Source organism: Halosolutus sp. DAT137, assembly GCF_059736405.1.
In genome coordinates, this window is record NZ_JCAQID010000003.1 from 1 (window position 1) to 225508 (window position 225508).

General features: G+C 63.5%; 216 protein-coding genes, 2 tRNA genes and 1 pseudogene (1 of these 219 cut by a window edge). 121 read left to right on the top strand and 98 right to left on the bottom strand.

What is annotated here, in order from left to right:
• Positions 1–193: 193 nt before the first annotated feature.
• Complete coding sequence (locus AC6I6L_RS07410) at positions 194–1240, bottom strand: S24/S26 family peptidase (protein ID WP_497917106.1); 1047 nt, start codon at positions 1238–1240, stop codon at positions 194–196.
• Positions 1241–1371: 131 nt separating this feature from the next.
• Between AC6I6L_RS07410 and AC6I6L_RS07415 the strand changes: the two genes are divergently transcribed.
• A complete protein-coding gene (locus AC6I6L_RS07415) occupies positions 1372–3147 on the top strand; it encodes a DNA-directed DNA polymerase II small subunit (protein WP_497917107.1) in 1776 nt (591 codons plus the stop codon).
• A gap of 45 nt (positions 3148–3192) precedes the next feature.
• Here the strand turns inward: AC6I6L_RS07415 and AC6I6L_RS07420 are convergent, their stop codons facing one another.
• Together AC6I6L_RS07420 and AC6I6L_RS07425 are read right to left on the bottom strand one after the other, a co-directional pair.
• Positions 3193–3471 carry an ArsR/SmtB family transcription factor gene (locus tag AC6I6L_RS07420; RefSeq protein WP_497917108.1) on the bottom strand — a complete coding sequence of 93 codons (279 nt, stop codon included), beginning with the start codon at positions 3469–3471 and terminating at the stop codon, positions 3193–3195.
• A 57-nt stretch (positions 3472–3528) separates the two neighbouring features.
• On the bottom strand, positions 3529–3972 hold the full coding sequence (locus AC6I6L_RS07425; RefSeq protein ID WP_497917109.1) for a hypothetical protein: 444 nt from the start codon (positions 3970–3972) through the stop codon (positions 3529–3531).
• 230 nt (positions 3973–4202) lie between these two features.
• On the opposite strand from AC6I6L_RS07425, the gene AC6I6L_RS07430 reads away from it, so the two are divergent.
• A complete protein-coding gene (locus tag AC6I6L_RS07430; RefSeq protein ID WP_497917110.1) occupies positions 4203–5381 on the top strand; it encodes an aspartate kinase in 1179 nt (392 codons plus the stop codon).
• An 87-nt stretch (positions 5382–5468) separates the two neighbouring features.
• Here AC6I6L_RS07430 and AC6I6L_RS07435 read toward each other — a convergent pair whose 3' ends face one another.
• Together AC6I6L_RS07435 and AC6I6L_RS07440 are read right to left on the bottom strand one after the other, a co-directional pair.
• Positions 5469–5831, bottom strand: coding sequence for a hypothetical protein (locus AC6I6L_RS07435; protein ID WP_497917111.1), 363 nt, complete (start codon positions 5829–5831; stop codon positions 5469–5471).
• Positions 5832–5895: 64 nt separating this feature from the next.
• Positions 5896–6327 (bottom strand): GNAT family N-acetyltransferase, encoded by a 432-nt coding sequence (locus tag AC6I6L_RS07440; RefSeq protein WP_497917112.1) that lies wholly within the window; start codon positions 6325–6327, stop codon positions 5896–5898.
• A 101-nt stretch (positions 6328–6428) separates the two neighbouring features.
• Here AC6I6L_RS07440 and AC6I6L_RS07445 point away from each other — a divergent pair, with 101 nt between their 5' ends.
• Entirely contained in the window at positions 6429–6932 is a 504-nt protein-coding gene (locus AC6I6L_RS07445; protein WP_497917113.1) for a DUF2062 domain-containing protein, read from the top strand.
• 20 nt (positions 6933–6952) lie between these two features.
• Here the strand turns inward: AC6I6L_RS07445 and AC6I6L_RS07450 are convergent, their stop codons facing one another.
• The 3 genes from AC6I6L_RS07450 to AC6I6L_RS07460 all read right to left on the bottom strand — a co-directional run bounded on the left by AC6I6L_RS07450 (position 6953) and on the right by AC6I6L_RS07460 (position 9143).
• Entirely contained in the window at positions 6953–7303 is a 351-nt protein-coding gene (locus tag AC6I6L_RS07450; protein ID WP_497917114.1) for a nuclear transport factor 2 family protein, read from the bottom strand.
• Between the two features lie 131 nt (positions 7304–7434).
• On the bottom strand, positions 7435–7674 hold the full coding sequence (gene samp2 / locus AC6I6L_RS07455) for a ubiquitin-like small modifier protein SAMP2 (protein WP_497917115.1): 240 nt from the start codon (positions 7672–7674) through the stop codon (positions 7435–7437).
• 386 nt (positions 7675–8060) lie between these two features.
• Entirely contained in the window at positions 8061–9143 is a 1083-nt protein-coding gene (locus tag AC6I6L_RS07460) for a bactofilin family protein (RefSeq protein WP_497917116.1), read from the bottom strand.
• Positions 9144–9301: 158 nt separating this feature from the next.
• Between AC6I6L_RS07460 and AC6I6L_RS07465 the strand changes: the two genes are divergently transcribed.
• On the top strand, positions 9302–10288 hold the full coding sequence (locus AC6I6L_RS07465) for a replication factor C small subunit (protein ID WP_497917117.1): 987 nt from the start codon (positions 9302–9304) through the stop codon (positions 10286–10288).
• Here AC6I6L_RS07465 and AC6I6L_RS07470 read toward each other — a convergent pair.
• On the bottom strand, positions 10285–11949 hold the full coding sequence (locus AC6I6L_RS07470) for a sensor histidine kinase (RefSeq protein ID WP_497917118.1): 1665 nt from the start codon (positions 11947–11949) through the stop codon (positions 10285–10287). The genes AC6I6L_RS07465 and AC6I6L_RS07470 overlap by 4 nt on opposite strands.
• A 277-nt stretch (positions 11950–12226) precedes the next feature.
• Here AC6I6L_RS07470 and alaS point away from each other — a divergent pair, with 277 nt between their 5' ends.
• From alaS to AC6I6L_RS07500, 6 genes are all read left to right on the top strand, one after another.
• Positions 12227–15001, top strand: a complete 2775-nt coding sequence (alaS, locus tag AC6I6L_RS07475; protein WP_497917119.1) for an alanine--tRNA ligase — start codon at positions 12227–12229, stop codon at positions 14999–15001.
• A gap of 127 nt (positions 15002–15128) precedes the next feature.
• The gene (locus AC6I6L_RS07480) at positions 15129–15911 is read left to right on the top strand and encodes an alpha/beta fold hydrolase (protein ID WP_497917120.1); all 783 of its coding nucleotides are present in this window, start codon (positions 15129–15131) and stop codon (positions 15909–15911) included.
• A 110-nt stretch (positions 15912–16021) separates the two neighbouring features.
• Positions 16022–17338 carry an AMP-binding protein gene (locus tag AC6I6L_RS07485; protein WP_497917121.1) on the top strand — a complete coding sequence of 439 codons (1317 nt, stop codon included), beginning with the start codon at positions 16022–16024 and terminating at the stop codon, positions 17336–17338.
• A gap of 211 nt (positions 17339–17549) precedes the next feature.
• Positions 17550–18296 carry a type 1 glutamine amidotransferase gene (locus AC6I6L_RS07490; protein WP_497917122.1) on the top strand — a complete coding sequence of 249 codons (747 nt, stop codon included), beginning with the start codon at positions 17550–17552 and terminating at the stop codon, positions 18294–18296.
• 192 nt (positions 18297–18488) lie between these two features.
• A complete protein-coding gene (locus tag AC6I6L_RS07495; RefSeq protein WP_497917123.1) occupies positions 18489–18776 on the top strand; it encodes a hypothetical protein in 288 nt (95 codons plus the stop codon).
• Positions 18773–19210, top strand: a complete 438-nt coding sequence (locus tag AC6I6L_RS07500; RefSeq protein ID WP_497917124.1) for a type II toxin-antitoxin system VapC family toxin — start codon at positions 18773–18775, stop codon at positions 19208–19210. The genes AC6I6L_RS07495 and AC6I6L_RS07500 overlap by 4 nt, the downstream gene beginning before the upstream one ends.
• Positions 19211–19313: 103 nt before the next feature.
• Here AC6I6L_RS07500 and AC6I6L_RS07505 read toward each other — a convergent pair whose 3' ends face one another.
• Positions 19314–21515 (bottom strand): heterodisulfide reductase-related iron-sulfur binding cluster, encoded by a 2202-nt coding sequence (locus AC6I6L_RS07505; RefSeq protein ID WP_497917125.1) that lies wholly within the window; start codon positions 21513–21515, stop codon positions 19314–19316.
• Between the two features lie 179 nt (positions 21516–21694).
• On the opposite strand from AC6I6L_RS07505, the gene AC6I6L_RS07510 reads away from it, so the two are divergent.
• Together AC6I6L_RS07510 and AC6I6L_RS07515 are read left to right on the top strand one after the other, a co-directional pair.
• Positions 21695–22285, top strand: a complete 591-nt coding sequence (locus AC6I6L_RS07510) for a conditioned medium-induced protein 4 (protein WP_497917126.1) — start codon at positions 21695–21697, stop codon at positions 22283–22285.
• Between the two features lie 41 nt (positions 22286–22326).
• On the top strand, positions 22327–23049 hold the full coding sequence (locus tag AC6I6L_RS07515; protein ID WP_497917127.1) for a CRISPR-associated protein Cas4: 723 nt from the start codon (positions 22327–22329) through the stop codon (positions 23047–23049).
• Between the two features lie 155 nt (positions 23050–23204).
• Here AC6I6L_RS07515 and AC6I6L_RS07520 read toward each other — a convergent pair whose 3' ends face one another.
• From AC6I6L_RS07520 to AC6I6L_RS07530, 3 genes are all read right to left on the bottom strand, one after another.
• Positions 23205–23789, bottom strand: a complete 585-nt coding sequence (locus AC6I6L_RS07520; protein WP_497917128.1) for an L-threonylcarbamoyladenylate synthase — start codon at positions 23787–23789, stop codon at positions 23205–23207.
• A 104-nt stretch (positions 23790–23893) separates the two neighbouring features.
• On the bottom strand, positions 23894–24403 hold the full coding sequence (locus tag AC6I6L_RS07525) for a redoxin domain-containing protein (protein WP_497917129.1): 510 nt from the start codon (positions 24401–24403) through the stop codon (positions 23894–23896).
• Positions 24403–24732, bottom strand: a complete 330-nt coding sequence (locus AC6I6L_RS07530) for a glutathione S-transferase N-terminal domain-containing protein (protein WP_497917130.1) — start codon at positions 24730–24732, stop codon at positions 24403–24405. The genes AC6I6L_RS07525 and AC6I6L_RS07530 overlap by 1 nt, the downstream gene beginning before the upstream one ends.
• A 102-nt stretch (positions 24733–24834) precedes the next feature.
• Between AC6I6L_RS07530 and AC6I6L_RS07535 the strand changes: the two genes are divergently transcribed.
• Positions 24835–26214, top strand: a complete 1380-nt coding sequence (locus AC6I6L_RS07535) for a hemolysin family protein (RefSeq protein WP_497917131.1) — start codon at positions 24835–24837, stop codon at positions 26212–26214.
• Positions 26215–26331: 117 nt separating this feature from the next.
• Here the strand turns inward: AC6I6L_RS07535 and AC6I6L_RS07540 are convergent, their stop codons facing one another.
• Positions 26332–27048 carry a hypothetical protein gene (locus tag AC6I6L_RS07540; protein ID WP_497917132.1) on the bottom strand — a complete coding sequence of 239 codons (717 nt, stop codon included), beginning with the start codon at positions 27046–27048 and terminating at the stop codon, positions 26332–26334.
• Between the two features lie 205 nt (positions 27049–27253).
• Complete coding sequence (locus AC6I6L_RS07545) at positions 27254–28447, bottom strand: inorganic phosphate transporter (RefSeq protein WP_497917133.1); 1194 nt, start codon at positions 28445–28447, stop codon at positions 27254–27256.
• A 141-nt stretch (positions 28448–28588) separates the two neighbouring features.
• On the opposite strand from AC6I6L_RS07545, the gene AC6I6L_RS07550 reads away from it, so the two are divergent.
• The 4 genes from AC6I6L_RS07550 (at position 28589) to AC6I6L_RS07565 (ending at position 32172) form a co-directional block, all read left to right on the top strand.
• Positions 28589–29440 carry a basic amino acid ABC transporter substrate-binding protein gene (locus AC6I6L_RS07550; RefSeq protein WP_497917134.1) on the top strand — a complete coding sequence of 284 codons (852 nt, stop codon included), beginning with the start codon at positions 28589–28591 and terminating at the stop codon, positions 29438–29440.
• An 11-nt stretch (positions 29441–29451) separates the two neighbouring features.
• The gene (locus AC6I6L_RS07555; protein ID WP_497917135.1) at positions 29452–30285 is read left to right on the top strand and encodes an amino acid ABC transporter permease; all 834 of its coding nucleotides are present in this window, start codon (positions 29452–29454) and stop codon (positions 30283–30285) included.
• 80 nt (positions 30286–30365) lie between these two features.
• Complete coding sequence (locus AC6I6L_RS07560; protein WP_497917326.1) at positions 30366–31094, top strand: amino acid ABC transporter ATP-binding protein; 729 nt, start codon at positions 30366–30368, stop codon at positions 31092–31094.
• Positions 31095–31167: 73 nt separating this feature from the next.
• The gene (locus tag AC6I6L_RS07565; protein ID WP_497917136.1) at positions 31168–32172 is read left to right on the top strand and encodes an amino acid ABC transporter permease; all 1005 of its coding nucleotides are present in this window, start codon (positions 31168–31170) and stop codon (positions 32170–32172) included.
• A gap of 64 nt (positions 32173–32236) precedes the next feature.
• Here the strand turns inward: AC6I6L_RS07565 and AC6I6L_RS07570 are convergent, their stop codons facing one another.
• Positions 32237–32959 (bottom strand): DUF5828 family protein, encoded by a 723-nt coding sequence (locus tag AC6I6L_RS07570; protein WP_497917137.1) that lies wholly within the window; start codon positions 32957–32959, stop codon positions 32237–32239.
• 310 nt (positions 32960–33269) lie between these two features.
• Here AC6I6L_RS07570 and upp point away from each other — a divergent pair, with 310 nt between their 5' ends.
• From upp to AC6I6L_RS07595, 5 genes are all read left to right on the top strand, one after another.
• Complete coding sequence (gene upp, locus AC6I6L_RS07575; RefSeq protein WP_497917138.1) at positions 33270–33950, top strand: uracil phosphoribosyltransferase; 681 nt, start codon at positions 33270–33272, stop codon at positions 33948–33950.
• Positions 33951–34386: 436 nt separating this feature from the next.
• Positions 34387–35442, top strand: a complete 1056-nt coding sequence (locus tag AC6I6L_RS07580) for a TAXI family TRAP transporter solute-binding subunit (RefSeq protein WP_497917139.1) — start codon at positions 34387–34389, stop codon at positions 35440–35442.
• 28 nt (positions 35443–35470) lie between these two features.
• A complete protein-coding gene (locus AC6I6L_RS07585) occupies positions 35471–36058 on the top strand; it encodes a DUF1850 domain-containing protein (RefSeq protein WP_497917140.1) in 588 nt (195 codons plus the stop codon).
• Entirely contained in the window at positions 36055–38784 is a 2730-nt protein-coding gene (locus AC6I6L_RS07590; protein ID WP_497917141.1) for a TRAP transporter permease, read from the top strand. Before AC6I6L_RS07585 ends, AC6I6L_RS07590 begins: the two co-directional genes overlap by 4 nt.
• A 73-nt stretch (positions 38785–38857) precedes the next feature.
• Positions 38858–39718 (top strand): hypothetical protein, encoded by an 861-nt coding sequence (locus AC6I6L_RS07595; protein ID WP_497917142.1) that lies wholly within the window; start codon positions 38858–38860, stop codon positions 39716–39718.
• 3 nt (positions 39719–39721) lie between these two features.
• Here the strand turns inward: AC6I6L_RS07595 and AC6I6L_RS07600 are convergent, their stop codons facing one another.
• Positions 39722–40330, bottom strand: a complete 609-nt coding sequence (locus AC6I6L_RS07600) for an IMPACT family protein (RefSeq protein WP_497917143.1) — start codon at positions 40328–40330, stop codon at positions 39722–39724.
• A 140-nt stretch (positions 40331–40470) separates the two neighbouring features.
• On the opposite strand from AC6I6L_RS07600, the gene AC6I6L_RS07605 reads away from it, so the two are divergent.
• Complete coding sequence (locus AC6I6L_RS07605) at positions 40471–40866, top strand: DUF7522 family protein (RefSeq protein ID WP_497917144.1); 396 nt, start codon at positions 40471–40473, stop codon at positions 40864–40866.
• A gap of 87 nt (positions 40867–40953) precedes the next feature.
• Here AC6I6L_RS07605 and trpY read toward each other — a convergent pair whose 3' ends face one another.
• Positions 40954–41457, bottom strand: a complete 504-nt coding sequence (gene trpY, locus AC6I6L_RS07610) for a TrpY family transcription regulator (protein ID WP_497917145.1) — start codon at positions 41455–41457, stop codon at positions 40954–40956.
• Between the two features lie 168 nt (positions 41458–41625).
• Between trpY and AC6I6L_RS07615 the strand changes: the two genes are divergently transcribed.
• Positions 41626–42255: a DUF8528 domain-containing protein gene (locus tag AC6I6L_RS07615; protein ID WP_497917146.1), complete on the top strand. Its 630-nt coding sequence runs from the start codon at positions 41626–41628 to the stop codon at positions 42253–42255.
• On the opposite strand, the gene hisB is transcribed toward AC6I6L_RS07615, so the two are convergent.
• On the bottom strand, positions 42252–42839 hold the full coding sequence (gene hisB / locus AC6I6L_RS07620; protein ID WP_497917147.1) for an imidazoleglycerol-phosphate dehydratase HisB: 588 nt from the start codon (positions 42837–42839) through the stop codon (positions 42252–42254). The genes AC6I6L_RS07615 and hisB overlap by 4 nt on opposite strands.
• A 329-nt stretch (positions 42840–43168) precedes the next feature.
• On the opposite strand from hisB, the gene AC6I6L_RS07625 reads away from it, so the two are divergent.
• Positions 43169–43444 (top strand): DUF8028 family protein, encoded by a 276-nt coding sequence (locus AC6I6L_RS07625; RefSeq protein ID WP_497917148.1) that lies wholly within the window; start codon positions 43169–43171, stop codon positions 43442–43444.
• 209 nt (positions 43445–43653) lie between these two features.
• Here AC6I6L_RS07625 and AC6I6L_RS07630 read toward each other — a convergent pair whose 3' ends face one another.
• Together AC6I6L_RS07630 and hisA are read right to left on the bottom strand one after the other, a co-directional pair.
• Complete coding sequence (locus AC6I6L_RS07630; protein ID WP_497917149.1) at positions 43654–43866, bottom strand: hypothetical protein; 213 nt, start codon at positions 43864–43866, stop codon at positions 43654–43656.
• A 242-nt stretch (positions 43867–44108) separates the two neighbouring features.
• A complete protein-coding gene (hisA, locus tag AC6I6L_RS07635; protein WP_497917150.1) occupies positions 44109–44876 on the bottom strand; it encodes a 1-(5-phosphoribosyl)-5-[(5-phosphoribosylamino)methylideneamino]imidazole-4-carboxamide isomerase in 768 nt (255 codons plus the stop codon).
• A 224-nt stretch (positions 44877–45100) separates the two neighbouring features.
• On the opposite strand from hisA, the gene AC6I6L_RS07640 reads away from it, so the two are divergent.
• The 3 genes from AC6I6L_RS07640 (at position 45101) to AC6I6L_RS07650 (ending at position 48788) form a co-directional block, all read left to right on the top strand.
• Positions 45101–46963 (top strand): SLC13 family permease, encoded by a 1863-nt coding sequence (locus AC6I6L_RS07640; protein WP_497917151.1) that lies wholly within the window; start codon positions 45101–45103, stop codon positions 46961–46963.
• Positions 46964–47144: 181 nt separating this feature from the next.
• Entirely contained in the window at positions 47145–48323 is a 1179-nt protein-coding gene (locus tag AC6I6L_RS07645; protein ID WP_497917152.1) for an inorganic phosphate transporter, read from the top strand.
• Between the two features lie 36 nt (positions 48324–48359).
• Positions 48360–48788, top strand: coding sequence for a universal stress protein (locus AC6I6L_RS07650; protein WP_497917153.1), 429 nt, complete (start codon positions 48360–48362; stop codon positions 48786–48788).
• 18 nt (positions 48789–48806) lie between these two features.
• Here AC6I6L_RS07650 and AC6I6L_RS07655 read toward each other — a convergent pair whose 3' ends face one another.
• Positions 48807–49403: a hypothetical protein gene (locus tag AC6I6L_RS07655; protein WP_497917154.1), complete on the bottom strand. Its 597-nt coding sequence runs from the start codon at positions 49401–49403 to the stop codon at positions 48807–48809.
• Between the two features lie 239 nt (positions 49404–49642).
• Between AC6I6L_RS07655 and AC6I6L_RS07660 the strand changes: the two genes are divergently transcribed.
• Together AC6I6L_RS07660 and fer are read left to right on the top strand one after the other, a co-directional pair.
• Positions 49643–50824, top strand: coding sequence for an inorganic phosphate transporter (locus AC6I6L_RS07660; RefSeq protein ID WP_497917155.1), 1182 nt, complete (start codon positions 49643–49645; stop codon positions 50822–50824).
• 269 nt (positions 50825–51093) lie between these two features.
• Entirely contained in the window at positions 51094–51483 is a 390-nt protein-coding gene (fer, locus tag AC6I6L_RS07665; protein WP_497917156.1) for a ferredoxin Fer, read from the top strand.
• A gap of 127 nt (positions 51484–51610) precedes the next feature.
• On the opposite strand, the gene AC6I6L_RS07670 is transcribed toward fer, so the two are convergent.
• A complete protein-coding gene (locus tag AC6I6L_RS07670; RefSeq protein WP_497917157.1) occupies positions 51611–52381 on the bottom strand; it encodes a carbon-nitrogen hydrolase family protein in 771 nt (256 codons plus the stop codon).
• A 229-nt stretch (positions 52382–52610) separates the two neighbouring features.
• Between AC6I6L_RS07670 and AC6I6L_RS07675 the strand changes: the two genes are divergently transcribed.
• The 3 genes from AC6I6L_RS07675 to AC6I6L_RS07685 all read left to right on the top strand — a co-directional run bounded on the left by AC6I6L_RS07675 (position 52611) and on the right by AC6I6L_RS07685 (position 56054).
• Positions 52611–54266, top strand: a complete 1656-nt coding sequence (locus tag AC6I6L_RS07675) for an FAD-binding protein (RefSeq protein WP_497917158.1) — start codon at positions 52611–52613, stop codon at positions 54264–54266.
• Positions 54263–54952, top strand: coding sequence for an ABC transporter permease (locus AC6I6L_RS07680; protein ID WP_497917159.1), 690 nt, complete (start codon positions 54263–54265; stop codon positions 54950–54952). The genes AC6I6L_RS07675 and AC6I6L_RS07680 overlap by 4 nt, the downstream gene beginning before the upstream one ends.
• Positions 54953–55034: 82 nt before the next feature.
• Positions 55035–56054, top strand: coding sequence for a prepilin peptidase (locus AC6I6L_RS07685; RefSeq protein ID WP_497917160.1), 1020 nt, complete (start codon positions 55035–55037; stop codon positions 56052–56054).
• Between the two features lie 20 nt (positions 56055–56074).
• Here AC6I6L_RS07685 and AC6I6L_RS07690 read toward each other — a convergent pair whose 3' ends face one another.
• Both AC6I6L_RS07690 and AC6I6L_RS07695 read right to left on the bottom strand, forming a co-directional pair.
• The gene (locus AC6I6L_RS07690; protein ID WP_497917161.1) at positions 56075–56302 is read right to left on the bottom strand and encodes a hypothetical protein; all 228 of its coding nucleotides are present in this window, start codon (positions 56300–56302) and stop codon (positions 56075–56077) included.
• A gap of 80 nt (positions 56303–56382) precedes the next feature.
• Positions 56383–56802 carry an HIT family protein gene (locus tag AC6I6L_RS07695; protein ID WP_497917162.1) on the bottom strand — a complete coding sequence of 140 codons (420 nt, stop codon included), beginning with the start codon at positions 56800–56802 and terminating at the stop codon, positions 56383–56385.
• 271 nt (positions 56803–57073) lie between these two features.
• Here AC6I6L_RS07695 and AC6I6L_RS07700 point away from each other — a divergent pair, with 271 nt between their 5' ends.
• The 3 genes from AC6I6L_RS07700 (at position 57074) to AC6I6L_RS07710 (ending at position 59706) form a co-directional block, all read left to right on the top strand.
• Positions 57074–58060 carry a CDP-glycerol glycerophosphotransferase family protein gene (locus AC6I6L_RS07700; protein ID WP_497917163.1) on the top strand — a complete coding sequence of 329 codons (987 nt, stop codon included), beginning with the start codon at positions 57074–57076 and terminating at the stop codon, positions 58058–58060.
• A 101-nt stretch (positions 58061–58161) separates the two neighbouring features.
• On the top strand, positions 58162–58842 hold the full coding sequence (locus AC6I6L_RS07705; protein ID WP_497917164.1) for an NTP transferase domain-containing protein: 681 nt from the start codon (positions 58162–58164) through the stop codon (positions 58840–58842).
• 171 nt (positions 58843–59013) lie between these two features.
• A complete protein-coding gene (locus tag AC6I6L_RS07710; protein ID WP_497917165.1) occupies positions 59014–59706 on the top strand; it encodes a glycerophosphodiester phosphodiesterase in 693 nt (230 codons plus the stop codon).
• Positions 59707–59733: 27 nt separating this feature from the next.
• Here the strand turns inward: AC6I6L_RS07710 and AC6I6L_RS07715 are convergent, their stop codons facing one another.
• Positions 59734–60411 carry a uracil-DNA glycosylase gene (locus AC6I6L_RS07715; protein WP_497917166.1) on the bottom strand — a complete coding sequence of 226 codons (678 nt, stop codon included), beginning with the start codon at positions 60409–60411 and terminating at the stop codon, positions 59734–59736.
• A gap of 141 nt (positions 60412–60552) precedes the next feature.
• Between AC6I6L_RS07715 and AC6I6L_RS07720 the strand changes: the two genes are divergently transcribed.
• Complete coding sequence (locus AC6I6L_RS07720; protein ID WP_497917167.1) at positions 60553–60774, top strand: DUF8151 family protein; 222 nt, start codon at positions 60553–60555, stop codon at positions 60772–60774.
• Positions 60775–60880: 106 nt separating this feature from the next.
• Entirely contained in the window at positions 60881–64132 is a 3252-nt protein-coding gene (gene ileS / locus AC6I6L_RS07725) for an isoleucine--tRNA ligase (protein WP_497917168.1), read from the top strand.
• Positions 64133–64419: 287 nt separating this feature from the next.
• Here the strand turns inward: ileS and AC6I6L_RS07730 are convergent, their stop codons facing one another.
• Positions 64420–65523 (bottom strand): DUF4382 domain-containing protein, encoded by a 1104-nt coding sequence (locus AC6I6L_RS07730; protein ID WP_497917169.1) that lies wholly within the window; start codon positions 65521–65523, stop codon positions 64420–64422.
• A gap of 283 nt (positions 65524–65806) precedes the next feature.
• On the opposite strand from AC6I6L_RS07730, the gene AC6I6L_RS07735 reads away from it, so the two are divergent.
• A complete protein-coding gene (locus AC6I6L_RS07735) occupies positions 65807–67930 on the top strand; it encodes a CARDB domain-containing protein (RefSeq protein ID WP_497917170.1) in 2124 nt (707 codons plus the stop codon).
• A gap of 118 nt (positions 67931–68048) precedes the next feature.
• On the opposite strand, the gene AC6I6L_RS07740 is transcribed toward AC6I6L_RS07735, so the two are convergent.
• From AC6I6L_RS07740 to AC6I6L_RS07755, 4 genes are all read right to left on the bottom strand, one after another.
• The gene (locus AC6I6L_RS07740) at positions 68049–68597 is read right to left on the bottom strand and encodes a heme NO-binding domain-containing protein (protein WP_497917171.1); all 549 of its coding nucleotides are present in this window, start codon (positions 68595–68597) and stop codon (positions 68049–68051) included.
• 175 nt (positions 68598–68772) lie between these two features.
• Positions 68773–69627 (bottom strand): ribose-phosphate diphosphokinase, encoded by an 855-nt coding sequence (locus tag AC6I6L_RS07745; RefSeq protein WP_497917172.1) that lies wholly within the window; start codon positions 69625–69627, stop codon positions 68773–68775.
• Between the two features lie 125 nt (positions 69628–69752).
• Positions 69753–70277, bottom strand: a complete 525-nt coding sequence (locus AC6I6L_RS07750) for a hypothetical protein (RefSeq protein WP_497917173.1) — start codon at positions 70275–70277, stop codon at positions 69753–69755.
• Positions 70278–70327: 50 nt separating this feature from the next.
• Positions 70328–71203 (bottom strand): HVO_0234 family beta-propeller protein, encoded by an 876-nt coding sequence (locus AC6I6L_RS07755; protein WP_497917174.1) that lies wholly within the window; start codon positions 71201–71203, stop codon positions 70328–70330.
• A 135-nt stretch (positions 71204–71338) separates the two neighbouring features.
• Here AC6I6L_RS07755 and glmM point away from each other — a divergent pair, with 135 nt between their 5' ends.
• The gene (gene glmM, locus AC6I6L_RS07760; protein ID WP_497917175.1) at positions 71339–72703 is read left to right on the top strand and encodes a phosphoglucosamine mutase; all 1365 of its coding nucleotides are present in this window, start codon (positions 71339–71341) and stop codon (positions 72701–72703) included.
• Between the two features lie 108 nt (positions 72704–72811).
• Positions 72812–73591: an SDR family NAD(P)-dependent oxidoreductase gene (locus tag AC6I6L_RS07765; RefSeq protein ID WP_497917176.1), complete on the top strand. Its 780-nt coding sequence runs from the start codon at positions 72812–72814 to the stop codon at positions 73589–73591.
• A gap of 71 nt (positions 73592–73662) precedes the next feature.
• On the opposite strand, the gene AC6I6L_RS07770 is transcribed toward AC6I6L_RS07765, so the two are convergent.
• Both AC6I6L_RS07770 and AC6I6L_RS07775 read right to left on the bottom strand, forming a co-directional pair.
• Complete coding sequence (locus tag AC6I6L_RS07770; protein WP_497917177.1) at positions 73663–74172, bottom strand: HPP family protein; 510 nt, start codon at positions 74170–74172, stop codon at positions 73663–73665.
• 84 nt (positions 74173–74256) lie between these two features.
• A complete protein-coding gene (locus AC6I6L_RS07775) occupies positions 74257–74667 on the bottom strand; it encodes a universal stress protein (RefSeq protein WP_497917178.1) in 411 nt (136 codons plus the stop codon).
• Between the two features lie 293 nt (positions 74668–74960).
• Between AC6I6L_RS07775 and AC6I6L_RS07780 the strand changes: the two are divergent.
• Positions 74961–75532, top strand: a pseudogene (locus tag AC6I6L_RS07780) (cbb3-type cytochrome c oxidase subunit I); the annotation flags it as partial.
• A gap of 33 nt (positions 75533–75565) precedes the next feature.
• Here AC6I6L_RS07780 and AC6I6L_RS07785 read toward each other — a convergent pair.
• From AC6I6L_RS07785 to AC6I6L_RS07810, 6 genes are all read right to left on the bottom strand, one after another.
• Positions 75566–76249: a hypothetical protein gene (locus AC6I6L_RS07785; protein WP_497917179.1), complete on the bottom strand. Its 684-nt coding sequence runs from the start codon at positions 76247–76249 to the stop codon at positions 75566–75568.
• A gap of 152 nt (positions 76250–76401) precedes the next feature.
• Entirely contained in the window at positions 76402–77748 is a 1347-nt protein-coding gene (gene hemL / locus AC6I6L_RS07790) for a glutamate-1-semialdehyde 2,1-aminomutase (protein WP_497917180.1), read from the bottom strand.
• Positions 77749–78030: 282 nt separating this feature from the next.
• On the bottom strand, positions 78031–79683 hold the full coding sequence (locus AC6I6L_RS07795; protein WP_497917181.1) for an ammonium transporter: 1653 nt from the start codon (positions 79681–79683) through the stop codon (positions 78031–78033).
• Between the two features lie 530 nt (positions 79684–80213).
• Positions 80214–81233 carry a porphobilinogen synthase gene (gene hemB, locus AC6I6L_RS07800; RefSeq protein ID WP_497917182.1) on the bottom strand — a complete coding sequence of 340 codons (1020 nt, stop codon included), beginning with the start codon at positions 81231–81233 and terminating at the stop codon, positions 80214–80216.
• 42 nt (positions 81234–81275) lie between these two features.
• Positions 81276–82145: a hypothetical protein gene (locus AC6I6L_RS07805; protein ID WP_497917183.1), complete on the bottom strand. Its 870-nt coding sequence runs from the start codon at positions 82143–82145 to the stop codon at positions 81276–81278.
• Positions 82146–82210: 65 nt separating this feature from the next.
• Complete coding sequence (locus tag AC6I6L_RS07810) at positions 82211–83230, bottom strand: asparaginase (protein WP_497917184.1); 1020 nt, start codon at positions 83228–83230, stop codon at positions 82211–82213.
• Between the two features lie 219 nt (positions 83231–83449).
• On the opposite strand from AC6I6L_RS07810, the gene AC6I6L_RS07815 reads away from it, so the two are divergent.
• Both AC6I6L_RS07815 and AC6I6L_RS07820 read left to right on the top strand, forming a co-directional pair.
• Positions 83450–84622, top strand: coding sequence for an MFS transporter (locus AC6I6L_RS07815; protein ID WP_497917185.1), 1173 nt, complete (start codon positions 83450–83452; stop codon positions 84620–84622).
• 239 nt (positions 84623–84861) lie between these two features.
• Positions 84862–85185, top strand: a complete 324-nt coding sequence (locus tag AC6I6L_RS07820) for a 4Fe-4S dicluster domain-containing protein (RefSeq protein ID WP_497917186.1) — start codon at positions 84862–84864, stop codon at positions 85183–85185.
• Positions 85186–85258: 73 nt separating this feature from the next.
• On the opposite strand, the gene AC6I6L_RS07825 is transcribed toward AC6I6L_RS07820, so the two are convergent.
• On the bottom strand, positions 85259–85423 hold the full coding sequence (locus AC6I6L_RS07825; protein WP_007141157.1) for a DUF6757 family protein: 165 nt from the start codon (positions 85421–85423) through the stop codon (positions 85259–85261).
• A gap of 56 nt (positions 85424–85479) precedes the next feature.
• A complete protein-coding gene (locus tag AC6I6L_RS07830) occupies positions 85480–86289 on the bottom strand; it encodes a PHP domain-containing protein (protein WP_497917187.1) in 810 nt (269 codons plus the stop codon).
• A gap of 181 nt (positions 86290–86470) precedes the next feature.
• Between AC6I6L_RS07830 and AC6I6L_RS07835 the strand changes: the two genes are divergently transcribed.
• Positions 86471–86758 (top strand): DUF5789 family protein, encoded by a 288-nt coding sequence (locus AC6I6L_RS07835; RefSeq protein WP_497917188.1) that lies wholly within the window; start codon positions 86471–86473, stop codon positions 86756–86758.
• Between the two features lie 152 nt (positions 86759–86910).
• On the opposite strand, the gene AC6I6L_RS07840 is transcribed toward AC6I6L_RS07835, so the two are convergent.
• A complete protein-coding gene (locus AC6I6L_RS07840) occupies positions 86911–87921 on the bottom strand; it encodes a DUF5784 family protein (protein WP_497917189.1) in 1011 nt (336 codons plus the stop codon).
• 111 nt (positions 87922–88032) lie between these two features.
• On the opposite strand from AC6I6L_RS07840, the gene AC6I6L_RS07845 reads away from it, so the two are divergent.
• A complete protein-coding gene (locus AC6I6L_RS07845) occupies positions 88033–88206 on the top strand; it encodes a DUF5786 family protein (RefSeq protein WP_497917190.1) in 174 nt (57 codons plus the stop codon).
• A 126-nt stretch (positions 88207–88332) separates the two neighbouring features.
• Here the strand turns inward: AC6I6L_RS07845 and AC6I6L_RS07850 are convergent, their stop codons facing one another.
• Positions 88333–89322: a YkgJ family cysteine cluster protein gene (locus AC6I6L_RS07850; RefSeq protein ID WP_497917191.1), complete on the bottom strand. Its 990-nt coding sequence runs from the start codon at positions 89320–89322 to the stop codon at positions 88333–88335.
• A 105-nt stretch (positions 89323–89427) separates the two neighbouring features.
• Here AC6I6L_RS07850 and AC6I6L_RS07855 point away from each other — a divergent pair, with 105 nt between their 5' ends.
• Positions 89428–89667, top strand: coding sequence for a DUF7561 family protein (locus AC6I6L_RS07855; RefSeq protein ID WP_497917192.1), 240 nt, complete (start codon positions 89428–89430; stop codon positions 89665–89667).
• Between the two features lie 172 nt (positions 89668–89839).
• Here AC6I6L_RS07855 and AC6I6L_RS07860 read toward each other — a convergent pair.
• Positions 89840–89928, bottom strand: a tRNA-Gly gene (locus tag AC6I6L_RS07860).
• Positions 89929–90100: 172 nt separating this feature from the next.
• Here AC6I6L_RS07860 and AC6I6L_RS07865 point away from each other — a divergent pair.
• Entirely contained in the window at positions 90101–91933 is a 1833-nt protein-coding gene (locus AC6I6L_RS07865) for a helicase C-terminal domain-containing protein (protein WP_497917327.1), read from the top strand.
• A 251-nt stretch (positions 91934–92184) separates the two neighbouring features.
• On the opposite strand, the gene AC6I6L_RS07870 is transcribed toward AC6I6L_RS07865, so the two are convergent.
• The gene (locus AC6I6L_RS07870) at positions 92185–93435 is read right to left on the bottom strand and encodes a class I SAM-dependent methyltransferase (protein WP_497917193.1); all 1251 of its coding nucleotides are present in this window, start codon (positions 93433–93435) and stop codon (positions 92185–92187) included.
• Entirely contained in the window at positions 93428–94660 is a 1233-nt protein-coding gene (locus AC6I6L_RS07875) for a 60S ribosomal export protein NMD3 (protein ID WP_497917194.1), read from the bottom strand. The genes AC6I6L_RS07870 and AC6I6L_RS07875 overlap by 8 nt, the downstream gene beginning before the upstream one ends.
• A gap of 341 nt (positions 94661–95001) precedes the next feature.
• Here AC6I6L_RS07875 and htpX point away from each other — a divergent pair, with 341 nt between their 5' ends.
• A complete protein-coding gene (gene htpX / locus AC6I6L_RS07880) occupies positions 95002–95886 on the top strand; it encodes a zinc metalloprotease HtpX (protein ID WP_497917195.1) in 885 nt (294 codons plus the stop codon).
• A gap of 157 nt (positions 95887–96043) precedes the next feature.
• Positions 96044–96649 (top strand): PspA-associated protein PspAB, encoded by a 606-nt coding sequence (pspAB, locus tag AC6I6L_RS07885; RefSeq protein WP_497917196.1) that lies wholly within the window; start codon positions 96044–96046, stop codon positions 96647–96649.
• A gap of 25 nt (positions 96650–96674) precedes the next feature.
• On the opposite strand, the gene AC6I6L_RS07890 is transcribed toward pspAB, so the two are convergent.
• Positions 96675–97439, bottom strand: coding sequence for a helix-turn-helix transcriptional regulator (locus AC6I6L_RS07890; protein WP_497917197.1), 765 nt, complete (start codon positions 97437–97439; stop codon positions 96675–96677).
• Between the two features lie 271 nt (positions 97440–97710).
• On the opposite strand from AC6I6L_RS07890, the gene AC6I6L_RS07895 reads away from it, so the two are divergent.
• The 3 genes from AC6I6L_RS07895 (at position 97711) to radA (ending at position 109944) form a co-directional block, all read left to right on the top strand.
• Positions 97711–107553, top strand: coding sequence for an outer membrane protein assembly factor BamB family protein (locus AC6I6L_RS07895; protein WP_497917198.1), 9843 nt, complete (start codon positions 97711–97713; stop codon positions 107551–107553).
• A 102-nt stretch (positions 107554–107655) separates the two neighbouring features.
• Positions 107656–108753, top strand: a complete 1098-nt coding sequence (locus AC6I6L_RS07900) for an outer membrane protein assembly factor BamB family protein (protein WP_497917199.1) — start codon at positions 107656–107658, stop codon at positions 108751–108753.
• A 159-nt stretch (positions 108754–108912) separates the two neighbouring features.
• Positions 108913–109944 carry a DNA repair and recombination protein RadA gene (gene radA / locus AC6I6L_RS07905; protein ID WP_497917200.1) on the top strand — a complete coding sequence of 344 codons (1032 nt, stop codon included), beginning with the start codon at positions 108913–108915 and terminating at the stop codon, positions 109942–109944.
• A 50-nt stretch (positions 109945–109994) separates the two neighbouring features.
• Here radA and ddfA (AC6I6L_RS07910) read toward each other — a convergent pair whose 3' ends face one another.
• The 12 genes from ddfA (AC6I6L_RS07910) to AC6I6L_RS07965 form a co-directional block, all read right to left on the bottom strand.
• Complete coding sequence (gene ddfA / locus AC6I6L_RS07910; RefSeq protein WP_497917201.1) at positions 109995–110279, bottom strand: DdfA family disk-determining factor; 285 nt, start codon at positions 110277–110279, stop codon at positions 109995–109997.
• Between the two features lie 98 nt (positions 110280–110377).
• Positions 110378–110797, bottom strand: coding sequence for a Fe-S cluster assembly sulfur transfer protein SufU (gene sufU / locus AC6I6L_RS07915; RefSeq protein ID WP_497917202.1), 420 nt, complete (start codon positions 110795–110797; stop codon positions 110378–110380).
• 777 nt (positions 110798–111574) lie between these two features.
• Positions 111575–112819, bottom strand: a complete 1245-nt coding sequence (locus AC6I6L_RS07920; RefSeq protein WP_497917203.1) for an aminotransferase class V-fold PLP-dependent enzyme — start codon at positions 112817–112819, stop codon at positions 111575–111577.
• Between the two features lie 71 nt (positions 112820–112890).
• Positions 112891–113049 (bottom strand): hypothetical protein, encoded by a 159-nt coding sequence (locus tag AC6I6L_RS07925; RefSeq protein ID WP_497917204.1) that lies wholly within the window; start codon positions 113047–113049, stop codon positions 112891–112893.
• Positions 113050–113155: 106 nt separating this feature from the next.
• Positions 113156–114019 (bottom strand): DUF8054 domain-containing protein, encoded by an 864-nt coding sequence (locus AC6I6L_RS07930; RefSeq protein ID WP_497917205.1) that lies wholly within the window; start codon positions 114017–114019, stop codon positions 113156–113158.
• An 84-nt stretch (positions 114020–114103) separates the two neighbouring features.
• Entirely contained in the window at positions 114104–114397 is a 294-nt protein-coding gene (locus AC6I6L_RS07935; protein ID WP_497917328.1) for a DUF424 domain-containing protein, read from the bottom strand.
• 13 nt (positions 114398–114410) lie between these two features.
• Positions 114411–115310: a tetratricopeptide repeat protein gene (locus AC6I6L_RS07940; RefSeq protein ID WP_497917206.1), complete on the bottom strand. Its 900-nt coding sequence runs from the start codon at positions 115308–115310 to the stop codon at positions 114411–114413.
• Positions 115311–115424: 114 nt separating this feature from the next.
• Positions 115425–116072: an HVO_2922 family protein gene (locus AC6I6L_RS07945; protein WP_497917207.1), complete on the bottom strand. Its 648-nt coding sequence runs from the start codon at positions 116070–116072 to the stop codon at positions 115425–115427.
• Between the two features lie 62 nt (positions 116073–116134).
• On the bottom strand, positions 116135–117574 hold the full coding sequence (locus AC6I6L_RS07950) for an FAD-dependent oxidoreductase (RefSeq protein WP_497917208.1): 1440 nt from the start codon (positions 117572–117574) through the stop codon (positions 116135–116137).
• A gap of 107 nt (positions 117575–117681) precedes the next feature.
• The gene (locus AC6I6L_RS07955) at positions 117682–118323 is read right to left on the bottom strand and encodes an isochorismatase family protein (protein ID WP_497917209.1); all 642 of its coding nucleotides are present in this window, start codon (positions 118321–118323) and stop codon (positions 117682–117684) included.
• A gap of 14 nt (positions 118324–118337) precedes the next feature.
• The gene (locus AC6I6L_RS07960; protein WP_497917210.1) at positions 118338–120200 is read right to left on the bottom strand and encodes a hydantoinase B/oxoprolinase family protein; all 1863 of its coding nucleotides are present in this window, start codon (positions 120198–120200) and stop codon (positions 118338–118340) included.
• Positions 120197–122260, bottom strand: a complete 2064-nt coding sequence (locus AC6I6L_RS07965; RefSeq protein ID WP_497917211.1) for a hydantoinase/oxoprolinase family protein — start codon at positions 122258–122260, stop codon at positions 120197–120199. Before AC6I6L_RS07965 ends, AC6I6L_RS07960 begins: the two co-directional genes overlap by 4 nt.
• Before the next feature lie 296 nt (positions 122261–122556).
• Between AC6I6L_RS07965 and AC6I6L_RS07970 the strand changes: the two genes are divergently transcribed.
• The 8 genes from AC6I6L_RS07970 (at position 122557) to AC6I6L_RS08005 (ending at position 128822) form a co-directional block, all read left to right on the top strand.
• The gene (locus AC6I6L_RS07970) at positions 122557–123774 is read left to right on the top strand and encodes a CaiB/BaiF CoA transferase family protein (RefSeq protein WP_497917212.1); all 1218 of its coding nucleotides are present in this window, start codon (positions 122557–122559) and stop codon (positions 123772–123774) included.
• Positions 123775–124866: a LeuA family protein gene (locus AC6I6L_RS07975; RefSeq protein ID WP_497917213.1), complete on the top strand. Its 1092-nt coding sequence runs from the start codon at positions 123775–123777 to the stop codon at positions 124864–124866.
• Between the two features lie 122 nt (positions 124867–124988).
• Positions 124989–125669: a helix-turn-helix domain-containing protein gene (locus tag AC6I6L_RS07980; protein ID WP_497917214.1), complete on the top strand. Its 681-nt coding sequence runs from the start codon at positions 124989–124991 to the stop codon at positions 125667–125669.
• Between the two features lie 100 nt (positions 125670–125769).
• On the top strand, positions 125770–126375 hold the full coding sequence (gene thpR, locus AC6I6L_RS07985) for an RNA 2',3'-cyclic phosphodiesterase (protein ID WP_497917215.1): 606 nt from the start codon (positions 125770–125772) through the stop codon (positions 126373–126375).
• A 356-nt stretch (positions 126376–126731) separates the two neighbouring features.
• Positions 126732–127622, top strand: coding sequence for a hypothetical protein (locus tag AC6I6L_RS07990; RefSeq protein ID WP_497917329.1), 891 nt, complete (start codon positions 126732–126734; stop codon positions 127620–127622).
• Between the two features lie 98 nt (positions 127623–127720).
• Positions 127721–127873, top strand: coding sequence for a 50S ribosomal protein L39e (locus AC6I6L_RS07995; RefSeq protein WP_497917216.1), 153 nt, complete (start codon positions 127721–127723; stop codon positions 127871–127873).
• 2 nt (positions 127874–127875) lie between these two features.
• Positions 127876–128154, top strand: a complete 279-nt coding sequence (locus AC6I6L_RS08000) for a 50S ribosomal protein L31e (RefSeq protein WP_497917217.1) — start codon at positions 127876–127878, stop codon at positions 128152–128154.
• A 2-nt stretch (positions 128155–128156) separates the two neighbouring features.
• Positions 128157–128822: a translation initiation factor IF-6 gene (locus AC6I6L_RS08005; protein ID WP_497917218.1), complete on the top strand. Its 666-nt coding sequence runs from the start codon at positions 128157–128159 to the stop codon at positions 128820–128822.
• A gap of 54 nt (positions 128823–128876) precedes the next feature.
• Here the strand turns inward: AC6I6L_RS08005 and AC6I6L_RS08010 are convergent, their stop codons facing one another.
• Positions 128877–129212 (bottom strand): ASCH domain-containing protein, encoded by a 336-nt coding sequence (locus AC6I6L_RS08010; RefSeq protein WP_497917219.1) that lies wholly within the window; start codon positions 129210–129212, stop codon positions 128877–128879.
• Positions 129213–129376: 164 nt separating this feature from the next.
• On the opposite strand from AC6I6L_RS08010, the gene rpl18a reads away from it, so the two are divergent.
• From rpl18a to ftsY, 3 genes are read left to right on the top strand one after another with little or no spacing between them, the layout of a single operon-like run.
• The gene (gene rpl18a / locus AC6I6L_RS08015) at positions 129377–129553 is read left to right on the top strand and encodes a 50S ribosomal protein L18Ae (protein ID WP_497917220.1); all 177 of its coding nucleotides are present in this window, start codon (positions 129377–129379) and stop codon (positions 129551–129553) included.
• Entirely contained in the window at positions 129550–130008 is a 459-nt protein-coding gene (gene pfdA / locus AC6I6L_RS08020; protein WP_497917221.1) for a prefoldin subunit alpha, read from the top strand. The genes rpl18a and pfdA overlap by 4 nt, the downstream gene beginning before the upstream one ends.
• Positions 130009–130034: 26 nt before the next feature.
• Complete coding sequence (gene ftsY / locus AC6I6L_RS08025) at positions 130035–131363, top strand: signal recognition particle-docking protein FtsY (protein ID WP_497917222.1); 1329 nt, start codon at positions 130035–130037, stop codon at positions 131361–131363.
• 103 nt (positions 131364–131466) lie between these two features.
• Here the strand turns inward: ftsY and AC6I6L_RS08030 are convergent, their stop codons facing one another.
• Positions 131467–133656, bottom strand: coding sequence for a sensor histidine kinase (locus tag AC6I6L_RS08030; protein WP_497917223.1), 2190 nt, complete (start codon positions 133654–133656; stop codon positions 131467–131469).
• A gap of 436 nt (positions 133657–134092) precedes the next feature.
• Between AC6I6L_RS08030 and AC6I6L_RS08035 the strand changes: the two genes are divergently transcribed.
• The 4 genes from AC6I6L_RS08035 (at position 134093) to AC6I6L_RS08050 (ending at position 141689) form a co-directional block, all read left to right on the top strand.
• A complete protein-coding gene (locus tag AC6I6L_RS08035; RefSeq protein ID WP_497917224.1) occupies positions 134093–135778 on the top strand; it encodes a nitrite/sulfite reductase in 1686 nt (561 codons plus the stop codon).
• Positions 135768–137576: a Coenzyme F420 hydrogenase/dehydrogenase, beta subunit C-terminal domain gene (locus AC6I6L_RS08040; protein WP_497917225.1), complete on the top strand. Its 1809-nt coding sequence runs from the start codon at positions 135768–135770 to the stop codon at positions 137574–137576. The genes AC6I6L_RS08035 and AC6I6L_RS08040 overlap by 11 nt, the downstream gene beginning before the upstream one ends.
• A 220-nt stretch (positions 137577–137796) precedes the next feature.
• Entirely contained in the window at positions 137797–141012 is a 3216-nt protein-coding gene (locus tag AC6I6L_RS08045) for a G8 domain-containing protein (RefSeq protein WP_497917226.1), read from the top strand.
• Between the two features lie 74 nt (positions 141013–141086).
• A complete protein-coding gene (locus tag AC6I6L_RS08050; RefSeq protein ID WP_497917227.1) occupies positions 141087–141689 on the top strand; it encodes a GNAT family N-acetyltransferase in 603 nt (200 codons plus the stop codon).
• A 36-nt stretch (positions 141690–141725) separates the two neighbouring features.
• Here AC6I6L_RS08050 and AC6I6L_RS08055 read toward each other — a convergent pair whose 3' ends face one another.
• Positions 141726–142415, bottom strand: coding sequence for a haloacid dehalogenase type II (locus AC6I6L_RS08055; protein ID WP_497917228.1), 690 nt, complete (start codon positions 142413–142415; stop codon positions 141726–141728).
• Positions 142416–142562: 147 nt separating this feature from the next.
• Between AC6I6L_RS08055 and AC6I6L_RS08060 the strand changes: the two genes are divergently transcribed.
• The 4 genes from AC6I6L_RS08060 (at position 142563) to AC6I6L_RS08075 (ending at position 145051) form a co-directional block, all read left to right on the top strand.
• Positions 142563–142937 carry a hypothetical protein gene (locus tag AC6I6L_RS08060; RefSeq protein ID WP_497917229.1) on the top strand — a complete coding sequence of 125 codons (375 nt, stop codon included), beginning with the start codon at positions 142563–142565 and terminating at the stop codon, positions 142935–142937.
• A gap of 220 nt (positions 142938–143157) precedes the next feature.
• The gene (gene thiE, locus AC6I6L_RS08065; RefSeq protein WP_497917230.1) at positions 143158–143823 is read left to right on the top strand and encodes a thiamine phosphate synthase; all 666 of its coding nucleotides are present in this window, start codon (positions 143158–143160) and stop codon (positions 143821–143823) included.
• Entirely contained in the window at positions 143820–144659 is an 840-nt protein-coding gene (gene thiM / locus AC6I6L_RS08070) for a hydroxyethylthiazole kinase (protein ID WP_497917231.1), read from the top strand. The genes thiE and thiM overlap by 4 nt, the downstream gene beginning before the upstream one ends.
• A gap of 122 nt (positions 144660–144781) precedes the next feature.
• Entirely contained in the window at positions 144782–145051 is a 270-nt protein-coding gene (locus tag AC6I6L_RS08075; RefSeq protein ID WP_497917232.1) for a DUF7553 family protein, read from the top strand.
• Between the two features lie 68 nt (positions 145052–145119).
• Here the strand turns inward: AC6I6L_RS08075 and AC6I6L_RS08080 are convergent, their stop codons facing one another.
• Positions 145120–145680 carry a hypothetical protein gene (locus tag AC6I6L_RS08080; protein ID WP_497917233.1) on the bottom strand — a complete coding sequence of 187 codons (561 nt, stop codon included), beginning with the start codon at positions 145678–145680 and terminating at the stop codon, positions 145120–145122.
• A 144-nt stretch (positions 145681–145824) separates the two neighbouring features.
• Positions 145825–146460: a rubrerythrin family protein gene (locus tag AC6I6L_RS08085; RefSeq protein WP_497917234.1), complete on the bottom strand. Its 636-nt coding sequence runs from the start codon at positions 146458–146460 to the stop codon at positions 145825–145827.
• A 127-nt stretch (positions 146461–146587) separates the two neighbouring features.
• Here AC6I6L_RS08085 and AC6I6L_RS08090 point away from each other — a divergent pair, with 127 nt between their 5' ends.
• Positions 146588–146761 (top strand): hypothetical protein, encoded by a 174-nt coding sequence (locus AC6I6L_RS08090; RefSeq protein ID WP_497917235.1) that lies wholly within the window; start codon positions 146588–146590, stop codon positions 146759–146761.
• Between the two features lie 592 nt (positions 146762–147353).
• Here the strand turns inward: AC6I6L_RS08090 and AC6I6L_RS08095 are convergent.
• On the bottom strand, positions 147354–148217 hold the full coding sequence (locus AC6I6L_RS08095) for a sulfurtransferase (RefSeq protein ID WP_497917236.1): 864 nt from the start codon (positions 148215–148217) through the stop codon (positions 147354–147356).
• 283 nt (positions 148218–148500) lie between these two features.
• On the opposite strand from AC6I6L_RS08095, the gene AC6I6L_RS08100 reads away from it, so the two are divergent.
• Entirely contained in the window at positions 148501–149301 is an 801-nt protein-coding gene (locus AC6I6L_RS08100) for a sulfurtransferase (RefSeq protein ID WP_497917237.1), read from the top strand.
• A gap of 217 nt (positions 149302–149518) precedes the next feature.
• Positions 149519–149704: a hypothetical protein gene (locus AC6I6L_RS08105; RefSeq protein WP_497917238.1), complete on the top strand. Its 186-nt coding sequence runs from the start codon at positions 149519–149521 to the stop codon at positions 149702–149704.
• A gap of 79 nt (positions 149705–149783) precedes the next feature.
• On the opposite strand, the gene AC6I6L_RS08110 is transcribed toward AC6I6L_RS08105, so the two are convergent.
• The 3 genes from AC6I6L_RS08110 to AC6I6L_RS08120 form a co-directional block, all read right to left on the bottom strand.
• The gene (locus tag AC6I6L_RS08110) at positions 149784–151214 is read right to left on the bottom strand and encodes a dihydrolipoyl dehydrogenase (protein ID WP_497917239.1); all 1431 of its coding nucleotides are present in this window, start codon (positions 151212–151214) and stop codon (positions 149784–149786) included.
• Positions 151215–151301: 87 nt separating this feature from the next.
• Complete coding sequence (locus AC6I6L_RS08115) at positions 151302–151883, bottom strand: DoxX family protein (protein ID WP_497917240.1); 582 nt, start codon at positions 151881–151883, stop codon at positions 151302–151304.
• Positions 151884–151975: 92 nt separating this feature from the next.
• On the bottom strand, positions 151976–152194 hold the full coding sequence (locus AC6I6L_RS08120; RefSeq protein WP_497917241.1) for a type II toxin-antitoxin system HicB family antitoxin: 219 nt from the start codon (positions 152192–152194) through the stop codon (positions 151976–151978).
• Positions 152195–152387: 193 nt separating this feature from the next.
• Here AC6I6L_RS08120 and AC6I6L_RS08125 point away from each other — a divergent pair, with 193 nt between their 5' ends.
• Positions 152388–153773: a signal recognition particle protein Srp54 gene (locus AC6I6L_RS08125; protein ID WP_497917242.1), complete on the top strand. Its 1386-nt coding sequence runs from the start codon at positions 152388–152390 to the stop codon at positions 153771–153773.
• A gap of 148 nt (positions 153774–153921) precedes the next feature.
• Here the strand turns inward: AC6I6L_RS08125 and AC6I6L_RS08130 are convergent, their stop codons facing one another.
• Positions 153922–154695 carry a hypothetical protein gene (locus AC6I6L_RS08130; RefSeq protein ID WP_497917243.1) on the bottom strand — a complete coding sequence of 258 codons (774 nt, stop codon included), beginning with the start codon at positions 154693–154695 and terminating at the stop codon, positions 153922–153924.
• Positions 154696–154792: 97 nt separating this feature from the next.
• Here AC6I6L_RS08130 and AC6I6L_RS08135 point away from each other — a divergent pair, with 97 nt between their 5' ends.
• A complete protein-coding gene (locus AC6I6L_RS08135) occupies positions 154793–154963 on the top strand; it encodes a DUF1059 domain-containing protein (protein WP_497917244.1) in 171 nt (56 codons plus the stop codon).
• Between the two features lie 78 nt (positions 154964–155041).
• Positions 155042–156001, top strand: a complete 960-nt coding sequence (locus AC6I6L_RS08140; protein WP_497917245.1) for a hypothetical protein — start codon at positions 155042–155044, stop codon at positions 155999–156001.
• A gap of 5 nt (positions 156002–156006) precedes the next feature.
• On the opposite strand, the gene AC6I6L_RS08145 is transcribed toward AC6I6L_RS08140, so the two are convergent.
• The 3 genes from AC6I6L_RS08145 to AC6I6L_RS08155 form a co-directional block, all read right to left on the bottom strand.
• Complete coding sequence (locus tag AC6I6L_RS08145; protein WP_497917246.1) at positions 156007–156993, bottom strand: CBS domain-containing protein; 987 nt, start codon at positions 156991–156993, stop codon at positions 156007–156009.
• A 93-nt stretch (positions 156994–157086) separates the two neighbouring features.
• Positions 157087–157500, bottom strand: a complete 414-nt coding sequence (locus AC6I6L_RS08150; protein WP_497917247.1) for an RNA-binding domain-containing protein — start codon at positions 157498–157500, stop codon at positions 157087–157089.
• On the bottom strand, positions 157497–158066 hold the full coding sequence (locus AC6I6L_RS08155) for an AAA family ATPase (RefSeq protein ID WP_497917248.1): 570 nt from the start codon (positions 158064–158066) through the stop codon (positions 157497–157499). Before AC6I6L_RS08155 ends, AC6I6L_RS08150 begins: the two co-directional genes overlap by 4 nt.
• Positions 158067–158261: 195 nt before the next feature.
• Here AC6I6L_RS08155 and AC6I6L_RS08160 point away from each other — a divergent pair, with 195 nt between their 5' ends.
• From AC6I6L_RS08160 to AC6I6L_RS08200, 9 genes are all read left to right on the top strand, one after another.
• On the top strand, positions 158262–158987 hold the full coding sequence (locus AC6I6L_RS08160; protein WP_497917249.1) for a helix-turn-helix domain-containing protein: 726 nt from the start codon (positions 158262–158264) through the stop codon (positions 158985–158987).
• Between the two features lie 133 nt (positions 158988–159120).
• The gene (locus AC6I6L_RS08165; protein ID WP_497917250.1) at positions 159121–160548 is read left to right on the top strand and encodes an APC family permease; all 1428 of its coding nucleotides are present in this window, start codon (positions 159121–159123) and stop codon (positions 160546–160548) included.
• A 24-nt stretch (positions 160549–160572) separates the two neighbouring features.
• A complete protein-coding gene (locus tag AC6I6L_RS08170) occupies positions 160573–161787 on the top strand; it encodes a M20 family metallopeptidase (protein ID WP_497917251.1) in 1215 nt (404 codons plus the stop codon).
• Between the two features lie 113 nt (positions 161788–161900).
• Positions 161901–162278 carry a YccF domain-containing protein gene (locus AC6I6L_RS08175; protein WP_497917252.1) on the top strand — a complete coding sequence of 126 codons (378 nt, stop codon included), beginning with the start codon at positions 161901–161903 and terminating at the stop codon, positions 162276–162278.
• A gap of 52 nt (positions 162279–162330) precedes the next feature.
• A tRNA-Arg gene (locus AC6I6L_RS08180) sits at positions 162331–162405 on the top strand.
• A gap of 949 nt (positions 162406–163354) precedes the next feature.
• Positions 163355–163783, top strand: coding sequence for a type IV pilin domain-containing protein (locus AC6I6L_RS08185; RefSeq protein ID WP_497917253.1), 429 nt, complete (start codon positions 163355–163357; stop codon positions 163781–163783).
• 13 nt (positions 163784–163796) lie between these two features.
• Complete coding sequence (locus tag AC6I6L_RS08190) at positions 163797–164255, top strand: type IV pilin domain-containing protein (RefSeq protein ID WP_497917254.1); 459 nt, start codon at positions 163797–163799, stop codon at positions 164253–164255.
• 18 nt (positions 164256–164273) lie between these two features.
• The gene (locus AC6I6L_RS08195; RefSeq protein ID WP_497917255.1) at positions 164274–164720 is read left to right on the top strand and encodes a type IV pilin domain-containing protein; all 447 of its coding nucleotides are present in this window, start codon (positions 164274–164276) and stop codon (positions 164718–164720) included.
• Positions 164717–164977 carry a hypothetical protein gene (locus AC6I6L_RS08200; protein ID WP_497917256.1) on the top strand — a complete coding sequence of 87 codons (261 nt, stop codon included), beginning with the start codon at positions 164717–164719 and terminating at the stop codon, positions 164975–164977. Before AC6I6L_RS08195 ends, AC6I6L_RS08200 begins: the two co-directional genes overlap by 4 nt.
• Before the next feature lie 155 nt (positions 164978–165132).
• Here the strand turns inward: AC6I6L_RS08200 and AC6I6L_RS08205 are convergent, their stop codons facing one another.
• Positions 165133–165300 carry a hypothetical protein gene (locus AC6I6L_RS08205; RefSeq protein WP_497917257.1) on the bottom strand — a complete coding sequence of 56 codons (168 nt, stop codon included), beginning with the start codon at positions 165298–165300 and terminating at the stop codon, positions 165133–165135.
• A 151-nt stretch (positions 165301–165451) separates the two neighbouring features.
• Between AC6I6L_RS08205 and AC6I6L_RS08210 the strand changes: the two genes are divergently transcribed.
• The 4 genes from AC6I6L_RS08210 to AC6I6L_RS08225 all read left to right on the top strand — a co-directional run bounded on the left by AC6I6L_RS08210 (position 165452) and on the right by AC6I6L_RS08225 (position 167100).
• A complete protein-coding gene (locus AC6I6L_RS08210; RefSeq protein WP_497917258.1) occupies positions 165452–165706 on the top strand; it encodes a hypothetical protein in 255 nt (84 codons plus the stop codon).
• Positions 165699–166004: a hypothetical protein gene (locus AC6I6L_RS08215; protein ID WP_497917259.1), complete on the top strand. Its 306-nt coding sequence runs from the start codon at positions 165699–165701 to the stop codon at positions 166002–166004. The genes AC6I6L_RS08210 and AC6I6L_RS08215 overlap by 8 nt, the downstream gene beginning before the upstream one ends.
• Positions 165997–166245 carry a hypothetical protein gene (locus tag AC6I6L_RS08220; protein ID WP_497917260.1) on the top strand — a complete coding sequence of 83 codons (249 nt, stop codon included), beginning with the start codon at positions 165997–165999 and terminating at the stop codon, positions 166243–166245. Before AC6I6L_RS08215 ends, AC6I6L_RS08220 begins: the two co-directional genes overlap by 8 nt.
• A gap of 348 nt (positions 166246–166593) precedes the next feature.
• A complete protein-coding gene (locus AC6I6L_RS08225) occupies positions 166594–167100 on the top strand; it encodes a hypothetical protein (RefSeq protein ID WP_497917261.1) in 507 nt (168 codons plus the stop codon).
• 64 nt (positions 167101–167164) lie between these two features.
• Here the strand turns inward: AC6I6L_RS08225 and AC6I6L_RS08230 are convergent, their stop codons facing one another.
• The 3 genes from AC6I6L_RS08230 to AC6I6L_RS08240 form a co-directional block, all read right to left on the bottom strand.
• Positions 167165–167581 (bottom strand): universal stress protein, encoded by a 417-nt coding sequence (locus tag AC6I6L_RS08230; protein WP_497917262.1) that lies wholly within the window; start codon positions 167579–167581, stop codon positions 167165–167167.
• A 179-nt stretch (positions 167582–167760) separates the two neighbouring features.
• Positions 167761–168849, bottom strand: coding sequence for an aminopeptidase (locus AC6I6L_RS08235; RefSeq protein ID WP_497917263.1), 1089 nt, complete (start codon positions 168847–168849; stop codon positions 167761–167763).
• Positions 168850–168930: 81 nt separating this feature from the next.
• Positions 168931–169161: a hypothetical protein gene (locus AC6I6L_RS08240; RefSeq protein ID WP_497917264.1), complete on the bottom strand. Its 231-nt coding sequence runs from the start codon at positions 169159–169161 to the stop codon at positions 168931–168933.
• Between the two features lie 83 nt (positions 169162–169244).
• On the opposite strand from AC6I6L_RS08240, the gene AC6I6L_RS08245 reads away from it, so the two are divergent.
• Positions 169245–170261: a threonine aldolase family protein gene (locus AC6I6L_RS08245; protein WP_497917265.1), complete on the top strand. Its 1017-nt coding sequence runs from the start codon at positions 169245–169247 to the stop codon at positions 170259–170261.
• Positions 170262–170364: 103 nt separating this feature from the next.
• On the opposite strand, the gene AC6I6L_RS08250 is transcribed toward AC6I6L_RS08245, so the two are convergent.
• Positions 170365–170496 carry a DUF7859 family protein gene (locus tag AC6I6L_RS08250; protein WP_497917266.1) on the bottom strand — a complete coding sequence of 44 codons (132 nt, stop codon included), beginning with the start codon at positions 170494–170496 and terminating at the stop codon, positions 170365–170367.
• A 234-nt stretch (positions 170497–170730) separates the two neighbouring features.
• Here AC6I6L_RS08250 and AC6I6L_RS08255 point away from each other — a divergent pair, with 234 nt between their 5' ends.
• Both AC6I6L_RS08255 and AC6I6L_RS08260 read left to right on the top strand, forming a co-directional pair.
• On the top strand, positions 170731–171744 hold the full coding sequence (locus AC6I6L_RS08255) for an ABC transporter ATP-binding protein (protein ID WP_497917267.1): 1014 nt from the start codon (positions 170731–170733) through the stop codon (positions 171742–171744).
• Positions 171741–172586 (top strand): ABC transporter permease, encoded by an 846-nt coding sequence (locus tag AC6I6L_RS08260; RefSeq protein WP_497917269.1) that lies wholly within the window; start codon positions 171741–171743, stop codon positions 172584–172586. The genes AC6I6L_RS08255 and AC6I6L_RS08260 overlap by 4 nt, the downstream gene beginning before the upstream one ends.
• A 366-nt stretch (positions 172587–172952) precedes the next feature.
• Here the strand turns inward: AC6I6L_RS08260 and AC6I6L_RS08265 are convergent, their stop codons facing one another.
• From AC6I6L_RS08265 to AC6I6L_RS08280, 4 genes are read right to left on the bottom strand one after another with little or no spacing between them, the layout of a single operon-like run.
• The gene (locus AC6I6L_RS08265) at positions 172953–174092 is read right to left on the bottom strand and encodes an ABC transporter permease (RefSeq protein WP_497917270.1); all 1140 of its coding nucleotides are present in this window, start codon (positions 174090–174092) and stop codon (positions 172953–172955) included.
• The gene (locus AC6I6L_RS08270; protein ID WP_497917271.1) at positions 174089–174751 is read right to left on the bottom strand and encodes an ABC transporter ATP-binding protein; all 663 of its coding nucleotides are present in this window, start codon (positions 174749–174751) and stop codon (positions 174089–174091) included. Before AC6I6L_RS08270 ends, AC6I6L_RS08265 begins: the two co-directional genes overlap by 4 nt.
• Positions 174738–176210, bottom strand: coding sequence for a COG1361 family protein (locus AC6I6L_RS08275; protein WP_497917273.1), 1473 nt, complete (start codon positions 176208–176210; stop codon positions 174738–174740). The genes AC6I6L_RS08270 and AC6I6L_RS08275 overlap by 14 nt, the downstream gene beginning before the upstream one ends.
• Positions 176207–176824: a YIP1 family protein gene (locus AC6I6L_RS08280; protein WP_497917274.1), complete on the bottom strand. Its 618-nt coding sequence runs from the start codon at positions 176822–176824 to the stop codon at positions 176207–176209. Before AC6I6L_RS08280 ends, AC6I6L_RS08275 begins: the two co-directional genes overlap by 4 nt.
• 283 nt (positions 176825–177107) lie before the next feature.
• On the opposite strand from AC6I6L_RS08280, the gene AC6I6L_RS08285 reads away from it, so the two are divergent.
• The 3 genes from AC6I6L_RS08285 to AC6I6L_RS08295 all read left to right on the top strand — a co-directional run bounded on the left by AC6I6L_RS08285 (position 177108) and on the right by AC6I6L_RS08295 (position 181164).
• Positions 177108–177887, top strand: a complete 780-nt coding sequence (locus tag AC6I6L_RS08285) for an ABC transporter ATP-binding protein (protein WP_497917275.1) — start codon at positions 177108–177110, stop codon at positions 177885–177887.
• Complete coding sequence (locus AC6I6L_RS08290; RefSeq protein WP_497917276.1) at positions 177884–180334, top strand: CPBP family glutamic-type intramembrane protease; 2451 nt, start codon at positions 177884–177886, stop codon at positions 180332–180334. Before AC6I6L_RS08285 ends, AC6I6L_RS08290 begins: the two co-directional genes overlap by 4 nt.
• A gap of 119 nt (positions 180335–180453) precedes the next feature.
• Positions 180454–181164: a CPBP family intramembrane glutamic endopeptidase gene (locus AC6I6L_RS08295; RefSeq protein ID WP_497917277.1), complete on the top strand. Its 711-nt coding sequence runs from the start codon at positions 180454–180456 to the stop codon at positions 181162–181164.
• 130 nt (positions 181165–181294) lie between these two features.
• Here the strand turns inward: AC6I6L_RS08295 and AC6I6L_RS08300 are convergent, their stop codons facing one another.
• From AC6I6L_RS08300 to AC6I6L_RS08310, 3 genes are all read right to left on the bottom strand, one after another.
• Complete coding sequence (locus tag AC6I6L_RS08300; protein WP_497917278.1) at positions 181295–181456, bottom strand: hypothetical protein; 162 nt, start codon at positions 181454–181456, stop codon at positions 181295–181297.
• 2066 nt (positions 181457–183522) lie between these two features.
• Positions 183523–184065 (bottom strand): metallophosphoesterase, encoded by a 543-nt coding sequence (locus tag AC6I6L_RS08305; protein ID WP_497917279.1) that lies wholly within the window; start codon positions 184063–184065, stop codon positions 183523–183525.
• Between the two features lie 78 nt (positions 184066–184143).
• Entirely contained in the window at positions 184144–184581 is a 438-nt protein-coding gene (locus AC6I6L_RS08310) for a hypothetical protein (protein ID WP_497917280.1), read from the bottom strand.
• Between the two features lie 330 nt (positions 184582–184911).
• On the opposite strand from AC6I6L_RS08310, the gene AC6I6L_RS08315 reads away from it, so the two are divergent.
• Positions 184912–187083: an ATP-dependent DNA helicase gene (locus AC6I6L_RS08315; RefSeq protein ID WP_497917281.1), complete on the top strand. Its 2172-nt coding sequence runs from the start codon at positions 184912–184914 to the stop codon at positions 187081–187083.
• A 64-nt stretch (positions 187084–187147) separates the two neighbouring features.
• On the opposite strand, the gene AC6I6L_RS08320 is transcribed toward AC6I6L_RS08315, so the two are convergent.
• The 3 genes from AC6I6L_RS08320 to AC6I6L_RS08330 all read right to left on the bottom strand — a co-directional run bounded on the left by AC6I6L_RS08320 (position 187148) and on the right by AC6I6L_RS08330 (position 188491).
• A complete protein-coding gene (locus tag AC6I6L_RS08320; RefSeq protein WP_497917282.1) occupies positions 187148–187492 on the bottom strand; it encodes a hypothetical protein in 345 nt (114 codons plus the stop codon).
• Between the two features lie 153 nt (positions 187493–187645).
• Positions 187646–188146: a 2'-5' RNA ligase family protein gene (locus AC6I6L_RS08325; protein WP_497917283.1), complete on the bottom strand. Its 501-nt coding sequence runs from the start codon at positions 188144–188146 to the stop codon at positions 187646–187648.
• 150 nt (positions 188147–188296) lie between these two features.
• Positions 188297–188491 carry a DUF7554 family protein gene (locus AC6I6L_RS08330; protein ID WP_497917284.1) on the bottom strand — a complete coding sequence of 65 codons (195 nt, stop codon included), beginning with the start codon at positions 188489–188491 and terminating at the stop codon, positions 188297–188299.
• 85 nt (positions 188492–188576) lie between these two features.
• Here AC6I6L_RS08330 and AC6I6L_RS08335 point away from each other — a divergent pair, with 85 nt between their 5' ends.
• The 14 genes from AC6I6L_RS08335 to AC6I6L_RS08400 all read left to right on the top strand — a co-directional run bounded on the left by AC6I6L_RS08335 (position 188577) and on the right by AC6I6L_RS08400 (position 202547).
• Entirely contained in the window at positions 188577–189689 is a 1113-nt protein-coding gene (locus AC6I6L_RS08335; protein WP_497917285.1) for a helix-turn-helix transcriptional regulator, read from the top strand.
• Positions 189690–190082: 393 nt separating this feature from the next.
• Positions 190083–191324 carry an argininosuccinate synthase gene (locus AC6I6L_RS08340; RefSeq protein WP_497917286.1) on the top strand — a complete coding sequence of 414 codons (1242 nt, stop codon included), beginning with the start codon at positions 190083–190085 and terminating at the stop codon, positions 191322–191324.
• Positions 191325–191326: 2 nt separating this feature from the next.
• Entirely contained in the window at positions 191327–192838 is a 1512-nt protein-coding gene (gene argH, locus AC6I6L_RS08345) for an argininosuccinate lyase (protein ID WP_497917287.1), read from the top strand.
• A 198-nt stretch (positions 192839–193036) separates the two neighbouring features.
• Complete coding sequence (gene lysW, locus AC6I6L_RS08350; protein WP_005554620.1) at positions 193037–193201, top strand: lysine biosynthesis protein LysW; 165 nt, start codon at positions 193037–193039, stop codon at positions 193199–193201.
• Positions 193198–194124, top strand: a complete 927-nt coding sequence (lysX, locus tag AC6I6L_RS08355) for a lysine biosynthesis protein LysX (protein ID WP_497917288.1) — start codon at positions 193198–193200, stop codon at positions 194122–194124. Before lysW ends, lysX begins: the two co-directional genes overlap by 4 nt.
• On the top strand, positions 194124–195200 hold the full coding sequence (argC, locus tag AC6I6L_RS08360) for an N-acetyl-gamma-glutamyl-phosphate reductase (RefSeq protein WP_497917289.1): 1077 nt from the start codon (positions 194124–194126) through the stop codon (positions 195198–195200). Before lysX ends, argC begins: the two co-directional genes overlap by 1 nt.
• Position 195201: 1 nt before the next feature.
• Positions 195202–196065: an acetylglutamate/acetylaminoadipate kinase gene (locus AC6I6L_RS08365; protein WP_497917290.1), complete on the top strand. Its 864-nt coding sequence runs from the start codon at positions 195202–195204 to the stop codon at positions 196063–196065.
• Positions 196062–197213: an aspartate aminotransferase family protein gene (locus AC6I6L_RS08370; protein WP_497917291.1), complete on the top strand. Its 1152-nt coding sequence runs from the start codon at positions 196062–196064 to the stop codon at positions 197211–197213. The genes AC6I6L_RS08365 and AC6I6L_RS08370 overlap by 4 nt, the downstream gene beginning before the upstream one ends.
• Positions 197210–198280: a [LysW]-lysine hydrolase gene (locus AC6I6L_RS08375; RefSeq protein WP_497917292.1), complete on the top strand. Its 1071-nt coding sequence runs from the start codon at positions 197210–197212 to the stop codon at positions 198278–198280. Before AC6I6L_RS08370 ends, AC6I6L_RS08375 begins: the two co-directional genes overlap by 4 nt.
• 29 nt (positions 198281–198309) lie before the next feature.
• On the top strand, positions 198310–199239 hold the full coding sequence (gene argF / locus AC6I6L_RS08380) for an ornithine carbamoyltransferase (RefSeq protein ID WP_497917293.1): 930 nt from the start codon (positions 198310–198312) through the stop codon (positions 199237–199239).
• A 106-nt stretch (positions 199240–199345) separates the two neighbouring features.
• A complete protein-coding gene (locus tag AC6I6L_RS08385) occupies positions 199346–199744 on the top strand; it encodes a helix-turn-helix domain-containing protein (RefSeq protein WP_497917294.1) in 399 nt (132 codons plus the stop codon).
• 52 nt (positions 199745–199796) lie between these two features.
• A complete protein-coding gene (gene thrC / locus AC6I6L_RS08390; RefSeq protein WP_497917295.1) occupies positions 199797–201056 on the top strand; it encodes a threonine synthase in 1260 nt (419 codons plus the stop codon).
• 122 nt (positions 201057–201178) lie between these two features.
• Complete coding sequence (locus AC6I6L_RS08395; protein ID WP_497917296.1) at positions 201179–201514, top strand: hypothetical protein; 336 nt, start codon at positions 201179–201181, stop codon at positions 201512–201514.
• Between the two features lie 133 nt (positions 201515–201647).
• Positions 201648–202547, top strand: coding sequence for a transcription initiation factor IIB (locus AC6I6L_RS08400; protein ID WP_497917297.1), 900 nt, complete (start codon positions 201648–201650; stop codon positions 202545–202547).
• A 117-nt stretch (positions 202548–202664) separates the two neighbouring features.
• Here the strand turns inward: AC6I6L_RS08400 and AC6I6L_RS08405 are convergent, their stop codons facing one another.
• Positions 202665–205307 (bottom strand): ATP-binding protein, encoded by a 2643-nt coding sequence (locus AC6I6L_RS08405; protein ID WP_497917298.1) that lies wholly within the window; start codon positions 205305–205307, stop codon positions 202665–202667.
• A 361-nt stretch (positions 205308–205668) separates the two neighbouring features.
• Here AC6I6L_RS08405 and AC6I6L_RS08410 point away from each other — a divergent pair, with 361 nt between their 5' ends.
• Genes AC6I6L_RS08410 through AC6I6L_RS08420 form a run of 3 tightly spaced genes read left to right on the top strand, consistent with a single transcriptional unit; the run spans position 205669 to position 209089 of the window.
• Positions 205669–206571: a DUF4129 domain-containing protein gene (locus AC6I6L_RS08410; protein ID WP_497917299.1), complete on the top strand. Its 903-nt coding sequence runs from the start codon at positions 205669–205671 to the stop codon at positions 206569–206571.
• On the top strand, positions 206568–208586 hold the full coding sequence (locus tag AC6I6L_RS08415; protein ID WP_497917300.1) for a DUF58 domain-containing protein: 2019 nt from the start codon (positions 206568–206570) through the stop codon (positions 208584–208586). The genes AC6I6L_RS08410 and AC6I6L_RS08415 overlap by 4 nt, the downstream gene beginning before the upstream one ends.
• Complete coding sequence (locus tag AC6I6L_RS08420) at positions 208583–209089, top strand: DUF7519 family protein (RefSeq protein WP_497917301.1); 507 nt, start codon at positions 208583–208585, stop codon at positions 209087–209089. The genes AC6I6L_RS08415 and AC6I6L_RS08420 overlap by 4 nt, the downstream gene beginning before the upstream one ends.
• A gap of 13 nt (positions 209090–209102) precedes the next feature.
• Here the strand turns inward: AC6I6L_RS08420 and AC6I6L_RS08425 are convergent, their stop codons facing one another.
• Positions 209103–210053 (bottom strand): AAA family ATPase, encoded by a 951-nt coding sequence (locus AC6I6L_RS08425; protein WP_497917302.1) that lies wholly within the window; start codon positions 210051–210053, stop codon positions 209103–209105.
• Between the two features lie 219 nt (positions 210054–210272).
• Here AC6I6L_RS08425 and ddfA (AC6I6L_RS08430) point away from each other — a divergent pair, with 219 nt between their 5' ends.
• From ddfA (AC6I6L_RS08430) to AC6I6L_RS08440, 3 genes are all read left to right on the top strand, one after another.
• The gene (gene ddfA, locus AC6I6L_RS08430) at positions 210273–210539 is read left to right on the top strand and encodes a DdfA family disk-determining factor (protein WP_497917303.1); all 267 of its coding nucleotides are present in this window, start codon (positions 210273–210275) and stop codon (positions 210537–210539) included.
• Positions 210540–210572: 33 nt separating this feature from the next.
• Complete coding sequence (locus AC6I6L_RS08435) at positions 210573–210815, top strand: PD-(D/E)XK family putative nuclease (RefSeq protein ID WP_497917304.1); 243 nt, start codon at positions 210573–210575, stop codon at positions 210813–210815.
• A 490-nt stretch (positions 210816–211305) separates the two neighbouring features.
• Positions 211306–211896 carry a DUF7978 family protein gene (locus tag AC6I6L_RS08440; protein WP_497917305.1) on the top strand — a complete coding sequence of 197 codons (591 nt, stop codon included), beginning with the start codon at positions 211306–211308 and terminating at the stop codon, positions 211894–211896.
• Between the two features lie 82 nt (positions 211897–211978).
• On the opposite strand, the gene AC6I6L_RS08445 is transcribed toward AC6I6L_RS08440, so the two are convergent.
• Positions 211979–212482 (bottom strand): AN1-type zinc finger domain-containing protein, encoded by a 504-nt coding sequence (locus AC6I6L_RS08445; protein ID WP_497917306.1) that lies wholly within the window; start codon positions 212480–212482, stop codon positions 211979–211981.
• A gap of 417 nt (positions 212483–212899) precedes the next feature.
• A complete protein-coding gene (locus AC6I6L_RS08450) occupies positions 212900–213778 on the bottom strand; it encodes a hypothetical protein (protein WP_497917307.1) in 879 nt (292 codons plus the stop codon).
• Between the two features lie 490 nt (positions 213779–214268).
• Here AC6I6L_RS08450 and AC6I6L_RS08455 point away from each other — a divergent pair, with 490 nt between their 5' ends.
• Entirely contained in the window at positions 214269–214775 is a 507-nt protein-coding gene (locus AC6I6L_RS08455) for a hypothetical protein (RefSeq protein ID WP_497917308.1), read from the top strand.
• Here the strand turns inward: AC6I6L_RS08455 and AC6I6L_RS08460 are convergent.
• The gene (locus AC6I6L_RS08460; RefSeq protein ID WP_497917309.1) at positions 214755–215846 is read right to left on the bottom strand and encodes a glycosyltransferase; all 1092 of its coding nucleotides are present in this window, start codon (positions 215844–215846) and stop codon (positions 214755–214757) included. The genes AC6I6L_RS08455 and AC6I6L_RS08460 overlap by 21 nt on opposite strands.
• Positions 215847–215957: 111 nt before the next feature.
• On the opposite strand from AC6I6L_RS08460, the gene AC6I6L_RS08465 reads away from it, so the two are divergent.
• The gene (locus tag AC6I6L_RS08465) at positions 215958–216752 is read left to right on the top strand and encodes an AAC(3) family N-acetyltransferase (protein ID WP_497917310.1); all 795 of its coding nucleotides are present in this window, start codon (positions 215958–215960) and stop codon (positions 216750–216752) included.
• Between the two features lie 159 nt (positions 216753–216911).
• Here AC6I6L_RS08465 and AC6I6L_RS08470 read toward each other — a convergent pair whose 3' ends face one another.
• The gene (locus AC6I6L_RS08470) at positions 216912–218273 is read right to left on the bottom strand and encodes a prenyltransferase/squalene oxidase repeat-containing protein (RefSeq protein ID WP_497917311.1); all 1362 of its coding nucleotides are present in this window, start codon (positions 218271–218273) and stop codon (positions 216912–216914) included.
• Between the two features lie 190 nt (positions 218274–218463).
• On the opposite strand from AC6I6L_RS08470, the gene AC6I6L_RS08475 reads away from it, so the two are divergent.
• On the top strand, positions 218464–219582 hold the full coding sequence (locus AC6I6L_RS08475; RefSeq protein ID WP_497917312.1) for a DUF354 domain-containing protein: 1119 nt from the start codon (positions 218464–218466) through the stop codon (positions 219580–219582).
• A 407-nt stretch (positions 219583–219989) separates the two neighbouring features.
• On the opposite strand, the gene AC6I6L_RS08480 is transcribed toward AC6I6L_RS08475, so the two are convergent.
• The 5 genes from AC6I6L_RS08480 to AC6I6L_RS08500 all read right to left on the bottom strand — a co-directional run.
• Positions 219990–221327, bottom strand: coding sequence for an MFS transporter (locus AC6I6L_RS08480; protein ID WP_497917313.1), 1338 nt, complete (start codon positions 221325–221327; stop codon positions 219990–219992).
• Between the two features lie 236 nt (positions 221328–221563).
• Positions 221564–222904 (bottom strand): PGF-pre-PGF domain-containing protein, encoded by a 1341-nt coding sequence (locus AC6I6L_RS08485; RefSeq protein ID WP_497917314.1) that lies wholly within the window; start codon positions 222902–222904, stop codon positions 221564–221566.
• Positions 222901–223914 carry a polysaccharide deacetylase family protein gene (locus tag AC6I6L_RS08490; protein WP_497917315.1) on the bottom strand — a complete coding sequence of 338 codons (1014 nt, stop codon included), beginning with the start codon at positions 223912–223914 and terminating at the stop codon, positions 222901–222903. Before AC6I6L_RS08490 ends, AC6I6L_RS08485 begins: the two co-directional genes overlap by 4 nt.
• Before the next feature lie 294 nt (positions 223915–224208).
• Complete coding sequence (locus tag AC6I6L_RS08495; RefSeq protein ID WP_497917316.1) at positions 224209–225285, bottom strand: glycosyltransferase family 2 protein; 1077 nt, start codon at positions 225283–225285, stop codon at positions 224209–224211.
• A protein-coding gene (locus AC6I6L_RS08500; RefSeq protein WP_497917330.1) for a nucleotide sugar dehydrogenase crosses the window boundary here: on the bottom strand, positions 225278–225508 show its end. It continues 1266 nt past the right edge of the window; 231 of the gene's 1497 nt are visible here — the last part of the coding sequence; the start codon falls outside the window, past its right edge; it ends in the stop codon at positions 225278–225280. The genes AC6I6L_RS08495 and AC6I6L_RS08500 overlap by 8 nt, the downstream gene beginning before the upstream one ends.

A 225508-nucleotide genomic window follows, 5' to 3' on the forward strand; every position in this document is an offset into this window, starting at 1 on the left:
TCGACCGGTTTTCGATTCGAGAACTGAGGGGTTCGACCGGTTTTCGATTCGAGAACTGAGGGGTTCGACCGGTTTTCGATTCGAGAACTGAGGGGTTCGACCGGTTTTCGATTCGAGAACTGAGGGGTTCGACCGGTTTTCGATTCGAGAACTAACAGATTCGACTGATTCGAGAACTAACGGAATCGATCGATCATAACTGTCGCCGTGTGACGAAAACGGCCGCGGTGAGTCCAGTCGTCGTGGCACCCACAACACCGACGGCTCCGATCGCTGCCGATCCCGATCCGCCCGGCCCGGCGCTTGCGATCGAGGGTGATGGCGTGACGATTCCGCCGAGAATCGAATCGAAGGTCAGGCGGACATGGCCGAGATACGGAACGCGGAACATCGCTTTCCCGGTGACCCAGTCGGGTTTGACGATGTCGGTTCTGGCACCGCCCCGGTGTTGGTCGTACCCTCTGTTGGCGTCACCTTTCGTCACGAAGCCGTCGTGGTCGGCCGGGCAGGTTCGGACCTCCGCACAACTCGCACCGCCGAGGTACTCGTCGTCGGCCGTGTCGACCCAGTTTTCGCCCTCTTCGACCCAGAAATGTGCCCGGTGGATGACCGGCGTTCGCTGCTCGCTCCCGTCGGGTCTGAAGACGATCACGTCTCCGGCGTTGCCGAACTTCTCGTGGCCGTTCGTCTCGCCGTTCTCGAGGGGGACGACGCCCGTTCCGTCGGCGGGATCGTCACCGACGAATCGACCGTCGTCGACGACGAAAATAAGATCACCGCGTTCCATGTTCGGCTCCATGCTCCCGCTTTCGACGGCGACCAGCGGCGGCCAGATTCCACTCAGACCGAACAACAGGAGGCCGATAAGCGCGACGACGGCGACGCTGCTCAGAACGTCGCGAGCGACGACGACGGTTCCGTCGTCGGTTTTCAACAACCAGCGAACGATCCCGTCGTCTTCGATCGTCACAGCGGGGTCATCCGACGCGCCGCGATCGGAGGACTTGCCGTCCGAATGGGATCGCATCGCGCGATCGTCAGTCACACTCCCGGCATCACGATGGGTTCGGTTCCGAGGGTCGTCGTCTCCTATGTTCGGGCCGTCGGTCGGGCGTACCGAGATCTCGTCTCCATCCGTCTCGTCCGGAGTATCGGCCTCCCCTGACGGCGAGGTGTCGCGATGACCTGCGTCGTCACCGGATCGATCGTCGACGGAATCTCCGGAGTCGGGACCGCTCATCGTCCGGTGTTTTGCTACGGCCAGCAATCAACCTTCTGCTCGAATCAGTTCTGACCGCTGCGTTCTGTCCGGATCGGTCTCTTGGTTGGGGATCCGCTATACTTTTTATCGCAGTCCCGAATGCAGTGTCTGTGCCACTCGAGGGTCCCGCTCGGATTGTTGGCGAACTCACCAGCCGCGGATACAACGCCGAACGCGAGGCCGTGACGCGTATCGCTTCCGCGGAGGATCCTCACGCAGTCCTCGGGCGGATTCTCGAGACGCTGTCGGAGGATGCTCTCGTCGTGACGACCGACCACGTTGACACCGCACTCGACGCGAGTCAACAGCCTGAATCGTCGTTGACACCCGAACCGAAGGCGATCGCAGACGAAGCGGAAAACGAGGCTGCAAACGATCTCGCGGAGGGGGGTGCAAACGATCTCGCGGAGGGGACAGCAGCCTCCGGATCCTCGTCGGCGGAGGCGACACTGACGCCGTCGGACCCCGACCCTACTACTCGAGGCGGTGGTGAAGGCGGCGAAGCCCACTCTGGCGACGCTTCTGACTCGATCGAGACGGGTCGGTCTGCTACTGTCCCCTCTGGGCAAGACCCCTCTATTTCAACTGGAAACACCCCTCCATCGTCGGGCGAACTTGGGAATCGATCTCCAGGTGAAACGAAGGGGTACTCGGCGGCCGATCGATCGGTCGATCCAGCGTTGCGCTCACTCGAGATCAGCAACGACATGACCGGCCAGAGTACGGGAACCGGCGAGTACACAGACTTCGTGTCGGTATTTCGGGACCGACTCGATCGGCTGGGATCCAGTCTCAGGGGGCGAGTAAACCACCGGCCGGCGACGGCGATCCAGTCGATGCCCGGCGGCAGCGAGGCCGCGATGGTCGGACTGGTTAACGACGTTCGTTCGACGGCGAGCGGTCACTGGCTGATCGAACTCGAGGATGCGACCGGGACGTTTCCGTGGCTCGTAATGAAAGATCGGGAGTACGCCGACCTCGTCGAAGAACTGCTCTGTGATGAGGTGCTAGCGATGGAGGGGACGCTGGCAGATGACTCCGGAATCGCCTTCGTCGATTCGATGTACTTCCCGGACGTTCCCCGGACGCACGAGCCGTCGACGGCGGATCGCCACGTTCAGGCGGCGCTCATCAGCGATGTTCACGTCGGAAGTCAGGAGTTTATGCACGACGCCTGGAATCGATTTGCCGACTGGCTCCACAGCGAGGCGGGCGAACGCGTCGAATACCTGCTGCTCGCGGGCGACATGGTCGAGGGTGTCGGCGTCTATCCGGACCAGGACGAGGAACTCGATATCGTCGACATCTACGACCAATATGAGGCGTTCAACGAGCACCTGAAACAGATTCCCGGCGACATCGAGGTCGTCATGATCCCCGGCAATCACGACGCGGTGCGACTCGCCGAACCCCAGCCCGGCTTCGATGAGAACCTTCGGGAGATCATGTCAGCCCACGATCCACAGATCGTGAGTAACCCGTCGACGGTGACGATCGAGGGCGTTTCGGTGCTGATGTACCACGGCGTCAGCCTCGACGAAGTGATCGCGGAACTCCCCGAGGAGAAAGCGAGCTACGACGAACCCCACAAAGCGATGTACCAGCTGCTGAAGAAACGCCATGTCGCGCCCCAGTTCGGGGGCCACACCCGACTCGCGCCTGAAGAAAAGGATTACCTCGTCATTGACAAGGTACCCGACATTTTTCACACCGGCCACGTCCACAAACTCGGGTTCGGAAAATACCACAACGTCCTCGCGATCAACTCGGGCTGCTGGCAGTCACAGACCGACTTTCAGAAGAGCGTCAATATCGACCCCGACGCCGGGTTCGCCCCGATCGTCGATCTCGACACGCTCGACGTGACGGTCCAGAAGTTCAGTTGATAGTCGTATCTTCTGTTCGATCCACCGCGCAGACGTCCGACCTCGCTACGGATCGATCGTCACGTCGAACCCGTCGTCGGTGAGCGAAATCGTCACGTCGCGGATCGCGGGCCGGTAGACCTTGCAGTGGTTGCCGTCTCGACGGACCCGTGTTTTCGACACGATCAGCGAGGCGTCCTCGAGTCGGTTCAGCCGACGGTAAATCGTCACTTTCGAGCTACGACATCGCTCGGTGAGTTCGGCTGCCGTCGCGTGACCGTCGCTGAGCGCAGTGAGAATCTCTCGTGTGTAGTCGGTGAGAACGCGCTCCGATCGTTTCGACACAAGCTGTGACGCTGCGAATTGCTCTCCGGCCTCTCTGGACGCGAGTTGTGAGCGGACCTACGGTTCCAGTCGAAACCGAACGGTCTGTGCGCCGTTGAATCGGGGGCCGCGACCCTGTTTCTCGAAGCCGAGGTCCTCGGCGGCCCGTTCGACCCGGTCTGTATCCGGGGTCGCCAGTATCTCGACGGCCATCGACTCCCGTTCGGCGAACCGGACCGGCTCGGCGAGCAACCGCTTGCAGGCCTCGGCCGTCCCGTCTAGCTGGGTGACGTGGACCGTATCCTCTCGCGCGTCGAAGCTGATGAATCCGAGAAGGTCTTCCGGATCGGACCCGTCATACTGGGACTGGGACGTGCCGACGTCTTCGTTCGGGTCGCGTGGCCCGTCTTCAGCGACGCGCACCGTCCGATCGTGGACGAGATTCCGCATCACGTCCGTCGGGGAGTTCGCGATCGACGCGAGGGCGTCGGCGTCGGCTTCGAGTGCATCCCGTACGTTCATTTGCGTGTGGTAATGCTACCCACGATTATAAATCCCGCCCGCAGTTCCCGCCTGACGGGCGATCACGATTCGGTGTCAGTTCGTTCGCTCGGCTGTGACAGTTGGTTGCAGTTCGGTTCGATTCCCTCGCGGACGATGGGACACAGTTATTTGCTCGCTCTGGTAACGAACTGGCATATGAGCCACGCCACAGGTACGCGACCGAACGCTATCTATTCCGAGGTGCGACGATGCGCGTTGTAGCCAAGTTCGGCGGCACGAGTCTCGGCAGCGGCGATCGAATCAACCGGGCGGCCGACTCGATCGCCGCGGCCGTCGAGGACGGCCACGAGATTGCCGTCGTCGCGAGCGCGATGGGATCGACCACCGACGAACTGCTCGACGAGATCACCTTCGAGACGGACGACGCCGATCGGGCACAGATCGTCAGCATGGGCGAGCGGACCTCCGTCCGGATGCTCAAAGCGGCGCTTTCAGCCCGGGGTATCGACGCGACGTTCCTCGAACCTGGAAGCGAGGACTGGCCGGTCGTCACTGACGAGTACGGCGAGGTCAACGTCGAGGAGACCCAGCGACGCGCCGGGGAAGTCGCTGCAGAACTCGACGAAACGGTGCCAGTTATCACCGGATTCCTCGCGGAAGGTCCGGATGGCTCGATCACCACCCTTGGCCGCGGCGGCAGCGACACCACCGCGGTGATGATGGGCAAGTACATGGACGCCGACGAGGTCGTCATCGTGACCGACGTCGAGGGCGTCATGACCGGCGATCCCAACGTTGTCGAAGGGGCGCGAAACGTCGGTGAGATTTCGGTCGACGAACTGCGGAACCTCTCGTTTCGCGGGGCCGAGGTCGTCGCTCCCTCCGCATTGTCGTACAAGGACGGTAAACTCGACGTTCGCGTCGTCCACTACCAGCACGGAGACTTGCTGTCGGGCGGGACCAGCATCGAAGGCGAGTTCCAGAATCTCGTCGACCTCCGCGAGCGTCCGCTGGCCTGTCTCACCGTCGCCGGCCGGGCGATCCGCAACCAGCCCGGCGTCTTCCACCACCTCTCGAAGTCGCTCAGCGAGAGCGACGTCAACATCGACGCCGTCGCGAGCGGTCTCGACACCGTGACGTTCTACATCGACGAGGAGGAAGCCGAACGCGCAGAGAACATCCTTCATCGCGAAGTTATCGCACGAGACGAACTCTCGAGCGTCACCGTCGACGAACCGATGGCCGTCGTCCGCGTGACGGGCGGCGAACTCCCGAACCAGCCGGGCGTCGTCAGCGACATCGTCAACCCGCTTGCCGACGCGCGCATCAACGTTCAGGACATCATCACGAGCGCGACCAGCGTCGCCATCTTCGTCGACTGGGACGATCGAGAGGAGACGCTCGAACTGACCCAGCACCTGTTCTAACGGCGATCTGACGGCTCCTCGATCGACCGCTCGAGGGCCGGAGACGCCGATCGACCGTCGACATACGCCTTCGAACTCGGAGGTGTGCTACCGACCGACGATGACACGTCGAGCGCGATCGGTGACCGACGGTTCCGGGGCCGGTTCGGCGGAGCCGCCGAGACGTTCTTTCGCGAGCGATCGCAAGAACGAAGGGTGGTCGGCGGAGCCACCCGTCAGCCAGTTCGGAAGCTGTGATTCTAGTTCGGCCTGTTTTTGGGCTTTAATCCGACCGTACTGTCGCAAGAGGAGTCCGATTCCCAGATAGAGACCGGCGTCGAACAGTTCCCGTCGGAACCGCTCTCTGTCGTTGCGTACCGCGATCGCTTTGACGAGCGAGAGACCGCCGATCGCGAGGTAGAGTTTCGAACTCCGCGAGGGATCGCCGCGTAGCATCCGTTGTAGCGCCATGCGCACCGACGTACCACGTTGCCGGTGATAAAGGTCGCAGGCGGATTCAGATCGTAAACGGACCTTACGCTGGGTGGTCGGTCGTCTCGAGGATTCCGCGGTGGCGCTCGTCGTCGATCGGTTCGATCGTAAACCCGAGGGATTCGTAAAACGGTTTGACTCCGTCGTCGAACCGTGCCGTGAGTCGACCGTCGCGTTCGAGAGCCCGCTCGATCAGCGCGCGGCCGAGTCCGCGCGCCCGGTGGCGACGCCGGACGCCGATCGCGGCGACGTGGCCCCCCCGATCGCGGGGCGCGAGGACGAGCGTACCGAGTATTCGCTCGGAGCCGTCTCGTTCGCTGGCCGCCGCTCTGTCCGTCCCGCCGCGTCGATCGCCGGCGACGAAGACGTCACCGGTTGCGATCCGTTCCTCGACGTCGCCCGGTTCGAGCATCGCCGCGTCGAGGACGCGCCGAACGTCGAGAACGTCGTTGGGGGTCGCGAGACGGACGTACATCAGACTCAGTACGAGCGTCGGTTCGCGCGGACAAACAACGCATCGATTTCGCCCGGCGCGTCGATGTTTTCATGGGGTCTGCTTGCAAATACCTGGATCGTATGAGACGCGCCGCCGTCGGTCGGCACGCAGCGAAGATTCGGTCGGAACTACAGCGTGCGTTCGCGGAGGATCACACGCCAGAGGAGACGGCACGGAGCTTCGCAGTGGGTGCGTTCATCACCATGTTACCGACGCTGGGATTCGGCGTCCTCGTGTTTCTGGTGATCGCGTACCTCTTCGAGTCGGTTAGCAAGATCGCGCTGTTCGCCTCGGTCGTCGTCTTCAATCCGCTCGTGAAGTGGGGCGTCTACGCCTCGAGTTTCACGCTCGGGATGGTTCTCCTCGGCCCGATCGAGGGAATTACGATGGCCGACGTGTCGATGCGCGCGGGCTCGGAGATCGTCGTCCGACTCCTCGTCGGAAACCTGATCCTGGCAGTGATCGCGACCGTCGTCAGCTACGTGGTCGTCTACCGACTCGCCGCCCGGTACGCCGCGACTGAACTCGCCGCGACGATCGACGACGCCGTCGAGGACATCGTCGACGAGGCGCTCGAGCCGTAGTCGGATCGATCGGCCGGCCGTTACTCTCTGGGTGTGAGCTTCCCCGCGAACGTCTGAAAGACGATCACGTCGTCGGGAATGTGGAACGTATCGGTCGCGAACTCGTAGACGTTCTCCGGCGTTTCGGCGTGCCAGATGATGTAGGCGAACTCGCCTTCGACGATCGTTTCCTCCATCGTGATCGAGGCGTCGGGATCGTCGAACTCCTCGAACAGTCCCGTAAACAGCTCTTCGATCTCGTCGAGGCCGCGAAACGTCCCCATGTTGGTGACAACGGTCGATTCGTCGGTGTAGTCGGCCATGACTGCCTCGAGATCCTGAGTCCCGAAGGCGTCGAGGTGGTGGTCCAGAACGGATTCTGTCGAACTCATTGTAATCTCCGCTCGCTCGTCTCCGTCGCCGGCGAGCGTGTTACTCGTTCCACAAGACGGACTATAACGGTTCTGCCGGGGCAGATGGGTTCGACGCGATCGTCGGTGGGGCTGCGATCGGTGATAACCTGCTACGGATCGATTCCCGACGATCCGCCTTTGATCAGTCTCAACACCGTCACGCGCTCGGCTGTCACCGGTTGATCCTCGGGGACGGGACGACCCTCGACGAGGACGCTCACCTCGTGAGGGCTGAGGTCGACCGCTCGAAGCAGATCGGCGTACGTCGGCTCCCGATCGCCTTTCGTCGCCACCGCGTCGAGATCGAACTCGTGGGTATCCTCGCCCTTGATGTCGACGGTGACGTGCATGGTCGTGGTTACGAGCGGGCGTTCTTGAGCGCGTCGGTCGCGCGGTTCGGAGCGAGCGCGGTTCGGAGCGAACGGAGTGAGCGAGAACCGCGGGATGCGAACGGGGAACGAATGTGACCCGTGAGCGAACGGAATGAGCGAGAACCGCGGGATGCGAACGGGGAACGAATGTGACCCGTGAGCGAACGGAGTGAGCGAGAACCGCGGGATGCGAACGGGGAACGAATGTGACCCGTGAGCGAACGGAGTGAGCGAGAACCGCGGGATGCGAACGGGGAACGCAGTGACCCGTGAGCAGAGTGACCGAGAACCGCTGGTAGCGGATCGGACGCCGTCGGGAGCCGCGAGCAGCGACGACTCTCGATCCCGATCGTATACGCAACCGCTTACTCAGCAGCCGGACCGGTAGTGCGAGCCGAGGTGGGAGACTCACCCTGTCGGCGGCGACTGGTGTACAGCCCGATCGAGAGCGCGCCCAGTCCCAGCAGGAAGATCACGAGGTTGAGCAGGCCGCCGACCCAGGGGATCTGGCCGAGGATCGCGCCACCGAGCAGGCCGACGACGAGCGCGAGCCAGCGGTTGTCGAGACCGGCGAACGAGAGCAGCCACGCGGCGACGGCGAACCGGCCGTAGACGACGCCAACCCATACCAGGAGTCCGAACAGGAAGCCGCCGAAGATGCTCACGGGGATGCCGACGATCGTAATCGCGATCGCGATCAGCAGGATGGGGATGCCGACGAGGACGCCCAGGCCCGCAAGCCCGCTTTTGACCGGGTCGCTCGCGACGCGATGGGCGACGCGATCGGAGAAGCGGGGGAACAAGGCGAGCAGGATCGCGCCGAGCAGGAGGTTTACGAGGAAAGCGTAGGCGGCGAAGAGCCACGCCGCGAACGGCTGGACCGTCGGCTCGGTCGCGACACCGAACTGGGATTCCTCGGTGACCTCGCCCGCGACCGCGTCGGTGTTCCCCTCGAGCGTCCCGCCGTAGCGAAGGTCGCCCTCGATCGCCGCGTTCTCTCCCAGCCGGATCGTCTCGGCACCGATCGCGGCGTCTCCCTCGATCGTGCCGTCGATCTCGACGGTGCCAGCGCCCGCCTCGAGCGAACCGCCGATCGTCGCCCCCTCCGCGAGGACGATGTTGCCGCCCGCACCGCTCACGTCGCCGTCGACGGTGCCGGTAATTTCGACGTTACCGGCGACCGCTTCGACGTCGCCACCGACGTCGCCGTCGATGTGGACGTTCCCCGCGAAGGCGCTCACGTCGCCGGTGACGGTGCCGCGGACGATCACGTTCCCGGCGAACGCCTCGACCTCGTCGACCGTCTCGCCCTCCTCGACGACGATCGTGCCACTGACTCCTGACTCCTGTGCCGCGGCGACCGGTACGGCGGTGGCGATCGTTCCGGCGACGATCCCGAGGACGATCGCGATCGTCAGGATCGCCCGGAGCCGTCTCGAGCGTGTCATACCGTTGACTACACGCCCGATCGGCAAAAACGGCTACCGCTCCGATCAGACGCCGTGAGTGTTCGCCAGCGCTGATACTGATGACAACCGAGTCGGGCTACCGATCGCTCAGCCGTACCTTCGGGCGATTTATCTGCCGGCCGCCCCTTGCGGGCGATATGAGCGAGGCCGACGCCGAGGCGGCGGAGCCGACACCCGGCAAGACCGAGGTCTGGATCGAGAAGTACCGGCCGGAACGGCTCGACGAGATCAAGGGCCACGAGAACATCGTCCCGCGACTCAAGCGCTACGTCGAGCAGGACGACCTCCCCCACCTCATGTTTGGGGGGCCGGCCGGTACGGGAAAGACGACCGCTGCTCAGGCGATCGCTCGCGAGGTCTACGGCGACGACTGGCGCGAGAACTTCCTCGAACTCAACGCCTCCGACCAGCGCGGGATCGACGTCGTCCGCGATCGAATCAAGGACTTCGCACGATCGTCCTTCGGCGGCTACGACCACCGCATTATTTTCCTCGACGAGGCAGACGCCCTCACGAGCGACGCGCAGTCAGCACTGCGCCGGACGATGGAGCAGTTCTCGAACAATACTCGATTCATTCTCTCGTGTAACTACTCGAGCCAGATCATCGACCCCATCCAGTCTCGCTGTGCCGTCTTCCGGTTTACCGAACTCTCCGAGGACGCGATCGAGGCCCAGGTGCGCGAAATCGCAGAAACAGAGGGAATCGGCCTGACCGACGACGGCGTCGACGCGCTCGTCTACGCGGCCGACGGCGACATGCGCAAGGCGATCAACGCCCTGCAGGCGGCGGCCGTGATGGGCGAGACGGTCGACGAGGAGACCGTCTTCGCGCTCACCTCGACCGCCCGGCCCGAAGAGGTCGAGGCGATGGTCGAGTACGCGATCGACGGCGACTTCACGGCCGCACGGGCGGCGCTCGAAGATCTGTTGACCGATCGCGGCCTCGCTGGCGGCGACGTGATCGATCAGCTCCACCGATCGGCCTGGCAGTTCGACATCCCCGAACAGGCGACGGTTCAGTTGCTCGAACGGCTGGGCGAAGCCGACTATCGGATCACCGAAGGAGCAAACGAACGCCTCCAGCTCGAGGCGTTGCTGGCCTCGCTGGCGATCGACGATTAGTCGACTTCGCCGTTCGCTTCGCTCCAGTTCGGGTCGAACGCCTCGCATTCGAGTTCGGACTCGGAGTGTTCTGGACCAGATGGCGGACACTCGAGGTCAGACATGACGCGTTCGAGATCGGACAGCGAGCGCTCGAGACCGGGTGCCGGGTCAGAAAACACGTCCTTTTCGTCGACTGCGGCACCGGTGAACTCGATGCGAGTTCCGCCGCCGTCGCGAGCGGCGATCGACACCGACCAGCCGTGTGCCTCGGCGATTCGCCGGACGATCTCGAAGCCGTAGCCGCGCCGGTCGGCGGACTCGGTTCCCGACTCGAGGAGGGCAGCCCGCTCGTCGGCCGGAATGGTGGGACCGTCGTCTGCGACGACGAACCCGTCCGGACAGGTGTCGACGCGGATCGTTGCGGGCTCGGAATCAGTCCCCGCCCTGGAATCGTCGACGCCGGGACCGGCGCTCCGAAACAGGTGCTCGAACACGTCCGTCACCCGTTCTTTGTCCGCCTCGAGCAGTCGATCGTCCTCGACGCGGAGCGTGCGGTCGTCCGGGTCGTTTAGTCGCGCCCAGGCGCGGCGGGCGACGTCCTGCAGAGCGACCGGTTCGACGGTCGCGATCACCTCCCGTCGCCGCGAGAGCTCCGAGAGGGTGTCGATCGTCTCCGCGAGCCGATCGTGGGCGGCTTCGACCTCTACAACGTGGTCGAGATCGTTCGTCTCGCGTGCGACCTCGAGGTAGCCCTGGGCGAGGTTGAGCTGATTGCGAAGCTCGCGATCGACGATTTCCTCGAACGCCGCGAGTTGCTCCTGTCCTGCGTCGAGCACCCGGTCCCGTCGCTTCCGGTCGGTGACGTCTCTGACCGTCGCGAATCCGGTGTTCCGCTCCCGGTCGAGCACGGCGGTCACGAGAATCGTCCGCCGGCCGTCGTCCGTTCGGCAGTGGTCGACGATGTGAAGGGGAGCACCTCCAGCATCTCGATCGTCGGGGACCGTGACTACTTCGGCGATCGCTTCGAGGGCGGGGTGGGTTGTGAGTCGTGTTCCGCGAAGGGAGTCGGGATCGTCACCGAAGACGCGCTCGAAAGCCGTATTGGCGTCTCGGACGAGGAGGTCCTCCGCGTTGTCGATTGCGAACCGGATTGCGGGGTCGGGGACGGCCTCGAGCAACGTCGAGAGCCGATCCCGGTCGGGCCCAGCGCGTGTGTTCGAATCCGCATTTGCGCCGTTTGCACCCGCGTTCTCCGCTCGCGTGACCGGTCCGATCGGGATCGGGTCGGACTCGGTTCCGTCGGCTCTCGCGTCCGGCGGGTCGTGGCACACCCATCGAATTTCGTCTGCGAGGTGTGGCGTGGCTCGATCGCCGTCTCGGCGGACGTAGCCGTCGATACCGTCGGTTCCGCGAGCGGTCGTCGGGCCGTACGCCGCTTCAGTGTAGAGCACCAGCGGGGTGGTCTCGCAGGCGTCGATCACGTCGAGCAGGTGTGCACCCGCCGTGGTCGTGGGCGTCCCGGAGAACACAACGCAGTCGGCCGCCGGCGCGCGCTCGCGGACCGTTTCGATCGCGGTTGCCGGCACGGCGACGAGCGCCGCCGTCGTTCGTTCTAGTGCCGCTGCTCCCGAGGCGGCCTCGGATTCGGTTGCCGCGACGTAGAGAACGATATCGGTCATTCGAGACGGGGGGCAGCGGGTTTTCGTCCAAACAGCCAGCAAACAGGGTTAAGTAGGTACCGGTGAACTCAGACCCTGAGTCGCAACTGTCGCTTAGATTCTGAGCCGCAACCGCGGAGACGATCGCAACGTGCGTGTATTCTGAAGAAAGTCAGGTGGGCGGAACTGTCGGAGATACCGCCGCGGTTCGGCCGCTGTTGGTCGAAAATGCGACTGTCGATCGGCCGAAATAGGCGTTGCGGAACTGTTTTACCCGCTGGCTGGCCAAACAGGTACAATGAGTGAACTGGCGGAGGAATACCGCCTCGAGTACTTCGAGGTGGAAGGATTCGAGCGAAAGGAGTGTCCCGACTGCGGGTCGCACTTCTGGACGCGCGATCACGATCGAGAAACCTGTGGGGAGCCGCCGTGTGCGGAGTACGATTTCATCGACGACCCCGGGTTTGCCGAGGAGTACAGTCTGGCGGAGATGCGCGAGGCGTTCCTCTCGTTTTTCGAAGACCACGGCCACGAGCGGATCGACCCCTACCCCGTCGCGGCGAACCGCTGGCGCGACGACGTTCTGCTGACGCAGGCGTCGATCTACGACTTCCAGCCGCTCGTGACGAGCGGCGAGACGCCGCCGCCGGCGAACCCGCTGACCATTTCCCAGCCGTGCATCCGAATGCAGGACATCGACAACGTCGGGAAGACGGGTCGACACACGATGGCCTTCGAGATGATGGCCCACCACGCGTTCAACGTGCGCGAGGACGCCGACGACGAGTACGCCTACGAGGGCGAGGTGTACTGGAAAGACCGAACCGTCGAACTCTGCGACGACCTGCTCGACTCCCTGGGCGCGGACATCACCGAGGTCACCTACATCGAAGACCCGTGGGTCGGCGGCGGCAACGCCGGGCCGGCGATCGAGGTCATCTACAAGGGCCTCGAACTCGCCACCCTCGTCTTCATGTGCATGGAGCAAGACCCCGACGGCGAGTACGAACTCAAAGACGGGAACCGCTACTCCTACATGGACACCTACGTCGTCGACACGGGCTACGGCTTAGAACGGTGGACCTGGATGAGCCAGGGAACGGCGACGGTCTACGAGGCGATCTACCCCGAGATGATCTCGTTCCTGAAAGACAACGCCGGGATCGAGTACACCGACGAGGAGACCGAACTCGTCAGCCGCGCCGCCCGACTGTCGGGCCAACTCGACATCGACGACGTCGACGACGTCGAAGCCGCCCGCGACGATCTCGCCGCCCAACTCGGCGTCTCGACCGACGAACTCCGAACGCTGGTCGAACCGTTGGAGGATATTTACGCGATCGCAGACCACTGCCGCACACTCGCCTACATGCTCGGTGATGGCATCGTCCCCTCGAACGTCGGCACGGGCTATCTCGCCCGAATGGTGCTCCGGCGCACGAAGCGCCTCTGTGACAACGTCGGCGTCGACGCGCCGCTCGACGAACTCGTCGATATGCAGGCCGAGCGCCTGGCGTACGAGAACCGCGATACCATTCGCGACATCGTCCGGACCGAGGTCGAAAAGTACCGCGAAACGCTCGAACGAGGCGGCCGCCGAGTCGAGAGCCTCGCGGAGGAGTACGCCGAGAAGGACGAGCCGATTCCGACCGAGGAGCTGATCGAACTCTACGACTCCCACGGCATTCAGCCGGATATGGTCGCGGAAATCGCCGCGGAAGTCGGTGCCGAGGTCGACGTTCCGGACGATTTCTACAGCCTCGTCGCGGAACGCCAGGAGACACCCGAGGCCGCCGAGACGGCGAATCAGGAGGAAGACGAACGTTTCGGTGACCTCCCGGAAACGGAGAAACTCTACTACGACGACCAACAGCGAACCCAGTTCGAGGCCGTGGTGCTCGACGTGTTCGAGCGCGAGGACGGCTACGACGTCGTCCTCGATCAGACGATGTTCTACCCCGAAGGCGGAGGACAGCCCGCCGACACGGGGACGCTCTCGACCGACGACACCACCGTCGGGGTCACGGACGTTCAGATCGAAGGCGGCGTCGTCCGCCACCGAACGGACGAGAACCCCGGCAAGGGTGAGTTCGTCAACGGACAGGTCGACGCTACCCGCCGCCGCCAGCTTATGCGCCACCACACGGCGACCCACATCGTCGTCCACGCCGCTCGACAGGTCCTCGGCGACCACATCCGCCAGGCCGGTGCCCAGAAGGGCGTCGACTCTTCCCGGATCGATGTGCGCCACTACCAGCGGATCGATCGCGAGGATGTCAAACGGATCGAGCACCTCGCCAACGAAATCGTCATGGAGAACACGACGGTCACCCAGGAATGGCCCGACCGCCACGACGCCGAGGCCGAACACGGCTTCGATCTCTACCAGGGCGGCATTCCGCCGGGCGAGCAGATCCGGCTGATCTACGTCGACGACGACGTTCAGGCCTGTGGCGGCACGCACGTGGCCCGGACGGGCGACGTGGGCGCGATCAAGGTGCTCAACGCCGAGCGCATCCAGGACGGCGTCGAACGCCTCACCTTCGCGGCCGGCGAGGCCGCGATCGAGGCGACTCAGCGCACCGAAGACGCCCTCTACGAGACGGCCGAGGTTCTCGACGTCGCCCCCGAGGAAGTGCCCGAGACCGCCGAACGGTTCTTCGAGGAGTGGAAAGGCCGGGGCAAGCAGATCGACGACCTGAAAGAACAGCTCGCGGCCGCCCGCGCCGGCGGCGGTGGCGGCGGCGAGGAGGTCGAGGTCGGGGAGACGACGGCGATCGTCGACCGGATCGACGCCGATATGGACGAACTCCGCGCGACGGCGAACGCGCTCGTCGAAGAGGGAACGATCGCCGTCCTCGGCAGCGGCGAGAGCGGTGCGCAGTTCGTGGTCGCCGTCCCCGACGGTGTCGGGGTCAACGCCGGCGAGGTCGTCGGTGAACTCGCCGCGAAAGTCGGCGGCGGCGGTGGCGGCCCGCCGGACTTCGCCCAGGGCGGCGGTCCCAACGTCGACGATCTGGACGACGCGCTCGAGGACGCCCCCGACGTGTTGCGACAGGTTCTGGACGCCTGATCATGTGACAGATTTTGGACGCCTGATCGTGCTGTAGGTCGCCCTTCGACTCACCGACTCCACCCTTGCGTACCGAATTCGATCGAGACCGTCGCGTTCTTTTCCCAGCCCCTGCGTCTGTACCAGTATGCCCACCGCAACGAACGGCTCCGTTTTGCTGTACTACGATCGCGACGGGAGCGGTGACCCCGTCGTGTTCGTCCCCGAGGCCGGCCTCGGCGGCTGGTCCTGGGGATGGCAACACGCGGCCGTCGCCGGTCCCTACGAGGCGATCGCCTGGGACCTCCGGGGAACGGGACGATCGGACGCGCCGCCGGGACCCTACACAATGGACACGCTCGTCGACGATCTGGAGGCGGTACTCTCGGACTGCGAGATTCGGCGTGCCCACCTCGTCGCCTGCGGGCTCGGCGGTGCTGTCGCGCTCGTGGCGGCCCGAACCACGAACCGGGTCGAGACGCTCACGCTGTTTGGAACCACTGCCCGCGGCGAGGCGTTCGATCTCGAACCCCTGTTTGCCCCGCCGGACGATCGCGAGGCGCTTCGCGACTCGCTTTCGGCGGCGTTCTCCTCCGCGTTCCGCGACGCTCAGCCGGAGGTCTGTGACGGCATCGTCGACTGGCGGGCGGACGGCGACGCCGCCCGCGAGGGTTGGGACGCACAGGTCGCCGCACTCGACGGATTCGACGCGACCGACTGGCTCGTCGAGGTGACCCAGCCGGCGCGGGTCTTCCACGGGACAGACGACGAACTCGTTCCACCGGCTGCCGGTCGTGACCTCGCACGGGGACTTCCACGAGGCGAATTCGTCGAACTCGACGACGCGGGTCACCTGGCGTCTATCGAGCACTCGCGGACGGTCAACGATCGACTCCTCGGGTTTCTCGACGCTCATACCGACGAGGACTGAGCGGGGCGAACCGAGCCCTCGTACACTGTGGTCGACTCCTTTCGAGGATCGATCGCCGAGTTCTACCCTATGTGCGTGCCAGCCTGTGCCCGGGTATAACGTCTCTGCGAGTGGAAGTCACACTCGTGACGCTCTCGATCGCTCGCCGGGCCGATCGCTTTCCCGACCGAACTGCGATCATCGATATTTCCGAAGAACGGCGTTACGCACCTGCCAAAACCGTCCACGAGGATCGCGTCTCGTATCGGGAGCTCGACGCGTTCGTCACCCACTTCGCGACCCGACTCGCGGCGATCGGTATTGAGGCCGGCGACACCCTCTGTTTCGTCTCGAGAAATCGCGTCGCCTCGCTCGCGCTCCTCTTTGCGTGCCGTCGACTGGGGGCGACGTTCGCCCCGATCTCACACCGGCTGACGCCCGCGACGGTCGAACGGCCCTTCGCCGCTCTCGACCCCGATCTGGTGGTTTTCGAGGCCGCCCAGCGCGATCTGGTTCGATCGATTCCGTACGATCGATCGGTGGCGCTCGCGGAACTGCTCGAGGACACAGCCGAACCTGGCGACCGTCCTGCGGACGCCTCCGGAGACGAGAACCTGAAAGCGTCCGTCCCGCTGCTTGCGCTCCACGGCGAGTCCGGGCGTCCGGTGGCCGGGTTCTCGGCCCAGGCAGTCGAGTGGAACTGCATCACGGCCGCCGTGACGTGGGGACTCTCCGACGACGACACGGCGATCGTCTGTTCCCCGCTCTCGACGCCCGACGGGTTGTTCCGGGTCGCGCTGCCGGTTCTCTATGTCGGCGGCACCCCCGTGCTCGATCGCGCCTTCGATCCGGGCGACGCGCTGGCTGCGATCGACGCGTACGCGATAACGACGCTCGCCTGCAGAACGGCGGCGATTCGGGCGCTCGCGGCCGAGGACGGCTTCGCCGCGATCGCCGGCCTGAGGCGGGTGATCTGTGACGAGTCCACGCCGGGGGGCCTCCTGGAGGCCTACGTGGACCGCGGCGTTCCGGCCGGTCGCGCTTACGGCCGCCTCGAGTGTCCGATCGCGCTGGCCCACTCGATCGCCACGCAGCGGTCGGTCGAGACGGACCCTGTGGGGGCGTCTTCCGTCCCGGACGCGGGTGTCGGCCGTCCCGTTCCGGACTGTCGCGCTCGCCTCGTCGACGACGGAGGGACGGTTCTCGAGGGGCCGGCCGAGGGTCGTCTCCAACTGGCCGGGCCGGTGCTCGCGGCCGGCTACGTTGACGCCAGCGATCCCTCCGGAGGCGATCGATCCGACTCCCGTACCGGAGATCGGGAGGGAGACCCCTCGTCGGCGGAACGCGCAACACTCGCCGGTATCGATCGCAGCCGATTCGCCGGAGGCTGGTTCGACACGAACGAGACGTTTCGTCGAACCGAGGACGGAACCTTCGTTCCGCGATGACCGCACTGGCGTGGAGATCGTTTCTGCCGCGGTCGTGTCCGGCTCGTTCGCCCGCTAGTTCTGATGATCGCGATCAACTCGACTCGTCCGCCGCCCCATCGACAACTGTGTTCACAACGGCGGTCTCCTCGCCCCGTAGGGGCGTCCACGGTTGCGGCAACGACCGATCGCGACGGAAGGTCTATTTATATCGAGCGGGGAGTAGCACAGGATGAGTCAGCTTCGGATCGCCGTCCTCAACGCGGCCCAGGAGGACGCGAACACGACACGAAACTTCCGGCGCGAACTCGACGCCTCGCTGGCCGAGTTCGACGTCACTGACGGGACCGTTCCCGACGGCTTCGAGTTCGACGGCGCCGTCGTCACGGGATCGCGAACGTCGATCTACTGGAACGAGGAGTGGATGCAACGCACCAAGACGTGGGTGCGCGAGGCGATCGATCGCGGAATTCCGTTCCTCGGCGTCTGTTGGGGCCACCAGTTGCTTGCGGACGTTCTCGGCGGCACCGTCGCAGATATGGGTGTCTACGAGGTCGGTTACAGTTCGATCGAGCAGGTCTCGGAGACGCGACTGTTCGCGGGGATCGATCGGGAGTTTACGGCCTTTACGAGCCACTCCGACGAGGTGGCAACGCTGCCGCCGGGCGCGGAACCCCTCGCGGAAAACGAGTACTCGAATCACGGCTTTCGCAAGGACCGTGTCTTCGGTGTCCAGTTTCACCCCGAGTACGATACGAAAACCGCCCGCGAGCTCGTCCACCGAAAGGACCTCTCCGACGATCGACGCCGATCGGTCCTCGACGAGATTACCGACGAAAACTATCAGCGGGCCTCCGAGGCGAAACAGGTCTTCGAGAATTTCGTCGAATTCGTCCGCGAGGTGACGGCGGTGGACGACGGTGTCGCGATCGGTGCGGATACCGTTGATTCTTCGACGGGCGTCGGTTGTTCTGACTAACGTCATCTTTTGAGCGGCCGATTTCGGCTGATGAGAGCGATTTTCGCCGATCGCGCCGAATCGGTGCTATAGTAACGACTGAAACGATTCACACCCGATCGCAAGAGGGCTCTGTGATCGGGTGTGCATTGATTTTCAGCGGCTAGTATACCTGGTAGAAACGTTTACTGTTCTACTGGCCGTAGAACGCGCATGGCGACCTCCGTAAAGATGGACGAACATACGAAGGACCGTCTCGAGCGCTTACAGGCGGAAATAAAACTCGAGACAGGCCGAAAGGTGACCCAACAGGAATTGCTCGAACGGCTAGTCGATACTGCCTACGAGTCACGAGCCGAGTTTATCGATTCGTTCCGTGACGAATGGAATGGACTGTCTGAAAACGAGATCGATCGGCTGCTCTCAGGGACCGTTTCATCCGGGAATCCGATCGACGAAGACGAGATTGACGACGCACTGTACGGTGACGACGTCGAATGAGTCTGTTCATCGATACTGGGGTCTTCTATGCGCTCCACGATCGCGATGCGCCACGCCACAGTGTCGCCCGCCGAGCGGTCCATCGAGTCAGCGCCGGTGAATACGGCCGTCTCTTTACGAGCGAATACGTCTACGACGAAACCGTGACGCTGGTTCGCCAGCGTACCGGTCGATTCAGTGCATCGAAACAAGCCGGCGATCGAATACGGGGCTGTGATCCATTTCCGAACGCGTTCGAGTTGCTCTACGTCACCGAATCGCTCTTCAATCGAACGCTCGAAACGTTCGAACGGTACGAGAACCATTCACTCAGTTTCACCGATGCAAATTCGATAGCGCTCGTGGATGCGTACGATATCGGTGCTGTACTCAGCTTCGATGATGATTTCGATGGGATCGTCGATCGGGTCGATCCCGAACACGTTTCGGCGTGAACCGGTCGTCAAGATGAGACTCTCCCGTTGGATCACGACGTTGCAGCACCCGGAAAACCCGGCATTGAATTGCGATCTGATTAGCGATCGATCGCGGTCGTCGTCACTCCGCCGTGGCCGTCTCCGTCGTCTCCTCGACACCGATCGCTTCGACGATCAACTCTGCAACGTCGACGACTTCGATCTCGTCCTCGTAGCCGCCGGTTTTGCGGCCGTCCTCGTACATCGTCATGCACATCGGGCAGGCGACGACGAACTTTTCGACGCCGGAGGCGGCGTCGGTGTCTTCGAGGGCTTCCCGGATGCGCTCCTCGCTCGGCTTCGGCTCCTCGTCGAAGTCCATCCAGAGGCCGCCGCCGCCGCCGCCACAACAGAAGGAGTTGTCGCGGTTGCGAGGCATCTCGTCGAGGGTACAGCCCGTCGCACGGATGAGGTCTCGCGGGGCCTCGTACTCGTCGTTGTACCGGCCCAGGTGACACGGATCGTGGTAGGTGACGGTGTAGTCGAGTTCCGTCCCGTCGAGGGCGAGCGCGCCGGTTTCGACGAGTTCTTCGACGGCCTGGGTCCAGTGGAGCACGTCGATCTCGCCGTCTGCGTTCCACTGCTCCTCGTAGTCGAAGGGCATCATCGGGTCGTCGGCGAACTCCGCGAAGTCGACCTCGGGGTACTCGTTTTTGAACGTGTTGTAGGAGTGTGGGTCCGTACAGACGATTTTGTCGAACTCGCAGTCTTCGAAGGTCTCGACGTGGTGGCCGGCGAGTTCGACGTAGAGGAACTCCTCGCCGACGCGGCGGATGTCGTTGCCGTCGTACTTCTCGTCGTCGAAGAGGATGCCGAAGCTGACGTCGGCCTCCTTGAGGATTGTCGCGAGCGATCGAGCCACCTGCTTGTTGCGATCGTCGTAACTCGGGTAGTCGCCGACGTACCAGAGGTAGTCGACGTCCTCCTTGCGGGCGTCGGTGAGGTCGAACGCGAGGTCGTCGGCCCAGTCGGCGCGCGATCGCTGGGGATCACCGAACGTGTTGCCGTTTTGCATGACGTTCTGGAAGACGTCCTGCATGGTCGAGGCGACATCGCCCTGGTCGGTGAGCTGGCGGTTGAGTCGGGTGAACGACTGGAGGTGTTCGATCTCGACCGGGCAGGCGTCCATGCAGGCCATGCAGGCCATACAGGACTCCATCGTCTCGGCATTGATGACGCTCGTACCGCCGTCGGCGATGATCGGTTTGTCCTCGCTGCCGGCGTCGAGTTCTTCGCGGTACTGTTTCAGGTCGAGGATGACGTTTCGCGGATCGAGGGGTCGATCGGACGCTTTCGCGGGACAGACCGCAGAACAGCGACCGCACTTGGTGCAGGCGTCCTGGTCGAGGATTTCTTTCCAGGTGAAGTCGTCGATCGATTCGGCGTTAGTTGCGTCGAGGTCCGCGGGGACGTTGGGCAGGCGCTTGCCCGCCTTCTCGTCGCGGACGACGACGTTCGCGAAGGAGGAAATCATGTGGAACGGCTTGGCGTAGGGGATCCACGCGATGAAAAAGAACGCGAGCAGCGAGTGTGACCACCAGGTTAGCCAGTGGAAGGTCTCGGCGTTAACTCCGAGGTAGTTCGCCGTGGCGTACCCCTGCGCGCCCGTCACCGAGGCTTCGAGCGTCGGGAAATCGATCGCCTGGAACACCATCGCGATTCCGTAGCCGACGAAGCTGACGACTTCGTGTTCGGGCATGCCCGTCGCGTAGATGCGCAGGCCTTCGAGCAGGAAGCCGCCGACGCCGAGACCGAACAGCGTCCAGATGAAGATGTCGTCCTCGTTCGAGGTGTGGCGATCCCAGAGGCGCTCGTTGCGAACCCAGTAGCGGCGGTACATCGCCATCCCGATGCCGACGACGAAGAGGAGTCCCATCGCGTCGACCATGAACTGGTAGCCGAGATAGAAGTCACCCTGCCAGAACTGGAGGCCGAGCAAGAGGCTGGTACCGTACTCCTCGAACGCGAGGATCGACGTCGCGATAAGGAGCGTCAAAAATCCCCAGAGAATAAACGAGTGCATTAGCCCGCCGTAGAGATCTCGGTTGAAGTTTTTCTCGTTCGAGAGCACGGTTTTGGCCGCGCTGACGATTCGGCCCGGCAGGTCGTCGAGTCGACCGAACGGATCGTCCTCACCCGCCGCATAGCGCGCAAAGCGCTGGTACACCCCGTAGAGGAAGACGAGGATCGCGATCGCCGCCAGGAGATAAAACAGCGCGTAGCCGGTGTCGCTGATCCCCCAGTAGGTTTCCCTCGTCACCTCCGTCTGGGCTATAACGTTCATGTTCTATCACGCGGAGGGACGCACCTTAATTCTTGTCACGCGTACGAACTTCCCACCCCGGCGGCGTCAGGCGAAAATAATAAACGGTGGACGTATTTATCAGCGTCTCCGGCCGGTCGTTCGCGACCGACGCTATCTGGCAACAGGCTTAAATAGCCGCCCATCGGGAGTGTCCACTCATGAACGAAAAAACCGAGGAACTCCGTGATATCTTCACCGACGTTACCGACGGCGAGGCGACCGTCACCGAATCCCAGGAGGATACCCGCGGTTCGCTCGAACAGGACGAACAGTCCGTCGAGGAGCGACTCGAGAACGTCATCGCGCAGATGCGCGAACGCTACGAGTTCGAAACGCCGCTGTCGGACGAGCAACTGATCGACCTCGCCACGGCGTTCTACGACGGAAAAAGCGACGAGACGATCGCCGAGGACCTCGGCGTCGCGGAAGACGACGTCTTCGAGGCCCGTCTCTCCTTGCACCTCGTCGACGAGGGTGACGCCGCCGAGGTCGATCTCGTCGCGATCCGCAATCGCGAGGAGGACGATGCGACGCTGGCCGAGGAGTACGGCGTCAGCGAGGAGCGGATCCATCGCTACCGGCGTGTCGCCGCAGCCAAAGACGAGTCGCGGGCGGCCAACGATCGCTACCGCGACGAGTTCGACAGCATTCTTGCCGACGCCGACCTGACCGATCGAATGGCGACGGATATCCGGGAGGACGGTCTCGACGACGCCACCGAGGGAATGGAAACGAACGTCGATCTCTAGACGGCAGGGACTTTATATATCAGCGGGCGGCCAGACACCCCGTGACTCGACGCGTCGCGTTCAGCGATCTCCGGACGGCAGCCTACTGCCCGCGCAAGTGCTACTACCGACAGACGAGAGACGATGTCGACCGCGAGCCACCGCCCGAGATCGAAGAGCGCCGATCGCTCGCGTTCCGGTACGATCACCTCCTCGCTGCGTCCCGGGACGATCTCGCGACCGAACCGATCGAACTCGCGCCCGCTGCGTATCTCGATCGATTGCGGCGGACGCGCGATCGACTGGGGACTGCCGGCGACGAAAACGACCGCAGCGATGACGCCTGCGGGAGAACTCACTGGCAGCGACTCCGAAATCCGACCGATCGCGATCGCCTCGTCACGGGACGAGATTGCCGCGGCGTCGTCCACAAGGTGCTCTCGGAGCCGATCGAACCGGCGATCGTTTCGGCCGGAAAACCGCCTGAGCAGGGAGTCTGGGAGCCCCAGTCCGTCCACGCCGTTGCAGCGGCCAAGGCCCTTGCCTGGGAACACGAGACGCCGATCGATCGCGCGTGGCTCGAGTACCCCGCCTACGGCGTGATCCGGCGGATCGATCTCACGACGCGTCGCAAGGCGCGATACCGACGGACGTTACGGACGGTTCGGGAACTCGACGGCCCGCCGCCCCGCCTCGACGATCGGTCGAAGTGTTCGGCCTGCGAGTTCGCCGAGACCTGTGGGGTTCGGACGCGATCGTTGCGATCGCTGCTGGGGTTCGGGTAACATCGTCGTGTCACGGGTCGGGTATCGGTCACTGTGCCGTGGCTCGTGTCATCAGTCAGGTATCGGTCACTGTGCCGTGGCTTGTCTCATTAGTCAGGTATCGGCTACTGCCTATGGGTCTGACGTCGGTTGATTCGTCCCGAACCCGGCGTCGATCACCGTGTTTCGAGCCAGGCCTCGATCTCGTCGGCCTGTGCGCCGCGGCGGTGGATCGTGTCGTTCGACACGTCGACGACTGTACTTTCGGTCCCCGCGGTCTCGCCGCCGTCGATCGTCGCCGCCGCGGTCTCGCGAATCGCCGGATCGAGTTCGTCGAGTCGACGGACGCTGCCCCGGCCGCTGACGTTCGCGCTCGTGGCGGTGATCGGGGTCTCGGCTCGCTCACACAGGGCGAGTGCGATATCGTGGTCCGGAACCCGGACCCCGACCCGCTCAGCTCCGGCGGTCAACTCGTCGGGAACGATCTCGCGGCGTCGACAGAGAACCGTCACCGGACCGGGCAGAAACCGGGCCATGAACTGTCGCTCGCGATCGGTCGCCCGAACGTATTCCAGGGCGGCCGGCACCGAGGGGACCGCGAGGGAGATGGGCTTCGATCGATCCCGGCCCTTCGCCTCGAAGACGCGATCGACGGCTTTCGGATCGAGTGCGTCCGCACCAAGCCCGTAGACCGTTTCGGTCGGGTAAACGACGAGTTGCCCGTTCGCGATCGCGGTTGCCGCGCGCTCGAGGTCGGTCATTCGGGTGTGAATCGGCCCGTCGTCGTCAAAAGCGTATCGCGATCGGATGGTGGATCCGCGGTCAGAGCGGGTCGTTACGGGTCCGTCAACCGGCTCTCGCGTCGTTATGCGAGGTCGAGTCGGTCCTCGAGTTCGTCGTAGTCGGGGAACTCGGGCCACTCGGTCGCGACCCAGGTGGCGTCGACAGATCCGTCCTCCTCGATCGCGACGAACGCGGGACGGGGTTCGTTGATCCCGCTCATGCCGTCGAGGTCGTGGGCGATGCCGTAGGAGTCAGCGACGCCGTTGCCGGGGTCGGCAAACAGCGCGAAGGGGTACTCGTTGTCGACGAGGAACCGCGAGATGCCGTAGGGGGTCGAGGCGCTGACACCGACGATCTGCTCGTCGAATTCGTCCCAGCCGCGATCGTCGAGTTCGTCCCAGATGTACTTCGCGAGAAACGAGCCGACCATCGGCGTGAACACGAGGATCGTCCGCCCCTCGTCCGCGAGTTCCGAGAGGGTTCGGTCCTGCCAGAACTCGTCGGTGACCAGCGGGCGGGTGAAGTCGGGGGCGTCCGACCCTGGTTCGGGCGGGTCTGCGGGGCCGAGATCGACGACTTCGAAATCGGGCATCACTCCTCACCTCCCGCACCCACGGCGGCGGTTCCCGCATCGGCATCCGACCCGGTTCGATCGCCGTAGGTCGATTCCAGATAGTCGACGATGTTCGCGCTTTCGGCCATCGTGACGCCGGTGGTTTCGTCGACGATGACGGGGACGGTTCGGACGCCGGCGACGCGCTTGACGACGTCTCGTCGGGAGTGCATCGGTTCGACGAATCGAGAGGTGTACGCGAGATCGTACTCGGCGAGGAGTCGCGCGACGCGCTCGCAGAAGGGACATCCCTGCAAGCGATAGAACGTGATCGGTGCGCCGGTCGCCACGCCGGTTGAATCACTCATACCCATCGGTTGGAGAAAGCGGCGGGTAAACGTGTCGCCGCCGGACGTTCCGACCGGAAAACAGTAAATGGTTAACCGATCGGGTGACAAGACCCCACATCAATGGCGTTATCTCCGCTGTTCGAGATCATACTTGCCGCCTACGAGGTCCCAGTGGTGGGTCTCGAGTTCGACCGATCGACGGTGACGATCCTCGGTGTGCTGGCAGTCGTGATCCTCATCGGTCTCTCTGCGTTCTTTTCCTCGTCCGAGATCGCGATGTTCAATCTCCCCAAACACCGTCTCGAGGGGATGGTCGAGGAGGGAATCGATGGGGCGACGATGGTGAAGACGCTCAAGGACGATCCACACCGGTTGCTCGTGACGATCCTCGTCGGCAACAACATCGTCAACATCGCCATGTCCTCGATCGCGACGGCGATCCTGTCGCTGTATTTCGGCGGCCTGGTCGGCGTGTTGCTGGCCACGTTCGGAATCACCGCCCTCGTCCTCCTGTTCGGTGAGAGCGTCCCCAAGTCCTACGCGGTCGAGAACACCGAGTCGTGGGCGGTTCGCATCTCGAAGCCGCTCAAGGCGACCGAGTATCTACTATTCCCGCTGATCGTTCTCTTCGATTACCTCACCCGACAGGTCAACAGGCTCACGGGGTCGACCGGTGCGATCGAGTCGCCCTACGTCACCCGTGACGAAATCCAGGAGATGATCGAGTCCGGCGAGCGCGAGGGGGTTCTCGAGGAAGAAGAACACGAGATGCTCACCCGCATCTTCCGGTTTAACAACACGATCGTCAAGGAGGTGATGACTCCCCGGCTGGACATGACAGCGGTGCCGAAAGACGCCGAGATCGACGAGGCGATCGAGACCTGTATCCAGAGCGGCCACGCTCGCATTCCAGTTTACGAGGGGAGCCTCGACAACGTCCAGGGCGTCGTTCACATCCGTGATCTCGTGCGCGATCTGAACTACGGCGAGACCGAGGCCGACGACCTCGAACTCGCGGACCTCATCCAGCCGACGCTGCACGTTCCAGAGTCGAAAAACGTCGACGAACTGCTGACCGAGATGCGCGAAAACCGAATGCACATGGCGATCGTCATCGACGAGTTCGGGACGACCGAGGGGCTGGTGACGATGGAGGACATGGTCGAGGAAATCATCGGGGAGATCCTCGAAGGCGGCGAGGAGTTGCCGATCGAGGACATCGACGACGACACCGTCCTCGTCCGCGGCGAGGTCAACATCGAGGACGTCAACGAAGCTCTCGAGATCGACCTCCCCGAGGGCGAGGAGTTCGAGACGATCGCAGGCTTCATTTTCAATCGCGCGGGGCGACTCGTCGAGGAGGGCGAAGAAATCGAGTTCGACGGCGTCCGGATCACCGTCGAGACCGTCGAGAACACGCGAATCATGAAAGCTCGCCTCCAAAAGCTCGAACGGGAACCCGAGGAGCCGGCCGACCTCGAGGCGGAAGGCGAGAGTTGAGTTGCTGTCGGTTCCAACTGCCGCGGTCGAGAGTAAGCGCCACCCACTACGTTCGAGAGTAAGCGTCACCCATTTCGATCGCCGTCGTTCTCACTCTGTCGTCGACTACCGGTATCGTCACTCTGCCGTCGCCGGTTTCGATCGTACCTGTCCCTGTACCGCGCGGGCGACTGCGGGCGGCATCGTCAGGCGTCGCGGTCCCTGGACGTACTGGCCGCCGGGCTGGGCGTAGTCGAGTTTCACGATCGCGGTGTCGCCGACCTGCCGGATCGAGGCGTCCCGGATCACGGCGAGATCGATCGCCTGGTCGGGATCGTAGAGGTAGATCGTCCCGTCCTCTGGATCGAACGTGCCGATCGATTTGAAAAAGACCGAGAGGGCGATCGCGACGAGGGCGAGCGGGATCGTCAGCGCGGCAAGGAGCGTAAACGGGCCGGCACCGACGGCGAGGAGTTCGCGCTGGGAGACGACTCTGCCGGCGAGCATCAGCGACCCGATGATCGCGATCATGACGATCGCGCCGACGGCGGCGTCCATCGCCCGATCGAGGCTCTCGCCGGTAGGAGTCGCGATCGGCAGTCGTCGCCCGAGGCGCTCGACGTGGTGTTCGGTGCGATCGGTGACGGCGAACGCGAGGATTGTCACGGCGAGTGCGGCGGCTGCGGCGACGACGACCGACTGGCCGCCGATCTCGCCGGTCAGGTCGAAAAATCGCCAGAAGACGATGATGGCGGCGGCGGCGAGAAAGGTGCCGACACCGAGGGACCACAGGAGCCGGACCGTCCGGGAGGTTGTCGCGTCCCGTCGCCAGCTAATCGGTTCGGAGTCGTCCATACCTGACTCTGGGTCTCGTTCGTGTAAATGCGGTTCGATACGCAGTGCATCACCGGTGGGAGATCAGATGCAGAGCGGGTAATCGCCGGCGGTACCACCACGAAAGCCCCTGACGCCATCCAGTCGAGGTTCTCGCTTCCGGGCAGGGGCGTTCGTAGGAGTCTCTGTTCCGACTCTGAGGAGGACGGAATCCACCGAAATGGTGCTAGCCGATCACCGAGAAGATGACGACGAAGCCGACGTAGGCGATGACGATCGAGCCGGCCAGCGACCCGATCCAGGCCAGCACCGTATAGCCCATCTTGCGGCCGCTGACGCCGCCGCCCGCCCCTGCGGCAGCGTAGCCGCTGCCGATGATCGCGCTGACGATAATCTCGTTGAAGGAGACGGGAATCCCGTAGAGGACGGCGGCCTGGGCGATGATGAACGACGGAATGAGCGCGGCGATCGAGCGTCGCGGACCCAGCGAGGAGTAGTCCTGTGAGATCGCCTTGATCATCCGGGGCGCGCCGGTCCAGGAGCCGGCCAGGAGACCGACTCCGCCGCCGAGCAGGAGGGCGATCAGCGGCAGGCCCACGTCGCCCGACAGGGGAATAAGCGGGCCGATCGCTAGCCCCACCTGGCTGCCACCGGCGGAGAACGCGACCAGACCGCCGAGGACGAGCAAGAAGTGTCGCTCGCCCCGTTCGGTTCCTTGCTTGAGATCGAATCCGATCGCGAGCGCCCAGGCGACCGCCATCACGGCCGTTGCGGCGGCGACGCCGACGGTCGTCGGAACGTCAAACCAGCCACCCGCGACCTGTGCGAGCGACGCGCCGCCCGACTCGGCCGACCCCAGAAGTGCGAACTCGATATTGGCGATGATAGCGCCGACGAACGCCGCGAGCGAGACGATGAGGTACTCCTCGGGAATCGGCTCGGCGCGAAGTACGCGAGCGATCGCGTAGGCCAGTCCGCCGCCGACGAACGGGGTCAAGATCCAGAGTGTGGCGATTTCGATGTACTTCGGCCACGTGGGATCGCCGCCCATCGCCAGGCCGACCCCGACGACCGCCCCGGTGACGGTAAACGCCGTCGCTATCGGATACCCTTTGAAGACGCCGATCGCGACCAGCCCGGCCGCAATGATGAGTGCGATCGTTGCGGCCAGCGGGGAGAGCGTTACGCCGCCGATGAGTTCGGTGCCGACCGCCTCCGAGACGTTCGCGCCCTGAAGCACCGCACCGGTGAATCCGAGGAGCCCCACGAGGAAGCCGGCTCGCATGACGGAAATCGCATTCGCCCCGACGGCGGGCGCGAACGGGGTCGAGCCGCTCGATCCGGCTCCGATCGCCCAGGCCATAAAGAGGCTGGCGATCGCGGCGACCAGGAACGTCGCTAGAGTCGCGATCTCGACCATCTACCGGTGTCTTACCGAGGCGGGTACAAGTGTGTGCCGACCTGCAGTAGCGAGCGCCCTGCGATCGACGGCGAGCCGGGTCCCCGTGGCCGACGGAGCACGTATCTTAAATACTAAGGTTCCCCTGAGCAAGACGTAACCATGCGTGAGCAACGTCAGACGTTCGACAGGCGGAGTTACCTGAAACAGGCCGGTGTAGCCAGCATTGCCACGATCGGGCTTGCGGGCTGCCTCGAGGACGCCGGCGACGGCGGGGACGACGGGAACGGAGACGGCAACGGCGACGACGGCGGATCCGGAAACGGGGACGGCAACGGCGACGAGGTTCAACAGATCGTTCCAGGGACGGCCCCCGGCTTCGAGCCGTTCGAAATGAACGTAGACGGCGAACTGGAGGGCTTCGACATCGACCTGCTCGAGGCCGTCGTCGACGAGGCGGGGTACGAACTCGCGGACTGGCAGGAACTCGAATTCGACTCGCTCATTCCCGCCCTCGACAACGGGAACATCGACGTTATCGCGGCCGCGATGACGATCAACGACGAGCGTCGGGAGACGATCGCCTTCACCGATCCGTACTACAGTTCCGACCAGTCGGTGCTCGTCCAGACGGGCGGGGACGTCCAGCCCGAGAGCCTCGACGACCTCTCAGGAATGGACGTCGGTGCGCAGTCGGGGACGACCGGTGAGGGAATCATCGAGGACGAACTGGGCGACGACGTCAACTACACGTCGTACGAAAATTACGTCTTCGCGGTTCAGGAACTGGAGCGGGGAACGCTCGACGCGATCGTCATCGACGAACCGGTCGGCAACTCGTTTGCGGGCGATCGCGACGTCGAGGTCGCGTTCGTCTTCGAGACCGACGAGGAGTACGGCTTCGGCATTCGCCAGGACGCGGGCGATCTGCAGTCCGCGCTCAACGACGGGCTCGCGGCAGTCCAGGAGTCCGGCGAGTACGACGAGATCACCCGCGAGTGGTTCGGGGAGTAGTCTGATCCGCCATGGAGTTCGTCGTCCCGGCGACTGCGCTATCGACTGCGTTCCCAGCCGAGCATCTGCTGTTGATCGGTGAGGAGACGATCGGTCGACAGCTGGGTGAGGACTGGGCGTTCATTTACCGGAACCGGGAGTACCTGCTGTGGGGGCTGGTCGTGACGATCGTGTTGACGCTGACGAGCATCGTCCTCGGCTTCCTCGCAGGCTTTCCCGCGGGCGCGATCGAAGCCTACGGGAGCGGCTACTCGCAGGCGTTCGTCCGCAAGGCCGGCGTCCTCTTGCGCGGGACGCCGATCCTCGTCATCATGATCTTCACGTACTTCGTGTTGCCGATCGATATCGTGATCGGGGCGGTTGCGGCCGTCCTTGCTGCGATCGAGTTCGTTCTCGGGCCGACGCCGTTTACAGTCCCGACGGACGTCCCGGAGGCCTTTATTGCGGCGACGCTCGCACTCGGCTTTCGGAGCGCCGCCTACCAGTCACAGATCTTCCGCGGCGCGCTCGGAAGCATCGACGACGGGCAGATGGAAGCCGCGCGTTCGATCGGCATGAGCCGGCTCGAGGCGATCCGACACGTGATCGTCCCCCAGGCGCTGCGCCGGAGCGTGCCGGGCTTTCAAAACGAGTTCACGATCGTCTTGAAAGACACCTCGATCGCCTTCGCGATCGGACTCGGCGAACTCTTAAAACGCAGTTATGACCTGTTTATTCAGGAAACGACGGCGGTCCTCGAAGTGATCCTCTTCGTCAGCCTGCTGTATTTCGTGTTGACCTTCAGTACCAATCGCACGCTCGATTACGTGAGCAACTACTTCGCAATTCCAGGTGAATCGTCGTGAGCGACTCCCGACCGACCGAGACGACCGACAGTACAGCCCGACAGTCGACCGCCACGGACGCCGCGACCGGCACCGAGCCGCTGTTGCGGATCGAAGACGTCTGGAAGTCCTACGGTGATGAGGAGGTGCTCCGGGGAATCGATCTTGAGGTCGATCGCGGCGACGTCGAAGTGCTGGTCGGCCCCAGCGGGAGCGGCAAGTCGACGATGCTGCGGTGTATCAACCGGCTGACTGAGATCGACAGCGGGCACATTTACCTCGACGACCTGGAAGTGACGGGCGCGGAGACGGACCCGAACACTGTCCGCCAGCAGATCGGGATGGTGTTCCAGGATATCAACCTGTTCGCTCATCTCACCGCGCGCAAGAACGTCACGCTCGGTCTCCGGAAGGTCAAGGGGCTGAGTAAGTCCGAGGCGCGCGATCGGGCCGACGCCGAACTCGAGCGCGTGGGACTTGCCGACCAGGTCGACTCCTATCCGGCACAGCTGTCGGGCGGGCAGAAACAGCGCGTCGGCATCGCCCGCGCGCTCGCGATGGATCCCGAGGTCATGCTATTCGACGAGCCGACCAGCGCCCTCGACCCCGAACTCAGCAACGAGGTGCTCGAGGTGATGCAACAGCTCGTGGCCGACGGGATGACGATGGTCGTCGTCACCCACGAGATGCGCTTCGCTCGCGGCGGCGCGAGCCGCATCTCGTTTCTCGACGAAGGGGAACTCGTCGAGCGCGGCCCGCCCGAGGAACTGTTCGAGAACCCGAGCCACGAGCGCACGAAACGGTTCTTCGAGAGCATTCGCCATGACTGAGGGAACCGACCGAAACGTCGAGGGAGGCGATGACTAACGACGCCGACTCGGTCGCGGGGGGCGACGATCGAGCATGAGCGTCTCCGACTCCCTGGGTCTCGACGCCGAGTGGCTCCGCGAGTCCACCGACAGCCTCGGACGGGGGCTCACGGTGCTCGCCGGCGTCGTCTTCTGGGGCTGGCTTCTCACGCGCTGGTTCTACGACTGGACGCTCGGGCGCTGGGGCATCGGCCCTGGCGCGGGCGAGAACTTTCTCTCCCCGGCACCGTTCGAACGGGTCGCCGACGCGCTCTCTGGCTCCGTCGCAACGCTGGGTCCGGTCAGAATACCAGTCGACTGGCTCGCATCTCTCGTCGACGGGATCGCCCTCGCGATCGACATCGCGCCGGCCATGGCGACCGGTGCCTGGTACACGATCGTGTTGACCTCGGTGAGCATCGCCCTCGGCTTCGCGATCGCCGTTCCGACGGCCGTGCTCCGGGTGTACGGCGGCCCGTTCCGATGGATCGCGCTCGCCTACACCGAGTTGATTCGGGGAACGCCGCTTCTGGCCCAGCTGTTCGTCCTCTACTACACGCCGTACCTGGCGGTTCCGCTCAGCGACGTGGACGTGATCGGGCAGGGGTTCGTCCCCGAGTACGCGTTCTGGATCGCCATCATCGGCTTCACGATCAACGGCTCGGCCTACCAAGCCGAGTACATCCGGGGCGCACTGGAAAGCGTCGACGAGGGCCAGCTGACCGCCGCGCGAGCGATCGGACTCTCGAAGCTCGAGGGGATTCGCCACGTCGTCCTTCCACAGACGCTCCGGTATGCGATTCCCGCGTGGACGAACGAACTCGTCTACCTCATAAAATACTCCTCGCTGGCCGGCTTCATCACTGTCCCCGAACTGTACTACCGGGCGAGCCGGATTGCGTCGTCGACGTTCGAGTACACGCCCATCTTCACCCTGCTCGGGCTCGTCTACCTCGGACTGGTCCTTTCGGCGACGAACGTGATGACTCGCGTCGAACGCCGCGTCGCGATCCCCGGCATCGGACAGGTCGAGGGTCGCCAGCAAGGCGGGAACGACTGACTCTTCGCCACGGCTCGGCTCGCGGATTCTCTTTCGGTTCGACTCGAGTGACCAACCGCTCGCTTCAGTTCGTCGTCGACTTCGAGTTGTCCTCCGGTTCCGGTGGTGGTTCCGCGCCTTCGATCGCCTCGGCCGCTTCGGTGTCCTTCTCGACTTCGACGTGCCAGCGATCGACCTCCTCGTCGAGTTCCGCGAGTCGATCGGAGACGTCGTCTTTCAGCACATCGTCGTTGACGTTGACCTCGAAGACGAACTGCTCGCCGTTGTCGCCGTTGCGGGTCGACTGCTGGACGTTGGCGCTGATCAGTTCGTTGTCGAAGTAGTACGGCGCGAGCTGGGTCATCACGTTCTGGTAGACCGTGTCCTCGACCCGGCGCAACGCCTTGCGGCTGGCGGAGTCGGCCGCCCGCGCAACGTAGTTGACCGACTCCTTCCAGGTGCCGACCGCGCCCTCCGCGTCGTCTTCCTCGAGGCGTTCGTACGACTCCGAGAGCTTCTCGCCGGCGGTCTTGATGTCTTCGTCGGGGTCTTTCCCGGCTTTTTCGCCCTTTCCCTCTTCGACGCTGGCCTGGTCTGCAGTTTTTTCGCTTACGTCCGCGTCGAGCGTCTCGTGGGCGCGCGGACGCCACTGTTCCCATTCCTCGAACGCCTGGGTGAACTGCTCGCCGTTCGCTCCGTCCGGGTCGTGAACGTCGGCGTCGCGAAGCGCGCGAGTGATCCGTTCGCCGTGTTCGACGACGTCGCCCCAGTCACCACGGATTTTGAATCCCGAGATGCTCTCTTCCATTCGGTTGGACAGGTGGTAAGCGGTGGATCGGTATAAAGTTCGTTGCTGCGAGTTCGGGTTGAGAGTGGAGCGGTGACCAGTCGGTTCCCAAGAGCGGGCCGATTTCGGCGGCCGTGGGCCAATTTTGCGCGCGATTCGCGGCCGAACGGCCCGAAACGTGGGACTCGATTCCAATCGCGACGGGGTGATCGAACGACGTTCCACGACCGTCAATGCGGACGGTACGGGCCGCTTACGGGTCACTACGGACCGCTGAGGGGGTTCGAGGCGGATCGGTAGCATGAACTATCCGGCGAGCGCTTAGTCGCGTATGACGATCGAAGATCGAGACAACGCCTATCTCGTCACGCACGCACTGGCGAAAGACACGCTCTCGCGGCTTCGGGATGTCGAGACCGAGCAGGTCAGCTTCCGAAAGGGACTGGTCAAACTCGGCCGAGTCTGTGGCTACGAGATCATCGACGGGCGGATGGAGACCGAGTACGTCGAAATCGAGACGCCCCTGGAGACGACCATGGGTGAACGCGTTCGCGGACTCGACGACGTGGTCATTATCAACGTGTTGCGGGCGGCGACGCCGTTCGTCGAGGGACTACTCAAGGCGTTTCCCCGCGCCAGGCAGGGTGTCATCAGCGCGAGTCGAGACGAGGAAGCGGGCCGCGACGAGGACGGCTCGTTCCCGATCACCGTCGACTACGTGAAACTCCCCGAGATCACCGCGGAGGATACGGTGATCGTCGCAGACCCGATGCTCGCGACCGGGAGCACGATGTGTACCGTCCTCGACCACGTCGTCGAGAACGCCGAGGCCACGCCCGAGAACCTCATCGTTCTCTCTGCCGTCTCGGCCCCCGAAGGACTGCTCCGGGTCAGCGAGGCCGTCCCCCAGGCTGATTTGCTCACGGTCTCGATCGACGATCGCCTCGACGAAGAGGGCTTTATCGTCCCCGGACTGGGTGACGCCGGCGATCGGGCGTTCCGGACAACCTGATACGAGCGACTGTAGACCGTTACGACGAACCGTCTGAACCACGGTGTCGGATCGTTTTCGGCACCACGCGGCGGGGGTCGATGCCGATTACCGATCTGTAAGGGTTTCTGCGAACAACTACCGCCGATCGACCGTACCGTGTCAGCGATCGTGTCCACTCGAACGCGGCCGTTTCCCGACGCAAACAGCGGTCCGAAAAAGACATAGTATTGTCACTATTGGTCCCTTTTCGACTCGATCTCAGGTCGGCCCGCGGGTTTCCGGCGAGAATCTCCCCTTTCGCCGGCATGTAGTCCAGTGGTTGTCCGACCGCAATCTGTTCAACTACCAGTCATATTGGCCGCGTGTGGGTTGTGATCTTCACTCAAACTGCACAAAATAGTTAACAATCCTATATCGAAGAAGCTATTACTACTAGAACCATTATAATGCAGGTATGGCACGAAAGATAAACAGACGGGAATTCGTGGCTGTCAGTGGTATTGCTGGAATTACGGGTCTTGCCGGTTGTATCGGGGAAGATGCCGTTGAGGATGAAAACGGCAACGGCAACGGAAACGGCAACGGCGACGAGAACGGCGACGAGAACGGCGACGAACTCTCCGAAGACGAGTTCGAGGACGCCCAGCCCGACGAAGACGGCGAAGTGATCGTCTGGCACGCAGGCGGCACCGGCGGGACGTACTTCCCGCTGTCGGGTGAGTTCAAGTCGATCGTCGAGGCGAACTCGCCCCACGGGCTTCAGGTGCAGTCGACGGGTGCGAGCGTTGCGAACGTCGGTTCCCTCGAGCGCGAGGAAGCCGACTTCGCGCTGATTCAAAACGACATCGCCTACTTCGCGTACAACGGGACAGGTCTCGATGAGTTCGAAGATGCGGCGGTCGAGAACCTCCGCGGCGTCGCGACGCTGTACCCGGAGACGATCCACGTGATCACCCAGGCCGACTCGGGCATCGAGACGATCGACGACCTCGGTGGGGCGACGATCAACACCGGCGACCTGGGGAGTGGGACGCAGGTCAACGCGCTCCAGATTCTCGAGTCGGCGGGGATCGACGACTTCGACGAAGAGAACACCGACTTCTCGACGGCTACCGACCAGATTCGCGACGGCGACATCGACGCCGCCTTCGTCGTCGGCGGTGCACCTGTCGGCGCGGTCGAGGAACTCGCGACGACAGAGGACATCGCGCTGGTCGAAGTCTCCGGCGACCTCCGCGAGTCGATGAAGGAAGACGCCCAGTGGCTGGCCGACGACACCGTCGCCGGGGGCACCTACGACGGAATCGACGAGGACGTCGAGACCGTCTCCGTCCAGGCGATGATCGCGACTCACGAGGGCGTCGACGAGGGTATCGTCGAGGACATTACGACGGCGATCTTCGACAACACCGACGACCTCACGATCGAGGCCGACAACATCTCGGCCGACTCCGCTCAGGACGGAATGCCGATCGACCTGCATCCGGGTGCCGCGGCGTACTTCAACTAAGCCGAGGTCCCCCTCTCAGATCAGTATCGTGACTACCAATTACGACACGTCGTCGGGCCGTTCACGACTCCGGCGACGAGCCGTTCTCGGTGCGCTCGCTGCGATCCCCATCGGTGCGGCTGGGGCGGTGTTTGCTCGGTCGCCCGATCGGCTCCTCGTCGTCGACGACGCGGTGTCCGGTGAACGACTTCTCGAGCGCCCGATCGACGACGGCGAGACTGTCGTGCTTTCCTATACGCACAGCGTAGAGAAGACGCCGGTCCGCGACGTGTACGAAGTCGACGACGACGCACTCAGAATGATTCGCACGGAATTTTACTCGTTCGGCGCGGGCCTCCCGACAGACAACGTCACGACCACGGACGACGGCTACGTCGTCCATCTCGACGATCGCTACGAGGAGCTGCCGGTCGCTCCCAGGGAGATCCCCGGTCACGAACTGATCGTAGGCGACGATCGGTACGATCTGGTCGCACTGGCTGACGATCGCGTGCTAATTCGAATCGCTTTCGATCGCTTCTTTATGCCGGCGCATAGCAGAACTGGTATGCACGTTCTCGGTACGACGAACCACGACGAGGTCGGCGTCGATAACGAGGTGAGTCGGCGGCCGTGAGCGACGATCGCGAACGGAAGGGAGACATTACCGATCAAAGTGAACTGTCGGACGAAGAACGCGAGGAAATCCTCTCGGAAGTAACCCGTCGACGGACGCTCCGTGGCCTGTCGCTGGTCGTGGTGGCGATCGTTGGGATCACGTTTTCTGCGTTCCAGATGTGGATCGCGGCGCGGGGGACGACCTTCGAGGCGACCCTCCCGCTGTACGGCGAGTTCCGCCTCGTCCAACTGCAACAGCTCCAGGTCAACACGATTCACGTCACGTTCGCGCTGGTGCTCGCGTTCCTGTTGTTCCCGGCGAGCCGCGGCGACGGCTTCCTCGCCCGTCGGCTCGGCCGGATCGAACCCGCGGTCCGCGAGCGGTTTGGCGATCAGCATCCGCTGACGCGCGGCGTCTCTCGGCTGGCGGCAGGCGTCCGGTGGGCGATCCTCGACCCGGAGATGAAGCGGGTCACGCCCGCGGACGTGGTGCTCATCGGGGTCGCACTGTTACCGGCCCACTACACGGCGACCCAGTTCGAGGAGATTCGATACATCGCGTTCCGTCGATTCGAGGATACGCAGGGCGTTCACGAGATGTACTCGATCCTTACGCCGGTCGTTTCGGCGTTCGAGACCGTTGGCGTCCCACTTGGCGACGTCTCGTGGGCGTTCGTCCTCGGCGTCCTCGGTATCCTGCTCGTGCTCGAGGCGACCCGGCGTACCCTCGGCCCGCTACTGATGGGGCTGGTCGCCTCGTTCATCGTCTACGCGCGCTGGGGCCACCTCATTCCGCGGGACTCCGCGATCGGCACGTTGACGATCACCCCGGACACCTGGGCGAACATCGTTTTCAACCTGTGGTACAACGTCGAAGCCGGCGTCTTCTCGACCCCGGTGAGCGTCAGCGTCCGCTTCATTTACATCTTTATCCTCTTCGGCGCGTTCCTCGAGATGAGCGGCGCGGGCAAGTGGTTCATCGATCTCGCGTACTCCGCAACCGGCACCCGGAAAGGCGGGCCGGCGAAAGCGAGCGTCGTCTCGAGTGGCTTCATGGGAATGCTCTCGGGATCGTCGATCGCCAACACCGTCACGACGGGTGCGTTTACGATCCCGCTAATGAAACGATCGGGGTACTCCCCCGAGTTCTCCGGCGCGGTCGAATCGTCCTCCTCGTCGGGTGGACAGATGCTTCCGCCGGTGATGGGGGCTGCGGCGTTTCTGATCGTCGAGTTTACCGGCTGGCCCTACGCGGACGTGATCATCGCGGCGGCGTTGCCCGCGATCGCCTTTTTCTTCGGCATGTGGGTGATGGTCCACTTCGAGGCCGTTCGCGGCGGTATCGGCGGCCTTCCACGTTCGGAGCTGCCGGACGTTCGATCGAAACTGCGTACGGGCTGGTTCTACACCGTCCCCCTCATCCTGTTGATCTACTTCCTGGTCATCGCACGCTTTTCGATCAACCGCGCCGGCTGGTTTACGATCGTCTCGATCATCGCCCTGGTCGCGGTCGTCGCGGCCTACGCCGACCGGACGCGAGTTCCATTGCTGGGTTCGATCGCGGCGATCTACCTCGCCCACGTCGCCGCGTTCGCGACGATGGGCGTCGGCCTGATCGACGGCTTCGGGGTCCTCCTCGGCACGGAGACGGCCGCCGCGGGACTCGCTGTCGGTGAGGCCGCGAGGGTCGCCGCCGCGGATCTCGGGACGATCGCCATCCTCGTCAGCGTCGTCGTCCTGCTCGTCCGCTCCGGCGGGGAGGCACCGTTTCTCGAACTGGACGACGAAATCGAGGATGCCGCGGAAAGAAGCGCACGGGCGATCGGTCGCCCGACGCTGGCCGACAACGTCGCCTACCGGTTCGGGACGTTCGTCCTGAAGTCGATGGAGTCGGGAGCGCGAACCGCGACGACCGTCGTGATCGCCGTCGCGGCGGCCGGGGTGGTTCCGGGCGTCATCAGCGTCACCGGACTCGGGCCGAACCTCGCGTCGCTGATCAACACGGTCAGCGGGGGTTCGATGTTACTATTGCTCGTGTTGACCGGCGTCGCGTCGATTATCTTCGGAATGGGGATGCCGACGACCGCGATGTACATCATCCTGGTCGCGATGCTCAGCGCGCCCATCGAGCAGACCGGCATCGCGATCCTCGCCGCCCACCTGTTCATCCTCTACTTCGGACTGATGGCGGACGTGACGCCGCCGGTGGCCGTCGCCGCGTTCGCCGGTGCCGGCGTCGCGAAAGCCGAGGAGATGAAGACGGCGGTGATCGCCTTTACGCTCTCGTTGAACAAGGTCCTCGTCCCGTTCGCGTTCGTCTTCTCGCCCGGAATCATGTTCTTGCGCCGGGTCGACGGCGAGTGGGGAATTATGGGGTGGTCGGACTTCGCGGATATCGGGTTCGTCACCACCGAGGTTGCAATCCCGATCGTCGGGATGTTCCTCGGTATCTACGCGCTGGGCGTGACGATCATCGGCTACCAGTACGCGAGCGTCGATCGAGGGCGGCGAGTGCTGTACTCGATCGCCTCGATCCTGCTCATGGTCCCCGAGATTCCCCTGCTCATCGTCGAAGGACTGCTCGCGATCGCAGGCATCCCCTCGGCGCTGACGATCTTCTCGATCACCGCCTCGCTCCGTCTCGTCGGGCTGGTGTTGCTCGTCGTCCTCTCACGTCACAACAGGTCCCGCGGGATCGACGACCAGGTCGCAGACTACTCCCAGCCAACGGTAGGCGACGCCTGACCGGGTCGATCGTCGTCCCGATTGACTCCATTCGTCGGTGGACTTTTGCGTTCTCTTACTGTATCGACAGGACGTGGGAACACAGATTTCGGCCGACGGCTCTCCGCCGTTTACGATCGAGCGCCTCGCCGCGGGGAGCTACGTCGGCGTCCTGCTCGCCGGAGTCGCGGCGATCGCCGCGTCGCTGACCGACCCTTCGACGGCGGTCCTTGCAGGCTCTGCGGGAATCGCGTTCCTGATCGGACTCGTTTTCGGCGCGACGATCGCGGCTCGCACTCGGGGACCGTCGACTCGCGTCGGCGGGACCGTTCGGCGGCGACTTTCGCTTTTCGTCCCGGCAGTTCCGTTCGCTGTGCTGTTCGTCGCCGCGTGGGTCGTCCCGATCGCGGAATCGATCGCAACCGCCGCGCTCTGGACGACGATCGCCGTTCTCGTCGCGGGGCACGTCCTCGCACGGGTGGCACAGAGCCGGTACGCCGACGCCGTCGCCGGCGAGCAACCGGCGGCGACGTGGCGCTGGACGCCGCCGTCGTCGCCCCGAGCGGAGGCGCTGTTGCTCGTGCTCTGGGTCGGTCTGGGGACGGCAAACGCGATCGCCGGCGACCTGACGGCCGCCGCCGTCTGGACGATCCTTGGAGTCCTCTGGGCGAGCAGCCGTCTCGCCGGCGGGCACTGGCGGCTCGGAACGATCGGCGCGGACTCCGAAATTCGAATCCACGACGCCGGCCTCGTCAAACGGCGTCCGTTCACCCGCGCGCTCGTTCCCTGGGAGACGATCGATCGGGTTCGCCTGCGCGAGGGCGAACTCGTCCTCGATCGTGGGCTGTTCGACGTGCGATTCGATAACGACGAACTCGAGGATCCGGAGGCGATGCTCGCGGCGATCGAGCGCCGCATCGGAAACGCAGATTCTCGGCCACCGGTTGCCGAGTGAGACTCAGTCGAGGTCGACTCGTCCGCTGGTCGCGCTCCGGAGTCGATCGCGAAAATCGCCCGCAGTCGCGACGGGAACGCGAACGTCGAACGAGACGTCTGCCGCGTAGTCGGCTTCGAACTCGTAGCCCTCGCTTTCGATGATTCCCCGAACGGTGCCGGAGTCGTCGTAGTCGACGACGATCGAGACGCGCTCGTGTGGCCGTTCCTCGACGATGCCGGCGTCCTCGACGGCGTCTTTTACGGCCTGTGAGTAGGCCCGAACGAGGCCGCCGACGCCGAGGTTCGTCCCCCCGTAGTAGCGCGTGACGACGACCGCGCAGTTCTCGATCTCTTGCTGGGCGAGGACGTTCAGTGCGGGTTTGCCCGCCGACCCGGAGGGCTCGCCGTCGTCGTTCGAATACTCTCTGAGCATGTCGCTGTCGGCGTCGACCCGGACCCGATAGGCCGGAACGTTGTGCGTCGCGTCGTCGTACTCGGCTTCGATCGCGTCGACGAACGACTCGGCCGCGTCGACGGATTCGACGGGTCGGGCGTGGCCGATGAACTCGGAGCCCCGGACGACGAACTCGGCGCGAGCGGGAGCGGCGATCGTTCTGTAGGTCTCGCTCACGATCGACCACTCCGCACATCCCGCAGGGGTACCATGCCGGCGCTACTCGTGGCGGCAAAAAGAGCTATTCGGTCCCGCGATCGAGTCGCTACCGCACATTCGCCGTGACGCTCATAGTCCCGGGGGTGGTCCGGTTCGGTATGGGTGAAATCGAGATCAACTCGACGTTCGCGGACGAACTCACCAGCGTCTGCCGGACGACCGTCGGCGACGAACTCCGGAGCATCACGTACTTTACCGAAGACGAAATCGCACAGCTGTATCTCCGATCGGATCTGGAGCAGACCGCCGACCTCGTCGGCTTCGCCGACCACGAACGCCTCGGGTTTCGTTCTCAATCGGCCTACCGAAACACGCAACTGGGCGACTACCGGTCGACGATTCGGCTGTTCGAGAACGGCTATCTGACGCGCGTCATCCGCGGCGACCACGGCGTCTGGGTGACGACCGACGCGATGTCGATCGAGCGGTTCGAGGAACTCACGAGCGCGCTCGCAACCGTCCTCGAGGACCACGACGTGGCGATCGACTCCTGACGGCGAGGCGAGCAGCGAAGCTGAGTCGTCCGAGACGAGTTCGCGGAGCCGAGTTGTCCGAGACGCGGCGGTTCGGTGCTCGAGTCCTCACTGCAGTTCGATCTTTCTGACGAACGGGAGGTCCCGAATTTCGGTGATGACGTCGCCGGGCATGGTCTCGTCGGTTACGAGGTAGAGTCGGGGTTCGTCGGTGAACTCCGGATCCTCGCTGATCGTCTGGCGGATCGAAATGCCGTGTTCCGCGAGGGTTCCGGTCACGCCGGCGACGATGCCTTCCCGTTCGGCGTCGTCGACGGCGACCGACAGCACGGTCAAGTCGAGCACCGGCGCGAGATCCATCAGGCTCGGCACCTGCGAGATATTTTGGAAAATTCGCCGCAGCTCGGGATCGTCGAGGATCACGTCCGTCGTCGAGTCGACGACGCGCCGATCGACACCGATTTCGCGAGCGATTCCCGTGTTCGGTATCTCGATCCCGCCGGAGACGACGCGTCCGTCGTCGTTGACGGAAAAGCCCCGCTCGAGCAACAGACGGATGACCGCCTGCTGGCTTGGCGATCCCTCGAACTTTTCCATGATTTCGTCGAACATTCGTTGGTACGTGTACGCGGGCCGCGAGTTAAGCGTCGGTGGTCGGTCGCCGGGGCAGGACCGCGCAACGACCGCCCAGCAGCGACCGATCGCTGGTCTTGCTTCCCGCCCGTCGATCGGCCTGCCGTCTGACGGACCTTTTTGTCGTCGCCAGCGAGACCACCACGCATGCGTGCACTCCGGCGCTGTGATTTCTGTTCCGCGGACGCAACCGGGACGTTCGAGATCCTTCCCCCCGAACTCGAGCCGACCGACGACGAGCAACAGCGCGTCGTCCTCTGTGCGGACTGTTCGAATCGCCTCGAGACGTTGGTCGAACCGCTGCTCGATCGTCTCGGCGCTGGCGACCCCGTCGCGTCCGACGATCGACCGATCGGTGGCGTCACCGTCGAAACTGACCGCCACGCCGACGCGGCGGCTGTCGACCGCGACTCGCCGCTCCACGAGCGGGACGGGAGCGATAGCAGGGCGACTACTGAGGACGGCGGCGAGGCGGCGACGACCACTGGCGGGACGCCGGACGACGACGACGGCGGCAACCCGGTCGCCGATACCGGAGATGAGCCGGTCGTCGATCGCGACGACGAACCCGACGCCGGAGCTACGGGTGCCCCAGCAGCGTACGCCAAGGTCGTTCGCCTCCTGCGGAACCGCGAGTTCCCAATGGAACGGGACGCGGTCGAGTCGCTCGCCGCTGGAGCCTACGACCTCGAGAGCTACGAGACCGAGGCGATCGTCGATCGCGCGATCGAGAACGGTGAGTTCGTCGAGGACGGCGGGAAACTCCGGCGTTCCTAAAGCGTCCCTTTCGTACTCGGCGTCCCTTCCCGCCGCTCGTCGACTCGCGTCGCGTCGTCGAGCGATCGCGTCAGCGCTTTGAATAGCGCCTCGACCTCGTGGTGGGCGTTTTCCCCCTCGACGCCGAGGTGCAGCGTCAGCCCGGCGTTCATCGCGAACGACTCGCCGAAGTGGCGCGCCATGTCGCTCGTGAACCCGCCGATCGCCTCCTGTGAGAACTCGCCGTCGAAGTAAAAGCGCGGTCGGCCGCTTACGTCGACGACCGCGCTCGCGACGGCTTCGTCGAGGGGCACCCGTCGGTCGGCGTAGCGGACGATTCCCGACCGATCGCCGAGCGCCTCGTCGAACGCCTCACCGAGGACGATCGCACAGTCCTCGACGGTGTGATGGTCGTCGATTTCGAGGTCGCCGTCGCAGTCGAGTGCGAGATCGAACAGCCCGTGTTTGGCGAACGACGTCAGCATGTGATCGAAGAAGCCGATTCCCGTCTCGATCGCAGCGTCACCGTTCCCGTCGATCGTCACGGTACACTCGATCGACGTTTCGCTGGTCTCGCGCGTTACAGTCGCCGTTCGATCGCTCATGCTGGAACGATACTCCCGGCGGTACAAGGAGATTCCGTTCGCCACTCCCGGCGGTACAAAGAGATTCCGTTCGTCGAAGGCCGCCCGACGCTCGAAGCGCGATGCAGTCGATTGCCCGTGAGTTCACGTATTCTGACCTCGTTCCGTCGACACTCCCAGATACGTCGTTAGAACTCGATGTAAAACGTCTAAACGTTTTTGAGGGAGTTACAAAACGTCGGTTCGGTTCGACTACCGGGGTGAAACGAGTCGAAACGGAACCAATGTTCGGCCCATTATATGATACCTGCAGTGAATGTCAGTAGTAAGACGAGGTGAAACGTCGACCAATGTCCAACCATTCCCCGCTCTCGAACGAATCGATCGCTCCGTCGTCCCCTGAGACGGAGCACCAGCCCGACGGACAGCGCAGCCGCGTCGCCCGATCGGTCAAAGGTCCAGCCCAGTTCCTCTCGTTTTGGATCGCGATCGCTCTCCCCTTCGTGCATCTGCCGTTGCTCGCACAGGGACTGGGCGATCCCACCGCCACGCTGACGTTCTTCATCCTCCTCGCGGTAAACGTGATGGCACTCTATCTGGGCCACGGGTACAATCAGGACACCTGATACGGATTAGTGTCATCAATTACCGCCGAACGGCGAACCGTCTTGGCCGTTCGGCGGTGACTACGGACACTCATCCGTATGAGTCGTTTCGACGTCCTGCAGGTCGACGCCGACTGCCCTCCCACCCCTCCCGGCGTCCCACCTGCGCCACGATCGAGACGTCGTCGAAATCTACGCGTCGAAAGCGTCGTTCGAAGTACGGCTGTCAGTCACCCGTCAGTCGTCTGGTGTACCCCGAAGGTGTACTCCAGGCCGAACATGACGAATGTCATTGTCAGCGCCTGTACGAGGAGGAGTTCCCCACTCACCAGTAGCCCGGCTACGAGAACGCCGACACCACCCACCATCCCGAAAAAGATCGCGTACCGCCCTCGAGAGAGATCCTTCAGCCGCTGATCGAGGCGGCTGTAGAGACGTTTCATACTAGTTGTATTCTGGATGATGGGGCCACCTGACAAATCTGTTCTGGGCGCGTCCGGACGTATCGAATCGACCGATTCGGTTCCAGATCGTCTTCTGAATCCCGGTATTGCCTTCCCGACCACCGATTCCAGTCTTTCTGTGATGTGCCTCCAACTCTGTCGCCAGTGTGTCCCATAGCGGCTTCTGAACGTGCCGTCCAGCCGTCTTTCGACAGCGTTTCGATCGCTCGAGTACACGTCCGTCAGTCGTGCTCGATCGCCGCCTGCGCCTCCGCGAGGGTGAACTTGCCCTCGTAGAGTGCGCTGCCGACGACCACCGCGGCCGCGCCGGCGTCGGAAAGCGCCCGCACGTCGTCGATCGTCGCCACGCCGCCGCTGGCGATCACCGGAATCTCGGTCGCCGCGACCAGTTCCCGAACGGGGTCGGTCGCGACGCCTTCTAATTGCCCCTCGACGTCGACGTTCGTAAAGAGAATCGCGGCGGCACCCAGGTCTTCGTACCGCTCGGCGGCCTCGACGGGCGAGATGCCCGCCCCCTCGGTCCACCCCTCCACGACGACTTCGCCGTCTTTGGCGTCGAGACTGACGACGACGCTGTCGGGGTGGGTCTCGCTGATCTCGGCCACGATTTCGGGATTCTCGACCGCCGCGGTCCCGAGGATGACCCGATCGACGCCCCGGTCGATCAGATCGATCGCGCCCGCTGCGGTCCGGATTCCGCCGCCGAGCTGGGTCGGCACGTCGACGGCGTCGATCACGGCGTCGATCGCGGCGGCGTTTTTGCGCTCGCCCTCGAACGCGCCGTCCAGATCGACGAGGTGTAGCGTCTCGGCCCCGGCATCGATCCACCGCCGTGCGGCCTCGACGGGATCGCCGTAGGTCTTCTCCGTGCCGCGTTCGCCCTGTACGAGTTGAACGACCTCGCCGTCCTGAATGTCGACCGCCGGAATCACCTCGAAGGCGTTCCTGCCGTCGGTGGCGGCGTCGCCCTCCGCGTCGTCGCTGTTCATATACGACTGCGCGGGCCGGATCCGAGTAAAGGCGACGGTTTTCCGGCCCGGGACGCCACGTCGTCACGGACCTACGAACCACCCTCACTCGACGTTCGCGTTCGCTGACCGACGAACCACCGTCACTCAGCGCTCGCCTTCGCTGACCGACGAACCGCCATCGGTTCGTCACAGTCCGCATTCCGTGCAGAATAGTTACACGTTCGGTCGGTGTGGCCCGTAACATGTCGATCGCGGGCGCGACAGCCCTCGCTCAAGAGCCTGCGACACAGCCCGCGCTGACGATGGATATCCTCGTCGTGCTGGGCGTCGTCGCGATCGCGCTCGTGCTTTTCGTCACCGAGCGGTTGCCGATCGACGTGACCGCAATTCTGCTGATCGTGATTCTCGTGGTGCTAGAGCCCTGGACGGGAATCGACCCGAGCACCGGTATCTCCGGCTTCGCGAACGACGCGACGATTACGGTGCTCGCGATGCTCATTTTGAGCGGTGGGATCAGCCGGACGGGGCTGGTTCAGGAACTCGGCCGACGGATGGCCGCGTTCGCCGGTGACAGCCTCCGAAAACAGCTGCTCGCGACCGTCCTCGCGACCAGCCCCGTCTCCGGCTTTCTGAACAACACGCCCGTCGTCGCGTTGCTCGTTCCGGTCGTCACCGACGTCGCGAACCGGGGAAACACCTCGCCGTCGAAGCTGCTTATTCCGCTGTCCTACGCCTCGCAGGTCGGCGGGATGCTTACGCTCATCGGCACATCGACGAACATCCTCGCGAGCGACATCAGCGCTCGGCTCGGGGCCGACTACCCCGAACTTCACCGCTTCTCGATGTTCGAGTTCACGCACCTCGGCGCGATCGTCGTCCTCACCGGCGGGCTCTATCTGATTTTCGTCGGCCACTATCTGCTCCCCGAACGGGTCCCGGCCCGGGCGGACTACGTCGAGACCTACGACGTCGGTGACTACATCGCGGACGTCGAGATCGTCCCCGACTCTCGGCTCGCCGCCGGAACGGTCGGCGACGCGACCGAACTGCTCGGTCCCGCAGTCGACGTCGTACAGGTCGTTCGCGACGGGGGCCGATCGATTGCGCCACGCCAGGAGACGCGCCTCGCGGAGGGTGACGTGCTCGTCGTCCGGACCGACCGGGATGCGTTCGCCACGCTCGACAACGTCGACGGGATCGACCTCGTCGGAGATCCGCAGTCGGCCGCGGAGATCTCGGGGAGCGACTCGGAGGGCGTGCTCACGGAACTGGTCGTCTCACTCGACTCGCGGCTCGTCGGCGAGCGACTCGACCCCGAACGGTTTCGCGAGGAGTTCAGCGCCGCGGTGCTCGGCCTCCGCCACCGCGGGACGCTCGTCGGTGACCGCCTCGTCGGCCGTCGACTCAACGTCGGCGACACCCTGCTCGTCCAGGCTCCGCCCGAAACGCTCGATCGACTCTCGCGACGCGATGACGTCATCGTCGCGCGGGAACCACCCCGACCGGAGTACCGGGCGGACAAGGCCCCGATAGCCGTCGCGATCATGGTCGGGGTCGTGGCGATCGCAGCGCTCGAACTCTATCCGATTTTGCTCTCCGCGCTCGCGGGCGTCGTGGCGATGGTCGTCACCGGCGTGCTCGAACCAAACGAACTCTACGACGCCGTGGAGTGGGATATCATCTTCCTGCTCGCGGGCGTGATCCCGCTGGGGATCGCCCTCGAACAGACGGGTGCAGCAGCCTATCTCGCGTTTCTGGTCGTCTCGACGGCCGGGACGTTGCCGACGCTCGCCGTACTGTGGCTGTTTTACATCGTGACGGGCCTGATTACCGAGGTCATCAGCAACAACGCCAGCGTGGTCCTCCTGATCCCGGTCGCGGCGGCCGCGGCGGCCGGAATCGGCGCGAACCCGTTCGCGTTCGTCATGGCGGTCACGTTCGCCGCGAGCACCGCGTTTCTGGGTCCGATCGGCTACCAGACCAACCTCTTCGTCTACGGTCCTGGTGGCTACCACTTTAGCGATTACTTTCGCATCGGTGCACCATTGCAACTGCTCCTCTCTGTCGTGACCGTGCTCGGGATTGCGTTCTTCTGGGGTGTTTGAGACCGTCCGCAACTGTCGTCTCTGGCACCTCTCGCAACTGGGTGTCTGACACCAGTGCGTGACCGACCGCACAGCCTATCCGTCAACGGACCGGTCGGTTTCGAATCGTCGTCGTATTATTTGTAAACGGTACTCCTACATTCCAGTACTTCTTTGAGGAGAAGCCCTGTACTACCGATCGATGGTCGAAACCGTGCTGTTGGTCGGGATCGTTGCCTCGATTTTCGTTGGCTTCAATATCGGCGGTTCGTCGACGGGGATCACGTGGGGTCCATCGGTCGGTGCCGGAATCGTAACGAAGACCACGGCGGCGGCGGTCATGACGTTCTTCGTCTTCTTCGGTGGGTGGACGGTCGGCCGAAACGTGATGGATACGCTCAGCGAGGGGATCATCACGATGGAACTCACGCTGACGGCGGGCGTCGCCGTCCTCTTTTTCATCGGACTGGGGATTCTCGTCGCCAACATCTTCGGCGTCCCCGTTCCGACGTCCATGACGACAGTCGGCGCAATTGCCGGACTGGGGTTAGCGACCGACACGCTAAACTACGAGACGATCGCGGAGATCATCTCGTGGTGGATCGTGACGCCGATTATCGGGTTCTGGATCGGCGGCATTATCGGTCGATACGTCTATCCGGCAGTCAACCGGCGGGTGACGATCGAAAAGTCCGACGGACCGCTCCTGACGTTCGACCGGGGACACACGCTTCCGAAGCCGGCACTCGGTCCGAACACGACCGGACGGGAACTCGTCACGACGATTGTCGTTCTCATTATCGGCTGTTACATGGCCTTCAGCGCCGGTGCGAGTAACGTTCCGAACGCGGCCGCGCCGCTCGTCGGCGGCGTCGGTGGGCTAGACCGAGATCTCGCGATCGTCATCGCCACGCTCGCGATCGGTCTCGGCGGCTTCACGATCGCCCGTCGAACGATGGACTCCGTCGGCGGCGAACTGAGCGATATCCCGCTGCTCGCGGCGCTGTTCGTCATGGTGACGGCGTCGACGATCACGACCATCCTCTCGTATATTGGGATCCCGATCAGCCTCGTGATGGCGACGGTGATGACGATCGTCGGGATCGGGTGGGGGCGGGCAACGCGTCCGATCACGTTCCGCGAGGCGGTCACCCGCGACACCGATCGGGCGGAGATCGCGACGGGTGCGATCGTCGCCGAAGAGGAAGAAGGGCAACCGGCGCCGCCGATCGGGGAACAGGAATCCGAAGAAGTCCTTCACGGGAGCGATCTATTCAATCCTCGAGCGGTGATCAAGTACATCTCGATGTGGATCATCGGCCCGTCGATGTCGACGATTCTGGCGTACGGCTTCTTTACGATTCTCCCAGGGGTCGCCTGATAGGTACTTACGGTTCTGGACCCCGTAGCTGGGCGTATGCTCTCACAGATTCTCGTCCCGATGGACGACTCCGAACACGCCGTACGTGCTCTCGAGTACGCACTCGACAACCACCCGGATGCCGAGGTCACCGTCTTGCACGTCGTCGGCGTCCCGTCGATGATGATGGGCGACGCGGTGGGACTCACGCTCGAAGACGACGTTAGCAACGCGGCCGCCGAACGCGCGGAACCGGTCTTCGACCGCGCTCACGCGGTCGCTGACGATCGCGGCCGAGATATCGATACCATCGTCAGTATCGGGCATCCGACCCGAAACATCGTCGAACGAGCGGACGACTACGACGCGATCATCGTCGGCAGTCACGGTGCAGACTGGAACCGCGCGACCCACCGGTTTCTCGTCGGAAACGTCGCGGAAACGGTTGCAAAACGAGCACCGGTGCCGGTGACGATCGTCCGCTAATTCGGACTGTCGAAGCCGCTACGATTCCGACTTTTCGTCGACCGATTCCTCGACGATCTCCTCGACCTCGTCCTCGCGAGTGCGGCGATCGACTCGCTGTTCGACGGCGTCGACCTGTGCCTGCATCTCCTCGATGCGCTCCTCGATCGTTTTCTCGACCGTCTCGCCGACAGTCTTTTCGACCGTCTCCTCGACGGCCTCTTCGACGGTTTCGCCAACCGTCTCTTCGACGGTTTCCCCGACTGTCTCCTCGACGGTTTCGCCAACCGTCTCTTCGACGGTTTCCCCGACTGTCTCCTCGACGCTTTCACCGACCGTTTTCTCGACCTGTTTTTCGACGCTTTTACCGACCGTTTTCTCGACCGATTCTTCGACCTGCCTTTCGACGTTCTCGCCGACCGTTTTCTCGACTGACTCCTCGACGGCACGGGTCATCCAGTCGGGATCGAACCGGGCCATCTTCCAGACGACGTGGACGACGTAGGAGGCGAACACGCCGATCCCGAACGCGAGCCCGACGCTCGTATCCATGAGCATGATCAGCCCGATCGACACTGCGATCAGTGCGCCGTAGGTCAGATCGACGATTGCGTCGACGTGAACCGGGTTCAGCATGCTCGGTCACCACCCGTCTGGCGACGCCGACCGCGTTCTCGCTGTCTCGCTTTCCGCCCACCATCCACGATAGCGTTCATACTCGTATGGTGTGTCCGCTCAGTTGAAACCCTTTGGCAAGACGAGTGGTGCGGTGGAGTGACGTATCCAACCTCGTAGCAGTCAGTGGGTCTTCGATCGGCGTCTCCGGACACCGACAAATAAGCGCGCTTTTCAGGGCGGGTCGAGTATAGACTCCTGTGACAGAAGTACTGCTTATCGTGGGACTCATCGTTGCAGCCTTCGTCGGCTACAACATCGGCGGTGCGACGACGGGACCTGCATTCGGGCCCGCCGTCGGTGCCAACGTCATTACCAAGCTCATGGCGGCCGGATTGATGTCGATCTTCTTCTTCATCGGTGCGATCACGATCGGGCCACAGGTCGTCGACACGCTCGGGACGGAACTCGTCGACGATACCGCGATCTTCACCATGCGATCGAACGTCGCCGTTCTCTTTTTCATCGGCGGCGCGCTGTTCGTCGGCAACTACTTCGGTGTGCCCGCCTCCACGTCAATGACCGCCGTCGGCGCGATCGCCGCTCTCGGGCTTGCAACCGGCGAACTCGATCTCGCCGTACTCGGTGAGATCGTCATCTGGTGGATCGTCGCCCCGATTATCGGTTTCTGGGTTGCCGGCGTCGTCGGCCGGTACTTCTACCCGCGAATCAACGCCTGGATCGCCATCGAAGGGAACCGGGAGGGTCGGGAGATGATCACCATCGATCGATCCGGAGCGATCCCCCGACTCCGGTTCGGAGACGGTGCCGATCGCCGGGAGATCACGGGTGCGTTCGTCGTCGTCGCGATCGGCTGTCTGATGGGCTTTTCCTCGGGGACGAGCAATATCGCGAACGCAATCGCACCGATCTACGGCACCGGCGACGTCGACATGATCCCGCTGATCCTGATCGGGTCGGCTGCCGTGGCGGTCGGTTGTTTCACGATCGCCCGGCGCACCCTCGATACGCTCGGCAACGACATCACGAACCTCCCGCTGACGGCGGCGATCGTCGTCGCCGTCATCAGTTCGACGATCGTCATCGGTCTCTCGTGGATCGGCATCCCCGCGAGTTTCGTCGTCATCGCGACGATGAGCATCATCGGTCTCGGCTGGGGTCGCGCGACGCGGACAACGACGCTTTCGGACGCTCGCAAAGGGGAGGAAACCCGCGTTTCCGTCGGCGCGTTGACTGCCGAAGAAGAGGGCGAAACGCCGCCCAAGATCGGCGAGGAAGAACCGGCGGACATTCCCAAGGCGTCGGACCTGTTCGATCCGTCGACGACGGCCCGCGTCATCATCATGCAAAACGTCGTCCCGATCATCTCGACCGTCGGCGCGTTTCTGACGTTTCGGTTCGTGCCGATCTTCGGGTTCTGATCGATCGGAACCGATGGTCGTCCCCGCGTCGGTGGTCGAAACCGTCTGTGCGGTGACGGCGACCACCCTCTGTGACGCGATCGCACACTCTGGCAAATATTGCTGTTCGCTCGGACATATGTTTGACAATTTTCTTATTTATGACTGGTTGTTTGATATTCGTCCAGAAATGACGACGTTCTGTGATCCTCCGGTGGTCAATTCCGTATCGACGGCGATTGCGGACTGAACAGCAAGCTATACCAGTGCGGGAGTCGAATTGGCGAGTGATGCCCACGGTAGAATACCTCAACTACGAAGTACTGGACGACCACGGCTGGGAGATGGACGACGACGACCTCTTCGGTGAGGCGGCAGACGCCGGTCTCGACGACGAGGATTACGGGACCCTCGACGTCGCCGAGGGCGAGTACATCCTCGAAGCTGCCGAGGCACAGGGCTACGACTGGCCCTTCTCGTGCCGTGCAGGTGCCTGTGCGAACTGCGCAGCGATCGTCTACGAGGGCGAAATCGAGATGGATATGCAGCAGATTCTCTCGGACGAAGAAGTCGAGGAGAAGAACGTTCGACTGACCTGCATCGGATCTGCGGAGACCGACGAGGTCCAGATCGTCTACAACGCAAAACACCTCGATTACCTCCAGAACCGCGTCATCTAACCGGCCAGCCATCCGGCTGAAATCGGTTTTTCGTCGATCGACACTTCCAGCGGTCGCTCCGTCGTGTGATCTCTGTCGATGATGACAATTCGATCGCCAGACGAGACGATTCCGACATCTCCCCCGCCTACCACTCGCCGCGAGTTCGGCGCGTTTTTCGGACGGGATTGTCGGATCGGGCGCGATCGATCGCTTCCGCCTCGACGGGCACACTGACAACGCCTGTCGTCGCATCCATTTCCGTGCGAATGTGACCGTCAGGCCCCGCGATGAGGCTATGGCCAGCGTGTTCGCGTCCAGCCTGCTCGCCGGTGTGATTCGCCGCGACGACGTAACACGGACCGTCCCGAGCGCGGGCACGGGAGAGCAGCCGCCAGTCATCCAGAAACGACGTTCGCCACGCGGCGTTGACGGCGAGTACGTCACAGTCGCGTCGGGCGTACTCGAGGCCGACTTCGGGAAAGTTGAGATCGTAACAGCAACAGAGTCCGACGCGTCCGACCGCCGTGTCGACCGTCGTTACCGTCTCGCCGGCGGCGAACGTTCCTTCCTCGGCCCCCCAGGCGTACCGTTTCCGGGAGGTCGCCTCGACGCCGTCGGCCGAGACGACGACCGTCGTGTTGTAGCAGCGATCGCCGGCCCGTTCGGGAAGCCCGGCAGCGACCAGACAGTCGAGATCGGCCGCGAGATCGACCAACAAATCGGTTTGTGGGCCGGGAACCGGCGTCGCGAGTTCGATCGCCGTCGGGAGATCGTAGCCCGTGACACAGAGTTCGGGAAAGATCGCGAATGCGGTTTCCTCGGGCAACCGCTCACCGAGCGATCGCATGGTTGCGAGGTTCGCCGACACGTCGCCGATCGTCGGCTCGAACTGGCAGGCTGCGATACGGCCGCTCACGGGCAGCCACCCCGCGGTGACGTACCATCCCGTGTCGGAACTGCCGAGTTCTGTCGCGCCAGCGCGGCGATCGCTCGGCGGACGGCGCGGTTCGTCATATCATCACGTGCGTTTTTCTCGGGAAAGAGCGTTCGGTCCAACAGGTCTCGACATTCAAACCGGGGACGGGAAAAAGGGTGTCGTCTGTACGAGTCGAGGGTTAACTACACGCTGGCCCAAGCGGAGGCCAATGGGAGTACAACCGAGTCAGCGTCAGGTCGCGGACGGGGACGGGGAGAGGCTCGCGGCCGCCTTCGACGGCGAAATCGATTTTGGCGAGCCGACGCGGACGCTGTACGCGACGGACGCCAGCATTTATCAGGTGACACCCGCGGGCGTCGCGTTCCCGGCCAGTAAAGCCGACGTTTGCCGGGTCGTCGAGTACGCCCGCGATCGCGGCGTCAGCATCACGCCGCGGGGCGCGGGCAGTAGCCTCACCGGGAACGCCGTCGGCGAGGGAGTCGTCCTCGACTGCGAACGCCACATGGACGAGGTCGTCGAGATCGATCCCGAAACAGCAACTGCGACGGTCGAACCCGGCGTCGTTCTCGATCGATTGAACGATCGCCTCGCTGAATACGGACTGTACTTCCCGCCGGACCCGAGCACGTCGAGTACCTGCACGATCGGCGGCATGGTCGCGAACGACGCGGCGGGTGCCCACTCCGTGCGCCACGGAACGACCCGGGACAACGTTCGCGGAATCGAGTGCGTCCTCGCAGACGGCTCCGTCGCGACGTTCGATCGCGCCGCGGGCGATCGACTCGAGACGGTGTGCTCGCGCGACGATCGCGCCGGGGAGCTCGCTCGAACCGCCCGCTCTATCGGGACCGAGTACGCCGCCGAGATCGAGAAACGGTATCCGGACGTCGAACGCAACTCGAGCGGTTACGACCTCACCGAGAGCGTCGCCCCGGACGGCTCCTGGCTCGATCTCTCGAAGCTGATCGTTGGAAGCGAGGGCACGCTCGGGGTCATCACCGAGGTCACCCTCGAACTAACCGCGTTGCCGGAGACGCGGGCCGGCACGCTCGTCTTCTACGAGGACGTGATCGCGGCGGCGGCCGCCGTCGAGTCGACGCTTGCGGCGGATCCCAGCGCGGTCGAACTCGTCGATTCGGACGTGTTGAGCTACGCTCGCGACGCTTGGGGGTTCGACCTCGTCCCCGACGACGCGGGTGCGGCGCTGCTCGTGGAAGTCGAGGGTAATGCGGCGGGGATCGACGATCGACTCGACGCGGCGATCGAAGCGACCGAGACGGCGGCGACGATCGGCGTCGCCCGCGCGCTCGCCTCGGATCCCGACGTATTGTTGATGGACGAGCCCTTCGGCGCGCTCGACCCGATCACGCGGGACAATTTGCAAGACGAGTTCCTCTCGATCCAGTCGGAACTGGATACGACGATCCTCTTCGTCACGCACAGCATCGACGAGGCGCTGAAGATGGGCGATCGAATCGCCATCTTCGACGTGGGCGAAATCGTCCAGTACGACACGCCGCAGGCGATTCTCGAGAACCCCAAGACCGAGTTCGTCGAGGACTTTATCGGCTCCGATCGGCCGCTGAAGAAACTCCAGGTGACGCCCGTTGTGGACGTGATGGACGTGACGACCGAGGGCTTTGCGACCGTCGGTGGGGGTGGTGGGAGCGGGGCCACCGCGAGCGTTCAAAGCGACGGCGGTCAGTCGGTGACGCCGCTGTCGCCAACGGATACCGCGCTCTCGGCGCTGTCGCGACTCGTCGAAAGCGACCAGAGTCGGCTGCCGGTCGTCGAGGACGGGACAGTGGTCGGAACCGTTTCGGATGCGGACATTAGCCACAGCAACGACGGTGACCGATCGTGAGCGAAATCGTCGCTGGATTCGAGTACCTCGTCGAGAACTTCGACGAGTTTCTCACACTGCTCCAGCAACACGTCGCGCTCGTGCTCGTCTCGGAACTGGCGGCGATCGCGGTCGCCATTCCAGCCTCGATCCTCGCGGTCCGGAACGCACGCGCTCGACGGGTCGTCCTCGGGATCGGCAACGTCGCCCAGACGATTCCGACGCTCGCGATCATCGCGCTGGTCTTTCCGCTCGTTGGGATCGGTTTCTGGCCCTCGGTGATCGGCCTCTGGGCGTACGCAATCTTGCCGATCATCACGAACACCATCAGCGGTATCGACAACGTGGAGGAGGACACGGTCGAAGCCGCACGCGGGATGGGAATGACCGACTGGGAAATCCTCCGGAAGATCCAGATTCCGCTGGCACTGCCCGTCATCTTCGCCGGCATCCGGACCAGTATCGTGCTCAACGTCGGGACCGCCTACCTCGCCTTCTTCATCGGCGGCGGCGGCCTCGGTCTCTGGGTCGTCAGCGGCATCCAACTGTACAACATGCCCCAGGTGCTCGCCGGCGCGATCCCGGGGGCCTTGCTCGCGATCCCGGGGGCCTTGCTCGCGATCGGGGCCGATCTCGCGCTCGCACAGATCGAGCGCCGCCTCGGCGGCCAGGGACACGTCGGCGCGCCGGCGGCCGGTACGTCCTGATCCGTTCCGGATTCGGTTGTCGAGGTCAGTTTCGACCGTCCGAGCCGAAACGATAACAGTACAGCGCTTCGCAGGGAGTGGTGTGACGCTCGCTTCCACGGTTGCGACGGGTCCGGACATCCTTCGGCTCGTCGCCGTTCCGGTCTTCGCGTGGGCCGCCGTTCGCGATATCAAGACCAGACGGGTCTCGAGTTCCCTCTGGGTTCCGCTCGCAGTGATCGGGGCCGTCGCACTCGTCTGGGACGGCTGGACCGCCTGGAACGCTGGTGGCCCGATCTGGACCCACGAGTTTCTCGTCCCGGCGACGATCAGCCTGGGCGTCGTCGTTCCGATCGCGTACCTGTTCTGGTGGATCGGCGGCTTCGGCGGGGCGGATGCGAAGGCCCTGCTCGTCCTCGCGCTCCTGTTTCCAACCTTCCCGCAGTACGCTCTCGGCCCGTGGACGCTGCCCCTGACGACGACGCCGATCGGGACGTTCTCGCTTTCGATCCTGACCAACGCCGTTCTCGTCGGGCTCGCGATCCCGATCGCCCTCGCCGTGCGAAATGCCGCGGCGGGCCGCATCGCGCCGGTCATGGTCATCGGCTGGCCCGTCTCCTGGGAGGTAATTGCAGAAACCCACGGCACCCTGCTCTCGACGCCGACGGGCGTCTCCCGCAGTGGTCTCGACCTCGACGCCCTCCGGATGTACCTTCGCTGGCGAGGATTGTCGCTCGTCGATCTTCGCGACGATCCCGATCGGTATCGGGATCCGGCGACGCTCCCCGAGAATCCGAATCCGCCGACGGACGGCGCGATCGGGGCCGGGCCGGACGTGCGAAGCGACGGCGGGAGGGGTGCCGTCGAACCGGCGGACTCGGAACTCGCGGTGAGCGAGGCCGCCGACTCGATCGACGACCTGTGGGGTGCCGACGCCTTCCTCGCGGATATCGAGGGGACGGCCTACGGAACCACAGCCGAGGAGCTTCGGACCGGACTCGACGTACTCGCTGAGCAGGAGACGGTCTGGATCTCGCCGGGTGCGCCCTTCCTCGTCCCGGTGTTCGCCGGGCTCGTGATCGCACTGTTGTACGGCGATCTGCTCGTCGGCGCGTTTCTGTAGGTTTAGGCTCGCTTCCGTCCCTACAACGTCCGTTCGTACAGCGGGACGATCGCCGTCCAGAACACCACGAACGCCCCGCCGGTGGCGACGATCGCCAGCCACGGCGTCGCGGACTGGGATGGCGGGACGCTCGCGAGGACCACGAAGGTGCCGACGAACAACAGCAGACAGACCAGCACGCTCCCGAGTTCGAGTGTCGTGGCGACCGGGTGAGCACGAAACTGGGTGACGAGACTGGTGAGGGGCATACCTGACGCTCGCAGGCGAAGGGCAAAACTGTCACGGCACGACGGCGGTGATCGGTCGACGAGAACGACTTGTGATCGACTCAGGCGTTCGACCCGATCGCCTCGGCAATCTCATCGAGTTCGTCGTCGTCCAGTTCGGGTGGGGCACCGGCGACGGCGTGGATGGGGCCGCCGCCGTCGCCCTCGAATCGGGGAACGATGTGGCAGTGGACGTGTGGGACCTCCTGTCCGGCGGCCTCGCCGTTGTTGAACGCGACGGTCGTCGCGTCGGCGTCGACGCTCTCCTCGACGGCGGGGACCATTCGGTGAACGGTGGCGTAGAGGTCCTCCGCGAGGTCATCGGGAACGTCGTTCAGCCGCTCGTACTCGTCTTTGGGGATGACCAGCGTGTGGCCGGGCGCGAGCGGGTTCGCGTCCAGGAAGGCGACGGTCGTCTCGTCTTCGTACACGATGCGCGCTGGAATCTCTCCCTCGACGATCTGGCTGAATATCGTGCTCATGACCGCGTGGTCGACGGTGTTGGCAAAGAAACTTTCCCGATCGGTTTGGCGCGCTCTAATCGTTTTATCGTCGCTGTTTTATCGATACTAATTATACGCTCGTTTAACTGTGACTCTAATTCTACTGCAATCGTTATTACGTTGGGTCACATAGTTCTCCGTATCGTTTCGTCCGATCAGTGGCGATAGAACCACACGACTGCGTTTCGAGTGTGATAGTTCACTGACCGGACCGAGAGCCTCCGTCGAGGCGCGTGGAGGTGTTCACCCTATGGTCGAGGTACTGTACGCGATCGAGCGACCGTTCATGCGAAAGACGTTCGAGGCGATCGATAGACACGTCGACGCTGAGTCCGCATTCGTCCCAGTTCGGGCGGACGCACGCGGCTGTAGCGATCGCATCGCCGAAATCGACGTAGACGACCCTGGTGCGGTCGACGAAAACGTGCGTGCGATCGACCCCGCCGTCGTCGTCTACAACCACCGGTTCGGGATCGAGCGGTTTTCCTTCTACGAAGAGTACCCGCTGGTTCACCTGCGCCACGGTGCGTCGATCGGTCGCGGTGAGATCGAGGTGACAACGTCGACCGTTCTCGAACACGTCGCCGCCGCGCTCGCGCCCGGCGAACGGTGGGCGAGGGCCTACCGAGCGGTGGCACCGCCCGGCGTGACCGTCGCAGCCGTCGGCATTCCGGAAGCCGACGTGCTGGTCGACGCACCGCCGCCTCGCGAACGTCGAGTGCTGTACGCGCCGACGAATTACAAGGTTGGTCGAGGTGCGTACGCGAACACCGCCCGCGCCGTCGTCGAGCGTTTCGCACACACGGCATACGAACTGCTCTTTCGGCCCCACCCAACTGACAGACGTGAGGGGCCGGGACTTCCCGTTACCCGCGACTGTCGGGAACTGATCGCCGAGATTCCGAACGTCGTCTTCGATACGGCTACGACGCCCATCGAGAGCATGCGTCGATCGGATATCCTCATTTCGGACTACTCCGGATCGATCGCCGAGTGGCTCCACACCGGCCGGCCGCTCGTACAGCTCACAGCTATCGACGCGCCGGACCGCGAAGTACCTCCGATCGGCGTCACGAGGGACGCGATCGACCTCGCGCTGATCGACGACCTCTACCACAACGGCGAACCGGACGCCACAACGCGGCGACGGGCGTCGTGGCTCGAACGGCTTGGAATCCCAATGGACGGGAAGGCGGGTGAACGGGCTGCACGGGAGGTGTTGCGGTGCAGGTCGTGATCACGGCCGTGACGGAGGTGTGGCGATGCAGGCCGTACTCGTAACCGTGAGTGGGGTGTATCGATGCGTGATGTGATCCCGGTTGGAAAGGGGGTGTGCCGATGCACGCCGTGATTCTCGCTGCGGGCGAGGGCCGACGGATGGGCCACTACACCGAAACCGTCCCGAAAGCCTTCCTCGAGTTCGACGATCGGACGCTGTACGATCGCCAGTGCGAACTGCTCTCCCCATACGTCGACAGAACGACCGTCGTCCTCGGCTACCGTGCTGAGACCGTCCTCGATCGGTACAACCCGGAAGACCCGATCGTTCTCGAGGAGTGGGACCAGTACGAAAACGCCGCGTCGTTGCTCCTCGCGCTCAGGCGGATCGACGACGATCTGCTGGTGCTAAACGGCGACGTGCTGGTCGACGCACGCGAGGTCGAACGGTTGACGACGCAGTTCGACGTGCTCGGTGGGCGGCTGAACACGGTCGGCTGCATTCCCGGGCTCCAGGACTCAGAGACGGCAATCCGGTGGAACGAATCGGGGCGCGTAACCGCCTACGGCCTCATCGAGGGCCACCAGCACGCCGGAATCGGAATTCTGAGCCGCAATCACCGTACGGCGGCGATTCGGGTACTGCAAGAACGGCTCGACGACTGGTATCCCTGCGTGTACCCTCGGACGCCGACCCAACCGCTGTTGATCCCGGCCGACCGACACGTCGAGATCAACCGGCCGGCGGACCTCGATCGAGTTCGTTCGTGGCTCGCATCCGAACAAATTCGGTGTGCCTGAGCACCGATCGTGAACACAGAACTGACAGCCGGCCGCCGAGCCTGAACACGTGCGGTTTTCAATAGTTGTCTATCGGAGTGATAGTAATACCCGAGAGAAATTACACAAATATTCTATGTTGGCCGATAAAACCACAATATTGATTATCTTCGGCTGTTGGGACTCCGGTAGATGGAAATTATCGGCCATCGTGGCTGTGCGGCTCAGTGTCCGGAAAACACCCTTCTCGCGATGCGCGAGGCCGCACACCGTCTGCCCGCGATCGAGGTCGACGTTCGACGATGCGGGTCGGATGAACTGGTTGCATTTCACGACGAGACGCTCGATCGCGTCACCGACGCGAGCGGACGAGTTTCGGAGACGCCGTGGTCCGAGCTTCGTGAGCTGACCGTCCTCGAGTCGAACGAATCGATTCCGCGTCTCGAAACGATCTTGCAGGCCGTGCCGAGCGATGTCACTGTTCAACTAGAGCTGAAAGAGCAGGGTATCGCCTCGGATACGCTGCAGTTGGCCATGGCTGCCGGGACTGACGTTCGCGTGTCGTCGTTTCTCCCCGAAGCGCTGGCGGAGATCGAAGCGGGCTACGTGGACGTTCCCAACGGGCTGCTCTTCGGCGACGATCCCGCCGTGAACCTCTCGCTGGCGGTCGATCTCGGCTGTACGCACGTGTTTCCCCATTACGACCTCTGCTTCGAGACCGATGTCGTATCCGCCGCCCGCAAACACGGGTTCGGCGTCATCGCCTGGAAAGCGGCACGGACGGTCGAGCACGTTCGGGCCCTCTCCGAGGCTGGCGTCGACGGTGTCACCGCCGATCGCTGGGACGTTGTGCCGTCGTCACTGTTCCCGTCCAGCGAGTCGTAGCGATGATACCGATTACGATCTTGATCGCTACTCGTCGATCGGATTCGCACGGAGGTCGTCGATCGTCTCTTCGATCGCCGCGAGGTAGTCGTCGGACTCGTAGCCGAGTCGCCCGATCCAGACGTCTTGGTAGGAGGGATGCAAGATCGGCAGGAGCCAGACGCCGAGCTCCGTACACTCAATCGGTTCGAGTACGCTGTCGAGAAACCCGTCGAGTTCGCGACCGTCCGCGGCGAGCACGGTTTTCGTCGCGTGTTTCCCGGTCGCGAGGACGACCGCCGGATCGACGAGGTCGAGTTCGGTCAGGAGGTGGTCGCGGCAGTTCGATCGCTCCTCGGCGGTGGGTTCGCGGTTGCTCATCGGTTGGTCGGGATCTTGAGGAAAGCACTTCACCGCGTTCGTGTAGTACGCGTCGTCGCCGTACCCGATTCGATCGAGCATACGCCGAATCCGTCGCCCGGAGTGCCGGGAGGTGTAGGCCCTGCCTGTCCAGTTGCCGCCCCGCCAGCGATCGGCGTCAGGATCGCCGTAGCCCGGCGCTTCGCCCACGACGAGGACGCTCGCATCCCGATCGCCGGTGCCCCAGGAGATGCATTCGCGAGAGTCGACCAGCGACGGACAGCGCCGGCAGTCGGCCTCGAGGACGGTCCGTGACTCGGGAACGGAGAGTGCGTCCGCCTCGGGTGTGGAGTCGGTGGGTGCCACGGTCGACGTACTCGGGCGACGGAGTTAGCGCGTTGGATTTCGATTTCCAACAGCCGATCGATCGGTGGGCGCTGGGTCGCCCACGGTCGCGTTCCGAGCGGAGGGACAGATTTACGGTCTCCGAGCGGTTCTGGATGGGTAATGCCACCAGAACTCCTCGTCGAATCGCTTTCGCTGCTGGTCTATACCGTCATCGCAGGGGCACTCACGGCTGGCGGACTCCTCGCAGAGTACGCGAGCGTCCAGCACCTCGGTTCGGGCGAAGCGATGGTCGCCCTCTGGCTCGCGGCGATCGGCTGTGTCATGCTCTACGCCGGAGCCTACGGCATCGGGTACAAGAAAGTACTCTCACAACTCGTCTGAGCCGGCACGAGTCGGCCGCCGTCTCAGGAGCCGTTCGGTCCGCCGATCGACTCGCCGGACCCGCAATATCGATTCCTCTTTACTGTCCCAGCCAGTTACGTCCCGTATGAGCAGATTCGGCGAGGTCGACGACCAGTACGACCCCCACGAACTCGAACGACGGGTGTTCGACTACTGGGACGAGGTCGACGCCTACGAGCAGACGGTCGAGCATCGATCGGACGGCGACTCGTTTTTCTTCGTCGACGGGCCGCCGTACACTTCCGGCTCGGCGCACATGGGGACCACCTGGAACAAGTCCCTGAAAGACGTCTACATCCGCTATCTCCGCATGCAGGGCTACGACGTGACGGATCGGCCGGGCTACGACATGCACGGCCTGCCGATCGAGACCCGCGTCGAGGAGCGACTCGGCTTCGAGAACAAACAGGACATCGAGGCCTACGGCGAGGAGAACTTCATCCAGGAGTGCAAGGATTACGCCAACGAACAACTCGAGGGTCTCCAGTCGGACTTCCAGGATTTCGGCGTCTGGATGGACTGGGACGACCCCTACCGGACGCTCAGCCCCGAGTACATGGAAGCCGCCTGGTGGGGTTTCTCGAAGGCCGCCGGCCGCGGCCTCGTCGAGAAAGGCCACCGATCGATCTCGCAGTGTCCGCGGTGTGAGACCGCGATCGCGAACAACGAAGTCGAGTACGACGACGTCGAGGACCCTTCGATCTACGTGAAGTTCGACCTGGAGGGTCGTGAGGGATCGGTCGTCATCTGGACGACTACGCCGTGGACGATTCCCGCGAACACGTTCGTCGCGGTCGACGAGGAGGGCGACTACGTCGGCGTGCGGGCGGAGAAAGACGGCGAAGAAGAACTGTTGTACGTCGCCGGGGCGAAGCACGAAGAGGTTCTGCGGGAGGGGCGGTACGACGATTACGAAGTCGTCGAAGAGCTTACCGGCGCGGACATGCTCGGCTGGTCCTACGAACACCCGCTCGCCGAGGAGGTTCCCGACCACGTCGACGGGGAGGGCGTCTTCGAGGTGTACGCCGCCGAGTACGTCGATACGGACGGCGATGGCACCGGTCTCGTCCACTCCGCGCCCGGCCACGGTGAGGTCGACTTCGAGCGCGGCCGCGAACTCGGGTTTCCCATCTTCTGTCCCGTCGGCGGCGACGGCGTCTACACCGAGGAAGCGGGCAAGTACGAGGGTCAGTTCGTCAAAGACGCCGATTCGGAGATCACGGCCGACCTCGAGGACAACGGCGCGTTGCTCGCCTCGGGTCACGTCCAACACAGCTACGGCCACTGCTGGCGCTGTGATACGGGTATCCTCCAGATCGTCACCGACCAGTGGTTCATCACGGTGACGGACGTCAAGGACGAACTGCTCGACAACATCGAGGACAGCGAATGGCATCCCAACTGGGCACGGGACAACCGCTTCCGGGACTTCGTCGAGGACGCCCCCGACTGGAACGTCTCCCGCCAGCGATACTGGGGCATTCCGCTTCCCGTCTGGACGCCCGAGGATCGCGACGACGATCAAGATCGGATCGTTATCGGCGATCGCGAGGAACTGGCCGAGTGCGTCGACCAGGAGATCGATCCCGAAACCGTGGACCTCCACAAGGACACGGTCGACGACCTGACGATCACCGAGGGCGACACCACGTACACGCGCGTGCCCGACGTGTTCGACGTCTGGCTCGACTCCTCGGTCGCCTCCTGGGGCACCCTCGACTTCCCGTCGGACGACAGCCGGTTCGACGAACTCTGGCCCGCCGACCTCATCCTCGAGGCCCACGACCAGACGCGGGGCTGGTTCTGGTCGCAACTCGGCATGGGAACCGCCGCACTCGGTGAGATTCCCTACGAGGAAGTCCTGATGCACGGTCACGCGCTCATGCCCGACGGCCGCGCGATGAGCAAGTCCAAGGACATTCTGGTCGATCCACACGAGGCGATCGATCGTCACGGTCGAGACACTATGCGGCTGTTCTTGCTGTCGAACAACCCACAGGGCGACGACATGCGCTTCTCGTGGGACGGCATGCAGACGATGGAGAATCACTTACGGACGCTGTGGAACGTCTTCCGGTTCCCGCTGCCGTACATGCGACTGGACGGCTTCGATCCGCAGGAAACGACGCTCGAGGATGTAGACGATGACCTCGAACTGATCGACGAGTGGATCCTCGCCCGCCTGCAGTCGACCAAGGCGGAGATGACCACACACTTCGAGGACTACCGTCAGGATCGTGCGGTCGACGCCCTGATCGAGTTCGTCGTCGAGGATGTCTCCCGATTCTACGTGCAGGCGGTTCGGGAACGCATGTGGGAGGAAGACGACAGCGCCTCCAAGGAGGCCGCCTACGCGACGATCTACCACGTCCTCCGCGAGAGCGTCACCCTGCTCGCACCCTTCGCGCCCTTTATCAGCGAGGAAATCTACGGCACGCTCACCGCCGAGGACGGCCACCCGACGGTCCACATGGAAGACTGGCCCGCGGTCGAGGAATACTGGGAGGACGAGCAACTCGAAGACGACGTCGCCATTCTCCGCGCGATCGAGGAAGCCGGCGGGAACGCCCGCCAGCAAGCAGGCCGCAAGCTTCGCTGGCCCGTCCCGCGCGTCGTCGTCGCGGTTTCCGGGCGAAGCCCGGAAGCCAGTCAGACGTCGTCTGACGCTGCCGACGATCAGCGCGTCGTCGACGCCGTCTCCCGACACACGCCGCTGCTCGAGGATCGCCTCAACGTCCGCGAGATCGAACTCATCTCGCCCGACGATCGCTGGGGCGAACTAAATTACAGCGCCGAGGCCGACATGAGCGAACTCGGCCCGGCCTTCGGCGATCGCGCCGGACAGGTCATGAACGCGCTCAACGAAGCCCGCATCGAGGAGCCGTCGCTCGAGGCGCTCGAAGCCGCCCTTGGAGACGTGCTTGAAGACGGCGAGCAACTCGAAGAGTCGATGGTTTCCTTCGTCACGGAGACGCCCGAGGGCATCGCCGGCACCGCGTTCGGCCTGAACGGCGACGATCGCGGCGTCGTCTACGTCGACGCCTCGCTGACCGACGACATCGAAAGCGAGGGCTACGCTCGCGAGGTCATCCGCCGCGTCCAGGAGATGCGCAAGGATCTCGATCTGGACGTCGAGGAACGAATCGCGCTAGATCTCGCGATCGACGACGATCGCGTCGCCGCCCTCGTCGACGAACGAACGGCCCTGATCCGCGAGGAAGTCCGTGCCGACGAAATCGGCACCGTCGAGGACGGCCACCGCAAGGAGTGGGAAGTCGAAGGCGTGTCGATGGAGATCGCGATCGCGCCGGTGGCGACTGCTGAGGCGTCGGAGTAGGGATAGTAATTTTCAGACCGAGAGGCGGAGCCGATCGGTCTGTTTTTTTGGCCCAGATTTTTGCGCGAGTGGTGAGGGAGCCTTGCGACCGAACCCGACGCGGAAAAAGGTGGATGCGAGATCGCGATCGCGCCGGTGGCGGCTGCTGAGGCGTCGGAGTAGTCGAAACATCGCGAAACCGTCGAACCACCACGAGAACATCTCGGATCGAGACGCCGCCGATCGGTTCGGGCGTTGTTTCAGATCGGCGGCGGGCCGGTGGGAGCGGAACGGTTCACCAAACGGCCTTACTGATCCTCTCCACCGACGGTACCGTTCTCGCCAGTTTCGTCTTCCTCGTTCGGTTCGTTGTCCCCACCGTCGTCCGGACCTTCGTGGCCGTCTCCGTCGTCCGGGCTTTCTTCCCCATCTCCGTCGTCGTCTTTGGACTCTCCCGTCTCGTCTCCCGACTCGTCGCTTTCGTCCTCGTCCTCGCCCAGCGCTTTCACGTCGACGTCCTTGCCGTTGATACCACTCTTCGAGATCACGGGCTTCAGGTTGTAGCCGTTGTTCGGGCCGCGTTTGACGACGTTGATGTCGAACACGAACTCGACGGGTTCGTCGCCGGTGATCTCGAACGATTTGGTGAGCTGGAGCTTTTCGCTCGGGACCTTCACCTCTACGGCCTCGCCCTTGACGATCCCCTCGGCATTCGAGACGTGAAGTTCGATCTTTTCGTAGGTGCCCTCCGACAGGGCACCCTCGAAAACGTTCATCGCTTTGTCACCGACGACCTGCGTCAGGTCCACCGTCGCGTCGTCGAGATCGAGAATGTAGAACCCGCGTTTTCGCTGGACGTTGTCGGCTTTCTCGTCCTCTTCGTCTTCTTCGTTTTCGCTGTCATCTCCGTTTTCGCCGTCTTCCTCATCTTCGCCCTCGTCCTCGTCTCCCTCCCTGGATTGTTCATCTTCGTCCTCCGCCTCGTCGTCTGCGTCGTCCGGATCGTCGACGCTGTCCCCGTCGTCCGCCCGTTCTTCCTCGGCTCCGTTTTCGTCGTCGGCTTCGTTGTCGTCCGCTTCGGCTTCGTCGTCCGATTCCTCGCTCCCGCCGTCGAAGATACGGGCCTCGTCGAAGGAGACGTCCAGACTGTCGAAATCCCCGATGTCGGCCGGCATGTCACTGACGAGTAGCCGGAAGTTCTCACTACCAGTGCCCGAGTCGTCAGTGGACTCTTCGGCGTCTTCGTCCTCCGGCGATCCGCTCTCCCCGTCCGCCGAGGACTCCGACGTACACCCGGCGAGCAGCGTCGCACTGACACCGCCACCGGCGGCGATAAACGTCCGCCGGTCCACGGTGGATTCGGACTGATCGTCGTTTCGGCTCCGATCGCGACTCGGCTGATTTTCTGCCATAATTGCCCCGTCAAACGGTACCGGCTTAAGAGACGCCGGCCGTTCGTTCGGTTAGAATCGTTTACAATCGTTTTTACCGAACGTTCAATCATAAGTGACCGTTCGATCAGACGGTTTTTTCTCCACGGAGGGGCGGGTTCGCGATCGTTGCCACCTCGGCTACAGTATCGGTGGATTTTGAACTCTCGTCTCAGCTCCCTATCTAATCGAAATTCGCAGACTGAGCCGTTGCGTCAGTTAAACTACCGCAAAAGTCTTGACTGTCAGTTTCCAGTGTCTCTCTGTGAACTCCCGGGTCAGTCTCGTCGTTGTCGTCTGTTTACTCGTTACAACAGTTCCGGCGAGCGTCGGCGCAGTTGATGCAACCGGGGCGCACGGATCGACGGCGGGATCCGACGCCACCCCACACTTCGAACTGACCGATGCTACCGCGGCGAGCGGGACCACTGAATCGGCGGGCACGGCTTCCGGGACCGACGACGTCCTCCACCGGAGCACCGTCATCCGCCAGCTCTCCGATCGGCCGGGCGAGTTCGAAGCCGAAATGACCTTCTCGATCCCGGAGCCGGTGACTGAACTCGAGATCGAACTCGAACCCGCCGCGTCCGTCGAGTTGACGGATGGCTTCGAGCGAACCGGAGACGGGACCTACCAGTGGACCGAGACGACCGACCAGCCCGCGGTTCGATTTACGATGCCGGCCAATCGGACGGGGTACGACGGTCACGCCGATCGCGCGAGCGGACGGGACGCAATTCAGTCGGGCGACGGAGACGGCTACACGTTCGTCGACACCGGCGACTGGGCCGTCGTGCAGGTTCCGGGCGTCGGATTCTCGCTTCGCCAGACCGAACCCGTCGGGATCGAGGAGGAGGTTCGCGTCGACGGTCCCGGTGCGACCGGTGGCGACATCGCCTACCTCGGGCCGGTGACGGAGTACGAGCGAACCGGCGACACCGAACGGATCAGGCTCGCGGTGGCCGACGACGCCGATCTCGTCGAATCACCAGACGACATTCTCGAGGCGCTCGTCGCCGCGAGCGATCGGCTCGACGTCGGGTCGAGTCACGACGAGGTGTTCCTCGTCGCGGTGCCGACCGACGGCGTCGACTGGGCGGCACGCGGGATCCAGTACAGCGAATCCGACGCGTGGGTGGTCGCCGACGCACCGCTCGAGGAGGCGACGAACGTCTGGCTCCACGAATACGTCCACGCGCGACAGGCGTTTGCCAACTCCGAGGTCGGCACGGCGACCGAAACGGAGTGGCTCGTCGAAGCGCAGGCAGAGTACTACGCCGCGTTGCTTGCACTCGAACAGGGGCTGGTCGACTTCGATGCGTTCAGCAGCGCACTCGAAGCGGGCGAACGAAGTCCGTACGCGGACGCCACTCTCTCCGACCTGGGGACCTGGGCGGACGATCGAACCGACTACGTGAAAGGAGCGCTCGTCTACGGCGACCTCGATCGGCAGTTGCGCCTTGCCACGGAGGGCGATCGAACGCTCGAAGACGTGTTCCGGTCGCTCAACGGGATGGACGGTCCCGTGACCGAGACGGATTTCCTCGAGGCAGTCGAGTCGGAAGGCGGCGCGGACGTCAGGAACGCCGCCGAGCAGTACACCCAGACGGACCAGACGCCCGAGATGTGGTCTCGCGTGACTCACGAGGATGCCTTCGATCAGCCTGTAGCGCAGTTCGAGTACGGATTCGACGCCGCTGCGATCGAGGTCGACGGCGAGCCGTGGCCTCCTGGCGGTCCCGTCGATAGTGACTCGATCGCGGAGGTCGCGATTCCGGAAGGTACGACCGTCACGGTACCCGTTTCCGCGGCGAACGTCGGCGAGCGCGACGGCACTGCCGACGTGACGCTTTCCGTCGACGGTACCGTCGTCGACCACCGTCGAGTCTCGATATCGACAGGCGACCGAACGACCGACTCGCTGACGTGGATACCCGCTGAACCGGGCGTTTACGACGTTCGTGTCGGCTCCGATCGGTTCACCGCGTACGTTAGATCGCCGTCGAGCGTCACTGTGACCGACCTGCGTATCGATCCCGTGGATGCTGGCCCAGGTGAGAAATTGACGGTCACGGCGACAGTCGAGGCCGCCGACGATCGACCCGGTGTGACCGTGCTCGCGTTTCGGACGCCAGAAGGGGTCGCCGCGGAGGTACCCGTCGTCGTCGCCCCGGGCGAACAGGGAACGGTGAGCGAGACGCTGTCGTTCGACGACCCGGGGCAGTACGAAATCGCGGTCGGGGATCGATCGACGACCGTCTCGATCGCCACGAGTCCGGTCGACGCGGTCGAGGAGATGCCCGGATTTGCCACGCCAGCAGTACTGATTGCGATCGCCCTCTCGCTGCTGGGGATGTGGACGCGCCGGCAACGGTCACGATCGCGCTGACGGGCGATCGATTCTCGTTTGGTGGCGCTGAAACGAACTCTTCGTTCGAGGACGTGGAATCCGTCGCGGAAAATGGGTCACGTTTTTTCGGAACCGCGACGACGCGTACCGTCACGACTCAGGCCAGGTCGATACGGTACTGACACACGTCGCTGTCGGTATCGTTTGCACAGGCCGTCTTCGTCACGCTCGCCTCGTCGTCGAACGATCTGACGATCCCTTCCAAAATTCCCTGTGCGAGTCCGCAGTAGTGGTGCTCGCGGTCGGTCCGGTAGCTGATGACGACGGCGTTCGCATCCGGCTTCGGCGTCGACGTCACCTCGGGTAGCGACATTTCGTCGGCGCTTCGCTCGAGGTTCTCGACGATCGTCTCGACCGATCTGAGCACGGTCTCGAGATCCCAGTCGGCGTTGATGTGGGCGTTGAACGTCTGCAGGAGTTCCGGGGCGAGCGTCTGTCCGAAGTCGCGTTCGATCGCCCGGCGGTTCTGGACCGCCATTCCGGAGAGCGTCGCGAGGATCGCGTCGATCTCCTCGTCGTCGTAGTACGAAATCGGGAGATACAGCGTCGGCTCTATGTCGGCACGATCGACGATCGTCGCCCAGGTTTCGTCGTCGGTCCGCGTAACGACGTACTCCTTGAGCGTTTTGTGGACGATTCCGTGCATCGAGATGGTGGGGAGGTGTTACAGCGGGTTGGGCAGTCATCGACCGCGTCGACTACAGCTCGAATCGCGAACACCTAGACGACAGAGAGGGGAGTCACTTAACAGTTGAGATAACTGTCATTTGTGAGTAAGTACAGCGAACCGATATAAACGGTCGTCGGCGTCGGCGCACGCGTTACAGGTGGGCTGCAATCGAGGGGGCGACGGAGACGACGCTCGTCTCGCGTTCGATCGTGTCGGTGCCGTAGATCGCTTCGACGCCCGCGCGGGAGAGTTTCGTCACGGCGTTGCTGGCCAGCAGCGGGTGGACGCAGGTGACGAAGACGCGTCCGACGCCCCGGTCCCGGAGCACGCTGACGGCCTCGCTCATGGTCGACCCCGTCGCGATAATGTCGTCGGTGACGACGACGTCCCGGCCCGTGACGTCGACGTCGCTCGGCGTCACCTCGACGTCGGTGCCCGAGTGACGTATTTTCTCGAAGTAATCCGTCTCGCCCGCGCCGTAGGCGTCCCGGACCGTTTCAGCGAGCTCGATCGCGCCCGCGTCCGGCGAGAGGAACACGGGGTCGATGAGGTCGTCCGGGAGCGGTTCGGCCAGTCTCCCGGACGCGTCGACAGCCGTCGCCGTCGGCTCGAAGAACTGGCAGACGGCCTCCTCGTGGGGAGTGACGGTAAGCACGCGATCCGCACCGGTCGAAATCGCTCGCGCCATCGCTCGCGCGGAGACGGGGTGGCCCGCGTCGAAGGCCTTGTCCTGGCGAGCGTAGCCCATGTACGGCAGGACCGTGACGATCTCGTCGACGCCGCTCTCGCGGACGGCGTCCTGCAGTTGCAAGAGTTCGACGTGCGCGTCGCTCGAGACCGTCGACGCGACGATCACGGCCCGATCGGTCCCGGCGTCGATTTCGGGGACGGCCGCGAGCAGTTCGCCGTCGGGAAAGCGATCGTACTCGACGGCGGCGAGCGGTTCCTCGAGTTCGGCTGCGAGCGCCGCGGCGAGAGCCTGCGACGCGGATCCGCTAACGATCATACTCGTTCCCACAGCGTGGGGGGTAAACCAGCTTTCGTTCTCTCGATCGAGCGGTAGCGGGAGGGTACCCACTTCGCCATCTCCCGTCGCTGCCGATGTATCCCGTTGCCGTCCCCTCTGCCGGTTCAGTCTGTGCCAGTGCCGATCGCGTCGCAGCCGTCGGTACGACCCGAGATGGAGAGGCCACTCTCCCGGATCAGCATATCGAGGTTGAGACAGTCGGGATCGTTCCACTTCGCGGGCGTCACCTCCGTCGGTTCGCCGCCGTCGAGCCGTGCGATGATCCGGAACGAGCCCGGATCGGACGGCCAATTGCGATCGAGCGTGGTACCGCTTCGCCCCTCGAGTTCGGTCGTCGTCCAGTCTTCGAACTCCCCGTCGAACTCGACGATCACGTCGATCGTGTGGGCTGCCTCGGTGAGATTCTCGATGGAAATCTCACCGAGCACCGTCTCGGGTTCGATCTCGCTGCGTTCCTCGCTCGCGGCCGGTTCTTCCTCGTCGCCGTTTTCGTCGACGCCGTTCCCACCGTCGCCGTTCTCGTCGCTACTTTCCTCTGATTCGCCGTCGTCGCTCGAACAGCCGGCGATCGCCGCGGTCGTTGCGGTACCGGCGAGTGCGAGGAGCCGTCGTCGCGGAAGGTCGCTCATGTGACCGACCCATGCATTCAGGATAAATAATAGCTCCTGTGTGCTGACCGTCACCGGGGCGGTGTCGACGCCACGGCGACGCCCGTCACGCCGCGGACGCCGATCGGCTGAGAGCGCCAGGTTCCGGGGCCGTTTCCGTCAGTCGCCACTCGGAAGTCCCCGCGCTCGGTGACGGCGTAGACCGACTCACCGTAGGCGATCGCGGCCACATCGTCGGGTGCTTCCTCGAGTGCCCGCCACTCGCCGTCGCTCCGGTCGTGGGCGTAGACGGTTTCGCCGGCGACCGCGTGGGCGCGATCGAGTCGTCCGCGATCGGTCTGTGGGTCGGCCGTGACGAGGTCGAAGCTGCCCTCGCGAACCTCCATCCAGCCGTTGCCGAGTTTGTAGAGGCCGTCGGCGGTTGCGGCCAGCGGAACGCCGGCCGCGGAGACGTCTCGTACGTCCGTGAGGCCGGCGTGATCCAGTCGGCCTTCGTGGACGCGATAGACGCCCGTTTCGGTGCCGACGAGGCTCCCGTCGATCGCCGTCACCGTCCCGATCCCGTCGCACTCGAGTGACTCCCAGCCCTCGTCCGTCCGACGCGCTACGTGTCCGTCGGGGCCGGCCGCAAGGAGCGCCTCGTCACCGCCGCCGACGGCGATTGCCGGACCGAAGCCGGTGTCGACGAACGCCTCGTTCGCCTCCGATCCCTCGGTCGCGTCTCCGTGGGCCGTGTCGAGTACGCGAACGTCTTCGGGGGTGGCGATCGCGACGCCCCCCTCCGACGTCGCCGCGATATCGCGCGCGTCGCTGCGATCGCAGAGGCCGAACTCGCCGACGGTGTCGCCGGCGATCCGGACCCGAACGACGCCGATCGAACTCGCCACGTAGGTCTCGATCGCGCCCGCGCGGTCGCCGTAGACGCGTTTCTCTTCGATAGAGTCCATATCTATATGTCGAGACCCCAGTCCGAAAGCGTTCTGTCTCCGACGGCATCGAGTGGTTGCCGCCGATCGAGCGGACACTGGAGCCGAGTCTCCGTGTCGGAATCCATTTGAGGTGTCCGGTCCAACGACTGCCCAATGCAAGTCTTCGGATCGAGCGGGGCGCGGGGCGTCGCAAACGAGGAACTGACGCCCGGCTTCGTCCTGCGAGTCGCGAAAGCGGCGGGGACGGCCTGGGGGCGCGATCGCGTCGCGGTCGCGCGCGACACCCGCTATACGGGGCGGATGCTGGCCGACGCGGCTGCAAGTGGGTTGGCGAGCACCGGCGCGGCCGTCGATCGTCTCGGCATCGTCCCCACGCCGGGGGCACAGGCCTACGCCGAGTGGAACGAGGTTCCGGTCATGGTCATCACGGCGTCGCACAATCCGCCGCAGTACAACGGGGTCAAACTGGTCGGCAGCGACGGGATCGAACTCGCAGTTTCCGATCTCGAATCGATCGAGGAGACGCTGCTCGCGGAAACGTTCGCCGTCGCCCCGTGGGACGAGACGGGCCAGGTTCGGGAAGTCGACGGTGTGACCGACGCGTACGTCGACGACCTGCTCGCGGCCGTCGACCGACAGTCGATCGCCGACGCGGAGTTGACGGTCGCGCTCGATCCCGGACACGGCTCCGGATCGCTCACCAGCCCGCAGTTTTTCCGTGAACTCGGCTGTCGCGTCGTCACCGTCAACGGCCAGCCAGACGGCCACTTTCCCGGCCGAAACCCCGAACCGGTCCCCGACAACCTCACGGATCTCGGGCGACTCGTCCGGGCGACCGACGCCGACGTCGGTATCGCCCACGACGGCGACGCCGATCGGGCCATCTTCTTCGACGAAAACGGCGAGTACGTCGAGGGCGACGCCACCCTCGCGGCGCTCGCAGCCGCCGAACTCGAGGCCGGCGACACCACCGTCTCCGCGGTAAACGTTTCCCAGCGCCTCGTCGACGTCGTTGGCGAGGTCGGTGCCGCCCTCGAACTCACCCCGATCGGCTCGACGAACATCATCACCCGCATCAGGGAACTCGAAGCGAACGGCGAGCGGGTGCCGATCGCGGGCGAGGGCAACGGCGGCGTCTTCTTCCCCGGCTACCGCCTCGCCCGCGACGGCGCGTTCACGGCGGCCCGGTTCCTCCAGTTGGTTGCCGAGCGCCCGGCCAGCGAGATCGTCGCACCTTATGACGGCTACGCGAACGTCCGGCGCAACGTCGGCTACGAGTCGACGGCCGAACGCGACGCGATGGTCGACGCGGCGGCCAACCACGCTCAGGCTTCCGACGCCGAACTCAACACGCGCGACGGCTACCGACTCGACCACGGCGACGCGTGGGTGCTGGCCCGCCCCTCGGGGACCGAGCCGCTCGTTCGGATCTACGCCGAAGCCCGCGACGAACGCCGCGCGAGGGAACTCCTCGAAGATATGCACGCGACGCTGGTCGAGGCGAAAGCCGACGCCTAACGCTACTGGTACGATCGTCGTACCGTGTTCTGCGTCGTTCACGGTAACTCCTGCTCGTGATACCGCTGGGAGCGAAGGTTTTTGTCGGTCTCGTTCGCCGGTACTACCGTGACAGTGCTCGATGCGTTTTCGCTCGACGGACGGACGGCGATCGTAACCGGCGGGAACCGCGGTATCGGCCGCGCGATCGCGACGGCACTCGCGGAGGCGGGGGCGAACGTCGTCGTCGCAAACCGCGACGGGGCCGCAGGAGAAGCGGCGGCGGCGGCGATCGCGGACGAGACCGGAGCCGAGACGCTCGCGGTGGAGTGTGACGTTTCCGACGAGGCCGCCGTGGAAGCGACGGTCGAGGCGACCGTCGATCGATTCGACGGGCTGGACGTGCTCGTGAACAACGCCGGAATCGTCATTCACGAAGCGATCGAAACGATGTCGCTCGAGGAGTGGTCCGCGGTCCTCGAGACGAATCTCACGGGGGCGTTCCTCTGCTCGCGGGCGGCCGGCCGCGAGATGATCGAGAACGGCGGTGGCGTTATCCTGAACGTCTCCTCGATGTCCGCGTTCATCGCGAACTATCCCCAGCGTCAGGTGGCCTACAACGCCTCGAAGGCCGGACTGGAGGGATTCAAGAACCAACTCGCCTCCGAGTGGGCCGAGTTCGACGTGCGCGTAAACAACCTCGCGCCGGGATACGTCGCCACCGATAACGCAGACCAGGGCGCGGAAGTCGCCGCGGACGCCGTCGAGACGTGGGAGGGCGAAATGCTGGCCGACGAGATGGCGACCCCAGAGATGCTCGGTCCGACGGCGGTCTACCTCGCGAGCGACGCCTCCGCGTACATGACCGGGGAGACGATCGTTCTCGACGGCGGATACACCGTTCGCTAGCCGGCGTGGCGCTTCCACGAACCGACGACACCGCGCGCTGACGAGACTGCGGGCCGAAACGCGGCCGTCGGTCACGACCGCAGCGACTCGCCGCACGCCGCCCCGAGACGCTCCGTTGCGAGCAGAAGTCGGTGTGCGAGTACGAGCACGACGACCGCGAAGACGATGAGGGCGGCCTCGAACAGGGTCGGGAGCAACCCGAGCGAGACGATCAGGGTCGTCGCACAGGCCGGCGGGTGGCGCGTGTCGGTCGCGAGCATTCCGGCGGCGGTGAGCGTCGTCGCGAGCACGCCGCTGGCTGCGAGTCGAAGCCCTGCGATCGATCCCGGTTCGATCGCGGCCGTCATCACGATTCCGCTCGCGAGCAGGTGATACGCCAGCAGGCCGGCGGCGACGCCGATCGCGTGGCCGCCGATTACCCGCCGTGGCGCGGTCGCCTCACTGTCCTGAAACAGCGCGAGGACGAACGCGGAGGGACCGAGACTCGGAAACAACACCGGTAACCCCGACAGCCACGCCAGCGCGGCCGTCGTCGAAATGAGGACGCCGGTGTGTAGCGTCGTCCCCGTGCGATCGTCCATGCCGTCCGTTCGTCGCGTCGCGGTGAAAATACCCGTGATACGGATTCGATCGGTGTTCGGGACTCGGGACTCGGCGCGCGGTATTCACGGAACGATCGTTACCGGCACGTCCGCCTGACGCGTGACCTGCTCGGCGACGCTTCCGAGCAGTATCCGCGATACGCCCGATCGCCCCTGGCTCCCCATCACGACGCCGTCTACCCCTTCGTCGTCGACGTACGCGAGGATCGCCTCGGCGGCCTGCCCCTCGATTACCTCGGTCTCCACGTCCCTGTCGTACTCAGCCGCGAGTCGATCGACGTCCGCGAAAAAGTCGGGATCCGTCTCCGTGCCGTCCCCGCCGACTGCGGGCGGCCGCCCGCCGTAGCCCGCCTCCAGGTCGTCGATCGCGTGGACGACCGTGATCTCGTCGTCGGGGAACCGATCGAGGGCGTACTCGAGAGCCGTGCGGGCGGGTTCGGAGTCGTCCATCGGAACGAGTAGGTGACTCGTCATGCGGGCTGTAGAACGGGTGGCTCCTTCATACGATCTGTTGGGATCCGGTTTCGGAGACCGCCCGAACGGGGTGGCGATCACCGGGAACACGGTACGACGATCGTCCCAGTCGTTGGCTCGACTGCTTCTGACGGGATTGGTTCGTCTTACGGCCGGTACCGTGTCAGGCTGAGTACGTACGACCGGATGCCCAGGACACTCTACGAGCGACTCGGTGGTGAAGATGCGATCGCGGCGGTCGTCGATCGATTCTACAGATTGCAAGGCAGAGTGCCTCGGGGTCAAGCCCCGAGGCAATTCACTTCATCGTCGCTTCGTCGGTCTGAAACTTCTTCGGGGCCGGCATCATCGGCTTCTTCATAAACCTGCCGGTGATCAGCTACTTCCAGAGCGGCACCTACCTCACCGTCGCCCACGCCCACGATGCGATGTTCGGTGCCTTCGGCTTCCTCGCGATGGGGATGGCCGTCTACATCCTGCGCGTGACGACCCGACCCGAGCGGTGGTCTGAGCGGCGACTGCGCTGGTCGTTCTGGCTGTGCAACGTCGGCCTCGCGCTCGTGCTGTTTCTCTCCTTGCTCCCGGTCGGCTCCTCCAGCTCGAGGTCGCGTTTACGGAGGGGTACGCCGCCTCGCAGCGTCTCGCCTTTTACAGCAGCGGAACGATCCAGACGCTGTTTTGGCCCCGAATGCCCGGCGACACGCTGTTGATCGCCGGCGCGATCGTCTTCGCGTGGGACGTCGACGCGAAACTGCTCTTCCAGCGCAAGGCGACCGTCAGCGAGGACTCGACGATCCGCGAGCACGTGATCGCAGATCGCATCGCGCCGGATCGACGCGAGGGCGTCGTCAGCGACGACGACTGACTCCGCCGTCGCTCGGTTTTCGAGCGTCGCTTCTCAAGGCGTTCCGATCGCCGTGTGCCGCTTCGCGAGGTAGTAGCCCGCGACGAGTGGCTGCAACGGGGGAACGAACAGACCCAGGAAGGCCACCCCGAGGTAGAGTCCTGGATTCGGCCGCCACCCCTTGGTGCGGGTACAGACGTACGCGGCGTCCTGATGGATCGCGATCGGAAAGGCGCCGAATGCGATCGCCCCGGACGTCGCGATCGCGGTCGTCACCACGCCCGGAAGCGAGAGGACGAACGCGATAGCCGCGATCGCGGCCCCGAGTAGCGTCGCGCCGAGTGAGAGCGCGACGACGAGCCACCAGCCGGACCATCCCGGTCGCGATCCGAACCGCTCGTGTCGTCGATACAGATAGAACACGCCCGCAACGGGTGCCCACAGTAGTGCGAACGCGGCGTTGAGCCACGGGTTCGGTTTCCAGTGGCTGCTGACGCCGCCTCGTCGTCGAACCCGGCGTGCGTCGAGAACGAGGGCGATCACGAGTCCGATCGTCAGGAGCGTGTAGCCGAAGGTACTGACCAGTACCAGCCCCCGTTCGAGAAGGGGGACGCCGGGATCGGCCTCCCGGACGACGCCGATCAGGCCGACCCCGATCACCGGCGGGAACAGAAAGCAGAGCCGCTCGATGATCCGACCCCAGTCGATCGGGTCGGTATCCGTCCGGATTCGACTCATCAACCGACGTGACGTTTCGACCGGGGGCGGTTACGTCTGTTGTTCCGCGCGGTTCGATTTTCGTTCCGTCCGTCTCAATCGTCGGTCGGCCGGATTCGATCGCGGTTCAGTCGAGTTCGATCGCCGTTCGGGACCGCCATCCGTCCGATCGATCACAGCGCTTCTTTGTACGCTTCGAGCGTCCGTTCGACGTCCTCGTCGGTGTGGCCGTAGCTGACGAACTGGCACTCGAACTGGTTTTGTGAGAGGTAGATACCCTGCTCTCGCATCTGGCCCCAGAAGACGCGTCGCCAGCGTTCGGTCTCGGCGTTTTTCACGTCGGCTGCGTTTTTCGGACAGTAGTCGTAGCGCGGGCAGGTCGGTTCCTGTCGACAGCCCGCTTCGCACTGCTCTTCGAGCGAACCGGCTCCCGGACCCTTGCGGGTGAAAATGACCTTGAACATGCTCGCTGCGCCCGTAACCGTGTAGCTCGGTGCCTGGTCGGCCACGATATCGGACAGCCCGCTACGTAGCTCCGCACCCAGTCCGTCGACGTGGTCGTAAACGTCGTTTTCGGCGGCGAAGCGCAGCGTTTCGAGACCGGCGGCCATCGTCACCGGATGGCCGGAGAACGTCCCTGCCTGGAAGACGTCACCCGAGGGCGTGAACCGCTCGACGATCTCGGCGCGGCCACCGATCGCGCCGACCGGAAAGCCGCCGCCGATGATCTTCCCGAAGGTCGTCAGGTCGGGTGTGACGCCGAACTCGCTCTGGGCGCAGCCGAGACCGCCGACGCGGAAGCCGGTGATCACTTCGTCGAAGATCAGCAACGAATCGTGCTGGTCGGTGAGCTCGCGCAGGAACTCGTGGTAGCCCTCTTCGGGGTAGACGATGCCGTAGTTGCCGAGAATGGGCTCGGTGAGGACGGCCGCGATGTCGTCGCCGTGAGATTCGAACACCTCCCGCATGGCTTCCTCGTCGTTGAACGGCACGGGGATGGTGTGTTCGGCAAAGGACTGGGGGATCCCGGCGGAAGAGGGTGCGGGGTTCTCCGCGCTCCCCTCGACGAGCGTCGACTCCTGTGCACCGTGGTAGCCGCCTTGCATAACGACGATCTTGTTCCGACCGGTGTACCCCCGCGCCAGCCGAACGGCCGAGACGGTCGCTTCGGTCCCCGAGTTGACGAACCGAATCTTCTCGACGCTCGGGACGTGTCGAACGACGAACTCCGCGAGGTCGACTTCGATCTCGGTCGGGGTGCCGTACATCGGTCCCTCGCTCGCTTTCTGTTGAACGCCGGCCTGGACGCGCTCGGGCAGGTCGTGGCCCAAGAGCAGCGGACCCAGTCCCATCACCCAGTCGACGTACCGGTTTCCGTCGGCATCGATGACGTGGCCGCCGTCGCCTTTCTGGACGAAGAACGGATAGGGTTCGATCGCCGCACGAACCGCCGAGTTGACGCCGCCGGGCATCACCGAAAGCGCCCGATCGTACAGATCGCGTGACTGCTCGTCGTTCATACCGGAGCCTTTGCGATCGGACGGCAAAGTAGTACCGAGGTTCGATCGCCTGTTGGGACCGCGCGACAATTGCGACCTGCTGATAGTCGGTGTTATACTCGCTGTCCGTCGTGGTCACTCTCTGTCGCGGTCGCTGTCTGTCGTGGTCACTCTCTGTCGCGGTGTCACTATGCACATGACGAGGGTGGCGCAGAAAAAGCGCACCACTGCGAATGGACGACGACTGATGTGTCGCCGCGTCGATCGTGTCGATACCGCTATCGAACGCGTCCTCGCGTCCGTTCAGACCGCGTCCGTTCCGGTCTTACCGGTTCGGATCTGGTAGGCGCTCTCGACGGGGGTGACGAAGATCTTCCCGTCACCCGGCTCGCCCGTGTTCGCACCCGCCTGAATCGCGTCGACGACTTCTTCGGCGGGAATGTCGGCGACGACGCACTCGATTTTGACCTTCTGGTGGAGATCGACGGTGTACTCCTCGCCGCGCCACTGGCCCTTCTTTGCGGGCTGGGAGCCGCGGCCGGAGACGTTCGTGACGGTCAGCGACGGAGCACCGGCTTCCGCCAGCGACTGCTTGACCGCACCGAGACGGTCGGGGCGGACGATCGCGGTGACCATCTTGATCTGCCCGTCGTTCGGCTCGCCGCCGTCTGCGCGGATGACCTCGTCGGAGCTACTGCGGCCACCGTCGGTGGCGAGTTCCGGTTTGCCGAACTCGGGGTAGGTGTCGACGCCGTGTTCGGAGACGTCGAGTCCGTCGCGTTCGTGTTCCGGCGTGACACGGGCCTGTCCGGCTGCTTTGAAAGCGAACCAGACGGCTGCGGTCGCGCCGACCGTCCAGACGGTGATGATAAGGACACCGGCAGCCTGGGCGATGAAGGCGTTCGCGATGTTATCGACGACACCCGGCGCGGCGACGAACGGGAACAGCAAGGTTCCGAGAATCCCGGCCGAGCCGTGGACGGGGAACACTGCACAGACATCGTCGATCTTCAGTTTCTGCTCGACGAACTCGAAGACGATCGGGAGCTGGGCACCGGCGAGGCCGCCGACGACGAACGCGCCCCACCACGCGACGGTGTCGGGGATCGCGGTGATGCCGACCAGGCCAGCTAGCAGCCCGTTCGCGACGTACAGGGTGTCGACTTTGCCGGTCTTGAGCCAGGCGACGAACCCGGCACCCATCGCACCGCAGGCCATCGCGATCGTCGTGGCCATGGCGACGCGGCCGAGCTGGTCGCCGAGGAACGCGCCGTCACCGATGATGGCCGAGGTACCGACGTTGAAGCCGTACCAGCCGAAGGCCAGCAGGAGCGTTCCGAGAACGGCGAACGTCAGCGAGTGACCGGGAATGACGTTTACACTGCCGTCTTCGTTGTACCGGTCCATACGCGGTCCGAGTGCCCACGCGGCGGTGAGTCCGGCAATCCCGCCCATCCCGTGGACGATCATCCCGCCCGCGAAGTCAGCGAACACCGCGTCGCCAAACTGGATGTACTCGCCGGCCCACGTGAGCCCGGTGACGACGGGGTAGATGACCGCGGCCAGCAGGAACGTGTAGCCGACGTACGCACGGAGCTTCGCGCGACCGGCGACAGCTCCGGAGACGATCGTCGCCGCCGTCATCGCGAAGACGGCACCGTACAGCCAGCCGATCCAGCTACTTGGGTCGCCAACGAACGCGGGCTCGAATCCGCCGCCGGCGACGAGACTTTCGATTCCAACGCCGATGAGGAAGAACACCGTCACGCCGACGCTCCAGGTCAGCAGATTCTTCGTCAGCTGGTTCGCGACGTTCTTCGAGCGCACCTGTCCCGCCTCGAGCATCGCGAAGCCGGCGTGCATGAAGAAGATCATGAACGTCACGACCAGAATCCACGTGTTGTTGAGCGCTTCGGCCAGCATCTCCGGGCTGACCTGCAATACCGTCGGTTCCATCAGTTGTACACCTCCGATACTGCCGTCCCGCTACCGATCGTTTGTAGACGCACGTCCACGTCTGGACAACTCGTCTGCATGGATGTCTTCTGAATCACGTTTGATGTCGATGAACTAGCTAAGTATAAGGGTTAGCGTTTACAATTGGGTAATAATCTCGAGATAATAGGGTCATCCGACCAAATCTAGAGGTGATATACTGTGTATAAGGGCATTGAATATTGCGTATTTTTCGATCCGTGGTTACATATTACGTCTTTGTAAACCATAGTTCGAAGAACGTTCTCACAAAACGTGCTCGATCGAGCGGTATTGGCCGTTATCCGGATGGCGCGCGGCAGATGTTGCCGCCCGCTACCCGCCGACGACCGGCTGCTGGACGTTTGTCCGAACTCGCGACCGACCGCCATCTGCATATCGACTGAAAACGGACGATCGTCCACCGAAACGAGTTCGGCGGCGTCTTCGATCGGATGGTCTCCAAAAGCGGCGGTAACATCGCCGAAACTGGCGACCGCCGGCCCATCCCGTCAGGACAGTCGTTCGGCCACGTCCTCGGCGAAGTAGGTCAGAATCAGGTCCGCACCGGCGCGTTTGATCGAGAGCAGCGATTCGTGGGCGACCGCCTCTAAGTCGAGCCACCCTTTCTCGGCGGCGGCGTGGAGCATGGCGTACTCGCCGGAGACGTTGTACGCGGCCACGGGGTGGTCGAACTCGCGGCGGATGTTTCGGACGATGTCGAGGTACGGCAGGGCGGGCTTGACCATCAGCACGTCCGCGCCTTGCTCGGCATCGAGTCGCACTTCACGACGTGCCTCGCGTGCGTTCGCGGGATCCATCTGATAGTGACGGCGGTTGCCGAATGCGGGTGCGCCGTCCGCCGCGTCCCGGAAGGGACCGTAGAAGGCGCTCTCGTACTTGGCCGCGTAGCTCATGATCGGAACGTGCTCGTATCCCGCTTCGTCGAGTGCACTTCTGATCGCGGCGACCATGCCGTCCATCATGCCGCTTGGCGCGATCATCTCCGCCCCAGCCTCGGCCTGGGAGACGGCGATCTTCTCGAGCGATTCCAGCGTCGCGTCGTTGTCGACGGTCAGTGTCTGTTCATGTTCGTGCGCGTAGTCGTGGACTCCTTCGTCGTCACCGCGAAGGTCCGCCTCGAGCGGGCCGCAGTGACCGTGATCGGTGTACTCACAGAGGCAGGCGTCCGCGATGACGTAGGCGTCCGTCTCGGCGGTGATCCGCCGCGTCGCCTCCTGCACGACGCCGTCTTCCGCCCACGCCCGCGTCCCCTCGGCATCTTTTGATTCCGGAATTCCGAAGAGCATCACCGCCTCGACGCCGGTTTCGAGCACTTCCTCGACGCGATCGACGCTCTCGGGGATCGGCACCCGCTCGTGGCCCGGCATCGACTCGATCGGCAGGCGTTCGTCGATCGTCGCGTCGACGAACACCGGTGCGATGAAATCCGACGGCTCGAGGCTCGTCTCGCTGACGAGGCCGCGAACCCGGTCCTGTCGAAGTCGCCGGGGGCGGTGAGTGAGATCCATACGCGTCCTTTCGTCGGTGGCCGCAAAAACGCCTCGCTCGCGCTATCGATCGGCTCCGACCCGAAGGTCCCGCAGGTCGGGATGATCGAGCACGCGTCGTGCCCGTTCGCTCAGGTCGTCGTCCGTCCTCGCCTCACGGAATTCGTCTCGGATCGCCTGCCAACCGGCGTGTCGGGTTCGGACGAGAACCGGAATCGCTTCGAGGTCGAGCACTCGCGCGATGGTCAGTCGGTGATTCGCCCGTCCTCGGTGAAACAGCCGACCGTTACGACCGATCGTCACGGTAATTTCGTCGAGCCGGGGATCGATCGTCCGTCCCCATTTGTAAAACAGCTCCCGTTGACCGTCGGGGTCGTTCGTCCAGAGGTCTCGTTGCGACCGGTACCCCTCGGTTCGGATTCGATCGTAGATCTCGTCGACGCGCTCGAGCCGGCGGCGGAGATCCGCGCGGGTCTCACAGCCTTTCGGCGTCTCGCCACGCTCGAGGCGTCGGACGTAACGCTCCCACTTCGCCGTTTCCTCCCAGGGTACGCCGTCGACGAAGTGCGCCCGGATGCCGCGGAACTCGGTCGTCTCCTCGACTCGAGCCGTCGTCTGGTCCCAGTCACCGCCGCGGACACGACCCCACTTTCGCGGCGTCTGCTCTTCTCTGTACCGTACGTCGCCCGGATCGACGAGACGTACCGCGAAGGGATCGGCGTCGGTCACTCGATTCGGATGCGTGAGTCGCCGCATTCGGAGGTACGCTCGTGCCGCCGAAAGCCCGTCGAACCGACTCAACGCTCTGACCGCGAGCGCGTCACGGCGCTCGCGAAAAAACCGAATGGACGTGCGGGCCAGCCGTCGAGGCCCCTCTTCGCGGAAGATCTCACGCGCCGATTTCCCGAGACGCAGGGCACCGGTCGTCGCCATACTCGAAAACGGCGTGCCAGATTCGTATCAATTGCGGCGAACGACAGCTTTCGAGAAAACGCAACTCAGTCGATCGCGTCACTCTCCTCGAACGACCCTCGGACCCGATCGATCGCCTCTTCCGAGGGGTTTTCGCTCGTCGAGACTGCGAGTGCGGCCCTGAGTCGGGCCTTCCACGGCGGGAGGTCGCCGCCCGCGATCGCGCCAGCCTCGAGCAGCGTCTTCGCACCGCCGGGACCGCCGTACAGCCCGGCCGTCGCTCCGGCGTAACACCGCGAGGTGAGTACGACCGGGACACCCGACTCGATCGCGTCTTCGAGGGTCGAGGCGAGTTCGCCGGTCGTGTTCCCAAGCCCGGTCCCCGCGACGACGATCGCGTCGACGCCGTCGTCGAGCGCGCGCTCGACCTGTCGCCCGTCGACGCCCATCGCGTTCGTGACGATGTCGACTCCTACGTCCGGATCGATCCGCGCGCCGGAGATCCGGTCGCGGTCGACGCGATCCCCCGGCTGGCGAAGGAACCGAAACCCGTCTGGTGTGAGGTGGGCAACCGGTCCCGCGTCCGGCGATCGGAACGTTTCGAGTTTGCTCGTGTGCGATTTCACGACCCGGCGGGCGGCGTGGACGGCGTCGTTGAACGCGAGATAGCTGCCGCCGGCGTCGCGGAAGCGATCGTGTCCCGCGGCGCGAACGGCGGTCACCAGATTCGCCGGGCCGTCGGTGCTCAGCTGGTCGAACGGCCGCTGTGCCCCCGTAAAGACCGCGGGAACCGCTGTGTCGCATACGAGATCGGCGTAGTAGGCCGATTCCGCCATGGTGTCGGTCCCGTGTGTGACGACGACGCCGTCGACACCGTCGTCCCCGGCGCGATCGGTCGCGTCGACGAGTCGGTTCGCGCGCTCGACGTTCATCTGGAACCCCGAGCACTTGCAGACGTCCTCGACCTCGATCGTGGCGTGGTCGGCCAGTTCGGGGACGGCCTCGACGATGTCGTCGCCGGACTCCGAGGGCGTTTTCCCGGATTCGGTTCCGCTGGAGGTGCTCGCGATCGTTCCGCCGGTGCTAAGAATGCGAACGAGTGGCATACTAGAGGGTTGGGGTCGGCGTCCAAGAGTCTGTCCGAACGATACGAACCGGCGAGGTGACGCCAGCGACGCCGTCATTCGGTTCGTGCGAACGCCGGCGATCGTGTCACCGGTTCGTGTGGGCGATGGGGACAGTGCGTACCGGAATCAGCACGCTCATAGGGCGAGGTCGGTGATAGAACAGTAGTCGCACCGATCGACAGGTGACGAGTTCGAACGATGCGCTGGCGATACCGAGAGACCGTCCTGACGCTGTGTACGCTCGCCTTTTTCGCGACGATGGCGGGTCGGCTGGCGATCAGCCCCGTCGTCCCGTTCATTACTGACGAGTTTGCCGTCTCGAACTCGGTGATTGGGATCGCGTTGACCGGCATGTGGATGGCCTATTTCGCCGCCCAGTTCCCGAGCGGCGTCCTCGCGGACCGATTCGGAGAGCGGCCGGTGATCCTCGTCGCCGTCGCCGGCACCGCGATCGCGAGCCTCTTTCTGGCGCTCGCACCGTTGTTTACGCTGTTCGTGCTGGGAACGGTCGTCCTCGGCGGCGTCGCGGGGCTGCACTACAGCGTCGCGACGACGCTCCTTACGCGCACGTACGACGAGATCGGCACCGCGATCGGCGTCCACAATAGCGGCGGTCCCGCGGCCGGCTTGATCGCCCCGCCGATCGCGGCCTGGATCGGCGTCCGGTACGGCTGGCGGCCGGCGGTCGCGATCGGGGCCGCGATCGCCGTCCCGGCAGCTCTCCTGTTTGCCTGGCGAATTCGCCCGACGGAGCCGCGACGGCCGGACCAGCCGATGAGCGAGCGGTTCGAACTCGGGCCCGTCGTCGCGTTGCTCTCGCGCCCGCAGATCGCGTTCCCGGTCGCCCTGGCGATTCTCGGCGCGTTCGTCTGGCAGGCGACGGCCTCGTTTCTGCCGACGTTTCTGGTCGCCCACCGCGACCAGTCTACCGAGTTCGCCGGCATCGTCTTCGCCGGCTACTTCGTCGTTCAGGCGACCACGCAGGTCGGCGTCGGGATGGTCTCCGACCGCTACGGCCGCGATTTCGCGACGGCCGGCTGTATGGTACTCGCTGCGGCCGGCTTCGTCCTGCTGATCGGCGTCCCCGGAACGATCGCGCTTGCCGTCGCCGTCTTTCTCGTCGGGACGGGACTGGGCTGGGGTGCGGCCCTTTTGCCCCGATTCATGGACGTGCTTTCCGACGCCGAACGCGGAGCCGGATTCGGCCTGGTCAGGAGCGTCTACGGATTCATCGGCGCGCTAGGCTCTGTCGTGACCGGGCTGGTGGCCGACGTCTTCGGCTGGGGCGTCGCCTTCGGCGTTCTGGCGGCGCTGCTCGCGATCGTCTTCTGTGCGCTCGTCGCCAACTGGGGGCTGTCGCTTGGGTACTGACGCTTCGGACACCACTCGTCGGCCATTGGCCGCATCGTCGCCGTCCGGTCGGTCGCTCCAGTCGTTCGACGGTTAGTTTATAAACCCGCGATCCTTTCGGCTGACCGACGTGACGCTGAATCAGTTCTTCCCCGATCGCTCGTTGCGGTTTTAGGCCGTCCTAACTCCGTTCGTGCTGGCCACCGAGGGAATTCAGCACATACTTTTAAGTGTCCGTCTCCCGTTTGGACCTGTTAGCAATGACCATAGACCCGCAGTTCCACGAGAACCGAGAGAAAGTCGACGAGAAAAACGGCGTCGCCGTCTGGGGACCGGTCAACGAACCCGAGGAACTCGGCATTCGTGGCACGCACGTCGCGGTCGACTTCGATCTCTGCATCGCTGACGGAGCCTGTCTCGAGGACTGCCCCGTCGACGTCTTCGAATGGGTCGACACGCCGGGCCACCCCGAGAGCGAACGGAAAGCCGAACCGACCCACGAGGCCCAGTGCATCGACTGCATGCTCTGTGTCGACGTCTGTCCGGTCGACGCGATCGACGTTGACGCGGGACGGACGGCCTGAGGGCTACGGGCGATCGACGCAGTACGAAATGAGCTGCATATTCAGCGTAGTAGTGGAATCGAATACGTCCCAGTTATTCGGCCCGATCGACGTCGACTTGCTCTTTGAGCGTCTCGAGTCCGTCGGCCTCGGCGAGTTCCTGCAACCGCTCCCGGAAGTGTTCCTCACAGAGCCCGACCTTGAGCCCGTCGGACTCGGCGGCGAAGGCGGCTTCGCGGTCGCAGTAGTGGCAGTTCATAGGTGACAGTTTGTCCCACGACGCATTGAACCCTCCGCTAGCGGCCGATAGTTCTGTCAAGCGAGAGAAATACCGAGCCGTCGGAACTGCTCGCGCGTGAGTCCGGCGACTCCGAGCCGATCGTCGTGGGCATCGCTTCCGCCAGTTGCGCACAGTCCCTCGCGATCGATCGCTCGCTCGACCGGTCCCGGATCGACCTCGTGCCCGTAGGGGTAGTACAACTCGACGGCGTCCAGTTCGCCCGCACGCTCGAGTGCCCGCTTCGGGTCGGAATAGCGCAACGGGTGAGCTAACGAAACGACTGTACAGGCGTCGGCCAGCACCCGTCGACCCCGGTCGAACGACGGAATCTCCCGCGGGACGTAGCAGGGATCGCCGTTGCCGATGAGGCCGTCGAAGGCATCCCGGTAGTCGATGTCAACGTCGGGATGGGCGTCGATCGCCCGCGCGATGTGTGGTCGCCCGAGTCCCTCCTCGATCGTCACGTCGAGATCCACGCCGAGACGGTCCTCGAGACAGTCGACGATCGTCCGGCCGCGTTCTTGCCGGTTCGTCTGGATCTCCTCGACGAGCGCCTCGAGTTCGGGCGTCGACTCGACGCCGTACCCGAGCAGATCGACGCGATGTGCGCCGCGCTCGTCTCGCTCGCCACCACCGGTCGCTGGAATCTCGACCCGGAGTTCGATCCCGTGGATGACTGTCACGCCGTCGCGTTCGACGACCGGCTCGTCGAACGGCTGTACCCGATCGTGGTCGGTGAGGGCGACTACGCTAACACCGCCTCGACGGGCCGCTGCCGGAACGTCGTCGAGTTCGAGTTGCCCGTCAGAACGCGTCGTGTGAACGTGCAGATCGGCGTACGGCATACCGTCCTCGACTCACCCCGTCCGGAAAGGCGTTTCTCGGTTCGGCGGCTCCGCGTCACCCTCTCTCGTCGACTTGCCACCCTGTCCCTAGATGTCCCTCTAGGAATTGAATGGCTCCAATGGCGCTAGAGATTGTATATGGACAATGTTTATAATTATCGTTCACACAGGATAGGGTGTAATGTTGCTCAACGGCACCGGCGAGGTCATCGACGACTACGAGTACCCTGCGACCACCGAACAACTGATCGCGGATCACGGCACCCGAACCCTCGAACTCCCGAACGGAACCGAGACGGTTGCCGAAGTACTCGCCCGACTCGACTCGGAGACGTTCGAGAATCCCGAAGAGGCCCGTTTCGCCGTCTACTCCGCAGTGAGCGACAAGGCGGTCGGCCGCGTCGGCTACAGCGATCGCGACCCGACGCCGATCGGCAGCCCGTACGCACCGGACGCGGTTTCGTTCTGACGAACGAACTTTTTTAATGCGGTCCTCCTTCGCTCCGCTCAGTCGAACCGCGCCAAAAAACTTCGGTGAAAAAATGCCGAGCGCTCACTCCGTTCGCGCTCGGGGAAACCGCGGAGCGATCGGTATGCGTGTCTGTCCGCCCTACGGAACGCTCAGTCGAGAAACTCGATCGCGCCGTCCAGATCTAGCGGCACCGATCCCTTCCGATAGCCTTCGACGTGGCCGTTCGGGCGGGCGCGGTAGACGACTGCAGGGCGGTGGCGCACGTCGGGCTGTTCGCCGCGGACGGCGTTCCAGGCGTCGTCCCGGAAGGACGAACAGTCGACGAACAGCGTTGCACCGCCGCCGTGTTCTGCGAGCTGGCCGTTGGTCTTCGTCTCGGCGGTGTCGCGGACGGCGGCGACGGGGCCGGCCGCGACGCGGTTTTTCGGGGGTTGGGGTCGCGTGACCTCGACGAGGACGTTCGTCCGCTCGTCTTTCGCCCGGTAATCCAGCGAGTGGCCCGTCGTCACCTCGATTTCGGGAACCACCTCGTAGCCGGCGTCGACGAGGACCTTCGCGGCGATGAACTCGCCCAGCGCGGCGCTCATTCGGACTCGATCGACGTGATCGCTGGTGCCGAGTTTCCCCGACATGACGTGGCGATACTCGTCGAGTGCACCGGTCGCGAGGATCTCCTCGAAAAACGGGGTCGTTTCACGACGTCCGGCGTCGGGAAAGCCGCCGGCGTGTTCTCGAAAGAACGCTCGCGTCGAGTCGCGGCCGTCTTTGGACATGAACACGGGAAGGAAAAACCACGAGAGGTGAGGATAGTCCGCGAGCCACGGATCTTCCTCGTGAAGCGTTGTGAGCAGTTCTCGTTGCGACCACCGGGCAACGTGATAGGGAACGTCACGCCAGCCGAACTTGTCGGTCCGCCACAGCGAGGATGGGGTCTCCGTGTTCCCCATCCAGTAGGCACCGTCTTCGTCGTTTCGCGCGAAGAGTGCGACGTCGCCGTTTTGCATCTCGAACCGGTGAGTGGTCCAGTTTGCGCCGATTTCGTGTCGCGGCTGGACCGCTCTGGCTCCGATATTCGATCGAAGCGGCTGGAGAATCTCGTGTCGAACGCGCTGCTCGCTCCACGTCTGGGGCGAGTATCGAAAGCGAAGAGGCCGTGCCACGGGCGTCCGTAGGAGTCCAGCGTGCATACGTGTTACGTGCTCGGAGCCACTCGGGGATCGATATGACCGTTACATTGATGTGCGTTACCGACTAACATAGGTACATCTACCATGTCAATGGGTGCCTATGACGAAGACGAGCACGAGCGCCGCGAACAGCAAGCGTCCAGAGTCGACGCGGATTTCGACGACGAGCGGACCATCTACCACGGCAAAGTCGAATACGATTCCGGGGAGTCCGCCGAAGAACTGCTCGATAAGTTCGAGGAGATGAAATCCGATTAGTGGTCGTCAGGCTCGTCTCCGCTTTTTGATCCCGTCTCGAGGGCGATAGCGACAGCGACGCCGAATCCGACTATTTGTCCGACAGAGTAGCGAGCGACGTCGAGCGGGCTATCCGTCCCGCTCTCTCTATTCGTCGTCCCAGCCCGGCGTCGGCGGTGCGCCGCGTGCGTCTTCGACGCTTGCCGCGACGGTCGCGGGCGGCACCGAGTCGTCGGCCGACTCGTAGCGGCGTGTCCACTCGGCAATCGCCGGACCGACCCAATCGCCGTCGGGGCGCTCTGTACGTTCTCGATCGCTATCGCTCCCCCCGTCCGCGCCGTCCGAGGCGGAATCCATATCTCGGAGTCGCTCCAGCGCTTCCTCGTAGTGGTGCTCCGAGATCGCGATCGTGCCGGGGCTCGACGCCGCGGCGACGGCGATGGCCTCCGCGCGATCGGTCGCGGTGAGATGCTCGCTTGCGGCCCTGTCGACGACGCCCGAAAGCCGCTCCGGGACCGGGTGACAGAACAGCTTCGTGCCGATCGCCTGCGGGCCGAGCAGGAGTCCGTCGAGGTCGCCGTGACTGTCGTCGACGAGCCGATCGCCGCCGAAGGTAGCTTCGACGCGCTCGCACTCGGTTTCCTGACCCAGCGCGAGGGTGTATTCGGGGTAGGCCCCGCACTCGTCGGGAAAGAGCGCCTCGTCGTCGTGGATGCGACACTGGAGCGTCTCGGGGTCGAGGAAGGCACACGCCGGCAGCCACGTCTCCTCGTCGCGGCCGAACGGGGCGACGGGCTTCGGCGGTTTTCGCAGCCCCACGAAGAAGACCGGTCGACCCGCAACCGCGGCGACCGTGATCCCGTCGATGTCGACGCCCTCGCCGTCGTCCGCAGCGCGCCAGAACCGCGGCGTCAGGGCGGCGGCCAGCCCTCGATCGAGGAACGATCGCACCTCGTCGCGGGTCAGGGGCACGAAGTTCGTATCGCCGTCGAGTGGCTCCCGTCGACTCCCGTCGCCCGTCGGATCGCGGGGGCCGCGACGGTCACCTCGGTGCTCGCGCCCCCGGCTGTCGGCCTCCTCGAAGTGCGATCGCCAGTCCAGACAACAGCCGGCACAGCCGGCACAGTCCACCTCCATGCCCGGTGATACCACGGCAATTCGGATAACGCTGTGGCCGGGACTGGCGAACTCGGATCGGGAGCGAGGGGAACGACTTTCATCGTCCGGGCTCGATTCGATCGCATGGGACGGGACACCTGTGACGGCTGTGGACGACGGGTGACGATCGCCGGCGGGGTCGCTAATCTCTGGACGTTCGGGGAGCGCGACGGCAGCGACGGCACGGCGATGCGTCTCGACCTCGAGGACGGCTCGACCCACCTGCTCTGTTATCCCTGTCTGGAGGCGTTGCCCGACCAGCCGACAGCGGGCGACGTCGATCGATTGACGCAGGTCGATGCCGAGACGTCACGGCTGGAGTGATCGAAACGGCTGTTTCCCGTGTGGATGGTCGTAGCCGGCTGAACAGGACGAGAGGGGCGCGGTCGCCGTCGCTGTGGATTGTGAGCACCAAAAAACGGGGCTGCGTGTGAGCGTGAGCAACTCTCGACGGTCTGTGACCTGACCCGCGATCGCACTGCAACCGCACCGCAAGCGGAAGGGGTGGGATTCGAACGCCACGAGGCTGTGATGCCGCCGCGGGCCGGATGGCACCGCGGTGCTCTTCCGCTGAGCGACCCTTCCTCACTCCCAGTCGATGGCCGAGTTCGTATTTGTAATCTGTCGGCTACCCGCGGGTAACAGCCGCCTACCGCTCGCGATCCCCGTTCGGTATCCCAGCTGCCGACCCGGATTGGGCTGCACCGATCGCAACGGTTCGTAGCCTTTAGGACGCGCCCGCGCGGTGACTCGAACGGTGAACCCCGATCGGATCTTCGAGGCGTTTCCCGCACCGAGCTACCGCGGTGCCCAGGAACAGGCCCTCCGCGACATCCGGGACGCTTTCGCGGCGGGCAACGACGTCGTCCTCGTCCGCGCGCCGACGGGCAGCGGCAAGTCCCTGCTCGCCCGCGCGATCGCGGGCTGTGCACAGACGGTCGCGGAGGCCGACCCGAGCGAGCCCTCCGGCGCGTACTACACGACCCCGCAGGTGTCCCAGCTCGACGACGTCGCGAGCGACGACCTGCTCGCGGACCTGAACGTCATCCGCGGGAAGTCCAACTACACCTGCATCCTTCCCGACGAGCGGAATACGCCGGTCAACCAGGCCCCCTGCGTCCGCGAGCGCGGCTACGATTGCTCGGTCAAACACCGCTGTCCGTACTTTTCCGACCGCGCGATCGCGTCGAACCGGGAGATCGCGGCGATGACGCTCGCGTATTTCATGCAAACCGCGGGCAGCGAGGTCTTTCGGACGCGCGACGTGGTCGTGATCGACGAGGCCCACGGTCTCGCGGAGTGGGCCGAGATGTACGCGACCATCCAGCTCGGCCCGCGAACGGTGCCGTTCTGGGACGAGCTACGCGTTCCCGAGGTCGACGGACTCGATCGAGCCGTCCGGTACGCCGAGGCGCTCTCCCAGCAGTGCGAGCGCCGAAAAGACGACCTGCTCGCACAGGAGTCGCTTTCGCCCGGCGAGGTGCGCGAGCGCGATCGGCTCCAGGAACTGATCGGCGAACTCGACTGGTTCGTCTCGGATTACCGTGATCCACAGAGTGCAACGACGTGGCTGGTCGATCAATCCGAGCCGCAGTCCTCGAACTCCGGGACGGGAGACGGGGACAGCGGAGGCGACGACAACGGCAACGAGGGCGGCCCGCTGACGATCAAACCGATGGATCCCGAACGCTACCTCAGGCACACCGTCTGGGACCGTGGGAACAAATTCGCGCTGCTGTCGGCGACGATTTTGAACAAAGAGGCCTTCTGTCGCCAGGTCGGACTCGACCCCGCGAACGTCGCTCTCGTCGACGTTCCTCACACGTTCCCCGTCGAGAACCGACCACTGTACGACGTCACGCAGGGGAAGATGACGTTCGAGCACCGTGACGACACCATCCCGAAGATCGCCCGGACGATCGTCCGGATCATGCAACGCCACCCCGACGAGAAGGGGTTGATTCACGCCCACTCCTACCAGATTCAGGAGCGTCTGGCGGATCTCCTCGCGGATTTCGGCGTCGGAGATCGGATTCGGACCCACAGCCGCGACGATCGCGACGCCGATCTCGAGGACTGGAAAGCGACCGACGAACCCGACGTCTTCCTCTCGGTCAAGATGGAGGAAGCACTGGACCTCAAGGGCGATCTCTGTCGGTGGCAGGTGCTGTGTAAAGCGCCGTTTCTCAACACGAGCGACTCGCGAGTCGCCCACCGCCTCGAAGACGGCCAGTGGGCGTGGTACTTCCGAACTGCGCTCCGGACCGTGATCCAGGGCTGTGGCCGGGTCGTGCGCGCCCCCGACGATCACGGCGCGACGTATCTCGCGGATTCGAGCCTGCTCGATGTCTTCGAGCGCGCCCGATCGGACATGCCCGACTGGTTCGCCGAACAGGTCGATCGCATGACCGAGCCAGACCTGCCGGCGTTCGAGCCGCGGGCCGCACTGGGCGAATCGTCGACGCAGACCGGCACAACTGGCGGAAAAAGCGGCGGAGGATTCGATCGTGAGGGGGTGCGCTCCCGACGGCGATCGGGGCGCTCCTCACGATCGAGTCCGCTCGCGGACGTCTGGGATACGGACGGCTGACGGAGAATTGACGGACGGCAGGCGAGTACCCTCCCGAGAGATGAGACGCGTCTTCGATCGATTCGAACGGTTCGGATTCGATCAGAGCGCGGTAACGCCCCAGGCGATCATCGAGGTCGCCATGAGGCCCGCAAAGAGCAGCGCGATGATCTGATTCTTGTCCATATCGGTACCGATTCGCTCCGATGGCATGAACTTGACGACCAGCCACGGACGCAGCCGACGGTCGAACGGGAGCGATTCGACGACTCCTACTCGAACCGTGCGTCGACGACGACGTGTTCGACCCCGGCGCTGTGACTCTTGACCCGCCGTCGATCGAGCACCTCGAGTTCTCGATCGGCTGTTGCCGCTGCTCGTTCGAGCCGAGCGATCGGTCGGTCCCAGAGCCGGGGCTCCGGCGTCGCCTCGTGGTAGTGGACGACGCCGTCCGGAACGAGGGCTGTGAGGGCGTCATCGAGGAACGTGTGGGCCTCGTCGTCGCGAGGACTGGCGTCGGCTCCCGCGTCTGCGCCGGGTTTCTCGGCTCCGGTCTCGCCACCGCGTCCGTAGTACCCCATCACGACGCGGTCGGCCTCGACCTTGCCCGCGAGCTCCCGGCAGTCGGTCATGTAGGCGTCGACGCGATCGCCGACGTCGTTGAGCATCGCGTTCTCGACGAGGTAGCGAAACGCCGTCGGGTTCAGTTCGGTCGCCGTCACCCGTGCTCCGGCGCGGGCCATCGGGAGCGTGAAGTAGCCGATGCCGGCGAACATGTCGAAGACGCGTTCGCCCGCTGTGACAAGATCGGCCATCCGCGCCCGTTCAGCCTGGTTTCCCGGCGAGAACATTACTTTCGCGGGGTCGATCCCGTACCGGGTCCCGTGCTCGGTGTGGATCGTCTCGGTGTCGCGATCGCCCGCGATGAGTCGCGTTCTGGGCTCGCGGTAGGTGCCGGCCGCGCCGTCGTTCGCGATCCCCTCGTCGGCCAGCACGCTGTCGGCCTCGCCGTGGAGTTCGAGCAGGGCCTCACCGAGTTCCCCCTCGTCGTAACAGTCCTCGGGAACCGTCACGAGCACCACCGAGCCGACGACGGCCCACGATCCGGGGGCCGTCTCGATCGCGCGATCGTCCCACCCCCGTTCGGCAAGCAGGTCGGAAAGATCGCGCGTTCGGGGGTCGGGATCGAGCTGGTGGACGACGTCGAGAACGCGCGTTTCGGTTGGCGGTGCCGTTATGGGGAGCGCGATCTTCTCGGGGTCGTTCTCGCGATCGCGTTGCTCACTGGTCGCTGCTCGCGGTTCCCGCTGGTCACCGCTCGCCGTTCGAGGCGCGTGGCGCCTCGCGTCGCTCACCCCTCGCACCCGTCTGGAGTCGTCGTAGACGCCCTCGTTCCGGAGCGACTCGATCGTGGTTTCCGTGCGCGATTTCTCGACGATCGCGGCGAGTGGCGCGTCCGCGTTCGGGTCGGGAAGCGACGCTTCGAGGGAGTCGTCCCCGCGTTCGGGTGGCTCCTCACTCATCGCTCTCGGTGCTCGTGTAGGGGTCGTATGGTTCGGGATCGTCTTCGCCCGTGTCCGGGTCGGGATCCGGGAGGATGTGGAGGCCGGCACGACTCTTCAGGACGGGGACCGTCTGGGCGTCGGGATCGAAGTACTCCGGCCGGGAGACGGTCTTGGCCTCGTAGGTCTCGGGATCGAGCACCTGGACGGCGTTTTCGTCCTCGACGGTGACCACCGTCGTCTCGGCGGCGTCCTCGCGCTCACCGAGTTTGCGCGCGTCGGGGGCGTTGCCCTCCTCGTAGCCGGCCTCGTACCGATCGCCCGTCGTCACGCGGGTTCCCTTGAGATTCCCGCGGGCGCTGCGAACGAGGACGGGACCCTCATCGTCGTCCGCGAGATCGATCACGTCGCCGGGCCTGTAGGGCGGGAGCCGGACCGCAAAGGTCACTCGGTAGACCTCGTTTCCGTCGGAGTCCTCCGTGACGAGGGTTTCGGCATCGGTGACCGTCCCGCCGAACTCCTCGACCATCTTGTTCGCAACCTTCTTGCCGATCTTGTTGGTCGAGACCTTGATGTTCAGGCCGTCGTCGGTCTCGCCCATCTCCGTGATGAAGGCGTTTCGATCGCCCGTCGCCTCCATGTCCGCGACGATCGTATTCGCAATTGCTTTCGCTCGCTCGATCTCCTCGCTCGTCGGCGTCCGGTCTTCGGCGCGAATCTGGACGATGCTGGCGTAGTAGCTGCCGGCGATCCGGCCACACCGGGTGCAGGTCTGGCGGGCGATTCTGACCGGGACCGTCACCTGTTCTTCGACGGGTGTTCCCCGGACCACGCCGGTGAAGTAGCAGTGCATCCGGATCGTGTTCTGGTCGACCTGCTCGGGTTCGACCTGCCAGGCGACGTCAGCGACGTCGACGTGGACGCCGAGCGCCTCGCTGACCTGCTCGATCGCGATGTCGGTATAATCTTCTGCGCCGACGTCGACCCACCGGTTGCCGCGGTAGACCGCCCCACACTGGGCACAGACCCGAACGTCGATCCGTTCCGGCGCGTCCACGAACTCGAAATCGTCGAAGTAACAGCGATCGCAGAGGTCGACCTCCGCACCGGGTTGAAGGGGATCGCCACCCCCGTCGCCGGTACCGACCACGCCACCGTCGGACGTGTTCCCGTCGCTCTCCTCAGCCGTCGATCGATCGGGAACCGGGTCCCCACACCGGGGACAGAATGCACGCGACTCGCTCATTATCCCCGGTAGGTGACTGACCGAGTTAAACGGCGTGTTCCCGCCGAAGACGTTTCAGTTGTCTTCACAATCTGAAAATTCCACCCGAAACGAAGGGGTTGACCGGTCGATACTACCGTCTGTTCCCGTCTCTGATTTGTCAGACGAGCGTCAGACGCCGGCTCGGATTCGGCCTGTCAGACGTCGCCACGTCACAGGGTTTCCAGGCGAAACGAGGGGGTTCGAAGTGCACCGAGAGAGCGAGGGGGTTCGGAGTACACCGAAGGGAGAGACACGCCAGTGTTCGATTCGGCCCGTGAGAATCGGTGAGGCTTATTCGGCTCGAACGCGTTCGAACGCGTATGGACTGGCAGCCCGACTGGGGGCTTCGAGCGCGGATGTTTCTGACGATGTTCCTGCTGTTTGCACTCTACATCGTCTTCGCCGGCGTCATGACAGCGTACATGGGCGGCGGAATTCTCGTCTTCGCGATGCTGTTCGGCGGCATGTCGGTGGTGCAGTACTACTTCAGCGACACGCTCACGCTCAGGAGCATGGGCGCAAAAGAGGTCTCGGCCGACGAGTACCCGCAGTTACACGCGTCGGTCGAACGACTCTCACAGCAGGCAGACCTGCCGAAACCGAAGGTCGCCGTCATCGATTCGAACGTTCCCAACGCCTTTGCGACTGGACGCAACCAGAAAAATGCCGCCGTCGCCGTGACGACCGGGCTCATGCGGACGCTCAACAGCGACGAACTCGACGGCGTCATCGCCCACGAACTCGCCCACGTCAAAAACCGGGACATGATGGTGATGACGTTCGCCTCACTGCTCGCGACGATCGCGTTCATGGTCGTCCGTTGGGGGGCGTTTTTCGGCGGTGGCCGCGGGCGCGGCGGGAAAGGCGGTGGCGGTATCGTCGTCGCGATCGTCGTCTCGCTCGTCGTCTGGATCATCAGCTACATCCTGATGCGCGCACTCTCGCGCTACCGCGAGTTCGCCGCCGATCGTGGTGCAGCCGCGATCACTGGCAAGCCCGCGGCACTGGCGTCGGCGCTCATGAAAATCTCCGGCGAGGTCGACAAAGTTCCTGACAAGGACCTGCGAGAGGAAGCCGAGATGAACGCCTTCTTCATAATCCCGCTGAAGTCGGGAATCGTCGGCAAACTGTTCAGTACGCATCCACCGACGGAGCGTCGCATCGAGGCGCTTCGCGAACTCGAACGCGAGATGGAAGCGCTCTGAGACGGCTGCAGTGCGCTCGTCTGTAACGTCGGTGTGCGATCGATTTGTGATCGGTTCGCGATCGAGTTTCGGACCTGGGAAGGGTGTGTCGATGATCGGATTCAGGTTCTGCAGTCGAATAGAACCATTTGAAAGGCTGCCCTTCGTGTATCCTCCTATGGGACTGCTCGACGGACTCCGTGCCGTCCTCGGATTGCGCGCCGAGGCCGACGCGAAACGCGACGCCGACCCCGACGATCTCTTCGGAATGAGCACCGCGTACCTCACGATGGAGGCTGATCTCGGCTACGAGTCGGCCGACGTCGGCGCGCTCTGTTTCTCCGGCGTCGACTCAACCAGTTTTCGGGACGCCGTCGACGAGGTCGAGGCCATCCTCGAAGCGGGTCGCGAGGAGACCGGGACCGAGTTTTCGGTGTCGGAAGACGACCACGGCTATCACTGGGTCGTCCTCGAAGACGAGGACCCCGAGGACCTCATCACGAGCCTCCACTTCGCCGCGGACACGTTCATCGAACACGGCTACGGATCGCGCCTGCTCGCGGCGGTGTTCGCCTACGAAAGCCGTGACGGACCGGCGTACTGGATCTACTCGTTCCGCCGCGGCCGATTCTACCCCTTCGCACCCCGCCCCGGCCGCGAACGTGACTCCAACGCGGAGTTCAAACTCGAGGCGACCCTCGACGGCGAACTCGCGATCGAACGCGACAAGGAGTACTGGTACCCGCTGTGGCCGAGTTCGGGCGGAACGCATCCCTGGGAATGAGCGCACCTTCTCTGAACCGTCGCCGTCAGTGCAGCCTCGTCGCCTCCTCCCTGTAGCGATCGAACAGCGCCTCCCCCCAGGCGATCGCCTCGGGGTCGTCCGTGTCGATCCAGGCGATGGGGGTCCCCATCGATTCGGTGTGGACGCCGATTCCAATCCGATCCTCGAAGATAGCCAGGGCGATCGGGAGATCGTCGTGTATCCAGGCGCTCATGTGCTCGTTTTCGAGGGCCGTCTGGGCGATGTTCGGATACTCCTCGAGAATGAGTTCGAGCACTTTCGGCTCGTAGATAATCTCGCTTTCCATCCCGGCTTCGATCTGGTCGTGTGCCAGGTCGATGTACATCGGCTCGAGGAAACTCTTGTTGAACCCCTTGATCTGGGTCGCTCCTTCGAACAGTTCGATAAACCGGTTCATCGGCCGGAACGGGTCGTCGTAGGTCGCTTCGGTGACGACGGCGTCGGCGAACAACCGGTAGTCGAACTCGGCGTCGGCGGGAAGGTCGTTGACCAGCGGCTTGAGCGCGGTGGCCGTCGAAATCTCTTCCCGGTAGGTGCGGACGGCCGAGCCGACGATCTCGCCGTACCCCGTTAGCCCGTATCTTCCGCGGTCCTCGTAGACGATATCTGCGTCCTCGAAGGCGGTGATAATCCGGTGGGCGGTCGGTCTGGAGACCGACAACTCCTCGGCCAGGTCGCGTTTGGTGAGCGCGGTGTCGACGAAGGCGTCGAACGCCGTGGCGCGTCTCGCGAACTCGATGAGTTCTTTCGAACCGTCGTCATCGACCATGTGGCTGACTCTGTCCTCTTTTGATTCGAGGGGGGTCGCGGTGCTTATACGTTTGTCTTTCAGCGGCCGAACGGTGTTCATCCCCTGAACGACGTACGTCAGATGATATGATATACTGTTAGCGCGGATAGTTCACATGTATTCTCGGGCTAATACTGCAGATAGGGGGGATTTCCGATCGAAGCTCGGTTCGGTCGCGTTTTCTGTACTGTTGATTACGTCGGTTCTGGCGACGAGCGGTGCCGGTGCAGTGGGTGTGCAGTCGAGTGCCGTGAGCCAGGGGTGTCTCGCCGCGGGAGACAGCATCCAGGCTGCTATCGACGAGGCGGAAAACGGGGACAAGATCTGCGTCGAAAGCGGAACGTACACGGAACAGCTCACGATCGGCGTCGAGGGACTGACGCTTGTCGCTGCGGACGGTCACACCCCGATCGTCACGATCGACGGATTCGGTGCGGCCGTTTCCATCACGGCCGACGACGTGACTGTCGACGGGTTCGAGATAGTCGCCGAGAACCGGGGGCTCCATATCGACGGCTCGGGAGCGATGGTTGCCGGAACGGATGTTACCGTTACCAGCAATACGGGATATTACGGGATTCGCCTGAGCGAAGCCGATGCGACGATTACCAACAGTCACGTCGATGCCCCCGTCGACCTCGAAATAATTTCCGGCGGGACGAACGCGACGATTACGAACAACAGCTTCGAGACCGGAATCGCGATCGGCACCGCAAACGCGCCGCGATCGGTGTTCGATCACGACGTTCGTGACAACACCGTTGGTGGCGATTCGCTGGTGTACGTTACCGGCACGGACGATCCGACTATCCCCGGCGACGCTGGTCAGGTGATCGTCTACGACTCGACGACCGTCGAAATCCGCGGTCTCGATATCGACGGCGGCGCGGCCGGTATTCAGATTGGGTACAGTCCGGGTGCTGTCGTCGCGGACAACACCATTACGAACGTAAACACGTACGGCATACAGGTCTGGGGGTCGGACGAGACGGCCATCGAAGGGAACACCGTCGCCGAAGCCGGGGAGCGAGCGAGTCTGTTCACCGGGCTGACCGCTCCCGCGGTCGGCGTTCGCAACTCCGAGTCGACGACGATCGACAGAAACAGACTCACAGACAATGACGGGCGAACGCTCCACCTCGAGAGCTCTCCGCATGCTGATGTGTGGAACAATACGCTCGTCGATAACCACAACGGTCTCTCTGTGTTCAGTTCGGACTGGGCGACCCTGACGAACAACACCGTTGCCGGAACGCACCACGGCGGGTCGTCCAGCGCGCTTAATGGGGCAATCTTGGTTATCAACAGCGAGTTCGTCGACATCCACGACGGCAACGTCACCGACAACCTCGGATCCGGAATCTACGACAATAGGGGAAGCGGCTCCGGGAACGCCGATATGGCCGGAAACACTATCACCGGAAATGGAGGAGACGGCATTCACTGGACCAGAAGCAGTGATGTAACGATTCACGAGAACAATATCTCGAACAACGATCGTCGCGGTATCAACGGCCCGACGAGGGCGACCGTTACCGCAAACACGGTCGAACGCAATGCCAATGCTGGTATCGAGGTCAGCCACGACTCTACTGTCGAGGACAACGTCGTCGTGGGCAACAGCGGGAACGGCATCGCCGCGAACGCGAGGTCAACTGTTCGGGCTAATAACGTCAGTGATAACGGTGGGGCAGGAATCTTCCTGCGATCTTTTAGCGATCAGGTCGTCGAACAGAACGATGTAAGCGGCCACGATGCCGATCTCGTCATTTTCGAGACCGAGGCAGTGACCGTTCGGGATAACACGTTCGAGACCGGCGTGCAACTGGTTGCGAGTTCGAACCCCTACTCGACGCTCGAGGAGGATCTGACGACGCACTCGTTCAGCGGGAACACCGTCGCCGGCAAGGAGCTGTACTACGCGAAGGGGATCGACAACCCGTCCGTTCCGGCCGATCCCGGCCAGGTGATAATCGTCAACTCGACGAACGTGAACGTAAGCGATCTCGAATTCGAGGGCGTCACGGCCCCTATCCAGATTGCGTTCAGCGATGGAGTCATCTCGAACAACACCGTCACCGACACCACGGGATCGAGCGTCAGGCGGGGGACGATTACGCTCTGGGCCGCGGAGGACATGACGGTGATCGGAAACACGGTTACCGACAGTGCCGACGACGCCGTTAGAGTGGTCGAAAGCGAGCGCGTCGAACTCGTCGAGAATACGATCAGCGGTGCCGACTGGCGCGGAATCCGACTTGAGGGGGCAAGAAACACGACGATCGACGGCGGAACAATCACCGGACCGGGGAGTTTCGGTATCGAGACCGAACGGAGCGATGCACTCTCTATCGACGGAATATCCGTTACTGACGGCGGAAATGACGGAATCTCTCTCGGTGCCGGGGAAGCGACTGTCCGTAATTCCTCGATCACCAACAACGCCGGCCACGGCATCTTCCTCGACTTCGCGAGCGGAGCGATGATCGAGAACAATACCGTCTCGGCGAACGGCGAGAGCGGAATCGAGTCGGATTACCGATCTAATTCGGGGAACAACGTAACCCTCTTTGAGAACGTCGTCACCGACAACGTCGAGACGGGGATCGATTTCGGCGCGAGTAGCATCGAGGGCACCGTGGCCACGGCCAACATTGTTAGGGGCAACGCGATCGGGCTCCGCGTCACGAACGACGCCGTCGTGACCGACAATGTCATCAGCGACAACGTCGCCGCAGGCATTTTCGTGGCGTTCCAGCCGGACGGGATCGCGATCACCGGAAACGAGATCGAGAACAACGGGATCGGCGTCGACTACGATCGCGGGACGTGGAGCGGCTACGAGTCGATCGACGCCACCGAGAACTGGTGGGGCGCGGCCAATGGCCCGAGCGGCGGGGTCACGGACCCCGTCACCGGAACTGTCGCGGACGGTGACGGCGACAGCGTCACCGAAAACGTCCGCTTCGAGCCGTGGGTCGGATCCGGCGTCGAGATCCTCGACGTCACGCTGGACAGGACCGATGTGGGCGTCGACGAGGACGTCCTCGTCACCACCACGGTCCAGAATACGGGGAGTGAGTCGGCCAGTACCACGCTCTCGCTACAGATCAACGGCGCGACGGCCGATACCCGGAGTGTCACCGTTGGGTCGGGCGAGACCACGACTGCGGAGTTCACCTACAGTTTCGGCGAGGAGGGCGGGTACGCCGTGAGCGTCAACGGCGTCGATGCAGGGACCGTCACAGTCGTCGCGGAGTCCGTCGATATCGCGTACTCCGATCTGAGCGTCTCGTCGACGGATCTGTACACCGGCTCGACGCTCGTCGTCACCGCCACCGTCGAAAACAACGGTGATGCAGACGGCGCGTACGAGTCGCCGCTGATCGTCGACGGCGAGGTCGTCGACACGCGAAGCGGGACGCTCGCGCCGGGCGAGTCACGAACGGTGACGTTCATCACCCAGCTGGAGACGACTGGCGAGATCGAGGTCACGGTTGCCGACCTCCCGGCCGAGACGGTGACTGTGACACTCGCATGGGCACAGTTCGGCTTCGGTGATAACAACGTCGGCCACGGCGAGGAACTGACCGGGCCGGTCCTCTCGCCCGACGAGCAGTGGCAATACACTGCGGGGAGCCAGAGCTACCACTACGTTCGATCCTCGCCCGCAGTCGTCGATGGCGTCGTTTACGTCGGCAGCTTGCCGTCGATGGTCCACGCTGTCGACGCTGGAACCGGCGAGGCCATATGGACCGTCGACACCGATGGTGCGGTCGTCACTGCACCAGCAGTCGCGGACGGCGTCGTCTACGCGACGAGCGCGACGAGCGATGTGGGGACCATCTATGCGATCGACGCAGTTGACGGGAGCGTCCTGTGGAGCGAGTCGTACGGTGAGGCGCTCACCTCCCCACGGATCGTCGCCGGCGAACTGTACGTCGGCAGCGAGGATGGACGCCTCTATGCGCTCGATCCGACCGATGGAACCGAGCTGTGGAACTTCGACACGGACCGCAAGATAAAGACGACACCCGCCGTCTCGAACGGTGTGATCTACGTCGCGACGAGTCCGCAGTCGGGACAGTCGATCGACGAGCGAGTGTACGCCATCGAGGCGGCAAGCGGCACAGAACTGTGGAGTGCTGACGAACCGATGCTGGTCAACACGGCGCTGACCGTCGTCGACGGCGTCGTCTACGTCGCAGATTTCAACGGTACTGTGTACGCATACGATGCGGAGGACGGTACCCAGCTATGGGACTCTGTAGTGAGCAGCGTAGCGATCAACGGCGCACCGGCCGTCGCTGACGGCGTCGTCTACGTCGGCAGCTACGACAATCACGTCTACGCGCTCGCCGCGAGTACCGGCGACGTGCTGTGGAGCGCAGAGACCGATGGTCGTGTCGAGTCGTCGCCCGCAGTGGCGAACGGCGTCGTCTACGTCGGCAGTTTCGACAACCATCTCTACGCGCTCAACGCGAACACCGGCGACGAACTCTGGGCGTTCGAGACCGGCGACAGCGTCTGGTCTTCGCCAGCCGTGCTCGACGGCGTCGTCTACGTCGGCAGCGAGGATGGCACGCTCTACGCGATCGGTGACGGCGAACTACCAGCCATGTTCACGACCATCGAAGCGTACGTCTCCGATCGGACGATCGAGGTCGGTGAGTCGGTCGACATCTACGTGCAGGTGGCGAACTGGGGGGGCTCGGCGGGCGAGTACACGGCTGAACTCAGTGTGGAGGGTGAGCCCGTCGCCACGGAAACCGTGACGATCGCGCCCGGAGAGGTCGAGACGATCACGTTTACCCGGCAGTTCGACGATCCGGGAACCTACGCCCTCACCGTCGACGGCATCAGTCTGGGAACGATCGACGTGACCGCTGGCGCACAGGAGCCGTTCTTCGCGGTGACGATCGACGGTACCAACGAACCGGTGACCGAAGGCGATGCGCTCGACGTCGACGTGACCGTCCAGAACACCGGCACCGTCGCCGGATCGCAGACGGTGTTCTTGCTTCCCGACAACGGAGACGCGATCGTGGATGCGCTCGATTCCCAGAGCGTCTCACTCGATCCGGGTGAGGAAACGTCGGTCACGCTCACGTGGGCGACCGAGGTTGGCGATGCGGGTGAGGATATCCCACTCGCCGTCACGAGCGACGATGCCACGGCAACCACGACCGTTAGCGTAACTGCGGCGGCATCCAGCCCGACGCCATCGCCATCGCCATCGCCCTCGCCCGATCCCGCGTTCTTCGCGGTGACGATCGACGATGCCCCCTCGCCAATCCTCAGCGGTGAGGTCCTCGCCGTCACCGCGACGGTCGAGAACACCGGCGACTCCGCAGGGACGCAGACGATCGAACTGGTCGTCGACGGAACCGTCGTCGACGCGACGAGTCTCACGCTCGACGCGGGCGAGTCGGTACAGCTCCCGCTCTCGTGGACGGCCCCCGACGCCGGGGACGAGGTCGATATCGAAGTCAGGAGCGACGACGACGTCGATTCGGCCACAGTGGTCGTCGAGGACGTCGACGAGGAAGCGAACATCATCCTCTACGGCGCAAGCGCCGACCGCGATCACGTGACGATCGGTGAATCCGTCGTCGTGAAGGCGAATCTCTACAACGCCGGGGAGGTCGCCGGGAGCCGGACCGTCGCGCTGTCGGTCGACGGCGATGTCGTCGACGAGACGACTGTCAGCGTTAGACCGGGGATCGCCCGCGGCGGCGTCGAACTCACCTGGGCTCCCGAAGAGGACGACCTCCCAGTCGGTGAGGACGCCATGGACGTGACGCTCTCGGTCGACGGATTGTTCGTCGAGACGGTGACGGTCGAACACCAGTACACGGATATTCAGGTCATCGCGGCCTCCGCATCCGAAAACGAACTGGTCGAGGGCGAACACCTGTACGTCATCGGCAGCATCTACCAGGCCGGCACCGCCGAGGGCCCGGAGACGATCGAACTGACCGCGACGAACCAGGAGACGGGTGAGACCGAGGTCGTGGGTAGTCAGGAGGTCACGCTCGCGCCGGGATTCTACCATCTCGGGGCGCTCAACGTTACCTACCAGCCCGAGGAAGCCGGCACGTACGACCTCCAGTTAGGAGAGCGAAACGCCGGCACGATCGAAGTTGAGGACGCGATCTCTGACATTCAGGTTATTGCCGCTTCTCCATCTGCGATCGACGTCGTCGCGGGCGACGAGTTGTACGTCGTCGGGAGTATCTACCAGGCCGGAACGATCGAGGGGACGGAGACGATCGAGCTCACCACGACGAACCAGGAGACGAACGAGACCGAGGTCGTCGGCAGCCAGGAGGTGTCGCTCGCGCCGGGCTTCTACCACCTCGGTGCGCTCAACGTCACCTATCAGCCTGAAGCGGCCGGCACCTACGACCTCCAGCTAGGGAATCGTGACGCCGGCACGATCGAGGTCGCCGCGGCCGAAAGCGACATTCAGGTCGTCGCCGCGTCGGTCTCGGTGATCGAACTGGTCGAAGGAGAGGAGGCGTCCGTCGTCGGCAGCATCTACCAGGCCGGCACGATCGCCGGTCCGGAGACGATCGAACTCACCGCGACGAATCAGGAAACCGGTGAGACCGACGTCGTGGGCAGCCAGGAGGTCGCGCTCACACCGGGCTTCTACCACCTCGGGGCGCTCAACGTAACGTTCCAGCCCGACGCTCCCGGAACGTACGAGCTCGAACTCGGCGGCCGCAGTGCAGGTACCGTCGAGGTCGAAGCAGCAGTCTCGGATATCCAGGTGATTGCCGCGTCACCCTCGGCCGTCGAACTGGTCGAAGGCGACGACCTCCACGTTACCGGCAGCATCTATCAGGATGGGACGATCGAGGGACCAGAGACGATCGAGCTGACGGCGACAAATACCGACACCGGTGAAACCGAGGTCGTCGGCAGCCAGGCGGTCTCGCTCGCTCCCGGCTTCTACCACCTCGGGGCGCTCAACATGACGTTCCAGCCCGACGCCCCCGGAACGTACGATCTCGAACTCGGTGACCGCGAGGCCGGGACGATCGAGGTCCTGGAATCCGACAGCGACATTCAGGTCGTCGGTGCCTCGGTTTCGGACGTGGAACTCATTCAGGGTGAGCAGACCCACGTCGTCGGGAGCATCTACCAGGCTGGGACGGCCGACGGTCCCGAGACGATCGAGCTGACGGCGACGAATACCGACACCGACGAAACCGAGGTCGTCGGCAGCCAGGAGGTGTCGCTCGCGCCGGGCTACTACCACCTCGGGGCGCTCAACATCACCTACCAGCCCGAGGCGGCCGGCACGTACGAGCTCGAACTCGGCGGTCGCGAGGCCGGGACCGTTGCCGTCGACGAGGCGATCACCGACATTCAGGTCGTCGGGACGTCGGTCTCGGACGTCGAACTCGTGGCGGGCGAAGAGACCCACGTCGTTGGAAGCATTTACCAGGCCGGCAACGTCGAGGGGACACAGGAGATCGAACTCACCGCGACGAACAACGAGACGGGCGAAACCGAGGTCGTGGGTAGCCAGGAGGTGTCGCTCGCACCCGGTTTCTACCACCTCGGGGCGCTCAACATCACCTACCAGCCCGAGGAAGCCGGCACGTACGATCTCGAACTCGGCAATCGTGACGCCGGCACGGTCGAGGTCGAGGACGCAGTCTCGGACATCCAGGTCATTGCCGCCTCTCCGTCCGAAATCGACGTGGTTGCGGGCGACGAACTGTTCGTCGTCGGGAGCATCTACCAGGCCGGAACGATCGAAGGCACGGAGACGATCGAACTCACCGCGACGAATACCGAGACCGGCGAGACCGAGGTCGTCGGGACGCAGGACGTGACGCTCGCGCCGGGCTTCTACCACCTCGGCGCGCTCAACGTCACCTACCAGCCCGAGGCGGCCGGCACCTACGAACTCGAACTCGGCGGGCGCACCGCCGGCACGGTCGAGGTCGAATCGGCCGTTTCGGACATTCTGGTCATCGCCGCGTCTCCGTCTGCGATCGAACTGGTCGAAGGCGACGACCTCCACGTCACCGGGAGCATCTATCAGAACGGGACGATCGAGGGACCCGAGACGATCGAACTCACCGCGACGAATACCGAGACCGGCGAGACCGAGGTCGTCGGGACGCAGGACGTGACGCTCGCGCCGGGCTTCTACCACCTCGGCGCGCTCAACATCACCTACCAGCCGGACGCCCCCGGAACGTACGATCTCGAAATGGGCGGGCGCACCGCCGGGACGATCGAGGTCGCTGCTGCCGAAAGCGATATTTCCGTGATCGCTGCGTCGGTCTCGAAGATCGACGTCGTGAGGGGCGAGCAACTGCACGCCGTCGGGAGCATCTACCAGGCCGGCACCGTCGACGGTCCGGAGACGATCGAACTCACCGCGACGAACCAGGAGACCGGCGAGACCGAGGTCGTCGGGACGCAAGAAGCGAGCCTCGCGCCGGGCTTCTACCACCTCGGCGCGCTCAACGTTAGCTTCCGACTCGACGCTGTCGGCACCTACGACGTCGAGTTGGGTGACCGCTACGCCGGAACCGTCGACGTACGGCACGCGACTGTGGAGCCGTCGATCGTCGCCGTGGACGGCCACTCAACGTCCGTCGATCCGGAGACGGGCGACGAACTCGTCTTCGCGAACGACGACGCGACCGTCGAGATTGACGTCACTGCGGATCTCGACGTGGCCGACGTGACGCTGCTCGTCGAATCGCTCGAGACGACCTACGCCGTCAGTGCGGCCGCGACCCACGACGGCGGAGATCAGTGGACCGCTTCGGTTCCACTCGAGAATCTTCCTGATGACGCCCGATACGCGCTGTCGGCGGTCGCCGTCGACGAGCAGGGGAACGCGGGGATGGATACCGCGAGCGAGACGCTCGTCGTCGATCGGGACGCCCCGTCGATGGCCGTTTCACTCGAGGACGTGACAGCCGAGGACGCGACGATCGTCGTGGAAAGCGACGAACCACTCTCGGGCGTACCGACGGTGACCGCCGAGTTCGTCGACGGGGACGGGACGACGTCGTCCGCGACGGTGACGATGGACGACGCGGGTCCTTCGGCCACGAAGTTCACTGGCACGCTCACCGTCGACGAGGCAGGCGAGTACGTCGTGACCGTTACGGGCATCGATCGAGCCGGCAACGAGGGCACGGACGAGGCGTCCGCGGTCGTCCATACTCAGTTCACGCTCGCAGACGGCGTTGTAGTACTCTCGGGATCGGGAACGACGATCGAGTTCCACCTCGCCGAGGACGCCGCCGAAGCGATCGCAGCCCAGGAACTCTTCGCGGCGTTCTCCGAGAACGGCGTCAATCCGAACCTCGACGGGGGACAGCTCGGCGTTGGCTTCCTGACGGCCGACCTCGATTCGTTCCTCGACCACCAGCTCGCCGAGGGGAGCGTCGAGAGCGCGACTATCTCGATGGCCGTCGACGAGGGTGCACTTGGCGGTTCGGACCTCGAAGACGCACAGATTCACTACTACGACGAGACGGCTGACCAGTGGGACCCCATCGAGACGAGCTACGAAACGGTCGGCTCCGAGCAGTTCCTGACCGCACAGGTCACGCACTTCTCGACGTACGGCGCGATCGTGGCCGACGAACAGCCGCCGACGATCCGCGAGGTCTCGCCGGCCGACGGGACCGAACTCGACGTCGACACCGACGAGGTGACGATCGAGTTCACCTACGGCGACGACCGCTCGGGGGTCGACCTCGGCTCGATCGCACTGACAGTCGACGGCGAGGACGTCACGACGAGCGAGCACACGAGCATCACCTCTACCGGTGCGACACACACGATGACGGTCGAGCCCGGAGTCAGCTACGACGCGACGATCACCGTCGCCGATCGGGCGGGCAACGTCGCAACCGAGGAGACGACGTTCTCGGTCGCGGAGCGCGAGAACGGCGCTGCATCGGGTGATGAGTCGCCGGGTGGCGCTTCGTCGACGAGTGGTTCCGCAGGCTGGGGAGCCAGCGCCGGGATCGGTCTCGTGGCCGTCGCCGTGGTGGTACTGGCGCTTGTGCTCGCCCGTCGACAGGGGCTGATGGTCAAACGGTAACGACCGACCGCACCCGAACCGGATTCGAGATGCGTCCGCTCCCGGAATCGGTGCCACCGCGTGTCGCATCCATTTTAGTATCGCGCTCGGTAGGTCCCAGTAGTGACCGACTGGAACCAGTTCAAAGGCGATCGCGCGAACGCGGGCGTCCGTCGCGACCTCGAGGGACCCGTCCGGATCGAAGAGAGCTGGACGGCCGATCTCAGCGGCCCGATTCGATCGTCGCCGGTGCTCGACCGCGACACCGTCTTCGTCGGGACGAGCCACGGGAACCTGTTCGCGCTCGACCGCGAGACGGGCCGGCGACGCTGGGTGTTCGAGACGGCGCTCGCGATCGACGCGACGCCGGTCGTCACTCACGAGTTCATCTACTGCGGGACGGCGGACGGGACGGTCCACGCGATCGATCCCGGATCCGGCCAGGGCGTCTGGGAGGCGACGCTCCCCGGCGATCTCACGTCCTCTCTGTCGCTTTCTGAGGGCCGGCTGTTCGCCGGGCACGCCGACGGATCGGGACTGTCCGCGATCGACGCCGAGACGGGCGACCTGCTGTGGACGCACGAAACCGAGGGCTCGGTCGTCGGTGCTCCGGCGGTCGACGATGTGCGGGTCTACGCCGGTACGACGGACGAGACAGTATACGGGATCGCAATCGAGGGCGGCGAACCGGTGTGGGACGTGCCAGCTGACGGCGCAGTCGTCGACGGGCCGACGATCGCTGACGGGCTGGTGTACGTTCCGGACGCAGACGGCACCCTGCTCGCGCTTTCTGACGAGACTGGGCAGTCGTGGTTCACCTACGAGATTCGAGACGCCTTCAGTTCCTCTGCGACGGTCCTGCCGGCGGCGGAGGAGGACGACGAGAGTACGTTCGTTGGGGCCGACGACGGCTACCTCCACGTCACCGACACCAGCTTCGGCCGGCGCAAGGTTCGCGGCTGGCTGTTCTCGAAACAGGGCGTCGCCCTCGACGGCCCGGTTTCTTCGAGTCCGGTCGTCGCCGGCGACGTCTGTTTGGTCGGTGACGAGACGGGATCGCTGTACGGCGTCGACGTCGAGTCGTTCGACGTCCGCTGGTACTTCGGGGTCGACGGTGCGATCACGAGCACGCCCGCGATCGCGCCGGAACGATGCTACGTCGGCACCGACGCGGAGCGACTGTACTGTCTCGAGTGGTCCGCCGCCGGGCGACCCTCCTGATACAGACGCTCGGTTTCCCGGTTGCACCCTCGGTCGGTCGCGGCCTCGTCTCGTATAAATTCTCGTCAGACGATCAGGACGACCCGCTTCCTGCTGGCACTTTCACTTTCACTCTCCTGTTAACGAGGGTTTATGAAGGGGCCGGAACAACGGGGTAATATGGCAGACGTAGACCTCGAAACCCTCCCCGGCGTTGGACCGGCGACCGCAGACAAACTCCACGACGCAGGCTTTGACTCCTTCCAGAGTCTCGCCGTTGCCTCGCCGTCGGAGCTTTCGAACACGGCCGACGTCGGCGAGTCCACCGCCTCGGATATCGTCCGCGCGGCCCGCGACGCAGCCGACATCGGCGGCTTCGAGACCGGATCGACCGTTCTGGAGCGACGTAACGAGATCGGGAAACTGAGCTGGCACATCGACGAGGTCGACGACCTCCTCGGCGGCGGCATCGAAACCCAGTCGATCACCGAAGTGTACGGCGAGTTCGGCTCCGGGAAATCCCAGGTCACCCACCAGATGGCCGTCAACGTCCAGCTTCCCCAGGAAGTCGGCGGCCTCCACGGCTCCTGTATCTTCGTCGACTCCGAGGATACGTTCAGGCCGGAACGAATCGACGACATGGTCCGCGGGCTGCCGGACGAGGCGATCGAGGCGACCATGGACGACCGCGAGATCGAGGGGTCGGCCGACGACGAGGAGGCACTGGACGAACTCGTCGACGCGATCCTCGAGAAGATCCACGTCGCGAAAGCGTTCAACTCCAACCACCAGATGCTGCTGGCGGAGAAGGCAAAGGAACTCGCGAGCGAACACGAGGACTCGGAGTATCCCGTCCGCTTGCTCGCGGTCGACTCGCTTACCGCCCACTTCCGTGCGGAGTACGTCGGCCGTGGCGAGCTCGCCAACCGACAGCAGAAACTCAACAAACACCTCCACGACATCGACAAAGTTGGCAACCTCTACAACTGCGCCGTCATCGTCACGAATCAGGTCGCCTCGAATCCCGACTCGTTCTTCGGTGATCCGACCCAGCCGATCGGCGGGAACATCCTCGGACACAAATCGACGTTCCGCATCTACTTGCGCAAGTCCAAAGGCGACAAGCGGATCGTTCGCCTCGTCGACGCCCCCAACCTCGCCGATGGCGAGGCCGTCATGCGCGTACAGGACGAGGGGCTAAAGCCGGAATAAGGGTATCGGCGCGGTCCCAATCTCGTTTTTGCACTCGTTTCGTTCTTGACTCACTCGCTTCGTGGCTCGACCGACACGTCGACCGAATCGTCCCGCCCGCTCCATTCGACGGTCACGTCGTAGCCGTGGTAGCCGAACGTGAGCCGTCCAGTCCGACGCCGCATCCGGCCGTCGCCGGTCGGCGCAAACAGCGATTCGAGCGCCCCGGGATCGATCGCGTTCCACAGCGGCGGCAACGCCACCGGATCGACGCCGTCCGCGTCAGCGATGCAGGTGACGATCGCTTCGGTGATCGGCTCGGTCCCTGATGCTGTCGACGTGGTCGTGGGACTCATCGATACTGGTATCGCACGAATACGGAAAAAGGTATCCCAAAACTGCTTGAAGAGTGCGAGCGACACCCAAAACCGTGGCTCGGGAACGGGGACCTGTGTCAGTCTTCGGTAGTCGTCTTGTCGACGTCGAGTTCGCCCCGGTAGATCTCCGCACCGTCCTGTGCGACCTTTTCGGCGAGCACGGCGCACTTGACTCGCATCGGTGAAATGTCGACGCCGAGCATGTCGATGATGTCGTCGCGGTCCATCTCGAGGAGGTCGTCGATCGTCTTCCCGGCGAGTTTGCCCGAAAGCATGCTCGCTGAGGCCTGACTGATCGCACAGCCGTCTCCGGAGAAGGCGACTCGCTCGATGGTCTCCTCGTCGTCTGCGAGGCTGACGTCCATCCGAATCTCGTCGCCACACATCGGGTTCTCCCCGATGTGGGTGAAGGTTGGATCCTCGAGTTGCCCGTAGTTACGGGGGTTTTTGTAGTGGTCGAGGATCTGCTGTCGGTACATATCCGAGCCCAGTCCCATTGGTACGTACGGATATGCAGGTCGATTGTAAAAGCGTTCCGGGGCCCCTCCCCGGCAGTTCGGAAAACTGGTTACGTTCTCGGTCCGTTACATAAAAACAGCGGGTCGATCGCACGAGTACGTAACTACGTTCGGTTGCGACGCCGCTGACAGGGTCTGCGAGTACGTCTCCCGACGTCTCGAACGGGTCCCGTCCTGAACGGTCGACCGGCTTCTCGTACACGTGTTCTCACCCCGCCGCACCTCCGTCGATCGCTGGGAGAGAAATCTCCCGACGGCCGATCTGCGGACTCTCCCGGTCGGTCGCGCTCCCTGCAGTTACCGATCGCCAGCCGTCTCCGCGTCGAACTGGTCGAGATACGTCCGAACGAACGCCGCGCGATCGCCCCGACTGTCACGAACAGTGCGATCACCAGGACCTGCGTTCGGTGCATGTGCGCTTCGTTCCCAGGAGGACAATAAATATTTATCTATTACAAGTAGAGTTTACCTCGGGCGAGTTCGACGGGACGACTCCGGAGAGTCTTTCACTTGACCGACCAATCGCGTCCTCCGATCGGTTGGTGAATCTTCGATCGATCGAACTCGGACCGAACCCGGTCCGTCGCGCTTCTGATGGTACTCTTCGAGCGGTGATTCTTGAGTACACTCACGCGAACTGGGGGACGAGGTCCACGCAGATCTGGTGACGTCGTCGACCTCTCCTCGCACTCCGTTGTTCGCTGTCTCGCGGTTCCCGCTGGTCACCGCTCGCGTTCGAGGTGCGATACGCCTCGCTTACGCGAACAACTGTCGTGCGTCGTCGAGGGCGTCGATCAGCTTGTCGACCTCCTCGCGAGTGTTGTAGACGTAAAACGAGGCGCGGGCGGAGGCCGCGATGCCCAGTTTGTCGTGCAGCGGCTGGGTGCAGTGGTCGCCGGCCCGGATCGCGATCGTGTGGTCGTTGAGGATGGAGGTGAGGTCGTGGGCGTGGACGCCCTCGAGGTTGAAGCTGACGAGGCCGCCGCGATCGGGACCGCCCTCCGGGCCGAGAACGTCGACGTCGCCCTCTGCCTGGAGCTGGTCGTAGGCGTAGGCGGCCAGTTCCTCCTCGTGGACTCGGATGCGGTCCATCCCGATCTCTTCGAGCCAGTCGATCGCGGCGTGCAGCCCCACCGCTTCCGCAATGGGGGGCGTGCCGGGTTCGAACTTCCACGGGAGGTCGCCCCAGGTCGAGTCCTCGAAGGTAACCTTGCGGATCATCCCGCCGCCGTAGAGGTACGGCTCCATCGCCTCGAGCAGGTGTTCCTTGCCGTAGAGGACGCCGATTCCGGTGGGGCCGGCCATCTTGTGTCCCGAGAAAGCGTAGAAGTCGGCGTCGATTTCGCTCACGTCGACCGGACGGTTCGGGACGGCCTGTGCCCCGTCGATAAACGAGAGCGCGCCGTGGTCGTGAGCGATCTCGGTGAGTTCGCTGACGGGGTTGACGGTGCCGAGCGTGTTCGAAACGTGGACCGCCGAGACGATCGCGGTGTCGTCCGTGATGAGTTCGCGGGCGTGGTCCATGTCGAGGCGGCCGGAGTCGTCGACCCGGATGTAGCGCACGTCGGCACCGGCCTGGTGTGCTATCTGTTGCCACGTGACTAGCGAGGCGTGGTGTTCCATCTCCGTGAGGACGACCTCGTCGCCGGGACCGAGTTCGTTCAACCCCCACGAGTAGGCGAGCAGATTCTCGCTTTCGGTCGTGTTCTTCGTGAAGATGATCTCTTCGCGTCCCTCGGCTCCGATGAACTCCGCGACCCGATCGTGGGCTTCCTCATAGCGAACCGAGGCCTCCTGGCTGAGGTGGTGAATCCCGCGGTGGACGTTCGCGTTCGACTCCCGATAGTAGTCGCTCATCGCGTCGACGACCGGATCCGGGGTCTGGGTCGTCGCCGCGTTGTCGAGGTAGACGACCTGCTGGCCGTCGAACTCCCGTTCGAGAATGGGGAACTCCTCGCGGATCGCCGCGACGTCGAGGGACTCGAGATTCTGCTGACTCATTACTCGATAGGAGGGACGCCAGACAAAACACTCCTTCGGTCTTTCCCCCCATCCGTCGGTTACCGGGACTATCAGGCCGCGACTGTCGGTTGCACTCTCGGATTCTCCTCGATGGGCGTCTCGCTCGACCACTCTTCGACGAAGCGATCCTGATCAAAAAATTTCGGGTAGGGGTACTCGGCAGGCAGTAGCGCCGTCTGGCAGGTACTCAGTTGGCCTGCCGTGTGCATGAATAACACACTCTCGCATAAACGTCTGTCGCTGAGTCGCAACCGCGGAACCGACCTGAGATATCGTCTCACCGCCCATTACCTCTGTCGAAAGCTACGACGCCGGTCACTGCGCCACTTCGAGCACTCGCGCCTCGCAGTCCTCGCAGGTGATCGCGTACACCTCGTGGGACCGACAGCAGGATTCGACCGTCTCGGCGTCGATCGAGATCGGCCCGTCACAGCGCGGACAGCGCTCGACGAACGCGCGCAACCCGCCCACGAGGTGGCTGCGCTGCTCGATCGGCAACGATTCCCAGTCGGGAACGGCGTCGGCGAGGATCCGATCGCCCGCGAGGTCGGCCACGAGCGCCGCCTCGGACTCCCACCGGGCGGCCAGTCGGCCGTCGACGGAGGCGGTCGCGCGATCGGTCTCCGTTTCGACCGTTACCGACGCGGGTTTGGTTTCGAGGAAGTCCGCGACCTGCGACCGGCGATCGCCCTCTCGGATCGACTCGATCGCCTCTCGCCAGGCGGCGTCGAGGTCGTCATCCAGACAGAGATCTTCCTCGCCGGTGTCGGTCTGACACGGTGTGACGATCGCGTGTTCGAGAAAGAACGTCTCGGGGGTGATCGGCTCGGCGGGCTCGGGGCTTGCCGGCGACTGGCCCGCCCCGGTCTCGTTGTCGGTGTTGCTCGCCTCGAGCGCTGGGCCGCCGGGCTCGGGTGCCTTGTCGAATTTCGCGAGCAGCCACTCGGGAAAATACTGCTTTGTCAGCGTCGGCGTCCCCGGCACGAGATACCCCCGAAAATAGATCGCTGCCAGCGAGATGGCGAGGACGATCGAGCCGGCCAGCGGCGAGAGTGCGCCGACGATTACCGCGAGGACGGCCGCGATCGCGAGGTTGACCGCCGTACACGGGAGACATCGATTGTCGCCGGTGTACTCGGGCTGTCGAAGTCGATCGAGACCGCGAGTGCCGTCTGCCATACGGTATCGGTTCGCGGCGGTCTGGAAAAAGGTGCCGGCAAGTGCGATCGTGGCGGCGATCGAGTTTCGAGTCTCGATCGTTCGTCAGTCCATCCGCAGCAACTGGGCGTGGCGCGTCGCGCCCACGTCGAGGACGTTCGCCTCGTCGATGAACCCCTCCTCGACGGCGAGTGCGACCGCCTCGGTTCCGACGATGTTGGCGACGGTGGCTCGCGCCAGGCTGGCGACGACGGTCTCTTCGTCGACCGTTTCGCCGCCGTAGAACTCTTCGGTGACGGTCAGCGAGATCGCGTCGCTCTCGAACGTTTCGCCCAGAATCCCCTCGTCACAGACCGCGACCAGCATCCCCTCGGGCGTCTCGCGTTCGTTGACGATCATGTCGACAGTCACGCTATCGCAGTCTCCACTCGCCGTCGTCGTCCTGTTGGAGGCCGTCGCCTCCCTGCTGATCGCGCTGGCCACGCTGGCCCGTCGTGCCGGGATCGCCGCGCTGGCGCTGCTGTCCTCGTCCGCCCGTCGCACCGGAGGCTCCGCCCTGACCCTGCATCTCCGCGCGTTCCTCGACCACGCGCGCTTCGGCCCGCTCGCGCATCGCGGTCGCTTCGTCGGCGATCTCCTCTGCCTCCTCGTACTCGCCCAGTTCTTCGAGAATGCGGGCCTTCTCGTCCAGAACCTGCGCGTTTCGCATTCCCAGCCGAATCGCGTTGTCGATGCAATGGAGGGCCTCCTCTGCCAGCCCTCGCTCGGAGAGGAAAAACGCGCGGTTGTACCAGCCCTCGGCGAACCGATCGTCGATCTCGACGGCGCGTTCGGCGTGTTCCAGCGCCTGGGCCGTCTCGCCGAACTCCCAGAGAGCGTAAGCGAGGTTCGTCTCTGCCGTCGCCGCGTGTTCGCTCGAGTCGTCGATTCGCAGCGCCTCGCGGTGGGCACCGATCGCCGCATCGTATTCCTCGAGTTCGGCATGTGCGACGCCTTTATTGACCCGCGCTTCCTGTTCGGTGCGATCGTCCTCGGCGAACTGGGCGGCCCGCTCGAAGGCGTCGGTCGCCTGCTCGTAGCGGTTGATCTGCATGTAGTTCAACCCGACGTCGAGCAGCTCCGCCGCGTCGACGTCGTCGCTCCCGACGTTGTGCTGGTCGAGCATGTCGGTGAGTACGCGGGAGTCGACGGGGTCGACCTTCGAGGGATCGACGCCTAGCTCCGGCGGGTCCAGATCGAACTCCTCGTAGGAACTATCGACACCCTCGCCTTCGGAAAAGGGGTGTTCTCGATCGCCCTCTCGGTCAGTCATTATGGGATCGGAGGCGGCGACGACTGTTAAATCGTTTGTTCGCAGAATCGGCTTTCCCCTGCGGCGCGACCGCGTTCGGTTACGGTTGGTCGATTGTGACGCGAACGCGTTCGGCTACGCTTCTTCGACCGTGGCTCCGAGCGCGTTCGTTTTGACGCTTCGCAGCCCCTTCTTTGCACTGTGTTTGGCAGTGTAGCCGCCCCCACAGTCGGCGATGATGTCGCCGTTGTCGTGGCGGAGCCGCCAGCGCCATTTCTCTTCGGCGTCGCTGAAGATTTCGAATGTCGCCTTGCTCCCGCTTTCGTCGGACTCGACCGCTTCGTCTCTGGACTGATCAACTACGTGACCGCCCGCTGCGTTCGTTTTGACGCTTTCGATCCCCTGTTTGGCCTTCTGTTTGGACGCGTATCCCTCGCCGCTATCCGCGATGATGTTCCCGTTGTCGTGGCGGAGTCGCCAGCGGAACTCTCCGGCCTTGTCCTCGTAGAGCTGAAAGGTTGCTTTGCTCTCGTCGGCGTCGGTGTCGACGGAGCCGTCTTCTTCCGCCCAGTGCATCTCGATTTCGAGTCCAACCTCTCCGTTTTCGCGCTCGATTTCCACCTCGAAGTCGGCTTCGGCCGGCGGATCGAACGCGATCGTCTGGTCGTCGGTGACCGGTACTTTCTCACCGCGGTCCAGCCGTCGGGCAAGCCGGCGGAAAAACGTCGCGATCCCTCGTCGACTTCGCTTTTCATCAGATACGTGAATGGTTTCTTCGACCATATGATTCGCACTCACAGAGAAGACATATAATCTTGTTCCATACTGCGATGACACCGGCCGGGTTACAGATTCCCACCGAGTACTTTCGCAGCGACGAGGACGGGGTCCCACGTCGTGTTGAACGGCGGCGCGTAGGCGAGATCGTAGTTTTCCAGTTCGGAGACGGTCGTCCCCTCGGTGATCGCGGCGACGATCGCGTGACTGCGATGAACCGCGCCCTCGCCGTACTCGCTGACGAGGCTCGCGCCGAGAACGCGCCCGGAGTCGCGATCGGCGGTGAGCGTGATGGTGACCGCCCCGCCCTCGGGGTAGTAGCCCGCGCGCGATTTGGCCGTGATCGTCTTGCTGACGGGATCGAACCCCGCGTCGCGTGCCTCCCCGTGATCGATGATTCCCGTCCGGGCGGCTTCGACCTCGAACGCCTTGATCGCCGCCGTCCCGGCGATTCCGCCGCCCTCTGTGGGGGTTCCGGCGACGGTCTGGCCGATCGCCCGGCCGTGGCGGTTCGCGGTCAGCGCCAGCGGGACGTACGCCGCCTTCCCTGTGACGACGTGGGTTGCCTCGGCGCAGTCGCCGGCCGCGTAGACGTCCGGGACGTTGGTCTCGCGGTAGGCGTCGGTCGCGATCGCACCCGTTTCCCCGAGTTCGATTCCGGCGTCCTCGGCGAGCGTCGTTCTGGGACGGACGCCGGTTCCGAGCAACACCATGTCGACGGGGATGCGATCGGCGGCGGCGACGACCTCGATCGCTCCCTCGGCTCCGGCCGCCAGTTCTTCGACTCCGGCGTCGAGGTACAACACGACGTCCTGCTCGCGGAGGTGTTCCTCGACCGCCTCGCTCGTCGCCTCGCTGAAGACGGGGAGGACGCGATCGCTCCGCTGGAAGAGGTGGACCTCGAAGCCGTTGGCGGCCAGTGCCTCGGCCATCTCGATGCCGATGTAGCCGCCGCCGACGACGCCGACGGGACCGGTACACTCCTCTAAATACTGGCAGGCGGGGCCGCGATCGGGCTGTTGGAGCGACTCGCCCTCTCGCGCTCGGGCGACGTACTCCCGAAGTTCTTTCCCGTCGCTCATCGAGCCGAGGGTGTAGACGCCCTCGCGATCGGTGCCGTCGATCGGTGGGACCGTCGCCTCGGCTCCGGTGGCGATCAGCAGATGGTCGTAGGTCTGCGTGACGGTGTCGTCGTGTTCGGTCGCCCCCGCGCCGTCTACGCGCTCGGCCGTCACCGTTCGCTCCTCGGGATCGATCGCGACGACCTCGTGGCCCGTTCGCAGATCGATGTCGCGCTCGTCGCGGAATTCCTCGGGCGTGACGGAGACGAGGTGTTCGAGCGACTGGATCTCGCCTTTGATGTAGTAGGGCAGCCCGCACGCACCGTAGGAGACCCACTCGCCCTTCTCGAAGACGACCACGTCGAGGTCGGGATCGTCACGCTTTGCCTTGCTCGCGGCGGCCATCCCCGCAGCGTCTCCGCCGACGACGACGAACGTTTCGGTCATAGGCAGACGTTCGGCTTCGAGACACATTGCAGTAGTGGCGATCGTGCGCGGTGAGCGAACGAACGATTCGAAACCGAACGACTGCGTATCCGCAGTACCGCCGACCGTCAGTTCCCGAACTCGCTTGCGAGGTGGTCGACGACGGCGTCGGTCGTCACCACGTCGCCGTACTTCGCGTCGATGTCGAAGAGGTTCGCCCGGTGTGGTCCCTCCGCCCGATCGCCCACGGCGTCCGCTGGGACGATCGTCCGGTAGCCGTGCTGGAGGCTGTCGACCGCCGTCGCGCGGATACAGCCGCTCGTGGTCACGCCAGCGAGGACGAGCGTGTCGACGCGATCGGTCGTCAGTTCCGACTGGAGGTCGGTCCCGAAGAAGGCACTGGCGTACTTCTTGAGGATCACCCGTTCGCCGTCTTCGGGCGCGATCCGATCATCGACCGCGACGCGATCGGTGCCGAGTCGAAGCTCTTTGAGCGCGGGCACTTTCTCGACGAATCTGCCCGCGTCGCCGTAGGAATCCTCGAACGCGACGGTCGTGAAGTATCGCGGCAGGTCGTACGTTCGGAAGGCGGAGAGGAGCCGTTCGGTCGCCGCCAGTACGTCCTCGACGTCGGAGCCGAGGTTCGATTCCGGGTCCGTGAAGGCGTTGATGAGGTCGATGACGAGTAGCGCGGGCCGTTCTCCCATCCCGACGCGATCGCCGAACTCCCGTTCGTCGTACGTTGCTGCTGTCTCGTCGATCCAGTCCATGTGTGTTCGTGGTCTCAGTTGTGTCGATCGTCGAACTCGCGGCGCTCAGCGGCGATTCTGTCTGCGAGTTCGTCCTCCGGGGGAAGCGGGCCGTAGTCGAATTTGGGTGGGTCGTCGCGTTCCTCGCGCATGGTCGTTCGCCTCTCCTCGGTTGCGTCCTCGTCGACGGTGCCGTCTTCGAGGACGACGCCGTACTCCTCGCGGGCGTCCGCGGCGGTGACCAGTCCCTGCTGGACCTCCCGTGCGACGAGATCGGGATCGCGATCGAGCGGATCGCCCAGGCCGCCGCCGCCGGCGGTTCGGAAGACGAGTTTGTCGCCCGCCTGGACCGCGACGTTCTCGACTTTCGAGGGAAGTTCCTCCTCGCTGCCGTCGGCCCGGATCAGGTGCTTCTCGCTCGTTCCGCCGTATGTGCCGCCGTCGACGCCCCACGGGTAGGTGTGGGCGCGATCGTCCTGGAACGTGATCGCGCCGTCCTCCTCGAAGGTGTAGACCTTGGTGATGCCGTGGCCGCCCCGGAACTCGCCCGCGCCGCCGGTGTCGGCGCGCGTGCTGTACTCGTCGATCGAGAGCGGGTAGTAGGCCTCCTGGTACTCGGCGGGGACGGTCCGGAACAGGGGCCACCACGAGTGGCCGTCCAGACCGTCGCCGCCCGGTCGAGCAGGGATGCCGCCGTAGAGAATTTCGAGCATCTGGAAGTCGTTGCCCTCGGAGTCGGTGCCGGCGTAGACGAGGTTGGGCGAGGTGCCGTAACTGCCGGCGACGGAGAAGCCGTCGATCAGCTTCGAGAACGTCGCCTGCAGGACGTCGAACTGGCGGGCCATCAGCGGGAGGCGGTTGCCAAGCGGGGCCGGGAACTCCGGCTGGACGACGGATCCCTTCGGCAGGGTGACCTCGAAGAGGTCGTAGTAGCCGTCGTTGAACGTCAGCAACGGGTCGAAGGCCATGATGAGGAAGACCCCGGTGAACATCTTGAACATCTTCTCGTTCAGGAGGAAGTTCACCGTCCCCGGCACCTGCTCGTCGGTTCCGCTCCAGTCGAGGTGGACCGTGTCGCCCTCGCGGTAGATTTCGAGGTGGAGTTTGATCGGCCCGTTGCCCATCCCGTCGTCGTCGACGTAATCTTCGAAGGTGTAGCGTTCGCCCTCGGGGACGAACTCGCGAATGAGGTCGATCATACCCTCTCGCGTTCGATCGAGGATGGCGTCACAGCCCGTGAGATAGGTCTCCTTCCCGAACCGATCGCACAGTTCCTGTACGCGGGATTCCGCCACCGCCGTGCCGGCCGCCAGCGCCTTGATGTCGGCTTCGGCGTGCTGTGGGAGGCGCGTGTTGTGAGAAAACGTCCAGAGGAGTTCGTCGTCGAACTCGCCGCCCTTGTACAGTTTGACCGGCGGGAGGCGCATCCCCTCCTCGAAGACGCTTCTCGCCTGGACGGGCATGCTGCCGGGGGTTTTCCCGCCGACGTCCATCAGGTTCCCCCACTGGCTCGAGAACCCGACGAGGTCGTCGTCGTAGAAGATCGGCCGCAGTAACAGCATGTCCGGCGTGTGCGAGACCGCGCCGGCGCACATGTACGGGTCGTTGGTCGCGATCACGTCGCCGTCGTGCAGGTCGTCCCAGCCGAAGGGGGCGTTGTCGATGATCGTCTCGATCGCGCTGCCGAACTGCCCCATGACCATCCGCCCCTTCGGGTCCGCGATGAGCGGGAACTGGTCGGACTGTTCGCGGATGACCGGGCTGATCGCCGTCGTCTCGACGACGCGGTCCATCTCGTAGCGGGTGTTCGCGAGCGTGCTCTCGATGATGTCGAGGGTCGTTGCGTCGATGTCGTGGTCGCCCACGAACTCGGGCGTGGCGTCTTCGTGCTGGCTCATTGGGACTCACCTCGGGTGATTTCGAGATTCGCGTAGCGATCGACTCGCGCCGCGTGGTCGGGTTGCACGACGACCGTCGAGTCGTCGTCGGTGACGATCGCCGGCCCGTCGATCGCGTTTCCGGGTCGCAACTGCTCGCGATCGTAGATCGCGGTCTCGTGGTAGGCGTCGTCGAAGAACACTTCCTGACTCCCGACGCGGGCCGCGCTGGCGTCGTCGTCGCCGAGGTCGTGTTCTGGGAGGGTGACGCCCTCGACGGTTCCCTTTCCGATGACCCGGAGGTTCGCGATTTCGAGTGGCGCGTCGAGCGAGAAGCCAAAGCGCTGGTCGTGGCGGGCCTCGAAGTCGTCTTTGATCTCCGCGATGCCGGTGTCGCTGCGGAGGTTCGCCACGTCGACGGGGATGGACATCTGGACGTCCTGGCGGAAGTACCGGCAGTCGGCGGCGTACTCGAAGGTCTGGTCCGCCTCGGAGACGCCCTCGCTCGCGAGCCATTCGGCCGCCTCCGTCTCGAGGTCTCGGTAGGCGTCGTACACTTCCTCGCCGTCGACGTCCTGGTCGGTCCGCAGGTAGGTCTCGGAGAACTCGTTCTGGACGTCGCTGGTCAGGAACCCGAAAGCGCTCATCACGCCCGGTCCCGGTGGGATGATCAGCGGATAGGCGTCCATCACGTCCGCGAGCGCGTTGGCGTGCATCGGCCCGGCACCGCCGAAGGCGACGAGACCGAACTCCCGCGGATCGTAGCCGCGCTCGACCGAAACGACTCGCAGCGCGCTGTGCATGTTCTCGTTGACGATGTCGAGGATCGCCTGAGCCGCCTCTTCGACGGAACTGCCGCGCTCGTCTGCGATCGTCTCGATCGCCTCGCGAGCCGCCTCGCGATCGAGATCCATCTTGCCGCCGAGGCGGACGTTCGAGGGAATCCGCCCGAGGACGACGTTCGCGTCGGTCACCGTCGGCTCCTCGCCGCCGCGGCCGTAACAGGCCGGGCCGGGGTCCGCGCCGGCGCTTTCGGGACCCACCTGCAGCGAGCCAGAAAGCTGGACGCGGGCGATCGAGCCGCCGCCGGCACCGACCGTGTTCACGTCGACGGCGCGGGATTTGAACTCCCGGTAGCCGACTTTCGTCTGGCGGGTCGTCTCCGGGCTGCCGTCTTCGACGAGCGAGACGTCCGTCGACGTGCCCCCCATGTCGAGGGTAAGCACGTCGGGGACGCCTTTCTTGTCAGCGATGGTCGCCGCGCCGACGACGCCGCCGGAGGGCCCCGAGAGGGCGAGTTCGACGGGGCGGTGTTTCGCGGCCGCGGAACTCATCAGCCCGCCGTCAGAGCGCACGACGTTCATCGTCGCGGCGGAGCCGGCATCCGCGAGCGAGTCGTCGAGGTCGTCGAGGTACTGAATGACCTGCGGCCGCGCGTAGTCGTTGATCACCGTCGTCAGCGTCCGCTCGTACTCGCCGTACTCCGGAACGATCTCCGCGGAGATCGATACCGGAAGCTCCGGACACTCGTCTTCGATGATCTCACGAACCTGTCGCTCGTGGCTGGGATTGAGATAGGAGTTCAACAGCGCGACGGTCAGCGATTCGACGCCCGAGTCGTGGAGGTCGCGAACGGTCTTCCGTACCTCCGCCTCGTTGATTGGGTCCTGTTCTGTCCCCTCCGGCGAGGTGATTCGACCGCTGACGCTCCGGGTATCGACGAGGTCGGCCAGCGGGTCCGGCTTCTCCATCCCCATCCAGCCGTACAGCGGTCCGGGCGTCCACGCTCGCGCCAGGTGAAGGATATCTTCGTGTCCCTCGCTGGTGAGCAGGCCGACGCGCGAGCCCGTTTCCTCTAACAGCATGTTCGTCACCACCGTCGTCCCGTGAAAGAGCAGGTGCAGGTCCCCGACCGTGGTGTCGGCCTTTTCGACGGCCTCCCCGATACCGTCGATAACCCCCCTCGACGGGTTCTCCGGCGTAGAGAGCACTTTGTCGATCGTGAGTTCGTGAGTGTCCTCGTCGAAGACGATGACGTCGGTGAACGTCCCACCCACGTCCACGCCAAGATTGTGTGGCATATGGTATCAACGTCCACCATATCCACACCGTTTCGAGTAAGCGTTCTCCCAACCAGTGAGGGTCGTTTATATAGCTGCACGGTGGCTGCCGACATCGATCGAACCTGCTGGTCCCGATGGACTCACCTCTGCTGATCCCCCAGATCTCTCTTTTCGACCCCGTTCGACTCGATCGAGCGCCGTCCGGTACCCCGACTGCGATCGGCGGCTGCTCTCCGCGGATTCGGCCAGGAGTATATAAACAGCCAACACTGGGTGGAACAACTACCTTTCGTCGGTGCGTCGAGAGGGGTGACATGAGCGCACGAGAACGAACCGGTCCGCTCGACGGACTGCGGGTCATCGACATGTCCGGGATGATAAGCGGCGCGTTCGCGACGACGATGATGGGCGATTTCGGCGCGGACGTGGTGATGATCGAACACCCCCAGATTCCCGACCCGATCCGCGAGTGGCCCGAAAAGACCGACGACGGAATCTCCCTCTCGTGGAAATCACTCGGGCGAAACAAGCGGTGTATCACGCTCGATCTGGGCTCCGAGCGCGGCCGCGAGATCGCGCTCCTGTTGATCGAGGACGCCGACCTCGTCTTCGAGAACTTCCGCCCCGGAACGATGGAGCGGTGGGGACTCGGTCCCGAAGACGTCCGCGCCGTCAACGACGAGGCGATCATGGTTCGCCTCTCTGGCTACGGTCAGACCGGCCCGAAGTCCCAGAAGCCCGGATTCGGGACGATCGCGGAGGGAATTTCGGGCTGGGCCCACGCCAACGGCTTTCCCGATCGCGAACCGCTGTTGCCGCCGATCAGCCTGGCGGACCTGACGGCGGCCCAGTTCGCGATGCAGTCGGCCATGATGGCAATCTTCGAACGGGACGTGGGCCGCGGCGGCAGCGGCGAGGGACAGGTGATCGACGTCTCGCTCATCGAACCGCTCTGGCGGCTGTTCTTCGGCGAGGTCGAGGCCTACGATCGGTTCGGCCACGTCCGCGAGCGAACGGGGAATCGCCATCCAAACACCGCGCCGCGGAACATCTACGAGACCGCCGACGGCTACATGACGATGTCCGCCTCGAACCAGAAAATCTTCGAACGCGTGGCGAGAGCGATCGACAGGCCCGAACTGATCGACGACCCCCGGTTCGCGGACAACGAGACCCGCGTCGAGAACGTCGAAGAACTCGACGCGGCGATCGAAGCCTGGACGAAACAGCGTTCGACGGCGGAGGCGATCGAAATTCTGGAGGCGAACGACGCGATCGTCGGCCCGGTCAACGACATCGCGGACATCGCCGCCGACGAGCAGTACCGGGCCCGCGATAGCATCGTCGAAGTTGAGGACCCCGACGTGGGGACGATCGAAACCGCCGCTCCGGTGCCGAAGTTCTCCCGCACGCCGGGCGAGGTGGAGTTCCTTGGGCCGCGCCACGGCGAGCACAACGAGGAGGTCTATCTCGGCGAACTCGGGATGACCGAGTCCGACCTCACCGACCTGGAAGCCGAGGGGATCGTCTAGATGCACCTTTCGGACGTGACCCTTCGGGAGGGCGACCAGATGCCGGGGCGGGAGTACACGGCCGACCAGAAGATCGAGTGCGCTCGCGCGCTCGACGACCTCGGCGTGTCGTTCATCCAGCCGGCGTTTCCGGTCACGGGCGAGAAAGACCAGCGAGTCGTCACCGAACTCGCGGGGACGACCGACGCCGAGATCATCGCCCTGGCACGGGCGATCGAGGGTGACGTCGACGTCGCCGTCGACGCTGGTGCGGACGTGGTCGAAACGTTCGTCTCGGTTTCGGACCGACACCTCGAGCACCTGCTCGGCAAATCGCGCGAAGAGATGCTGACGATGCTCACCGAGACGATCGAGTACAGTCGCGATCGCGGCGTCACGCCCCATGTCACGCTCGCGGACGCCTTCCGGACGGACCCCGAGCAGTTGGTCGAGGTTTTCGAGACGATTCCGGACGTTCCCTTCGTCACGCTCGCGGACTCCGTCGGCGCGCGGACGCCGGCGACGGTGACGGCGACGCTCGATCGACTCGCGGAAAACATCGACCTCTCGCGGATCGGCGTCCACTTTCACGACGATCTGGGCTGTGGGACGGCAAACGCGCTGGCGGCCTTCCAGGCCGGCGTCGGGAAAGCAGACGTCAGCGTCGCCTCGCTGGGCGAACGCGCGGGCAACAGCGCGCTCGAGGAGGTGGTGGCTGCCTGCGCCGTCGACCTCGACGACGACCTGGGAATCACCACGGGTGACCTCATTCCCGTCTGCCGAGAGATTCTCGCGACGCTCGATGAGGACTACGGCGATCGAAAGGCGATCCTCGGCGAAGCGATCGCCGAACACGAGTCCGGCATCCACACCGCCGCGATGCTCAGCGACCCTGCTACTCTCGAACCGTTCGACCCCACGACCTTCGGCGGCAACCGCCGCCTCGTCTTCGGCCGGCCGACGGGGACCGACGGGGCGCGAAAACTGCTCGAACGCGCCGGGATCGACCCCGACGAGGAGACCGTCGCGGCGTTCAGATCGATCCTGGCCGATCGCGGCCCGGTCGATCTCGAGGAGGCGCTCGCGATCGCCAGTCGGGAGTTCACCGACTAACCGGGTGTCACGGAGTCGGCGGTCGCTCGGGCCGAACGGGTGATCGACCGGGTCGAATGGGCGGTCGACCGGACGTCGCGAGCCGATCATCGACTCCCGACCCTGTGGCGAACGCTTATTCTGTGTCAGGATCTATCACACAGAACACGCAGGAGAACTCGATGTTTCAGGCCGAAATTCACATTCAACAAGAGAAGGCGTGTGTCCTCAACGACTTTGCAGAACGGTTCGATACCGCATTCGACGTCGACATCGAGGAACTTCACGACAATCTCGTCACGTTCGTCATCCGTATCGAGACGCCTCGCGAGGAATACGCCGAGTTCTTCCGGGATTCGCCACAGGTCAAACACATCGATCGACTCGACGAAACCAGCTATCTCGTCACGAAACGCTCCTGTGGCGCGTACTCCGCGATCGACGGGAACCACGGCATCCTCCGGCGACAGAGCCGCGTGCTCGCGAACCGCCGCGTCTATACGGTGCTCTTTTTCCGCCGGGAGGATCTGCGGGCGATGATCGACGGGTTTAACGAAATCGGTACGGTGACGCTCGGCAAGGTGACGCAGTTTGCCGAATCGAAGTCGATGCTGACCGATCGACAACTGGAGGTCGTGACGTGTGCCCTCGAGGAAGGGTACTTCGAGTGGCCCCGCGAGATCAGCAGCGAGGAACTCGCCGCCGAACTCGGGATCAACCGGACGACGGCGCTCGAACACCTCCGCAAGGCCCAGTCGAAACTGCTCACCAGCGCCCTCGAAGAACACAGTCACGCACAGCCTCCTGACAGCGTGGACTCGTAGGCGATCGCCGGAAAATCGTACCGACACCTCCTCGATCCCTCATTCCGACACCCTCTGAACCCCACGTTCAATACTCGATGGCGCGAAGACAGTACCGAGTATGCGACTGTTCGTCAGCGTCGACCTGCCCGAGGAGTTCGCGGTCCCGATCGCAAGCCTCCAGAACGAGCTGTCGGACGCCAGCGGACTCACCGGTACCAACCCCGAGCAGGCTCACGTCACGCTGAAATTCCTCGGTGATGTCGACGAGGATCGCCTTCCCGAACTCCGGGCGGACCTCGCCGCCGCGATCGAAGACGCCGGCGTCGACCCCTTCACGGTCCGCTACGGCGGCCTCGGCGTCTTTCCCAGTCTCGAGTACATCAGCGTCGTCTGGGTCGGCGTCGAAGCGGGAAGCGAGGAACTCACGCGACTCCACGAGGCGATCGAGACCCGAACGACGGCGATGGGCTTCGACCCCGAGGATCACGAGTTCACGCCCCACGTCACGATCGCACGGATGAACCACGCCGGCGGAAAAGCGCACGTCCAGTCCGTCGTCAGGCGGCTGAGCGACGCCTCCGCGGAGGGTACGCAGGGACGCGAGAACGATGACCGCGCCGATACGATCGGTGAGTGTCGCGTCAGCGAGGTTCGACTCACCGAGAGCACCCTGACGTCGGACGGCCCGGTCTACTCGACGGTCGATCGGTTTTCCCTCGAGTAGCCGTCGGCTCGGATCGGTCCCTACCGAGCGGTCGTCGACTCGATCGGTCCTTTCCAAGTAACGTCAGACTACACGGAACATTCGGCTGGTAGATGGTCTGTAAGCCGGTATATTCACGAAATACAGTACAAACGCTGATACCGGGGTTCGATGTAGCGATTTCGAACGATGGGGTTCGTACCGGGCACGCTCGCAGACGTATCGATCGCCTCAATCGGGGGGAGACCGTGACAGTCGACCTAAACGAGGGCGACGCGAAGACGAATCCCGAACCAACAGATGACGGCGACGCTCCGGCCGAAGCGAACGACGATCGCGGCTTCGTGCCCGATCGATTCGTCACGCGCCGGGAGGTCGTGACCGCGATCGCCGGCGCGGCGGCGGCCTCTACCGTCGGCATCGGCGGCGCGAGCGGGACGACGGCGAGCCAGACGCAGCTTTCCGTCCGCGTCTATCCGGGCCCCGTGCCGCTTCGGGGCTGGGTTCGACACGGCTTCGAAGGAATGCGTCGGAACTGGCCGCCGCCGTTTCAGGACGCGCTCGTGGCGATCGAGGACGCCACAAATCAGGTACAGACGTACGCGCAGGAGCGTTCGCGGCTCGCGGACCTCGAGATTCGGGTCGAACGCGGAGGGCGGGTCCGGTACCCGATTTCAGCGGCCCCGCTATCGTCCGAGGCGATCGTTCCATCACGAACGACAATGCTCGACGTCGTCCGGGACCAACTTCGCGACCGCGACGTGGGATCGACGACGACCTGTCACGCGTTGCTGTGCTGGGCACCGTTTAATTACCGACTCGGCTACGGCGGTACCCACCCGGAGATTCCGCGTCTCGACAGTCTGCCTGGAGAGGGTGCCTACACCGCCGCCAACGTCGGTGCGACGGAGCTGTGGGACTCGCGAGCAGTGACGCGAAACATCGCGATCCACGAGGTACTACACACCGTCATTTCTCCCGATGTCGCTGCCGCCGTCGGCGGCAGTCGCTGCGATCACGATCTCGGAACCGCCGTTCGAGTCGACGACGAGACCCTCGAAATCTCCCCGATGGCGACGGCCTACGCCGGTCCCGATCGCCGCGGCGGCGGGACGCGCTGGCACGGAACCGGCTGTTACGACCACGACGAGTTCCACCGCCACGACGGCTACGAGGGGGTCGATCGGTTCACGTACACGACTCAGTTGAGCGAGGCAACGCTGGAAGCGGTGACGCAGTATCTCGAGGCACTGCGTTCTGAGCCGTGATCCGTTAACGAGCCGTGATCGGTCAACGAGCCGTGGGTCGGACGATCGCCGGCAAGATGGACAACATTTTAAGCCAGCATGGGCTACGTGGGGCTACTATGGGTAAGAAATCGAAGGGCAAGAAAAAGCGACTTGCCAAACTCGAGAACCAGAACAGCCGCGTTCCGGCCTGGGTCATGATGAAGACGGATATGAACGTCCAGCGAAACCCCAAGCGACGCAACTGGCGGCGTAACGACACCGACGAGTAATCATGAGTGCCAGTGATTTCGAGGAGCGCGTGGTTACCGTTCCGCTCCGTGACGTCAAGAAGGGGGCCAACCACGAGGCCGCCGACTACGCGATGCGACTCGTCCGCGAACACCTCGCGAAACACTTCGCCGTCGACGAAGACGCCGTTCGACTGGACCCCTCGATCAACGAGGCAGTCTGGTCGCAGGGTCGATCGAATCCGCCACGGAAGCTTCGCGTCCGCGCGGCCCGCTTCGAGGAGGACGGCGAAGCCGTCGTCGAAGCTGAGGTCGCAGAGTAAACTTGCAGCGTCTCGCTTTCGCCGGGTCGGCGTACGTCGGGGTGTTCGCCCGTGCGACCGACTCGTGCGTGCTCGTTCGCCACGATGTCGACGACGACGTGGCTGCCGAACTGACCGACGAACTCGGCGTACCGGCGATTCAAACGACCGTCGGCGGTTCGTCGACGGTCGGTGCCCTCGCAATGGGTAACGAAAACGGCCTGCTCGTGAGCGCTCGCGCCCTCGATTACGAACGCGAACGTCTCGAGGAAGAACTCGACCTCCCGGTGGTCGAACTGCCGGGGAACATCAACGCTGCCGGCAACGTCGTTCTCGCCAACGATTACGGTGCCTACGTCCATCCTGACCTCCCGCGGGAGGCGATCCGGATCGTCAAAGACACGCTCGGCGTCCCCGTCGAACGGGGCGACCTCGCGGGCGTCCGTACCGTCGGAACGGCCGGCGTCGCGACGAACGCGGGAGTGCTCTGTCACCCGAAGGCGACCGACGAGGAACTGGACGTTCTCGAGGACGTACTGGACGTTCGAGCCGACGTCGGCACCGTCAACTACGGTGCACCGCTGGTCGGCTCGGGGCTGATCGCGAACGAGAACGGCTACGTCGTCGGTCGGGACACGACGGGGCCGGAACTCGGCCGTATCGAGAACACGCTCGGCTATCTGGACTGAGATCCTGTTTCGATTCGGTCCCTCATCATCTGCTCCCTGCACCGGTCAGATCCGTCACCGGTCGATCGAAGACTGCTTTTGCTGACGATCGAACCGGTGTAAGACGACCTCGCTGTCGTCGTCCCACTCGAAGTGTTCGTGAGCGCGATCGAGCAACTGACGGTAGGCGTCGAGGTTCTCCATTCCTTCGGCCCGTGCGTCTTCGTCGGTCAAGTCGCCAAGCGTGCGTTCGGTCACGTCCTGTACCTCGAAGGTCGTGTCCTCGATCGTGAACGTATCGCCGTCCTCGGCGTACTGGTGTCCGCGGTGGATCTGTGTAACGTCTCCTGTGAGGGCCTGTTCGCGCATTCGCGGGCTCGGTAACAACTCGTCGGCATCGATTTCGGTCATACGTCGCCGTTCGTCGACCCGTCCAAAAACCGTTTGGCCTCCGCTCGTCGGGTGTCCGCGGTGTACTCGGTACGCTCCCCGCTGTCGATCCGCCGCCACCGATCGCTCCTGCCCCGCCGAACGGGAAGGGAAGATTCTTCCGACTCCCCGCCGGAGGGGAAGACATGAGTGAGTTTACGGTCAGTGGTCAGTACAAGAACCGAGACGGTTACGCACCCTTCGAGACGACGATCGAGGCGGTAAACGAAAACGTGGCCCGCGAACACGTCCTCTCCCAGCTCGGGAGCCAGCACGGACTCAAGCGAACCGAGATCGACCTCGAGGAGGTCGCACAACGATGAGTAGTCAACAGCAGCTTCAGCAACTGTCCCAGGAGATCCAAGAGATTCAAGAACAGATCGAAGCCCTCGAACAGTCCGTCGAGAGCATCCAGCACGAAAAGACCGAGGTCGACGAGGCCATCGAGGCCCTCGAAACGCTCGAGTCCGGGTCGACCGTGCAGGTGCCACTCGGCGGCGGCGCGTACCTCCGCGCGGAGATTCAGGATATCGACGAGGCGATCGTCGACATCGGCGGGGACTACGCCGCCGAGTTCGACGAAGAGGGTGCGACCGAGGCACTCGAAAACAAGAAAGACCGCCTCGACGATCGGATCGACGAGGTCACGAGCGAGATCACGGACCTCGAAGGCGAGAGTAGCCAGCTCGAACAGCAGGCCCAGCAGCTCCAACAACAGGCGATGCAACAGCAGATGCAGCAGATGCAGGGTCAGCAGGGCCAGGGACCCGACGAATAGCCGCGTAGGGACCACCATCGATACCCATGTTCGACAACTTGAAGGACAAACTCGGGAGCTTCCGCAAAGACGCCGAGGAGGCGGCCGAGGCGAACGTCGAGGAGGTCGACGAGGCGGATGTCGACGAGGCGGACGAGGAACTCGAAGCCGCCGAGACCGACCTTGCGGACGAGACGGCGGCCGACGCCTCCTCGTCTGACGCGACCGAGACCACACCCGAGACGTCGGAGCCGATCGAGGGAGTAGCCGAATCCGTCCAGCCTGACAGCCAGGTAGCGACCGCCGACTCTGCCGGCACCGAATCGGATGACAGAGCGGCCAGCGTCCTCGACACAGCAGACGATGAACCGGTCCTCGATACAGCGGCTGGCGGTACGGATGCCGGCGACGACGAGGACGAGACCGATTCGATCGACCACGAGGACGAGACTGACGGGGACGAGGACGGCGACGCGGAGAACAATTCGACGGGCTTCGGTCGAAAGGCGAAGTCGCTGGTTCGCGGAAAGTTCGTCATCGAGGAAGACGACCTCGACGGTCCGCTCCACGAACTCGAGTTGGCCTTACTCTCGAGTGACGTCGAGATGGGCGTTGCCGAGGAACTCCTCGACAACATTCGCGAGGAACTGATCGGCGAGACCCGTACGTTCACCACGTCGACGGGTAACGTCGTCGAAGAGGCGTTGCAAGACGCGATCTACGACGTCATCAGCGTCGGGCAGTTCGACTTCGGCGAACGGATCGCGATCGAGGACAAGCCCGTAACGATCGTCTTCACCGGCGTCAACGGCGTCGGGAAGACCACCTCGATCGCCAAGCTGAGTCGCTACTTCGAGGAACGGGGCTACTCGACGGTGATGGCGAACGGCGACACGTACCGCGCCGGAGCCAACGAGCAGATTCAGGAACACGCCGACGCGCTGGGGACGAAACTCATCAGACACGAACAGGGCGGCGACCCCGCGGCGGTGCTGTACGACGCCGTCGAGTACGCCGAGGCCAACGATATCGACATCGTTCTCGGGGACACTGCGGGCCGACTGCACACCGACGAGGGGCTAATGGACCAACTCGAGAAGATCGGCCGCGTCGTCGATCCCGACCTGACGCTGTTCGTCGACGAGGCCGTCGCGGGCCAGGACGCGGTCCACCGCGCCCGCGAGTTCAACGAGGCCGCCGAGATCGACGGCGCGATCCTGACGAAAGCCGACGCGGACTCGAACGGCGGTGCGGCGATTTCGATCGCCCACGTCACCGGGAAACCGATCCTGTTTCTCGGCACCGGACAAGGGTACGACCACATCGAACGGTTCGATCCCGAGGCGATGGTCGATCGACTGCTCGCAGAAGAGTAGGGCCGAACGGGATTCGAGCGGGTGGCCGAACCTCGGGCAATTCGTTTTTCGCGAGATCGACACTGCCGCGTCGTGAGCTCCCTGGCGATTCGATACGACAGTATTACTGTGTCTTGGCAGCCCGGTCGATCTGAACCCCCTCGAAGACGAACCGTGCGCCACCGTCGTCGCCGCGTTCGGCCGAGACCGTCCAGCCGTGGGCGGTGGCGATTCGATCGACGATGCTGAGGCCGAATCCGGTGCCGTCGTGGCTGGACGTGTAGCCGTGTTCGAAGATCGACTCTCGGTCGTCCGCCGGGATGCCGGGACCGTCGTCTTCGACAATGAACGAGGCACCGTCCGGTGCCGGCCCGACGGTAACGGTCACCTCGGCATCCCCGTGTTCCACCGCGTTCCGAACGCAGTTCTCGAAGATCGTCTGCAGTCGGTTCGGATCGGCCTCGATCGTGAACTCGCGGACGACGAGGGTTCCGGCGTCGGTTCCGGCGGTGTTCCAGGCTTCCCGTGCGATCGGAGCGACGGCGACGGGTTCGGGATCGATGACCTCGTCTCCCTGCCGGGCGAGAGCGAGGACGTCGTCGATCAGTTGCTCCATTCGATCGTGTGCGGCGTCGATCTTGCCGAAGTACTCCTCGTTCGCGTCGGTCGATTCTGACCTGACGAGATCGAGATACCCCGTGGCCGCGTTGAGCGGATTGCGGAGGTCGTGGCTGACGATATTGGCGAACTGGTCTAAGTGTTCGTTTCGCTCTTGGAGTTCGGCGCGTCGAGCCTCGAGTTCCGCTTCGCGCCGGGCGCGATCGAGCGCCGTGTTGGCCGTGAGTGCGAGAATTTCGATGTACCGTCTCTCGTCGCTGCCGAAGGCGGCCGCGCCATCCGTCCCGACGGCGAGGATGCCGTGGTCGCCAAGCGGGTAGCAAAGCGCCCGCTCGATCGGCAGCTGCGATCGCGAGTGCTCCTCGAGTTGCGATCGATCGAGGGTGGTCGACTCGCCGGCACGGTAGGCGTCCCAGACGACGCCGCGATTGATCCGGGGCTCCGGGTCGGGGCCAGAACCAGGAGTTGGCGAGTCAGCGAGACGGGCACACAGCGGGTCCGAACCGCTCGCCGGAACGAGCGCGTCTTCCTCGGGGTCGTACAGCAACACCGTCGCGTGGGGGTAGTCGAGAATCGAGGTGACGGTCTCCGTCGTGACGGCGGCGACGTCCGCTCGACGTTCGGCCTCGATGAGTTCGCGCGTTCCCGCTTGCAGCGCCTGGAGGTTCTCCTCTCTGCGCTTCTGTGCCGTGATATCCCGAAGGACGATCAGTTCGCCCCTGACGAGGTCGTGGTGATCGCGGAGCTTCGTACAGGTTGGCTGATAAACCGTCTCCCCCGCGCCAGGTAGGTCTCCGCTGATATCGATTCGAATCGGCCGACCGGCGGTCGATCCGTCGGTGACGGCGGCGAGCGGATCGTCGACGGGGTCGCCAAGACGCGTCTCGTCCAGTCCGAAGACGGCACTGGCTCGTTCGTTGAAATCCACGAGCCGTCGTTGCTCGTCGACGACGAGAACCGGATCGACCATCTCCTCGATCAGCGTGTTCGAGGCCAAGGGTGCGAGATTGAGGAAGTCGTACCGGAGCAACGCCCAGCCGACGATGAAGCCGTTTGCGATGAAAAAGATCGGCGTCAGATCGATCCCGCCGCTCTGACTACCCGTAAAGATCCAGATGAGGTTTCCGGCGATGACGAAGAGTGCACCGAAAAAGATCGCGCCAGTCTGCCGACGGTAGAGATTCCGCGATTGCATCATAAACGAGCCGAGCAGGGCAAACCCGGCCGTGAGGACGAGATAGATGACGAGTATCTGTGCGTACATCACCGGCCGACCGTCGATCGCGAGGTGGGACAGTCCGCTGACGGCGGCGACCGTGTACTCGTCGTAAACGAGCCCGTGAAGCGGGTTCGTCACGTACAGCGCGAGATATGTGATCGGCTGTGCCCATAGCAGTGCGAGGCGGCGAGGGGTCAACCACTCGTGTCGACCAGTGTACTCGAGGACGAAAACGATCCAGAGGAACGCCGACGAGACGGCACCGATCGTGACGAGCGCGTTGAACAGGAACATCGACGCGGCCGTGGGACTGGCCAGTTCCAGCCCGTAACAGAGCGCCCACAGTCCCTGTGCCGTCACGTAGATCGTGTACGTCTTCGAGCCGGGGACGTCGCCGCGGGTCCAGGCTACGTACGCCAGCGCGAACGCGAGCCCCGCACTGAGAACGAACAGTGCGAGCAAGGCGGCGCCGAGCATCGTTCTATAGGTGTTAGACGGCATTGATAGCAGTTGTGGCTCTCGTCTTCGTTCCGGTCACCTCGACTCCGCCTCGCGGTCGGGGCGTCCGTGGAGGGACTCGCCCGTGCGTTCCGGACGCCGTCGATCGACTGCAATCGCGCTATCTGGCGTAACATCTGTTATCAGCAACGATCTCCGGTATCGGTGACGGTTCAGGGTACGGACTGTCAGTGATGTGGTGTCTCCGTGGGGTTCCCGGGTCGGTACCGATCGAGAGCCGATCTCTCCCTGGTCACGTTCGGGCAATATTATCCGGTTAGTGGGAGCCTCGTCAGCATTCACCTGATTGCAGGGGGGTATACGGACGGGACGTGACTACCCCGCAAACAATGGTTCTTTACGATAACGTGGCCGATCGGCTGGCCGTCGCGGTTGCGAACCAGCGGTGGTTCAGGTGAATACGACCGAACAACACAAACAAGAAAAACACCCGCTCGACGTCATCGACGACGTGTACGAGTACGCCGAGGACGGCCTTTCTTTCGAGGAAATCGAGGAACGGGCCGGGGACGGCGAGTGGGAGCGCCTGAAGTGGGCCGGGATGTACGCCCAGAAACAGGCGGGCTACTTCATGATCCGGACCAAGGTGCCGGGTGGCTTCCTGACGCCCGAGCAGGCCGAGGTGATCGGTGAAGTCACCGAGGACCTCGCGGTCGCGCCCGAGGAGTACGGCGGCGCGGAACAGAACGAACTCTGGGGCGACGCCTACCTCGATATTACGACCCGCCAGGACATCCAAAAACACTGGATTCGAGTCGAGGACGTTCCGGAGATGTGGGACCGCTACGACGAGGTCGGCCTGACGACGGTCCAGGGCTGTGGTGACTCCGCCCGGAACGTACTGGGTTGCCCCGCCGCCGGAATTAGCGACCACGAGTGTTTCAACGCCCAGCCGGTCGTCGACGCCGTTTCCGACTTCTTTACCGGGAACCGCGAGTACGCGAACCTGCCACGGAAGTTCAAGCTCACGATCACAGGCTGTGCCCACGACTGCGCCCAGTCCCAGATCAACGACATCGGTCTCGTTCCCGCAAAAAAGGAGATCGGTGGGGAGCACTATTACGGCTTCCACGCCCGCGTCGGCGGCGGCCTCTCCGACGGCCCGCGGATGGGCTCGGAACTCGACGTGTTCATCCCGCCCGAGGACGCCGTGGAGTTCTGTCGCGCCGTCGCACAGGCGTTCAAGGAACTCGGCGATCGACACAACCGCGGCGTCTGCCGCATGCGCTATCTCGTCGAACAGCTGGGTCCCGAGACGTTCGAGCAGGCGGTCCGCGATCGGGCGACGATCGAGTTCCCGACGGCCGGCGAGAACCTCACCGTCGGCTACCAGGGGGACCACGTCGGCGTTCACGACCAGAAACAGGACGGCCTGCAGTACGTCGGCTTCAACGTGATCGCCGGTCGGATGGGCGGCGACGAGTTCGCCCATGCCGCCCGCGCCGCGGCGAAGTACGGCACGGGGGACGCCTCCGTCCGTCTCGCGACGGACCAGAACTTCCTCATCACGCACGTCCCCGAGGAGAACGTCGACGACCTCCTCGCGGAGCCCTTCGCCGCTGACTACCAGCCCGATCCCGGCGCGTTCTCCCGTGGTGCGGTCGGCTGTACCGGCAGCGAGTTCTGTAACTACGCGATCATCGAGACGAAAAAGCGCACGAAACGCTGGGCTCGCGAGCTCGACGATCGCATCGACGTGCCCGACGACATCGAGGCCATCCGGATGCACATGTCCGGCTGCTCGGCGTCGTGTGCCCAGCCCCAGATCGCGGACATCGGCTTTCGCGGCGAGACGGTAAAACTGGATGAAGACGGCGAGTCGGATATCGTCGAAGGCATGGACTTCGGCCTCGGGGGGTCCCTCGGCGCGGACAACGAGTTCTTAGACTGGATCGAGAGCGCCGTCCCGGCCGATTCCGTGATTCCGGCGCTCGAACAGCTGTTCGACGCTTACGCGGACGATCGCCACGACGGCGAGCGGTTCTACGAGTGGTGTCGCCGCGTCGACAACGATCGGCTCCGGACGATCATGCAGGGTGCGGAGGCTCCGGTTGCCGGAGGTGTCGCCCATGGGGACTGACAGCGAGGACGAACGGAGTGAGTCCTCGGATCGAGTGAGCGGCGAAGCCGCGAACCGCGAGACCGAGCGAAGCGAGGTCTCGAAGAAGCGAGCGGGAGATGCGGGGACCGAGCGAAGCGAGGTCCCCGACGATGCGAGCGGTGAAACCGCGAGCGGGAAGCGACACGCGAGCAGCGAGGACGAACACAGAGAGTCCTCGGATCGGGTGAGCGGCGACGATCGCCCGTTTCCGGGTGTCCCCAAATCGAACGCTGACGACGACGAAGCCGTGATGGCTCCCGAAACGGGGAGTGTCACACCGAGATCCCGCGAGAACGTGAAACAGGCCCGCGACAAGGCGGTCCAGACTGACGCGAGCGACGACGGCGACAGTTGCTCGCCAGATACCTGTACCTGCGGGGAGCGGACTGCCGCGAAACCGGCTGGAGAGCAGCCGATCGCCACCGACGGGGCGGGCGTTGCCAACGTCGACGCCGACGGCGAACTTGGCGACATCGAGTTTACCGCCCCGGCCGAGGGGGTCAGCCAGAACGTCGACGACGGCGCGCCAGAGGTCCGCGTCGGCGTTCCCGACGGCGTCGACCTCGAGACGCCGACGTACTCGATCCGATCGCAGATGAACGACATCGAGACGCCCGACGAGAAGACCTGGTTCATGGAACTGGACGAGGCCGTCATCGACGAGGGTCGCTGTATCCAGTGTGGTACGTGTGTTGCGGCCTGTCCCTCGGACTCGATCGGCGTCGGGGAGGACGACCTGCCGGAACTGGTCAAGATGTGCACCGGCTGTTCGCTGTGCTGGGACTTCTGTCCCCGCGGCGGCCTCCGGTACGAGCGCCAGTGGGTGATCACCGGCGGCGACGACAACGTCAAAGGTGCGGGCGACCCGATTACGGAGTTCTCCGCGCGCGTCGACGAGGACTGGACCGAGAACGCCCAGGACGGCGGGGTCGTCACGACGGTGCTCTCGCACCTGCTCGAAGCGGGCGAGATCGACGGCGCGCTCATCGCGACCGAAAGCGAGGAGGAGGCCTGGAAGGCAGAGAGCTACCTCGCAACCAGTCACGAGGACCTGATCGAGAACGCGGGGACGATCTACAACCAGACGCTCGCGCTGGGCAACCTCGACCTCGCACAGTGGGAACACAAACTCCCCGACAAACCGTTCGACGACCTGAGTCTCGCACTCGTCGGTACGCCGTGTGAGATCGAGGGCCTGCGCGCCTTACAGGACTTCGAGTGGGATTATCAGGCCCAGAACGAGGGCGTCCGCGCGATCGACTATACGATCGCGCTGATGTGTACGAAGAACTTTAACTACTACAGCCTCATGGGCGAGCAGTTAGAGGACAAACGCGGCGTCTCACCCGACGAAATCGGGAAGATGGACGTCCTCCACGGGAAGCTAATGGTCTACGATCACGACGGCGAGATGATCGTCGAGGAGGACATCGCGAACTTCCACGACGCCGCGCTCAAGGGCTGTGACGAGTGCGCCGACTTCACCGGCTTCTGTGCCGATCTCACCGTCGGCTCTGTCGGTAGTTCCGACGAGTACTCGAGTGTCATCGTCCGGACCGAGCAGGGGATGAAGGCGTGGGAACTCACCGAACCCGACCTGGATTATCACGATCTAGAAGACAGGTCCGCGGTCGGTAAACTCCAGGGCTGGGACAAGAAGAAGGCCTTCGAGAGCCTCGAACGACCGTTCGATCCCGACGCACCTCGGTTTATCGACTACACGGACCACGCCGAGAACTACGGTACGGCGATGAATCCCCACGACGAGGGTCGCTGAGAGGTCGTTCGAGACTCGTTACGTCTATTCGTGCGGTACCGCTATCGCCTTGAACTCAGTCACGTCTCTGCCACACCGAGATATTATCTAAATAAAAAATATAAAAATTACTCCCTAATCTATATTTATATCCTACTACTATCTCTATATTATACTGTCAGTGGCGGTCGACACTATTGGGAACCACTCCCAGTAGTCGCCCGGACAGTACGTCGATAAAATGCCCCCTACCGACAACACAACCGAACGGACGAATCGAACAAAAACCAACGATCGGAAAAGCGAACGAACGGACGGCCGGTCGACGCTGGATCGACGGTCGATTCTGCAGGCATCCGCGGTCGCGGGCGCGGGTCTCCTCGGCTCACAGATGGCCTGGGCGTCCGACGACCACGACCATGACCACGATCACACCGATATGGACCACGGTCTCTCGCTGGTCGACGTCGACGAGGCGACCCACGAGGCCGTTTCGAGTGGCGACTGGACGGATTCGGGAACCTGGGACGACGGCGTCCCGAGTGACGAGGCGAGAGTCCACATCCCCGACGACGTCGCCGTGACGGTCGACGACGAACTGACGGCACCGTTTCACTGGGTCCGCGTCGACGGCGAACTCGCCTTCGCGACCGATCGCGACACGCAGTTGCGCGCCGAGACGGTCGTGACGAACCACCAGTCCCGACTGGCGATCGGGACGCCCGAAAATCCGATTGATGCCAATCACACCGCCCGCGTGGAGTTCGTCGATCGCGGTGAACTCGAGCGTACCGACGACGACGAAACGATCCTGCGTCGTGGCCTGCTCACGCTGGGTGAGACGATCGCCTGTGGTGCCGAGAAGACCGGGTTCACCGAACTCGCCTCCCACGCGAGCGCGGGTGATACCTCGATCGAACTCACCACCGCCCCGACCGGCTGGCAACCGGGCGACGAATTTGTGCTCCCCGGCCAGGACCCGCTGGAAGTCTGGAACACCGATCGAGCCGCCTGGAAGGGCGGCCCGCGTGATGACGGGCCCACAGAGAAACACGGCGAACTCAAACAGGAGACGATCCAGGACGAAGAGCGCACGATTATCGATATCTGTGGCACAACCGTTCACTTCGACGAGCCGCTCGAGTACGAACACGCCCCACCACGCGATCGGTGGGAGTCGTACGTTCTCAACCTCACTCGAAACGTCCGGTTTACGTCCGAAAACGACGAGATTCGCCACCGCGGCCACCTCATGTTCAGGAGCCTCGAGACGGACCTGCGCTACGTCGGCTCCTACGAGATGGGCCGGACGAACAAGCACGAGATGTTTAGTAAGTCGTTTACCAGCCCGGATCTCCACGACGAGGAGGGATTCGACTACGCGTTCAACGAACCGGGACGGTACGGGCTTCACTTCCACGTTGCCGGCCGCGAACTCGACAGCAAGCCGGCGACGGTCGACGGCTGTGTGGTCTGGGATTCACCCGGCTGGGGATTCGTCAACCACGGCAGCCACGTCCACGTCTCTGAGTGTGTAAGCTATCAGGTCGTCGGAGCCGGCTTCGTCGCCGAAAACGGGGCTGAAGCCGGCGCGTTCGAGCGCTGTTTCGCGCTTCGATCGGAAGGCAGCGGCAAAACGCCCGCGAATCGAGAGTTCTTCGGGGGCGGGAATCGCCACCAGGCCGACCACTTCGTCGACGACTTCGGTCACGGCGGCAACGGCTTCTGGATACAGAGCCCCGGCGTCGTCGTCAACGAGTGCATCGCCGCCGGTCACCGCCACCACGGCATCGTGATGTGGCCGACTGGCCTGCCGGACCCACACTACGAGGTTGGCAACTACAACGGCGACCACCGAACTCTCGACATCTATCCGACCGACACGATCGAGGGCAAACAGACGCACGATCACCAGGAGTCGATCGACGGCGAGGACTACGTCCCACCGGCACACGCTCGCGTCAAACGAGTCACCGATAACCTCGTCTTCGGTTCGGGTGCTGGCTTCCTGCTCACCGAGAGTCGCTGGACCCAGCGGCACCGTCTTTTCGACGAGTACACCGTCATCGAGGGCCTCGAAGCCTACAACCTGGGCGATCGGTTCGACGAAAATGGCCGGACGGATGACACGACTGACGCCAGACGAAGCGGCGGAACCGCACTCGGCCTCTGGGACGTTTCGGTGACAGTCGTTCGCGACTGTTACTTTTTCCAGGACGATGTCGAGACGTATCAGCACACGCACGGAATCAACTGTCGTGGAAAGAACCAGCAGAACGTCATCGAGAACTGTCACGTCGAGGGCTTCGATCGCGGGATCGAGACCGGCGACCGCGAGATGCACGTCATCAGAGATTGTACGCTCGACAACGACGTCGATATCTACGCCCCGACGGCACCGTGGATGCCCAGCGGCGGACTGATCATGGAGGACATCGACTTCGTCGATGACGACGGAACCATCGAACTGTTCATGCCGATGGGATCGTTCCTGCCCTACGGGCGGGGCGTCCGATTTGCCGGCCGGATCGCCGTTCGCCTCGACGGCCACGAGATATACAGCGATCTGCAAGCGCCCGATGCCGTCCCGATCCCCGACGAAGACGCCCTCAGCGAAGGCGGCCCGTACCTCCTCGATGGACCCCAGAACGTGCAACTCGAACAGGAGAACGGACACATGATGATTCCGGCTGGACTGCACGACAACGAGGATGATCTCTGGCCTGTGGACTTCGTCGGGATGACCACTCAGGAGATTTACGACGAATACGGCGTCAAACTCTTCGGTGATATCGCCCCCGAGAATACGGTTCGCGAACTCGACGACGTCTCACTCGAGCACGGCCTGATCGAACCCGAACCCGCCGGCGACGGCGAGGGCGAGGAAATCGTCGTCGTCGACGCCGCCGAGATGGATTACTCGGGCCGGCTGGAGACGGGAACCGACGTCAACGTCCACGAGGACACCTACCTCTACGACGACGGACCCTCCGTTCGTGACGAAAAGCCGACCGATTCTGAGGCGACGGCAACGTTCTCGACCGACGAGTCCGGAACCTATCGGCTCTGGGCGCGAGTGTTCAAACCAACCGGCGACTCCCCCCACTTCTGGGTCCGCGTCGACGGCGGCGACTGGCACCGCCACCAGCCGGTACCGATGTCCGGATCGCGTCTTCACACCTGGATGTGGGACCGACTGAACGCCCCCGAGACGTACAATATGAGCCGTCGACGGTTCGTCCAGTACGGCATTTCCTGGTCGGGCGACCCGATCGAGTTCGACCTCGATGCCGGTGAGCACACGATCGAGATCGCCGGTGGCGAACCCGGTTTCAAACTCGATCGTCTCACGCTCGACAACAGGGACTACCTGCCGCGGCTGATGGATCTCGATCAGCTTCCCGACCCGGACATCGGCTACGACCGCCAGACATCGGCCGTCGACGACCGCCAGTAACCAGATCAGCGATTCGGCCGTGCCCGGAGTGCACGCTTCGGCGGCCTTTTGAGACCGGGTCGATACTCTGACGTATGCCCGATCGAATTCGACTCGTAACGCGGTCGGACGCGGCTGCAGTCCGTGACATTTACGCACCGTTCTGCGAATCGTCGTCGGTCACCTTCGAAGAAGCGCCGCCAACCGAGACCGAGATGGCCGATCGAATCTCCTCGACGCTCGAGACCTACCCGTGGCTGGTTTGCGAGACCGACGGCGAGGTCGCGGGCTACGCCTACGCCGGGTCGCTGCGAAAACGGCGCGCCTACGAGTGGGTCGTCGAACTCTCGGTCTACGTAGCCGAGCGCGCCCGCCGATCGGGCGTCGGACAGGCTCTCTACGAGTCACTGTTCGCACTCCTCGAGCGACAGGGGTTTTTCGACGCCTACGCCGTCACGACGCTCCCGAACCCCGCGACGGTGCAGTTTCACGAACGGCTGGGCTTCGAGCGCGTCGTCGACTTTCCCGCGATGGGCTACAGCGACGGCGAGTGGCGCGACGTCTGCTGGTGGCGGCGATCGATCGCAAAGAAGCCGGCCGACCCTGATCGGCCGACGCCGTTTTCCGAACTGCGGGACGATCCGAGCGACTCACTCGCGTCGCTCGTGGCGACCGGGGAACCGTTTCTCGACGTATAACGTCGCTCCGGGCCGCAGATACCGTAGAACCGACATCTATACCCCGAGTTCCGCCGCCAGTTCGTCGATCGTTTCGATCGACAGATCAGGCTCGGTTCCGAACGGCTCCCAGGGTGTCCCCTTTCGATCGAGACGGACGCCCTGCATCCCGGCGTGGATCGCCCCCTGGACGTCGAACCAGAGCGCGGCGACGTGGGCGACCTGCTCAATCGGGGTGCCCGTCCGACCCGCGGCGTGGCGGTAGAGGTCCGCGTCGGGTTTGAACGTCCCGAGTTCGTGGGCGCTGATGGTGTCTTGAATGAGATCATCGATGTCGGCGTGGTCGACCATCGAGGCCAGCATCTCCGGGTCGCCGTTCGAGAGGACGTAACAGTCGTAGCCGCCGTCCCGGAGGCGTTCGATCCCGTCGCGGACGTCCTCGAAGACCTCGAGTTCGTGGTACGTTGCGAGTATCTCCTCGCGCTCCTCGTCGGTGGCGTCGATTCCGTGAGCCGCCAGCGCGTACTCGAGGGCGTCCCGGTTGACCTCGTAGAAGCGCTTGTAGGTGTCCGTCTGGTTGCCGACGAGGGTGTACTGCATCGATCGATCGCGCCAGGTTCGCGAGATCGGTTCGGGGTCGTCGACAGCGGGGTGCTCTCCGAGCGCGGTTTCGACCGCGTCGACGTCGACGAGCGTGCTGTAGGAGTCGAACGTGATCGTCGAGACGTGGTCGGTGTCGAAGGACATACGGCACGTACCCCGTCGAGTCATACAGTCTTTACCGGGGGTTCGATGGAGGCTCTCGTCCCGAATTGATCCGGATCACGTGCCAACCTGCTGGAACAGAATCTACGCGCGTAATTTATCACGCCCTGGACTGTATGCGTGGATGACATGACTGACGAACCCAATTCGTCGGATTGGCCGTGGCCAGACTCACTCGACGCTTCTGTGGCTGCGCCGGACTCTCACCGCCCGCTCATGGAGAACACCCACGTCAGGGTGGTCGAAGTCGTCGTTCCACCCGGCGAAAGGGAGCCGATGCACACCCACCGATGGCCGAGCGTCATGCTGGTCGATCGAGCCGCTCGCATTCGGTACTACGACGAGAACCGGGAGGTTGCATACGAATCTCCCGAGCGAGACGCGGACGAAACGGCGGCGCGATCGCCGCCGGAGGTCGAGTGGATGGAGCCGGAACCACCGCACGCAGTCGAGAATATTGATAGTGTGCCCTTTCACGCCATACGAATCGAACTGAAGCACTGATGACGCGTGCCAGCGGAGTCGGGTGGCGTTTCCGCGTTCGGAGCGATAGCTGGTCATCGTGCGATTCGTCGTCCCCTCTGCCGGAGCGTTTCCCCTGCACGGGAGCGTTGTGTCGACTACGGTCGCGGCTTCGGACCCGTCCGTCGGTCCCCGATGTGCACTGCACCGGACGAACTGCCATCCCGAAGCGCCTTACTGCACAGACCGACAGTGATCGAGTATGAACCCCGCGAACTGGCGAACGTACCTCGTCACCCAGCAGTCGCTCTCGGCGGGCCGATCGACCGTCGAGATCGTTCGGGCGGCGATCGACGGCGGCGTCGATGCCGTTCAGTTACGCGAGAAGCATACGGACGCGAACTGGCGCTACGAACTCGGCCGGGAGTTGCGCGAGCTGACCGCCGAGGCGGGCGTCGACCTGATCGTCAACGATCGCGTCGATATCGCAGAGGCGATCGATGCCGACGGCGTCCACGTCGGACAGTCGGATCTCCCGGTTACGGTCGCTCGGGAGCTACTGGGGCCGGCGGCGATCGTCGGCTGTTCGGCGTCGACGGTCGCGGAAGCGCGACAGGCCGAAGCCGACGGCGCGGACTACCTCGGCGTCGGCAGCGTCTACGGGACGACCTCGAAGGACGTACCCGACGCGGAGGACAACGTCGGCCCCGATCGAGTCGCGGCGATAACGGACGCCGTCTCGATTCCCGTCGTCGGCATCGGGGGGATCACGGCCGAAAACGCCGCTGCGATCGTCGAGGCGGGTGCGGCCGGCGTGGCCGTTATCTCCGAGATCGCGGCCGCGGACGATCCGCGCGCCGCGACCGAAACGCTCACCGCGGCCGTCGAAACCGGCAAGAGGGACGAAAACGGAGGGGAAGATGTATGAGTGACGCTACCGACGCCGACGTGTCCGGGACGGCCCTCGCGGATTCGCTCGAAACGCTCGCTGAGACGGAGCCGCTGATCCAGCACCTGACCAACGAGGTGACGATGAACGACGTCGCGAACCTCACCTTACACTGGGGGGCACTTCCGGTGATGGCCGACTCCTTCGGCGACGCCGGTGAGATGGCCGAACTCGCCAGCGCGGTGTTGCTCAACACCGGGCAAATACCGGACGGCAAGGTCGAGGCGATGCACGAGGCCGCCGAGACGGCCACCGAACGCGGAATCCCGATCGTTCTTGATCCCGTGGGTGTCGGCTCGACGCCGAGCCGTGAGGCCGTTTCCGAATCGCTGCTCGAAACGTTCGAGTTCGACGTGATCAAGGGCAACTACGGCGAGATCAGCGCCCTCGCGGGCGTCGAAGCGACCGTCGAGGGCGTCGAATCGATCGGTGATTACGACGACATCGAGGAGACGGCCCGATCGCTGGCCGAGTCGACCGGCGCGGTCGTCGTCGCAAGCGGCGTCGAGGACGTCGTCGCGGACGCCAATCGAGTGGTTCGCATCGCCGCGGGTCACGAGCGACTGGGCGAGGTCGTCGGCACCGGCTGTATGCTCGGCGCGACGGTCGCGTCGTTCGCCGGTGCGATCGACGACCCGTACACGGCCGCGGTCCACGGCACGCTCGCGTTCGGCGTCGCCGGGGAACGCGCCGCGGACCTCGAGCACAACGGGCCGGCGAGCTACCGGACGAACTTCCACGATACGGTGGCGGGGCTTTCCCCGGAGACGATCGCAGAGATCGATTTCGAGGATCGGATCGATCGACGCGAGTGAGTGTCGCGAACTGTCGACGATCGGTTCTCGATCGTTCGCAACGGTCGCGACCCCATTTCGGCTGGTCCCACGAAATCGAGGTTTCTGTAACTGTTTTGTTGGCCGGAGTCGAACGTCCACCTATGACACGAGAGAACCTCGCCGATGCAGCCGAAACGCTTCGGAAAGCAGCCGACGCGGCCACGGACGACACCCAGGAACGACTCGAGAATCAGGCCGACGCGTTCGAGACGCTCGCGGAGGCCGATCGCGGCCCGGATCATGGCAAACTCGCGCGCCACGAGCACATCCTCACCGATATCGCCGACGACGAAGGCGGTGCGGTCGCAGAGCACGTCGCGGAGGCCCTCGACTCGATCCGGGCCTATCGGGCGACTGTCGAAGGGGTCTGATCCGCCGTCACCTTCTCCGCGGTCCGCGATCGGCGGGCAGTCCCGCCTCGTGAGCGTCGCCGCCCCGGCTACGCCTCGACCAGCGATCGCACTGCGCGTCCGGCAGCGTGCGCGAACACGCTCGCGAGCAACACGATCCCGGCGACGAAGAGGATCAGGAGCAGGGTGTTCGACGGGTCGTCACCGATGACGCCGAAGTGGGACAATCCGACGCCGACGAGGATCGGGCCGACGAACACAGCCGCCGCGACGGTCTGGACGGTACGAACCACCGCGTAGGCGAGGGCGATTCCATCGTCGAAGGTGGGCTTCAGCCCGTTCTGGATACTCGTCCACAGTTCTACTGCGCCGTGGACGAGAAGGAGGAGTCCGAGACCGATCGCGAGCAACAGGCCGCCGTTGACCAGCAGTGTCCCGAACTCGAGAATTCCGCTTCCCCCGTTCGGCTCACCACCCTCGGGTGGTGGTCCGGTCGGCAATGCGGTAATGGACCCAACGAGTACGACCGCGATCGCGGCGAACGCTACCACGAGAGTCAGTAGCGCGAGCAGGGTTTCGACGTGGAGGCCGTACGACAGGAGCCAGTGGCGACTGCGGGCTCGCCAGTCGGGTGGGTCGTTCGACCTCACAGCCTCTGTACTGGAGGGGCGGGGACCGGACTGCATGAGTCCGAGTGGATCAGGGTCGAAAAAGTGTCTTTTGGTGTGAACGTTCTCGATCGTATGACTCTTCGCTCTCCGGTGACGAATCGCGGGTGCGAATTTTCCCTGATCTCAGCAGACCGGTTTCGGATTCGCACCCATCGCCTCCAGATTTTCGACGTACTCGTCGTAGGCGGCCTCGATCGCACCGCTCGCGGCGTCGAGCGCCTGCGCTTCGTCGTCTTCGTCTTCACAGACGGTCTCGAGGAGGGCTTCGCCGCGTTCGAGCTGGTCGTCGAGATCATCACCGAACTCCCGGAAAACGCCGGCCGTCTGCGGGTCGGCGTCGCCGACGAAGTAGCCGACGACCTGGTCTTTCGATCGCTTGCTCGCGAGGATCCGGCCGACGAACGCGCCGACGCGATCGACCGTCGACTCGAGACCGCGCAGGTACTCGTGGAGTGCGGGGACGCGATCGGGTTCGTACTCCTCGTTCCCGAGGTGGTCGAGGACGGTCTCGTAGTGGTCGCGTTCCTCCTCGGCCGTCCGCTCGAAGGCTTCGCGAACCTCGTCGTCGCTCTCGTCGTCCGCCCAGGCGCTGAATGTCTGCCAGGCGGCGTATTCGGCGTCGGCAGTGGCTTCTAACACGGGTTCGGTGTCGATGTCGCCCCCGGTGTCGGCGTAGAGGGACTTCGAGGAGCCAAGGCGCGAGAGGGCTGTCTGGTTGTCTTCGCGGACGGTCTCGACGAACGCTGTGGAATCGGTCATGTCTCCGTGTTGGTCGGGTCGCGAGTTAGACCTGTCGTCACCGAGCGAACGCTGGCGTCGAGCGTCGCTGGTCAGCGGTTCGCTCGGGTATCATTATTATTATCTAACTGGGTGAGAACGGTCGGCTATGGAATCTCCGTCCGACGTGCGGTTGCTCGGTATGTGTCTGTTCGCAGCCGCTGGCGGGTTCGGCCTCTGGCTCGCGTTCATCGAACCCGCAACCGCTGGCTGGATTCTCGTCCTCGCGATCGCGATCCTGGCGATCGAGATGTTCGTCGCTGGCTATCTCACGTCGGCCTGACCCCGTCGCTGTCAGTCGATATCGACCGCGAGGGAAACAAAATGGGGAATCGAAACGAGGTCGGTTATTCGCCGCTGCCTTTCTCTACGGATCGGCTACGCCTCCCCGTTCCGATTCGAGGTTTCCTTCGCTTCGCTTGCTTGCGGGCTGTTGCCCGCTCGCTCGACTCTCGCGTCTGTCGCCCTCGCCTGTTCCGCGGGTCACTCTGTTCCGCGGGTCACTACGAGGCGAACTCCTTCACTTCGTTCAGTCGTCCGCCTCCCCGTTCCGATTCGAAGCCGACTTCTGTCGCTCCACTCAGTCGTCGGCTTCGCCCTTCTCCGCGGTTCCCTTCGGTCACCGCTTCGATTCGAGGTCTCCTTCGCTACGCTCAGTCGCCCTCGCCTGTTCCGCGGGTCACTCCGTTCCCCGCTTCACTACGAGGCGAACTCCTTCACTTCGTTCAGTCGTCCGCCTCGCCCTTCTCCACGGGTCGCTTTGCTCCCCGTTCCGATTCGAAGCCGACTTCTGTCGCTCCGCTCAGTCGTCGGCTTCGCCCTTCTCCGCGGTTCCCTTCGGTCACCGCTTCGATTCGAGGTCTCCTTCGCTACGCTCAGTCGCCCTCGCCCTTCTCAATAGGCGCGTTGACCAAATTACCCCACTCGGTCCAGGAGCCGTCGTAGTTGACGGTGTCCTCGTAGCCGAGCAGTTCGTGAAGCGCGAACCAGGCGACGGACGATCGCTCGCCGATGCGGCAGTAGGCGACGGTCGTCTCGTCGCCGTCGATGTCCTCGTCGGCGTAGAGTTCCTCGAGTTCGTCGCGGGTCTTGAACGTGCCGTCGTCGTTCGTCACGGCGGCCCACGAGATGTTCTTCGCACCGGGGATGTGGCCGCCGCGCTGGGCGGTCTCCTGCAGGCCCGGGGGCGCGAGAATCTCGCCGGAGAACTCCTCGGGCGATCGAACGTCGACGAGGGGAACGCCGCGATCGATCGCGTTCTCGACGTCTTCGCGGTAGGCGCGGATGCTCTCGCGGGGGCCAGCGGCGTCGTACTCGACGGCGGAGAAGTCCGGCTCGTCGTCCGTGGTCGGGTAGTCGTTTTCGAGCCAGTACTCGCGGCCGCCGTCGAGCAGGTAGACCTCGTCGTGGCCGTAGTACTTGAACTGCCAGTAGGTGTAGGCGGCGAACCAGTTGGAGTTGTCGCCGTAGAGAACGACGGTCGAGTCCTCGCTGATCCCGTGGCTACCGAGCAGGTCCTCGAAGTCCTCCTTCGTGAGGATGTCTCGCGTCGTCTGATCCTGCAACTGAGTCTCCCAGTTGAACCCGATCGCGCCGGGGGCGTGGGCTTCCTCGTAGGCTTCCGTGTCGACGTCGACCTCGACCAGTCGGAGGTCGGAGTCGTCGTCCTGGAACTCCTCGAGGCGATCCTCGACCCAGTCAGCCGTTACGAGTACGTCGTTGGCGTAATCTGTTGCCATACACGGGTCCACGGGTGCCACCCGTATAGTGGCTCACCAAGCGGTCAACTTGGTCAGCGTTCGATCGTTCCGGAGATTGTTACCGCAACTCTGATCGGTTGATCGCCGGTCTGTCGCTGTTGCGGACGCCATCGTCCCGGTTCTGGGCCGCTTTTACTGTCTGAGTGCAATCGTGCGTCGGTGGTCGTCGAAAGATGCGGAAAATGTTGCTACGACCTCGGTACGTCGGGGAGACGTGCCGGGACCGCTGCGTTATCCGTGTTCGAGCCGTACCGTACACCCAATGGACGAATCCGTCGTCGTCACTCTCGACTGGCTCGCCGATCGGTTGGACGACCCGGGCATTCGGGTCGTCGACGTCAGAGACGCCTGGGAATACGATGGGATCGGGCACGTTCCCGGGGCCGTCAACGTTCCGTTCGACAGCTACCGCGACGAATCGAGCGGTGATCCGGGAACCCTGCCGGGTGCGGACGCGTTCGCGGAGCTGCTCGGGGCAGCGGGAATCGACCCTGACGACACGATCGTCGCCTACGATGACACGCACGGCGTCTTCGCGGCACGTTTCGTCCTCACCGCTCAGGCGTACGGCCACGAGGACGTGCGACTGCTCGACGGCGACTACAGCGCCTGGAACCGCGAGTACGAGACGACGGGCGAGGCCCCGACGATCGAACCGACCGACTATCGGGCCGAGCCGTTTTCCTTCGCGCAGAGCCCGCTCGTCGATCGCGCTGCGGTCGAAGCGGCGATCGATCTCGACGCCGTGCTGGTCGATACGCGCGAGCGCGACGAGTACGCCGAAGCCCACTTACCCGGCGCGGTTCGCTTCGATTGGCGGGAAGTCGTCGACGACGAAACCCGTCGGCTGAAACCCGAGGCTGAACTGGAGGCGCTGCTGGCCGAACACGGAATCACGCCCGATCGGGAGATCGTCCTCTACTGTAACACGGCCCGGCGGATCAGCCACACGTACGTCGTGTTGCGCGCGCTCGGCTACGAGGACGTGGCCTTCTACGAGGGGAGTCTCACGGAGTGGCTGGCGAACGATGGTGTGGTGGAGACGAGCGAAGTCGACGATTGAACGAAGTGATTGAGTCGGCTTCGTAGTGGAGCGGGGAACGAAGTGACTCGCGAGCAAGGCGAGGCCTCGAAGCGAAGCGGTGAGCCTGAGGCGAACCGCAGAGCAAGGCGAGACCGAGTGAAACGAGGCTTCGACGATCGCTATAGGTCAAAAAATGGGTGATTCCTGTTGGACAACCCATAACCTTTTATACGCGTTCAAACCACATTTTCGTGTAATGACAGAGACAGTATCGCCAACGGTTGACGTCGATCGGAAAATAGAACTGGGCGTGTCCATGCTCTGGATCGTGGGTGCCATGGCAGCAGCCTACTACGCTGGGCAGACTGGAAATACGGCACCATTATTTGCGGCGTCGTTCGGACTGCTGTTCATCGTCTTATTTGTCACGTCCGACCAGTAGACACCGATCGTATCAGTGGCCTCGCGAGAGAGCTACCCAACAGATTTCGACACTGTCATTCGTTCCGACACTGGTCGCCTCAGACGCCGCTCGCGTCCCGCCAGTCCGGCGCGGTCGAAAACTCCCGATCGGCGGCTTCGTCGAACGCTTTCAGTACCACCTCGTTCAGCGCGGGGTGGATGTGAACCGTCTCTGCGACGTCCTCGACGGTGCCCTCACCGCGTTCCATCGCGACGACGACTTCCTGTAGCAGCGTGGAGGCCTCCGGCCCGACGATGTGGCAGCCGAGAATCTCACCATCCGGGCCCGACAGCACCTTGACGAACCCGTCGCCGGCGTCGAGAATGAGTCCTTTTGGGGCGGCGTCGTAGCCGACTGTCGTCGATTCGAACTCCACGCCCGCGTCGTCGAGTTCGCTCTCGGTCTCCCCCACGCTCGCGACCTGCGGAGAGGTGAAAATCGCGTGGGCCATCGTGTCGTAGTCGACCGTCCGATCGGCGTCATTCAGGATATTTCCGGTGACGAGTTCGGCCTCGTAATCGGCGGCGTGTTTGAACGGTTGGGCGGCGAGTACGTCGCCCAGCGCCCAGACGTTGTCGGCGGTCGTCTCGAGCGTCTCGTCGGTTTCGACGTATCCCTTTTCGTCGGTCTCGACGCCTGCAGCGTCGAGGTCGAGCGCGTCGGTGTTCGGCCGCCGCCCGGCCGCGACGAGGAGGTCGTCGCCCTCGAGTTGCAGTTGTTCGTCGTCCCCCGCCTCGACGGTGACGGCGATTCGGTCCCGCTCGGTCTCGACCGCGACCGCTTCGTGGCCGGTGTACACGTCGCAGTACCGGGCGAGTGAGTCCGTCACAACTTCGCTCGCGTCACCGTCTTCGCCCGGAACGAGTCGATCGCTCCGGCCGACGATCGACACGTCTGCGCCCAGCGCGCCGAAGAAGTAGCCCAGTTCGGTCCCGATGTAGCCGCCACCGACGATCACGAGTTCGTCCGGGCGCTCGTCGAGAAAGAGCACGTCGTCGCTCGTGTAGAACGCGACGTCGTCGAGACCGTCGATCGGCGGCGTCGTCGGCCGACTCCCGGCGGCGATGACGACGTGCTCGCCCGCGATCGCTCCGGGGTCGTCCTCGCCCTCGTTCGGATCGATCGCGACGGTTCGATCGTCGACGAACCGGGCCTCGCCGCGGTAGCGGGTGACGTTCGGGGCTTCCTCGAGACTCCGCTCCTGGCGGTCGGCTTTGCCGTAGACCGTCTCGTGAACCGAGTCGGTGATCGCACCGTAGTCGATGTCCTCGAGAGTGGCGTCGATCCCGAACCGATCGGCACGACGGATCTCGTCGACGATGTCGGCGCGGTGGAGAAGCGCCTTCGAGGGGACACAGCCTCGGGTGATACAGGCCCCGCCGAGGGGACCGGGTTCGATGATCGCGGTGTCGAGGCCGCGATCGGCCCCGGCGGTGGCGACCTGGCTGCCTGACCCGCCGCCGATTACGACGATATCGTGTGTCGTCATGGGAGTGGTCGACCACGGTCGCGGTGATAATACGGGGGTGAAAATGGAGCGAGAGTACAAGAAGGGTAGACGGCCGAGTCGGTACTCTTAGCCCAGCAGGTATCGCAGCCACGGATTGGACTGTACGATCTCGGTCTGTTCTAAGCTCCGATCGACGCCGAGGAGGCGACCGGCTCCCCACGCGCCCAGACCGAACAGCAACAGCATGTAGACGAACGAACTGTCGACGAAGTAGCCGTGGCCGACGGGGAAGCCCGCCATCAGTCCGCCCTCCCAGGCTGCCGTCCAGAAGAAGAACATCTGGAGCGCTCCCATCAGGGCGGCGAACCGGAAGAACACCCCGAACAGGAGCGCCAGGCCGATCAGGATCTGTCCGAAGACCACCATGGGATCGACGATCGCCGCGTAGTCGGCAAAAAACAGGAACAGGCCCTGTAATGGGTTCGCCTCTGCGACAGCGTTCTCCAGGAATCCTACCGACGACCAGGCGAGCGGATCACCGATTCCGCCCTCCAGGAGCTTCGAGAGGCCGGCCTGCAGGAACACCCAGGCGATGACGAGGCGCAGTCCGAGCATCGAGTAGGCGAGCCAGGTTTCCGAGTAGTTGAACTGTACCTCTCGTCCGAGCAGTTCGGACGTAAGCGTTCGTTCCGATGGTTGGGTCGACATGATCTATTTGCTAATTCACCTACGTTATACTTAGAACATGTTCGACTTCCCACTGGTCGGGAACTGACTCCTGTGCTCTCGATGTCCGGTGGTTATAGCCAGTCGTCGCCCGAGTCGTTCGCGGTCGCCTCCCTGTACGAATCGACGGCAACGGCGAGGTTCCTGAGGGCGTCGTCTTCCGTCGGCCCCTGACTCGAGACGCCGGTTACCCGGTCTTCGGCGATATGGAGTCCGTTTTCGACCCAGGTGGTGACGTCGGCGTCCTCGAGTGCCTCGTACTCGCCGGCATTGCCGTCTGCGTCGGGACTCATTACCGGCTAGTGGCGTCGGCTAGCTCAAATACCCACCGGCTCGGGAGGTACGCATACGGGTCTGTCTGGGGAACGCTCGATCGCCCACTCGCTCGAACCGGTCGAGCCGAGCTCGACGGCGGGACCCGGTGTCGAGACCGGAACTGTGCGCCGAGAAAAAGCCTTTAACGACCCCGAACCGTAGGTGGGGCAAATGGTACTCGACGATCTTGGGAGTTCTCTGCGGGGCACGCTGGACAAACTCCGCGGAAAGTCACGACTCAGCGAGGAGGACATCGAGGAAATCGTCAAGGAGATCCAGCGCTCCTTGCTCGCCGCCGACGTCGACGTCTCGCTCGTGATGGAACTGTCGGACAACATCAAGGCGCGATCGCTCGAGGAGGAACCGCCGGCCGGGACGCCGGCGCGGGACTTCGTCCTCAGTATCGTCTACGAGGAACTGGTCGATCTCATCGGGGAGTCGACCGAACTGCCACTCGAGGAGCAGACGATCCTCCTGGCCGGCTTGCAGGGGTCGGGGAAGACGACCTCCGCGGCGAAGATGGCGTGGTGGTTCTCGACGAAAGGGCTGCGTCCCGCCGTCATCCAGACTGACACCTTCCGACCTGGTGCCTTCGATCAGGCCAAGGAGATGTGTTCGCGTGCGGAAGTCGACTTCTACGGCAACCCCGACGCCGAGGACCCCGTCGAAATCGCCCGGACCGGACTCGAGGAGACCAGCGAGGCGGACGTCCACATCGTGGACACCGCCGGCCGCCACGCCTTAGAAGACGACCTGATCGACGAGATCGAGCAGATCGAGGGCGTCGTCGACCCCGACACCTCGTTGCTCGTTCTCGACGCCGCGATCGGGCAGGGTGCGAAAGACCAGGCTCAGCAGTTCGACGAATCGATCGGGATCGACGGCGTCGTCATCACGAAACTCGACGGGACGGCGAAAGGTGGTGGGGCGCTCACCGCGGTCGATCAGACGGACTCGTCGATCGCGTTCCTCGGGACCGGCGAGGAGGTCCAGGACGTCGAGCGCTTCGAGCCGGACGGCTTCATCTCGCGGCTGCTCGGCATGGGCGATCTCGGCCAACTCGCAGAGCGCGTCGAGCGCGCCATGCAGCAGACGGAGATCGAAGAAGACGACTGGGACCCCGAGGATATGCTTCAGGGCCAGTTCACCCTGAACGATATGCAAAAGCAGATGGAGGCGATGAACAATATGGGCCCGCTCGATCAGGTGATGGACATGATCCCCGGCTTCGGCGGCGGGATCAAGGACCAGCTGCCCGACGACGCGATGGACGTCACCCAGGAGCGGATGCGATCGTTCAGCGTCATCATGGATTCGATGACCGACGCCGAAAAGGAGTACCCGAAGGCGATCGGCGCGAATCAGGTCGAGCGCATCGCCCGCGGGTCGGGCACGAGCGAGGATCAGGTCCGGGAACTGCTCCAGCAGTACAAGATGATGGAGAAGACGATCAAGCAGTTCCAGGGGATGGGCTCCGAACAGGAGATGCAGCGCATGATGAAACAGATGCAACAGCAGGGCGGCGGTGGCGGCATGGGCGGTATGGGTCCGTTCTGAGCGCCTGCGATCGGGTCGTTTCTCCCGCTGTCTGATTACTGAATCACATAAATCGGGACTATAGTAACAACTGAAACTGTTTACACACTGATCGCACAGCCGTCGTGCGATCAGGTGTGCACTGACTTTCAGTGGCTACTATAGATCGTCACATGAACCTGGACCAGATCGATCGCTGTTCGACGTCGCGCAGAATCGAACGCATCTCCTCGAGATCGGTCTGATCATCGCGCGTCGACTCGACCTGCGATCGGTGTGGTGGTCCGCGTTCACGATCGGTCTCCGCGACAGATTCTAACTCGAGTTCTTCGACCATCTCCGGCGACGCGATCGACGCGATCAGCGAGAGAATCGACCTGTTCACGCCGTTCATAGCTCGCCGCATCCGCCGGAGGTCCGCAAGCTGTTGTCTGGTCGCCGCCGAAAGATCGGCCTCGGTGACGGTGGTTCCCGGCTCGACGTCGAGGTCCGAGGGATCGATCACGATGTGGACGTTTCCGGCGTCGTCGAAGTGAATCCGCTCCCTGTGCTGGCGCAGCCGGTTGATCCGATCGATGGTGTCGTACAGCTCGAACAGCGACCGACGGATATCGGGCGAGAGCCGGAGGAACATCCCGGAGTGTTTCAGCTGCTCGAAGGCGGCAGTCGAGAGGGAACTGGGAAAGGAGACGACGTATCGAATTTCGAGTTTCGTTCCGGGCGGAATTTCGATCGGCAGGTCGATCTGCTGGCGCCGTAGGTCGCCGGCGAGGAGTTCCGAGAGGTCTCGAATCCGCGCTGCGTTCTGCTCGAGTTCGGCTTGCATCGCCCGGATGGACTGGATCTCTTGCCACTGGTTTCGCAAGTAGAACGTGAGAAAGACGGCGATCAGCGCAGTGACGACGCCGGCGAGAATCGACACGATCGCACCTGTCTCCACCATATCGCGTCAATCGAGACCGACGTACAAAGGCTTCGAGCCCGCGAGGCGTGTCGTTCGCTGGCAGCAGGTACATACCGCTTGCACGACTCTCACCCACATGGTCACGGAACGATATCGCTTCGAGTGTCGCGACGTTGCCGATTGCGACGTGATCGTCTACAGCGAGTTCGAGGAGTCGATCTACGAAGCCGCACGATCTCACCTGAAAGACGTTCACGGTCGAGACGTCTCCGACGAAGACGTCGCGCCGTATATCGAGAAACTCTGAGCGTTCTCTCGAACACATCAGAAAAACAAACGTTCATTCTGCCACTACGTTCAAGCCACTCTACTCGTATGGTCCGGTATGGACAGACGGCAGTATCTCGCAGGTACCGGATGTCTCGCGGTTGCCGCCGCCGCGGGCTGTCTGGGCAGTGGTGACGACGAGACCGATCGCGTCCCGGACGATCGAACCGGCGAGCGCGCCCTCGCCCGATCGGTGGGCAACCTGAACCGGGCCGCACTCGCACTCGACGACGCCGACGGTCTCGAGAACCCCGAATCGGCCGCGTTCGACGCCGCCGAACCGACCGACCTGATCGCGACAGCACTCGAGTATCTGGACTCCGCCGAGGCGGAGTTTGACGCCGACCGCGAGTCGGATATCGAGGCGCTCCGGACCTACGCGGGCGTTCTCGAGAACCTGGTCGCGGTGACCGAAACGGTTACCGACGACACGCTCGCGGCCGACATCGAGCAGGTCACCGCGGTGATCGAGGACGACGGCCCGATCGACGACGCCAACGAGACGATCGACGCCCGTAACGAAACCCTGGGCGCGGCCCGCGATCGGCTCGACGACGCCGGAGCGGATCTCGCGGCGGTCGACGCCGATCGACTCGCGGACCTGTCGGTGGTCGACCTCGAGGCGATCGAAGACGGACTCGTGGCGCTCGATGAGGTGCTCGATTCGATGATTGCGCTCGGGACGGGATACGACGCGACGCTCGACGGCTACGAGTTCCTGGAAGACGGTGAGAAAGCGACGGCGGACGGCGATCACGCGCAGGCGAAGACGGCGTTCGAGGCGGCCGAATCGTCGTTCGAGACCGCGACGGCGACCGTCACCGACGGGCGCGAGACGGCCCCGGACGGGCTGGTGTCGTACGTCGAGACCGCGACGTGTCAGAACGAGTCGCTGGCGACGGCTGCCGGCCACTTCGCGGCGGCCGCGGCGGCGACGGATGGTGGCGACCTGCTAACCGCGGAGCGCCGACGCGAGGATGGCGAAGCCGCACTCGAAGACGCCAGCAACTGTTCGTAACCCGCTCACGCCGTCGTCGCGTCCCCCTCGAGTGCCGGTTCCGGGGGCAGTTCGTCGACGAGCACGACGGCGTCGCCCTCAAGCACGACCGTTTCGTCCGCGTCGCGGACGATCGTTTCGATTCGATACCTGTTGCCGCCTAACGCCTCGACGACCTCGCAGACGGCCGTCGCTCGATCGCCGATCGGGAGCGGTGCCAGAAAGCTGCTCTCCTGTGAGAGGTAGATCGTCAGGCCGGGGAGCCGTGCGAGCGCCGCGCTGATCAGCCCGTTCGCGAGGACGCCGTGGACGATTCGGTTTCCGAATCGCGTCTCGGCGGCGTACGCGTCGTCGAGGTGGAGACGGTTCGTGTCGCCGGTTGCGTCGGCAAACGCCTCCACGTCGTGGGTCGTGATCGCCTTCTCGAACCGTGCGACGTCGCCGACGGAAACGATCGATTCGTCGTCACCCCGGTACTGGAAGGACCAATCGTCGCGCTCGTACTGGGTATCAGCCCGGACCCGCCGCCGGGGCTTCTGGGCCGCGCCGCCGTGCGTCCGGTGTGCCAGATGTGGGACGTAGTAGGTAAGTTCCGTCGTCGTGAGTATACCGACGAGATCGCCGTTACCAGCCGTCTCGGCTTCGCTATCGGCCACTTCCCCAGTCTCGTTGGAATCGTCATCCGCGCGGCCGTCTGTCACGGGGAGGTGTTCGATATCGCTCGATCGCAGCCGCGAGACGGCCTCGACGATCGACGTGTCGGGATCGATCGTCACGAGCGGCGAGGACATCACCTCGCCCAGTTCGGCGGCACCGAGGCGCTCGCGCTCACAGAGGTGGGTCGCGAAGTCGCCTTCGGTGACGATCCCCACCGGTGTCCCGTTTCGCGTGACGACGACGGAACTGACCTCCTCGTCGCGCAGCAGCGTCGCCGCGTGCGTGACGCTGGACCCGACCGGTGCCGTGACGACGTCGGGAACCATGATCTCGGAGACGGCGATCGTGTCGTGCATACTACCGGAAGTACGCCGTCACGTGCCATGAGTTCCGGGGCTGCACTGGACGAGCGACCGGTTTCGATCGAGGCAACGGCGGTGTTGTGCGTCTCAGTCTTCGATCGGCCGGCCGTCTTCTGTCGGGGGCGCGATGGCGTCGACGTACTCCTCGGCGGTTGGCTCGTCGACCCGGATTCGGACGCTGATCTCGCCGAGTTCGTCGGGTTCGCCCACCGAGAAGTTGACGCGGTTCTCGAAGGCCGCCTGCTTTTTCAGGGCGAACGCGATCGTATTCCCCTCGCGATTGCCGAAGAACTCCCCGCGGGCGGTATCGAGAATTTCCTGGCGGTGTAACAGCTCCGAAAAGTGATCGAGCGAGTGGGCTTCGCCTCGAATCTCGCCGTGGCTCTCCGCGAGGTCGGCGGTCGGGAAGATGTTGGTGATTGCGTCTGCGACGCGACTCGTGACCTCGGTGTCGTAAACCGGGGCCGTGATCTCGATGTCGACGCGGTAAATCTCGCTCATGGCTGGTGTCCCTCGGTTTCGACGCCATCCCGAATGATGGTTCGGATTCGGTCGTGAAACGCCGCGAGAGTGTCCGCGTTCTCGACGACCACGTCGGCGCGGGCCATCGCGTCGTCCATCCCGAACCCGCGTTCGCGCTCGTCGCGAGCGGCGAGGGCCTCTCCGCCGTCGTCCTCGCTTACGTCTCGCCCGCGGGCGTCGATGCGCTCGGCGCGAACCTCGAAGGGTGCCTCGATGCTGATCAGCGTGAAATCCTCCTCGAAGCGCTCCTCGAAGACGTCGACCTCGACGGCCGATCGAATGCCGTCGACCAGCACCGTCTCGTGGGTTTCGAGGCGCTCTTCGATCAGCGGGAGCGATCGCTCGGCGATCGCGGCCGGTCCGTTCTCCTCGCGCAGCGCCTGTGCGACCGTTCCGTGATCTTTCGACGGATCGAGCCCGCGGTCGGCCGTCTCCTGGCGGACGACGTCGCCCATCGTCACCACCGGAATCCCTGCCTCGCGTGCGACGGTCGCGGCCTCGCCCTTTCCGCTGCCGGGAAGCCCGACCGTTCCGATGACGTGCATCGATCGGTGATACAGGCGAGGTCCGCATAAGGGCTGTGTTCGCCGTCCGGCGAGTGTGCGTTCTCCTCCGCGTGAGCGCGTTCACCTCCGCGTGAGCGTCTGTCTCTCGAACGAGGGTCCGGCGGTAGCGGAGACGGCGCGTCGACCGTCGGTCAGTTGCTTTTTATCACGTCGAGACGTACGCTAGCACACATCGTGAAGTCCGTCTCGAACGGCGACGAACGGGTCGTGGGGTCGCGACTGCAACTCGACATCTGGCATCCGGACTGCTGGACGCTGGAGGTCACCGACAGCGCGCCGGGCGGATTGCTCGGCCACGGCGTCTACACGATCGACGGGAACGCGACGGGGCGGTTCACTGCGTACAGTCGATCGACCGACGAACTGGCGGCGCTCGTGGATGCTATCCGTGCGTCGCCGTTGACCGACGCCGTCTGGGAGGCCGACCAGCATTACGCCACGACCGCCGGCACGCCGGATCCCGAGAACGTCACGACCGGGCTCGTCGTCCAGTACGAACTCACCAACAGCATCAACGACGCGCTCGTCTCGCGGGGATTCATCCCAGACGAACCCGTCCGGATGGCCGACGGCCGCGAGTACTGGACGGTCGTTATCCACGAGGACCGGGAGACGATCGGCGATCGACTCGACGAAATCCGCGACGAGAAATCGGCGGAGGTTCGGGTCGAGTCGATGCGATCGCTCCACTGCGGGCTGACGAACGGCGTGTTCCGAACCGACTGTCTGTCCGAACGCCAGCGGGAAGTGTTCGAACTGGCGCGCACCAGACACTACTACAGCTGGCCCCGCGAGGTGACGGCCGCCGACCTCGCCGACGAACTCGACATTTCGGAGGCGACGCTGCTCGAACATCTCCGCAAAGCCGAATCGAAACTCCTCGATCCCGACGCGGAGTGAGCGAGAGTCGCCCTCGTCCGCCCGAGCGGGGACCACGCCCGAGTGCGGCCGGTTTCGGTGCACCCGAGCGCTGACCATCCCTGTGTACCTAGGGTGGGTGTTGATCCGACTGCAGATCTTGCTACCAACAGTCATGGGTACAGATACCACGAAGTCGGATCGTAGTCTCGCCCGCGATATCGGTCCCTTCGGCGCGATCGCGACCGTCGTCGCCGGGACGCTCGGAGCTGGACTGTTCGTCACGCTCGGGACGGCCAGTTCGACGACCGGCCCGAGCGTCATCCTGATTATCGCGCTCTCCGGGATAATCGCGATGGCGATCGCGATCAACTACAGCTGGCTCGCGACGATCTTCCCCGCGGCCGGATCGACGTACTCGTACATCACTCGGGTGTTTCGCAACCGTCTCGCCGGGTTCGTCGCGACGTGGTCGCTCTGGCTGGGATATATGGCGGCCGTCTCCGTGCTCGCACTCGGGTTCGGCAGCTACCTGCAGGTGTTCTACCCCAGCGTCGACCCGCGGTGGGCCGGGATCGCCCTGATCACCGTCCTGTTCGTCGTGAACATGCTCGGCGCTCGCCGGTACAGCATCTCACAGAACGCCATCTTCATCCTGCTGATCGTCTCGATTCTGGTGCTCGTCATCCCGGGAACGTTCACCGTCGAGGCCGGCAACTACACGCCGTTTTTCACCGGCGGCTTCGACGGCGCACTCGCCGCCGCCGTCCCGCTGTTCTACGCCTACATCGGGATCGCCGTCGCGGGTGAGATCGGGGCCGAGGTGAAGAACCCCTCGAGAAACCTGCCCCTCGCGATGGCCGGCGGGACGCTCATCCTCATCGCGCTGTACATGTGGACCGCCGCGGTCATCTACGGCGTCGTCGGAGATTACACCATCCTCGCGGCCTCCGATCGGCCGCTCTCGACTGCCGCCGAGACGTTCCTGCCGGTGAACGCGACGGCCGTCGTCGGGATCGGCGGTTTGCTCGCAACCGCCTCGAGCGTCCACGCGGTGATGGCCGCGGGCATCAAGCTTCCGTACTGCTGGGCCTGGGACGAGGTGTTCTCGACGCGCTTTTCGGAGGTCAACGAGCGCTGGCGGACGCCCCACTGGTCCCTGTTCACGTTGTTTGCGGTCTCGGTCGGTCTGACCTTCTGGACAGGCGGGCTGGATCAGGTCATCGCGATCGCGACGTTCAGCTACCTGATCGCCTACGGGGCGACGTCGTTTACCGCGATGTATCTCTACCTCGAACGGCCGGAACTGCGCGAGAAGGCAGCCTTCGACCCTGGGAGGTGGATCTTCGTCCCGGGCGTGCTCGGACTTGCCGGCTGCGTCCTCCTGCTCTCTCAGGCCTACCAGGGGTCGATGACGATCTACGTCCCGTGGCTCGCGATCGGCCTCGCCGTCTTCGGCGTCTACTGGTATCTGGGCAAGCAATCCGATACGGACGTTGACGCGATTCTCGATACGCTTCCCGGCGTTCCGACCGACGAATACAGCCCCGAACTCGTCGACGAACCGACGGTGGCCGACGACGGGACGCCCGCGGACGACTGACGGAAACGACCGAACACGCATCCCATGAACGAACACTCTCAGACGCTGGCGGACGACATCGATCACGACGAGACGATCGCGTTACTGCAGGATCTCGTCCGGATACGGAGCCCGTACTTCGAGGAGGCGGACATCATCGAGTTCGTCTTCGGGTGGCTCGACGACGCGGCCCTCGATCCCGAGTACCACCCGGTGAGCGAACCCGAGATAACGGGGTACGAGGGGAACAACGTCCTCGCGCGGATCGAGGGTACCGACCCCGACGCGCCGACGCTGCTGTTGAACGCCCACGTCGACACGGTCCAGTTGGTCGAGGAGTGGGACGAGGATCCGCTCTCCGGCCGGATCGAGGACGGGAAGTGCTACGGACAGGGTGCCTGCGACATGAAAGGCGGGCTCGCGGCGGTGCTCGTCGCGTTCCGGGCGCTCGCCGACGCCGACCTGCGGGGTGACGTGATCCTCTCGGCGGTCGTCGACGAGGAAGGTCCCTACGGGCTGGGCGCGGATCAGCTGATTCGGGACGGCATCACCGACGAGTGCGACGCCGCGATCGTCACCGAGCCTGGCCCAATCCTCGCCCAGTCGGACATCGAGAATCCGGCGCTGATACTCGGCGCACGCGGGCGCTTCCTCTACGATATCACGGTTCGGGGACACGCAGCCCACGGCTCACAGCCCGAGAAGGGACAGAACGCGGTCGTCGACGCCGGCGAACTGGCCGGCGCGCTCGCGGCGATGGACGTCGGCTCGCATCCGAAACTCGGTGACGGATCGGTCTGTCCGCTCTCGATCGGGGGCGGCGGCGAAACCCTCTCGGTCCCCGAGCACTGTCGTCTGCTGGTCGATCGCCACGTCGTGATCGGCGAGGACGCCGACTCGGTGCTGGCAGACGCCGAGCGCGTCGTTTCCGACCTCGACCTCGGCTCCGACGTCGACGTCGGCTTTCGCGAGGCACCCGCGCCGGACGTTCGCTACGGGCCGTACGTCACCGACGCGGACCACCCGTTAGTCCGATCGCTGCAAACGGCCACCGAATCGGTGACGGGCCAGTCCCCCACGATCGGCTACTTCTCGAGCGTCGGCGACTTCAACTACTTCGGCCACCGTGCGGGCCTTCCGACGGTCATCGTCGGGCCCGACGGCGAGAACATCCACGGCGCGGGTGAGTTCGTCTACACCGACGAGGTCGTCGACATCGCGCGGATACTCGTCGACACGGCGATCGAATACGCGGAGTAGCGATTTCCGCTTCGGTCTCGGTTCGCGGTACGTCGCGACGGCGTCCGACGACAGTGTTTCGTCCAGACCGTGCGATCGACGGCGTTATTCTCGGTTCGGCCCTCTCTTCGGCCATGACACAGCGATCGCTGCTCGTGCGTGCGATCTGGTTCGTCTTCGTCGGCTGGTGGCTCACCCCGATCGTCGTCAACCTCGCGTGGGCGCTGAACGTGACCGTGATCCTCGCCCCGATCGGGATCAAACTCATCAACCTCGTCCCGACGGTGTTGACGTTACAGGAGCCGCGATCGTTCACCAACCCGGCGGTAGCCCGCGGCCAGCACTCGCTGCTCGTGCGGGCGGTGTATTTCGTGTTCGTGGGCTGGTGGCTGAGTTTCCTCTGGGCGAACTTAGCCGCGTTGCTCGCGATCACGATCGTCGGCCTGCCGATCGCGATCTGGCTGGCAAACCGCCTGCCGTTCGTGACCTCGCTGTATCGCTTCCACGGCTAGGCCGGGTGAAATCCCCACTGCTTATAGCGTTCGATCGTCGAGTCGTATCCGAGGGCACGTAGCTCAGTCCGGAAAGAGCGTCGGACTTCTAATCCGACGGTCGTGGGTTCAAATCCCATCGTGCCCGTTACTTCCCGGCGAACGACAGTGAGCCGTGGGTAACGAGTCCACGTGGGATTCGAACTACGCGAGACGAGCGCCAGCGAGTCTCGCAGTCGAGTTCAAATCCCATCGTGCCCGCTATTTTGCGACGAACAGATGTGAGGAGCGAACAGCGATGCACACGCGGTTTGAACTGGACGGCGACGATCGATCGGAGACCGTGCGGTACTCGACGCCGGCCAGCTCGAGCGCGTCGAAGAGATGGGCGTCGGCACGCGGTGGTTGATCGCAAACGATGGGCGATAGTCGTGTCCGCTGATCGACCCGCCCGAGAAGGCGTTCGCGACGAGTGCATTCAGTGCCGTGAACTTCCGATCACCGAACTCGATGTCGAGCCATCCGTAGTCGCGGGCGGCTTCGATCGCCCGTACCGCGTCCGGTTCCCCGCCCCTATCGACCCAGGTCTGCAGTCGACTCCGCGGGAGGTCGAGCGCCGAGGCCGTCGCGGCGGACTTGCAGTCGTTTCGGCGGGCGTACTCGATCGCGTCTCGATACTGTTCGACGGCTTCCCAGGCGTCGGCGTAACTCCCCCGTCGAAAGTGCGCGTGAGGTCGCGCCCGGTGACGAGTGTATCGTCGCGGCTCATATCCCGTGGTGAAACTGGGGGACCATAACAGTTAATGCCACGGTCACGCGGATCTGAAATCGACAGACGGCGTAGCTTCAAGGGGGTGCTGTAACCGTTCTATTCCTGCCTGATTATCAGATCTGAAACACTCATCAACTCGAGAGAGGGTCACGATCCCCTACCTATATATGCACCTGGCCAGGTTGTTGCTATCACACCGATTCACGGCGAAAAGGATGGTACGGCGCTGTGGTGGGGCTGCGTTCCCAATCCCCCTAAGCGCAACAGACTGGTAGTGTGCCAGTGCTGTTAATCCTTCCGACCGTCCACGGTGTGTGACTAACCAATGTTAGAACAATACGGCAAGAAGCTGATCGGTAATGAAGACGAACGGGCGGTAAGCCCAGTCATCGGAGTCATCCTGATGGTCGCGATCACTGTGATTCTCGCGGCCGTGATCGCAGCGTTCGTGCTCGATCTTGGTGATAGTGTGGGCGAAGAAGCGCAATCGGGAGTGTCGATGAGTTGGGATAACTCCAGTGGAGAGATGTCGATCGGGGTTACGTCTGAAGGGAATGCTGACGACTGGGATATCGGAGGGGATGTCTCTGGTTTCAGTGGTGAGACTAATATGAACGGCGCAGGTGACACAAGAACGTTAACCTGTAGTGACGGACTTAACAATGGTGAAACTGGGACAGTTACTGTTACAGCTACAATCAACGAAACTGATATTACTACTACAGTAAATAGCGAAGACTACAACTGCACATAATAAGGTTTGAATCATGGATTTAGAAAAACACGGAAAACTGTTAGTCGGATCAGAAGAAGAACGAGCAGTTTCTCCAGTTATTGGTGTTATCCTGATGGTTGCTATTACGGTTATACTTGCAGCCGTAATTGCAGCATTCGTGCTTGATCTTGGTGACAGTGTGGGCCAAGAAGCACAGTCGGGGGCTGCCATGTCTTGGGATAATGCATCGCAACAACTAAGCATCGAATTAACATCTGAAGGGAATGCAGCTTCTTGGGAGATTCGTGGCGATGTCTATAATGGAGTTAATGAAATAAATAGCAATTATCCTGAATTGGATGGTGCAGGCAGTACACAGACGCTGAAATGTAACGATAGTGACAATCCTAGTCTAAATACCAGTGACAGTGGTGCTGTAACGGTCGTTGCTTCCATCGAGGGTGATGACAGTTGGACTACTGTTGCCAGCGAAGATTGGGACTGTCAATAAAATAAACCCGCTACACGTATGATTTTTCAGCAGAATCGTGCGGCCAACCCAGTCATCGGAATCGTCCTCCTGATCGGGGTCACAGTCATCCTGTCGGCGTCGATCGGGACGTTCCTCATCGGACTGGGGTCTGACGTGAGTGGGGGCTCACAGGCGGCAGTCGAGACGAGTTCCGTCGTCACCGACGACGACGGGTTCGTTACGATCACTGCGATTTCGATGCAGCGCGCCGATCGGATTTCTGTCGAAGCCACGTCGATCGATCCGATCGACGGCCTCGACGACGGCGACGGGAACGCTGCGACGGTCGTTCTCGAAGAGATGTACAGCGAGTGCGAGGCGGTGACGTTCCAACAGCACAGCGGTACTACCGGCACGGTCGTCGTCGAGATCGTCGCCGTTGCTCATACCGACGCGGACGGCACCGACAGTTCGCGCATCCTCACCACCGAGGTGACGATATGATCGGGGTGCTCGATGCGTACCTGCCCGATCGCGTGACGAAAACGACGCTGTATCACGTCGCGCGGGCGCTCTTTCGCGTCTACGTCGCGAGTCTGTTTCTCGTCGGCGCGTACAGCCTGTTCTGGCTGGCCGAACTCGCGGGGTTCATTCCCGAGGCGTGGCTCTCGGCAATCTGGATTGGGATTGCTTCGATGGGGGCCGTGTTCCTCGTCTTGCTCGTTCCGCTGTTCTACACCACGCGATCGACGAAGCGGTGACGCCGGGTTACCGATTCCGAAAAGGGGTGTCGCTACTGGTCCGAGTCGTCGGCTTCTAACTCGCTCGCGTCGAGTTCGCCGGCGAGTACGAACAGGCGCGCGATCGGGAGGCCCGAGGTGAGAGCGATGAACGGTAACGCCGCGGGCGGTACTTCTCAGTCCTCCTCATCCGATGTGGAGTTTTGTGGAGCAAATCGGCCAGACTCGGAAGGATCGAAATCTCGACCAAAAACGGTGTTGAGTGCCATCTTTGCACCGAGGTACGATCCCGCAACGACAATCACGAACGCAACGACGAGGCTGATTGCGAATTCGACGATCATAGGCCACAATTGTAACACCGTACGAAAAAAGATCGGGCGCTCAACCCACACGGGGACTGAGCAAAACACTCGCGAGGTTCGGACCGACGGCGGAACTGACTCGAGCGAGCGGTGCATCCCGGTCACGATCGACGGCGGGCGAGTACCGGCCATGCAGATCGATCGGTTCGACGGCGACGTAATCGTACACGTCGGCGTCAAATCTGCGGTCAGCGACGGATTCGACTTCACCGGAATCTGGCAGTGCAAGCGCGTCACGGTTTCGATCGACGGTCGGGAGTTCGCCGCAACCGTCGCCGCGTGCAGCGTCGAGCACGGCATCGCGGCGATTCAGCTGACCAACTGCGAATCGTTCGGGTCGGACGGTGCTGACGGTGGCGGCGAGCGAGGTGTTTGCAATGTCTAACGCCGATCGCGACCGGCGGGCCGACGCGATCGAACGCCAGGCCGACGCGCTCGAGGCGATCGCCACCGAACTGCGCTACCAGAACGCGGTCCTGGTCGAGACGGTCGACGCGACCGACGAGCTGGCCGCGCGCGTCGACGACCACTATTTCCGAGATTACGAACCGCGCGACCGATCGGGCACCGCGCTGCAGACGGCGATTGCCGATCGGCTGTTCGAACGCGACGATCGCGAGGATGGGCTTATCGGCGGGCTCGATCGCGCCGAGAACTGGCAGGGCGGTGATCGTGATGAGTGATCGGCTCGAACCACTTCCGCCGCGAGAAGCGATCGAGATGTACCATCACGCCATGCGTGACGAGCACGCCGAGGCAACCCGCCGGAGTGCGAAACACCGGCTACTCTCGTTCGCACAGTTCTGTGACGAACACGAGATAGACAACCTGAACGATGTCTCCGGGCGGGACCTCTACAGTACCGTATCTGGCGACGAGAGGGGCAGGGAGAGGACCGCGATCCGGTCAAATTGGTCACGCTGAAAGGCCAACTCGCAACCCCCTCTCCGGTTGATAGCACACCAATCCATACTCGAACGCGAATCCCGATCGAATCCCACCTGACCGGTACATTAATATCGCTTGGGAGAAATAACTGAACTGTCGGCAGAGCCGGACACCGGCTTCATACGGGGGTATTAGGGGGGCACAGTCGACATCGCCAATCCCCGTGGCCGACCGCGTACACCCACCGTTTTCACCCGGGCTCCCGATCGAGTACCGACCGGTTTCTCGGACCGTCTCACAGGGACTCGATCGTCCGGCAGCCGGCTACCGTTTTCGCCCGTGGAGGCCGGTAACTTATGCGTCTCAACGCCGTACTGCCGACCAATGGCTGTAGACGATGCGGGGAGACGGCGGTTCCTGACCGGTGTCGCCGCAACGGTCGGCGTCACCGCCGCAGCCGGCTGTCTGGGCACGACGAGCGACGATGACGACGAGGCGGACGAGCCGGTCGTCGACGCCGCGGTGACGACCGAGACGAACACCGATCCCGAGGCGTGGGCCGACGTGGAGACGATCCTATTCGACGGCTGGGTCGGCGGCTGGGTCGGCGTCGAACCGGAGCCGATCGATCGCGTCGAGAACCCGACGCTGGTGCTCGTCGAGGGTCGGGAGTACGAGGTTACCTGGGAGAACATGGACGGCGTCCACCACAATTTCGCCTTCTGGGACGAGAATCACGACGTGGTCGCGGAGTACTCGACGCCGGGCAACGAGGTGGAAGGGATGCTCGAGTCCCTGCGGTTCGAGGCGACACCGGAAATGGCGACCTACCGCTGTGAGTACCAGCAGGCGAGACAGCGCGGAGAGGTCATCGTCGTCGATTCGGTCTAACCGGCGGGGGATCGCGATCTGTGCGCGATCCGTAACCGACCGCGAGATGGGTCCGACTGGACGGTCACCGAACGACCGTTACCGGAACGGGCGATCGCCGGACGATCTGTTCTGCGACGCTGCCGAGCAAGACGCGGGAGACGCCCGATCGTCCGTGGTTACCGACGATGATCTGATCGATGCCGTGTTCTTCGGCGTACTTGACGACCTCGCGAGCGGGTTTGCCGACGGTGACTTCCGTCCGGAACTCGACGTCTTCGGCTCCGGTGAGGTCCGTAATTTCTTCGAGCATCGTCGTCGACGCCGCCTTCTTCCGGTCCGCGAAGACGTCTTTGAGCAGTTCGATTCCCGCGCCGGTGGAGCCGTCGGCCGCTTCGACGACCCGAAGGAGGACAATCTCCTCGTCGGCGTGTTCCCTGAACGCGCGTTCTGCTGCCTTCTGTGCGGGTTCCGAGCCGTCGTACGCGACGAGTACTGACATACTGTCGGCTACGAATCGGAGGGGCCTGAATCTTCCTACCGTCCGATCAATAGCAGCCGGATTCCCAACCCAGGAGCCGTCCAAACACTCCGAACTTTTTCCGCTCGGGGTCGCTTCGCTCACCCTCGCCCAAAAACTTCGATGAAAACGGCCGCGACTCATACCGTTCGTCGCGGGGACTACGCTTCGAACCCGAACGTTCCGTCCCGCTGAACCACTTCGCCGTCGATCTCGATGAACGAGTCTTCGCTCATGTCCACGATCATGTCCACGTGGACTGCCGATTCGTTGGCCTCGTTACCCTCGCCAACGGTGTCGTCGTAGGCTCGCCCAACGGCCATGTGGACCGTGTCGCCCATCTTCTCGTCGAACAGCATATTGTACGTGAACCGATCGATATCGCGGTTCATGCCGATGCCGAGTTCACCGAGTCGGCGGGACCCCTCGTCCGTGTTTAGGACCTCCGTCAGCACGTCCTCGTTTTTCGCGGCGGCGTGGTCGACGACCTCGCCACCCTCGAACTCGAGGTAGACGTCCGTAATCTCTCGGCCCTGGTGGTACAGCGGCATGTCGAACAGGACCTCGCCCTCGACGCTGTCGGGGACGGGCGCGGTAAAGACCTCGCCGCCGGGGAGGTTGTGCTCGCCGTGATCGTTGAGCGTCGGGTTCCCTGCGATCGACATCGTTACGTCCGTGGTCTCGCCGCTTTTGATTCGGATCTCGTCGGCGGGGTCCATGAGGTCGACCATGTGTTCCTGGTGGGCGCGCTGGGTCTCCCAGTCTTTGTTGACGGCGTCCCAGACGAAATTCTCGTAGCCCTCGGTGCTCATTTCGGCCAGCTGAGCGTTTGCGGGCGCGGGGAACTGCGTGAGACACCAGCGCGTCGAGAGTCGTTCCTCGAGGATGGGCTGGTGGGCCTGGTTGTACGCCGCGCTCACCGCTGGTTCGATGTCGCTGGTCTGGGTGACGTTGTCGGTCGCCCGGATGGCGATGTAAACGTCCGTGTGCTCGATGAGCGCGAGTTCGTGCTCGGGCGTCTCGAAGTCGGGATCGTCGGCCGCAGCGCGCAGGTACGCCCGGCGCTGTCGGTTCCCGGTTCGCTGGGTCATCGTGATCGGGTTCGCGCCCCGATCGCCGATCACTTCGTGGAGGGCGACAACGAGGTCCTCAGCAACCGGATGGGCGTCGACGATAACGTTGTCTCCCTCCTGGAGATCGACCGAATGATTCGCGATGATCTCGGCGTGTTCGCGGATGCGCGGGTCCATGCCCCACACCTATCCCGCCGGGCGGGATACGATTTTCGAATCGAAAAGCTACGATCGCTTACCGGCGGTGACGCGAGTCGATCACTCGCCGTTCGCCAGAAATACGCCGAGGTAGATCGACGCGAGCGCGCAGGCGACGCCGACACCGAAGGCGATCGTAAACGGCGAATCGAGTGCGATTTCGCCGCCGTCGTCGAGCACCCAGCCGCTGAAGCCGACGAGGAGCAACGCCACCGCGCCGAGACGCAAGACGGTGATGGCCTGCTGGGCGCGTCCCCCCGTCGTCGCGTCCGTCGGTCGATCCTCGCTCATACCGGCTCGTTTCGACCCCAGCCTCATCACTCGATCGACCGACGGTCGTCGCCTATTTGATCGCTGGTCTGGTATCCCGACACATGATCGATCTCCGATCGGATACCGTCACGACACCAGACGAGGCGATGCGCGAGGCCGCCCGGACGGCCGCAGTCGGTGACGACGTCTACGGCGAGGACCCGACAGTGAACGACCTCGAAACTCGCGCGGCCGAAGTCGTCGACGCGGAAGCCGCCCTCTACGTCCCGACCGGGACGATGGGCAACCAGATCGCGGCCCGCGTCCACACCGAACGGGGCCAGGAGGTCATCGCCGATCGCGAGAGCCACGTCGTCCGGTACGAACTCGGCGGTTTCGCCCAGCACGCCGCCTTGCAGGTGCGAATGGTCGACGCCGAGCGCGGCGTCCCGACACCCGAGCAGGTCGAGGCGGCCTGCGTCACGGAAGACCTCCACCGTCCCGGAACCGGCCTCCTCTGTCTCGAGAACACGCACAACGCTCGTGGCGGACTCGCGATCGAACCGGGAGCGATCGCCGCCGCCGCGGGGGCCGCCCGCGACAACGATGTGGCGGTCCATCTCGACGGGGCGCGCGTGTTCAACGCAGCGACGGCCCTCGACGTCCCGGTGACCGCGATCACCGATCCGGTCGACTCCGTCATGTTCTGTCTCTCGAAGGGGCTTGGCGCGCCAGTCGGTTCCGTGCTCGCAGGTCCCGCTGCGTTCGTCGAGGAGGCCCGCCGGGTGCGGAAACTCCTCGGGGGCGGGATGCGACAGGCCGGCATCGTCGCTGCACCCGGGATCGAAGCCCTCGGAAACGTCGACGACCTCGCGATCGACCACGAGCGCACCCGGAGACTCGCTGATGGGGTCTCCGCGATCGATGGGATTACAGTTCGAGAACCCGAGACGAATATCCTCCTCGCGGACGTTTCTGGCACCGGTCTCGAGACGGCGACGGTCGTCGATCGACTCGGTGAGCGCGACGTGCTGGCGAACGCGTTAGACGAGCGCCGAATCCGGTTCTGTACGCACCGGAACCTCGCGGCTGGGCAGGTCGATCGAGCGATCGAGCGGATCGAGGCCGCCGTCGCCTGACCGTCTCCGCGGGACACCGAAACCCGACCGGATACGGCGGTTTCCCGACCTGATGCGATGGTTTCCCGACCGGATACGGCGGTTCGATCGGTGCGGGACGAACTTATCGACCGCGCACCCCGTCGCGAAACTCCAGTACCGTCCGGCGGATGAGCAGGTACGAAAAGAAGATCAGCGCGAGCAGGATCAGGACGATCGCGATAATGATTGGATCGTCGGGGAGGAAACCGAGCATACGACACTCGTACGCTGTCATCGCGCAAAACCGTTTCGACGTCTGAACGACTCCACCTCTCCCACTCGTAATCGGCGCGATCGACATTGTTCCAACCCTCTCACCGAAAAAGTATTATCTACTGATTTGTTGTTATTGTGTATGGAGAGTGTAAACGCTGAAGAGACTACTGAAGAAGATAACTCATCACGCCGGCGCTCGGGGTCGAATTCCGGTGACGACTCGATTATCTCCGTGACGGATCTCACGAAGACCTACGGCTCCGGCGACGACGCTGTCCGCGCCGTCGACGGGGTGGATCTGTCGATCGAGGAGGGGACCGCCGTCGGGATTCTCGGTCCCAACGGCGCGGGAAAAACGACGACGATCAAGATGATCCTCTCGTTGATCATCCCTTCGGGCGGGATGGTCGAGGTCAACGGCCACGACGTGTACCGAGACCCGAGCACCGCATTCCAGCATATGGGGGCGATGCTCGAGGGCGCCCGAAACACCTATTGGCGGCTGACGGTCCGTGAAAACCTCGAGATTTTCACGGTGATCGCCGGGAAGGATTACCGCCGTCGAACCGACCGGATCGACGACCTCCTGGACCAGTTCAACCTCCGGGAAAAAGAGGATACGGTCGTCCGCGAACTCTCCCGTGGACAGAAACAGAAAGTCTCGCTGGCCTGTACGATGGCCCGCGACACCGATATCGTCTTTCTCGACGAACCGACGCTCGGACTCGACGTCGAGAGCTCCCTCGACCTTCGCGACGAGCTTCGGCGGCTGGTCAACGACGACGGCACCACGGTGGTGCTCTCCAGTCACGACATGGACGTCATCCAGGAGGTCTGCGATCGCGTCATCGTGATGAACGAGGGTGAGACGATCGTCAACGACACCGTCGACAACCTCCTCTCGCTGTTTAACACCCAGTCCTACGAGATCACCGTCGAGGAACCGATCGACTCCGACCTTCGCGACCGACTCGCATCGGCCTTCGACGCCCGGGATTTCGAGCGCCGGACGGACGCAACGACGTTCCGTGCAACGGTCGCCGGCGACGAGTTCTACCGGCTGACCGAACGGCTCGAGGCTGCCGGACTCTCGATCGCGTCGTTCGACAGCGTCGACGCCGACCTCGAAGACGTGTTCTTGCACGTCACCAACGAGGCGACCGGCGGTATCGACTCCACTGGGGACGCCCAGACCGACGACCAGCGGTCGCCGGCGATGGTCCAGCACGGAGGGGACGGCCGATGAGCCAGGCGACAGCCGAGGACGCGACTCGATCGGACGCGACCGACGATCGGGCCGGGTCACTCGTCTTGCTCTGGACGATCCTCCGGATGAACTTCTTGCTCATGGCGCGATACCGGGTGAACTTCATCGCGCAGTTGATCGGAATGTACCTGTTCTTTGCGGTCATCTTCTTCGGCGGACGAGCCGCCGTCGAAAACGTCGGCGACGTTGGGATCGGTGCGATCGGCTCGACGCTCGATGCGGTCATCGTCGGCTGGTTCCTCTGGACGATGGCCCAGAGCGCCTACACCAGTCTCGCCGGGGAGGTTACCCAGGAGTCCCGATGGGGAACGCTCGAACAGCTCTACATGTCCCCACACGGGTTCGGAACGGTGATGGGGACGAAAGTGCTTGTTAACACGTCGCTGAGCCTGGTCATGGGCGGCGTGATGCTGGCACTGATGCTCCTCACGACGGGACGGACGCTCACCGTCGACATCGTTACCATCCTTCCGATCACGATCCTGACGCTCATGACGGTCGTGGGACTGGGGTTCGTGTTCGCCGGACTGGCGCTGATCTACAAGAAGATCAGTAGCGTCTTCCCGCTCATGCAGTTCGTCCTCGTCGGTCTCATCGCCGCGCCGACGGCCGGGGTGTTCCTGACCCGCCTGCTCCCGCTCGTCCAGGGCTCTTCGATGCTGCAGGATGCGATGCGCGACGGCGTCCGACTCTGGGAGTTCTCCGCGCTCGACCTCGGCCTTCTCGTCGGGACGGCGATCGTCTACATGGTCGTCGGTTACGTCGTCTTCAAAGTGTGTTCCCAGATCGCCCGTGAACGCGGTGTGATGGGACACTACTGACCCGTCGCACCTGTCCGTATCACGCTCCAGGTCGTCTCGCTTTCGATCGCTCACTTCTTCGGCACTGGTGATACGGATGCGGCCTCCGCATTCGGATTTCGCAAGCGAGACGGCGTACTCTCGTCCTCAGACGCATCGTTGTACCGTTTTGCCGGTGATCGCTCGAACGGTGCAGCGATCACCGGTAGCGAATCACAACAGACCGTCTCACACGTCTCAGAAACCGATTGCCTCCGCGTTCCGATCGCCAGGGTGAATCCAGGGAGACGTTCCAGACTGAGTCGGCGGGTCTACTTCACATCGTGTCGAGGAGACGAACGTCGACGAGCTACGACCGGCCGCCGGGTTCGACGAGCGGAACGGTGGCTACGTTCGCAGGGCCTCGACGGGCCGTTCGCTGGCAGCCTTCCAGGCCGGATAGAGCCCGCTGACCACGCTCGTCACGACACCGAACGCGAACGCCATACCCAGATACAGGAGGTTCTGGAGCGCGAACGTCGCCGTCCACTCTCCCATCAGGAAGTGGTTGAGCACGATCCCAGCGCCGACGCTGAGGCCGAGCCCGATCATCCCGCCGATAAGTCCGAGCAGCGCCGCCTCCGAGAGCATCACCAGTAGCACGTCCCGCTTTCGAATGCCGACGGCCCGGAGCACGCCGATCTCCTCGCGCCGTTCGATCGCACTCATCAACATGACGTTGAGGATGCTCACGCCGGCGACGACCAGGGAGATCGAGCCGATACCGATGAGAAACCAGTTCAACAGGCCGAAGAACTCGTCGATCCCCTCGGTCAACTCCCGGAGTTCGAAGATATCGACGACCGTCTCCCGATCGTTCAGTTCGTCGTCGATCGAGGCGGCGCTTTCGTTCGCCATCGTCCCGCTCTCAGCGACCACCATCACGTGCTCGTAGTCGTCGTCGACGAGTTCCCCTTCGGGCAGTATGATCGCCGTGTTGACGACAATGGGTGAGAACTCGCTCTGGCGTTCGAGCACCGCCTGTACCCGATACGTCGACCCGTTGACCTCGATCGAGTTCCCGGCGCTCACGTCGAGATCGTCCGCTAGATTTGCCCCGACGACGACCCCGTTGCTGAGCTGTTCGGGGATCGTTCCGTCGCTTGCGTCCCAGATGGCCCCCGGATCCTCGATCCCATAGCTCGTCACGATACGTTCGTCACTCCCGTGTGTGAGCCGAAGATTGTCGGATTTGATCGGGACGGCTGCCGCATCGCCGGCGCTCCGTTCGATCGATCGAACGTCCCGATCGTCGAGGGTCTCGACGCCCGATTCGTACGACGGCGAGACGATGACCTCGTTGCCCATATCACCGAGTGACCCCCGTGCAGAATCCTGCAAGGACGTTCCCAGCATACCCAGCGAGGCGATCGCGACCACCCCGATGACGATCCCGACGATCGCAAGCGCCGAGCGGATGTTCGCCCGCGAGAGGTTGCGCCGGGCCATCAACAGCGCGGGAAACCGCCGAAACAGGTCGTCGATCATCGCTCGATCACCCCGTCGGTGAGCGTGATGGTCCGATCGACGTACGACTCGAGCATCGGGTCGTGGGTGACGGCGACGACGGCGACTCCACGGTCGCGTATCCGCACGAACTCCTCGAGGATCTGCCGGCCCGTCTCTTGATCGAGATTCCCCGTCGGTTCGTCGGTCAGTAACACCCGCGGCTCGTTAATCAACGCCCTGGCGATCGCGACGCGTTGTTTCTGCCCGCCGGAGAGCTGATTTGGACGGTGATCGAGTCGGTCCCCGAGCCCCATCAGTTCGAGCAGTTCGGTCGCCCGCTCGGCGGTTTTCGGGTTCTGGTCGAAGATCTGAGGTACTTCGACGTTCTCCTGGGCGGTAAGCGTCGGCAGCAGGTGGAAGTGTTGAAAGACGAACCCGATGGTCCGCTTTCTGGCCATCGTCCGTTCGCGTTCTGACAGATCGGATGCGTCTTCTCCGTCGAGGAGAACGTTTCCCTCGGTCGGCTGATCGAGCAATCCGAGCACGTTAAGCAGCGTCGTTTTGCCGCTCCCGCTCGGCCCGACGACGGAGACGAACTCCCCGCCTTCGAGGGACAGATCGACGTCGTCCAGGGCAACGACCGTCCCGCCGCCGCTCTCGTAGCGTTTGGTTACGTTACGGAGCTCAAGCGCCGCCACGGCTATTCCTCCAGGAAATCGCCATGGCTGCCCCCACGAGCAGGATGAGACCGCCGCCTCCGACGGCCGGAATCAACAGGCCCTGTGCGGCCGAGTCGGTCTCTCCGGCGGTATTCGACGCGTCGTTTCCGACGGCGAATTCGCGGGTTTGCTCGTCTCCGTCGACCAAATAGGTCACCTCGAGTGGAATCTCGTCGCTGTCGCCGTCGGTCCGCGCGTACACGTCGAACGAGACGAAGTCACTCTTAGGAACGCTCCCGACGAAGTACTCCCGATTCGGCTGGGCCGGGGTGACTTCGGGGGTGTCGACCACCCGCACCAACACGCTTTCGGCCTCGCTCAGTCCGACGTTGCTCGCGCTGCCGGAGACGTGAACGCGGCCGTCTTCGTTCGTAATCTCGACGCCGGTCAGTTCGATCTCGCCGGGCGACGCCGAGAGCCGGGTCGAGGTTTCGCTCTCGCGATCGAGTTCACCGACGGTGTAACTGGCCGTCACCGGGAGGTCGATCGAATTCGCGCCGTCGATTTCGGAGACGTTGAGTGTGATGGTTTCGCTCGATGCCGGATCGATCCGCTCGATAGCCGCGTTCGAGGCCGACACGTCCGGGTGGGTCTGAGCGACGACAGCGTCCTCGACGGGAACGTTTCCGCGGTTGGTCATGGTCACCGTGATCGACGATCCGTCATCGGCGGCGGTCGCATCGAGTTCGACGTCGTCGTTCAGTTTCTCGAACGAAACGTCCGTCCGCTCCCGAACCGTCCGCCGTTCTCCGTCCGTGTCGGTGTACCGGAGCGTGGCCGTGAGACTCTGTTCTCCCGCTCTGTTGGCGACCACCGTGTAGTCGAACGTCTCTTCCGTACCGCTTGCCAAGTTCGATCGGACGTACTGCTGGCGGTCGATCGACGCGTCGTCTCCCTCGAGCGTGAGCCGTGCATTTCGCAGATCCTCGTCGAGACCGTTTGCGATGGAGACGTCGACGGCCGTCTCGGTGTCCGCGATCGCCTCGTCGACGTCGATGTCGATCTGCGGGCGTTCCTCGCCAACCCGTAGTTCGAACGGGTAGTGGATGTGCAGGCGCTCTCCGTCCTGGGTCGTCCCGCTAACGTGAACGAACAGCGTCTGGAACCCCTCCTCTTCGAGTTCACCATCGAGTTCGATCGTTCTGTCGGTGCCAGGTCCGATCGAACCGGGCGGTGACGTCGAATCCAGCGTGGTGGTCGACGACCCGCTCTCGTCGTGTCGAAGTTCGACGCGGTCGATGCGGAAGTTCTGGGTGCTCGACCTGAGATTCTCGATATCGACCCGGACGGTAAACTCCTCGTCTTCCTCGACTGGCTCCGGATCGACGCCGACGCTTCCGATCGTGACGTCGACCCCGTGGTCCGATGCAACGCCGGCACCCGTTGCGCCGCCGAGGATGACGACAGCACCGACGAGCAGTAGTGTCCAGCGGATCATAGCAGAGTATAGACGGTCCAGAGGATCGTCAGTGCGATCGGTCCGGCCACGGTCAGTGCGCCCTCTCGCAGATCGAGGTTGCTCGCGTGTTTGACCGCAAACGACCAGATGAATCCCTGCCAGAGGGTAAAGGCGATTCCGCCGATCGTTGCTGCGACCACGATCGGCTGCTCCTGTAACTGCTGCTGGAATGCACCCGTCGCCGTCGGATCGGAGGGAGGTGTCATCGACTGTAAGGCGATGAAGATCGCGACGGCGGTGATGAGTCCGCTAAATATTGCCGGAACGAACCCCCAGCCGACGTACGAGAGCATCGATCGGAAGCCACCTTCCCCCTCGAACAACAGCGAGATGACCAGAAAGACGCCGGCGTAGATCACCCACAACCCGAACGTCGAGACGAGCACTGCGATCACGCTGCTGGTCCCACCGATCGCGAGAACTTGCCCCGCACCCTCTTCGAGTCCTCTGGAGATTTCGATGACGACGAGGAGTCCGGTGAGCATTCCGGTGATCGCCGCAGCAAGAACGACGATCGCCGGACCCACGAGCGTCGATTGTTCACCTCGGTTCGCGTAGAAAGCATCCGGGTCGAGTAACAGTTCACGCATCATAATTTCCCCATTAGTTTAATCATATAAAATTCTTTTTGATCATAATACAGTACCTGAATTGATACTGCATATGGTCTGTAAATACGGGGATAGGGCCGACAGGGTAACTCTCACGGGTAACGGGCTGGCAGGACGGCGACGTTTCTCACAGCGTGGTACTCACACGTCGAATTTTGCGTTCGATCGATTCCAATCCGATCGAATGTCTTAGCGTGCGCCATCCTAAATGTAATACTGTAAGGAACCGAAATTCATTTATTCTCTCTGGAAAAGATCATAATACATGATCGAAGCGGAGGGATTAAGTAAACGATACGGCGAGGTGATTGCTGTCGACGAGCTCGACCTCCACATTCCCGACGGGACGGTCTACGGCTTTCTCGGCCCGAACGGTGCCGGGAAATCGACGACGATCGAGATGTTGACGACGCTGACGACGCCGACTGAGGGTCGAGCGACGGTTGCTGGCCATTCCGTCACCGACCGGGAGGCGGTGAAACGACACATCGGGTATCTGCCCGACTCCCCGCCAGTTTATGATTCGTTTTCCGCCCGCGAGCAACTCGAGTACGTCGCAACCCTCCGTAATCTCGACGCCGAACGCGCAAGCGATCGGACGGAGCGCCTGCTCGACCGAGTCGGGTTGACGAGTGCCGCCGACCGACTGATCGACACCTACTCGAAGGGGATGCGACAGAAAGTGGGGCTCGTTCAGGCGGTCCTCCACGAACCGGCCGTCATCTTTCTCGACGAACCGACCAGCGGTCTCGATCCTCGAGCGGCCCGCGAGGTCGTCGACCTGATCGACGAACTTACCGAGGAGGGTGCCACCGTCTTTCTCTCGACGCACATTCTCCCGGTCGTCGAGGAACTGGCCGACACCGTCGGCGTTCTCCATCAGGGGTCGCTCGTCGCTGAAGGACCGCCAGCAGACCTCTCGCGTCGAGCGAGCGAAACTGGCGAACGGTCGCTCGAACAGGCGTTCCTCGATGTAACCGACGACGACTCGCACATCGCCTCGAAGACGGGCGACAGCGTGGAAACGCCGAGTGATCCGACATGACCGACCGCGGGTCCGCGAGCGACGGCGAGAACGCATTCGGCAACAGTCCACAATCACCGGCGGGCGCGGCCACCCGAACGAACCCGGCGGATCCGCAGTCGGGGGCGTCGACGCTGGCCGTCGTACGGTCGATCGCGCGCGCGGAACGTCGACGTTATACCCACCGGTACGCCGCCTCGCGTCGTCAACGGGCGCTGCTGGTTCTCGGCGTCGCCGCGTTGCTTCCGATCCTCGGGGTGTTGCTTCGCGGGGCCCACGACCTCGGTCGTGCCGTCGGAAGCGGCCAGGCCGACGGCCTGCTCGCGATCGCCCGGTGGTATCTCCCTGTCGGACTCGGGATGTACGTCTTTCTCGGCGGTATCCAGGCCGGACAGCGATTTCTCAACTTCGGGGCCTCGAAACTGTTGTTGACGACGGTCAGCGATCGCGACCTGACGCTCGGACTGCTGTGGGCGGAACTTCGTTCGCTCGCGTTCTTGCTCGTCGCCCCGCTGGCGGTACTCGTTTCGGCGTTCGCCGTCGGAGCCGGCTCTCCGACGGTCGCCGTCGGTGCGTTTCTTGCGGCCTCGCTCTGTCTGCTCGCAGCGATGCTGGTCGGATACGTTCTCGGTCTCGCGTTGCGGGCGGTCCTGCGAACCGTCCATCTCTCCGGAACGGTTCGATCGCTGTCGAGTGCGGTCGGTATTATCCTCGCCGCGGCGCTGTTCGGCGTCGGCGGCGTGTACGCGGGGTCGCTCACCGCCCAGTTCGAACAGGGCGTGAGGCTCTCGTCGATCGCTCCCGACGGAGCGCCGCCGATTCCGCTCGGATACTACGCCGACTTGTTCTTCCTCGGCACACCGCTCGTCGACGGGCTCGCACTGCGGACGCTCGCAAGCGGCCTCGTCGTGGCCGGAACCGTGCCGGTGGCCGTCGGGTTGCTCGTCGCCGTCGCTCCTCGCCTCTGGCGAACCGACCCCGCCGCGCCGCCGGGGGCAGAATCCGACTCACCGGACGCTGAACCGGTCGCTGCGCCGGCGACCGGGCGTCAGGCCAGGCGATCCTGGCCGTGGCTTCGATCCACCACCTGGTACGTTGCGGACGGGCTCTTTCGGCGTTCTCTCAGGACCCCACAACGCCTGCTGCACGTCTCTTACTACGTGATGGTGGTGGTCGTTCTCGTCGCCAGTGCTGTCAGCGATCCGTCGTTGCTTCCCGTTCTGCTGGGTGGGTCGATCGTGTTACTCGGCATCTGGATCGCTGGCGGAGCATTCGGACTGAACCCGCTCGGAGAGGAGGGGACGATGCTAGAGCAAATGGTCCTCTCGTCGGTTCCGGCGCGAACGTTCGTGCGGGCGCGACTCCTCGCAGGAACCTGCCTTGGCCTGCCGTTCGTCCTCGCGGGAACGGTCCTTTTGGCCGCGACTGAACTCGCCCTCACCGACGCGCTCTTGTTGGGCGGGTTCTGGCTGCTCCTGACGCCGGCGAGTGCGACGATCGCCCTAGGGATCGGGACGTTACTCCCGCGATCCGAGCCGGGACGAGTACTCGACGTCGCCGCCGCCAGGCCGCCCGAAATGGCCGCGATCGTCTTCCACGCAGTCGCCACCGCGGCGCTCGCAGTGGGCGGCGCGATACTCGTCGGCGGCGAGTTCGAACCCTGGCTGCAGTGGGGTGGTCTCGCCGTCGTGTCGCTGGTCGCACTGCTCGTCGCGGACGCGGGCTACCGTTTTGCGATCAACGGGTTGGCAACCTACGGCAAACCGCGGCGGGACGACCCCGTCTACGCGCTAGAACTCGCCGCCGGCATCGGGATACTCGGGCTGGTGCTTTCGATAACCGTCCAGACGGGGACGCTCATCTTGATTCCGGTTTCGGGCGGTCCAGGGTTCATCGTCGCGTTCGTCGGCGGCTTCGTCGGCTGGGCGCTTGCGGGTATCGTCTACCTGCTTGCCGTTGGTCGCCTGGAGACGATTATCGATGCGGCCGTCCCCACGGTGACGGACCTTCGATACACCGCCGCCGGCGTCCTCGTCTCCCTCGCCGTCTACGCCGCCATCGTCGTCCTCGTCGAGGTCCTGAACGCACCGATCGTCCCGCACACGATCGCCCAGGAGATGCTGACGCTGAGTCCGCTGTACGTCTTACTCCTGATTATCTTGACCCTCGCCGTCAACGCCACCGTCGAGGAATTCGTCTTTCGGAACGTTATCCAGAAACGCCTCTCCGAGACGATTGCCACTCCGCTGGCGATCGGCTGGACGGCGACGGTGTTTGCCGTGGTCCACGTCCCGATGTATTTCAGTACGGATCTCGTCGCGATCGCGGTGACGATCTCACCGTTGTTCGTGTTGTCGCTTGTCTGGGGATGGCTGTACGAGCGAACCCGAAACGTCGTGGTTCCGGCGCTCTGTCACGGCGTGTACAACGCGGTGATATTCGGTCTGCTGTACGCACGAGTGGTGTAGGGCCGTTCCGGTACGAGTTGTCTGCCCGTGTCACGGACTCTCTCACTACCTTTTTCGAAAGTGATATGTATGGTTATATAATATTCAATAACTGGAGAAAGCAATTCGCGTGGACGGATATGAGTACTGAATACGCACCGACGTACGTACGGAAAGCTCGAGATTGGACGGTAGCCACCGGAATGACCGTTGCAGGGATCAGCTCCGGTCTCGCGGTTGGAACGGCGTTTTTTCTGTGGTTTCCGCGGCGGTACGAACTCATTTCCAGTAGCCTGGGGGCCGGAATCGGGCTCTTACTCGCGATCGGCGTCTTTTTTCTCGTGACCGATGCGGATCGATCGTTCATCGATATTCCCGACGTCTCGCCGCGAGCGATCGGTCTCGGGGCGCTCGTCGGTCTGGTGCTCGTCGTCGTTCAGGGCGTGCTCACGATTCTCTTTACGACGCTGGGGATCGGTGAGTCACTCGGTCCCGTCGCCAGTCTGGTCCAGTCGGCGGGCGTCGAGGTCCTCATAGCAGCGATCCTGATTAGCGTTCTGCTCACCGCTCCAGTCGAAGAGTTGCTCTTCCGAAATATCATCCAGAAGAAACTGGCCGGCAGCCACTCGACGGCGATCGCGGTCCTCGGCTCGAGTCTCCTCTTTACCGCGATGCACGCCCCGAACGTGCTCACCCTCGAGGGAATCTACATCGTAACCGACCTGACGAAAATCCTCATCAACGGGATCGGATACGGACTCGTATACGCCTACTGGCGGCGGCTCGATATCGCCATCGTCGCTCACGGGCTGTACAACAGCGCCGTATTCATTATCGCGTTTACCATCTAAACGGATGTCGTCGCGCCGTCTCGATTGTGATCGAAGCGTACTCGTTTCGTTCGGTTCAGAAACTGTCGACCCGTGCCGTCAGCTATCGGGTACGATCGCCGCGGGTGGCTGACCGACAACCCCGTCCGCCTCACCCGCCTCGTGCCAGAACGACCGCGGCAAACGCGAGCAAAAGGGCAAGCGCCAGGGTTCCGTATTTGATGTACCAGTCTCCGCCGAGATCGTCGACAAAGAGAATCGCGATAATCAGTAGTACGTTGCTCGCCGCCAGCAGCGCCACCCACGAACTCATTGTCGAATCACCGTATCACGGATTCATACTCACAAAACATAAAATTTAGTATTCTCAAAACGGTTTTTGAGGGGAATGGATCGCTTCGTTACTCGTGGTGGTGCTACTGACTGTTGATTTTGGGTGCACACGAACGGCGGCACCGAACGCACCGCAGGCTCACAGACATCGTCGCAATGGGTGCTCTTGAACTCGCAATCAGTGCCGACTACCGTTCGGGGGGCTACGATACGTCCGGACGGAAGACGCCGCCGATCGTGTGCCCATAGGAATGGTCAACTCGGTGAATGAACGTCACCGTGTCGACCTGTTGATTTTCGATCGATGCATCTCGTTCTCGTTCGGGGACCCTCAGCTCGCCAGGTCGCTTCCGATGGTGTACCCGACGCCGAAGGCTCCAACGCCGACACCGACGATGGCGACACCGACGGCAGGTGCGATGTTGGCGTTCATATCAGTTCGCCAGATCGCTTCCGATCTGGTAGCCGATGCCGAACGCTCCGACACCGATACTGACGATCCCGACACCGACAGCGGGTGCGATGTTGGCGTTCATATCAGTTCGCCAGGTCGCTCCCGATCTGGTAGCCGATGCCGAACGATGTTACGCCGATTCCAACGATTGCAACCCCGACGGCCGGGGCGATGTTTGCGTTCATAGGTCTCTGTGTTGTCGTAAACCGCTGTGTTCCTGATTACCGCGCTGTTCTCCGTTCGGGTTAGCTGTTGACCCAGTAACCGACACCGACACCGGCGGCACCCGCACCGAACGCGACGCCGATCGCGATACCGACTGGTCCAATATTAACTTGCACGTTTGTCACCTCCGTTCGGTTATCTAGTTGCCTCAGATAGTCACTGAGGTCAACACATTGTTTATGGCATTATTATTTAAGTCTTTTCTAGCTTAATGTATACAACTAGAATTAGATAAAAATGTCCAGGGAGACGACTAAATCCTGCTCACAATGGGGATGTAGCCCGTCGTAGCGTGATCTGTGATCCCACGCTGAGAGGTACCTGGTTCGGTTCTCTCCGATCCCGAACGTGGCCGATTCTCGTTTCCGGTACTCGAGTGCGGGTCCCGCGTTGCTGATCAAGTGTGTTGGGGTCGCGGTGACCCGGAACCGCCAGTTGGTTTCCGCACGTTTCGTTCGGATGACCTCAGTTCGCCAGGTCAGAGCCGATAGTGTAGCCGACGCTGAACGCGCCGAGACCGATTCCAACGATTGCTACCCCGACACCCGGGGCGATGTTTGCGTTCATGAGTGACTGTGTTGTCGTAATCCGCTGTGTTGTTGATTACCGCGCTGTTCTCCGTTCGGGTTAGCTGTTGACCCAGTAGCCGACACCGACGCCGGCAGCGCCTGCACCGAATGCGACGCCGACCGCGATACCGACTGGTCCAATGTTAACTTGCACGTTCGTCACCCCCGTTGTTCATTATTTACCCCCGATATGTTAGAGGTCAACATATCGTTCATACTATTATTATTTAAACTTTTTCTGTCGTAATTCATCTATTATTTCGGCGGATAATCGCTCGAAGGCCCATCACGCTGCGATTGTTTCGTTTCGTGGCGGTGACGGGTGATTCGACTCAGCAACTCTCTCGTCCGTGTCCCGCGAAACTCTTCTTCCGGCGGCGCTGACGGGATCGCAGTCACTGGAAGGCCCAAGCTGTACAACCGGCACACGGGAACGCGATCGTCTCTAAATCAAGCCGTCAGGTGGTAGAGTACTAACTGAACCGATTTTCACACTGACTGCACCGTTGTCGTTCGAACGGGTGTGGATCGACGGTCAGTAGCCACGATAGATAAAATCGATCTTTCACCTTCCGCTGACTATATTCCGTGCTATCGCGTAGGTATCACTGCGTCTCGGTCGTCGACGCCAGCGACGATTTCGAGACCGTTGCCGATCCCTCCGCCCTCCAACTGCCCTCCCACGTTCCCGCCAGTTCGGCCCGAACTGGCCCGCTGTGGTCTTCGGTGGTGTGGTCTCCGAAGATCGGCCGCTCCCTGCTGACGCTCTTGATACCTCCGCTCCCGTCTTAACCGCAGTCACGACCGCTCGAAGGTCGTTATGACCGTGCCGTCCGGCTCGCGAATGTCGCCCTCGAACCCGTCGGCTCCGTCGCTTCCGACGTTCTCGCCCTCCCTTTCGTTCGACGGTTCGATCACGGCAAACCCCGGCCGGTTCCCCCGTGGCTGGGCGTGGCTACCGGGGTTTACCAGCAACACGTCGTCGGTCTCGACGACCCCTGGACGATGACTGTGACCCGAGACGACGACGTCGGCATCTCGCGATCGACCGAACAGCGCCAATCCGGTCGTCCCGCCGTCTCGGCGGTGGGTCACGGCGAATCGAATACCTTCCGCCTCGACGACCCGTTCCGTGGGCAATCGATCGCGGACCGCCGCGCTGTCGGCGTTGCCGTGTACGGCGTAGAGTTCTCCGCAGACGTTCTGGAAAGCCTCGAGTGCGATCGTACTGGTGAAATCGCCGGCATGAATCACGATGTCTGCTTCTCGGGCCACCTCGAGGGCTCCCCCCTGAAGTTCGTGTCCGCGGGAACTGTGTGTGTCCGAAAAAATCGCGATCATACGTTCTCGTTCAGACAACAGCGTGACGATACTTTCGCTTCGTCGATCGCTCCTCGCGTCGCTGTGACGGTCGTCGCGTTAGCCCGTCGGCTGATACCCATCGTCGTATGCGGCGACGACCGTCGATCCCGGCGGCGTATCGTTCAGGACTGCCGTCACCGTGGTCTCCTCGAGATCGACGGTCGACTCGAGTGGCACCCAGTTGCGGTTGCCGCTCTCGTTTCCACTGCCGCCGGATTCCGTTTCAACGGCGACGGCGACGTCGGTGGGACTTGAACCCGGCGGCAGTGCCGTCGGATCGTAAACGAGGGAGATTCGGACCGCTTCGACGGCTTTCAGCCCGTCGAGTTCGTGGATATCCACCGGCGCTGCGAGCGCGTCGATCGGTGCGTCGACGGCACTCTTTTCGAGGCCGAACGCCTCCGGCACGACGCCCGCGACGACGGCGATTCGGGCACCGGCGTGTTCGAGCGTCTCCTCGGTGGCGGAGTCGGAATCGTACCCAGGAATGGCCATACGCGAGGCGAGGCACTCGACTTATTTGACCTTGTACCGCGCGTACGCCGGGTCTGTCAACTACTAACACGGCACAGCTGAGTCGGACGGTTTCCGCGGTACAACTGATAGGGATTATCGTAGCCAACTGGAGGTCTCGAAACCGGGCCTTCGGCGCTGTGTCTCGGTTCTTCAGAGGGAAACTATGAATTCCTACGATAATCCCTATGAGCCAGCAGTCGTTGCACGGTACAACTGAACTGCCACTCAGCTCTCGCCGGTCGATCGCGAAACCGCTGCGGGCCGAATCGAGACGAATCCTTTTATCGACGCGGAAACCTATCACGTACTGTGTCCGAGACTGGCGGATACCAGCGGTTCTTCCCCTACGACGAGCCATACGAGAACCAGCGGGAGGCGATGGACCGCATCTACAACACGCTGGTCCGGGGCCAGAACGTGCTCTTCGAGGGGGCCTGCGGGACCGGCAAGACCCTCTCGGCGCTCGTTCCCGCCCTCGAAGTCGCCCGCGAGCAGGACAAGACGGTCGTCATCACGACGAACGTCCACCAGCAGATGCGCCAGTTCGTCGCCGAGGCCCGCGCGATTACCCGCGAAGAGGACCTTCGCACGATCGTTTTCAAAGGGAAGTCCTCGATGTGTCACATCGACGTCGGCTACGAGGAGTGTCAGGCCCTGCGGGACAACACGCGGGCGGTCGTCGACGCCGAACGCGATCGCGACCAGCTCGAGCGTCGCCAGCGCGAATTACTGGCCGAGAGCCAGGACGGGGACGGCGGTGCGGCCGACGCCCGCAGCGCCGTCATGGACGAACTCGAGAACATCGAAGAACGTCTCGATGACCTCGAGGAGCAGAACGTCTGTGAGTACTACCAGAACAACCTGACGGAGAACACGGACGACTTCTTCGCCTGGCTGTTCGACGACGTTCGCACGCCCGAGGAGATTTACGAGTACGCCGAGCGACAGGGCTTCTGTGGCTACGAACTCCTGAAAGAGGGGATCGAGGGCGTCGATCTCGTCGTCTGTAACTACCACCACCTGTTAGACGGCGTTATCCGCGAGCAGTTCTTCCGGTGGCTCGGCCGCGATCCCGAAGACGTGATCGCCGTCTTCGACGAGGCACACAACGTGGAGGATGCGGCCCGCGAACATGCCACCCGAACCTGTTCGGAGCGAACGTTCGACTCCGCGCTGGACGAACTCGCCGAGACGGAAGATCCGCGATCGACCGACGCGGCGAACGTCCTCTCGGCGTTCCACCGCGCGCTCGTCGAGACCTACGAGGACAGTTTCGGATTCGGTGACCGAGAGTCGATCGACGAGAACTGGGACGACGTTCCGATCGCTAACGACGATCGTAGAGACGACCTGACGCTCGCGTTTCTCCAGCAGTACTCGGGGCAGGGAATCGACGCGGACTTAGAGACCGCGATGGCGCTCGGCCAGGATTTAGACGAGCAGTACGAGGAGGCCTACCGGGAGGGCGAGACGGCGACGCGGACGGAGTGTCAGACACTCGACGCGGCGGCGTTCGTCAGCGGTTGGCTGAACGAGGGGGAGACGGAGGGACTCTACCCGGTCGTCTCCGTCACCCGCGACGCGGGAACGGACGAGGTGTACGGCCGCGCGGAACTGTACTCTTGTCTCCCCCGACAGGTAACCGGGCGGCTGTTCGAGGACGTCTCCGCGACGGTCCTGATGAGCGCGACGCTTCAGCCGTTCGACGTGACCGAGAACGTCCTCGGCCTCGAGGACTGCGTGACGATGGCCTACGGGCTGCAGTTCCCCGCCGAAAACCGCCGGACCTACGCGGTCGAAACGCCACCGCTGTTCGCGTCGGATCGAGACGACCCTGCCGTCCAAGAGCAGGTCACCGACGCAATCTACGACGCCGTTCGCTTCACGCCCGGCAACACGCTCGCGTTCTTCCCGAACTACGGCGAGGCGAGTCGGTACGCCGATCGGCTCGAGCGTCGCTACGACGGGACGGTCTATCTCGACGAACCCGGCGTCGCCGTCGAGGATCTCCGCCAGAAGTTCGTCGCGAGCGACGACGCCGTCCTCTGTACGTCGCTGTGGGGAACGCTCGCGGAGGGCGTGAGCTTCGACGGGGAGGACGCCCGGACGGTGCTGGTCGTCGGCGTCCCGTACCCGCATCTCGACGATCGGGCGGAGGCCGTCCAGGAGGCCTACGACGCGGCCTTCGAGGGGACCGATACCGGCTGGCGCTACGCCGTCGAGATTCCCACGGTCCGGAAGACGCGACAGGCGCTGGGCCGAGTCATTCGATCGCCCGACGACGTCGGCGTCCGCGCCCTGCTCGATCGGCGGTACTCCCGCTCTGCGAAGTCGGATCTCGGGAAGTACAGCGTCAACGGAACGTTCCCCCACGAAGAGCGCGAGGAGTTGATCGACATCGATCCGCAGAAGCTGAAGTTTTCGATGCTGAACTTCTACGCCGATCACGACGCCTACGACGGCGATCCGCCGGCCCCGTGAGGGCTTTTCCCAGCAAGTCCGGGCGTCGATCGACTACCGCTGTCTCCGCGGGCGATCGGCGTCGCTACGTCGCTTCAAGCGTCACGTGAGCCGCCCCGTTCGTGACGGTGACCACGTGATCGCCGTCCTCCTCGATCGTCACGTCGTAGCTGTCGCTGTCCTCGATCGATCGCGCATCGAGAGGCCCGCCACCGAGTTTTGCGACCTGCACGCTCACTGCGCTTCCGTCGTCTACGCGCTCGACGTCGACCGTGACCGTGTACCGATCGCCTTCGTCGGCACTGAACTCCGCCGTCCGCTCGTCTTCGAGCGTTTCGTCTACGCCGCCACCGCTGACAGCTCCGCTAAGTTCGGAACAGCCGGCGACTGTTACCGTCGTAGCGACGCCGATGAACGACCGTCTGTGCATGTTCGGTGCTACTGACAGGATGGTATAATAGGTTCTGGCCGATCGGCAGCGATCGCAGTCAGGCGGTCTTGCCTGCGATCCTCGCGGTACCGTCTGCGATCCCGGCAGCTTCGTCTGCGGTCGCCGCAGTATTACCGTCTGCCTCGGCCGAGTTCAGGCGGGAAGCCGAACGCGGCTCACCGGCAGTCGGTACGTTCCGTCCCAGAACTCGAGTTCGGTCACCGTCCACCGGATCGGTTCGATCTCGCGATCGGCAAGCGCCGCGGCGGCATCGCCGTCACCGCCCCGTGCCAGCGTGACGTGGGGGACGTACTCGCTGCCCTCGAGACCGTCGACCGTTCCGAAGGTGTCGACGAGGTCGGCGTGGATTCGCTCGAGTCCGGGGCTCTCGACGGCGAGGTAGACGACGGGTGCCGAGCCGAGCGGCGGATCGGCGAAGTAGTCGATGCCCGTGATCTCGGCCTCGACGGCCGGTGCGCCTTCGAGCGCACGGTGGGTGCGGTGTTGGAGTTGGGCGACGTGGTCGGCCTCGCCGAGTCGTTTGAGCAGACACGAGTGATCATCGCGGACGCTCTCGAATCCGACTAACGATGGGTACAGATCGGCTGCGAGTGCGCGGACGCGGCCGGGAACGGGAACGTTGACGCTGTACACTTCAGGAACCGTAGGATCGCTCGCCGTATGAGTCTGGCGTTCATACTGCCGGCCAGACGTCAGTGAGACGTCGGTCGGGAATTTACGATCGTCTCCGGCGGTGACGACGACGCTCGATCGGCCGGCGTCGAATCGGTCTCTCCAGCAGTCTCAGATTCGATCGACTAGCCAGAGGACGATCAGGACGGCGATCGCGAGCTGGATGAGGAAGAAAAACGGGCCGAGCAGACTCGCGATTCCGCTGAGCAGTGTCTGGAGGATCTGCAGGACGAGCAACACGGCGACGAGCCCGAGGACGATTTTCAGGAGCGTTTCGACCGCGAGATCACCGCGCGAGTCGATCATACGTTCACGTACGCGTGAACGTTGAAAAGCGCACCGCTACTGCGGTCGGAAAGACCTATCTGGACGGCTCTGTCATCGGTATACAATGGACGTGAGGGGGCAGTGGGCCCTGATCTGCGTGCTCGTGGTCGTCGGGTGCTCGATCGCGCTGGTGCCGATCGGTGCGGCCAGTGTCGACCCCGGCGCTGCGGTGATACAGGAGGATCCCGAGGACGGTGACGAACCCGAGGAGGTTCCACAGCTCGAAGATGCAGACGAGATTCACATCGACGTGTTCATCCACGAGAACGGGTCGGCAACGTTTACGATCGATTACCGGTACGCGATCGACGACGAAAACAGGTCCGAAGAGGAGTGGGAGGAGCTCCGAAGTGACGTCGAAGACGATCCGGCGGGGTATGCAACCGCGGAAGAGCGGCGGTGGTCCGACACGCTCGCTAACGGAGTAAACGAGACGGGGCGGGAGATGAGTATCTCGGATGTCACCGTCAGTACCGACACGAGCACCGCACCGCGCGAACGAGGCCACGTCGAGTTTACGTTCGAGTGGTCGTCGTTCGCCCACGTCGAACTGAACCGGATCGAAGCGGGTGATGCGATTTCGGGCTTTACGCTCCCGGAAGACACCACGCTGCAGCTCCGGTGGCCAGAACAGTACACGAGCTACGAAGCGCCCGAGCCTTCACCGGACGATTCCGGGGAGAATTCGGTCTTCTGGAGCGACGAATCGACCGAGTTCACCGCCGACCAGCCTCGCGTCGTTCTGATCGAGAACGCAAACGACGAGCCACAGCAGGCCGAAACAGACGAGCCGTCGATGCCCTGGGTTGCGGTCGCGGCCGCCCTGCTCGTTCTCGCGGTCGTCGGCGCGGCGGGGTGGTGGCTCAGGGGCGAACGAGTGCGCACGACGAACACCGGCGACGACTCGCCGCCGCCGACCACTGATCCCGCCGCTGGCGAGCCTGAACAGAACGGTCCCCCGACGGAACTGCTGAGCAACGAGGAACGAGTCCTGCGGCTGCTCGAGGAACGCGGCGGTCGGATCAAACAACAGGAAGTCGTCTCGGAACTGGAGTGGACCGAAGCCAAGACGAGTCAGGTCGTCAGCGGCCTCCGCGAGGACGATACGATCGAGGTCTTCCGCATCGGTCGGGAGAACGTCCTCTCGTTACCGGAGGACGGCGACTCCGGCCCGTGATTCTCGGCGTCTCTTCGTTCGACTCACGTTCGATTTTCAGTAGATCCACGACCGATCCTCGTTCGAGGCGTGAACTTCGCGTAGCGTCTCATCGAAGCGCACGGCGCTTGCCGTCCCGGCAGATTTTAATAGTGGTCCGCGTAATACACCTATCAATGAGTCGTTCCGTCGGCAGTTCGATCGCTGTCCTCGCACTCGACGGAGCTATTTCTCTGCGGCGGCGGCGACCGCGGCGGGCCCTCTGAGCCCGTACTATCTCTCACCCCACGTTCCAGGTTCGTTCCAACGTTCCAGCAAATGCAGAAAATTCCGGTTAGCGTGATCTCTATCCTTATTTTTCACAATCCAAACCAATGAGCTTAAGTCCCTCCTGGCGTTTCACTCGAGTACGACATGACACGCGTTGCACTCGCGTTCTCGGGCGGACTGGACACGACGGTCTGTGTCCCGCTGCTCGAGGAAGAATACGGATACGACGACGTCATCGGCGTCACGGTCGACGTCGGACAGCCGGCTTCCGAGTTCGAGGAAGCCGAGGAAACCGCCGACGCGCTCGGGTTAGAACACTACGTCGTCGACGCGCGAGAAGAATTCGCCGCTCTCTGTCTCGAGAGCGTTCGCGCGAACGCGACCTACCAGGGCTACCCGCTCGGAACGGCACTCGCCCGCCCCGTGATCGCGAACGCGATTCTCGAGGTCGCAGAGGAACAGGGCTGTACCGGCATCGCCCACGGCTGTACGGGCAAAGGCAACGACCAGCTTCGCTTCGAGGCCGTCTGGCGTGACTCGGACCTCGAAGTGATCGCCCCCGTGCGCGAACTCGGACTCACCCGCGAGTGGGAAACCGAGTACGCCGAAGAGAAGAATCTGCCCGTCGAGGGCGGCGACGGCGGCAAGTGGTCGGTCGACACCAACCTCTGGAGTCGCTCCGTCGAGGGCTCGGAACTCGAAGACCCGAGCTACGTCCCTGGAGAGGAAATTTACAACTGGACGCAGGCCCCCTCTGGCGAGACCCAGGAGATCGAGATCACCTTCGAGCAGGGATACCCCGTCGCCGTCGATGGTGTCGAGTACGACCCCGTCGACTTGATCGAGCACCTGAACGGCGTGGCCGGCGCCTACGGCGTCGGTCGCACGGACTCGATGGAAGACCGCATGCTCGGTCTCAAAGTCAGAGAAAACTACGAACACCCGGCGGCGACGACCCTGCTCAACGCCCACGAGGGACTCGAGGGACTCGTCCTCACGCAGGAGGAACGCGAGTTCAAGCAACTGATCGACCAGAAGTGGTCGAAGAAGGGCTACGAGGGGCTGATCGACGCGCCGCTCGTGAACGCGCTCGAGGGCTTCATCGACGAGACCCAGAAGCGCGTCACCGGCACGGTGACCGTCCGCTTCGAGGGCGGTCAGGCCCGCGTCGTCGGTCGCGACAGCAAATACGCCGCCTACTCGGCCGAACACGCCTCCTTCGACACGGAGACGGTCGGCAAGATCAAACAGGAAGACGCCACCGGCGTCGCGAAGTACCACGGCTTCCAGCGTCGTCTCGCCAACGCGGTGACGGCCAAAGAAGACGACGAGGAAGTCGAACTCGCCACCGACGGCAGCGGCGGCGAAAGCGAGGACTCGGAGTAACGATGACAGAGGAGAGTGCTCAGGACGAGACGTCTGAGGTCGCGTCCGCGTTCGAAACGGACGGCGGTATCGACGGCACCGAGAGCGTCGTCCGCCGCGATCGCTTCAGCGGCGGCCCCGCCCGGAGCTTCCTCTCCTCGCTCGCAGCCGACGAACGAATCTTCGAGGCGGATCTCGAGGTCGATCGCGCCCACGTGGTCATGCTCGCAGAACAGGGGATCGTCAGTAACAGCGTAGCCGGGTCGATCTTGACCGCACTCGACGCGATCGAGGTCGACGGTCACGACTCCCTGCCCGACGGCGAGGACGTCCACGAGGCGATCGAGACGGCGGTCATCGAAGAGATCGGTGCCGACGGCGGCAAGATGCACACGGCGCGCTCGCGCAACGACGAGGTCGCGACGTGCATCCGCTATCGCCTGCGCGAGGACGTTCTCGAGGCGATCGAGACGACGATCGCGCTGCGCGAGGCGTTGCTCGATTTAGCCGAGACCCACCAGGAGACGGTGATGCCCGGCTACACCCACCTCCAGCCAGCCCAGCCGACGACGGTCGCTCACTGGGCGCTTTCGTATGCGGGTGCGGTCGGTCGCGATACCGAACGCTTACTCGAGGCTTACGACCGGATCAACGAATCGCCCCTCGGCGGCGCGGCCTTTGCCGGGACGACGTTCGAGATCGATCGCGCGCGGACGGCCGACCTGCTCGGCTTCGAGGGCGTCGTGGAGAACTCGATGGACGCCTCCTCGAGTCGAGACTTCTTACTCGAGACGATTCAGGCGCTGTCGACGCACGCGACGACGCTGTCGGGACTGGCCGAAGACGTGATTATCTTCGCCAATCGCGGCTTCGTCGATCTTTCCGACGAGTACTCCTCGACGTCGTCGATCATGCCCCAGAAGAAGAACCCGGATACGCTCGAACTGGTGCGCGCCGTCGCGGGCGACGCGGCCGGCAGCGTCCAGGGGCTGACGACGACGCTCAAGGGGCTTCCACGCGCGTACAATCGCGACCTCCAGCGGGCGACGACCCACGCCTGGGAGACCGCCGACGCGGTGACCGAGGCCAGCGAGGTCGCGGCCGGCGCGATCGCGACCGCCGACTGGAACGCGGATGCCCTCGCCGCCGAGGCCGGCGCGGGTTTCTCCACGGCGACCGGCGTCGCGGACCTGCTCGCGGCGAACGGGTTGCCGTTTAGGATGGCCCACGAACTGGTTGCCGCCGCTGCGGAACGCGGTGGCGACGTCGCGGCGATCGAGGCTGCTGCACAGGACGTCCTCGACGAATCGATCGAGCACTACGTCGACCTCGCGGCTGTCGAGGACGCACTCGACCCCGTCGAGAGCGTGGCGAGTCGCGATTCGCGGGGCGGTCCAGCCCCCGAGGCGGTTGCCGACCAACTCGCGGTGGCTCGCGATCGACTCGTCTCCCACGAGGAGGCGCTCACGAGAGCGAGCGAATCGCTCGAAACGGCACACGAAACGCTTCGCAACGAGGTGAACGCGTATGTGTAATGTATCGGTTTGGTGGATGGCTCCGGTCCCGTCGCCACCGCGGTCCCCGCCCGGGGACTAGTTACCTACTCCATGATATGTCAGACATGATTCGCCGGACGAATGCCCTTTTACGCCGTTAGCGGTCAGTATTGGTCGTATAATTTTGCTGTTAATTCCGAAGGCTTTAAGGGAATCCCCCTCTCAGATACAGGTACAATGACCGAATGCGTCGAGTGTGGGGCTGAAGTTTCCCTGCACGACGATCTGGAAGTTGGAGAGATCGTCGACTGTACGACCTGTGGAGCAGAGCTTGAAGTCGTCGACACCGAGCCGCCAGTCCTCGAGCGAGCCCCGGAGCTCGAAGAGGACTGGGGTGAGTGACCTTGCAAATAGGAATACTCTATTCCCGAATTCGCAAAGACGAGAAGCTCCTGCTCAGCGAGCTTCGCGAGCGCGATCACGAGATCGAGAAGATCGACGTCCGCAAACAGACGTTCGACATCGGTGAGGCTCCCGAGGCGTTCGCTGATCTCGACATCGTCGTCGATCGCTGTCTCGCCACGAGTCGGAGCCTGTACGCCACGCAGTTCTTCGAGGCCTACGGGATTCCCGTCGTCAACAGCCACGAGACGGCTGACATCTGTGCGGACAAGGTGAAAAATAGCCTCGCGCTCGAGCAGGCGGGCGTCCCGACGCCCGCGACGAAAGTCGCATTCACGAAAGAATCCGCGATGGAGGCGATCGAGGACTTCGGCTACCCCTGCGTCCTCAAACCCGTCGTCGGCTCCTGGGGCCGCCTGATGGCCAAGATCGATTCTCCGGACGCCGCCGAGGCCATCCTCGAACACAAGGCCACCCTCGGCCACTACGAGCACAAGGTGTTCTACGTCCAGGAGTTCGTCGAGAAACCGGGACGTGACATCCGCGTGCTCGCGATCGACGGCGAACCGATCGCCGGGATGGTCCGATCGTCGGACCACTGGATCACGAACGCGGCCAAGGGTGCGGAGACGGACGTCTTCGAGATCGATAACGAGGCCCGCGACCTCGTCGGGAAAGCGAGCGACGCCGTCGGCGGCGGCCTGCTCGGTATCGACCTGATGGAAACTGAAGACGCCTCCAAGTCACACTCGGAGGGCAGCCAGCCGGAGTCTGGCCAGCGGTACACCGTCCACGAAGTCAACCACACCGTCGAGTTCAAGGCCCTCGACGGGGCCGTCGAGACCGACATCGCCGGCACCGTCGTCGACTGGCTCGAGGAGAAGGCGGCCGCGGCCGACGACGAACTCGAGGTGACCGCCTGATGGCGATCGAAACCGACGTCAGCGCCGACGAGAACGCCGAAACGGTTACTGCGACCGTTATCGGTGGGTCCGGCTTTACGGGCGGGGAACTGCTCCGTCTGCTCGCCGGCCACCCGAATTTCGAACTCGTCGAGGTCACGAGTCGATCGAAAGCCGGCAAGAGCGTCGGCTCCGTCCACCCGCCGTTGCGGGGCACGGATCTGCGGTTTACCGAACCCGAGGATCTCGAGAGCGTCGACGTCCTGTTCGCGGCAACGCCACACGGCGTTTCGATGGGACAGATCGACGACTTTTTCGAGATGGCGGACACCGTCGTGGACCTCTCGGCAGACTTCCGGTTGGCCACCGAAGACCAGTACGACGAGTGGTACGACGGCCACGACGCGCCCGAGTACCTCCAGAAGGCGGAGTACGCGCTTCCCGAAATCAATCGCGACAACCTGCCCAGCGCGGAACTCATCGCCGGCGGCGGCTGTAACGCCACCGCGACCATCCTCGGACTCTATCCGCTGTTCGAGGGCGGCATTCTCGATGGCGGGGAACAGATCGTCGTCGACGTGAAAGTCGGCTCCTCGGAAGGCGGTGCGGGCGGCGGCGAGGCCTCGAGCCACCCCGAGCGATCGGGCGTCGTCCGCCCCTACGCACCGACGGGCCACCGCCACGAAGCCGAGATCGAGCAGTGGCTCGACACGAGCGTCTCGTTCACGTGTCACGCCGTGGATATGATCCGCGGCGCAAGCGCGACGGGCCACGTCTTCCCCGACGGTCCCGTCTCGAAGGGCGAACTCTGGAAAGCCTATCGCGGCGCGTACGAGGACGAACCCTTCGTCCGGATGGCCGCCGGCGGCTCCGGCGTCTACCGCTATCCCGAGCCGAAGGCGGTCGCCGGAACCAACCTCGCGGAGGTCGGCTTCGAACTCGATCCCTCGAACAAGCGCATCGTCGTCTTTTCGGCGATCGACAACATGATGAAGGGATCGGCGGGACAGGCGGTCCACGCCGCGAACATCGCACTCGGCCTCGAAGAGACGGCCGGACTCGAATTTACGGGACTCCATCCCGTGGGGGCACCCTGAGATGGCAGTTGTCGTCAAAATCGGCGGTGCTCGCGCCGTCGATCCCAAAGGGGCACTCGTAGACGTTGCGAGCCTCGTCGCCGACGGCGAGCAGGTCGTCGTCGTTCACGGCGGCTCGACCGCCGTCGACGAGACCTTAGAAGAACTCGGCGAGGAACCTACCTACGTCGAGACTCCCGGAGGAGTGGTTGGGCGCTTTACCGACGAACGCACCATGGACGTCTTCAAGATGGTAATGCCGGGCAAACTCAATACCGACCTCGTCGAGTCGCTGCACAACGAGGGCGTCAACGCGATCGGCCTCTCTGGCACCGACGGGAAACTCCTCGAAGGCAAGCGCAAATCCGCCATCCGCGTCAAAGAAGACGGCAAGAAGAAGATCAAACGCGGCGACCACTCCGGGACGATCGAGTCGGTCAACGCCGACTTACTCGAGACGCTGCTTTCGGGCGGCTATACGCCCGTCGTCTCGGTCCCGGTACTCGGCAGGGAGAAAGACGGCGGCTACACCGCGGTCAACTCCGACGCCGATCGGTCCGCCGCTGCGATCGCCGGCGCGATCGGGGCGGATCTGGTCGTGTTGACCGACGTCTCGGGCATCTACGAGGACCCCGACGACGAGTCGACGCGAATCGACTCGGCTGCCACGCCGGAGGCGTTTGCAGCCGTCAAAGACGCCGCAGAAGGGTTCATGACCAAGAAAGTCATGGCCGCCGAGGAAGCCCTCGAAGGGGGTGCGTCCTCGGTGATCGTCGCCACGGCGAACGCCGACGCACCCATTACGAGTGCGCTCGACGGCGACGGGACGACGATCGAACCTGGCGCACTCGCCGCCGCGGAAACAGAAACGGAGGCCACGCAATGAGCGATCACGACTTCGTCTCCGGCGGCAAACCGATCGGGATCGAGCGCGGCGAGGGGCCGTACCTCTACACCGCAGGCGGCACGGAGTACGTCGACGCCGGTGCGAGTTACGCGTGTACGCCACTCGGACACAGCCACCCGGCGGTCGTCGAGGCCGTCCAGGAGCAGGTTGGCAAACTGACGTTCGTCGACTCCTCTTATCCCGTCCAGGCCCGCGAGAACGCCTACGCCGCACTCGTCGCGGCCACGCCCGACGGCCTGGATCAGGCCTGGTTCTGTAACTCCGGCACCGAAGCCAACGAGGCCGCGCTGAAGTTCGCCCGGTCTGCGACCGGCGATTCGAAGATCGTCGCCGCGACGCGATCGTTCCACGGACGGACGATGGGCTCGCTCGCGGCGACGTGGAAAGACAAGTACAAAAAGCCATTCGAGCCACTGGCTGGCGACATCGAGTTCGTCCCTTACGGCGACGGCGAGGAACTTGCGGCCGCCGTCGACGACGAGACTGCAGCCGTGATCCTCGAACCGATTCAGGGCGAAGGTGGCATTAACGTCCCGCCTGCGGGCTACCTCGAGACTGCTCGTGAGTGTACCGACGACGCCGGCGCGGCGCTCGTGCTGGACGAAGTCCAGACCGGGATGGGACGGACCGGCGAAATGTGGGCTTGCGAGCACGCGGACGTCACGCCCGACGTGCTGACGACGGCGAAGGGACTCGGCAACGGCCTGCCCGTTGGCGGCGTCGCGGTTCGTGACTGGATCGCCGACGGCGCGGCTTCCCACAACGCCACGTTCAGCGGCGGCCCGGTCGTCTCTGCCGCGGTTCATGCAACCGTCTCGACGATCGTCGAGGAGGAGTGGCCCGCCCACGCCGCCGCGATGGGCGACTATCTCGTGACCGAACTCGAGGCCGAACTCGGTGACGAGGTGCGCGAAATCCGCGGCGAGGGCCTGCTGATCGGTATCGAGTTGAAACGCGGCGCGAATCGCGTCGCCCGCGACCTGGCGATCGACTACCAGGTGCTGGCGCTGCCGGCGGGTCGAACCGTCCTGCGCTTGCTGCCGCCGCTCGTGATCGACGAAGCGACGGCGGACCACCTCGTGGAGGCGCTGGGCGCGGTTATCGCACCCGACGATCCCGAATCATGAACGCGAGCACGAGCGACCCGACGGCCGTCTCGCTTTCGGAAGCCCGAGAGCTGCTGATCGACCTCGTCTCGATCCCCTCACCGACCCGCGAGGAGCGGAAAGCGGCCAAACGACTCGTCGATTTCTTCGAGGCCCACGATCGGGAGGTCTGGATCGACGCGGTCGGGAACGTCCGCGCGCCGGCGGACGACGCCGTGTTGTTGACCTCGCACATCGACACCGTTCCGGGGGACATTCCCGTCGAAGTCGAAGAAACGGGCGACGACGAGATCCTCTGGGGGCGTGGCAGCGTCGACGCGACGGGGCCACTCGCCGCGATGGCGGTTGCCGCCGTCCGAACCGGCGTCTCCTTCGTCGGCGTCGTCGGCGAGGAAGTCGACTCGAAGGGGTCGCGCTACCTCGTCGACGACCGGGAGGACGAACCGGACGCCGTCGTCAACGGCGAGCCTTCCGGAGCGAACGGGATCACGCTGGGCTATCGCGGACTGATCGCCGGCACGTACGTCGCGACCAGCGAGTCCGGCCACACCTCCCGGCCGGACCCGAATGCGATCCAGCACGCCGTCCGCTGGTGGTCCGCTGTCGAGACCCACTTCGAGGGTGACGAGTACGAACCGGTCTTCGAGCAGGTGACGACCAAGCCGGTCGACATCGAAGGCGGCGTCAGCGACGACGGTCTCTCGGTCGAGACGACGATGGACGTCCAGTTGCGCGTTCCGCCCTCCCTCGACGTCGGGACCGTCCGCGAAGCCGCGGAAGCAGAACTCGAGGTCGGGACCGTGACCTGGAAGGACAAGGTCCCGCCCGTGATGACGAGTCCGCGCACGGAGGTCGCCCGGGCGTTCCGGGTCGCCATCCGCGAGGAAGGCGACGACCCGCGCCTGGTGCGAAAGACCGGAACCAGCGACATGAACATCTACGCGGGGGCGTGGGACTGTCCGATGGTCACGTACGGTCCCGGGAATTCCGACCTCGATCACGCGCCCGACGAGCGCCTTTCGCTGTCGGAGTTCGACCAGTCCGTGTCGATCCTGGAACGCGTCTCGCGAACGCTCAGCGAGAACTGAACACACAATTTTCACACACTTTACAGATCATGACGACAGATACCGACGACGGACGACCGAGACATTTCCTCGACGTCGACGATCTCACCGAGGACGAACTGTTCGCGGTCTTAGACAGGGCCGAGGCGTACAAACGAGCGATCGATGCCGGCGAGGACCACGCCGACCTGCCCGGCGAGACGCTAGGGATGCTCTTTCAGAAGGCGAGCACCCGGACGCGAGTCTCCTTCGAGACCGGAATGACCCAGCTGGGCGGCCACGCGATCTTCCTCGGCGAGGACGACCTCCAGCTAGGTCGCGGCGAACCCCTGAAAGACACCTCGCGTGCGCTCTCCCGGTACGTCGACGCGGTGATGGCCCGCGTGTTCAAACACGAAAACATCGAGGTGCTCGCGGAGTACTCGTCGGTGCCGATCGTCAACGGGCTCACCGACGACGCTCACCCCTGCCAGACGCTCGCGGACCTGCTGACGATCCGCGAACTGGAAGGCGGCTTCGAGGACGTCTCCGTCGCGTGGATCGGCGACGGAAACAACGTCGCCCAGTCGCTCGCGATCGGTGCCGCCCTGACCGACCTCGATCTGACGGTCGCGACGCCGGCGGGGTACGGCATCGACGAGGACGTGCTCGATCGCACCCGCGAACTCGGCGGCGAGCCGACAGTCACGACGGACCCGATCGAGGCGGCGACGAACGCCGACATCATCTACACCGATGTCTGGATCAGCATGGGCCAGGAGGACGAACGCGACGTCCGGATGAACGATTTCGAGGGATTCCAGGTCTGTACCGACCTTCTCGACCACGGCGACGACCCGTCGGTCATGCACTGTCTGCCGGCCCACCGCGGCGAGGAGATCACCGACGCCGTCATCGAGAGCGATCGATCGGTCGTCTTCGAGCAGGCGGAAAACCGGTTACACGCGCAAAAGGCGCTGTTGAGTTGGCTGCTGGAATGATACTGGTTCGCGGTACCGCGTGAGGCTTTCGGCTCGCCCCGAACGGTTCCGAAAACCGGGCGACGGAGTGACCGAGTATTTGTACTGACCGACCGTATGCCGACGCATGTCCGACGGTCCACAGCACCGACTCGGAGAGTTGATGGAGCAGTCGAATCCGGCGTTCGAGAACGTGATGAGTTGCGTGTTCGGCATCGAGGACCACGAGACGCGGACGTATCTAGTCCTGTGTGAGTATCCCGGCAGTACGATCGCGGAACTCGCGGATATCCTCGACCGCGATCGGAGCACGGTCAATCGGGCGCTGTCGGCGCTGCAGGAGCGGGAACTCGTCCACCGGGAGCGCCGCTTGCTGGACGGCGGGGGATACGTCTACCAGTACACTGCGATCTCGCTGCCCGAAGCGAAAACGGTGCTCCACGAGGCACTGGACGCCTGGACGGAGACGGTACACGAGGTCATCGAGGAGTTCGACGGCGAACGGCGCGATCGACGCGGGGAATGAGCCTCGAATCGAACCCGCGACCTTTTTGTGCTGCCGGCCTTCTCGCCGGATAATGAGTCTCAGTCTCACTGCTGTGCAGCCGGACGTGCCGGACGACGCCGTCGACGGCGTCTGGCTCGAGTGTATCGAGTGCGGTGCCACGTACGCTCCCTTTGAGGAGGTACGCTACACCTGCGACGAAGACGACGGCTTACTTGAGGTGCGCTACGCCGACCTCCCGACGTTCGAGGACTTCGAGGGTCAGGGCGTCTGGCGCTACGCCGCCGCGCTCCCGTTCGAGGAAGGCGTGACGACCCAGGAGGGGGCGACGCCGCTGTACGAGGTGCCACGTCTCGAAGAAGACGTCGGTGTCGAGGCGCTGCGGATCAAACACGAGGGGATGAACCCGACCGGCTCGTTCAAAGACCGCGGGATGACCGTCGGCGTCAGGGTCGCACAAGAACTCGGCGTCGATCGGCTGGCGTGTGCCTCGACGGGCAACACCAGCGCTGCGCTGGCGGCCTACGGCTCCCGCGGCGGGATGGAGACGCTCGTGCTCCTTCCGGCGGGGAAAGTCGCCGCGGGCAAGATCGCCCAGGCGAGCCTCCACGGCGCGCGCATTCTCGAAGTCGACGGGAACTTCGACGCCTGTCTCGACATCGTACAGGAACTCGCGGCCGAAGGCGAGGCCTACCTGCTCAACTCGCTGAACCCGTTCCGACTGGAGGGCCAGAAGACGATCGGTCTCGAAATTCTCGAGGAGTTCCGCGACGATTACGGGGCGTTCCCCGACAGGATCGTCCTTCCGGTGGGCAACGCGGGCAACACCTCGGCGCTGTACAAGGCGTTTCGCGAACTCGTTCAGGCGGGTGCGCTCGACCCGAGCGAGGTGCCGAAGCTCACCGGCGTCCAGGCCGAGGGAGCCGCCCCGATGGTCGAGGCGATTGAGAACGGGGCCGACGAGGTCCGGCGCTGGGAGGACGTCGAGACGCGGGCGACCGCGATCCGCATCGGAAATCCGGTCAACGCCCCGAAAGCCTTGCCGGGCATTCGCGAGACCGGCGGCACGGCGATCGCGGTCTCCGACGAGGAGATCACCGACGCCCAGCGCGACCTTGCCGAAGAGGGAATCGGCGTCGAACCCGCCTCCGCGGCGTCCGTGGCGGGACTGCGTAAACTCCGCGCCACGGGAGTCGTCGACGACGACGAACGCGTCGCCTGCCTGACGACTGGCCATCTGCTCAAAGACCCCGACGCCGCCGCCGCTGCGGGCAGCGATCCGGAGCCGGTGCCGGCCGATACCGACGGCGTCATCGATCACCTGCAGGGGTAGGCCGGTCGCGATCGATCGTGATCGCGGGACATGACCTCCCTCACGTCCCGTCTGACGCCTGTCTGTCCCGTCTGACGCCCGACTGACTGACCTTTTTCACTCCGGACGGTGCCCCTTGGAGCATGTCCGCCGAGCAACGATCCGGCGATTCACTGTCCCGCCGACCGACCTCCAGAACCGACACCGAATCCGTCGCCTCGCGGGTCGACGTGCCGTCGATCGACCCGTCAGTAACCGACTCCCGAGACCCGCTCCCGGTCCGCGTCGAACGCGTTCGCTTGCGCATGCAGGTCGCCGCCCTCGAACGCGAACTCGTCGCCAGCGAGCGTCGCTGTCAGTCGATCGTCACTCAGTACGAACGCCTGCTCGCGGAACGATCGGAACCGAGCGTCACTCCTCCGCAACCGAGCGGAAGACTGGCCAACGTGGTACGTCGCCTGATTGCTGGCAGTCGATAGTATTTCGACATTGTGATCAGCGTACGTGGGACTCATCCCACCGATCGATTCGGTCCCACCCTCGTTATTTTAGTGATACCGATAGTTTAAATATGATCGTAGGGCCCAACTAAACTGGGAAGGAAAATTACCAATGGTTAGTGGGGACTTATCACGACTCTGCCCCGAGTGCGAGGGGAAAGTACGACGGGTGGATACGGAGGCTATCTGCGAGGAATGTGGACTCATCTGCGACGAAGACGCGATCGATCGCGGTCCCGAGTGGCGGTCGTTTAGCGACGGTGAGACCGACCCGCGGCGAACCGGGGCACCGCTGACGCGCTCCCGACACGATCGCGGGCTTTCGACGGAGATCGGCTACGGAACCGGCAGTGGTTTCAAATCGAAGACACGAATCACGGGACGAAAACGGCGCCAGATCGCCCGCCTCCGGCGGGAACACAATCGGGCGCGAATCTCGACGAAGGCCGATCGAAACCAGGCCTACGGCTTTACCGAGATCAAGCGCGTCACCGCCCGGCTGTCCCTTTCGGATTCGTTTCGCGAGCAGTCGTGTACACTGTTCAAGTCGGCCCAGTCAGAAGGACTGTTCCAGGGCCGCTCACTGGAGGGGTTCGCTGCCGCAGCGATCTACGCCACCTGTCGAACGCGATCGAACGCCCGGACGGTCGACGAGATTACCGCGGTCGCGCGTGCGGACGCCGACGAATTGAAGGCCGCCTACGACGCCCTAAACCGTGAACTGGGCCTACCAACCGGCCCGATCGATCCGTCGCAGTACCTGCCGCGCTACGCTTCGGAACTCGATCTGGGACGGGCCGTCGAGCGACGAGCCCAGGAGTATCTCGAGGCGTTGTTCGAGGCCCGCGCGATCGGCGGCCGCAATCCGAGCGGCGTCGCCGCGGGCTGTCTTTACCGGGCTGCACACGAGCGGGGTGCTGATCCGTCCGTGACGCAGGCCGACGCTGCTGCGGTTGCAGATGTCGCACCGGTGACGATTCGATCGACGGTTACGGCGATCAAAGAACTGTAACGCGGCGGTGTGGATTCTCCGTCGAACGAGGACTCACGATCGAGTAGCGACTCGACTCGCGATCGACCAGTCGACGCGAGCAGAAGGGAGGCGAGTATTCGACGATGGGGGCGGCCCTTACGTCGTTCGGAGATTGTCCGTACTCGGCTCGTAAACCTCGCCTTTTTGTTTGAGTTTCTCGATTTCGTGTTCGGCTTTCGACTGGTCCATGCCGATCTCTTCGGCCCGTTCCATGACGATGTCGATCGGCGCGCCCTCGTCGTACTCCTCTTCGATATCGGTGATGAGTCCTTTGAGGTTCTTGATCCGATCGCGCTGGGATTTCGAGGTGCCGGCTTCGACGATGTCCGCGTCGAACTCGCCCGTCTCGGGATCGACGCCGATGTCCTGCAGACAGGAACGAACGATCTCGATGACGCGGTTGGCGTCGTGTTCTTCGACCGTATCCGAGAGGCGGACCCGGGCGCTGGCCTCCGAGAGCCGCACCAGCGCCTCGAGCTTTCGGGCGGTGACGGGTATCGGGGCGTCCTCGTCGGTCCCTTTCGATCGGAGGTCGACGTAGAAGTCCCGGATCGCGTTCCGGGCAGCCTCGGTCATCCGCGGGTGGCAGTTCTGCTTCGAGAAGGCGATGTACTTGCGTAGCAGTTCGGCGTCGATCTCGGGGTCGACCTGATCGGTCATCTCCTCGATCTCCTCGGCGCCGACGTCGAGGGCGGGCATCTGCTCGCGCTGGGTCGTCAGTTCGCCGGCGTAGTTGGTCGTGATGATGTGCTCTGCGAGGTTGCGGTCTTTCTCCTCGTCGGGTTCGTCGGTGACCGTGAAGATGAGGTCGAACCGGCTGATGAGCGCCGGTTCGAGGTCGATCTGCTCGCTGATCGGTTCGTAGTGATCGAACCGGCCGTACTTGGGGTTCGCCGCGCCCAGCAGCGAACAGCGGGACTTGAGGGTGGCGTTGATGCCGGCCTTGGAGACGGAGATTTCCTGTTGCTCGAGAGCCTGGTGCATGGCGCTCCGGTCTTCCGATCGCATCTTATCGAGTTCGTCGACCGCAGCGATACCTTGGTCAGCAAGAACGAGCGCGCCCGCTTCGAGGGTCCACTGCTGTCCGTCGCCGAAGTCGTCGCGCACAGCGGCTGCGGTAAGCCCTGCCGAGGACGATCCTTTGCCAGAGGTGTAGACGGCCCGTGGAGCGATATTCTTGATATAGCTCAGCATCTGGGAGTTGTGGGAGATGACGCCGTTCGAGATGTAATTATGTGTCCCCTCGACTTCGAGGTCGTATACCCAGTCGTAGTCGGGTTCGAGTTCGTCGATTGACGCGATCCGATCGGTGTCGACGGTGGGTTCGATCGCGACTCCCCCATCGGCCAGTGCGCCGGTAGCGGGTGATGACTCGCCAGACGTGTTTCGAGCCGTCTCTGATACAGCGACTGTGTCTCCGACTCCAAGCTCGTCCGCACGGATCGCATGAACGCCTCCAATAGCTGGGACGAACAACGGATGTGACGGTGTAACTTCCAGTTCCCGCCCGCTCGAAGTCCGAATTCGATACATCCGATCGGGTGCCTCGCGTTTCCAGACTTTTGTTGCCCGCTGTGGTGCGATCGTACCGTTGTCCCGAAGTGACGGCACTTCGATATCAATCTCGTCCCACCACCCATCATCGATCGGTTTCGGGTCGTTGAGGTTCGATTCGACGAACTCGCGAATAGGAACATCTCGCCCGTCCGCGAGCGTAATCTTCGTATCTCCGTGAACGCATTTGCCAGTACCAGGGTCCCCGATCAGAAGCATATGCAAGTCCCCTCGAATCCGAGAGCCGTCGGGCAACTGCTTCGTGACGCCCGAAAACAGCTGGAGAATCATCGCGAGTTTCTCCTGATCGTAGCCGTAGATCGAGGGCGCGATCGAGGCGACCATCTGTTCGTAGACGTCGTCTTCGTTGGAGATTTCGTAGATCTGCTTTTTGTCCTCCTCGCTGATGTTCATATCCTCGAACTGCTCTTCGTCGATCTCGACCGACATCCCCTCCATGTAGAAATCGAAGACGGGGGACTTCTCGCCCTGATTTTCCTGCTGTTCGAGTCGGAGGACGCCCGTCGCGGAGACGTGGTCGCCCGGCGTGACTTCGCCGGTGATGTCGTCTTCGATGTGGACGTCGAGCGACTGGGGCGTCTCCCCGCCGCGCAGCCCTTCGGGGCTTTCCTGGACGCGGAGCTTCTGTGAGTCGACGAACTCCGACTGGTCGAAGTTCACCCGGAAGGGGCCCTGTCGCTCACAGCCCTGACACTCGTGGGGTTCCTGAAAGTCGCCGCTGGACTGCGGGACTCGAGAAAGGGTGCCACAGAGCTGACACTCGAAGGCGGCCTCCTCGATTTTCGGTCGGACGTCGGTGGCCTTCCGGACGATGCCCCGAACCTGGACGAGCGAGTTCATTTCCCGCGCGCGGATCTCCCGGATCTCGGGCGAGTCGGTGTCGGGAAGGTTCGTCACCCGGACGTGGGCCTGTCCGAGACTCACGTCGATCGGGAGGTCGTACAGGCGAAGCGCTTCTTCGGCGTAGCGCTGGAGCTGTTCGGGCTGGTTCAGAAAGTCGTCGGCCAGGTCGGGATCGAACCGGTAGAGATCCTGCCAGTCGACGTGGAGCGATCGCTGTTCGTTGGGGTACCGTTGGGCAAGCTGCTTGATCCCGTTGTCGTAGTAGTTCCGGAAGAACTGCTCGAACGCGTCGACGAGTTCAGAATTGCCCGCTTGCGCCATTGCACTGTTCTACGGCCCGCATCGGGTATAAATGGTGGCAAAGCGGACCGGAAGTGAGGGGGCCACGTCGAACGATTCGTACCGGCGAGCTGCGAGAGGGACTATCGTAGTTAATTACCGCTGATCGCCAGTGCCGAGCCGGCGATCGGCGGCATCATGCTACAAGAGCCCCTCTGACGCCGCGTCCCGTATTCCCTGCGGGGTTCGCGTGGCACCTCCTTCTTTCAGGTTCTCGCGTATGTATCTACAGCCAATGTGTTTTGGCTGCCCCGCGGCGGGACCGGGGACAGCGAGCCGGACCGAGACCGTTCGAGGCCCCGTTGCGGAACCAATAAGCGCCGGAGCGCTGATAGGATCGAGTGTGGACCGACGAACCGTTATCGCCGCCGTGGTTGCAGCCGTCGGCGTCCTGGCAGTCGCACTGGCAGCGGCCACGCTGCCATCGACCGTCGATCCGGACAGTAGCGTCGGCGTCGGTGGCAGCGGCGGCTCGGGTGACGGAACCGGCGGGCAGGCGCCGCCGCCAGCCGACAGACCGATCGACGCCGTCGAGATCCCGTTTTTGCACGAGCTTCTGGCAGTCGTGCTCATCGTTATCGCGATCGTCGTCCTCGCCTCCCTCCTCCGGAACTGGCGAGATTTCGTCCCCACGCTCGTCGCCGTCGCCGTTTGTACCGCGTTGCTGGTGATCGTGATGGCCCTCGTTTCGGATTCGATTCCGATCGGCGGTGAGGCGATGCCGGCGCCGATGGGCGATGGTGGATTCGACGAGGGTAGCGGCGGGGGAGTCGGCACTGGCGACACGATCCCGGTTCCGCCGGCCGTTCTCTTTGTGTTCACGGTCGCCCTTCTCGGCGTCCTCCTCGTCCTCGCTCGCTCGTCGAGTGTGCGACTGGGTGCGAGCGCGGGTGAGAGTGACGCTGATGCGGAATCCGACGGGATCGACGAGACGGAATCGATCGGCCGCGCGGCAGGTCGGGCGGCCGACCGGATCGAAGCCGGCGACGATGCCGACAACGACGTCGTCCGCGCCTGGCAGGACATGACCGATCGTCTCGACGTGACCCGGCCGGAGACCACCACGCCGCGTGAGTTCGCCGCCGCTGCCGTCGACGCGGGGATGGACCCCGAGGACGTGCGAGAACTCACGCGGCTGTTCGAGGACGTTCGATACGGGGCGTACACACCGACCGAGAATCGGGAACGCCGCGCCGTTCGGGTATTCCGACGAATCGAACGGACGTACGGGGCTGGGGACGAATGACTGCACGAACCCGCCTGGTCGTCGTCGGTCTCGCCCTCTTTGCCCTCGCGATCGGTGCGATGGTGATTCCCGGCGCGCTTTCGGTTCCGGTCGGGGAGTTCGCCGTCTACCTCGTCGGTGGACTGGTGCTCTGCTATGCCTACTTCGTCCGGAAATCGAGCGACGAAACCGGTTTCGTCCAGGCATCGACGCCCGACCCGGAGACGACGGTTCGGACGCCGACTCCCGGTGACGATTTGGGCGCGACGCTCAGGCAGTTTCTCGACGGCAGATCGGTCTATTCACGACCCCGGACCAGAAGGGGGTTGCGAGCCGCAGTGATCGCGGTGCTTACCCGGTACGAAAACTGCTCACCCGAAGACGCGCGCAAACGACTCGAACGCGGAACGTGGACGGACGATCCACACGCCAGCGCGTTTCTCAGCGACACCGACGCCCGCTCCCGTCAGCTTCCCAGCCGCGTTCGCGACCGACTGCCGCTCGAATCGCGATACGGGCGCGGGATCCGTCAGACCGTCGACGCGATCGCGGAGGTTGCGGGCGTCCAGTTTCTCACCCGAGCGAGCGACGAGACGATCCGACAGCGGGTTCGATCAGCGATCGGGCGGTCTGCGTCGAATCGAACGACGCGAACGACGAGAGGTGGAGTCGGGGCGCGACGATCGACGAACGGGGCGGACCGACGAGAACCGACTCCGGCGTCGACCGATTCGGGGCGGCCCGGGGGTGAGGAGAGCCGGGGGTCATCGCTCGGGGTTCGACGAGAGACGCGCCACTGGGGCGGTGTCAGCCTCGTCGCGTTCGTCGCCCTCGGCGTCGGGTTGCTCGCCGAGCAGCCGGCCGTTCTCCTCGCGTCGATCGTCGGCATCGGCTACGCCGCCTACGCTCGCTCGTTCCCGCTCGAACCCGCCGGTCTCTCCCTCGAGCGATCGATCGACGCCGACGATCCCGACCCCGGCGAGGAGATCGAGGTGACGGTAACGGTCACGAACGACTCGTCCCGGTTCGTGCCCGATCTGCGCGTGGTCGACGGCGTGCCGGAGACGCTGTCCGTCGTCGGCGGCTCGCCCCGATGTGGCACCGCGCTACGTGCGGGCGAGTCGGTCTCGTTTTCGTACACGATCGCGGCCCGACGGGGGCGACACGAGTTTCAGCCGGCACTCGCCATCGAACGAAATCTTCCGAACGCGACCGAACAGGAGCAGTTTCTCGCGGCGCAGTCGACGCTCGCTTGCGTTCCATCGCTGCAACCGACTCGAGAGCGGATTCCCCTTCGCGCTCAGGCGAGCCAGTATACCGGTGCCGTCGAGACGGACGCGGGCGGAGCGGGGATCGAGTTCCACAGCATTCGGCAGTTCCAGCCTGGCGACCCACTGGGTCAGATCGACTGGCGTCATCAGGCCCGAACGGGCGAGCTCGCCACGCTGGAGTTTCGTCAGGAACGGGCGGCGATCGTCGTGCTGGTCGTCGACGTGCAATCCTCGGCGTACGTCTCACCGCCGGGTGGGGACCACGCCGTCGATCGATCGGTCGAGGCCGCACGGCGCGTCTTCGCTCGGCTGGTAGACGACGGCCACCGCGTTGGGATCGCAACGATGGGGTCGATAGACTGCTGGTTACCGCCTGCTTCCGGACGGGAGCATCGAGCCCGCGGTCGGACGCTCCTCGCGACCGACCCCGCGTTTTCTACCGTCCCCGACGTTGCCGACGGCGTGTCGTTCGGCTGGAAACGACGGCTCCGCCGGCGGCTTCCCGACGCCGCACAGCTGATCGTCTTCTCGCCGCTGTGCGATCGATCGACGGTGCGGAGCCTCCGGCAGTTCGAGGCTCGGGGACACGCGACCACGGTTATCAGTCCCGATCCGACGGCCGATCGAACGCCTGGCCAGCGGCTCATGCGCGTCTACCGAACGGTGGCCACGACGGATCTCCGGCAGGCGGGTATCCCGGTCGTCGACTGGCCGGCCGAGGCGTCCATCGACGAGGTGCTGGCGACGGCACGTGAGCGGCGATGACGATCGATCGATCGCCAACGATTTTGAGCAGCGTCGCCGCGGGTATCGTGGCCAGCAGCGCGTCGATCTCGATCGGACTCTACTCGTGGTACGCACTCGGAATCGGGGCGCTTGCCGTCGCGATTCTTCTCGGCGGCCTCGTCGGACGGAGCCGGTCTGCGGTCACACTCGGGGGTGCAGGACTGTTCGCGGGCGCGATCGTCGCCGGCGTCGAGGGAGCATCCGTCTGGGCGGTGCTCCTCGGTGTCACCGGTGCCGTCCTGGCGTGGGATTTCGGGACCACGGCGATCAGTCTCGGCCGCCAGCTCGGTCGCGCGGCCTCGACGCGGCGACTCGAAGTGGTCCACATCGTCGCGAGTTCGGGCGTCGGCCTTCTCACGGTGGCGATCGGCGGCGTGCTCTATACGAGCGCGACCGGCGGACAGCCGCTATCGGCGCTTCTGTTGTTGATCCTCGCGACTGTCGTCCTCCTCACCGCGATCGTTCACGGTGACGATCGATGACGCTGGTCGACGGTCACTCAACCGTCGGAACGGGCGTCTTCGAGAGCACGTCGTCGACGATCGTCTCGGGTTCGACACCGTCGACCGCGGCGTCCGCGGTCAGGACGAGTCGGTGGGCGAGTACGGGCGCGGCGACGGCTTTTACGGTGTCGGGCGTCGCGTACTCGCGACCCTCGATGACGGCTCGCGCGCGAGCCGCCTCGAACAGCCGCTGTGAGCCCCGCGGCGAGACGCCGACGGCGACGCGGCGGTCCGATCGCGTGGCCCGCGTCAGTTCGAGCAGGTAGTCGACGAGGTCGTCGTGGACGCGCACCGTCTCGGGGACCTCCTGCAGCCTCCGCACCCGGTCGGCAGTGAGCGTCCCCTCGACGGACGGACTTCGATCGTGTCGGTTCGCACGACGTTGCAGGAGCGATCGCTCACCCTCGAAATTCGGGTAGCCGATGCTCGTTTTCACCATGAAGCGATCGACCTGCGCCTCCGGCAACTGGAAGGTCCCCTCGTGTTCGATCGGATTCTGCGTCGCGATGACGACGAAGGGGTCGGGCAGCGATCGCGTCTCGCCGGCGACGGTCACCTGTCGTTCTTCCATCGCCTCGAGTAACGCGGCCTGGGTCTTCGGCGGCGCGCGGTTGATCTCGTCGGCGAGGACGACGTTGCTGAAGATCGGTCCCGCCTGAAAGTCGAACTCACGCGTTCGCTCGTTGAAAATGTGGCTTCCGGTGACGTCGCCGGGGAGCAGATCCGGGGTGAACTGAACCCGGGAAAACGACAGCCCCAGTGCCGTCGCCATGCTCCGTGCAGTGAGCGTCTTCCCCGTTCCGGGAACGTCCTCGAGCAACACGTGGCCGCGAGCGAGCACGCCCAGCAGGATCGTCTCGAGGAACCGCCGATCGCTGACGACCGTCTCCTCGATCGTCTCGATGACCGCCGCGCAGTCGTCGGCGGCCGCGTCGATGTCCATACGCCGTGTAGAATGGCCGGCCAGACAGACCTATCGGTCTCTGGCTGGGTTCGTCTGGCGGCCCGTCGCGCGCTCGGGCACCTGGCGATCGAACCCGCCCACAGTGACCGGATCTCGGTCGGAACCGTCCCGAACCGTACGACGGCGTCTGACGGTCGTCTGCCATGCGTCAGTGGACGACCACATACTTTTATCTATACGGTTCTGGCAGCGACAGGTATGGAACGTGGGCAGCCGACCAGTCTGGCAGTCGTCGAACGGATCGCCGACCACGAGGACGTTTCACCTCTCGATCTTCAGCCGGCGCTACACACCGTGATCGACACCGAGGCCCTCGACGAACTGTTCGATCACTCCGAGGGTGATCGGACGCATCTCTCCGTCGAATTCCCGTATCAGAACTACACCGTTCGCGTCCAGGGTGACGGCGAGATCACGATTTTCGACGCCGATCAGCAGGCGCAGTCCAGGCGAGAAGTCGCCTGAGGGGGCGATCGGGAAGAAAGTGCCGCGCGCGTAATGGGTTCGATCGGCGCGAATCGATCGAATCACTTCGTGACAGTCTGTGAGAAGCGGAGCGAAGAAGTGCCGGTTCACATTCGGGCGAGCTGGCACGACGCGAGATTGCAGACCGGGACGCCCGCCGAGATCAAATCGACGACGTATGACTTGGACTTCAATCTCGGGGGCGAACGAGTAAACCCCGAAGGAAGTCAATTTGAATATTGTGACGGTACTGAGATAACATCATCGTCACCGTAACGGTTGGAGCGGGAGGAGGATGGTATATTCTCAGCTTGGAACGATACCTTCCGGCGATGGCGGTGGGGAAGAATGGACCTCATAGCGCGATGTTTGGACTAGCGACATCGTTTCTACGGTGATAATCAGCAAGTGCAACTGCCAGGTGAAGGCAGAGAGCGACGAAGACGTGTGCTTTGACCCTTACTCGACCTCGAACCCTCGGGGTTCCGAGGCCGAGATCCTTGCAGACTTCGATCGCTGTTTCTACTTGTGGGCGGCGTGAGTACGTCCCATCGAGTTGTTTCTGCCAGAGACGAACCGTGTCGCTATGTCCTTTGATTCGCTCTTCAATACGATGCTGGTCTTGGACACATCAGATTCGTCCTACCACTTCCTTGTGAAGACTTCTGCCCTACCGCCCTACAGGACCATTGAATACTTTCGATTAAAAGGAGCGAATGAGTATTTTCTATAATGTTTATGTACTGTCGGTTTGGAATGGTCTCTTATGAAACAATTCGGCGGTTATCAGACAAATTTGTGGCCCGGTGTTGTCGCCGGTGTTCTTGCGTTCGTGACTGGATACCTTTTGACTCGTCATATGGTACTCCTCGGTCAAGTTCCGTCAACCGAAGTCGGAGCAGAGGATTCAGTCGTATCCGGTTGGTTTTTCTATAATGCTCACACCGTCCCGTTAACGGAATCTGTGTCCTTGTTTGGAGAGACGATGGCAGCATCAGGGCTTGATTTACTTGGTCAAGACAGTATTTCAGAGTACTTGGACTTTCTGTATGTGATTCCCCCGATCGTTCTATTTATTTTTGGTATACTCTCGGCTGCATCTTGGGGACAAACAAGAACATTGTCCTTCGCGTTTCTTAACGGTGCGTCTATTATCACCGGCTATCTCGCCGCTGTTTTAGTTGGCGTGTTCTTCTTTTCGGAATCGGCTACCGTATTCGGTGGGTCGGGTACCGTTCGTCCGGACATTGTCCATTCATTTGTCGTCGCAGGTGTAGTGTACCCACTAATTTTTGGCGGTTTAGGTGGGATTGCATACTTCTTTTCCCAAGGATCTATTCGGTTCCAACCACACTAATTCAGAGAATCACCGTCAACTAGCGCGGCGCACACTCTATGCACCGAAGATTACTCGCCCCCGCTTAGGGACAAAGAATGAATTAGCCACGCTGAAATACAGACTTTAACCGAGCAATCAAACCTAAGGATTCTGCGTCTTCGGCGGATGACACATCTGAACCTGTCCCATAGTTGTTTATTGATCCGTCAACCTGGACATCAGGGCTTCGTGAATCTATTCTCTGGTTCTGATAACGACACTCAAGACAGAGGTTGTATTCTGATATCGTATAGTTTGAACATTCTTCGCATTGGCTTTTTTCTTGTCGATCTACCTGTGTTTGAAGACAATCTTCGCAGAATTCTTCTCCAAAAATAATTGGTGCAGACTGGCACCTCGAACAGCGCGTCTTTTGGTCCGGTCCTTTCGCTGAGATACCGAATTCTTCTCTGAAGTCGGGGCCGAGCGTATTGGTTTTTGACAATGAAGGACAGTTATGGCGTTCTGGAAGCCGATGAGTGGAACAGTAATTAAATCCGCAGTATGAACACGAATTCTGGATCGTACTATCCCCAGAACATCCCGAAAAGTCACATTCCCCCATCTGTTAATCCTATGAGGGTATTTAGGAATAATGAACTTATCGGAAAACGAGGCAGCCGAATTCAAACGCTGATGAAACTATCAACTACCGTTTCGTGTGTTTCAACTGAGACCCGCGTGCGGAGGTGGTTGGGGATGGTACGATTTTTCACACTATCGCCTTACCGACTCCCGGAAAGGAGGTTTTTACACAAGGGTCGACACGACCTCGCAGACGTTGCGGCACGATCGCGGTGCCGACCCCGGTCCCGATCCACCGACTATAACCAGAGTTGTACAGTCACTGCTATAGAACAAACATAATTACCGAAATAAAGTGCGAAAAACAGCATAGCCGCTCTCGAGGCTGCTTCACCGATCGTCCCAACGAATTCGACCCCGGGGCCGTCGGCCGCTGGTTCTGCGTCGCCGCTGTCAGTCACCCCTCAGTTTCGATCTCAGCGCTCTCGATGTCGACCTCTTCGTCGGGGACGATCGACCCCTCGAACTCGTACGTGGCCTCGTAGCCGTTGGTCAGTGCGAATGCCTCTTGGACCTCGATCGTCCAGTGGGTGATACGCTCGAGATCGTCTCGTTCCACGTCGAGCAATCCGCGGTCATCACCCGTCTCGACACCGGGTGAGACATCACTGAGATACATACTGATGTCCTCGAGTCGACTATCGTCCTCGAAAAATTCGACCGTCACCTCGATCGAGAGTTCTTCCTCGGTGTTGTTGCGAACTCCCACCTCGATTTCAGGACTGCCGAAATCGTCAATTGTCCACTCGACGTGTTCGAGCGCAATCGGTTCCGCATCCTCGTCTACTTCGTCAACTTCTTCCGTTTCCTCTGGGACGGTAGCCTCCTCGATGTCGATGTCCTCGTCGAGACTGATTGGGCCTTCGAACTCGTATGTGAGGTCGTAGTCGTCGAACAGTACGATCTCCTCGACGGAAACCGTCCAGTGGGTGACGCGCTCGAGGTCCGCCTCTTCTATACCAATGAACCCCCGATTATCACTCGCTTCGATGTCGGCCGGCACGTCACTGAAGTACAGACTGATATCTTCGAGTCGACTATCGTCCTCGAAGAGTTCGACCGTCACCTCGACTGAAATTTCCTCGTCCGTGTTGTTGCGGATGGTCATCCCGACTTCGGGGTCGCCCAGATCTCCGGTCGTCCACTCGACAGCGACGAGTTCGATCGGTTCTGGATCTTCCTGTTCTTCTTGTCGGCCGACGACGGTCCCTGTGGCAACGATTCCCCCGATGCTTGCAAGTACTACTCGCCGTGTCAGGTTGTCGAATCCTTCCATGCAAACTCGTCTCACACCAATTACTGACAAATAACTTTCAGTGGCGGGATAGCGCCGTATCAATACCGGCACAGCACGGTAGCTGACACGGTACACCTCCTAACGCCGTGTCTGGGACAGAGTCGATCGTCGGTATAAATAAGACAGCTACAATAGTCGACGGACGACGGTTCCATCTTGACAGCACGTCTCACTGTAACTATCCTCGATCGGAAGGACCGGATTCGGTCACGATACTATCTGTTCTCTCAAAATTCCGTATACGAGGATCGCCCGAATTCGAACCACGCCGAGACGTGCTCACGTCGTTTCACGCGCCTGGTCTGATTCGAATCCGCGCTTTTCCAGTTGCTGTCGCTCACGAATTTGCTCGCGGCAGTAATATGGGATCGCCCGGATCCGAGACGGCACGCTCGAGGTCGTCGGCAGCGGTAGCCAGCGCTGGCGTGCGGTCGAACTCGCCTTCACCCGAGACGCGATCCTGTGGGGGATGGACAGCGCCTACGCGGAGGCGAATCGGATTTTCAAACTCCCGCGCAGCGAACTCGAAACGAACTCGCCGTCTCCCACCACGGTTCACACCGTCGATAGCTCGGTCTACTACAGCACGATGCTCACCGTCGACGGTGATCGCTGGGTCGTCTTCTCGACGGCGATGGAGGCCGGGGCCGACAGCACCGGCCCCGCGGCGCAATCCGCCGAGTCCGGCCCGGCCGTCGTCGTCGCGTCTTCCTCGGCAACGAACTACACCGACTGGCACGAACTCGCCTCCTACCGCCGACGAGAAGCGATAAGCGATCGCGTCAATCCGGGCGGAATCCTGCCGAGATCGAACGCCTACGTCTTTCTCGCGACTCGCAACCGAGAGACGCTGCTGATGAATCCGTACAACACGGCGACCGAGGACGGCCGCATCGTCGCGATCGGACCGACCCAGTTCGGTCGGCTGGAGGACACGGCGGCGCGCCGCCCCGCCTTAGACGGTCACTGGGCCTGACTCGGTTTTTTGCGTCGATTCCGTCATCGTCGCGAGAATGCGGTCCCAGTCTTCGCTCGCCCGTTCGGGGGCGAACTCGGTGCGAACGTCGACTGCGGCGGTGGCGAGGGCGCGTCGGTGCTGTCGATCGCGGTACAGTCGTTCCATCGCCGTCGCGAACCGATCGCTGGTGCGGTCGGTCAGCAGAACTCCGTTTTTCCCGTTCTCGATCACGTCGGGGATCGACCCCACGGCGGAGGCGATGCAGGCCAGGCCGGTCGCCATCGCTTCGATCAGCGAGAGCGGCATCGCGTCACGCGAAGACGTGAGAACGAGGATCGAAGACGAGGCGTAGTAGTCGATCGGGTCGTCGACCCATCCGGGCCGATCGATCGACGCCTCGAGTCCGTACTGGTCGATCGCCGCGTCGACGTCGTCTTCGAGCGGGCCGGCTCCGACCATCGCCGCCCGAACGTCGATCCCCCTCGCGTCGAGTTGCGCGATCGCGTCGACGAACAAGAGGGGGTCTTTCTCTTCGTTGAATCGGCCGAGCCAGAGGAAGTCGTACTCGATCTCCGGGGCCGCGGTGGGTTCGTACGTGTCCACGTCGATCGTGTTCGTCAGAATCTCGATTCGGTCACGACCGACGCCCATCCCCGCGAGTTCGATCGCGTGGGTTTGTCCCGGAACTGAGACGACGTCGAAGTGTCGAAACGCCTCACGAACGAGGCCGCCGTACCAGGCGTGGGCGTGGTGGTCGATGTCGATTCCGATGATGCCGAGATGAGCGGGAATGCCGTAGACGTACCGGAGCAGTAGCGCGTAGAGGCCGTACGGAAACAGCGAAATCGAGACGACGGCGTCGTACTCCTCGCGGCGCGCTTCGAGCAGTGCGTAGACGAACAGAACGGCGATTCCGACGAGACGGTGGCCGAACGTCGGTACCGGCCGGTACCGTACCCCCTCCAGGCTCCGATCGGGCTCGAAACACAGGATCGTCGTCTCCCCGGCGACTTCGACGAGCGGTCCGTAATGGTCCTCCAGTTTCCGCGACAATCCGGTCACAACCAGCACGTTCGTATCGTTTCCCATCCCTGACGTGTCCCTCTCGATCGCAGTTCGGACAGTCAGTGGTTTGTTATGCTCGCCCTATGACTGAACAGCCGAGTTATAATTATTCGACTGACTGTGGGGAGTTCTCGTATGTTACGGCAGGCGAAACGGTTCGCGACGATCGGGACGCATGCAGCCCTGAAACGGCGGCCCACGTCGGTCGAACCGGTCGACGAAGCGCGCCTCGACGATATTCTGGACCGGTATGCCGACCAGGAGACGGTGTTTCTCCACGCTGGACTGAGCGACGTTCGGTCGGCGTTCGACCGAAACCCGTACGAATTCGTGCTCGAGAAACTGCGATCGAACTTCGAGAGCATCCTCGCGCCGGGGTTTACGGACTACTTTCGGATCTCCGGCGTCTATCATAAACAGTTTTCGCGCCCCAAACACGGGACGTTTTCGAGACTCTTTCTCGAAGACGCGACCTACCGAACGGACGACGCGATCAAGTCGATTCTGGTCGACGGTCCCTACCGATTCGACGACTGCGACCACCACCGGAGTTACGCTCCCGACGGCTGTTTTGCGAAACTCGATCGCGAGAACGTCCTCGTGATGAACATCGGTACGCCCTGGCTCAAGTGCTCTCATCTCCACTACATCGAGCGATTGTACGACGTGCCGTACATCGAAGACACCGAGGCGTCGGGGGTGATCTACTACGACGACGACTCACACGATCGGATCACCCAACAGACCGCGAACTACACCTCGAAGTATTACTCGTTCAACAAGCGAAAGATCATGCGCATCCTCGACCGCGAGGGGGTGTTAGACCACACGAATCTGAACGGTCTCGAGGTCTACCTGTTCAACGTACGCGAGTTGCGAGAAGCGCTGGAACCCCATTTGCTGGACGATCCGTACTTTCTGGTCACGTGAGCGGGACGCGGTTACCACTGTCAGTGAGACGCGGTTGCCCTTGCCAGTGCGACGCGATCGCCACTGCCAGCGGAATGGGGGTGAGACTACCCGTGAGTCGAAGCTTTCAGCGAACTCGGGGACCGATCGCCCGCTCTCTCTCGCTGTCAGGACGTGTCGCTATCGATCTTCGCTGGCCGCATCGGGTGCTGATCGGGCGACGAGCAACTCCGACATCGCGTAGCTCATCCAGCCCTGACACCACCGCATCAGGGTGACCCGTTTCGTGTGATACCGGTATTTGCGGTAGTAGAACACGCCCTCTCGAACCTGCAGGTTCGCGAGCACCCAGCGCAGGATTCGCTCCGCCTGATCGAACTCCCCTTCTCGGGTGAACACCAACATTCCTTGCGTGCTCGCGTGAATATCGCGGGGGTAGGCGTTCGACTCGTCGAAGTTCGGCGCGCCGTCGGCCTCGAACAGTTCGTCCCGGTAGAACTGGAGGGCCGATTCGATCGTCTCCTCGTACCGATCGGAGCCGACGACGTCGCGGTAGCGCTGGAGGCATTCGATAATGAACCCGTTGTGGTGGCTGTCCATCGACAGGTGCGAGGCATCCGCGGGGATTCGATACGGCCAGCCGCCGACTTCGGTCTGGTGGGCGACGACGTGGTCCAGAATCTCCGTCGCTCGATCGCGAAGTTCCTCGTCTCCGAAGTAGTCGTAGAGGTCGACGAGCATCCCCGCGCCGAGGGCGGCCGAATTGAGCGTGTAGGAGTCGTCGGGGTGGTTCATGTGGTAGTCGATTTTCGCCCCCTCCGCTCCCTCTCTGTAATTGAGGTCCTCGACGAGGAACCAGGTCGCCGTTCGGGCGATCGTCGCGTACTCCTCAGGCACGGCGTCGTGCCGGACGGCACGCAGCAGGGCTTTCACCGCGTACGCGGTCGAGACGATATCCGCGTCGTTGGGGACCCCCTTCGTGTGGAAGTGTTGCATCTCGTGGCGGTGGCCGCCACAGAACCCGCTGTAGCCGGTACAGCGCTCTTCTACGAGCCAGGCGGCGAGCTGGGTTGCCTCCTCGAGTGGATCGAAATCGGCGGGCTCCGGGAGGTGTCCGCTGCTCGTCAGTTCGTGGTAGTTGAGATTCGCCATCGTAAACAGCGCCGCGCCCTTGTAGTTGCGGCGGTGTTCGACCCGTAGCAGCGGCCTGATGTTTACTGGGGCGCGTTTGACGACTTCCTGGACCACGATGTTGACCCATCGGTTGTCGACGGGGGCCGCCTGCAGGAGTTTGCTACTCATCCCGTCGCCGTAATCCGGCCCTGCGTACGATCGATCCCGCGCGTACTCGAGGGTGGCGTCGAGTACGGGCCCGTATTCGTCGATCGCCGCCGCGGACGCGGCCCCGGGTTCAGCGGAGTCCCCGTTAACCGTGCGTGTTGCGTGGTGCACTCGATCGTCCGACGCCGTCGATCGTGACCGCGAGAACGCTCCCCGCAGCAGGTTCGCGACGTTGATCTCGGGAGTTAGCTCTGACTGCATTGACGGAAATCTGCGCTGGGGGACCCATTATTATCCGCTCGCTACCCTCGTCACCGGCGGGGGTCTCCTGGCCCTACCGTCCGTCGGATGTCGATTGTGGGCGGTTTCCGATCGCTTGCTGGAGGTATGAGCCTGATAACAAACCCACCTGACTGTCTCAGTATCCGATCAGGACACGGTGGTAGTCACAATGCAATACCTGTTTTTCACCAACACGCCGGCACACGTCCATCTCTACAAACACGCCGTCAGGGAGCTTCGCGATCGCGGCCACGAGGTACTCGTCCTCGCGCGGGAGTACACCTGTACGACAGATCTGCTCGAGTGGTACGACCTGCCCTACGAGGTCTACGGCTACTGCGATACCTCGAAAGGGTCGCTGTTGAGTCGACTGCCGGCACATTACTACCGGGCGATTCGGAAGGCCCGCCAGTTCGACCCGGACCTCATCTTCGGGATGGGCGGCTACGCCGCACATACCGGCGCGGTGCTTCGAACCCCGACGGTGCTCCTGATCGACTCCGAGCCGGCGGCGTTCGATCACACCATTTCGACGCCGTTTGCCAGGGCCATCCTCACTCCCGATACGTTCCGCAAAGACCTGGGCGACGACCACTACGTTTTCCGGGGCTTCAAGGAGTGTGCGTACCTCCACCCGGAAATTTATACATCGAACCCTTCGATCCGCGATCGACTCGGCCTCGACGCCGACGAGCCGTACACGATCGTTCGGCTCAACGCCTTTGGCTCCCAACACGACGTCGGCAAGCAGGGGATCACCGGCGAGGGTCGCCGTCGACTCATTACCCACCTCAGCGAGGACGCGACGGTGCTCGTCTCCGACGAAGGTCGGGAGACGGATCTCGCGGACCTACCTGCTCGCGAGTTCGATCTCCACCCTGCGCTCATGCACGATGCGCTTGCCGAGGCCGAACTCCTCGTTGCCGACACGCAGACGATGGTCACGGAGGCGGCGTTGCTCGGCACGCCGGCGATCCGATCGAACTCGTTCGTGGGCGACAGCGATATGGGCAACTTCGTCGAACTCGAAACCCAGGGACTGATCCACAACGTCGACTCCCTCGACGCCATCCTCGATCGATCACGGACGATACTCCGCGAGGACGGTACCAGCGACGAGTGGGATCGACGGCGAACCGAGTTCCTCTCCGAAACAGTCAACCTCACGGAGATCATCGTCGACGTGGCGACCGCACACGGGTACGTCGATGGCATCGAGTCGCTTCAGAAGTACGACCAGCCGCCACAGACGGAACCGACGCGATCGGTTGGCGTCGGCAGCGATTGATACGGTTGCTATGGCGATGTGCCGGTGGCGCGACACCACGGCCGGCGGTCGGGTACTGATCTACAGCAGTCCACACGAGCGGGATTGGAGCGATTCCCGTGTGAACCGTACCATCGGCGACGAGAGTATCTAATCGTCTTCCCACACGCGTTGCTTCCAGACTCGGCCATCTTCGTCTTTCTCGCACCTTCAGTACAGTTGCTAGTTCGTCTGTCCGAATGCAACGAACCTGCCAGGATCCGGGCCATGCTGCCGGTTTCTATAGTACCGACTGATCCGATTCACACACCGATCGCAGAACCGCCTTGCGATCGGGTGTGCAGTGATTTTTAGTGGCTACTCTATTTTGCTTCGCGATCCGCCACCGAAACCCTGATTGGCGACTTCGGCGGGAGTATCGACCGTGATCAGTCTGAGCCACCTGGCTCGACGTACGAGTCCGTCTCCGTGAGGTAGATACGATCAACGAAGAGCAAGGAGACGATTCCCGCCGCGAGGATTACTCCCGACGTCAGTACGAGGAATCCGTCACGCATCCCTGCTGTTTCGATAATATATCCAACCAGCGGCGGCATCGCCGCTCCCGTGAGGCTGATGGCGGTCCAGATGTAGCCAAACGTTCTGCCTTCGAGTTCGGGGGGCGAAATATCACTGATCAGTGCATCGCGAGCGGGTGCCAGGCCGTAAATTCCGGTACTGATTAGCAACAGAACCGCCAGGAGCAGTGTCGGTCCCAAATCGAGTAGCGAGAGGGACAACAGCCCGATAGCGGCCGTTCCGGAACCACCGAGAAGGATGAGACGTGTGTCTACCCTGTCTGTCAATTCACCGACTCCTAACTGGAACACGCCGGCAAACACGAGCATCGCTGCAAAATAGAAGTTTGCGACCGACTCTGGTCCGAAATCGACTCCTATCAATTCGAACGAGTACGCGTATACGGCGACGATAAACGCTGGAAGAAACGTTTTAATTCCTTCCGCCGAGAACATTTTTGTGATAAAAAAGAGGTAAAGAACTACCAGAGGATACAAATATGTCCGATTTTCCGCGGTTTTGACGGTTTTCTGAGACGTGTCGCTTTTCTCCCCCGTTTTTTGTTGTGCTGCAGGGATGGTTTCGTAGTCGTCACTCTGTAATATCACAAACAATAGAAGTCCAAACGCGGTGCCGAAAACACCCAGAATCAAGAGAATCTGGTGCCAGAGGAGAACGATAATCAGGATGCCGATCACGACTGGTGCGCTCGCATCCCCAAATTTCGCGGAACTCCCAAACGCTCCCAGAACTTTCCCCTTGTTCTCCGGGGAGACGTTGTCCGTGATCATCGGATACCCGACTGGATGGACCACAGCACAGCCAACGCCAACGAGGAGCATGGCAAATCCCATCACAAAAAAGCCGCCTTCGAACGCGTACCCGACCAGCGTAATTTCCGGAACGGACGCTTCGAGAGCTGGTGAGCTGGCGAACAGCACGTACCCCAAACCGGCTAGCGTAATCCCGGTGGGAAGAATGTACAGTCGATCGTACCGATCCGATATAACTCCCAACGGTGCCTGCGCGAGTCCTGATCCGAGCGAGTAGAGACTGATGAGCAAACCGAGTTGCCAGAGTGGGTACTCCATAGCTACCGCCAGCACAGGTATCAGCGGTGGAATAAGCCGCATGAGGAAGTGTTGTACGAGATGTATCGCACTGATGACGAGGATAAATCTGAGTTCGCGACCCGAGAGACCGAACATTGGTCGTAGACGTACGTGCTCCGGGTTAATACCTCCTACATCGAACTGATACCTGTCAACACGAATCTCGTCTGGCAAGCGTTGTGCGACCCTGTCACTCGGCACAGACGCCCTACACCAAACTCGGCTGTCACGAATCTCATGGAATACCGAAAGCGTGCCACGTCCCCCCGATGCCCAGTTCGGACGTGACGATATCGATGGCTACCGATCGACCCCGGACCGATCGAACCGCGCTACCCCGACCGGTCCCGTGCCCTCAGGAACCAGCCGACGCCCAGTAATGCACCGGTAGCCAGGCCGAGACCGAGCCCGTAGACGGTAAACGGCAGCTGTTCGTCGGCGTCCTGTGAGGGCGCGACGGTCAGTTGCGTCGGCACGGAGGCGTTCGCACTGTACCGATACGCGTCGTCCGTCTCCTCGTACATCGTCGTCTCCGATTCGTTCCACGTACCGTCTTGCTCGGCGTAGAGGGCGACGTGGTTAGGATCGAGTCCCTGCTCGTCGAGCCAGTCTTTATCGACCGTGAACGTCACCGTGGTGTTGTACTCGGCGTCGGATTCGGTCGACACGCCGAGGTGCGATGCTGATTCGACACCAGGGGGCGACGGCGATGGCGTTTCCGGATGCCCGTTCTCGGTGGTGACCGTCGTATCCCCGTCCACGCCGGTGACCGAGAGACGATCGAACGTCACGTCGCTTCCGGTTCCGTAGGTCGGCTGGAGGCCGACTCGATCGTCTCGATCCGCGCCGGTGACGGTCGCCCGGATGCCGTCGTCGGTTCGATCGTAGCTGATCGACGGATCGTCACAGCTACCGGCCCGGATCGTAATCGGCTCGTCGAGTGCGTCCATCGGTATCCGTTCCGGGTTGTCGGCGTTGCCGGAGAGGATCTCCCACGAATCGATCGTCCCGTCGTCGTAGAAGTCCCCGTCCGGGTGGCCGTGTGCGTCCGGATCGCTGTAGGTCGCCTCGTCGTTGAACGCCGGGTAGACCGTGACGGCGAAGTGACCGTCGAGTCCGCCCTGAATCGCGCCACCGGCGGTTCTAGCCTCCCGCCAGATCCACGAGGCGCTCGCCCAGCCGTCGCCGCGATCGAACTCGTCGACGTTCGACTCGCCGTCGTAGTCGTCGTTTCTGACGACCCACTCGCTCTCGGCGGGGAGGCCGACGACCGCCACGTCCGCGACGCCACCCTCGGTGTCACCGTCGACCTGATCGTGGACCATCACGAGGCTCAGCCCGTCGGAGCCCTCGTGGAGGAAGAGAATGCTCGTGTCGTCCTCCTGGAGGTGGGTCGTCCCGTAGGAACTATACGATCGATCGACGCCCGGCGGATGTGTCTCGTGATTTCGATAATCGTAGAACTCCTCGATCGACTCGCCGGATCGCAGCGGTTCGATCTCTCGGCAGTCGTCGCCGTATTCGATGACGTAGGAATCCGGTTGTTCCCCGTCGGTCGTCGCTGGCATCGCCGCAGTGGACGATAGCTGGTGGCCGGCGAGGCCGATACTGCTCGTCAGCACGAGTGCGACGACGAGCACCGTTACGGCCAGACTGCGGTCTGGGTTCGTCATCGCTCTCCCGTCAGCTGGTCGGGTGCTGTTGGTTTCCGCTCGGCATCTGCCGAACGCATTTCGCCCTCGTCGCTCTCGCCGGCGAGTCGACAGAGTCGGTCGGGGGTGCCAACCCACGCGCCGAGGTCCAGGGCTCGTTCTACGAGCCACCGGTAGAGTGATCGGTAGCCGGGAAACTCCCGCTCGTTGAGGTATCGCGGATGCCAGAGGACGGTCATCACGGCGTCGTTCGCCGCCGCTTCGGTGAGCAACTCCTCGCACCGATCGCGGGCCGCGTCGAATCGCGTCTCCGGGTCGGGAAGCGCCTGCTCCATTACGGTCAGCGGGAAGACCAGAAACTCGTCGTCGAACGGCCGAATCGGCCGGTAGCCGGCCGTGAAACCACATTCAGTCCCCGAACCCAGGCTCGAATCGTACCGGAGTCCGATCGAGCGGTAGTGTCGCCACGTTTCGGGCACCGAGAGTCGCAGGTGGTGCTGTCGGCCGCCAGCGATCGGCTCGTCGAGGACTGACTCGAGGGTCGCCTTTTCGGTAGCGAGTCGATCGCGATCGGTCGCCGTGTGGTAGGAGCCGTGGAGACCGACCTCCCAGCCGCCGCCGGCGAGGTCGCGGATAACGTCGACCAGCGGGGGTGCAGTCACGTCGTACCGGCCGAGGTGTTCGATCCAATTCGCAGCCGAGAGCCAGTCGCCGACCGGACGATCCGTGAGCAGGTGCTGTTCGTTCAGAAAGTACCACGCTGATCGAACGCCGAGGTCGGCTTCGAGTGCCATGAGTTCCTCGAATTGCCAGTAGGGATTCGAAGACGAGACCGCCGTTCGGAGGTGGTATTCTGGGCGCTCTCGTGTTGCCCGGTACAACGATCTGAACCCCTTGTAGGGACGGTCGACGTCGTGGGTCAGACAGAGTGCAAACGAGCCGTCATCGGGAATCGACAGCTCGGCCCGCGGAAGGTCGGCGAGTCGCGGCTTCGCCAGGGCCGATCGCTCGGATGGGCGCGCCTCGGTCATCGTCTCACCGCCCTCGGTCGATGACTCTCAAGGCTGGGGGGTTGGTGTGCGGTATACATCAGCTGATCTCATCAGCAGTGAGCACTGATATACGGTTAGTAAATAATCGCCTTACAGAATTTCAGCGCTCACTACCCGGTTGCGCCGGGGAGTTCTCTGATCGGGATCGTTGTCACTCGTTACCGGCGATCGCTCGAACGGGACCGCGATCGCGGGTAGTACGATACAACATTCCCTATGAAACGCTCACAATCCCCTGGCGCCGGAAATCGCCCGCGGGATTGGTTTGGCCGGTTACTCTGCCGATCGAGGAACCGTCCGCGGGGAGTGGTCTTCGCGCTCGGTGCGTTCCTCGTGCTCCTCGAACCCGTTATATCGAGTCACCTCGAGTGATTTGTTTTCCTCGGCGTCGAGCCAGATTGCGATGCCGAGGGCGATCACGCCGAGCAAGACGGTCGCAAACGACGTCAGAACGGCGGTTGTCCCGTCGGCGTCGCCGGTCTCCTTTCTCGCTGCGCCCACGAGTCCGGTCCCTCCGCCGACCAGGCCCGCGGTCCCAGCGCCGTACAACACGACTGCCGGATGGAAGCGCTCGACGACGTACCGGGTTTTCAGCCGCCAGAGAAAACTCCGAAGCAAGAGCAGGGAGACGAACCTGACGAACGGGGCGTATCGAATACTGCTCTCTTCGTCGCCGTAGACGGCGGACATCGAGATGTCCGCGACCCGACACTCGTTGACGTTGAGGTGAGTCAGTAGGTGGTTCAAAAAGCCATACTGGTCGGTGATCGCGTCGAGATCCAGTTTCTCGATCGTCTCCCGAGAGATCGCGGTGTAGCCGTTCTGGGGGTCACCGACGGTCCAGTAGCCGGCCGCGAACTTCGAGAGGCCGGTCAGCATGGTGTTCCCGACCAATCGGAACGTGGACATTCCCTCGCGGTCTCGCGCCGAGAGCAGGCGGTTCCCCTTCGCGTAGTCCGCCTTGCCGGTCGCGACGGGATCGACGATCCGGTCGAGGATTTCGGGGTCCATCTGCCCGTCGCCGTTCATCACGGCAACCACGTCGATGCCGTCTTCGGCGGCGCGTTCGTACCCGGTTTTTACGGCTGCGCCGTAGCCGCGGTTCTCCTCGTGTCGAATGGGGACCACTCGACGGCCGTCGCCACCGTCTGCGATCGTCTGGGCTGGTTCGTTCGCTGCGTTGATACGTTCTGCGACGTGTTGGATCACCTCCCAGGAATCGTCCGGTGACGCATCGTCGACGGCGTAGATTCGATCGACGAATTCGGGAACGGTTTCGATGACGCTACCGACGAACGCCGCTTCGTCGTAGGCCGTCACCACAACGGCGACTGTTTTGCCGTTATACATCGTTCCCTCCGTCCGTTTCGGTCCACTCAGATGCGCCATTTCGCTCCCTGACCGTCGATTCCGCCGGTAACTGGGCCGCGTCGTCTCCACGTTCCGGGTTCGTCGTTGCTCCCGGACTCGCTGTGTCCGTCGTCGCTCCCGGCTTCGCGCCGTCTCTGGTGCCTGCGAGCGTGTAGACTCGGTGGTGCGCGTCCCCGATATCGAGCGCACCCCGACCGTCTAC

Excerpts from the sequence above, each read along its gene's own strand:
- AC6I6L_RS07410 (WP_497917106.1), bottom strand. The coding sequence starts at position 1,240 with ATGAGCGGTCCCGACTCCGGAGATTCCGTCGACGATCGATCCGGTGAC.
- AC6I6L_RS07425 (WP_497917109.1), bottom strand. The coding sequence starts at position 3,972 with ATGAACGTACGGGATGCACTCGAAGCCGACGCCGACGCCCTCGCGTCG.
- AC6I6L_RS07430 (WP_497917110.1), top strand. The coding sequence starts at position 4,203 with ATGCGCGTTGTAGCCAAGTTCGGCGGCACGAGTCTCGGCAGCGGCGAT.
- AC6I6L_RS07435 (WP_497917111.1), bottom strand. The coding sequence starts at position 5,831 with ATGGCGCTACAACGGATGCTACGCGGCGATCCCTCGCGGAGTTCGAAA.
- AC6I6L_RS07440 (WP_497917112.1), bottom strand. The coding sequence starts at position 6,327 with ATGTACGTCCGTCTCGCGACCCCCAACGACGTTCTCGACGTTCGGCGC.
- AC6I6L_RS07445 (WP_497917113.1), top strand. The coding sequence starts at position 6,429 with ATGAGACGCGCCGCCGTCGGTCGGCACGCAGCGAAGATTCGGTCGGAA.
- AC6I6L_RS07450 (WP_497917114.1), bottom strand. The coding sequence starts at position 7,303 with ATGAGTTCGACAGAATCCGTTCTGGACCACCACCTCGACGCCTTCGGG.
- samp2 (WP_497917115.1), bottom strand. The coding sequence starts at position 7,674 with ATGCACGTCACCGTCGACATCAAGGGCGAGGATACCCACGAGTTCGAT.
- AC6I6L_RS07460 (WP_497917116.1), bottom strand. The coding sequence starts at position 9,143 with ATGACACGCTCGAGACGGCTCCGGGCGATCCTGACGATCGCGATCGTC.
- AC6I6L_RS07465 (WP_497917117.1), top strand. The coding sequence starts at position 9,302 with ATGAGCGAGGCCGACGCCGAGGCGGCGGAGCCGACACCCGGCAAGACC.
- AC6I6L_RS07470 (WP_497917118.1), bottom strand. The coding sequence starts at position 11,949 with ATGACCGATATCGTTCTCTACGTCGCGGCAACCGAATCCGAGGCCGCC.
- alaS (WP_497917119.1), top strand. The coding sequence starts at position 12,227 with ATGAGTGAACTGGCGGAGGAATACCGCCTCGAGTACTTCGAGGTGGAA.
- AC6I6L_RS07480 (WP_497917120.1), top strand. The coding sequence starts at position 15,129 with ATGCCCACCGCAACGAACGGCTCCGTTTTGCTGTACTACGATCGCGAC.
- AC6I6L_RS07490 (WP_497917122.1), top strand. The coding sequence starts at position 17,550 with ATGAGTCAGCTTCGGATCGCCGTCCTCAACGCGGCCCAGGAGGACGCG.
- AC6I6L_RS07495 (WP_497917123.1), top strand. The coding sequence starts at position 18,489 with ATGGCGACCTCCGTAAAGATGGACGAACATACGAAGGACCGTCTCGAG.
- AC6I6L_RS07500 (WP_497917124.1), top strand. The coding sequence starts at position 18,773 with ATGAGTCTGTTCATCGATACTGGGGTCTTCTATGCGCTCCACGATCGC.
- AC6I6L_RS07505 (WP_497917125.1), bottom strand. The coding sequence starts at position 21,515 with ATGAACGTTATAGCCCAGACGGAGGTGACGAGGGAAACCTACTGGGGG.
- AC6I6L_RS07510 (WP_497917126.1), top strand. The coding sequence starts at position 21,695 with ATGAACGAAAAAACCGAGGAACTCCGTGATATCTTCACCGACGTTACC.
- AC6I6L_RS07520 (WP_497917128.1), bottom strand. The coding sequence starts at position 23,789 with ATGACCGACCTCGAGCGCGCGGCAACCGCGATCGCGAACGGGCAACTC.
- AC6I6L_RS07525 (WP_497917129.1), bottom strand. The coding sequence starts at position 24,403 with ATGCCCGATTTCGAAGTCGTCGATCTCGGCCCCGCAGACCCGCCCGAA.
- AC6I6L_RS07530 (WP_497917130.1), bottom strand. The coding sequence starts at position 24,732 with ATGAGTGATTCAACCGGCGTGGCGACCGGCGCACCGATCACGTTCTAT.
- AC6I6L_RS07535 (WP_497917131.1), top strand. The coding sequence starts at position 24,835 with ATGGCGTTATCTCCGCTGTTCGAGATCATACTTGCCGCCTACGAGGTC.
- AC6I6L_RS07540 (WP_497917132.1), bottom strand. The coding sequence starts at position 27,048 with ATGGACGACTCCGAACCGATTAGCTGGCGACGGGACGCGACAACCTCC.
- AC6I6L_RS07545 (WP_497917133.1), bottom strand. The coding sequence starts at position 28,447 with ATGGTCGAGATCGCGACTCTAGCGACGTTCCTGGTCGCCGCGATCGCC.
- AC6I6L_RS07550 (WP_497917134.1), top strand. The coding sequence starts at position 28,589 with ATGCGTGAGCAACGTCAGACGTTCGACAGGCGGAGTTACCTGAAACAG.
- AC6I6L_RS07555 (WP_497917135.1), top strand. The coding sequence starts at position 29,452 with ATGGAGTTCGTCGTCCCGGCGACTGCGCTATCGACTGCGTTCCCAGCC.
- AC6I6L_RS07565 (WP_497917136.1), top strand. The coding sequence starts at position 31,168 with ATGAGCGTCTCCGACTCCCTGGGTCTCGACGCCGAGTGGCTCCGCGAG.
- AC6I6L_RS07570 (WP_497917137.1), bottom strand. The coding sequence starts at position 32,959 with ATGGAAGAGAGCATCTCGGGATTCAAAATCCGTGGTGACTGGGGCGAC.
- upp (WP_497917138.1), top strand. The coding sequence starts at position 33,270 with ATGACGATCGAAGATCGAGACAACGCCTATCTCGTCACGCACGCACTG.
- AC6I6L_RS07580 (WP_497917139.1), top strand. The coding sequence starts at position 34,387 with ATGGCACGAAAGATAAACAGACGGGAATTCGTGGCTGTCAGTGGTATT.
- AC6I6L_RS07605 (WP_497917144.1), top strand. The coding sequence starts at position 40,471 with ATGGGTGAAATCGAGATCAACTCGACGTTCGCGGACGAACTCACCAGC.
- trpY (WP_497917145.1), bottom strand. The coding sequence starts at position 41,457 with ATGTTCGACGAAATCATGGAAAAGTTCGAGGGATCGCCAAGCCAGCAG.
- AC6I6L_RS07615 (WP_497917146.1), top strand. The coding sequence starts at position 41,626 with ATGCGTGCACTCCGGCGCTGTGATTTCTGTTCCGCGGACGCAACCGGG.
- hisB (WP_497917147.1), bottom strand. The coding sequence starts at position 42,839 with ATGAGCGATCGAACGGCGACTGTAACGCGCGAGACCAGCGAAACGTCG.
- AC6I6L_RS07625 (WP_497917148.1), top strand. The coding sequence starts at position 43,169 with ATGTCCAACCATTCCCCGCTCTCGAACGAATCGATCGCTCCGTCGTCC.
- AC6I6L_RS07630 (WP_497917149.1), bottom strand. The coding sequence starts at position 43,866 with ATGAAACGTCTCTACAGCCGCCTCGATCAGCGGCTGAAGGATCTCTCT.
- hisA (WP_497917150.1), bottom strand. The coding sequence starts at position 44,876 with ATGAACAGCGACGACGCGGAGGGCGACGCCGCCACCGACGGCAGGAAC.
- AC6I6L_RS07640 (WP_497917151.1), top strand. The coding sequence starts at position 45,101 with ATGTCGATCGCGGGCGCGACAGCCCTCGCTCAAGAGCCTGCGACACAG.
- AC6I6L_RS07645 (WP_497917152.1), top strand. The coding sequence starts at position 47,145 with ATGGTCGAAACCGTGCTGTTGGTCGGGATCGTTGCCTCGATTTTCGTT.
- AC6I6L_RS07650 (WP_497917153.1), top strand. The coding sequence starts at position 48,360 with ATGCTCTCACAGATTCTCGTCCCGATGGACGACTCCGAACACGCCGTA.
- AC6I6L_RS07655 (WP_497917154.1), bottom strand. The coding sequence starts at position 49,403 with ATGCTGAACCCGGTTCACGTCGACGCAATCGTCGATCTGACCTACGGC.
- fer (WP_497917156.1), top strand. The coding sequence starts at position 51,094 with ATGCCCACGGTAGAATACCTCAACTACGAAGTACTGGACGACCACGGC.
- AC6I6L_RS07675 (WP_497917158.1), top strand. The coding sequence starts at position 52,611 with ATGGGAGTACAACCGAGTCAGCGTCAGGTCGCGGACGGGGACGGGGAG.
- AC6I6L_RS07690 (WP_497917161.1), bottom strand. The coding sequence starts at position 56,302 with ATGCCCCTCACCAGTCTCGTCACCCAGTTTCGTGCTCACCCGGTCGCC.
- AC6I6L_RS07695 (WP_497917162.1), bottom strand. The coding sequence starts at position 56,802 with ATGAGCACGATATTCAGCCAGATCGTCGAGGGAGAGATTCCAGCGCGC.
- AC6I6L_RS07700 (WP_497917163.1), top strand. The coding sequence starts at position 57,074 with ATGGTCGAGGTACTGTACGCGATCGAGCGACCGTTCATGCGAAAGACG.
- AC6I6L_RS07705 (WP_497917164.1), top strand. The coding sequence starts at position 58,162 with ATGCACGCCGTGATTCTCGCTGCGGGCGAGGGCCGACGGATGGGCCAC.
- AC6I6L_RS07710 (WP_497917165.1), top strand. The coding sequence starts at position 59,014 with ATGGAAATTATCGGCCATCGTGGCTGTGCGGCTCAGTGTCCGGAAAAC.
- AC6I6L_RS07720 (WP_497917167.1), top strand. The coding sequence starts at position 60,553 with ATGCCACCAGAACTCCTCGTCGAATCGCTTTCGCTGCTGGTCTATACC.
- ileS (WP_497917168.1), top strand. The coding sequence starts at position 60,881 with ATGAGCAGATTCGGCGAGGTCGACGACCAGTACGACCCCCACGAACTC.
- AC6I6L_RS07730 (WP_497917169.1), bottom strand. The coding sequence starts at position 65,523 with ATGGCAGAAAATCAGCCGAGTCGCGATCGGAGCCGAAACGACGATCAG.
- AC6I6L_RS07740 (WP_497917171.1), bottom strand. The coding sequence starts at position 68,597 with ATGCACGGAATCGTCCACAAAACGCTCAAGGAGTACGTCGTTACGCGG.
- AC6I6L_RS07745 (WP_497917172.1), bottom strand. The coding sequence starts at position 69,627 with ATGATCGTTAGCGGATCCGCGTCGCAGGCTCTCGCCGCGGCGCTCGCA.
- AC6I6L_RS07750 (WP_497917173.1), bottom strand. The coding sequence starts at position 70,277 with ATGAGCGACCTTCCGCGACGACGGCTCCTCGCACTCGCCGGTACCGCA.
- AC6I6L_RS07755 (WP_497917174.1), bottom strand. The coding sequence starts at position 71,203 with ATGGACTCTATCGAAGAGAAACGCGTCTACGGCGACCGCGCGGGCGCG.
- glmM (WP_497917175.1), top strand. The coding sequence starts at position 71,339 with ATGCAAGTCTTCGGATCGAGCGGGGCGCGGGGCGTCGCAAACGAGGAA.
- AC6I6L_RS07770 (WP_497917177.1), bottom strand. The coding sequence starts at position 74,172 with ATGGACGATCGCACGGGGACGACGCTACACACCGGCGTCCTCATTTCG.
- AC6I6L_RS07775 (WP_497917178.1), bottom strand. The coding sequence starts at position 74,667 with ATGACGAGTCACCTACTCGTTCCGATGGACGACTCCGAACCCGCCCGC.
- AC6I6L_RS07785 (WP_497917179.1), bottom strand. The coding sequence starts at position 76,249 with ATGAGTCGAATCCGGACGGATACCGACCCGATCGACTGGGGTCGGATC.
- hemL (WP_497917180.1), bottom strand. The coding sequence starts at position 77,748 with ATGAACGACGAGCAGTCACGCGATCTGTACGATCGGGCGCTTTCGGTG.
- AC6I6L_RS07795 (WP_497917181.1), bottom strand. The coding sequence starts at position 79,683 with ATGGAACCGACGGTATTGCAGGTCAGCCCGGAGATGCTGGCCGAAGCG.
- hemB (WP_497917182.1), bottom strand. The coding sequence starts at position 81,233 with ATGGATCTCACTCACCGCCCCCGGCGACTTCGACAGGACCGGGTTCGC.
- AC6I6L_RS07805 (WP_497917183.1), bottom strand. The coding sequence starts at position 82,145 with ATGGCGACGACCGGTGCCCTGCGTCTCGGGAAATCGGCGCGTGAGATC.
- AC6I6L_RS07810 (WP_497917184.1), bottom strand. The coding sequence starts at position 83,230 with ATGCCACTCGTTCGCATTCTTAGCACCGGCGGAACGATCGCGAGCACC.
- AC6I6L_RS07815 (WP_497917185.1), top strand. The coding sequence starts at position 83,450 with ATGCGCTGGCGATACCGAGAGACCGTCCTGACGCTGTGTACGCTCGCC.
- AC6I6L_RS07820 (WP_497917186.1), top strand. The coding sequence starts at position 84,862 with ATGACCATAGACCCGCAGTTCCACGAGAACCGAGAGAAAGTCGACGAG.
- AC6I6L_RS07825 (WP_007141157.1), bottom strand. The coding sequence starts at position 85,423 with ATGAACTGCCACTACTGCGACCGCGAAGCCGCCTTCGCCGCCGAGTCC.
- AC6I6L_RS07830 (WP_497917187.1), bottom strand. The coding sequence starts at position 86,289 with ATGCCGTACGCCGATCTGCACGTTCACACGACGCGTTCTGACGGGCAA.
- AC6I6L_RS07835 (WP_497917188.1), top strand. The coding sequence starts at position 86,471 with ATGTTGCTCAACGGCACCGGCGAGGTCATCGACGACTACGAGTACCCT.
- AC6I6L_RS07845 (WP_497917190.1), top strand. The coding sequence starts at position 88,033 with ATGTCAATGGGTGCCTATGACGAAGACGAGCACGAGCGCCGCGAACAG.
- AC6I6L_RS07850 (WP_497917191.1), bottom strand. The coding sequence starts at position 89,322 with ATGGAGGTGGACTGTGCCGGCTGTGCCGGCTGTTGTCTGGACTGGCGA.
- AC6I6L_RS07855 (WP_497917192.1), top strand. The coding sequence starts at position 89,428 with ATGGGACGGGACACCTGTGACGGCTGTGGACGACGGGTGACGATCGCC.
- AC6I6L_RS07870 (WP_497917193.1), bottom strand. The coding sequence starts at position 93,435 with ATGAGTGAGGAGCCACCCGAACGCGGGGACGACTCCCTCGAAGCGTCG.
- AC6I6L_RS07875 (WP_497917194.1), bottom strand. The coding sequence starts at position 94,660 with ATGAGCGAGTCGCGTGCATTCTGTCCCCGGTGTGGGGACCCGGTTCCC.
- htpX (WP_497917195.1), top strand. The coding sequence starts at position 95,002 with ATGGACTGGCAGCCCGACTGGGGGCTTCGAGCGCGGATGTTTCTGACG.
- pspAB (WP_497917196.1), top strand. The coding sequence starts at position 96,044 with ATGGGACTGCTCGACGGACTCCGTGCCGTCCTCGGATTGCGCGCCGAG.
- AC6I6L_RS07890 (WP_497917197.1), bottom strand. The coding sequence starts at position 97,439 with ATGGTCGATGACGACGGTTCGAAAGAACTCATCGAGTTCGCGAGACGC.
- radA (WP_497917200.1), top strand. The coding sequence starts at position 108,913 with ATGGCAGACGTAGACCTCGAAACCCTCCCCGGCGTTGGACCGGCGACC.
- ddfA (WP_497917201.1), bottom strand. The coding sequence starts at position 110,279 with ATGAGTCCCACGACCACGTCGACAGCATCAGGGACCGAGCCGATCACC.
- sufU (WP_497917202.1), bottom strand. The coding sequence starts at position 110,797 with ATGGGACTGGGCTCGGATATGTACCGACAGCAGATCCTCGACCACTAC.
- AC6I6L_RS07920 (WP_497917203.1), bottom strand. The coding sequence starts at position 112,819 with ATGAGTCAGCAGAATCTCGAGTCCCTCGACGTCGCGGCGATCCGCGAG.
- AC6I6L_RS07925 (WP_497917204.1), bottom strand. The coding sequence starts at position 113,049 with ATGCACACGGCAGGCCAACTGAGTACCTGCCAGACGGCGCTACTGCCT.
- AC6I6L_RS07930 (WP_497917205.1), bottom strand. The coding sequence starts at position 114,019 with ATGGCAGACGGCACTCGCGGTCTCGATCGACTTCGACAGCCCGAGTAC.
- AC6I6L_RS07935 (WP_497917328.1), bottom strand. The coding sequence starts at position 114,397 with ATGATCGTCAACGAACGCGAGACGCCCGAGGGGATGCTGGTCGCGGTC.
- AC6I6L_RS07940 (WP_497917206.1), bottom strand. The coding sequence starts at position 115,310 with ATGACTGACCGAGAGGGCGATCGAGAACACCCCTTTTCCGAAGGCGAG.
- AC6I6L_RS07945 (WP_497917207.1), bottom strand. The coding sequence starts at position 116,072 with ATGGTCGAAGAAACCATTCACGTATCTGATGAAAAGCGAAGTCGACGA.
- AC6I6L_RS07950 (WP_497917208.1), bottom strand. The coding sequence starts at position 117,574 with ATGACCGAAACGTTCGTCGTCGTCGGCGGAGACGCTGCGGGGATGGCC.
- AC6I6L_RS07955 (WP_497917209.1), bottom strand. The coding sequence starts at position 118,323 with ATGGACTGGATCGACGAGACAGCAGCAACGTACGACGAACGGGAGTTC.
- AC6I6L_RS07960 (WP_497917210.1), bottom strand. The coding sequence starts at position 120,200 with ATGAGCCAGCACGAAGACGCCACGCCCGAGTTCGTGGGCGACCACGAC.
- AC6I6L_RS07965 (WP_497917211.1), bottom strand. The coding sequence starts at position 122,260 with ATGCCACACAATCTTGGCGTGGACGTGGGTGGGACGTTCACCGACGTC.
- AC6I6L_RS07970 (WP_497917212.1), top strand. The coding sequence starts at position 122,557 with ATGAGCGCACGAGAACGAACCGGTCCGCTCGACGGACTGCGGGTCATC.
- AC6I6L_RS07975 (WP_497917213.1), top strand. The coding sequence starts at position 123,775 with ATGCACCTTTCGGACGTGACCCTTCGGGAGGGCGACCAGATGCCGGGG.
- thpR (WP_497917215.1), top strand. The coding sequence starts at position 125,770 with ATGCGACTGTTCGTCAGCGTCGACCTGCCCGAGGAGTTCGCGGTCCCG.
- AC6I6L_RS07995 (WP_497917216.1), top strand. The coding sequence starts at position 127,721 with ATGGGTAAGAAATCGAAGGGCAAGAAAAAGCGACTTGCCAAACTCGAG.
- AC6I6L_RS08000 (WP_497917217.1), top strand. The coding sequence starts at position 127,876 with ATGAGTGCCAGTGATTTCGAGGAGCGCGTGGTTACCGTTCCGCTCCGT.
- AC6I6L_RS08010 (WP_497917219.1), bottom strand. The coding sequence starts at position 129,212 with ATGACCGAAATCGATGCCGACGAGTTGTTACCGAGCCCGCGAATGCGC.
- rpl18a (WP_497917220.1), top strand. The coding sequence starts at position 129,377 with ATGAGTGAGTTTACGGTCAGTGGTCAGTACAAGAACCGAGACGGTTAC.
- pfdA (WP_497917221.1), top strand. The coding sequence starts at position 129,550 with ATGAGTAGTCAACAGCAGCTTCAGCAACTGTCCCAGGAGATCCAAGAG.
- ftsY (WP_497917222.1), top strand. The coding sequence starts at position 130,035 with ATGTTCGACAACTTGAAGGACAAACTCGGGAGCTTCCGCAAAGACGCC.
- AC6I6L_RS08030 (WP_497917223.1), bottom strand. The coding sequence starts at position 133,656 with ATGCTCGGCGCCGCCTTGCTCGCACTGTTCGTTCTCAGTGCGGGGCTC.
- AC6I6L_RS08040 (WP_497917225.1), top strand. The coding sequence starts at position 135,768 with ATGGGGACTGACAGCGAGGACGAACGGAGTGAGTCCTCGGATCGAGTG.
- AC6I6L_RS08045 (WP_497917226.1), top strand. The coding sequence starts at position 137,797 with ATGCCCCCTACCGACAACACAACCGAACGGACGAATCGAACAAAAACC.
- AC6I6L_RS08050 (WP_497917227.1), top strand. The coding sequence starts at position 141,087 with ATGCCCGATCGAATTCGACTCGTAACGCGGTCGGACGCGGCTGCAGTC.
- AC6I6L_RS08055 (WP_497917228.1), bottom strand. The coding sequence starts at position 142,415 with ATGTCCTTCGACACCGACCACGTCTCGACGATCACGTTCGACTCCTAC.
- AC6I6L_RS08060 (WP_497917229.1), top strand. The coding sequence starts at position 142,563 with ATGACTGACGAACCCAATTCGTCGGATTGGCCGTGGCCAGACTCACTC.
- thiE (WP_497917230.1), top strand. The coding sequence starts at position 143,158 with ATGAACCCCGCGAACTGGCGAACGTACCTCGTCACCCAGCAGTCGCTC.
- thiM (WP_497917231.1), top strand. The coding sequence starts at position 143,820 with ATGAGTGACGCTACCGACGCCGACGTGTCCGGGACGGCCCTCGCGGAT.
- AC6I6L_RS08075 (WP_497917232.1), top strand. The coding sequence starts at position 144,782 with ATGACACGAGAGAACCTCGCCGATGCAGCCGAAACGCTTCGGAAAGCA.
- AC6I6L_RS08085 (WP_497917234.1), bottom strand. The coding sequence starts at position 146,460 with ATGACCGATTCCACAGCGTTCGTCGAGACCGTCCGCGAAGACAACCAG.
- AC6I6L_RS08090 (WP_497917235.1), top strand. The coding sequence starts at position 146,588 with ATGGAATCTCCGTCCGACGTGCGGTTGCTCGGTATGTGTCTGTTCGCA.
- AC6I6L_RS08095 (WP_497917236.1), bottom strand. The coding sequence starts at position 148,217 with ATGGCAACAGATTACGCCAACGACGTACTCGTAACGGCTGACTGGGTC.
- AC6I6L_RS08100 (WP_497917237.1), top strand. The coding sequence starts at position 148,501 with ATGGACGAATCCGTCGTCGTCACTCTCGACTGGCTCGCCGATCGGTTG.
- AC6I6L_RS08105 (WP_497917238.1), top strand. The coding sequence starts at position 149,519 with ATGACAGAGACAGTATCGCCAACGGTTGACGTCGATCGGAAAATAGAA.
- AC6I6L_RS08110 (WP_497917239.1), bottom strand. The coding sequence starts at position 151,214 with ATGACGACACACGATATCGTCGTAATCGGCGGCGGGTCAGGCAGCCAG.
- AC6I6L_RS08115 (WP_497917240.1), bottom strand. The coding sequence starts at position 151,883 with ATGTCGACCCAACCATCGGAACGAACGCTTACGTCCGAACTGCTCGGA.
- AC6I6L_RS08120 (WP_497917241.1), bottom strand. The coding sequence starts at position 152,194 with ATGAGTCCCGACGCAGACGGCAATGCCGGCGAGTACGAGGCACTCGAG.
- AC6I6L_RS08125 (WP_497917242.1), top strand. The coding sequence starts at position 152,388 with ATGGTACTCGACGATCTTGGGAGTTCTCTGCGGGGCACGCTGGACAAA.
- AC6I6L_RS08130 (WP_497917243.1), bottom strand. The coding sequence starts at position 154,695 with ATGGTGGAGACAGGTGCGATCGTGTCGATTCTCGCCGGCGTCGTCACT.
- AC6I6L_RS08135 (WP_497917244.1), top strand. The coding sequence starts at position 154,793 with ATGGTCACGGAACGATATCGCTTCGAGTGTCGCGACGTTGCCGATTGC.
- AC6I6L_RS08140 (WP_497917245.1), top strand. The coding sequence starts at position 155,042 with ATGGACAGACGGCAGTATCTCGCAGGTACCGGATGTCTCGCGGTTGCC.
- AC6I6L_RS08145 (WP_497917246.1), bottom strand. The coding sequence starts at position 156,993 with ATGCACGACACGATCGCCGTCTCCGAGATCATGGTTCCCGACGTCGTC.
- AC6I6L_RS08150 (WP_497917247.1), bottom strand. The coding sequence starts at position 157,500 with ATGAGCGAGATTTACCGCGTCGACATCGAGATCACGGCCCCGGTTTAC.
- AC6I6L_RS08155 (WP_497917248.1), bottom strand. The coding sequence starts at position 158,066 with ATGCACGTCATCGGAACGGTCGGGCTTCCCGGCAGCGGAAAGGGCGAG.
- AC6I6L_RS08165 (WP_497917250.1), top strand. The coding sequence starts at position 159,121 with ATGGGTACAGATACCACGAAGTCGGATCGTAGTCTCGCCCGCGATATC.
- AC6I6L_RS08170 (WP_497917251.1), top strand. The coding sequence starts at position 160,573 with ATGAACGAACACTCTCAGACGCTGGCGGACGACATCGATCACGACGAG.
- AC6I6L_RS08175 (WP_497917252.1), top strand. The coding sequence starts at position 161,901 with ATGACACAGCGATCGCTGCTCGTGCGTGCGATCTGGTTCGTCTTCGTC.
- AC6I6L_RS08185 (WP_497917253.1), top strand. The coding sequence starts at position 163,355 with ATGTTAGAACAATACGGCAAGAAGCTGATCGGTAATGAAGACGAACGG.
- AC6I6L_RS08190 (WP_497917254.1), top strand. The coding sequence starts at position 163,797 with ATGGATTTAGAAAAACACGGAAAACTGTTAGTCGGATCAGAAGAAGAA.
- AC6I6L_RS08195 (WP_497917255.1), top strand. The coding sequence starts at position 164,274 with ATGATTTTTCAGCAGAATCGTGCGGCCAACCCAGTCATCGGAATCGTC.
- AC6I6L_RS08200 (WP_497917256.1), top strand. The coding sequence starts at position 164,717 with ATGATCGGGGTGCTCGATGCGTACCTGCCCGATCGCGTGACGAAAACG.
- AC6I6L_RS08205 (WP_497917257.1), bottom strand. The coding sequence starts at position 165,300 with ATGATCGTCGAATTCGCAATCAGCCTCGTCGTTGCGTTCGTGATTGTC.
- AC6I6L_RS08210 (WP_497917258.1), top strand. The coding sequence starts at position 165,452 with ATGCAGATCGATCGGTTCGACGGCGACGTAATCGTACACGTCGGCGTC.
- AC6I6L_RS08215 (WP_497917259.1), top strand. The coding sequence starts at position 165,699 with ATGTCTAACGCCGATCGCGACCGGCGGGCCGACGCGATCGAACGCCAG.
- AC6I6L_RS08220 (WP_497917260.1), top strand. The coding sequence starts at position 165,997 with ATGAGTGATCGGCTCGAACCACTTCCGCCGCGAGAAGCGATCGAGATG.
- AC6I6L_RS08225 (WP_497917261.1), top strand. The coding sequence starts at position 166,594 with ATGGCTGTAGACGATGCGGGGAGACGGCGGTTCCTGACCGGTGTCGCC.
- AC6I6L_RS08230 (WP_497917262.1), bottom strand. The coding sequence starts at position 167,581 with ATGTCAGTACTCGTCGCGTACGACGGCTCGGAACCCGCACAGAAGGCA.
- AC6I6L_RS08235 (WP_497917263.1), bottom strand. The coding sequence starts at position 168,849 with ATGGACCCGCGCATCCGCGAACACGCCGAGATCATCGCGAATCATTCG.
- AC6I6L_RS08240 (WP_497917264.1), bottom strand. The coding sequence starts at position 169,161 with ATGAGCGAGGATCGACCGACGGACGCGACGACGGGGGGACGCGCCCAG.
- AC6I6L_RS08245 (WP_497917265.1), top strand. The coding sequence starts at position 169,245 with ATGATCGATCTCCGATCGGATACCGTCACGACACCAGACGAGGCGATG.
- AC6I6L_RS08250 (WP_497917266.1), bottom strand. The coding sequence starts at position 170,496 with ATGCTCGGTTTCCTCCCCGACGATCCAATCATTATCGCGATCGTCCTG.
- AC6I6L_RS08260 (WP_497917269.1), top strand. The coding sequence starts at position 171,741 with ATGAGCCAGGCGACAGCCGAGGACGCGACTCGATCGGACGCGACCGAC.
- AC6I6L_RS08265 (WP_497917270.1), bottom strand. The coding sequence starts at position 174,092 with ATGATCGACGACCTGTTTCGGCGGTTTCCCGCGCTGTTGATGGCCCGG.
- AC6I6L_RS08275 (WP_497917273.1), bottom strand. The coding sequence starts at position 176,210 with ATGATCCGCTGGACACTACTGCTCGTCGGTGCTGTCGTCATCCTCGGC.
- AC6I6L_RS08280 (WP_497917274.1), bottom strand. The coding sequence starts at position 176,824 with ATGATGCGTGAACTGTTACTCGACCCGGATGCTTTCTACGCGAACCGA.
- AC6I6L_RS08285 (WP_497917275.1), top strand. The coding sequence starts at position 177,108 with ATGATCGAAGCGGAGGGATTAAGTAAACGATACGGCGAGGTGATTGCT.
- AC6I6L_RS08290 (WP_497917276.1), top strand. The coding sequence starts at position 177,884 with ATGACCGACCGCGGGTCCGCGAGCGACGGCGAGAACGCATTCGGCAAC.
- AC6I6L_RS08295 (WP_497917277.1), top strand. The coding sequence starts at position 180,454 with ATGAGTACTGAATACGCACCGACGTACGTACGGAAAGCTCGAGATTGG.
- AC6I6L_RS08300 (WP_497917278.1), bottom strand. The coding sequence starts at position 181,456 with ATGAGTTCGTGGGTGGCGCTGCTGGCGGCGAGCAACGTACTACTGATT.
- AC6I6L_RS08305 (WP_497917279.1), bottom strand. The coding sequence starts at position 184,065 with ATGATCGCGATTTTTTCGGACACACACAGTTCCCGCGGACACGAACTT.
- AC6I6L_RS08310 (WP_497917280.1), bottom strand. The coding sequence starts at position 184,581 with ATGGCCATTCCTGGGTACGATTCCGACTCCGCCACCGAGGAGACGCTC.
- AC6I6L_RS08320 (WP_497917282.1), bottom strand. The coding sequence starts at position 187,492 with ATGCACAGACGGTCGTTCATCGGCGTCGCTACGACGGTAACAGTCGCC.
- AC6I6L_RS08330 (WP_497917284.1), bottom strand. The coding sequence starts at position 188,491 with ATGATCGACTCGCGCGGTGATCTCGCGGTCGAAACGCTCCTGAAAATC.
- AC6I6L_RS08335 (WP_497917285.1), top strand. The coding sequence starts at position 188,577 with ATGGACGTGAGGGGGCAGTGGGCCCTGATCTGCGTGCTCGTGGTCGTC.
- AC6I6L_RS08340 (WP_497917286.1), top strand. The coding sequence starts at position 190,083 with ATGACACGCGTTGCACTCGCGTTCTCGGGCGGACTGGACACGACGGTC.
- argH (WP_497917287.1), top strand. The coding sequence starts at position 191,327 with ATGACAGAGGAGAGTGCTCAGGACGAGACGTCTGAGGTCGCGTCCGCG.
- lysW (WP_005554620.1), top strand. The coding sequence starts at position 193,037 with ATGACCGAATGCGTCGAGTGTGGGGCTGAAGTTTCCCTGCACGACGAT.
- argC (WP_497917289.1), top strand. The coding sequence starts at position 194,124 with ATGGCGATCGAAACCGACGTCAGCGCCGACGAGAACGCCGAAACGGTT.
- AC6I6L_RS08365 (WP_497917290.1), top strand. The coding sequence starts at position 195,202 with ATGGCAGTTGTCGTCAAAATCGGCGGTGCTCGCGCCGTCGATCCCAAA.
- AC6I6L_RS08370 (WP_497917291.1), top strand. The coding sequence starts at position 196,062 with ATGAGCGATCACGACTTCGTCTCCGGCGGCAAACCGATCGGGATCGAG.
- AC6I6L_RS08375 (WP_497917292.1), top strand. The coding sequence starts at position 197,210 with ATGAACGCGAGCACGAGCGACCCGACGGCCGTCTCGCTTTCGGAAGCC.
- argF (WP_497917293.1), top strand. The coding sequence starts at position 198,310 with ATGACGACAGATACCGACGACGGACGACCGAGACATTTCCTCGACGTC.
- AC6I6L_RS08385 (WP_497917294.1), top strand. The coding sequence starts at position 199,346 with ATGTCCGACGGTCCACAGCACCGACTCGGAGAGTTGATGGAGCAGTCG.
- thrC (WP_497917295.1), top strand. The coding sequence starts at position 199,797 with ATGAGTCTCAGTCTCACTGCTGTGCAGCCGGACGTGCCGGACGACGCC.
- AC6I6L_RS08395 (WP_497917296.1), top strand. The coding sequence starts at position 201,179 with ATGTCCGCCGAGCAACGATCCGGCGATTCACTGTCCCGCCGACCGACC.
- AC6I6L_RS08400 (WP_497917297.1), top strand. The coding sequence starts at position 201,648 with ATGGTTAGTGGGGACTTATCACGACTCTGCCCCGAGTGCGAGGGGAAA.
- AC6I6L_RS08405 (WP_497917298.1), bottom strand. The coding sequence starts at position 205,307 with ATGGCGCAAGCGGGCAATTCTGAACTCGTCGACGCGTTCGAGCAGTTC.
- AC6I6L_RS08415 (WP_497917300.1), top strand. The coding sequence starts at position 206,568 with ATGACTGCACGAACCCGCCTGGTCGTCGTCGGTCTCGCCCTCTTTGCC.
- AC6I6L_RS08420 (WP_497917301.1), top strand. The coding sequence starts at position 208,583 with ATGACGATCGATCGATCGCCAACGATTTTGAGCAGCGTCGCCGCGGGT.
- AC6I6L_RS08425 (WP_497917302.1), bottom strand. The coding sequence starts at position 210,053 with ATGGACATCGACGCGGCCGCCGACGACTGCGCGGCGGTCATCGAGACG.
- ddfA (WP_497917303.1), top strand. The coding sequence starts at position 210,273 with ATGGAACGTGGGCAGCCGACCAGTCTGGCAGTCGTCGAACGGATCGCC.
- AC6I6L_RS08435 (WP_497917304.1), top strand. The coding sequence starts at position 210,573 with ATGGGTTCGATCGGCGCGAATCGATCGAATCACTTCGTGACAGTCTGT.
- AC6I6L_RS08440 (WP_497917305.1), top strand. The coding sequence starts at position 211,306 with ATGAAACAATTCGGCGGTTATCAGACAAATTTGTGGCCCGGTGTTGTC.
- AC6I6L_RS08445 (WP_497917306.1), bottom strand. The coding sequence starts at position 212,482 with ATGGGGGAATGTGACTTTTCGGGATGTTCTGGGGATAGTACGATCCAG.
- AC6I6L_RS08450 (WP_497917307.1), bottom strand. The coding sequence starts at position 213,778 with ATGGAAGGATTCGACAACCTGACACGGCGAGTAGTACTTGCAAGCATC.
- AC6I6L_RS08455 (WP_497917308.1), top strand. The coding sequence starts at position 214,269 with ATGGACAGCGCCTACGCGGAGGCGAATCGGATTTTCAAACTCCCGCGC.
- AC6I6L_RS08460 (WP_497917309.1), bottom strand. The coding sequence starts at position 215,846 with ATGGGAAACGATACGAACGTGCTGGTTGTGACCGGATTGTCGCGGAAA.
- AC6I6L_RS08465 (WP_497917310.1), top strand. The coding sequence starts at position 215,958 with ATGTTACGGCAGGCGAAACGGTTCGCGACGATCGGGACGCATGCAGCC.
- AC6I6L_RS08470 (WP_497917311.1), bottom strand. The coding sequence starts at position 218,273 with ATGCAGTCAGAGCTAACTCCCGAGATCAACGTCGCGAACCTGCTGCGG.
- AC6I6L_RS08475 (WP_497917312.1), top strand. The coding sequence starts at position 218,464 with ATGCAATACCTGTTTTTCACCAACACGCCGGCACACGTCCATCTCTAC.
- AC6I6L_RS08480 (WP_497917313.1), bottom strand. The coding sequence starts at position 221,327 with ATGTTCGGTCTCTCGGGTCGCGAACTCAGATTTATCCTCGTCATCAGT.
- AC6I6L_RS08485 (WP_497917314.1), bottom strand. The coding sequence starts at position 222,904 with ATGACGAACCCAGACCGCAGTCTGGCCGTAACGGTGCTCGTCGTCGCA.
- AC6I6L_RS08490 (WP_497917315.1), bottom strand. The coding sequence starts at position 223,914 with ATGACCGAGGCGCGCCCATCCGAGCGATCGGCCCTGGCGAAGCCGCGA.
- AC6I6L_RS08495 (WP_497917316.1), bottom strand. The coding sequence starts at position 225,285 with ATGTATAACGGCAAAACAGTCGCCGTTGTGGTGACGGCCTACGACGAA.